The following is a 230,686-nucleotide window of genomic DNA, read 5'->3' as shown; positions in this document are numbered from 1 at the left end:
TTTACGGTAAGATTGACGCCTTTCAATACCTCGTTATCTTTACCAAATGTTTTACACAGGTTTTTGATCTCGATTATCGGAGTCTGATTTTTCTCTTTTACTTTAGGGGTGATATGTTTTTTTTCCTGGATCATTTTTAAAAGATTAAATCAGTTAATTGTACCGCAATCATATCAATAATAAAAATGGCCAACGAAGCGGTTACAACGGCCGAGTTTGCTGCTTTCCCGACACTTTCGGTTCCATTAGCAGCATTAAAACCTTTGTAGCACCCAATCATTCCGATAAAAAAACCAAAGAAAAATGTTTTGATGGTCGCCGGAATTAAATCTGAATAGTTTAATGATTCAAAAATTTGGGCGATGTAGCGATTGAAATTAATATCATCGTGAATGTTGATCCCGATATAACCACCAAGTATTCCGACTGCATCTGCAAAAATGACTAATATCGGCACCATTAAAGTCGTAGCCAAAATGCGGGTAACCACCAGATAATTATAAGGATTGATAGCCGAAACTTCCATAGCATCAATTTGTTCCGTTACTTTCATTGATCCTAGTTCGGCACCAATTCCCGATGAAATTTTTCCCGCACAAATTAGAGCCGTAATTACCGGAGCAATTTCCCGTATGAGCGAGAGTGCCACCATACCCGGTAACCAGGATTCAGCTCCAAATTCCACTAAGGTCGGACGGGATTGAAGTGTAAGTACCAACCCCATTATAAAGCCCGTAATAGCAACAAGTGGTAAAGATTTATAACCAATAACATAACATTGTTTTCTGAGCTCTTTTAGTTCATAAGGTGGAATAAAAAGCTCCTTAAAGAACTTGCCCGCAAACAAGGTTGCATTTCCTACTTCTTCGAATGTATTTTTTAAAGTGAGAATCAAAATAGGTTGTTTTTAGTTATTGTTTATAAAGTCAAAAAAACAAGGGCTTATTTAAAAGTTGCTTTTGTATAATTGACCGTATTAAAGTTACTTTGGTAATAGGCGAAAAATATTACAGAACTTTTGAGGAAGTTTATATAATTTACATCGGGAGGTAAAATCAAACGAAGTAACGTTGCCCTGAAGAGTATAAAACAAAAAATCCCTTTGAGAAAAGGGATTTTAAGAGTAATAATGGGTTGTAGAATTACTTTAGTTAAAATGTGTAGTTAAATGTATTTAGGAGTGGATTGCCATAGTGGTTCTGGATTTCGATAAAGGGATTACTTTACTGTCCGTGGCCTTTAGGTTTTCCATTATTAATCTTGCGGTCAAATAACAGATTGTTGATTCAGCACCTTGATTCAGATTGACATTTTCTCTTTCTAAACCATCGTAGCCACCTCCGCTAACGGGGTTGTACATAATTTGATTTAAATGATTTTTACCCAAAAACCAGTTGAAGGCTGTTTTCATTTGTTGTTTGTATTCCGGGGATTTAGTGACATTGTAAAAAGCATTTAAAGTCTGAATGGTATAGGACACATCAATCGGTTGTTCTCCGTATGGATGTGGTTCTGTATTTTTCTGATACCAGCCCTTGTTTGAAATTACACGGAAGTTGTCTTCCAAAAACATTTTCGAAGTAAGAAAATCAAGAGATTCCAATGCTACTTTTTTATAGATTGGTTTGTTGGTTACCAAATAAGCATATAACATGGATTCCGGAAGGATTCCGTTGGCATAGGTCAGATAATTTTCATACCATTTCCAGTTTTTAGATGTATGAATTTCATAGTTAGAAAGCAATTTTGCATTTAATTTATTGATGATCGCCGCTACATATAAATTAGGAATTGTGCTATGATATAAATACAAGCCTTTTGTTGCAAAACCAATCGAACGTGGTGACTGAATATTTTCGGACCATTTTAAAGCATTTAGCAAACATTTGGATGCCTTTTTTGAAATAGAGTCCGGTAAAATTGCCGAATGAGAAACAACAGTCCCCAGTGCCCAAATCGCGCGTGCGTTTGAATCTTCGAGATTTGCGGCTGCATTTTGCTCAAGATGTTCTCGGTTGTTTTCGTCAATATAATTCATAAAATTGCCTTTGGGTTTTTGGCAACGTTCTATAAAATCGAGGTAAATTAAGATGTAAGGCAAATCGTCTTTGTCTTCGGTTAATTTATAGTGCATACAAAACGCAATCAATGCGCGTGCATTATCGTCTAAAGTATAACCGGAGGAAGGATCAGGAACAGAAATTTTACTGAATTGAATAATTCCCAATTCGGTAGTCATTTTTTTGATGTGTGCCAGTTCTATTGCAGGATAGCTGTATTTGATTTCATAGGTTTTATCCATAAGTTTTTTATAGGTATTCATATGCGTTATGGCTACGTTTTCCCAAGAGGAAGCTCGTGTTTTCCGGAAGGCATTAATTCCCATTTCTTCTCTTCGTTTTTCGTCGGAAAGCAATTGAATAGCGGCTTCGGCAAACTGATCTGCATCTCCGATATCAACTAAAATGCCCGAATCAGAAGTGAGCACCTCTAAAGTATGCGGAATTTTTGATGCAACCAGCGGACAAGCACAACTCATCGCATAAGAAAAAGTACCGCTAACCGCCTGATTAGGATCTTTGGAAGTAAACATATAAATGTCAGTGGCTTTTAAGTACTCTAAAAGATGAGCAGTATCGAGATATTCGTTTACAAATCGAACATTGTCGCGCAGTTGCAAATCATCAACCATTTGCTCCAGTCGGTTTCTATAGGCATCAACACCATTGATGATATTGTTTGGGTGCGTTTTTCCGATAATGAGGTAAAGTACATTTGGTGTATTTTTGATAATTTTCGGCAATGCCTTTAGACCCGTTTCGATATTTTTTCCTTCACCCAAAAGTCCAAAAGTGGATAAAACCAGGCGATCCTGAATGTCGAATTTTTTCTTTGCGCTAAAAGGAGTTTCATACACGACCACATGTGTTCCGTGTGGGACGCAAGTAATGAGTTCTTTTGAAATGCCATAATCATTGACCAGGATTTCCTGTGACTGATTGGTCATCACAAAAACCGAATGACTATACCTCAAAAGTAATTTTACAAAAGTCCTCAATTCATCGTTTGGATTTGGAATCACGCTGTGAAAAGTAAAAGTCACCGGTTTTTTGATAACATTTAAAAAGTCCAGCAAATGATCGCCATAATTCCCTCCGAATAAACCAAATTCATGTTGAATGTGCACCAGTTTAATGCTTTTGTCAATATTCATTTCTTCAGCTACGGTGGTGTATTCTTTTCTGTTTTTTGTATTTAAAGTAAATGCCTGAGTTGGTTTTATTTTTGGTTTATCAACCAATTCACAAATTTCACAAAGTATTGATTTACCATAAACATCGGCAATTCCTTTGATTGTATCCTGCGTATAAGTAGCTATTCCACATTGTGTTGGTGGAAAAGTTGATAGAAAAACTATTTTTGATTTAGTCGATAGTGCTTTCATAGGGATTCTTTTTTAGTTCGTTTAACAAATCATTCAGGTTCACAGAGGCCACTGCGATTTTATCATCGGCGGCACCATAATAAATATAAAGCCGCTCATCAAAAAGAGCCGTTCCGGTCGGGAAAATAACATAGTTTACATACCCATGTCTTTCGTAATATTCCGATGGAGTTATTAGCGGAACTTTTAATCTTGATAGCACCACCTTCGGATTATTCAGATCCAATAATGCGGCACAGGCATGATAAACCAATCCTTTTTCTCTGCGTTCTGCGGCATGGTAAATTAATAACCAGCCGTCAGGTGTTTCTATCGGTGGAGCACCGGGACCAATATGACTTGTTTCGTGATCAAATTGAGGCTCCATAACGATATGATCCGGGAGATCTTTCATATATAGTTTCCAGAAATCTTCCGTCAGTTCTTTTTTATCCTCAAAACTGAAAATTTGAATGGATGGAAATAAACGGTGTAATGCAACAAATTTTCCTTTAATCTTTTTCGGAAATAATACGACATTTTTATCCCATACATATAAATTGTCCTTGATGGTTTCTGTTAATGGGTAGTTCCTTTCTACATTAAAAGCAAGTATTTTGGCCACAGAGGGATTTTGTAAATGCTTGCGGATAAGATTTGTAAATTCATTCAGTATAAATCTTGGCGTGATAATGCCTTTCTTCTTAAAGCTTTTTAAATCTTTAGAAACAGCCAAAGCACCACAGGCATTTATCCCGTCATAAGTCACATAAGTAAGATAATACAAATCATCAATTTTTGAGATTCGGGGATCTTCAACACCATGAATTTCATAAATATATTCAGGAGAAAAGAGTGGCTCTGAATTTCGCTCTACTAAAGTGGTAGGCCCTTCAAAGCGACAATAACCCACCGTTGAAAAATTACCTTTTTTGGCGGCTCTGTAAAACATATGAACTGTATTTCCGTCCTGATAAATCGCAGGATTTAAAACACCCAGTTCTTCAAAAGGGCGCTCCGTTTTTTCTAAAACCACACCATGTTTTGTAGCTAACTCCATATTTTCTAAATTTATTTTATCTAAAATTAGAACGAACAAAATGGTAGGAGTAATCCAATCCACTAAAAAATTAACTCAAAAACATTTTCATTGGAATTTTATAACGTATCAAGTGAAATTCTGATACTTCTGCTTTCTTTCTGAAATTTATTGAGTTTTGTATTTGATTGCGCTAATAAAAAAACGGATTGCGTTAAGAGCGGTTGTTTTTTAGTAAGAAATTTGTATAAGAAATTAAGAACTTATAGTTCAATTTATAAATTAAAAACAAATCCTATGTTACGTTGGACAGTCATTTTTATTATTCTTGCCATCATTGCGGGAATATTTGGTTTTGGCGGAATTGCCGCCGGAGCAGCTAGTATTGCAAAAGTTTTATTCTTTATATTTTTAGTGTTATTCGTTATTTCATTAATATCAGGAAGAACAAAAGTGTAGCAATAATTTATTAATCGTATAAAAAAGAAGCGTCGCAGTAGTAAGTACTTGCGACGCTTCTTGTGTATTGTGAAATGTTTTTTGTGAAATGCCAAATTGTGACTAAGACCGAAAACTACCGATCATAATACTTCCTCGTGATACAGGCGATTGGAAGTCCGATACAGAATATTAGAATTAAAACGGACAACAGGGTCGGAAAGTCTAGGCTTTTTGCGGGTAGAACCGGGAAGACGATTGGTAAAACAACCAGATTCATTACAATCCAAACTAAAATTCCGTATAAAATACCGGCAGCTAAAGTGCTCTTTTTTAAAAGTGGGAGGTAGGGATAAATTGTAAAGTAAAACCAGGCAAAAAGCAACGCAATTAAGAAATGAAAACCAAGTCCATACCATGCCATTTCAGGGCCACCGGTATAAGCTTCTTTTTTGAAAACACCACTGGCAATGGATTGTAGAATCTTTAGTGGGGTAGTTTTTTGTAAAATAAGAGCGTAAATAACAATTGCAGCAAGGATATCTAATGTTCCGGCAATTAATCCTGACAAAAAAACAGTTCCGATTTTTGAATTCATATTTTAAAGTTGCTTTAAATTGAAAATAAAATAGCGATCGATTTACTGTTTTTGTACTATTTTAGAAATGCTGTCTAACTGTCTAAGATGCCTTGTGATATGAATGAGAGCAAAATTAATCCATTCATAAAAAGTGAATTTACCGAAGCCCGGAAGTTCAAAATCAAGATAAGTTAAAGTTAAATCATGCGTTTCTGAAACGGTTAATAATTCTTCCTCTATTTTTAACAGAGCTAAAGTTAAGGAATTTTTATTATATTCTTTATTGGAAGGAATTAGGAACTCAGGAGCTTCCATTTTGATGTCAAAGTCATAGAAAAGAGCTTCTATATCTTTTATTTTTTCGTCCGATTTTCGGATAGTTTTTTCCGTTTTTCCGGCAAACATTTCGGGGTAACCGGAACAACCTGTAATAAGATGTCTAATGACTTGCGCTGCAGTCCAGCTACCTTCGAAAGGAACCGTATTCAATTCACTTTCGGAAAAAGAAGAAAGCGAATCATTTAGTTTTTTAAAGGTGTTAACGATATTTTCTTGAAGTGCTGTTTTCATTTTTAATGCTTTAAATTAAAATTAAAACTATTTTTTTCGTTTTTTGATTTACAACAAGGCTTCACACAAATACCCGTGTGAATTCAAAATTGCTATAATTTTTTTATTTGAAATGGAGGAACTGTGAATACGCAGAATTTTATCACAGTCTTCCAAATCAAAGCTGATTAGGCTGTTTGGAAAATGCTCAAGAAGTTTTCCAATAATAAGTGTCGATTGGTCTTCTTCCTGAACATTTGTTTTAAAAACTTCAATCATAAAAAATGATTTATAGCGCAATTCTTTTAAATCGCTCTAGTTTATGATACGAAACATAAGAAAGGATTAGAACCGCAAAAACGATCAGCGGGAAAAACGCCTGAAAACCTATTCCGTCAACGGCAAAATGGCTGATAGAAGCAAATGTAAAATCAAAACCAAAACCAGCATAGGCCCATTCTTTAATGCGTGCCGGAACCTGCGGGATGATTAAGGCCAAAACGCCCAGAATTTTAAAAACAACTAAAGCATTTCCAAAGTATTCAGGATAGCCCAAATGTCTGATGCCTTCTTTTGCAAGTTCACTTTGTGAAGTTAATGCCGGCATAACGCCTTCAAATAAAAAAATAAGGATAGTAGTAGTCCAGAAAATAATTTTGGTTGATTTCATAAAAATTTGTTTAAATGGTTATTGGTTAATGAGTTACAAATCTACTAATCTTATTCTTCTTATTAAATACGTATTTATGACTATTTTAGGGTCATTTGGGACAATTGTGTTTGTCTTTGGTCTCAGTCTCAGTCTCAGTTTTCGGTCTCAGTTCTCAGTCTCAGTTTGATTGAGTCATTTTAAGGTTTATACAAACTTTGCGCCTTAGCGTCTTTGTGCAAAATTTTTCACGCAGATTTAGCTGATTTATTTGGATTGCTTTTGCTTGGTTGACAAAACAAAAACAAACTTTTTATTAAAATCCGCATAGAAAAAAAAGATTTGCAGCTCCCAAAAAAGTTTAGAATTTTAAGGAGTATAAAAACTTTGCGCCTTAGCGTGTTTGTGCGAAATTTTTCATACAGAATAAGCAGATTTATGTGGATTTTCTAAGAACAACAAGCACCCTAAACACAAAAAAGAAACCAGTGACCAAAAGTTTGGAATTTGGAATTTAAAAAATTTGGAATTTTAAACTATGATGTAATTTTTGATCACAAACAGATCCTCAAACCCCAATCGGGTATAGATATCTTTCCCCATTGCGGAGGCTTGTAGCAAAGCATATTCCGCTTTTAAATCTATTGAGAGATTAAGAGCAAATTTCATAATTTCTTCGGCAAAACCTTTGCGTCTCATTTCGGGGATGACACCCACACCGTGAATACCTGCGAAATTTTCGGTTTGATAAAGCATCAGCGTGCCGATGGGTTGTTTATCGAGAGAAACTAAATAAAAATGCACTTTCGTATGATTCTGAACGAGGATTTCTTTGCCAATCACATATCCAAAAGCACTTGGATAGAGAGTAGCCCAGATTTCGGCCTCTTCTTCTGTTGTAATTCGTTTATAATCCAGGTTGTTTTCCAGGGTGAATTTTTGATCTAATTTTAAAGCCATTGCTACTTGTTCGGATTTTACAATCAGACCTTTGTCTTCCAGAATTTTATTCGAATTACTGTTGTAGATATCAAAATACGGAATAACTAAACCCGAATTGGCTTTTATTGTTTCAATGGCTTTCTCGGCATTATTTTCTGAAATATCTTCACGAAGCCATAACTTATTGGGCCAATCTGAATTTTCAATTTTAGAATATTCTAAGTTTTCGTTTTTATGATAGGATAGGGAAGAAGCTCCAACAGTTTTCCATAAACCGGTTAGATTATCAATATTTTTTTCGATTAGATTGCTATTTTTCATTGCTATTGTAATTAATGGGATTGTACTACAAAGTTAAGTTTAGAATTTGTCGAAAGTCTTTACATATGTTGATTCAAAGCTCTTTTTCCAGATTTTTTCTGATACGACTTAATTGGGTTGGTGTAATCCCCAAATGTGATGCGATATGCAGTAGCGGAATTCTTTGCGAAATGTCAGGATGTTTATGAAGCAATTGAAGGTATCTTTCGGTGGCATTGTCCATCACTATTGAAATTTCTCTTTTTTCTTTTTCGATCACCCAATTTTTTTCTAAGTAAGCAATATAATAGTTTTTCAGATCCTCATTTTGAAAAATCAGCTCTCTGTATTTTTTATAATTAATGACGATCAGAATAGAATCTTCAAGAGCCTCGATAGCAAAGTCAGAAGGCGTTTGTTTTATTGCAGAAGCTTTAGAACCCGCAAAATTACCTTCCATGAAAATGTTTTTATTATAAATGTTCCCCTCTTTATCCGTGATGAAAGCGCGTAAAGCACCTTTGCAGATAAAATAAAGTTCTTTAGAGACCTGACCGTTTTGCAACAGTATAGCACCCTTTTTTACAGATTGAAATTCGGCAATACTTTCAAGTTGTTCCCAAGACTCCTTACGAATAGGAGCGTAATGTTGAAAGTTTAGTTTTAAATCGTTAAGGTATTTCTCTTTATCGAAGATCATTTTTTGCTGAGGTTTTTTAGACTATTCAAAAATACAGAAATAAGATTACACATGTCACTCACAATTGTCAGTCTGAGCGAAGTCGAAGACCCTTTTATCACAAAAGCCTTCGACTTCGCTCAGGGTGACACCAAATGATAATTATTAAGGTTTTTAGACTATTCAAAAATACAGAAATAAGATTACACATGTCACTTACAATTGTCAGTCTGAGCGAAGTCGAAGACCCTTTTTACCACAAAAGCCCTTCGACTTCGCTCAGGGTGACACTCAAATGATAATAAATTAAAAAATTCGTGCTAATTCGTGCCAAAATAACCAACAAAAAAACGCTGCAAAACCGAAGTCTCACAGCGTCACTCAAATAAATAATTAAAAAACGGGTATTATCTCCAACCTCCGCCCAATGCGCGATATAACTCGGTATTAGCAGATAATTGTTCTCTTTTTAGGTTTGCCAGTTCTAATTCGCTTTGCAATAAGTTGGATTGAGCGGTTAAAACTTCCAGATATTCTGCCATTCCATTTTTAAATAACAAATTCGAATTTTTGATAGCCTGTAACAAGGTCTTTACGCGTTCCTGAAGAAACGTTTCCTGTTGTTGCAGTTTTTCTATTTTTACCATAGCATCAGCCACTTCGCTTACCGCTACCAGAACGGTTTGTCTGAAATTCAGAACTGCTTTTTCTCTTTGAACTTTGGCAATATTATATTCTGTTTTTACTTTTTTATTGTTCAGTAAAGGTTGTGTCAAACCACCAAGAGCCGTTCCGAATAAAGAAGCCGGAATGTTAAACCAACTGCTGGTTTCGAACGAATTTAATCCGCCCTGAGCCGTAATTCTTAAGGCAGGATATAAATCTGCTTTTGTGATTCCGACATTTGCATTTGCGACTTTTAAGGCCAATTCGGCACTTTTTACATCCGGTCTTCTGCTTACTAATGAAGAAGGAACTCCAATAGCGGCATTATTCTTAACTTCAATGGAAGTCAAAAGAAGATTTCTTTTTTTCGCATTTGGAAATGAACCTGTCAAAACACTCAAAGCATTTTCCTGAATGGCAATGTTTTGTTCTAATAAAGGAACCAATTGTGCCGCACTTAGTTTTTGTGCTTCCGATTGTTGAATGGCTAATGAAGTAACTTGTCCAGCATCGTATTTTAGTTTGATGATTTTGGTGGTACTGTCATTTAGTTTCACATTTTGTTTGGCGATTTCCAATTGGGCATCCAGCATCAAAAGATTGTAATATCCTTTTGAAACATTGGCTACAATAGTGGTCTGCAATGCTTTTTTTACTTCTTCAGATTGCAGATAACTCGCAAAAGCACCTTTTTTCTGGTTTTTGATCTTTCCCCAAATATCAGCCTCCCAAGCCAGCGAAACTCCTACCGAATAATCTTCAACATGTTGTTTTCCTAATGCTTGATTCAAATTCATCCCGTTGAAACTGTTTTCAGAAGGACGATTGATGCTTGCATTTGCAAAAGCATTGACCTGAGGAACATTATTCCATTTAGATTGTGTAAATCTGTATTGTGCGATTTCAATGTTTTTGGCAGCGATTTGTAAATCATTATTTCGGGTTACAGCACTGTCAATTAATTGAATGATATCTTGTTCGGTAAAGAAATTTTTCCACTCCAAATCGGCAATACTTGTCGTATCTTTTGAAACCGATGCATTCCTGAAATTCTCAGGAAAGGCATCTTTTGGAGTTTCAATATCCTTCGAAACTTTACAGGATATTATAGTGGTGATCAGAATAGCGACCACCACGATTTTGGTTATATACTTTTTCATTTTTACTTTATAGTAATTAAATTTCAGGACATTTATCTTCTCTGGTGTCAAGATCTTTGGACACTTTATAGGAGAGATAAGCAACGAAGACGATAACCGTCATTAGAATTGTCGTTATATAGTTTTCCATTTTTATTTTTCGTCGTTATGAATTACAGCTACGGGTTTTCCCGAAACTTTTTCTTGTAAATGTTGGAATACGATGAATAAAACCGGGATGATAAGTAACCCGAGAATTACTCCCGAAATCATTCCACCTGCGGCACCAATACTAATCGAATGATTCCCTTGTGCCGATGGTCCTGTGGCACTCATCATTGGAATTAATCCTACTACGAAAGCCAGTGACGTCATGATAATCGGACGCAAACGTAATTTTGCAGCATCTATCGAGGCTTTGATCAATGCCTGACCTGATTTTCTTTTTTGTACCGCAAACTCTACAATAAGAATGGCATTTTTGGCGAGTAATCCAATAAGCATTACTAAAGCCACCTGTACATAAATATTGTTTTCAATTCCGGTTAAACCAATGGCTACGAATACTCCAAATATACCTGCAGGGATCGATAAGATTACGGCCAAAGGCAAAATGTAACTTTCATATTGTGCAGCAAGTAAGAAATAGATGAATATCAAACACAATAAGAAAATAGTTGCCGATTGTCCTCCGGAAGAAATTTCTTCACGGGTTTGTCCCGAAAATTCATAACTGTAACCTGCAGGTAATTGTTGCGCTGCAACTTCTTCAATCGCTTTAATCGCGTCTCCCGAACTAAATCCCGGTTTTGGAATCGCATTGATCGAAATGGAATTAAACAAATTATATCTCGAAGCGGTTTCTGAACCATAAATACGGCTTAGTTTTACCAGGGTATTTATCGGAACCATTTCGCCATTTTTGTTTTTCACAAATACTCGGTCAATAGCTGACGGGTCTGCTCTGTCGTCAATATCTGCCTGAACTACCACTCGGTAATATTTACCAAATCGGTTAAAGTCAGAGGCCTGTGCACTACCAAAATAGGCTTGCATGGTTTGCAGAATGTCTTTGACTTTTACACCCAACTGATCGGCTTTTTCATCATTAATATCCAATTGTAATTGTGGATAATCGGCTTTGAAACTGGTAAAGGCCACAGCAATCTCGGGACGTTTCATTAATTCTCCAATGAATGTTTGGGAGATTCCACTAAACTTGTCCAATTTACCTCCCGTTTTATCCTGTAATACTAAATCTAATGCTTCAACATTACTAAACCCCGGTACAGTTGGAAAACTGAATACGAAGAAACTTCCTCCTGAAATCGAACCTAGTTTGCCACGAACCTCATTCATGACTTCATCGATATTTTTGATTTTGCCACGTTCTTCATTTGGTTTAAGCAATACAAAAATAACGGCAGAAGACGGACTTGTAGAGTTGGTCAATAAGTTGAAACCTGAAATAGCAGTTACAAAACGGAAAGGATCCATACCTCTCAGCGTATTTTCGGCCTGAGTCATTACTTTTTGAGTTCCGTCTAAAGAAGTTCCCGAAGGCGTATTAACCGCAATAGCAATAAATCCTTGATCTTCTGTTGGAATAAATCCTGATGGCGTCGTTTTTACCATTACAATCGTTGCGAATGTAATTAGAACCAAACCTCCTAAGCTAACCCATTTGTTGCGAATTAAGAATTTTAATCCACCAACATAACGGTTGGTCAAAGCGTTGAAACTGTTATTAAATCCGGCAAAGAATTTTTCTTTAAAACCTTGTTTCACATAAGGAGTTTCACCATCATGTGCACCATGATTATCTTTTAGGAATAAAGCAGCAAGAGCAGGACTTAAAGTCAAAGCGTTTACGGCCGAAATTACAATTGCAATAGCCATAGTGAAAGCAAACTGACGATAGAAAACACCCGTTGAACCTTCCATAAAACCAACCGGCAGGAATACAGCAGCCATTACCAGCGTAATCGAGATAATAGCACCCGTAATTTCGTGCATGGCTTCATGAGTCGCTACTTTTGGAGACAGTTGTTTGTGTTCCATTTTGGCATGCACGGCTTCGACTACCACAATCGCATCATCGACGACAATACCAATGGCTAAGATTAAAGCAAAAAGCGTCAAAAGGTTAATCGAGAATCCGAACAACTGCATGAAGAAGAACGTTCCTAAGATGGCCACGGGAACAGCAATGGCCGGAATTAAAGTCGATCTAAAATCCTGAAGGAAAATAAATACCACAATAAATACTAATATAAAAGCTTCAATTAAAGTATGTTCCACCTGTGCAATAGACTGATCCAGAGATACTTTTGTACTGTAGAAAATATTGTGTTTTATTCCTGTTGGGAAATCTTTAGAAGCTTTAACCATCAATTCGTTAATCGCCACCTGAATATCGTTGGAGTTTGAGCCGGCCAACTGAATGATACCAATTACAACTCCTTTTTTACCGTTTAAACGGGTCAAACTGTTGTACGAATACGCACCAAGTTCAACTCTAGCTACATCTTTCAAGCGAAGGACTGAACCGTCAGCATTAGAACGAATAGCAATATTTTGATAATCTTCCGGTTTGGTTAATTTTCCTTTGTATTTAATTACATATTCGAAAACTTCTTTACTTCTCTCTCCAAATTTACCCGGAGCAGCTTCCAAACTTTTGTCTTGAATGGCTGCCATAACTTCATTTGGCGTCACATTATAAGTTGACATTTGCGTTGGATTTAACCAAACACGCATCGAGTAATCTTTTACACCACCAAAAATACTTGCAGAACCTACACCCGGAATACGTTTGATTTCGGGAATAATGTTGATTTGTGCATAATTGGCAACAAAGGTCTGATCGTATTTAGATTCATCATCGGTGTACATACCGATTGCCATGATAAAACTGTTCTGTTGTTTTGCTGTGATTACACCTTGCTGAACAACTTCTGCAGGCAACTGACTTGTCGCCTGAGCCACTCTGTTCTGAACGTTAACCGCTGCCTGATCGGCATCTGTACCCAGTTTAAAGAACACGGTAATAGCCAAAGTACCATCATTACTGGCAGTTGAGCTCATATAAGTCATATTCTCAACACCATTTATAGATTCTTCCAGAGAAGGAGCAACAGAACGCAGAACCGTTTCTGCATTCGCTCCCGGATAAACTGCCGTTACCAAAACCGATGGGGGTGCAATATCAGGAAACTGTTGTAAAGGCAATTTTGTAAGTCCGAGCACTCCCAAAATCACCAACAGTATGGAGATGACGGTTGCCAGTACGGGTCTTTGTATAAATATTTTGAACATTTTCGTAAAAATTATTTTTTGTTAATTATTTGGGCAACTTTTGTTGTATTTGATTTCTCAGGTTGAATGGCTTGACCTTCCTGTAGTTTGTCAATACCACTCAATACAATTTGGTCACCGGATTTTACACCGTCTTTGATTAGGTAATTGGTACCACTTTTACCGATAACAGTAATGGGCATTTTGGTTACTTTGTTTTCTTTGTTCACAGTAAAAACAAAAACTTTATCCTGCATTTCGATTGTCGCTGATTGAGGAACCAGAATAGCATCGTCATGTTGAAGACCTAAACGAATTCTTCCTGTATTTCCCGAACGTAAAGTTCCATTGGCATTTGGAAAAGTGGCTCTTAACGTAATGGCACCTGTAGTTTTATCAAACTGACCGTCAACCATATCAATTTTTCCCGATTGTGGATAAGCGTTGTTGTCTGCTAATATTAAAGAAACCGGAGGCAATTTTTTAATTTTGTCTCCAATGCTGTTTCCTGCATATTGTGCTTTAAAGTTGATGAAATCAGTTTCCCCCAAAGAGAAGTAAACAAAAACTTCATGCACATCTGAAAGTGTTGTCAAAGCCTCTACATCGGTTGCCGAAACTAAACTTCCTTGTTTTTTAGGTAATCTTCCGATATAACCACTTACGGGAGCAGTAACGTTGGTGTAGCCTAAATTAATTTTGGCAGATTCAACCATTGCTTTTGCTTGTTCGATATTGGCTGAAGCAATTTTTTGAGAAGCTTTAGCGGTTTTTAACTGATAATCAGAAACCACTTTGTTTTGTACCAAAGGAGTTAATTTATCTACTTCTAACTGCGCATTGATTAAAGCTGCTTCAGCAGCGTGAAGATTTGCCAAAGCATTGTTTAATTGCTCGCGAAACGGACGTTCGTTTATTTTGAATAAAGATTGCCCTTTAGAAACATAAGCGCCTTCGTCTACTAAAACGCGGTCTAAATTCCCACTAACCTGTGGGCGGATTTCAACATCAACAGTTCCTTGTATAGAAGCTGGATATTCAGCATCTGTGGTAGTGTTTTCGCTTGTTATGGCCAAAACCGGTAATAGTGGTGCCGGTGCAGCAGCTGGTCCTTGTGATTTATCTGCACAACTGGTTAATACTAGTGCCAGGATAAAACTGGTTATAATTACATTTTTCATTTTAATATTGGTTTTAATTTGTTGGACATTCTCGTTTTTAAAATATTTATTTATAGTTGTATTTGAGTTCATTTTTAATAGTATTAAATTTTCTAACGTTGTTAAGTGAATTGGCACAAAATTCCATATACTTATGCCTTCCAAATCTATTTCATAATTGGTATTAAATTATTTATCACTGTTAAGTGAAATAGTAAAAAAGGGTTCTATATTACTTTATTAAATTATTTATCAGTGTTAAGTGAAATAGAAAAAAAAGTCTAAATTACTCTATTAAATCATTTATCACTGTTAAGTAATGATTAAATTTTTTTTATTGTATTGATTTTATGATACCACCAATCGCGTCTTTCAGAATCTGATTGTTGATTGTTTCCATTACGTCACTTTTAGTTATGATATTGATCGCAATCAAACCGTGAATGACAGAAAAGAAAGTATAATATTTTTGTGTAATAACTTCCTGAGTTGGGTTACTGTTTTTCATAACCTTAGCAATTACATCAGTAAATAATCGATAAGGTGTTTTAGCAGCATCACATTGCTCCGAGCAACAGTTCATTTGTACGCCAAACATCACCTGATACATTTCGGTATCGGTAAAAGCAAAATCCCAATACGCCATCCACATGGCTTCTAATTGGTCTTCCGGTTTTTCAAATTGTGCTTTAGCTACTTCCAGTTCTTTTCCCAACTTTATAAAACCTTTACCCGTTAGTTCGCGTAAAATGGCATCTTTGTTGGAGAAATATTCATAGATAATCGGAGCAGTGTATTCAATCTTGTCGGCAATCTTTCGCATACTAAGACCTTGCCATCCTTCATCTTTAACGATGTCATAAGCAGCTTCAAGAATGTTACTTCTTGTTTCTTCTTTTTGTCTTAAAATTCGATCTTTACTTGCCATTTTGATTGAGTATTAAATTACTTAACACTGTTAGGCAAATGTATGGCGATTTTTTAAAAGAAAATAATTTTCTGCGATTGTTTTTTCTTATAGTTGTATAAAGGGTTTAATAAAGCCTGATTTTATGTGCCTTCATGTCAATTTAATGAAGGAGAAGTCAGATAAAAATTTGCGTTTAGTTTGTCATCCTGAGGAACGAAGGATCTTCGTTTGCTGAATCGATTGCGCTGAACTTTACTTTACGGAATTACTTGTGTAGATCCTTCGTTCCTCAGGATGACAAACTGTACGTGAGCTTCTTGTGTGATTTGCGTCTATTCGTTTTCGTTGAAGTCTCCTTTGTCGAAAGAATGTGATTGGAAAAGCATAATTTGTAAGTCCTTTTCTAGATATAATTTGTGTATTTAACCGCAAGGCTCGCAAAGGACTACGCTAAGATCGCAACGCTTTGCGAACTTTGCGAAAAAACCTTGCGAGCCTTGCGGTTAAACTTAGGTAACGTTCTTATTTTATAGGATGTTTATCAGGATTTTGTGAAGTATGATCCTATAATTCATACTTATCTTTTAAATCGGTATAAATTGATTCAGCGTCTTTGTATTCTTTTCTGTCTGAATTTATTTGACTGTCTAAAATTTGTTGTTGCTCGGTAGATAATTTGAAGGGTTTATCATTGGCAATTTCGAATTTTATCTTTAACGCTTTCATAATAGCCTTAACTGCTTCAATTTGTGAAGCATCCTCTGTGTAAGCTTTGATGTTTATTACTTGCATGATTTTAGATTAAGATATTCGTAAAAACAAAGTTAAGCTAAAAGTCTAGTTTGGGGATAAATAGACAGGATATTTTAACAATTTTGTTAGTTTCAGGGTTGAAATGAGATTTGTGTATTTAACCGTAAGGCTCGCAAAGATTTTTTCTTGCACGCAGATTTAGCAGATTTAGCAGATTGCGCAGATTTTTTTATATGAGGTAAATAGATCAGCCTAATCTGCTAAATCTGCGTGCAAAAAATTTGGTACTAAATTAAAATGGAGTCGTATTGCTATAAAATTATGCGCAAACCTTGTGGTTAATTCACATAAAGGGCATGAGCAAATTACGCCCCGTATAAACTCTTTATCTTATCATTGACAGCACTATAAAAAGGAGTCATAATACCATTTTTAAAACATTCATCAATAACATAGTCAACCAAAAAGGATTTCTCTGTTTTGTTATTATTCTCAAAATCAAGCTGCAATGATGATTTGGATTGATAAGGGAACTTGTCTAATAAATTTTTAGCCGTTTCAATATCTTCATGAGTAAGAACGATATTGTTTTTGCCGGCAAGGGATTGAATCTCGATCATCATATTTTCGAGGATATGCATTAATTCTTTGTTTTCCAGTAGTGCTCCGAAAGACACTTTATAAGCTGAAGTAATAGCAGCAACCGGAGCCACGAAAAGATACTTTTTCCACAAAATCTCTTTTATGGTATCAACCTGTGTGATATCCAGATTGCCGTTTAACAGTATATCGGTTATCCATTTAGAGTTTTCGCTGCCCCCGATGAAAATTTTACCTGGGCCTCCAATATGTTGTATGTGTCCCGGTTTTTTTACATTGGATGCCACATAAATGCAACCTTCAATAATTGGCTTTGAATCAGGTAAGATGCTACCAATTATCTCGGCAGCGTTGACTACATTTTGTAAAGTAATTATTTGAGTATCGGCAGTAATACAGTCTTTGTAAGTCGATAACATTTCGTTTATAGAATACGATTTGCAGCTCAGAAGTATCACGTCTAATGTTCCTATTTCGCTTGGATTGTCGGATGCCAAGTAGGGATGCACCGTTTCTGTTTTATCTTTTGACTCGAAGATCAGACCCTTGTTTTGAATGTTGTTTTTGGTTTCTCCTCTGCAAATAAAAATAATCTGCACATTGGTATTTTGGTATTTTTTCGCCAGCGGAGCACCTATAAAACCGCCAATACCACCAATTCCTAAAATTCCAATTTTTATTGTAGCTGAGTTCATTTTGTTTTTGTTTTAATTTATAGAATAACAAAGTAAACAGATTCAAAGAAATTTACAGATGTAATAATATAGGTTATATTTGTAAAAATTAAGGATTATGAATAACACTTTTTTTATATACAATGATTTTGAAATCTATTCGGTAGAGGAACTGACTTGGAAGAAAGAAATGCACCGACATAATTTTTTCGAAATACTGTTTATTGAATATGGGGAAGGGATTCACATTTTAAATTCGAATAAACATTCGTATAAAAAAGACGATATTTATTTGCTGACGCCAAAGGATTATCATTCTTTTAAAACGGCAAAACCAACAAAGTTTCATTGTCTGCGATTTCTTCCGGGTTTTTTCTCCGATAAAAGTGAAAGTGAAGACATCGAACAATTATTCTTTTTGCACAATCAGACCAATGGAAACTTAATCTTTCTGGACGATGACAAGGTTTTTTGTGAATCGATTATCTTAAAAATTCTCGATGAGGTTGCACACCAGAAAAATCAAAACGAAAGTGTTATAAAGTGTTTGATGATGACCCTGATCCAGTTAATTAAACGAAATGCGGTCAACAATTACGATACGCTCGATTATAAAGTTACGGAGATCTTAAAAATTGATACGATTTTAAATTATATTCGTGTTCATATTGCGAATCCGCATTTGCTCAAAAAGAAGGAAATGGCGAATCACTTTAATGTTTCTTTAAACTACATTGGAGAATATTTTAAAAAGCATTTGAATATCAGTTTAAGAGATTATATCGAACAGACGAAACTGAATGTTATTACAGAAAAATTGAAAAAGAGCAATTTGACTTTTTCCGAAATCAGTAACGATTTGGGGTTTATAGACAGCAGTCATTTTAATAAGTTTATCATGAAAAGCACAGGGAAATCGCCTTCTGATTTTAAAAGAACGTTGAGTACGGATGGTGTTGGAGTTGTTTAATTGATTTGCTGAAATTATAGATTTGAACTATTTGTAGTTAATGTGACTTTAGAATTATGTAAGTGTAGGTTTCTAATATATTATTGTAAACCCTTAAATGAGAGCATTTTCTTATTTTTACAGTTCTTAAATCTTCACATTAAGAACAAAATTAAATTTGCCCTTGTGCTATGTAGTAAAGCTCCGAAAGGACTTTGACGCCGTGAAGAAGCGTAAGACTGCTAACGTATGAGGGCTATTATTCTTAAATCTTCACATTATGAGTACCAACACACTTTCAAAAAAAGCTGAAACAAGGCTAATCGATTTTTTTAACAATACCATAGACCGAAAAGACATGGCTAAGGTATTAAGACAGGTAAATTATATACTTGCTTTAGGAGTTATAAAGGAAGAAGGGGCAACCGATTTAGAAGATAATTTTTATTGGTTGAATGAATTGGCCGAAGTTTTAAATCCTTATTTGGATAAGGAGTAGATTTTGTCTGATTTGTAAAATTATTAAACCTCGATCTTGAAAAGATGGAGGTTTTTTTATTCTTTGTAATCATTACATTATCATTACAAAAATTTTCTCACTTGGGAATGACTATGGTAAATAAGTTACTGTAATGCCATCCCGTATATCCATATTTTAAACTTGCTATGAATATACCCAGTGATAAGTTGAAAATAATACTTGCAATAGTCATAAAACTGAACAGTTTATTTTTAATTAAAATTAATACTGAGCCAATAGTAATTAAGAAGGCGTAGATGTTAATATAGTGTGCAGTTTGCGGACCTGTAATTATAGAGCCAAGGAAGCTGAATAGCATTATACAGGACGATATGATAGAAAGTAAAAATATATTTTGATATTCTTTTTTATAAGTCATTTTGTACTGCGGTATACGTTATCATTTTTTTTTTAGTTGTTTGCTGGTGCGAGCCTCCCGTTCGTGCTATACGTCATCAAATTTAAGTTATTTTTGCTTTTTTCTAGTACTTAATACATGAGCGAGTTCACGAGCGGGACGCTCGCGCCCAATGTCATTAAGTTAAGGATTGCTTTAAAAAAAGTCTCACGCAGATTCTGCAGATTTTAGCAGGATGCAATAAAAAAAATCCGCAAAATCTGCAGAATCTGCGTGAAATTTTTTCTTAACTTAATGACATTGCGCTCGCGCCAGCGAAGAATTGTTGCTTAATTACAATAGTTTTATTGAAAAATAACTAATCATTATCCCAATCTTCAAACTCAAATAAGGGATCACGGTCTTTCCCTTCCTCTTTTCTAAAATCGCCTTTTAAATCAAAAATTTCAGTAAGCTTAAAATCTTGAATAAGAATATCTTGATAGACATTATGAATCATCCTATAATCAGTAAAAAATCTATTTTGTTTTGAATTGTCTTTTTTATCTTTTTCGGATTGTTCCCATTTAAAACCAAAACCGGATTTCCAGTTGTAGAACAACATTACTTGTTCCGGATTAGATAATTGTGCTCTTAAGATTCTTAAATATTTTCTTTTTTCTTCGTAAGAAATAAAACTCTCTTGCTGACTGGCAACGAATTTTACTATTTGAAAAAGATGCCTATACAAGTGTGCTAAATAAGTGGCATGTCCTTCGATTTTCTCTGTGTTAAATTTAATATTTGCTTTTGCGATTTCATTGTAAAACAGTTGTTCTACTGTTGGGTTTTTGGGAGGTCTTCTATTGGAAGGTCTGTAGAAATTATTCGTTCCGCCATTATTTATTCCGAAAAAATATAAGTGATAGGCCTTTTTTAACCAATACTCATTATTTTCTTTTTTGAAGATAGTTTTTGCAGCATTATAATATAGTTCTATTTCCTTAACATGGTATTCGAAAGCTTTTCTCCCGTTAATATCAACTAGTGCTGTTTGACTGTTTCTGAAAGATTGGTAAAGAACTTTTTTTTCGGAAATAGAAACCTCATTTACGTTGTCTTTATGTAATCGCAACATTTCATAAAATTGGCTTTCAAATTGTTGAATTTTAAATTGTTCTTGTACTTGATGATTGGCTTGATATTGAGCATAAAAAGCAAGAGAGGCAGCTATTATTCCAATAAAAGCAATAAGGGGGTTTAAAATTCCACCAATTAAGTCGCCGTAAGGGCCTACTTTAGAATAATCTATTGTCGTAGTAAGAGGTTCAGTTAATAAGTCATTTGTAAAATCTAATGTAATTGCTAAGAAAAAGGAACAAATACTCAATAACAGTAAAGATATAATTATCGTTTTGCTTTTTTTCTGCGTTTGATTTTTCTTTGAGTTATGAAATAGGAAGAATACAGAAAAGAACAATGCAATGGCTGCAATTAGAGAACATAAACTAGCGAAAAATGTCATTTAAAATCTTTTATTTGGGATTATTTCAGTTTGTTAAATGTAAAAATTATTTTATCAATTTGGTTACGAGAAACCGTAAAGTAAGATTTTTTTGTAATTAACTTTTTTGTAAACAGAAAAGCCCCCAGAAAGTTTGTCTTTTTGAGGGCTTAAAAAGGTTCTTATTTCAATATCACAACCTCCTCCGGAACCTTAAACAACAAAGTACAGCCTGTTTTAGTAAATACAGAATGTGTACTTCCCGGTGGCATATACAAATAATCACCTGTTTTTAATTCGTCTTTTCCGGAACGGATTTCACCTTCGAGAACAAAGATTTCTTCTCCCGCAGGATGAACGTGATTGGGGTAGGAGGAACCGGATTCGAATTTTAATAGAAAGGCTGTAGGTCTGTTGGCAATTGGGTCAAAACATAGAATCTTTGCCGAAATTCCTGCTGTATTCACACCTTCTTCGATTAAAGGTTTCCAATTGAGTTCGCTGGTTCTTGTGATTTGTTTTTCCATTTTTATTGTTTTTTAGTTTGTTTTATTGTTTAAAATTTCATCTAAACTCCATCGGTATTGTTCTACGGTTGACAATAGAAGAGCGGCCATAGAGAATACAAATACGGAGTAATCCAATGGGTCTTTAATTCCAAAAGAGTAGGTCATTGCGAGTGCAAATAAGAAAGTTAGAATTGAGGCTCCGGTTGCGGCTAATCTTGTTTTGTAGCCAAGTAATAATAGAACTGCCAAAAGTGCTTCGACTGTTGTTGCGGTAACGGCGATTGTTGGAATAATGCTTTTCGGCGCAAAAGAATTTACTTCTTCGGCGTAAGCTAAAAACTTTCCCCAGCCGGACGAATATTTTCCTAATAATCCCAACCGACTTAAAACGGCAGAAGAAAATCCTGCTGCCAATGCCATTCGTAATAGGAAAATGGCATGATCTTGATATTTTTTCATAATGATTTGGTTTGTAACTAAACATTTTTTTAACACATAGAGACATAGTTTTGCTATACCAATAGCAGGCGTTTCACTAGTTTAAAGAAACATAGCTATTGAAACTTTTATATGTCTTTGAAAATAAAAAATCTATGTCTCTATGTGTTAAAAAAAACTTCCAGATAAAGCGAAATAATTTAGTTGTGATTCTGATACAAAGATGTAACAGTCTTGTATTGTAAAGAATAGAGAATTCCCGAAAAAGCATGTACTATTAGTTTAGTACCTTTTCTTTATAAGATTTAGGAGAAATATTGGTGTGTTTCTTGAAGAAATTAGAGAAATAAAAAGGGTCATTAAATCCCAAAGCGTAAGCAACTTCTTTGACCGACAACTTCTCATAATTAAAAAGTCGTTTAGCCTCAGAAATGATTAATCCGAAAATGACATTTTGTGCCGTTTTATTGGTGTGAAGTTTGGAGAGTTCGTTTAGTTTAGATTCTGTTGTCCCGATTAAAGTAGCGATTTCGGTAACTGAAAGATTCTTGTCGAAGTTTTTTAGAACGGTTTCTAAAAAGTGAAGAAACAAAGCATCGGGTTTATAGATTTCGTCACCACGATTGATTTTGGTACGGTTGATTTCGATTAGAATTAATTCAATCCGACTATGAACCGAAATAAGGTATTGATAGGGAGTTTCGATTAATTCTTTTCTGATTTCTTCTAATTCTTTGATGATTACGGGACTGTTGTCAACGCAGATCATTTCATTCATTGCAAAATGGCAAAACAAACCATTGTGGAAAATCAATTCCATATCGGTGTCGTCTTTGCAAAAGAAATTATAGGTGAATTCTAAAATATATCCTTTTGCATTTTGACTGTTTTTGAAATAATGAATTTGCCCCGAAGTAATGGTCAGAACGGAGTTTTCGCTTAGGATAAATTCCTTTTCGTCTACAGAAATTGTTGCTGATCCAGTAGTACAAAAGATCAAAACGTATTTTAAGACACGTCTTGGCTGCGCTAATTCAACTGCCTGATCGAATGTTTTTAAGGTAATCATTTCCTGCATGAGAAGTGAATTGAGTTCTTTGAATCAAAAGTAGGAAATTTTAGGTTTTATGGAGGAGTTTTTTTTGTTTCAGGTTTTAAAGTTTCAAGTTTCAGGTTTCAAGTCTAAAGTTTCAAGTTTAAAGTTTCAAGTTTAAAGTTTCAGGATGGAAATGAGACATGCTTTGAGTGTTTAATCGCACACAAAGTTTAACTACAGCATTAGAAATCCTTTTTAATTTTATGCCTTTTTTTTGCATGCAGATTTGCTTAGACAGTTCGCTATCAGCAGATTGCACAGATTGCACAGATTTTTTTTAAGGTAAATAAGATCAGCTTAATCTGCTAAATCTGCGTGTAAAAGAAAATCTTTACGAACCTTACGGTTAAGCTTGAAACCTGAAACCTGAAACTTGAAACTTTGAAACTTGAAAAATTACCGTTACTTTCTTTCAAACACGCAGCCCAGTACGCTTACCTTATTTGCTGAGAGTAAAGTATAAGAATACGTATCAATTGTTCCGGATTCAACATCTTTTATGAAAAACGATTTTTCATCGTAAGTAAAAGCAGCGTTATCTGTTCCTTCAGTAAAGGTGTCAGGCGAATCTTGTGTTACTTTACATTTATCGTCGTAGGTAATATTATTGTATTTTTGGGTAGAATTAAATATTATTTGGCCTCCGTCTTTTGTAACAATCATTTGTCCGCTATTAATTCTATTTTCTTCCATTACAATATCTCCGTTACCGACACATTGGATATAATCCGGAACGAAGGTACCAATAGCAGGTGTTGCTGAAATCAAGGTCCAGGTACCAATAAGAGATTTAAAGAGCGCCGTGAAAGTAACAGGGACTCCGAGGATATTTGTTCCATCTCCTTTTTTTGCACTAACGGTTACGACTTGCTCTCCGGATGTTCCCAGTTTCCATGTGGTTTGGGCGAAACCATTTTCGTCAGTCATAATGCTGGAAGTTTGAACGGAACCACCACCACTTTCAACTTTAAAATAAACCGGTACGTTGGACTGTATTTTTTCTAAATTGTCAATGATTCTAACCTTTATTGGATTGGTTAGTTGTTTTCCCGCATCGCCAACTTGGCTATTACCTGATACAGATTCAATTTTATAGGGAGTTGTATAGAATAATTTTTCTGTTTCTATTGATTTATTGTAGTCTAACTTATCGAAATCTAAAATTTCAATTTCCACGCCTGCAGTTGCTTTTAACCAAACATCAGCCTTAAAATCCCAATCTAAGGAAGGTGAGGCTATTGCGCCTGATAATTGTTCCATTAAACTAACAGAGGCATAGGGACCCGCCTGACCATAAAGTCTAAAACTTACTTTAGGAGTTAATGCAAGATTGATTGTAGCTTTTGCATTTCCGGTTCGCTGCGATAATGTAAATTTATTTACAGGTGAAAAGCTATTGATGTCATTCCACTGCCCGTTGGCGTACTGTATTCCTAAATTAAACGTGTTTGTCGAAGTAAATGTTGTCTGACGTGTAATAGTCGCATTAATAGTTGCTGAATAATCCAGTATTAAATCCAATTTTGCAACAATTCTTACGGGAACAAGAACCGGTATACCTAATAAAACTGCAGGTACCCATACAGTATGTTTTTTTGTAAAACGATCAGGATCACTTAATATTGAAGATGATTGGTTGACTAAGGTTGTGGCTTGAGCGGCTGTCACAGTTGCAGTAAGTTCACCATTAAGCTTTGCGTTTTTGGCGCTGAGTTCAAAAAAGGTCATGCCGGTTTTATTAAATTTAAAATCAAAAAACCAATTGGGATCAAAATCGATTTGTCCTTTATTCAACACAATACTCAAAGGACCTTCCTGATAGATCGACCGATTAGAAATGGTATAAGAAAACCCCGAAGCTACTTTCTTTTGGGTTAAATCATTCATATCTAAACTAAAGTTAAAGCCACCTTCTTTAAAAAGATCCGCCATAGAGGCCTGAGTGGTTTGTAAAGTGATAATGTTACCATCTACTTTTGATGCGGTTACGTTTCGTATAAAACCTTCTCCCTGATCGCCTACAATCAGATCTCCGGATTTAATAGTGGGGGCGGTACCGGTAAATGTAAATTGATAAATTCCTTCGTCAATCTTAGCTGGTGTTACATCAAGTTGAAGCTTGGTCTGATCAATAATTTTTACATTATCTTCTAATACAGGAACGGTGGATGTTGGTGTTTCCGGGGTTTTTGTCTCTTCATCGTCATTTTTGGAACAGGATACTATTAGCATTAAGGTAGCAGCAAATAGTACGACTAATTTTAGTAGTTTTTTTATCATTTTTTGTTTTTTTGACAGGAGTTAAATTATAAGTTTACTGTTGGTATTGGATAATCATAACGAAGTTAGTTCATTTGTTAATTGTTCGAAATACTCCTAAATGAGTATTTTTTAGTGTTGAGGGTACTGGAATTAATTCAATTTTTTATGGGTTTGTCAGAATAAAAAAGCCCTCAAAAACAGAAGTTTTCAAGGGCTTTTTGGTTCAAGCTTTAAATGAGATATGTGTTTTGTGTGTTTAACCGCAAAGTGTGCAAGGGTTTACGCAAGGCTCGCAAAGATTTTCTTTTGCACGCAGATTTAGCAGAGTAGGCTGATCTTATTTACCTTCTATAAAAAATCTGTGGAATCTGCTAAATCTGCGTGCAAAAAAAATTAAGTATAATGTTAAAAAGGAGTAGTATTGCTATACTTAAAGCTTGGATATACCCCTGATAACTTTATGGTTAGAAAAAATAAAAGTAGATTATTCATTCACAACATCACCTTCTTTAATTTCTTCACTGGCAATTTTGATCAGTTTATCATTTGGATTCAAATCACCGAAAATTTCAATTTTATCGTCGATTTCTCTTCCTTTTTTGACGTTGATTCTTGTTGCTTTGTGATTGAGTATTTTTATAACAAATGTACCCTCGGCTGAATTTACCACGGCAGATTTTGGTGCTACAAAGGTGCTGTCTTTTGCATTAAGCGGTAAAAGAACTTCGGCAACCATTCCCGGTAGCAAGTTTCCTTTTGTGTTGTGTACATCCATCTCAACGCGCTCGGAACGCAGTTTTAAGTCTAGAGCTCCGGACATTCTCTGAATTTTGGCTTTGAAGGTATCAGGTAAAGATTTTACATTAAAACTCATTTCGTCACCTTGATGTAAATACCCCGTATACAATTCCGGAATCGAAACCGCCAAACGCAATTTATCTTGTTGCTGGATTGTCAATAAAGGCAAATCAGAACCTTTTCCTGCCGGGCCTACAAATGTTCCTAAGTTCACGTTTCTTGCTGCAACGATTCCATCAAAAGGAGCACGGATTTCAAGATAACCTCTCATGATTGAAACTTCTTTATGAGCGGCAATTGCGGCTTGATATTGTGCATAATCCGAATTTTTCTTTCCGCTTGCCATTTCTAAATCGTTTTTAGAAATTGTTCCTTCTACTTTGCTTGTTTCGTACAAACGGTTGTAGGTGCTTTTACTGGTTGCATAAATTGCTTCCATCGATTTTAATCTCGATTCGGCTGCGGCCAGTTGTGAACTGATTTCAGGAGCTTCCAGAACAATTAATAGCTGTCCTTTTTTGACTTCTGATCCTATATCTACTTTTAGTGTTTTAACAAAACTGCTCACTTTAGCATACAAATCTACTTGCTGAAAACCGGTTAATTCGGCTGGCAAGCGCAATTCGGTGGTTAGTTTTTCTTTTGCTAAAAGAAAAGTCGCTGTTTTAGGTTCGATTTCTGCGGTAACAGTTTCTTCTTTTTTGGAGTTACAACTGTTTAGAAAAAACAGGGCTGCAAAAAATAGTGCGGTCGATTGTATGATTTTATTTTTCATTTTTTGGTTTTAGTGTTGAGATATAATGGATGCTTTCTTCGTCTTCCGGATCTAATGAAACGGATTGTGTTGTGGTATGTTCCTGTGCCCAGGCAAAAATTAACGGTAAGATTAGCAATACTGCAAAAGTCGAGAATAATAGTCCACCGATAACCGCTCTTCCCAGGGGAGAAACCTGATCGCCACCTTCGCCATGACCAATTGCCATTGGTAACATTCCCGCAATCATTGCCACAGAGGTCATGATAATTGGACGAAGACGCAAGGCTGCCGCTTCACGGGCAGATTCCAGCGCATTGCCATTTCGTTTGCGCAATTGTTCGGCATTGGTAACCAATAAAACTGCATTGGCAATCGAAACTCCAACCGACATGATGATTCCCATATACGATTGTAAATTTAAGGTTGAACCAGTAAGGGTAAGCATTAACAAAGCTCCCAAAACTACCGCTGGAACAGTTGTTAAAATCACCAACGACACTTTGAACGACTGAAAATTAGCGGCCAACATTAAGAAGATTACCATGATGGCAACCAATAACCCAACTTGTAAACTACTTAATGTTTCGCTCAATACAGTACTTAAACCAATGGGAGAAATGAATAATCCCCGCGGTAATTCACCCAATGAATTTATTGTTGCAGCTACATCTTTTGTCGCCGTACCTAAATCGGTTTGGTGGATGTTGGCTGTAACGGTAATGTATGGCATAGCCCCTAAATTGTCATTTTCACCATTTACAAAGCCCGGTGTAATTTTGGCCACATCGCTTAATACAGGACGAAGCGAGTTTTTTAATACCGGAATTTCTCCGATATCAGTTTTACTTTTCATTTGACTAAGCGGAACTTGTACCTGAACCGCAACCGATAAACCTGTTTTTTCATCTATCCAGGTGTTTTTTTCGGTGTATCTCGAAGAAGAAGTTGAGGCAATAAGGGATCTCGAAATATCATTCATATCCACTCCTAATTCTGCTGCACGTGTTCTGTCAATATCAATATTCAAAGCAGGATAATGAATCGGCTGTCCAATTTGTACATCTCTGAAATAAGCTATCTTTTGAAGTTTTTCGACTATTTGACTGGCATAAAGTTCATTTCTTTTTTTGTCCTTTCCTGCAATTCGAATTTCGATTGGAGTAGGTGAACCTTGGCTCAATACTTTGTCTGTAAGTTCAATTGGTTCAAAAGTCAATTTTACATCGGGAAGGATTTTTTTGATTCTCGCTCTCAGATCGTCTTTAAATTCATCCATATCAACATGGTATTCTTTCAAACTCACCTGAAAAACAGCTTCGTGTGGGCCCGCAGTAAAAAGATAAATCGGGTTGATTGAGAATAGAGAAGGATGTTGCCCCACATATACAGAGCTGATTCCGACATGTTCTTTTCCTACCATTTTATTGATTTCTTTCAAAATCAATATGGCTTTTTCTTCGGTGCGTTCGATACGGGTTCCGTCTGCGGCGCGCATTCTCAACTGAAATTGACTTGAATTTACTTTAGGAAAAACATCTTTTCCAATAAAATTTAAAAATACTAGCGCGAGTACGGTGATTCCGATAAGATAGATTAGACTGGTTGCTTTTTTATGTGGAAGCAAACGATCCAGCGTTCTCATAAATCGGATTCTGAAACGTTCAAAGGTGCTTATTTTACCATCTCTATTGGTGTCGTCTCTTTCAACCATTACCTTTTTCTGAGAAATCAAATCTCGCTCAGATTCAGGTGTCAGACCGCATTCATTAAACTCCGCTTCATCATCGGTAATGCTTGGATCGTGTTCGTGTACAGGATGTCCTTTCATGAGCCAGTTGGCCATTACAGGAACAAAAGTTTGAGAAAGTAAAAAAGAAAAGACCATAGAGAATCCGATTGCTAAAGCCAATGGCAAAAACAAAGCTCCCGGAATTCCAACCATGGTAAATGCCGGAGCAAATACCGCCAGTATACAAAGTAAGATCAATAATTTAGGCAATGCAATTTCCTGACAAGCATCCCAAATGGCGAGGGCCTTGGGTTTTCCCATATCGAGGTGCTGATGGATATTTTCGATGGTTACGGTGCTTTCATCCACCAAAATTCCAATGGCCAGCGCCAATCCGCTTAAAGACATTAAGTTGATGGTTTGTCCGAATAATTTCAAGAACAAAACACCGGAAATAATAGAAATAGGTATCGTTAAAATTACAATCAAAGCAGCACGTTTGTCTCCAAGGAAAAGTAAAACCATTAATCCGGTTAAAACGGCTCCGATAATTCCTTCCGTAATTAAACTTTTAACGGAATTGATTACATAAACAGATTGATCAAATTCATAAGATAGTTTTACATCTTCGGGAAGTGTGCTTTGAATTTTTGGAAGTTCCGCTTTCAATTTCTGAACCACATCCCACGTAGAAGCATCTCCTGCTTTTGCAATACTAATATAAACAGAGCGTTTACCGTTTACCAAAGCATAACCATTGGTAATATCGGCACCGTCTTTTACGGTCGCAACATCACCTAATTTTAAGTTTTGAACGCCACCTTTGAATAACGGAATTTGTTCAAAATCCTTAATATCTCGAATCGTATTGTTGGTTGGTGTAATATAGTTTTTGTCACCAATTCTAACATTTCCCGAAGGAGCAGTCTGGTTGTTTAATCGAATGGCTTCTACAATCTGATCAGGTGTCATATTGTGCGAACGCAATAAATCCGGATCTACATTTACTTCAACGGTTCTCGGACTTCCTCCAAAAGGGGCAGGTGATAACAAACCGGGAATGGAAGTGAAAGAAGCACGAACATAAACGTTGGCTAAATCCTGTAATTCGTTATTGGATCTGATTTTACTGCTCAAAACCAATTGACCAATAGGCAAGGAAGAAGCATCAAAACGAATGATAAACGGAGGCTGGGTTCCCGGAGGAAATGCCGCCTGAATCCTGTTGGATAACGCACTCAGTTCGGCTGCCGCCTGAGCCATGTTGGTGTTTTCGTAATAGGTTAATTTCATAATCATTAACCCTTGAACATTCTTGGTTTCTACCGATTTTACACCATTGGCAAAAGGTAAAATATTTACATAATTCTTGGCAAAATAAGCTTCCATCTGATCCGGAGTATACCCTCCAAATGGATGTGCAATATAGATAACCGGTAAATTCATCTTAGGCAAAATATCTACCTTAATGTCTTTGATGGCGCCAATTCCGAAGAAAAATAGGCCGGCAACCATTACCAATATAGATATGGGTTTGCGGAGTGCAAAACGTATTAAATTCATTTGGTTCTATAGTTAAAATTCGTTCATAAATAAGTCAAAATTACCAGTTGCGGCTACTTTCAATAAAAAAGACTGCCAGACATTATTGTTGACAATATCACGGTCAATTTCAGCACGGTTTAGCGTGTAAATAGTCTGTGTTAAATCCGTCAAATCGGTTAATCCGTTTTTGTACAAAGTCGATTTTTGCAAATACGCCTGAGCAGCTGCTTTAACCTGAATTGGGGCTTCTACATAATTGTCGAGTGTAATTTTGATTTTATCTTCGGCAAAAACCAATTGCGATTTCAATTCTCTGTCGGCCTGATTGTATTCTTCCTGCAAAGCTTGGGAAACAAATTTCTGAGCACTGACTTGTTTGCTGGATCTGAATGGTGTCGTTAAATTCCACGTAATTCCAACTCCAACCAAATAATTACTACGATCCGGATTTACACCATCCCAGTAATTTCTGCTAAAAGCGGTTTGATCAGCCGCATAAGAAGAATCAAATCCTGAGGCTCGTGTTTGTAAAATACCAAAAGCACTCATGGTCGGATAGTAAAATCGTTTGTACAATTTAACCTGTTGATTGCTGTAATCGATTCTGGTTTTATAAAGTTGCAATAAAGGGTGAAGACTGTCTGTTGAAACGTTATTGGTTATAAGCTCTTTTGGAATCTGAGTCACAAAAAGCGTATCAGCAATAAAATCCTGAGGAGCAACTCCCATCAAATCGACTAATTTATTATTTTGTTCTTTCACGAAGTTTCGGGCAAGATTTAAAGCAATTTTAGCTTTAGAAACTTCCGCTGTTGCCAAAGTAGAATCTACACCGGCCAATAATCCATTTTTAACCCTCGCCGCAGCCGTTTTTTTGAAAACTTCTGCACGAACCAGATTTTTTTGCTGTGAAATCAATAATCTTTGACTTGCCAATAAATTTAAATAGGCTGCCGAAATTTTGATTTCCTGTTGGAATTTTTCCTGATTTAAATCCTTTTCTTTTGCCTGAACATCAATTTTAGATAAATTGATTTTTTCCTGCGTTTTTCCAAAGGTGAAAAAATCCCAGTTCATATTAACCAAATAAAGAGCACCAAATGCAGAGTTCCAGTTTTGTTCCGGAAGCGGTAATCCCGACGAAGCGACTCCGAGACCTCCAAAACCATAAAGCGGGCCATTCTGTCCGTTGACAGTTCCGTAATCTTGTTGCGCAGATAAATTTAAATTGGGCAGATAATCACGGCGGGATTGTTTGAGCGTTTCCCGAGAAGCGCTGGCGTAGTTGTTTTTTGCTTTGATTGATCCGTAGTTTTCAAGACCAGTCTTCAGGGCTTCTTTTAAAGACAAGGTTTGTGAATGACCGATTGAGGCAAAAATCAAGAAAAATAGTAAAGTAATTTTTTTGAAATACATATAACTCAAAGTGTAAAATGATCTACCAAAATTATTTTACTTTCGATGATTTTTGTCATCTTAAATGATGTAAGACACTAGTAAATGACCAATTGAATTTGTCATTTAATGGAAATAAAAATTAAATATTTGTTCGTACTTTGTAAACTATTTAAGAAGTAAGTATGAATAAGAAGCTGGAAAATATGTTGGATAACAAATGGTGGCAGGAGATTGCCGTTGTTGCCTTTTCCTTTACGATTTATACATTAAAAAACGACTGGATGTTATTTAGTTCAGCGACTTCTATTTTAATGGGGATTTTTTTCTACTGCGTTTTGTATATGCATGCCCAGTTCAATCGTTTTTTTCTGTTGCCAATACTTTTCAGAACCAAAAGACCTTTAACGTATATCTTTTTGACTTTGTTCGGGGTGTTTGTTTTTTCGCTTGTTTTATACGAATTAACTAGGCTCGACATGTTCAGCAATTGTCGTTTGTATCAAAATTCACATCAAAGAAGTTACGTATATCAACTGGCCAGTGTATTGGGGACATTGGTCTGCATTTTGAGTCCGATTATTGTTTTTAAGTTTTATAGAATTCACAAAAAACAAACAGACGAAACGTTATTATTCAACCAAATGCAGTTGAATTCTTTGAAAGGACAATTGAATCCGCACTTTTTATTCAATACGTTTAATACACTTTACGGAATCAGTTTAGAATTTCCCGACAGAACACCGGATTTGATTATGAAAGTGTCACAATTAATGCGATATCAGCTCGAGAGTAATAACAAACAATGCGTATCTTTAGAAGAAGAGTTGGAATTTATAAACAGTTACGTGCAGCTTGAAAAAGAGCGTGTAGGCTACCGTTGTGAGATTACATACGATTGTAAAATTGACAACGAAAACGCCTATAAAGTTTCGCCAATGTTACTGATTGCTTTTATTGAAAATGCCTTTAAACATGGAACCTGTGCCATTGAGAAATGTTTTGTCAGGATTATTGTAACGGTCGAAAATGGGTTATTACATTTGCATGTGGTTAATTCTATTCCCAAGAAAAAAACAGACGTGGTTTCGACTAAAATTGGTTTGAAAAATACGATTGAGCGTTTGAATCTGATTTATGGGAAAGACTATAAATTGGACATTCAGGATGATAAAAACACCTATATCGTTGATTTAAAAGTACAATTGAAAAAGTTTGTTTAATGAGAGAACCCAAAAAATGCATTATTGTTGATGATGAGCCGGCAGCACATTATGTACTGGCGAATTATATCAAGCAAAATCCACAATTGGAGCTTGTTTTTCAAGGTTATAATGGCATTGAAACAATGGATTATCTGCGTGAAAACAAAGTCGATTTGATGTTTCTCGACATTAATATGCCTGAGATTTCAGGAATGGAATTGTTGAAGATTCTTCCCACACACCCGAAGACTATTTTGACAACGGCTTACTCTGAATTTGCACTCGAAAGTTATGATTATGGCGTAATAGATTATCTTTTAAAACCCATCTATTTTCCCAGATTTCTAAAAGCAATTGATCGTTTTTTTGCCACGGAAAATGTAAAGGAAAAAGAGGAGGAAGCAATCGTTAGTTCGGTAAGTGTAAAAGTAGACGGCTATTTTGTTGATATTGCATTAGAGCAGCTTTTGTACGCACAGAGTTTTGGGAATTATGTGAAGCTACATACCACCAAAAAGACCTATTTAGCTTCTATTACCACAACGGAATTAGAGAAATGCCTTCCGGAAAAGAACTTTATGCGAATTCATAAATCGTATATCGTTTCGCTCGATAAAATTGAAAGCACTGAGAAAGATTTTGTTAGCATTAAAAAAGAAAAATTACCGATTGGAATTACTTATAAAAGAGAGTTGTCCGATCGATTAAAAAAATAAAAAATTCATTTGTTATTCATTTTAAAGTAGTACTTTCATTACGTTATTGGATTGGATCTTAATTTAATAGTTGAAATCATGAAAAACGTTTTATTACTTCTTATTTTTCTAGGTAGTGGTTATTTGAGGGCGCAAGAAGGCATTGCGATGAAAGAAGTTGTAACGCCACCGGAAGTAGTTCGTTTCGCTTTTGAAAAACAATATCCGAATAAAACAGCCGTGTGGGCGATGGAATATGTAGGTGATGATAATGATGAAATCAGGTATGAGGCAAAATTCAATCTTACAACAAAGACAAAAGCCCTTTCCGTTTATGATAATTTAGGAAATTTAAAAGCGACTGAAACACAGATTCCGTTAAGCCAGCTTCCGCCAAAAGCACAAGCGTATCTGAAACAGAATTATCCGGCAAAAGCCATTCGCGAAATTGCAATAGTGGTAGATGACAAAAACAAAACAACGTATGAAGTCGGAATAGAAAAAAAGACAAAATTTTACGATGTCGTTTTTGATAAAAACGGAGGTTTTGACGTCATCATTCAAAAAGATTAAAAAAGAATTCTTACTAACTCAATTATATTACCCAAACCCGACAGGTTTTTTAAACCTATCGGGTTTTATTTTTTATTAAATATTATAAGTTCATCCCACCTGAAACTTCAATGCGTTGTGCATTGACCCAGCGGGCATCTTCTGTACATAAAAAGGCTACAACGCCTCCAATATCATCCGGTAAACCAACTCTTCCCAAAGCCGTTAGTGAAGCGATGTGTTGATTTAATTGTTCATTGTCTCTTACGGCTCCATGTCCAAAATCAGTTTCTATGGCACCCGGAGCGACTATATTCACTTTGATTTTTCTGGCGCCTAATTCTTTTGCCTGATATTTAGTTAAGGTTTCCATAGCTCCTTTCATCGCAGCATATGCAGCATAACCGGGGAATGAAAATCGGGCCAGTCCCGTTGAAATATTTACAATTCCACCACCGTCATTCATGTTGGGGAGTGCTTTTTGAGTCAGGAAAAAAGGCCCTTTAAATTGAATGTTGCTCAACTCGTCAAAATCAGCTTCTGTAGTTTCGATATAAGGTTTGTGAATTCCGATTCCGGCGTTGTTCACTAGAAAATCAAATTTGTCTGTATGAAAAGTGTCTTTTAAAGCCGTTTGTACTTCTCCTAAAAAAGAATCAAAAGTATCTGATTTCGAGACATTCAATTGAATCGCTACCGCTTTTTGACCTAGGCTTTCTATTTCCTTTGCTGTAGTTTCTGCCTCTTCTTTTTTACTGTTGTAAGTCAGAATAACATCGATTCCTTTTTTTGCTATAGCCAATGCCATGTTTTTTCCTAAACCTCTGCTTCCGCCAGTTACTAAGGCGATTTTTGTGTGTGCTGTCATTTTATAATTGTTTTTGTTATATTAAATTGATTAGGCAAAGGTAGGAGCGAAGTAGTAATGGGGAATTGTAAATATCAAACCGATAGTTGCGAAATTCAAAGAAAATCAAATTCCAATATTGAAATTCCAAATTCCAAAATTTATCAAAATTGTAATTGGGAATATTTTTAAGATCGGAATGCTAAGGGGGTAAAGGTGGTTTGTTTTTTGAAGAAATTTGAGAAATGTGCGAGCTCTTCAAAACCTAACGAATAAGCAATTTCGGAGATATTCCAATCTGTTTGTTTTAAGAGGGTTTTGGCCTCGTTTGTAAGACGGCTACTGATTAATTCGGTGGTGGTTTTTCCGGTATTTTCTTTTAAAACTTTATTAAGATGATTCACGTGAACGGATAATCTGTTGGCAAAATCTTTTGCTGTTCTCAGTGTAAGTCGCTGATGGGGAGATTCTATAGGGAATTGCCTTTCTAATAATTCGGCAAACAGTGAAGAAACTCGTGCTGCTGAATTGTGTTTAGAATACAAGGCTGTTATAGGTTGCAGTTTTTGTCCAAAGTGAATTAATTCGGCTACATAATTTCGGATCAAATCGTATTTGTACGCATAGTCGGAATTGATTTCTTTTTGTATTTTGTTGAATATCAATTCGACTTCGGCAACTTCTTCATGCGAAATTTGAAAAATCGGGTACCCGTCTGTCGCAAAAATAGGAAGTTCATCGAGATCAATTCCGCTTTTGTTTTTGGATAAAAATTCATTGGTAAACACACAAAACTGCCCCGATTGATTGGTGTCTTGCGGGAGATAATTGTAAGGGATTTTAGGAGTAGCGAACAAAAGTGCATACTGCTCAATTTCAATGATTTTGTCGGCATATTCGGCTCTGTTTTTGCCTTTTATCAAGCTAATCTTATAGTACGCTCTTCGGTCATAAGGCATAATGGCTTTTCCCTGAAGCCTTTCTAAAACTTCCTTAATATTAAACACATTAAAATGACCAATTTCTTTTTTAATTCCATTCGGTAATAAAGAAGCCGGTTCTACTGCGGAACCTTCTGTGATATCCTGGTAAAATGAATCTAGTGTTTTCATGAGGGAGTTGTAAAAATCAAATATACGAAAAAAAGAGGAGTAGTTTTTTTCGTTTCAAGTTTCAGGTTTCAGGTTTCAAGTTTCAAGTTTCAAGTTTCAGGTTTCAGGTTTCAGGTTGGGGGTTGCTTAACCTTATGTGTTTTGTAGATCGATTTTACGTTTTTTTTGTCATTTCGAAGAATGAGAAATCACACAAGAAATTCCGTAAAGAAAATCGCCAATCTTTGTCGAATATTGGATGTGATTTCTCCTTCGTCGAAATGACACGATTACGAGTATTTTTGCGAAAACGAGGAATACAAAAAACCATGACAATACCCATCATCCTTGGCATATTTACACAACTATTCATTGCGGCTTCATAAATAAGCGAGTGAAAAAGTAATCTACTTTGCGTAAACCCCTCGCAAACTTTGCGGTTAAAACAAACTCCCCTGTACAAACTCAGCAACTTCATTGCCATTAAAACTAAAAGTATCAATTACAAAAAACTGCTTTTTTATCGGATCAAGTTCTCGCAAAACGATTTCACAACACAAAAAATCAAGGTCGATTGTGGTGAAAAGTTGTGAAGCAATTTTTAAGTTTTCAGGAGTTAATTTCCTACCGATTGACAAATGAGGATCGTCGCTTTTTTTCAGTTTTAAAGACCTCAATGTTTCCTGTGTTTTTTTCATAATCGGTTTGAGTTCTTTTTTCGAATTTTCATGGGGAGCGATAAAGAAAGCGCCACTATTTTCATAAGCGCCAAAATGATCAAGACTGACCTGAAAAGGGGTAAACGTATCGCAAACTTTAAAAAGTTTTTGTTTGACTTTATCTATTTCCGATTCACTTAAAGAAAATTCACAAATAGTGATATGCGCTACTGAGTTGCAACTGCTGTACCAATCAATTTTAGTTTTCAGAAGTTCCTTCATTGTTTTTATAGCAGCAATAACTGCTTGCGAAGGATAAATAACAACAGAATATTTCTTCATCATTTAGACAGGTTTGGAACGTGCAAATTTAAAATATAATTTGAAGCATTATTGATTTTTGATCATCTGAAAAAAGAGAAAAGGATTTATAATTTTCCTTTAAGATGCAATCGGTGCAGTATTTCAGATTGCAATAACCCGCTTCCACCGCCAAAATGCTCAATTACTTCTACTTCCGGCTGGTTTTTTAGGCAGAAAGCAGTGAATTCTTTTTCGACATGATCTTCTATTCCGGAACTTAATAAAACCAGGTCTATTTTAGTATTCAGAAAGTAATCCTGTGCTAGTTTTTCGTCATTAAAAGCTACCGCATTCCAGTTGTCATTTGCATTTACAAGTCGAAGTAAGATGGGTAAAATTGCTTCATTTTTTCCGAGTATTAAGAATTCAAGTGTCTTCATAATCTTTATTTTATAATACAAATGTATCAGTTAAATACTGGTTTGAACTTAATCTGGAATAAGAAAATTAAATGAGTTTTCAGTCACAGGCACAGTTGGCAGTTTTTAGTGTTGGTGTATCTGATTAGTAGATGTGTTAAATTATCTGTTAAAGCGTAAGTCTTAAGTTGATCTGATACAACAATTTAAGGTTTCTGAAATGTAAATAAATCAAAAAGAATGATGCAAATGTGGGAAACCGTAAGCTATTCTCAAAAGTACGACATAAATTTGCGTAACAGAAGTCGGCAGTTTAGTAGGTTTCATGCCTCTTAAGACAGTATTTACCCTTCGATTGTTATTGTTTTTTTGGAGAAAAACATTTAGTTAAGAAAGAAAATTGGACCTATTCATTTTAGTGTGGATAGCTTTGTATAAAATCAAAATAATACAATAAGGTTTATTTTTTCTATAGTCTATAGATTTGGTTGTTTCATCAAATCTATAGACTTTTTTTGTTTGCTGCATTCATGAATTAAGTCTAAAAGTTTTCGAGTAATTTTTAGAAATTCACTTTTGTTATAATTACTTGGTCTTATACTTTTTCAGCGCAAGTTTTTAAGTAGCAATTTCCGCACTTCTCGCTTTGATGATCTCGCAAAGACGCCAAGTCGCTAAGTTTTTTCTTCTTATTTTTAAGTTTTACTCTTTCTCACTTTGGGTATCTCTTTTATCATGGAGTTTCAAAGTTTTTTTTCCATTTTTTCATTAAAACTTTGCGATTTTGCGACTTTGCGAGATTTTTACTCTTCCGCAACTTTTTGACATGATCAGTATCCATTACTCTTTAACCATTCCTCACAATCTTTTGTCCAATATTTACTGGTGCCATTCACACCCAATCCAAAACCATGACCTCCTTTTTCATATAAATGTAACTCAGCGGTAACTTTATTTTTTTTAAGGGCCAAATAGTAATTAATACTATTTTCCGGCAGAACCACTTCATCATCTGTTGCATGCACTAAAAAGGCAGGTGGAGTCTGGGCAGTGACCCTTTTTTCATTAGAAAAAGAATCGATTAATGCAGAAGACGGAGTTGTAGCTAGTAAATTCGTTTGAGAGCCTTTGTGTGTTATTTCGTTTTGCATTGAAATTACAGGATATATTAAAAGTGAAAAATCCGGACGCGCACTTACTTTTGATGCTGTTTCGTATACTTTCTCCTCATAATGTGTTGCGAGTGTGGAAGCCAGATGACCACCGGCCGAAAAACCCATGATTCCAATTTTAGTTGTATCAATATTCCATTTCGCTGCATTTTGTCGCACGTAACGTACAGACTCCTGTGCATCCTGCAAAGGACCAATCGCTTTATCTTTCATGATTAAATCACTGGGTAATCTGTATTTGAGAACAAAAGCTACGATTCCCATAGAAGTAAACCATTCCGCGACTTTTGTGCCTTCTTTAGCAATGGCCAAATGCGAATATCCACCACCTGGAAGAATAATTACCGCCGTTTGATTTGGCTTGATTTCTTTGGGCAAAAAGACCGTTAAAGTAGGTATCGTAACCAAACTGCTGCTTTGTACTTTTCCGTCCTTTACAGTTTCGTTTTCTTTATAATCGGCTGCTTTAATTTCGCCGGGAATGGTCTTCCAAAGCGGGATTATCTGATTTTGCGCTAGTATTTGATTTAGCATCCCTATAAGCAGGAAGAGAGATAAGACTGTTTTTTTTAAGAGGTAGTTTTTCAATTTTAGAAGTGTTTAGTTGTACTATTTTTTTAGGATTAAATTCAGATTTGCATTTTTAGAAAGCCTGCAGTATTCGCAGTGAAGCAGTATAAACCAGTAAATGTTCAATATGAATGAATAAAGGCTGAATCTGGTACAATTTTTATACCTGAAACGGATTATTTCCACATATTGCTATTTAACAAATATATTGTTTAATATGTAATTTAGCGTAATATTTTCTATACAATGTATTTATTTAAAAGCCTAAATTAATTTTTTACGCAATTTATTTGGAATATAAAGATTTAAAGGTATATTTGTGCAATCGATTACATTTTTTTGTTTCTATTCTGGTTTTGATCCATTGAACAAAGAAGTTGTATTGCGCATAATTGATGAAGTTGAAATGTCGAGAGTTGTAAAATTTTAAGAATTAACCATTACCATAAAACATACAAATTCAGTTACTATGAGCCAAACCAAAACCACAGTTGGAAATTATCGTTGGAGTATATGCGCCCTGCTATTTTTTGCAACTACTATAAATTATTTAGACAGACAAGTACTTTCTTTAACGTGGAGTGATTTTATTGCACCGGAATTTCATTGGACAAACAATGACTATGGTAATATCACCGCGTTATTTTCGATTTTTTATGCGGTATCACTTTTGTTTGCAGGAAGATTTGTAGACTGGTTGGATACTAAAAAAGGTTTTTTATGGGCTATTGGTATTTGGTCTTTTGGGGCCTGCTTGCATGCCTTTTGCGGAATTGCAACAGCCGGAATCATAGCAGGTGAATGGTTTGTTGGTTTTGAAAGAGCAAAAGAAATCATCAGTACGGTAAAGGATACCGGGATGGTGATTAACGTAAGTGTGTGCTTGTTTATTTTTGCCCGTTTTGTGCTGGCTATTGGAGAAGCAGGAAATTTTCCGGCGGCCATAAAAACAACCGCAGAATACTTTCCTAAAAAAGACAGAGCCTTTTCTACCAGTATATTTAATGCCGGAGCAACAGTAGGAGCCTTGGCGGCGCCAATATCAATTCCTTTTATAGCAGAGTCTTTTGGTTGGGAAATGGCTTTTATTATCATTGGGGCTCTTGGTTTTGTGTGGATGGGTTTTTGGGTGTTTATGTATGATAAACCCGAAAAACACCCAAAAGTAAGTGCTGCAGAATTGGAGTACATCCAACAAGATGATGTCGCAGACAGCAAAATGGCTGGATATGTTCCTGAAACAACAACTAAAGTGTCTCTTGCCGCTTGTTTTAAATACAAACAAACCTGGGCTTTTGCATTTGGTAAATTTATGACCGATGGTGTTTGGTGGTTTTTCTTATTCTGGACCCCAGCTTATTTGAGCTCTGTTTACGGAATGGATTCAACACAGGCTGCTTTGCCCTTATTTGTATTGTACATGATCACCTTACTATCCATTATTGGAGGTTGGCTGCCCACTTATTTTGTGGAGAAAAAAGGAATGAATCCCTACGAAGGCAGAATGAAAGCAATGTTAATTTTTGCTTTTTTCCCGCTCTTAGCTTTAATCGCACAACCTTTAGGACATATAAGTTATTGGATTCCCGTAATCATAATTGGTATTGCAGGAGCTGCACACCAGTCCTGGTCGGCAAATATCTTTACAACTGTTGGTGATATGTTTCCTAAAAAAGCAATTGCAACAATTACCGGAATTGGCGGTTTAGCAGGTGGAGTAGGTTCTACTTTCATTAATAAAGGATCGGGAATGTTGTTTGATTATGCCAAAGAAAGCAATATGGCCTTTATGGGCTTTCACGGAATTGAATCAGGTTATTTTATCATTTTTTCAATTTGTGCCGTTTGTTACTTAACAGGTTGGTTGGTAATGAAAACGCTAGTGCCAAAATACAGTCCAATTACAGATTTATAAAATAAAAAAAACTTTTAAACGGTTTAAAGGATAATTTTAGAATATTATTTTAATTTTATGCAATCGATTACATTAAATTTAAAGTTATGACAAAACACAGTTCAAGATACGCGTCAAGCCCGGAAGCAGTTAAAAAATACGACACACAGCAATTAAGAGAAGAATTTTTAATTGATGACCTAATGCAGGAAGATGAGATTGTATTGGTCTACTCGCATTACGATAGATATATTACGGGTTCAGCAGTTCCTTTAAGTGATTTGCAATTGGAAACTATTGATCCTCTTAAAGCGGGTTATTTTTTAGAACGCAGAGAAATGGGAATTATTAATGTAGGAGGCAGCGGTTCAATCGTTGTTGATGGAGTGTCTCATTCATTGGGATTTAAAGATGCTTTGTATATCGGTAGTGGTAATAAAGAGGTTGTTTTTAAAAGCGATGACCGCAAAAATCCGGCTAAATTTTACATCAACTCAGCACCGGCTCATACGAATTATCCAACGGTAAAAGTGAGCTTGGCAGAAGCCAAGAAATTAGAATTAGGCACAGTGGAAACTGCGAATCATCGCACCGTAAATCAAATGATTATCGGAGGGGTTGTAACCACTTGTCAATTGCAAATGGGGATGACGGAGTTAAGAACGGGTAGTGTTTGGAATACCATGCCGGCGCACGTTCACGATCGCAGAATGGAGGTTTATTTCTATTTGGATATTCCCGAAAATCAGGCCGTTTGTCATTTTATGGGGCAACCGCAGGAAACCAGACATATCTGGATGAACAATCATCAGGCTGTAATTTCTCCGCCATGGTCTATTCATTCCGGTTCAGGAACAAGTAATTATACTTTTATCTGGGGAATGGCGGGCGAAAATTTAGATTACGGAGACATGGACGTTTGTAAAATCACAGATTTAAGATAAGAATATGGCAAATTCATTATTTGATATAGAAGGAAAAGTAGCCTTGATTACAGGAAGTACACACGGACTGGGAATGGCAATGGCAAAAGGATTAGGAAAAGCCGGAGCAACAATTGTTGTAAACGGTAATTCTTCGCAACAAAAAATTGATGATGCGGTAAAAGAACTTCAAAACGAAGGAATTAAAGCCGTTGGTTATAGATTTAATGTGACCGTAGAGGAGGAAGTTAGTGCTGCAGTTCAAAAAATTCAAAGTGAAGTAGGACCAATTGATATTTTAATTAACAATGCCGGAATTATCAAAAGGATTCCGCTAATCGAAATGGAAGTGGCCGATTTTAAGGAAGTAATTGACCTCGATTTAGTAAGTCCGTTTATTGTTTCTAAACACGTTGCCAAAGGAATGATCGAACGAAGACAAGGGAAAATAATCAACATTTGCTCCATGATGAGTGAATTAGGCCGAAATACAGTAGGGGCTTATGCCGCTGCCAAAGGTGGTTTGAAAATGCTAACCAAAAATATGGCTACCGAATGGGCAAAATACAATGTTCAGATTAACGGTATTGGTCCGGGGTATTTTGCAACAGAACAAACCAAACCGATTAGAGTAGAAGGGCATCCCTTTAATGATTTTATAATTAACAGAACGCCTGCTGCGAAATGGGGAGATGCAGATGATCTGGCAGGAGCAGCGATATTTTTGTCTTCTAAAGCGAGTGATTTTGTCAACGGTCATATTTTGTATGTTGACGGTGGAATCCTTGCTACTATTGGTAAACCGGCTAACGAATAATTTTTAATTAGATAAAAAAGTATGAGTTCAAATACCACATTCATAAATGATAATTTTTTGCTTGAAAATAAATTCGCGGAAGAATTGTATCATAATTACTCAAAAAATCAATCGATAATTGATTACCACAATCATTTGTCTCCACAACATATTGCAGATAATACCATTTTTGATACAATTACAAAAGTATGGATCAATGGGGATCATTATAAATGGCGCGCCATGCGTACTTTAGGGATAAAGGAAGAATTTATTACAGGAAACGCTTCAGATAAAGATAAATTTATAAACTGGGCGAAAACCGTTCCGTACACCATGCGAAATCCTTTGTACCACTGGACACATTTGGAGTTAGCACGTTATTTTGATATTTATGATTTGTTGAATGAAAAATCAGCAGAAAAGATCTATATCGAAACGACAGAAAAAATAAACTCTGAAAGTTACAGCACGCAGAATTTGCTTAAAAAAGTAAATGCTGAACTAGTGTGTACAACCGAAGATCCTATTGATACGCTGGAGTTTCATCAAAAATTAGCTAAGAATCCGATTGGGACTAAAATGAGTACGGCTTTCAGGCCTGATAAAGCCATTCTAATTTCAAACGATGGTTATAATGCCTATCTGGACACATTAGGGGATGTGTCCGGTGTGGCGATAAATACCTATTCCGATTTATGTAGCGCTTTAAAAAAACGAATCAAGTTTTTTAGTCAAAATGGCTGTAAACTAAGCGATCATGGATTAGATCAGATCTATTTTGAAGAATTTACAGAAACGGAGGTCAATACGATTTTCAAAAAGAAAAGAGAAAACAGAATTATTACTCCGGAAGAAGCTTTAAAATTCCAAAGTGCCATCTTGCTTTTTTTAGCAGAAATGTATCATGAGGAAGGATGGGTACAGCAGTTTCACTTAGGTGCTTTACGTAACAATAATGCACGCATGCACAAAATTTTAGGTCCGGATACGGGTTGGGATTCAATTGGAGATTATCCGCAAGCGCAAAAACTATCTTCTTTTTTAAATGCTTTGGACAGCAAAGATAAATTGACTAAAACAATTATCTATAATTTAAATCCGGCAGACAATGAAGTCATGGCAACCATGATTGGAAACTTTAATGACGGAAGTAGTAAAGGAAAAGTACAATTTGGATCAGGTTGGTGGTTTCTGGACCAGAAGGACGGAATGACAAAACAATTGAATGCCCTTTCAAATATGGGATTAATTAGCTGTTTCGTTGGAATGTTAACCGATTCAAGAAGCTTTTTGTCTTTCCCGAGACATGAGTATTTCAGACGTATTCTTTGTAATCTTTTAGGTGACGAAATCAAAAGAGGAGAACTTCCAAATGATATGGAATGGATTGGAAAATTGGTACAGGACATCTCTTATAACAATGCAAAAGAATATTTTAAATTTTAAGTTTTTAGATTATTAAGAGAATAAGTTTTATTTAGAAAAAAGAATAACCGCAAGGGTTTACGCAAGGTTCGCAAAGATTTACACCAGGTTCACAAAGTTTTAAATCCTTTTAATTCTGCTAATCTGTGGCAAAAAAAAGAAGTTATCTGCGGTAAAATAATAGAATAATATGAATAAAATAGTTGCATTCGGAGAAATAATGTTACGGCTTTCGACAGAGCGGCATTTGCGTTTTTCGCAAGCTAAAGCTTTTGGAGCTTCTTATGGAGGAGGCGAATTTAATGTTTGCGTTTCACTGGCGAATTACGGTCTGAATGCAGAATTTGTAACCCGTTTACCTGAAAATGAAATAGGAGGTTCAGCATTAAAAGAAATGCGAAAAATGAACGTCGAGTCAAAAAATATAATTTTTGGAGGAGAACGTCTGGGAATCTATTTTCTGGAAACCGGAGCCGGAACTCGTGGAAGCAATGTGGTTTATGATCGAGCACACAGTTCAATGGCAACCATTGAAAAAGGAAGTATTGACTGGGAAAAAGTATTAGAAGGTGCAACTTGGTTTCACTGGAGCGGAATTACACCTGCCATCTCTAAAACTGCTGCCGAAGCTTGTCTGGAAGCGATTAAAGTAGCACATAAATTGGGAATCACGATTTCATGTGATTTAAACTACAGATCCAAATTATGGCAGTATGGTAAAACGCCGAGTGATGTTATGCCCGAGTTACTAAAATACAGCAATGTGATTTTGGGAGATATTGATACCGCGTATTTTATGTTAGGAATTCCAAAAGTAAATCCAAACTACCAGGATGAGAAAACGCTTCCTGCTTTGTATACGAAACTCTTTGATTTTATTCCGAATTTAAAAATTGCAGCGACCACACTCCGTTATTCGGTTAGTGCCTCTCACCAAAGAATTGGAGGGATTTTGTTTGATGGAAAAGCGATTTACAATGCCGCTGTCAAAGAAGTAACTCCTGTTGTAGATCGAGTTGGTAGTGGTGATGCCTTTATGGGCGGATTGATTTATGGTCTATGCGAATATCAGAACAACAACCAGAGAGCTTTAGATTTTGCAGTAGCTGCTTGTTGTTTAAAACACACTATTTCGGGAGATTACAATTTAGTGACATTAAAAGAAGTAGAGAATATGGTTGATGGTGATGCTACAGGTTTGGTATCAAGATAATTAAAATAAAAAATGGCAAAATATTCAAGAATTGAAGTGGCTTCGCAAATGAAAGAAAACGGTATGGTTCCGCTCTTTTTTCATACGGATATCGAAGTGAGTAAAAAAGTGTTAAAAGCTTGTTATGATGGTGGTGCAAGGTTAATGGAATTTACAAGTCGCGGCGACTTTGCCTTTGAGGTATTTGGGGCTTTAAATAAATATGCATTGGCTGAATTACCGGGAATGATGTTGGGCGTAGGATCGGTTACAGACGCAGCAGCAACGTCTTTATACCTGCAGTTAGGAGCTAATTTTATTGTGACTCCTGTTTTTAGAGAAGATATTGCAATAGTCTGTAATCGTCGTAAAGTATTATGGTCACCGGGTTGCGGGACACTTACCGAGATTGCCAGAGCCGAAGAATTAGGATGCGAAATCGTAAAATTATTCCCGGGAGATATCTATGGACCGGAATTTATAAAAGCAATAAAAGGCCCTTGTCCCTGGACAAGTATTATGCCCACAGGAGGTGTTTTACCAACCGTAGAAAGTCTGACTTCGTGGCTCGATGCCGGTGCGGTTTGTGTTGGCTTGGGGTCACAGTTAATCTCAAAAGAGATGCTTGATAAGAATGACTTTGAGGGTTTAAAAAACAAAGTAAGTGAGGTTCTGGCGATCATCAAAAAGATAAAAAATAAATAGTACAATTATAACAGTTCCCTGTTCGACGAGTCGTTTTTTGGAGTTTTAGTTATTGTAATAGAACATTACACTTGCAAAATAAATCTTGTGAATCCTCACGACAAGATTTATTTCTCACTCAGGTGTGATGTTTCTTTTACAATTTAAAAATGTAAAAATCAGACTAGGAGATTGTTAGGGGAATTGATAAAGTGATAAAGAATTTAAAATGGAAAAAATAAACAGATCAAATGCGAAGTTAACAGCGAAACTTCCAATCAAGATTGTGCAATTTGGAGAGGGTAATTTTTTAAGGGCTTTTGTAGAATTTGCTATTCAAAAGCTCAATCAGAAGGCTGATTTTAATGCCGGTATTGCTGTGGTACAACCGATCGATAAAGGCTTGGTTCCGATGATTAATGCACAGGACGGTTTGTATACTTTATTTATGAAAGGGGTTAAAAAAGGGCAGGAAATTCAGGAGAAAGAATTGATTACCAATATTGTAAAAGCAATTGATCCGTATGCTTCTTTTCAAGATTTTTTGGCTTTGGCCAGAGAAGAAGAATTGGCTTTTATTATATCCAATACAACCGAAGCCGGTATAGAATATATCGCATCTGATCTTCCGACAATGCAGCCTCCGGTGTCTTTTCCGGCGAAATTAACGGTGCTTTTACACGAAAGATTTAAGCATTTTAATGGAGAAGCTTCGAAAGGATTGACCATTATTCCCTGTGAACTGATCAATTACAATTCGGATACGTTAAAAGAAATTGTTCTAAAATATGCTATTGAATGGAAATTGGAGCAGGACTTTGTTTTTTGGGTCATCAACAACTGCTCCTTCCATAATACTTTGGTAGATCGAATTGTTCCGGGTTATCCAAGGGATCAAATCGAAGCATACAACAGTCAGTTGTCTTATAAAGATGATTTGATTGTAAGTGCGGAAAGTTTCTTCTTGTGGGTAATTGAAGGTGATGATGCGCTGAAGGCAAAACTTCCATTTGATAAGACCGATTTAGACGTAAAGATCGTCAAGGATATGCAGCCGTATCGCACCCGAAAAGTGAGGATTTTAAATGGAGCCCATACCGCTATGGTACCTTTCTCGTTGCTTTACGGAAACGAAACAGTTAAAGAAACGGTAGATAATGCCTTTACGGGTGAATTTGTAAACAAAGCCGTTTTCGAAGAAATCAATGAAACCTTGGCTATGGATCCAGCCGAACTGGCCAGTTTTGCCGAGGAAATTTTAGATCGTTTCAGAAATCCTTTTATCAAACATTTATTGTCTTCGATTGCCCTAAACTCGATTTCTAAATTCAAAGTACGTGTTTTACCAAGTTTGACGGAGTATGTCGCTATTCATAAAAAGTTGCCGGTTCATTTAACGTATGCATTTGCCTGCTTAATTCGTTTTTATAAAGGAACCTGGAATGGACAAAATCTGCCAATAAGCGACAGTGAAGATATTATTTCTTTTTTTAATGAAGTCTGGAAATCAAATGACTATAATGAAATTGCAACACTCACTTTGCAAAATAAAAGTTTCTGGGATGAAGATTTGACTACGATTCCATCTTTGACAGAAACTATTGCTGAAGCCTTAAAAGAAATAGATGAAAAGGGTATCGAACAAGGTTTTACCAATTTTAAAAAACAGATAAATTCAGGAACTTACATACAATAGTTATGGAAACGCAAAAAAAAATAATAAAAGTTAATCCTACCGATAATGTTGCGGTCGCTTTAGTAAACCTGACAGCAGGGGAACTGATTCATTTTGAAGGAGAAACGATTGCAATTGGTTCTGATGTAAAAGCCAAACACAAAATTGCTTTAACTCCGCTTAATACAGGCGACAGGATTATTATGTACGGTGTTTTGGTAGGAAAGTCAAGTGAAAGAATAGAAAAAGGAGACTTGCTTTCTACATTAAACGTAAAACACGAAAGTGATAAGGTAACAGGCAAAACGGAAACGATTGGTTGGACCGCACCCAATATTGACAAATGGAAAGACAGAACTTTTCTGGGTTACCACAGAGAAGACGGACAGGTTGGAACTGAAAATGTATGGTTGTTTTTTCCTTTGGTTTTTTGTGAAAACAGGAATATCGAGATCTTAAAAGATATTTTCGAAAAGGAATTAATGAAACCTAAAGAAAATGACTATCAGCTTTTACTTCGCTCTTTAGTAAGTAAAGAAAGCGGAGTGGATAGCAAGGAGGGAAAAGCAAGCAATCCGGATTTATTCAACAATATAGAAGTAAAATTTATCACGCATCAGGGTGGTTGTGGCGGAATTCGTCAGGATTCGCATAGTCTGGCTAAGTTATTGGCCGGATATGTTAACAATCCGAATGTGGCTGGTGCTACGGTTTTGAGTTTAGGTTGTCAAAATCTTCAAATTCAAATTTTTAAAGATGCATTGAATGAAATTAATCCGGACAGTAAAAAACCGGTTTTAATTTACGATCAGCAACAAATAGGGACGATTGAAGCCATGCTTAGCAGTGTTGTGAAAGATACTTTTGAAGAAATCAAAAAAGCAAATGAACTAGAGCGAACACCGGCACCCTTATCAAAATTGAAAATTGGTTTGGAATGTGGTGGTTCTGACGGGTTCTCTGGAATCTCAGCGAATCCCACATTAGGAGTTACTTCCGATTTGTTGGCTGCTTTAGGAGGAACTACCATTCTTTCTGAGTTTCCGGAATTATGTGGTGTAGAGCAAGAGTTGGTCAACCGTTGTGTAGAAGAAGAGGGAGGAAAACGTTTCTTGGATTTGATGCAATGGTATGAAAAAACGGTTGTGGATGCAGGTTCAGGGTTTGATATGAATCCATCTCCGGGTAATATAAAAGACGGTTTGATTACAGATGCCATGAAATCTGCAGGAGCTGCCAAAAAAGGAGGAACCTCACCAATAGTTGGGGTTTCGGACTACGGAGAATACATTACAAAACCGGGATTAAATTTACTTTGCACTCCCGGAAATGATGTAGAATGTACAACTGCAATGGTAGGATCCGGAGCCAATATGGTTTTGTTTACCACGGGTTTAGGAACACCAACAGGAAACCCAATCGCACCCGTTGTAAAAATTTCATCCAACACAGAATTGGCGAAAAAAATGTCTGACATTATCGATATCGACACCGGAGGAATTATTACAGGTGAAAAAACAATTGATGAAATGGCCGACGAAATGTTAGAATTTATCATTGACGTAGCCAGCGGTACCATCAAAACCAAAGCGGCAATTCTAAACCAAAACGATTTTATTCCTTGGAAACGCGGAGTTTCTTTGTAGAGTTTAAACCATATAAGTGATGTAAGTTCATTGAAGTTTGCGCTATAGTAAACCTTACTATGGGTATATTTAAATACTGGTTTTATTTAATATTAATAAATACTTTTTGAATTGCCGTTGGTTTTAACCAACGGATTTAAAAGACATTGATAGAGGCTTTAGCCAAAATTTGACTCTTAAGTTTTTTGGCTAAAGCCTATTGACTCGAGTCTACACAACCGTTGGTTAAAACCAACGGCAATTCAAATCCATATTAATTATTTGCAATAAAAAGGAAAATATTCTGGATGCAACTGTTAGGCGTAAATTTCAATTTTATGATTTATCATAATTTGTAGAATTTTTATTGACTGTTTTTCTAAGCGCATTTCGGCAAAACTTATATTTTCTTACATCACTTATATGGTTTAAAAATATATGGTTTTAAAAAAACTACTTTTTTGAATTAAAATAGTCTACTGCTTCAAATAGTGCATTTTCAATAGGGCTGTATTGCATTTTGAGTTGCTCTTTGGATTTTTTGTTGCAGTAATAATTGTTTACACACAGGATTCGGGTATTGACGAGACTTAGACTTGTTTGTATTGAAAAAAAACGGACTGTACTTCCCATAAACCCTAAGGCAATCAATATAAATTTTGGTACAGGAATTAAAAATTGCTTTCGATTTTGCTGCGTTCTGAGTTGTTCAAAAAAATGTTTATAAGAGAGATTTTCTCCTGCAATAAGATATTTATCTCCTGTGTTTCCACTTTCAAAACTATTAATGATAGCACTGACAACATCTTTTACAGCCACAAAATTTTTGCCTCCGGGCGGATAAAAGACAACCTTTTTACCTAAACTCATCAGAATAATTTTCCCTGAACTCGGCTTGCTGTCGTAGGGACCAATCATAAAAGTTGGATTTAAAATTTTTACCGCCATGTTTTTTGCATTCTTCAATACATATTCTTCTGCTTTAAGTTTGGTTTTTGCATAATCTAATTGCGAGAAGGGACTTTTGATTTTTCGGGATTCATTTCCTAAGCTTGCAAGAGAGCCATAACCAATAGTGTTGGCGGTACTAATGAAAATAAATTGTTTCACCTGTTGTTTTTGGGCGCTTTTAAATAATAACACTGTGGCATCATAATTTATCTTTTCATAATCGGAATAGCGAATAAGATTTGTAGCCGTTTCGGCAGCGATATGAATCACGATTTCAATGTTTTCAAGGTATTCGGTATGATCAGCGTGCAGATTAGATTTTATTAATTTTAGATTGGAATTTAGGTTGCCAATATATTTATCAGGATCTCTAGTGACTGCGGTGATCTGATAGTTTTGAAGTAACAATTCGTTGGCCAGATTGGTTCCTAATAATCCGGTTATTCCGGTCATGAAAACTCTTTTCATAAGGCTAGTTCCTTTTTAATTTTATTGGAGAGCATTGGCAGTTTGAACCAAACAGGCAAAATTTTCAGGAAAAGCCAGCTAAATTGATTGACCATGATTACAGTATCTCTTTTCTCTAATCGGTTCAGGCAAAAAACGGCCACCTGATCTGGATCTAAGGAGGTCATTTTGGCAAAGAATCCCTGACTTTCAATTCTCTTTGTTACCTCGTCATTTGTTTTCATCGGACCAGGATTTACAACACTCACAAAAACATTTGTATCTTTTAGTTCTTCATATAAACCTCGTGAAAAGGAGTATACAAAAGCCTTTGAGGCCGGATAAACCGTTTTGTAGGCAATAGGAGAAAAGGCGGCAAGACTGGAAATGTTTAAAATATAGGCTTTATGGTGACGCTGTAAATTGGGCAATACCTGATGCGTCAACAAAGAAGTGGCCATAACATTAAGCTGAATAATATTGTCGAGATAGTGTACACCAGCCTTCTCAAATTCTTTTGTACCGCCTATTCCGGCATTATTAATCAACATTTTCAGGTTGAAATTGTCGTTGATCCAACTGGCTAATTTTAGCACATTACTTTTTCGGGTCAGATCAATCTCAAAACTGTGGATTTTGATCTTAAAACGACTTTGTAATTCCATACACAATTCCCGCAAGTTTTGATTGGGCAAACTCACCAAAATTAAGTTCTCATTTCTTTGTGCAAGTTCATAGGCAAACGATTTTCCTAAACCCTGACTTGCTCCGGTTACTACTGTATACAACTCTTTCATTTGTTTGTGATTTAAGGTGTAAAAGTAGATTCGATAATTGGGTAAAAGGTTCGGATTTATCTATCGGAACCTATTTTAATGTTTAATAGTAAACTCTTTGGGTGTAATTAATTTTACCACATAGAGTCATAGTTTGCATAGCTAATAAAAGGGCGCTTCACTTCAAATAAAACACATAAGACTATGTGTAAAAACTATGTTTTTATTTAAACAGCATAAATTGTAAATCCCAAATCTATGTGTCTATGTGTTAAATAGTATTGATCCGAATTGGCCCTAATGTTGCCAGCAGTAGTTTATTGTCTTGAATGCTTTTTTCGGTAATCGGAAGGCGTATCACCGGTCATTTTTTTGAAAGTAGTATTAAAAGAAGTCTTAGAATTGAATCCCGCATCATAACCAACAGCTAAGATCGTAAATTTATCATTATCCTGTTTTTCGAGCAGTTCTTTGGCTTTTTGAACTCTGAATTTGTTGACGAAGTAGAAAAAATTCTCATCAAATCCGTTGTTGATGATATAAGAGAGTTGATGTCCGGAAAGCCCCAGCATATCTGACAATTTGATTAGATTAAGTTCGGTGTCCAGGTAAGGTTTTTCTTCGGACATTAACTGTAGTAACTTATTTTTGTAAAGCGCTAATTCTTTATCATCAAACAGTTTGTTTTTCGGAGTATTACCTTCGTATTGCGCTGTAAAAATTTCGGTTTCTTTTTCGGGAACATACCCAACCGGAAACAACTCCTTTTGTTTGATTGAATGATAAGCCACAAAATAAACCGTGCCCAAAAAGAATAAATTGATATAGGTATTTAACGGTCCATTTGGAACTAAAATGGTATAAAGAATGGTTGCTAAAGCAGACAGAACCAAACAGTAGATAATGTACTTGATCCAATTGAGGCTAATTAATTCCTTGTTGGATGAAAAAATCTCAATGTCCTTTTGATGTTTAAGTATTCTTCTAAATGATAATTGCAGATAATACAAAGCGTGAAGTGGAGAAACACAACTAATCCATAAATTGATAAGTGTTTTATCTAACAAGGATCGGAACAGGATAAGGATTAAAAAAAGCAGCGGTACAACAAGAAATCGCAAGTCACGAAATGTTATTTTGTAATTCGGGCTGGTATAAAATACAATGCTGAAATAGAAAGGAATAGGGGTAAATAATTGAACAAAACGTATAATGTAAAAGATAAAATCTCCTTTCTCTAAATGACTCGCAAAGAGCAGTTCATCTAACCAGAAACTCGACCAAAGCAACAAGAAAATTCCAAAAGAGATATTCGCCTTCCGATTTACAGCATCAACATTGCTCAATTTGAGAAACGACAACAAAGTCAATCCTCCCACAATAAAAATAGTCGTTAATAGATTAATATTCATGTGCAGTGGAACTTATCGTTGACGTAACAAAAGTAATTTTTTATGCTGTTGGTTGCGAAATTTATTTATGAAATTTATGCTCAAATGATTGCTTAAAAATTCATAATGCAACTCATTTATTTTTAACTGACCATATGTAGTTCTATTGAGAGTTGTTTAATACATAGACACATAGTTTAAGAATGTACAGTTTAAGGAGTTTCAAGAAAATCAAGATTTTCTCAAATAATCTTATGTGTTTTATTTGAAGTGAAACGTCTTTTTTTAGGCTTTGTGAGCTATGAGTCTATGTGTTATAATGAATTACGCCCAACTAAAGCCCCCAATAACGCAAAGTAATTACACCCATAACTACAATGAACTTACATCACTTATATGTTTTAAAAAAAAGAACCCAATAAACATTGAAGTTATTGGGTTTATTATTCAAAGGAGTATTTCACTAAGAGACAGTTCGGGAAGACGATTTCCGAATATGTAATTCCGGAGCCAAAACAACCTTTTTCTCAATTTTGATCGTATCCGTTTTATCTACCTGTTCTAAGAAAACGCGAGCAGACATTTTTCCCATTTCAAGAGGAGACTGATCGACAGAAGTAATTGACAATTCCATGAACTTAGTAAAAGGCTCATTACTAAAACCAGCCACACAAAATTCTTCCGGAATGCTAATATTTTTTTCTTTTAATACCTGAATAGCCCCTAAAGCCGCAAAATCACTCGATGAAAAGATAGCGTCAGGCGGAGTTTCTAATTGTAATAAGACATTTACAGCTTCCTTACCGGAATCTAAAGCACTTTTTGTACGAATAACATACGCTTCATTAAAAGGCATTCCATGATCTGATAAAGCCTGTTTGTAGCCCAAAAACCTGTTTTTAAAGATTTCCAGAGACAAGTCTCCTGAAAAATGAGCAATAGCTTTGCAACCTTCATCAATCAGATGTTTGGTGGTCATGTATCCACCTTTAAAGTCATTGATGGTAACAGAACTGACACCATCTATATGTTTACTTCTGTCAAAAAATACTAAGGGTACATTTTTATTTAATACATATTGAAAAGCAGCCGTATTTTCGTTTGCCACATCGGTAACAGACATTAAAATACCATCTACCTGAGCATCTATTAACGTATATAAGTTTTCACTTTCTCTTTTAGGATCTTCATGTGTCTGGCAAATGATGACCTGATAACCATGCGGATGTAATTCTTCTTCAATACCTCTGATTACCGAGGCAAAAAAGTTGCTGTCAATGCGCGGAACAATTACTCCTATATTATTACTACGGCCACTTTTTAAGGCTAAAGCAAGTTTGTTTTGCTTGTAATTCATCGAAGCTGCCGTTTTGAGTACTAACTCACGGGTGCTTTCTTTTATTTTCGGATTGTTGTTTAACGCTCTGGAAACGGTTGCAGCGGTGATATTCAATTTCTTGGCAATATCGTAAATGGTTATTTTTTCGCTCATTCAATAGGTTTTCAAGTTAGTTACTGGACAAAAGTACATTTTTTTTGTATAACAATTATTTAATGTTATCGATTACCAATATTTATATCTTAACGATTTGCAGTACTACAATGATAATAAATTATGCGTTTTTTTACATTAAGTGTAAATATAATTGGTAATAAAAATTAAATATATAAATTTTTTCTAAATAAATTTGGTGCAATCAAAGTATTTTTTTACTTTCGTGTAATCGATTACATAAAACTTACAATTGTTGCTGAAAAATAAAAAACTACGCCATAAATGATTGCAAATAAATCTATAGTGTTACAATTAACAACCGTTCTTGGTTTGATTTCCGTATTGTTTTTATCCTGTGGAAAACAACCTCTAAATTCATCTGAAGTTGATCCATGGAAAAAAATGGAATTAATAGTAAAGAGTATTCCTGAAACGCATTTTTCTAATAAAAGCTATTCGGTAAATGATTTTGGTGCTGTTGGAGATGGAAAAACGTCAAACACGCTGGCTTTCGAAAAAGCAATTAAAGAGTGTGCTAAAAACGGAGGAGGAAGAGTACTCGTTCCAAACGGAAAATACCTAACCGGACCGATACATTTAGAAAGTAATGTAAATCTGCATTTAGAAGATCAGGCCGAAATTCTTTTTAGTACAGATCCAAAAGAATATCCACTGGTTCATACCTCATGGGAAGGAACAGAATTAATGAATTATTCTCCTCTTATTTACGCGAAGAACAAAACCAATGTCGCGATTACCGGAAAAGGAACTCTTAACGGTCAGGCGAATAATGGTAACTGGTGGGTTTGGTCCGGAGGTAAGGAGTATGGATGGAAAAAAGGGATTCCGTCGCAAAATGACCCGCAGAATCGAGAAGTATTGATTGATATGGCCGAAAGAGGAGTTCCGGTTTCCGAAAGAGTCTTTGGTGAAGGACGTTATTTACGCCCCAGTTTTATTGAATTCTTCGAATGTAACACCGTGCTCCTAAAAGATATTAAAATTATAAACGCACCTTTTTGGATTGTACATCCGATAAAATCGAATAACATGATTATCGACGGTCTGACGATAAACAGTCACGGTCCTAATAATGATGGTTGTGATCCGGAATACTCTCAAAATATAATCATTAGAAATTGCACGTTCAACACGGGTGACGATTGTATTGCCATAAAATCCGGCAGAGATGCTGACGGAAGAAGGGTCGCAATTCCGAGTAAAAATATTATCGTTCAAAATTGCAAAATGATAGACGGTCATGGCGGGGTTGTAATGGGAAGCGAAATTTCGGCTGGCGTCAACAATGTCTTTGTTGAAAATTGCAGCATGGACAGTCCAAATCTGGATCGCGCCATCAGAATCAAAACCAACTCGAAACGCGGTGGTACAACAGAAGATATCTATGTCAGAAATATTGAAGTTGGAACGGTACGCGAATGCGTGTTGAGAGCAACGATGACGTACAATGTGTATGGTGGTCAGGAAGGAAAATTTATACCGTCCATCAGAAATATTAGTTTGGAAAATATTAAAGTAAAAAATGGAGGTAAATATGGGATTCTGGCCGACGGTTACAAAGAATCACCGATACAAAATATCACCCTGAAAAATGTGGTAATAGAAAAAGTAGATTCCCTCTATTCCCTTAAAAATGTCAAAAACGTAAACTTTTTAAATACTTATATCAATGGAAAAAAAGTAGAATCGATTAAAAATTAAAAGCTAATAACTATCAATTAACCAAACCATTAAAACAAAAATGAGCATAAAAAAACTATTAAAGAGAAAGAGAAAATACAGCATTGTATTTTTATTTTTCCTGAATTTAATATTAGGGACTCAGCTGTATGCCCAGAATAGTCAGGAAATCACATTGGAAGGGAAAATTACAGATGCAGCAGGTCTTTCTTTACCGGGAGTAAATATTCTCGAAAAAGGGACTAAAAATGGAGTGTCAACAGATTTTGAAGGAACTTATAAAATAAAAGTCAGTAGCAGTAAAGCGGTATTGAATATTAGTTTTATAGGATTTCAAACACAGGAGATTACGGTAGGAGGAAAAACAACCATTAACGTAAGCCTTGTTGAAGATACAAATGCCTTAAAAGAAGTTGTTGTAGTTGGGTACGGTACTGTAAAAAAGACCGATCTGACTGGTTCAGTAGGAACATTGGATGCTAAGGCCATTACCGAAAAGAATACGACCAATGTACTGGAAGGAATACAAGGAAATGTAGCCGGAGTTCAGATCAATGCTTCAACGGGACGTTTGGGTGATCCTTTCACAATTGCAATTAGAGGAAAAAGTTCCTTTTCGGGAGGAGCGACACCTTTGTTTGTGGTAGATGGAGTTCCAACGGACGGAATTGACTTTCTAAACCCACAAGACATTGCAAGAATTGATATCTTAAAAGATGCTTCTTCCACAGCGATTTATGGTTCACGTGGTACCAATGGAGTTGTTATCGTAACTACCAAAAGTGGATCAACAGCCAAAGCCGGAATGACGGTTTCTATTGATTCTTACATTGGAGGAAAACAAGTTGCGAGATTGCCTAAAATGATGAGTGGACAAAAATGGTGGTTGTATCATCAGTCGGCTTATTTAACGACAGCTAAAAAAGATCCGATTACGGGAACCGTTACACCGGCGACTTTAAATGCTACCGTTATAGGTACACAAAACTCATTACTTGCCGAAAGAGTAGCCAACAATGATACTTTTGACTGGTACGATGCCGTACTTAAAGATGGTATTCAACAAAATAATTACGTGTCAATTTCAGGTCGCGGTGATAGCGGATTAGCGTATAATTTAGGTATTGGTTTGCAAAACGAAACTGGAAATGTTGAGAATGAATCCTTAGATAAATACAGTTTTAAAGTGGGTTTAACACACAAACTGAACGATAAATTTACAGTGGGAACTAATTTGACACTGACCAAAACAAATCAGGAATTAGGAAGTGCTTTGGCTATGCAGGAAGCTTTCAGATTAAGTCCGTTTTACACTCCTTATGATTTGCATGGAAACTTATTTCCATTACCGGGAAAATTGACAGACGATTCAGGTGCTTTCTTAATTAATAAAACAAGTACTTATAATCCGTTATTGGAAATTGCCAATTCAACCAATGAAATTACAAGATGGAACGGTGTAGGAAATGTATTTGTAGAGTACAAACCAATATCATGGCTTACTTTTAAATCTACTTATGCAGTTGGTTATGATCACGCCAGACAAGGACAGGCGTGGGGTGCTTTAACCAATACAGGTGTTGCTAACAGAAATTTACCTTCGGCTTCAGTTAATGAAAAAGGAAATTTCAATTCAACCTGGGACAATCAGTTTACGATTAACTATGATTTAAATAAGGATCATTCTTTTACTTTATTGGGACTTCAAAGTATGTATTATGATAAAACGGAAACCACTTCGGCAAGTTCTACAGATCAGCCATTTGATTTGGGATTTGACAATTTAGGTTCAGGGAAACAATCGACTTTTTTAGTAGGTTCAAGTTATCTTAAAAGTACTTTACTTTCTTATGCGTTACGTTTAAATTACAGTTATAAAGGACGTTACTTATTGACGCTATCAGACAGATGGGATGGTTCTTCCCGATTTGCAGACAATAACAAATGGGGTTCATTTCCTTCAGCGGCATTCGCATGGAGAGTAGTGGATGAGAGTTTTATGAAAACCCAACAAGTTGTTTCCGATTTAAAACTTAGAACAAGTTACGGATACACCGGAAACAACAAGGTAGCGGCTTATTCTACCATTAACAAAATAGATCAGCAAACGTATTACGATTACAATAATACAACGGCAAACGGATGGTTGCAAGGGAAACCGGCCAACAAAGAATTAGGTTGGGAGAAAATGAGAGAGTTTAACGTTGGATTGGATTTCGGATTTTTAAACAATAGAATTACAGGTAGTGTAGATGTTTACGACAGACTTTCTACCGATTTATTACTGGATCAGAAATTACCAACAGAAAATGGATACGGAACTTACACCAATAATATCGGTTCCGTAAGCAATAAAGGAATAGAAGTATTGTTAACCACAAAAAACATCAATACTGATTTTGTGAAATGGGAAACAACTTTCGTTTTTTCAAAAAACAACAATAAAATTGTATCGGTTTACGATGAAGAAAATGATGATGTAGGGAACAATTTGTTTATTGGTGAATCGATAGACGCTATTTACAATTATAAATTTACAGGAATCTGGCAAGCCAATCAAGCTGCTGAAGCCGCATCTTACGGACAAAGTGAGGGTCAGGCAAGAGTAGAAGATGTAAATGGCGACGGAAAAATCACAACAGACGACAGACAAATTTTGGGTCACGCCAATCCGGATTGGACAGGCAGTATTTCAACAAAATTGAATGTAGGTAATTTTGATTTATCAGCTTCAGCAATTATCAGCGAGGGATCGTATGTATTTAGCCCTTACCACGCCAACTTTACGAATGTATTTGACAGAGGTCGTCAGAAAGCTGATATTGACTGGTATATTCCGGCAAATGATGCAGGGTTACCGGCGAATGCTTCTAACCAATATCCAATGGCATTTAACGAAGGTACTTATTGGAATTCTAATGGTGTAGGTTATTACAGAGATAACTCTTTTGTGAAAATTAAAAATATTGCTTTAGGATATACTTTTAAGCCAAGCGTTATTGAGAAATTTAAAATGAAATACCTGCGTTTTTATGTAAATGTTTTAAATCCATTTGTATTCACCAAGTATGATGGTTACGATCCGGAATGGGCTGCAGCAGGATTTGGTGTAGGTCGTGTAGCATCGATTACGTATCAAATGGGAATGAGTGTTAAATTTTAAAAAGAGTCAAAATGAAAAAAACAATAATAACCCTATCAATAGCATTATTAACACTTAGTTCTTGTAGTGATTTTATCGAAGAGGACAACAGATCCAGCGCTGAGACTTCGGAATATTTGAAGTCATCAGGATATGAATCTTTAATAAATGCAAATTATGCAGAACTAAAAGATATTTACGGTGGTGAACCCTGGTTGTTTGTTTCCGGAACAGATTTATATGCCGAGGGCAGAAGTACAGAACCAATCGGAATAAGCCAATATACACAACTGACTTCTTCCTCTCCCAATGTAGATTATCTGTATAAAGAATGTTACAAAGCCATTCAAAGAGCCAATACAGCTTTGCATTTTGGAGAATTAACAGAGAAAACGGCAACCTTAAGTGCCCGAATCGGAGAGGTAAAGTATCTAAGAGCAAATGCCTACTTTTTATTAGTACAAACCTACGGAGGTGTTAGTTTAGACACCCAATATCACGATTCACCGGTATTGTCTTTTGATAGAAATTCAGCAGAAGAAATCTATACTTTTATAGTTAAAGAATTAGAAGAATCTCTCAATTTGGTACCCGCCGGTGCTTTTACAGGAAGAGTGACCAAAAGAGCCGTTCAGGATTTATTGGCAAAAGTATATTTAACCAGAGCCTATGAAACTTTTGGTGCCGCAACCGATTTTGCAACTGCTGCAAAATATGCAGACGATGCTATAGCCGGTCAGGCTTTGACTATTAAGTATAGTGATTTATGGTTGCCGGCAAATGATATAAATGCAGAAGTAATTTTCTCGGCTCAGTTTAGTGCCGGTTCTAACAGTTCCAACCCGCAGACTACCGGAAACGGGCAAGCAAGTTATTTTAGTTCTTATTTAGGAGGATCAGAAGTGGCAGGTAAAGCGCCTTACAGATCATACAACTTATTGCCAACTGATTTCGCGATTGGACTTTTTGAAAAAGGAGATACCCGTTGGGATGGAACTTTTATGACACAAACCTATACAAGATATTATGATTATTATGATGTAGCCAATAAAACAGGTTTAGCGGTTACTCATTTTTATGTACCCAAATGGATGACTCCGGCAGAATTAGATGCATACAAACTGGCAAATCCAAAAACTAATATTCACCTATACGGAACTTATGGTGCAGGAAAAGGTTTGAATAGTGATTACCAAACTATTCCGGTTCGCAAGTTTGATGATCCAAAAGCACCTTTCGCTACTAGTTCAACTACACCAAGAACAAGTACCCGTGATTTTGTAATTTCCAGATTGGCAGATACCTATTTAATTGCAGCAGAAGCTTATTTGCGCACCAATCCTGCCACAGGATTAATCAGATTAAATGAAGTACGCAAAAGAGCCGGTGTGGCCAATGCAACTGCCGGAGAGTTTAACATCGATTATATTTTGGACGAAAGAGCAAGAGAAATGATCGGAGAATACAACCGCTGGTTTGATTTGAAGCGTACCGGAAAATTAATCGAAAGAGCCTCTTTACATAATTTCAATATTAAAGCAGCAAATTTTGACGGAGCAAATGGAGAAAAGAAAATTTTGAGACCAATTCCACAAGAGGCTTTGGATTTAAATCAAAGTAAAAATTTCCCACAAAACCCGGCCTATAATTAATACAATTAAATACATAGAAACATAGTTTTGCGCTGATGAAAATGAAAGTAAAGTAAAGTAAACACCATACCTTTCATAAAGCATACGATAGGAAGAATAACAGGACTCAAATATTCTTTTTCGAACAGTAAAGTCTATGTTTCTATGTACTAAAAAAGAATGACATTCAACGAGTTAATTTTAAACAAGTAAACAAACAACGATACATTTCAAAAAGTATACTATGTGAGGAATAACATGATTCAAATATTCTTTTTCGAATGGTAAGTTCTATGTTTCTAAGTGTTAAAAAATAATTGCGATCAACAAGTTAATTTTAAATAAAACAAGAGATAAACATTTGGTTGATGCCTATTTCTTGTTTTTTTTGAATGGTATTAGGAGCTTGATAAACAGCGAGCTTCTAATGCTGTTTTAAATCAAAAGCAATGAAAAAAATACTGTTACTAGTTTTTGCTTTATCCGTAAACCATAGTCAATCGCAGACGGCTTACAGTATCGATACAACCTATACAATAAAAAGCACCTACGCCAAGCTGATCAAAAAATACCCTTTTATAAAGATCGCCGAAGCAAAGAAGGATGAAAATGTGGACCAGATTTACGATATAGTTTATAATAAGCAAAAAGAGAGAGCATTACATTTAGATTCTTTTGTAAATTCGAAGGAGGAAAAGAGAAATCCGGTTGTAATTTTAATTCATGGTGGAGGATGGAAGTCAGGCAATAAAAATCAGATGTGGGTTCTCGCACAGGAAATAGCCTCAAGAGGATATACCTGTTTTGCCGTTGAGTACCGATTATCAACTGAAGCGAAATATCCGCAAGCGATATATGATGTAAAAAACGCGATAAAGTTTATAAAAGATAATGCGAAAAGATTTCATGCAAATCCAAACAAAATTGCGATTTTGGGCTGCTCTTCGGGCGGACAAATGGCAGCTTTGATTGGTACAACAAATGAAGACTTGACTTTTGAAGATACAAACAATACAAGTAAAACATCCTCAAAAGTAAACGCGATTATTGATATAGACGGAATTTTGGCTTTTAAACATCCGGAATCAAATGAGGAAGAAATGGCTGCTTTTTGGTTGAATGGGACTTATGAAGAAAATTCGGAGAACTGGAACAAGGCTTCAGCTTTGAGTCACGCTAACAAAAATACACCTCCAATACTTTTTATAAACAGTAGTTTCGAAAGATTTCATGCCGGAAGAGACGATATGATTGCCATTTTAAATCAGAATAGCATTTACAGTGAGGTTAAAACAATAGCAAACACACCGCATTCTTTTTGGTTTTTTGAGCCGTGGTTGCAGGAAACAGTTGGTTATACAACGCAATTTTTAGATAAAATTTTTAAATAATTCAGGAATAAAATGAAAGCAAGAATTCAAATAGCGACTTTATTTTTATTAGGTTTTACAGCAGCCAATGCGCAGCAATACGATATAAAAAAGAACAAAACGTACGCCGAAATATCCGCAAAAACAGATGGAAAATGGGAGGCACGCAAATACATTGGAGGAACCACTTTTAATAATGTTGACCGACTAAAATTGGCTCCGGAACATACCGATCATTCCTTTGATATTCGCTACGAAGGTCCGGGATGGGAGAACAACAGAATTGGATACCGCTTGTATTTAGATTGGAGAAATGCGATTGATATTTTCGGAAAAAAAACAACTGAGAATATATTACCAAAAGTAGGACAGGACAATTTTGATTCCTATCACGAAATGAGTGATTGGGGAGCAGATATCCTCAAAGCCGGAAAAGGAATCGGAATTGGATCAATAGATCGTTATTTAAACAAAGAAAAATTACACTTCCACGAAGTCGATTCAACAATCGCCTATGTGACAAATAAAGCTAACGAATCGGTAGTAAAAATTGATTATTTCGGATGGAAAACCGCTTCAGATAAAATTAACTTTATATCGGAATTAACCATAAAACCGGATCAACTGTATACACAACATGCTTTTAAAGCTTCATCAGCAATTCAGGGAATTTGTACCGGAATCGTGAAACAAAAAAACACCGAATTGCTTAAAAAAGAAAGCAAGAATAAAAAGTGGGCCTATTTAGCAACTTATGGTCAGCAATCACTGGTTCCGGATAAATTGGGAATGGCTCTTTTCTACGAAGTTAGCACTATTGAAAATAACGTTGATACCGATTTAGATTATTTGTTAGTATTCAAACCCACAACCAAATGGACTTCATTCTATCTGTTAGGTGCCTGGGAACAAGAAGCAAACGGTATTAAAACAAAAGAAGAATTTGTAAAATATCTGGACGAAAGATTAGAAGTACTGAACAAAAAAGGTAAAATGTAATAGTATGATAAAAGCTGTTTTTAAAAAGATCAATTTTATAAAAGTTGTTATTGTTTTACTGCTGATTTTTGGCAGTAAAATAAAAGCACAAGGTCAGAATGATTCCGATAAAACGATTATCTCTGATCAGTTAAAATGGTCGGAAAGAACAGCGCTAACTGTCTTAAGAAACTATCCAAATGCCTGGCAGCTTGATGGCAATGACAAACCGAAGTGGGATTATAAAATGGGTTTTGTATTGTCCGGTTTTGAAAAATTATTTCAAAAGACAAACGACAAAAAATATCTGAACTACATAAAAAACTATGTCGATGAAAGGATTGACAGTAGCGGAAGTATTAAAAAGTACGATTTAAAAGAATACAATATCGATTATTTAAGCCCTGCGAAACTGCTGTTTAATTTATATGAGGTTACAAAAGATTCCCGTTACTTAAAACTATTGGGTCAATTTCGAAATCAATTAGAAAGTCAACCCAGAACAGCCAGCGGAGGATTTTGGCACAAACAAATCTACCCCAACCAAATGTGGATTGATGGTTTGTATATGGCCGAACCCTTCTACGCACAATTTACCATGAAGTATGAAAAAGGGAAAAGTCTGGATGATATTGCGAAACAATTTGAGTTGGTACAAAATTACATAATAGACAAACAGACAGGTTTAATATATCAGGCTTGGGACGAAAGTAAGGAAATTGGTTGGGCCAATAAGCTAACCGGAACATCGCCAACAATCTGGGGGCGTGGCATTGGCTGGTATATGCTGGCTTTGACAGAAACACTGGATTATTTTCCAAAATCACATCCAAAGTATAAAGTTTTAGTTGCCTATCTCAATCAAATAGCCAAAAATGCAAACGAGTATAAAAGTCCCGAAGGTTTATGGTATCAGGTAGCAGATAAGCCTCAATTATTTGGGAATTATGTCGAACCATCGGCTTCTGCAATGCTTATTTATGCTTTTGCAAAAGGAGCAAACAGAGGATATTTAGCTTCAAGCTACAAGCGAACGGCTCAAAAATCATTTGACAGTTTTATAAAAGAGTTTGTAAAAGTGAATAAAGCGGGTGAAGTAAACATTCTCAATGTTTCTTCAAATGTTGGTTTGGGAGGAAAACCTTTCCGCGATGGTACAAACGAGTATTACCTTACTGCAAAGACAAAAGAAAATGGAGCAATAGGTATCGGAGCCTTTTTATTAAGTGCGATTGAATTAGATAAATAGTAGAATTTAAACAATTTTTAAAATGATAAATAACAAAAAGAATATACTTGTATCAGTACTATTAATTTGCACGATGGTTTTTACAAACAGCAAACTGATCGCGCAGGAGCAGGTAAACAAGGATATCGTTATTGCTAAAAATCTAAAATGGTCAGACAAAATGACGTTGACCTTAATGAAACGACATCCCGAAGCTTATATGATCGACGATTCTAAAACACCAAAATGGGATTATGTTCACGGATTAGTTTTACATGGAATCGAAGAATTGTATAAAAAAAATCCGGACCCAAGATACAAGGCTTATGTAAGAGGTTATGTGGATGCATTGGTTCAGGAAGATGGTACTATTAACACTTATGAATTAGATAAATACAACATTGATTTGGTTGTACCCGGCCGTTTGCTTTTTGATGTTTATGCCACTACAAAAGAAGAAAAGTACTTAAAAGCATTACAGCTTTTACGCAAGCAGCTAAGCGAGCAACCGCGCACCAAAAGCGGCGGTTTCTGGCACAAGCAAATATATCCAAACCAAATGTGGCTAGACGGTTTGTATATGGGAGAGCCATTTTATGCGCAATACACGGTTACCTTCGAAGATGGAAAAAATCTCGATGATGTGGCCAAACAATTTGAACAAATTCAACTACATGCAACAGATCCAAAAACAGGTTTGTTGTATCATGGTTGGGATGAAAGCAAAGAAATGCCATGGGCTAATAAAGAAACGGGAAATTCCCCAAATTTCTGGTCCAGAGCATTGGGATGGTATGCCATGGCACTTGTCGATGTATTGGATTATTTCCCAAAAGAACATCCAAAGCAAAAAGAATTGGTAAAATATTTAAATTCCGTTTCCGCAAGTTTAGCGAAATATCAGGATCAATCCGGTTTATGGTATCAGGTAACCGATAAAGGTGGAAAGGAAGGCAATTATTTAGAAGCCTCAGGATCTTCTATGTTTGCTTATGCTTTTGCCAAAGGCGCTAACAAAGGATATCTACCTGCAAAATATAAAAAACTGGCGAACAAAGCCTTTGATGGTCTGACTCAACAATTAATTAAAACAGATGCCGATGGTGGAATTACACTTACTCAAGCCTGTCAGGTAGCTGGTCTAGGAGGAAAACCCTATCGTGACGGTTCATATGACTATTATGTAAACGAGAAAAAAAAGGATAATGACCCAAAAGCAACCGGCCCCTTTATTCTGGCAGCCCTGGAATTAAACAGATAAAATATTAAATTTTTCTAAACCCGACAGGTTTTTCAAACCTGTCGGGTTTAAGTACGTAACAAATTAAAAATGATACTCAAAAAAATAATAATACTACTAGTTTTATTAGTCACAGGTTTTGTAGCAAATGCTCAAAACACCTATAAAAACTGGTCGGATATTATTCGTAAAAATGGTGCTGTCTGGTTTGCCTCTGTTGAAGCCCAAAAAATAGCGGAAAATGTGTTGTTGTATCAAAGAGATATTGGCGGATGGCCCAAGAACATACAAATGCAACAGGAATTAACTTCTCAGCAAAAAAAGGATCTGATTGCGCTTAAAAAAACAGCATTAGAAACTACAACAGATAACGGTGCGACTTGTCAAGAGATGCTTTTTATGTCTAGAATGTATGCTGAGGTCAAAGACGAACGATACAAAGAATCTTTTTTAAAAGGAATCAATTATTTACTTGAAGCACAATACGCAAATGGAGGATGGCCGCAATTTTATCCGTTGAAAAAAGGATATTACACCCATATCACCTACAATGATGATTCGATGGTTAATATTCTGAATGTTCTAAAACAAATTAGTGAAAGAACAGATTTTTATAGCATTAAACCATCAAATGAAATAGTTGAAAAAACTAAAAAAGCCTTCAATAAAGGTATAGATTGTATCCTAAAAACACAATACAGACAAAACGGAGTATTAACCGCCTGGTGCGCACAGTATGATGAAATAACGTTGACTCCGGCAAAAGCAAGAGCCTATGAACTTCCGTCTTTAAGCGGAAAAGAATCAGCTAAAATTACCTTGTTATTAATGTCAATAGAGAGCCCCTCTGCGGAAATTAGTACTGCTGTAAAAAGTGCCCAGGCGTGGTTTGAAAAAACTAAAATTACCAATCTCGAAGAAAAACGGGTACTAAATGACGACGGAAAAATCATAGAGAAGAAAATGATAGTTACGTCAAACGGAGCACCAATTTGGGCAAGATTTATGGAATTGGATACAAACGAACCTTTCTTCTGTGATCGTGACGGAATTAAAAAGAAATCTTTAGATCAAATCGGCTCCGAGCGTCGAAATGGTTATGCCTGGTATACAGATGAGCCCAAAGAAGTTCTTAAAAAATATGCCGGATGGGCAGCAAAAAACGGAGTGAGAATGGAGACAGTTGTAACTCCTTCAAAGAAAAAAGAACATTATTTTACGGTGGCTCAGGACGGAACGGGAGATTTTATTAAAATTCAGGAAGCAGTAAATGCCTGTCCGTCCTTCCCGTATGAAAAAGTAACCCTCTTTATAAAAAACGGAATTTATACCGAAAAAGTGAGAATCCCGGAATGGAACACCCATTTGACTTTAATAGGCGAAAGTAAAGAAAATACGATCATCGCATTTGACGACAATTTCGCAAAGATAAATTCAGGACGAAACAGTACTTTTTACACCTACACCGTTTTGGTTGAAGGGGATGATTTTTCGGCATTCAATTTAACCATTAAAAATACTTCGGGAGACAATGGTCAGGCGATTGCGTTGTCTGTTGTGGCCAATCGTGTTCAGATTTCGAATTGTTTGATACTTGGAAATCAGGATACTTTATACCTGTCGGGGGAAAATGCCAAACAGTATTTTAAGGATTGTTATATTGAAGGAACAACCGATTTTATTTTTGGAAATGCAACAACTTTATTTGAAAATTGTACAATCCATAGCATCAAAGATTCTTTTATTACCGCCGCTTCAACTCCAGAAGGGACGGCCTTTGGTTTTGTTTTCAAAAACTGCAGACTAACCGCTGATCCTGTAGCAACGGCAGTTTATCTGGGAAGACCATGGAGAATTTATGCAAAAACAGTATTTATAAATTGTGATATAGGGAACCATATAAGACCCGAAGGCTGGCAAAACTGGTCTAAACCCGAAGCAGAAAAAAAAGCCTTTTATGCCGAGTACAATTGCAAGGGAGAAGGATATCAACCCCAAAAAAGAGTGCTGTGGTCGCATCAGCTTTCCAAAAAAGAAGCAGAAAAATATACAATAGAAAATATACTTCAGGACACAGTACCAAACTGGTTTTCAAACTAAATCCGGTTTTCATAAAAGTAAATACAAATGAATTTTAAATACCTCCTTATTTTATTAATTTCTTGCAGTTCTTTCGCTCAGAAAGCGGAATTTCCAACTGCAGAAGTAGATGCTATTGTAAACCGAATTCAATTACCGGTTTTTCCTTCCTTCCAAATTAATATTTTGGAATTAGGAGCAAAAGGGGATTCTGTTACCAATACAAAATTGGCTTTTGATAAAGCCATGGCATTGTGCAAAAAGAATAAGGGAGGAACCATAATTGTACCTAAAGGAATCTATAAACTAAATGGACCGATTCACTTTGTCAGTAATGTCAATCTTAGACTTGAAAAAGGGGCAAAGATTAAATTTAGTGATAACCCGAAAGACTATTTGCCAATGGTTTTGACAAGCTGGGAAGGAACAATGCTTTACAATTACAGTCCGTTAATCTATGCTTATGAATGTACTAATATTGCGATAACGGGCGAAGGAACGATAGACGGAGAAGGAGGGAAGGTCTGGAAAAGTTTTAAAGCCAAAGAAACGGAAGGGAAAAACAGAAGTCGTGAAATGAATCACAATGCAGTTGCATTAAAAGACAGAAAGTTTGGAGAAGGTTTTTTCCTGAGGCCACAAATGATTCAGTTTTTTAATTGTAAAAATATTTTGGTAGAAAACATTCATATCGAAAATGCACCATTTTGGTGTTTGCATCTGTTAAAATCAGAAAGTATTACCGTTCGTGGAGTCCATTATAAATCGTTGAATTACAATAATGACGGAATCGATCCGGAGTACGCAAAAGATGTTCTAATTGAAAATGTAACTTTTGATAACGGAGATGATAACATTGCCATTAAAGCAGGAAGAGATCATGAAGGAAGAGCCAATTCGGTTACTCCAAGCGAGAATATAGTAATCAGAAATTGCAATTTTAAAGGACTTCACGGAGTTGTCCTGGGAAGCGAAATGTCAGGCGGAATCCAGAATGTTTATGTAGAGAATTGCAAAGCGGTTGGTTATTTAAAAAGAGGAATTTACATAAAAACCAATGCAGATCGGGGTGGATTCATTAAGAATATCCATGTCAGAAATATCCAACTGGATGAAGTAGAAGATTGTTTGTATATAACAGCAAATTATCATGGAGAAGGAAAAGGTTTCCAGTCGGATATATCAAATATACATTTTTCTGCTATCACCTGTAATAAAGCAACAGAATCAGGAATAGTCATTCAGGGATTTCCCGAGAAGAAGATTCGAAATGTGTTTCTAAACAATATCGAAATAAAAGAAGTAAAAAATGCCCTTTCTAATGAAAATGCAGAAAATGTGATCATGAGTGATGTTTTTATTGGTAAAAGAGCGACGGTTCCCTCCGCAGCGAAATGAGTTTTTTTGAGGTTCAAAGGTGCAAAGTTACAGAGGTTCTCAGTATTAAAGCTTAGAAAATACTTTGCGACTCTGCGTCTTTGCGAGAAAAAAATAACTCCACTTTTGTAAACGCTTAACACACGTTGGCTTTGCGGTAAAACTCTAATTTTTAAATAAAATGAACTATTATCTATCCTTCATATTCTTAATTTCCATGAGTTGTCTGGCACAAAAAACGACAGTTTATTGTATTGGTGATTCTACCATGGCCAATAAAAAAGATCCCGATAAAAATCCCGAACACGGTTGGGCGCAGGTTTTGCAACCCTTTTTTAAAGACAATATTCTGGTAGAAAACAAAGCAGTAAATGGCCGAAGTACAAAGAGTTTTATCGCCGAAAAACGTTGGGATTCTATCTATAAAAAACTTAAAACTGGAGACTATGTTTTTATAGAATTTGGCCATAATGATGAGAAAACGGGAGATTCTGCCCGATACACCAATCCACATACCGCATACCGATATAATTTAATCCGATTTGTAAAGGAAAGCAGAGAAAAAGGAGCCGTGCCTATACTGCTAAGTTCAATTGCCAGACGAAATTTTAACGAGCAAGGTGTATTGATTCCGACCCACGGTGATTATCCATTAGAAACACGACTGGTTGCACAGGAATATAAAGTACCGTATATAGATTTAGAATATTACACTGAATTATTAGAACAATCTTACGGAGTAGAAAAATCAAAATTACTTCATTTGCATTTTAAAGCCGGAGAAGTACCTTATTATAAAGAAGAGAAAAACGATGATACACATCTTTCCTTATTGGGAGCAACGGAAATTGCTAAAATTGTGATCAATCAAATAAAACTTTTGGATGATCCTTCTCTGGTTAAACTCCAAAAAAGTATTAGATAACAAGTTGTATTTTTATCCTAGTACTCGTTTTAGAGTTTAACTGGCATATCTTCTGTTATTTGTCTGGTAGGTCTTTCTTACAAAATCTTCTGAAGGCTTTCTGTGATGGAAAGTATAATATTTGGATCGGAAATGATTGAGTCTGGTGTAATTTAATTCATACACAATCTCTGTCAATGTATTATAATTCCCACTTTTTAAAAGATCATTCGCCAGTATCATTTTTTTTTTAAGAAAGAGATTTTTAGGGGAATTATTGAATTGTTTTTTGAATAGTATTTTATATTTGGAGGGAGACATACCAGCCATTTTGGATAAAAAACTTACGGTAGGAAACGAATTGGTCAGATTATCCAAAAAATAGTTTTTTGTTTTTGCAACCGCTTCCAGTTCAATTCTGGTTGCTTCACTTTGTACTGCTGATGAATTTTCGCATCGAATTATAAAATTACCCAGCAGTTTTAATGAAATACCTTTTAAAAAAGAGTCAAATGAAAGATCAGAAATTGATTTATCCTTAATTGATTTCAGTAATAAATTGCTATTGCTGTCAATAGTATCAAAAAAGTGATGGGAGTTTCCCATCGCTTCATTTTTTCGTTTGGTATATTCTTCAATCGTATCTGCTCTTAAGTATTCATTTAATACTTTTTTGTCAACTAGTAGTTGTAATACTACTGTTCGTTTATTGATTAAAGGTCTGAAAGCGCTTTCTATCTTGTTGTTTGAAATAGTGAAACTCGGATTTTCAAAAGAATCGATTTGATACTCTACAGCATCAATTTCTATTGAATTGGGAGAATCACTTAAATCGAAGTGAAAAATATATAAATCATTTTCTGATTTTAATCGATTTACTTCAATTGGTTTGGTTAAAACAAAATCAATAAACAATGCAGAAATCCCCGGAGTTATCTGGGTGAAGTAGGAATGCCCCTCACCAAGTGCTTCCGGTATAACAATTATTTTTCCATCAATAAGTTCAGCGCTTATTTCTTGAGCTAACGCTTGATGCCATTCGGGTGTCAGGTTATATGAAAGAGCTATTTTTTTCATTAGTGGCGACATTTAAGATTATAATTGTTTAATATAATTCTTTGGAGAAACTCCAAAATGCTCCTTAAATTTTGAAGAGAAATAGGAGTTATTACTAAAATGAAGTTTATCTGAAACTTGAGAGATTGACAATTGTCTGCTTTCAAGAAGTTCTTTTGCCAGAAGGAGCTTATTATTCAGAAAGAAGGAGTTTGGTGTTAAGCCGGTTACTTTTTTAAATAAATTTTTGAATTTTGATTCAGACATTTTTGCATTTTTTGCCATCACCGCAATAGTAGGAAAAGCACCTTCAATATTTTCAGTTAGAAACATTTGAATGGCTATTATTTTTTTAAGATCTGTTTCTTTAACAGTTTGAATAACAAACTTATCAAGTGCTATTTTTTTTATATAACTAGACATTAAAAGATGTACCGTAGCCCTAAGATTTAGATCAAAAACTGGCCCACCGGCATTTAGTTTGCGCAAGTCATTTAATATATGGTAACTTTCATCAGCAATCCTGTCAATTCTGATAATCGTATTTTTTTCGGGATCGATAAGCTTTTGTAAATCGGGAAAAAAAAGAGTATTGTTTTTAACAAATGTATTAAGGACGTTCTTTTTTATAAATATGCAAAGGGCATAGGTATTACTTCCTGACTTGACGTGAAAATCAGTTAGAAGTGAGCCGTCAATTACAGCCAAATTATATTTCCATCGTCCTATATCGAAGATTGTATTATTGGTTTCTAAACTGGCGTCACCTTCAGTAAGATCATAGTACAATGCTATAAAATCATTTCTTGAGTTTTTTTGAGTAAAGAGTACGTCTTGATGGTATTTTACATTGACATAATAGGCTACAATTCCTTCTTCACATTCAAGGAAATAACGGATTCCAGTGTGGATATCCTCAGGAACATTTATAAAGTTACCCTCTACTTTTCCTCCAAATTGTTCTGTTAAATGTTGTACCCAACTTAAGTCAGCACTATAAGAGTGTTCAATTGTTTTCATGTGGTATTTCTATTGTTTTACAAAAAATATTTTTTACTCCTAACTCGTAAGCAAAAGAATTCATTATTTATTTAAAATCTTTTCTTCTCCGACACCTTCGCCATTTCTAATATAATTGTCTGTCACAAAACATTCTATTATTTAAAATATAATTATGGTATGTATTTATATTTTATCATACGCAAAGTTCTTTAATAAAAAGTTAAGATGTTTTGATGTATTTATTAGTGTTGCATTTTAATTGATAAGTGTTTTGTTTGTGGTTTTTAGTGCTGATTTACAGTGTTTTATGTTTGAATAATTAAAGTCTTATTCTGATATTTATATGTCGTAAGGGGGTAATTTGAAACTTGTTCTGGCCTCTAATTTTGCATACTGTTTTAATGAAATACTTAAATCAGAAAATATAAAATGTACTAATTAGTAATGTCAAGAATATGAATACGTCTAAAATTTCTATAGAGTTTGAACTAAATGTTACTGAAATACAAAAACTGAATAAGATGTATTTTAAACGTTTATACAAAGAAAGGGTTACAGTTCTTTTTACCATCGCTTTAGTAGGTTTCATCTTTTTTGATTTTTTTAATTTGAAAAGTGATGATGATGTTTTAAAATGGTATTTAAGAAGTTCAGTGCTGATGGTGTCGTTTTTTGTATTTCATTATGCATTTGTAAATACCATCTGCAAAGTCATTTTTAAGGTAATGAGAAAATTAGAGGGGTATACTAATTTCATAGGGAAGTACCGACTCAATTTTACTAATTCGAACATCCGTGTAAATTCTCCGATAGGTGCTTTTGTCCATAAATGGAGCCAAATTGAAAAAGCAGTCTTGACCAAAGATTTCTTTTTTTTATATGTGAAAGATACTGATCAGCACATTATATCTATTTCAAATAGATGCAAGAATGGTAGAAATCTGAGTGATTTAATTGCCTTTGTTGAGAATAATGTGACTGAAATTATGAAAATTTAAAATCTTGAATAGGAGCGTTTTATGCTTTAAAACGAGATGTAGTTAGTGATAATAATTGAATAAAAATATTTAGCCACCGGGCTAAAGTTAATACAAGGAAATCAATGGAAAAGAGAACTGTTTTGGTCTGTGATACCAATAAAGTATTTGTGAAAATGTTTAAAAAGAAATTGCGTCAGGAATTTGAGTTTGTTGACCATTCTCTTTTGACAGAAGATGCAATCAAAGATGAGAATTTTGATGGTTTAATATTTGTAGTATATAACAAAATTGAACTGGTCAATTTATTAAAAGTATATAAAAGAGAAACAAATGTTTTAGTCTGCGTTTTTAATGAGCAATTATTTGCAAGAACAGCCTTTCTTGAAGAATTCAGTGGTGTAGTGCTTTTGGATGGTTCAAAAACGGGTATTGATCTGATGGCAGATTTAAGATACAACTTTAAAAAGGCTTTAAATTTTAAACAACGACTAATAGAATCTTTTTTGGATTCAGCTGTGGTAGAAAACCAATTGTACATTTTTTTTAAAAATTGGATTGCTTTTTCTGGCTCGTAGTTGGTTTGTTTAAGAATACGAGAGCATTTTAAAAACCAAGATATGTGATAGTATTCTTGGTTTATTTTTTTCTGGGAAATTTGCAGCTACTTCAAATTTCAAATTTCAAATTCCAAATTCCAAATCCCAAGCTAAAAAGTCAATTAGAATGAGTTAATTAGTGTAATTCGTCGCTAACTTTTTGCGCCACGAATTACACCAATTTGCGCGAATTGTTTTTTTGCTTGAGATTAAAAAGAATAGCGCAGATTATCTAATCCTTTTAATCCTTTAATCTGTGGCTTTTTTTCGCTTGTAGCTCTACGAGGTTTTGCGACACTTTATCAAATTGCCAAACGTTTTAAAAAAAGTAATAACCCATTAAATAGACTAGACTCCAGGTTAATCATTGTATGAGGAGGTATTTCTATATCGCTTTTCTGTAATTTTTGAAGATAACAACTAATAAGACTATCCTGAAATCGGTGGAAAATGGTAAGAATTAACCGAAATAGATGGCGTGAGAGAGAAAATTTTGAAAAAAACTGCAACAAATTCGGAGCTTATTTTTTATGTAATTGATTGATAATTAAGAGCAAGTGTTGCAGGTTAATTTAATATTAAGCGGTACGGTAAAAACTGGCATAATTTTAACATTAAACTTGCGTTATCTATCTAGCAAACTTTTATTTTTGCGCCTTAATTTAATAAGTATAAGCATGAACGATCTATTAGTAAAAATCAACGCCGAAATCGACACATTCAAAGCAGAAGCAGAAGCACTAACTGAGAAAGGTGTTAAAGCTGCTGGACCAAGAGCACGTAAATCAACTTTAGAAATTGAAAAACTTTTAAAAGAGTTTAGAAAAGTTTCTATCGAAGAATCAAAAAAATAATATTTGTATTCAAAAATAAGACCCGACAGTTTTTATAAAGCTGTCGGGTTTTTTGTTTTATAATGCGAAAGAAGTTGACCGAGCAGAGACTATTTTTCAGATAAAGTTCAAAAGTTGTGGGGTAGCAAAAATCTCGCAAAGTCGCAGAGGCGCCAAGTTTTGTTCTGATTTTTTTAACTTCGAGACTCTGCAACTTTAGGAGAAACAAACCGACAGGAATCCCATGTAGAATTTTTAATGAAATTTTCAAAGTTACTTTTTTATTGTGCTATTTAAAGAAATGGATATCGGACCCAATATGCCCTAATTTACAGATTTGTAAAGCTCCTCTATTTTATATTTCTTTGTAAAGAATACTAATTGGTATCTTTTATGAAAAAAGCACTTTCTACACGACTTTCGATTCTCCAAAAATCATTTGAGTTAATTTATACTCAGGGATATCAGGCGACCAGTATTGATACCATAATTGCAACCACTAATGTAACCAAAGGGGCTTTTTTTTATCATTTTAAAAATAAAGACGAAATGGGATTGGCCGTTATTAACGAGATTATGTATCCGTTAATGCAGGAAGATTTTGTAAAACCATTGTTGAATTCTAAGGATGCAGTCAGCGACATTTATAAAATGATGCAGTATTTATTGTTAGAGAATTCTTTTCTACTTCGAAAATACGGTTGTCCGGCGGGAAATTTGACTCAGGAAATGCCGCAAATAAACCAGCAGTTTGGTGAAGCCCTTTTTAAGCTTTCGGCTGAGGTGAAAGAGGCGATGCAAATTGCTTTAAAAAAAGGTAAAGATTCGGGAGCTATTAAACCCGAAGTTAATGAGGAACAAGTGACTCTTTTTGTTTTGTCTGGCTATTGGGGAATTCGAAATTTGGGAAAACTTTTTGATAATAATGATTGTTATGTAGCTTATTTAGAAGAGCTTAAATGCTACTTGAAAAGTTTGGAAAAAAACTAGTTTCAAAAACATACTAGTTAGTATGTTTTTGATTTATATTTGCATTATTATTTTAAAAAAGATAACAATGTACCCAATACTACTATCTCTGCATTCCGTCGTAAGATGGCTGGTGCTTTTAAGTTTATTTTACTCTATTATCAGAGCATACCGGGGTTTTACAAATAATTCACCCTTTTCTAAAAAGGATAATCTGGTACGACATTGGACCGCAACCATTGCACACGTACAATTAATGATCGGAATTGTCTTGTACTCTCAAAGTCCCATAATTAAATATTACTGGAACAATTTTACGGAGGGATCAAAAGATTTAAGCACCTTTTTTTTCGGTGTAATCCATATGGTTTTAATGCTTGTTGCCATCGCTATGATTACAATTGGATCGGCAGTTGCAAAACGCAAACAAACCGACAAAGACAAATTCAAAACGATACTTTTTTGGTTTTCCCTTGCAATAAGTATCATCTTCATAGCCATTCCGTGGCCATTCTCTCCATTAGCAAACAGACCTTTTTTTAGATAATTATGATAAATTTTTTCAAAACAAACATTGGCCGATTAAGAATTCTGGGACTTCTTGAAGGCGTATCTTTATTGATTTTAGTTTTTATAGCAGTTCCGCTAAAGTACTTTTTTGATAATCCTGCGGGGACAAAAGCGATAGGGCCTATTCATGGGGCGTTATTTCTGCTTTTTATATTCAATACCTTAAGTGTTGGTGTTGAGCAGAATTGGAAGTTTAAAACCACAACATGGAAAGTTCTTTTGGCTTGTATAGTTCCGTTTGGGACATTCTATATTGATCATAAAATTTTAAGCAAAATCAAAATGGATCAAAATTAGAACAGCTTCATTGAATTTTAGAATAATAAAAACAGATGACTTAACCTTTTAGGCGTAATTGAGCCAAGATTAATTGCATCAATAGCCATTAATTAGAAAAATCATGATTGAGATTTTCAAAACAAATGTGAATTCAAAAAGACAGTCCAACAGAATTTTAAAAATGCTTAAAAGAATATTTCCAAACGCTTCATTTATTTTTGATTTGGAAGATTGTGATAAAATTTTGCGCGTCGATTATATTGAAACGGTACAAATTCCAGTTATCAAAAACGAAATCATAAATTTGGGTTTTGCCTGTGAAATATTGGAGGATTAATTCTTTTAATTTATACCATCGGTACATTTTCGTAAATGTGCTCCGATACTATTTAAATACAAAGAGAAAGGGCTTGAAAACACTAGATTTTCAAGCCCTTTTTTTGTTTGATAGTTGTTATTTATGCCGTTTGATCGTCTGTTGCAGCATCCTGAGCATTTGTTTTTACTGAAGCAATTCCATTTTCTCTGGCGTCAGTACTTTCATACATCTCACTTGCCCCGATAATTTGGCCATTACCTGATTTTAGATTGAAATAAGGTTTTCCGTTGCTGGATTCTTTTCTGTCATATCTGGCATCATCCTGAGAGTTCGTTTTTACAGATTCGATTCCGTTTGTACAGGCAGCCTTTGTAGTATAACCTTCGCTGGTTAAAATAGTCTGACCGTTTCCGGCTTTTAAATTAAATTGAAATTCACCGTTCGCTCTTGTAGTAATTACAAATTTTCCCATATAATTTTTGTTTAAGTTAGGCATTTAATAGTATGCTATTCATAAAAGTACAAAACTTAATTGTACCAATTGTAACCAATAAAAATAATTGATTCTTAATTTTATTTTTTATTGAAAGAAGGTAGTATATATTTTTGGATGATTTCGTCGCTTGGGGATTGTGAATTGTAATTGCCTCCGGTAATAATGGTCACCATATTTTGCTCTTCCCAAATGTAAATTTTTTGACCGCCGTTTCCTTGTGCTGCTTTCCCATTGTAGCGTACGCCGTTTACATCTATATATTTTAGCCACCATAAATAACCATAATTTACGCCTTGAACAACAGATTGTTTGGTTAAGGACTCTTTTACCCAAGCAGTAGAAATAACCTGTTTACCATTCCAAATACCTCGATTAAGGTAAAGTAAACCTAGTTTTCCCATATCTCTTGAGTTTAAATAGAGTTGGCAAAAGGTTTCAGCACTTGAGGCGTCTGGTTTAAAATTCCAGGTAAAATTTTTAATCCCTATATCTTTAAAAAGGGTTTGTTTGGCGAAATCCGGCAACGTCATTTTGGTCGCTTTTTCGATAATTCTACCTAGTGTTATTGGATTTCCGGAACAATACATTCCTTTTCCTCCCGGCACGTCTACCATTGGTAAGTCTAAGGTATATTGTATCCAGTCGGGAGAAGAATTCATTACCGTTTCATTTCCTTCTGATTTAGCATTACTTACATCACAATCTAAACCACTTTGATTGGTCAAAAGATTTTTAATTGAAATCAGTCTTTTGTCTTCGGTAAGATTTTTAAAAGTATATTCGGGAAAATAGGAAAGTACAGTGACCTCTTTGTTTTCTATATACCCTTTGTCAATGGCGATTCCGGTGAGGGCAGAAACAAAACTTTTGGTGGCAGATCTTAACTCGTGTAGTTTGGCTTTATTGTATTCATAAAAATACTCTTCAAATACCAATTTTCCATCTTTTATAATCAAAACACTGTGGACGTTTGGAAAGCTACCGTCTACAATTTTTTGCATCATTTCATTCAATAAAGACTTGTCTAATCCGGTATAATCAAGATTTCCTGTCGGTAGTCCGTCTGTATCTTGTTTGGGCTGTACATAGACGTATTTAAAGTCTTTTGCATTTGGTCTTGCGTACCACATTTCTTTGGGGAAAATGACCTTTTTTGTAATTAAATTAAAAGTAGTTCCTTCTGAAGCATAACCGGTGACAGCTCCTTCTTTTCTCAAAAAAGTCACTTTTTCGTTGGACATGTTTTGAAAAACATCTTTATCAATTGCTTTTAATTTGTATTTGCTTTCGTTAATAATGGCATATAAAACGGTGTCTTTAGGTGAAGCCGCTATTTTAAGAGTTCCTTTATTTACATATTCATAAATACCTTCATATTCTTTTAATTGTTCGTATGTAATTTTGAATTTTTGTTGTGAATAACCGGAATAAATCGTCAATAATAATAACAGCTGCAAATAGTATTTTTTCATTATTTTGGTTTTAAAATATTGCTTGTTAGTTAATTAACGAAAGTTATAAAAAAAAGAGACACTTAATTAATAAATTTAGTGTCTCTTTTTTATTTTAGAAGTTTAGTTCAACTTACTTAAGCGTAATCGGAACTTCAACCGTTGTTTTATCCCAGCCAATAACCAAATTGGTAACTGCACCCTGAGTTGTAAAAGCAATCGATAACGCCTCTACCGGAGTTGTTATGGCTTTAACCGGAACCACAATTCTTACCAGGTCTTTGCTTTGATCGTAAGCATATCCACCCCATAAGTCAATTTCTTTGTTGATGATAACGGTCCATTTGTCTTTTTCAGGAATGGCAAAAAGACTGTAAGTACCTGCAGGAACTGCAATACCATTGATTGTAGCCGGCTTGTAAAATTTAATCTCTGTATTTTCATTTGCCCCTACACGCCATACTTCACCAAAAGGAATTAATTCACCAAAAATGGAGCGACCTTTAGCTGATGGTCTTGAATAAATCACTTTTATCGACGGAAGTGTAGTGTCGGTTTTTTTAAACTTTACCGCTTTATTCGGGAAATAAGCAATATCTGCCGGACTGGCATCCAAAGCAGGGAATTTAACCTCTTGAGCGTTAACAGAAAAGACAAATAATAAGAGAAGGGTAAGTAAACTAAAGTTTTTCATAATGTAGTATTTTTAATGTAGTTTATACAAAAATAAGAGAATTATGTATAGAAAAACTAAAATCTTATTCCTTTTTCTTCTTTTCGTACCAATCGCGCATAATGTAAAAAGCTTTCTTCTTCTGACCCTCGTTTGAGATCAGGCCTTTTCGGTTGTATTCGTCCTGAATTCCCGGTAACAGCCTTCTTGGAGATCTGAAATCAACTAAAATCCAAGGACTTAATCCGCTCAGATGAGGTATTTTTTCGATCATTTTAAGATTCTGAATGTACAAGTATTCTTGATATTCTTCGGTCCAGCGTTCTTTTTTGTCGCCATGCAAGCCAGCTTTTGCATCTCCTCCGAACTCAGAGACAATAACGGGTTTGTTGTATTTGGTTTTCCAAAGCACTTTTTCCGCATCTTCCAGATTGCCACCATACCAGCCTAAATATTGGTTAAAGGAAATGATATCCAGGGATTCGCCAATGGCATCATTTATAGTTCCAAATCCGTCATTTGTTTGTGTTAATAGGGCCGCACTGATTAATCTCGTGTTGTCTAATGATTTGGTATGTGCAACCAGATTTTGGATAAAGGTATTTCTGGCATCAGAAATTGGTGTTTCATTAGCCATAGACCAAATGATAATACAAGCTCTGTTTTTATCTCTAGTAATGGCAGCTGTTAGTTGTTCTTGTGCATTGTTGTAGGTTTCTTTTCTGGTGAATTCTACGGTCCAGTACACGGGGATTTCTTCCCAAACCATCAAACCCAGTTTATCGGCCATTCTGATGATGTTTTCGTTATGCGGATAATGTGCAAGACGTACATAATTGCAACCTAATTCCTTAGCCCAGTTAAGCAAACGCAAGGCATCTTCTTCAGAATTGGCACGTCCGCCTTTGGCATTTTCTTCATGAATGGAGATCCCTCGCAAGAAGAGCTGTTTTCCGTTTAACAGAATTTTGTCGCCTTGTGTTTCGATCGTTCTAAAGCCAATGGTATCCTCTAGTTTTTCACCGTTAAAATCAATGCCCAACTGATATAATTTTGGATTTTCGGGAGACCAGTAAGAAACGTTTTTGACCGGAATTTCAAATTTCAAAATGCCATCCGGACTTACTTTAGCTTTGTATTTAATTTTCAATTCCGGAATGGTGATGGTGACCGCATTCTGTTCCGGATTTAAGTTATTGATTTTGACAAAACCGGAAATTTTGTTTTGATTCTTTTTGTCCAATTGAATCGTATAATCTTCTACAAAAGATGCTGATTCTTCGATTAAGGTAACATCGCGCGTAATTCCGCCGTAATTCCACCAATCTGTATTTAGTGTCGGAACATCTTCTTTGTGTCGGGTGTTGTCTACTTTAATTACTAAATAATTGTCCTTTGGTTTTACAATTGAGGTAACTTCATAATTAAAGGGTGTAAAACCTCCTTCATGTGTGCCTAATTTTTTACCGTTTAAATAGACATCTGCTTTGTAGTTAATGGCGCCAATGTAGACAAAGAGACGTTTTTTTTCTTTTAAATCGTAATCAAAAGATTTTTTGAACCATACATTTCCTTCGTAATATTTTAGTTCCGGAACCTGCGAATTCCAATCTCCCGGGATGTTTATTTTGGGAGAAGTATCAAAATTATATTCTACTAATTCCTGTTTGTTTACGGCATGATAATTATTAAAATAAGCCGCATTTGAAGGTTTGGCCTGTTTGTCATAAACATCATGGTGAAAACTATAGTAACCCGTTTCGTAAGGATCAACAATGTAATTCCAAACCCCGTTTAACGAAGTGGTATTTCTGTTGGAGACGTTGGAGATTAAATTCTGTGCGAACCCAAAAACAGAAGAGGTAAGAAATAATAGGGTTAGTAATTTTTTCATTTTTAGTATCATTAGATGGGTTTGTTAAAATGCTTTAAACCGGAGTTATGGTATTAAGTTGCTAATTTTTAAATAGTACGGTTTTCCTGCAAGGTCTTTTTCTGACCTGGTAGGAGATAAAAAAAAGTATTTTAAATGCTGATAAACAATGATTTATAATTTAAATATTAATTAAGTTCAGGCTTTAAAATAACGGCAAAGAGCATTAAGTTTTGCAAAGTAAAAGTTGGCCACAAGTTTAACCTTAGTGGCCTTAGCCCTTTTTCTTATCGCACTTTGCGGTTAAAATTATTCACTTCCACTTTTATCATGGTTGTATTTTTAAATATTCGCCCTTAAAATTCTGATTTAAAACGGTCATTTCAATCGGAGCTCCGGTGCCATTTGGAACTACCTCTATTGCAGCTTTTCCATTAGCCATTCGAATCGATTCACTTCCGGTAGGTGTTCCTTGATTTTTGATTGTGTTTCCACCTTTCAAACATTGAAAATAGACACTCTCTTCATAATCTAAACAACGTAAATTGTTGTGGTCTATCGCAATAGCGGTTACCAGATAATTTCCGTTTTTTAACTTTTCCGAAGACAATTGTAAAGAAACAGCTGCTTCATTTTTAATAAATCGATAGTTTACTTTTATAGTATCCGAGACCGTTTTTCCGCTTTTGTCTTTTCCAATGGCAATTAACGTATTTTCTCCCTTTTTGAAAGTAACGTCCCAGGTTAAACCACATGCCTGATAAACCGTGGTATTTCTTTGTTTTTCACCCAGTGATTTTCCGTCGTGAAACAAAGTCACTTTTTCGCAATTGCTAAAAACACTTAAAACTCTTGGCATATTCTCAGGCCCTTGGCGTTCAGTCCAAGTGTGTGATTCGATGTACGTGAAAGGCTCGTCACTCCAGTAGCTTTTGAAGACATAATAGGCATCTTTTGGAATTCCGTTTCGGTCTACCAGTCCTTTTTGGTTCATGTATGGGATATCGTCTTCGGGGCGTAACGGTGTTGCAAAGTCCTTAAATGCCCATTGCACATTTCCCACAAACGTTGGATCATTCTCAGAGATATGCAAATGCCAGTCGAATAAATCTACGATATAATTTTCGCTCCAATCGCCAATTTGAGCAATATTGGCTACTTTGGTTTGCACGATGGCTTCTTCCCAGCCTTCCGCTTTTATAATGTTTTCGCCGGTGATCGGATTTTCGCTGTGACGCCCAACATGACTGTCACCACCATATTCGGCATGAATAAAATGCTTGTATTCTTTTTTGTAAACATCAATTGCCTTTTGATAACTTTTGTAGCTGCCGGAGTACCAGCCTGACCAGATAGAAGGGGAGAAGACGTCTACAATTTGTGAGCCTTCATAATACTTGCGAATTGCGGTTTTTCTGTTTGGATCAAGTTGATGCGCAATATCATTCAGCTGACTTAAAAAAGCATTGGTTTTCTCGGTATTGTCTCCATCCGGAAAGTCAGGAAGCCAGTTCATTTCGTTCCCTAAAGACCAAATGATAATACTCGGATGGTTGTAATTCTGTTCGATGATTTCGACCAGCATGTTTTTGGTATTTGTTTTCCAGAGTTCATCTCCAATTCCGCCACGACACCAAGGCAATTCATCCCAAACCAAAAGACCAAGTTCATCACAGGCTTTGTAGATTTCGGGATCTTGCGGGTAATGGGCCAGACGAACAAAATTAGCGCCCATTTTTTTTATGGATTCCATGTCGGCGCGATGTTGTGCATTACTCATGGCAGCGCCAACTCCGGCTTGTTCCTCATGTCGGTGTGTGCCACGAATCAGGAGTCTTTTTCCGTTAAGGTAAAAAGCACCGTGATCCTTAAACTCAAACCATCTGAAACCAACTTTTTCGCTAGTGCTGTCTCTGACGGTATTTTTTTCTGACAGCACAGCGGTGATCGTATATAAATTAGGTTTTTGAGTATCCCACAATTCAGGATTTTTAAGATTCTCAAAGCTTATGTTTACTGTTTTATCGGTAACGGAAATGGTTTTAACTGCGACTTTTTTTCCTTTTGGATTTTTAAGGATAACACTTAATGAAAGTCCCTTTAGTTCTTCCGGATTTTCTATTGAAGCACTAACATTTAAAGACGCTTTTTTGTCCGATACTTCGGGAGTTGTAATTTTCAGATTGGCAATGTTGTTTTTGTATTTAGAAACCAGCCAAACATCACGTGTAATTCCTCCGTAGATAAAAAAATCACTTTTTTGTGATGGAATAATTTCAATATCATAACTGTTGTCTACACGCACAAAAAGGTCATTATTTCCTTCTTTGATATAATTTGTAATATCGATTGTAAAACCAATATAACCACCAATATGACCGCCTGCTTCTTTACCGTTTACATAAACTTTGGTAGTGACATTGGAGCCTTCGAAATATAAAAAATAACGTCGGTTTTGATCTATTTTTGTGATGTTGAGCATTTTTTGATACCAGCTCGCATCCCGTCTGTAACCCGGAATTAAATCGGTTGCATCTTCGCTGTTCCAACTATGCGGTAAACTTATTGGAGCCCAATTGATTGCTTTTTGTGCCTCTTTGAGGTTTGCAGTACCGTTTTCTAAATAAAGCCAATTGTCGTTGAGATTTGTTTTGGTACGGCTATCGGTATTGGTCTGAGCAGAAAGACTGTTACAACCAAAATAAAAAACAAAAAGGAATGTAAAAACAAATTTGTAGCAGTAAGATAATTTTCTCATACGTTATAAGTCTTTTTTTCTTAATACTGCTTCCAGAAAGTAATAATCGGCATATATGATTGGCTCATCAATTTCGTCGTGTTTGGGCCAGTTTCCTGTGCTATGACCGAAGATAAACGGTGCATTGATTTTAGAGTCTAAAATATATTGATCTGAATTTAAAGTTTGGATTACTTTGTTGGCATAAGCCAGATACGTTTTGTTTTTGGTGTAGCCATAAAGTTCGTATAAAGCTGAGGCCATAATGGTGGCTGCAGAAACATCACGTGCCGCATTTGGAATACCAGGGTCGTTAAAATCCCAATACGGAATCCCATCTTCGGGCAGGTTTTTATTCGTCATAAAAAACTTTGCGGTTGCTTCCGCCTGATCAATGTACGCTTTGTCTTTTGTATAACGATACGACATGGTAAATCCGTAAACCGCCCAAGCCTGACCTCGTGCCCAAGCCGAATCGTCATTGTATCCCTGTAAAGTCGTTTTCTTTTTTACAGCTCCCGTAATGGTGTCGTAAACCACCACATGGTAACAGCTGTTGTCTTTTCTAAATTGATTTTTGAGTGTGGTATTGGCATGTTTGATGGCGATATCCTGATACTTTTTGTTACCGGATAATTTAGTAGCCTCAAAAAGTAATTCCAAATTCATCATATTATCAATGATTACCGGATATTCCCAAATGTCTTTATTGAAATCCCAGGAACGGATCGCACCTACATTTTCATTAAAACGCGTACATAAGGTTTCAGCTCCTTTGATAATCGTTTTTTTGTATTCCGGATTATCGACTACTTTTAAACCTTCTCCAAAGGCACAATACACCTTAAATCCAACATCATGAGAGCCACGATTTACACTTTCTTTTTTGCTGAATGGCGTCCACTTTTCTGCCTGTTTTTTGTATTCGGAATTGCCTGTTAGTCGATACAATTGCCATAAGTTTCCGGCAAAAAAACCACTGGTCCAATCTCGCGAAGGTACTTTCTTTATGAGATTGGATTCCGGGGTCATGCTGCGTGGCATTGCCATCGAATCTACGGGATATTCCAACATCATTTTATAACGGGTTTCAAGCAGATTACCGGAAGATGCAGTTACATTAGTCTGAGAATTATTCCCGGATTTGCACGCTGTAAGCAGCCATGCAAACCCAAGAACAAAAAGTATGTGATTAACTTTAGTCATAAGTAAATTTAATATAATGTTTTAATAGCCAGGGTTATTTGGTGCTAAGTTTGGATTTATCGCCAACTCAGTTCCCGGCAATGCGAACAAATAATCTCTGTTGGAATCAAAATTGGCGTGAGGCTCAAAACCATTTGGACCAAATACTTCAGGGCCATTTTTAAGTCTTTTAATATCGTACCATCTAATGTATTCAAACGCCAATTCTAATCTTCTTTCATCAACCACCATTTTCCTGAAATCGGTTTTAGATAATCCAGGTGTTACATTTGCGGGAAAAGAAACTTGTCTGCCTGCTTTGTTTCTGGCTCTGGCACGCACTCGGTTTACATAACCATCCGCTTCTGAAGTTCCCGGACTAATTTCGTTTAAAGCCTCAGCAGCCGTTAGCAATACCTCGGCATAACGCATCGTGATGTAGTTGTGTTGGGAAGTTCTTCCGTTAGCACCTGCTTTACCCGGAAAACGATAGTATTTGGCAATATGAGGGCGTGGGGCTTTTTCGTTATCGCTTGACGGATAAATTTGCAAAGCACCACCCGGGCCTGTTTTTTTTCTGATGATAGTGTCAAAACTTACCGCTCTTCTGTAATCTCTCTGATCCCAGTCGTTAAAAACTTTTAAAGAAGGTACAGCCACAGAAAACCCCTGTCCGTAACTGTAACTGTCATCTTTTAAGGAACCTGTAAAAAAGGCGGTATAGTCCTGACCGTAATTTCCGGAGGTTAAGTTGTTAAAATCAATTGTAAATAAAGGCTCTTTTAGTGTTGCTGCTTTTGTAGCATTAAATAAATCCTGAAAATCGGCATCCAACCCTAAACCAAATTTTGCCTCATTGGTAATAACGTATTTGGCTTCATCATAGGCTTTTTGATAATTTCCTAAAGTTAAATACACCGAAGCCAAATAACCTGCTGCAGTTCCTTTTCCGGGAACGGCTTTTACTTTTGGTTTGTCGTCCAGCCATTTTTTTGCAAATTCCAAATCTTCAATGATTTTGGCATATACTACTGCTTCTTTGGTTCGGCTTAATTTATCGACCTGTGAAACTTCGTTTACGGCAAAATCGATATACGGAACATCTCCAAAGATGCGAACCAAATGATAGTAAGTAAAAGCTCGTGCGAAATAAGCCTGAGCAACAATGGCGTTTACTTTTGCAGGATCACCGGGCGTTTTTTTAGCGCCTTCGATCGCCTGATTGGCTGCGGCAATGATGATAAACGATTGTGGCCAGAAGTTGGCAACCAGTGCATTGGTGTCGTTCATTCTAAAATCGTTTACATCAATCCTTGCTGCCTGAGTGGTTCGGTCTCCAATATCGGACATATCATCTCTAAGCATCAGGGCAATGGTAAACTCTCTTCCCCAGTAGTTGTTGTGGGCTATGTTGGCAAAACTTCCATTTACAGCAGCTTGCAAATCGTCTGTATTATTAAAAAAGTTATCCGGACGAATGATTCCTACGGGATGTTCTTCTAAATCAGAGCATCCGAAGGCGAATATTCCCAGGAAAATAAAAGCGATATATTTTTTCATGATAGTGATGGTATTTGACTAAAATTTTAAATTAAATCCGAACGTAAATGTTCTCACATTTGGGTAACTTCCATATTCCAGACCCAAATTGGTATTACTTCTGGCATTGGTATCATTCAGATAATTGCCCTCCGGATCAGAACCCGGATAGTCGGTAATGGTCCAGATATTTTGCGCACTGATGAAAAAACGGACTTTGCTCAGCCCCATTTTCGAAACAATTTTTTCATTTAAGCTGTATCCAAGTGAGATGTTTTTCAAACGGATATAACTTGCATCGTATACAAATCTTGACGTTACTCTTTTGGTTCTCGCTGCATTGGCCGGAACATTGGTGTCGGTGTGCGTAGGAGTCCAGGCGTCTAAAACTTCTGTTGTTGCATTATTGTTGCCTGAAGCCAATTCCATTAAAGTATAATTCAGAATTTGATTCCCTTCTGAACCTTGGAAGAAAATATTTAAGTCTAAATTTTTATAGGTGAAATCATTGTTTAAACCGAAGATGAAGTTCGGATTTGGATTTCCGATAATGGTCTTGTCGTTCGAATCTAATTTTCCGTCACCATTTACATCTTTGAATTTTTCTCCACCCGGAGCGGTTTCAAAATTCCCCGGAAGTACGGTTTCTCCCTGTTGAATCACACCATCATAAACAAATCCGAAGAAGGAACCAACCGGCTGTCCAACTCTCAAAATCTGAGATTCCGTTGCAAGGAAATGCCCCGGTGTCGAGTTGATAAGAAGGTCTTTGTTATCGGCTAATTTCAATACTTTATTTTTGTTGGATGAAATATTAAAACTGGTCGACCAGGTAAAATCGGCTCCGATAAAGTTTTTAGAGTTAATGCCTAATTCCCAACCTTTATTTTCTAGTTCTCCAACATTCTGAAGTTGCGAAGCAATTCCTGAAACTCCCGGTAAAGGTCTGTTGAACAGCAAGTCTTTGGTAATCGTTTTATAATAATCGGCGGTTAAACTTATGCGATTATCAAACAAACCTAAATCGATCCCGTAATCTTGTTGATAGGAAGTCTCCCATTTTAAGTTTGGATTATCCAATGATGTTAATTGAACTGCATTTACAATTACGTCACCACTCACATCATATATCTCAGAAAATCTGGACAGCGTAGAATAAGCACCGATAGAAGGATTTCCTGTAGCACCATAACTGGCTCTTAGTTTAAGATTAGAAATCGTTTTATTGTCTTTTAAGAACTGTTCTTTAGCGATGTTCCAGCCAATGGCTCCCGATGGGAAAGTTCCATATTTATAGTTTTTACTGAAACTCGATGAACCGTCACGTCTGGCCGTAAACGTTAGTAAGTACTTATCGTCGTAATCAAAGTTTAGCCTTCCGAAAGCGGAGATCAACTCGGTTTCTGATAAAGAAGAATCCGGTTTTAAAAAGACTGTTCCGGCCCCTAAATTATGATAGGAATTGGTATTGGTCAAAAATCCTCTTGAGGCCGCAAAAGAAGTTTCGTTTTTGTTTTTCTGATAGGAGTACCCTCCAAGAACAGTCAGGATTCCTTTTGTGATAATCTCTTTTTTATACGTCAGATAATTTTCGGTCAGGAAGGAGGAATTTCGGTTGTTGCTTACAGAAGCTTCTCCTTTGATATTTTTCCCTGCAATTAAAGTGGACGGAATAAATCTTCCGGTTTGAGAGTTGGAATCCGATAAACCTAAAGTGGTTTTAAATTCGAGGTCAGGTGTGATTTTATAAGTGGCGAAGAAATTATTTCTGCTTACTACAGAAACGGTTTCTAAAACATTTTCCATCGCTGTTGCATACGGATTGTCAATATCATCCCCAATAGGAGCAGTAGAAGTATAGCTTCCGTCAGGTTTGTAGATGCCCTGATCCGGCATAAAACGGTAAGCAGCAGCAATTACACCGGCAGCTCCGGTTCCGCCTGCACCGGTTTGAGAAATAATTCCTTCTTTATTTTGTTTGCTTTGAAAGGTATTCAAACCTACTTTAAATCGGTCGCTTAAATCGGCTTCTAAATTGCTTACAATGGAGTATTTATCAATTCCGGAATTAATTACAACGCCATTTTGATTGAAATAATTTCCTGAAACGTAATACCTTACTTTTTCCGATCCTCCGGAAAAAGACAATTGATTATTCGAAATCATTCCATCACGATAAATGACATCCTGCCAGTCTGTGTTTGCTGGTCCTGCTGTATGTGTAGTAAAACTTTTTCGGTACGCTACAAACTGATCGGCATTTAATAAATCCAATTTGTTATTGACAGATTGTACGGAAGTTGAATTGCTGAATTCAATAACCGGTTTTCCCGGTTTTCCTTTTTTGGTGGTAACAATAATAACCCCGTTAGATCCCCTTGATCCGTAAATAGCAGTTGCTGAGGCATCTTTTAATACTTCAATAGAGGCGATGTCCTGAGGTGCAGGCATAGAAACCCCTGCAAAACCATCCACCACAACAAGCGCGTCTCCACTGGCATTAATCGAAGTACCTCCACGAACTCTGATTTTTATCGGAGCGCCCGGTTCACCACCATTATTGGATTGTACAGAAACCCCCGCTGCACGCCCTTGTAAAGCTTGTTCTGCATTTAATAAGGGATAGGCAGTTAATTCTTTTGCCGTTACAGAAGATACAGAACCTGTAATGTCGCTCTTTTTGCGGGTTCCATAACCGATCACAATTACTTCATCCAGATTTTTGGTATCGGGTTTTAGACTAATATTGACAACGGTTTTATTTCCGACCGGAATTTCGACCGACTGATATCCTATAAAGTTGAAAACAAGTACAGCATTTTTTTCTGAAACAAAAACAGCATAATTCCCATCCATATCGGCAGTGGCTCCTACAGAAGATCCCTTGATATATACATTAGCACCAGGAAGCCCGAGTAAGTCTTCACTGGAAGTAACTTTTCCGGTGACTTTTCTCTCCTGTGCATTCACAATAGTAATTCCCAGTAAAAAGAGTACGAGGAAACACCATTTAAACGACTTAATTTTTTGGTTTGTAAACATTCATTTTTTGGTTTAAAGGTTAATGTTAGCTAAAATAAAAAAGCAATAAACTCATTCCTATTATCAGCATCATGAAGAGAATTTGGAGTAATATGAATTTTGTTTTTTTGACTTTCATACCACAAATGTATTAGGCACAAGCGATATAGAAGTACAAAAAAGGGTATCTAAAAATACAGACACCCTTTTTTAAGCCCTGAAAATAAAGGACTTTTTAAAATACGGACAACGGTTTAGAAAATTTGTCAGCAAATTGTGACGGAGTTTTTCCATATCTTTTTTGAAAACATTTGCTAAAGTATTTGGGGTTGTTAAAACCTACCTTATAACTGACTTCAGAAACGTTTAGTTTGTTTTGCTCCAACAATTGGGCGGCTCGTTTTAATCTTATTTCATGAATGAATTCATTTGGCGTGAAGTTCGTCCAAGCTTTTACTTTTAGAAATAACATCGTGCGACTTACTCCTAGTTCGGAGCAGAAAAAAGGAATGTCAAATTGCTCGTTGGAGATATTGTCCTCTACAATACGGAAGGCTTTTTTTAATAGTGCTTCGTCTATGGAAGATACCGTTATTTCTGCCGGAACAAAATTGTCTTCGCTTGAGAATTTTGCTTTTAATCGTTCCGTTGAATGGAGGAGATTTTTAATACGGAGTTTAAATTCAATTAAATTAAAAGGTTTACTGATATAATCATCAGCGCCACTTTCCAATCCTTCAAATTTGTAAACCAAAGAGGATCGTGAAGTCAGTAATATTACAGGAATATGACTGGTTTTCAGGTTTTCCTTTATTTTGGAACAAAGCTCGGTACCGACCATTTCAGGCATAATTACATCACTGATAATTAAATTAGGCACATATTGAATGGCTTTTTCTAAGGCCGTTTTTCCGTTGTCGGCAACCAGAATGTTATACTCTTTTTTAAGCAGATTTTTCATGAAGTCTCTCAGTACTTTATGGTCTTCCACAAGTAGTATCGTTTGTTTTTCGGCATTCACTACATAATCGTCAATGTCTTCCGGTTCTGTTGTTTCATTAGGAACTAGTTGTGCTGTATACTGTTCAATAGCATCGCTGATTCTAAAATCCTTAATGATTTCTTCTGGTCGAAGATGTTCTTTCCCTAATGGAAGTGTGACCGTAAAAATGATACCTTCCGTTTTTTTGTTGACGACATTTATGGTTCCTTTATGAAGTTTTACAATGTTTTTTACAATCGACAACCCAATTCCGGTGCCTTTATTGTAATTTTTCTGAACGTTGTTGTGGGTTGGAATTTCAAAAAATAAATCAAAAATTTTATCAATATGCTCCTGAGCAATTCCAACCCCCGAATCTTCTACCGCAATGAATAAGTTTTCTGCGTTCTGACTTATTTTGATTGCAATAACACCTCCTTTTGGCGTATATCTAAAGGCATTTGAAATCAGGTTATAGAAAACACGCTCTAATTTGTAGCGATCAAAATACACCTGAATTTCCTCATGTGAAGATTCGAAAGTGTACTGGTAGCCGCCATCTTTGGCATATTCTATAAAAGACAGAAAGATTTCTTTAGTAAATTTTACAATATTTCCATTGGCAGATTCCAAGGTGACCTTATGGCTTTCTAGTTTTCTGAAATCCATTAATCGGTTAATCAGACTCAAAAGATGATTGGCACTTCCTTCTATAACCAACAGTTTTTTGTACATTTCGTTGGTTCCGTTATAGTCCGCCAATATTTGTTGCAAGGGGCCAAGAATCAAGGTCAGCGGTGTTCTGAATTCGTGCGAAATGTTCGTAAAGAAATCCAATTTGATACGATTGTTTTCTTCAATGCGTTTGGTTTCCAGATATTCTAATTCCAGTTTTTGTTTTAATGTGGCTTTTGATTTAATAATCCACATCAATCCATATAATCCAAGTCCAATTGTTATTCCATACAATAAAAAAGCCCAAATACTTCGCCAAGGCGCAGGATTTACAGTGACGGTAAGTGTAGTGGGAGTGCTGTTCCAGACCCCGTCATTGTTGGCACCTCTTACTTCAAAAACATAAGTTCCCGGGTTTTGAATGGCAAATATGGCCTCGGTATTTTTGGTTGTCGTCCAGTTGTTTTCCAGACCAATTAAGCGGTAACTGTACTGATTGTTTTTTGATCGGATGTAATTTGGAATGGCATAACTGATAGAAAAATTAGCCTTGTCATAATCGAGCGTTATGTTTTTGGTGTAACTGATGCCTTTCTCTAAAATTTCCGGTGTGTCATTTGGATTTATCGTTTTATTTTTAATTTTGAGACTTGTAATTAAAACCTGTGGCGAATATCGGTTCAGGACAATTTTTTTGGCGTCAAAAAACGTAGCTCCGGACGGGCTTCCAAAATAAAATTGAGTAGCGTCCAGCTTTAAGGCCGAATTATCATTGAATTCATTACTTGCCAAACCATCTTTTTGATCATATAAAGCAACCGTTTTTTGAGTGGTACTGTATTTTAAAATCCCCTGATTCGTGCTTACCCATAGGTTTTTGTCACCATCTTCTAAAATCGAATGTATCGAAGTAATGACAGTGTTTCCGACTTTTAGATTGATTTTCTGAAATCTTTTTCCATCAAAATAATGCAGTCCTTTTGCTTTTGTACCCACCCATATTTTGTTCTGACTGTCCTGATATAGCGTGAGTATATCATCTCCCGACAAAGAAGGTTTATCAAAAAAGTAATGCTGTATAGAATAATGATTGGGTTTGAAATTGTTCAACGAGATGCAATTAAGTCCATTTTGAGTTCCGACCCAAAGTCTCTTTTTTTGATCAATTAGAAGAGTTCGGATAATATTGTTTGTTAGAAAATTGGCTTTTGTGTTATCGTTTCCTACAAGGACAAAGGTTTTGTCAATAGAATTGTATCGAATCAAACCTTTTCCGAAAGTTCCGATCCAAACAATTCCGTTGGCTTCCGTTTTGATAGAATAGACACCGGTTTCTTTTACTAATGCGCTTAATTCCGAACTGATGCGGTTGTCTTCAATTCTTTTTGAAAGGGTGTTGTAAGCTGATAAACCTTTAGAAAATGTACCAATCCACAAGATATTATCGGGAGAAAGCGACATCGATTTGATATCATTTTTATTGCTTTGTCCAGTGCTGCTATTGATATAACTTGTTGCCGATGTATTTGGGTTGTAAATGGTTATTCCACCGCCTTCTGTGCCAAAGTAGATATTTTTGTTTTTGTCGGTGATGATCGAACTGATGACATCAAAACTCATTGGGATTTTTTTTGAATTCTGATTGTAATTCGAAAAATTGACATTAGATACATCCCAGATGTTTACGCCTTTGTAATAACAGCCGATCCAAACAGAACCTTTTTTATCGATAAAAACTGATTTTACTTTGTCAATTCCGTTGCTATTATTGCTGTTATTGATTTTCTGCAGACTTTTATCTTTGCCGTAAATATAGATTCCATCATAAGCGCCAATCCATAACGAACCTTGATTGTCAATGGCTAATGAACGAATGTCTGCGTTTATTTCTTTGTATTTTTCATTCGGTAAAAAAGAAACAAATTGACGCGTTTTTATATCGAGTTTTAAAAGCGCTTTGTTTTTGGTACCGATCCATAAATCACCTTGCGCGTCTTCTGCAATGGTTTGAACATTAAGTAAATCAGTAGTGTTTAGTGGATAATTTTTAAAGGTTAATTTTCCGTTATTTCTGCTTGTAAGTCGGCATAAACCTTTTGTTGTGCCAATCCAGATTTCCTGTTTTTTGGTTTTTATAATAGTCAGAATATTATTGCTTGGCAAAGTTGAGGTATCGGTATCTGAATGGAAAACAGAAGTAAACAGCTTGGTTTTTTTATTGAAAATACTCAAGCCTTTTGAGGTTCCAAACCAAAGTTCATTGCCAATTTCTTTGATACACCAAACAGCATTACTACTAATGGTGTGGTTGGTATTGGAGTGCAAATACCTCTTGAAAGTATTAGAAACAGGATCGTAGCAGTTGAGGCCATTATAAGTTCCGACCCATATTTTCCCCGAATTGTCTTCTTCAATCGCCAGAATATCATTATTGCTAATTGTTGCTTTGTCTGAAATGTCATTTCTAAAAATGGTAAACTTGCTTCCGTCGTATTTATTGAGTCCGTCCCGCGTACCAAACCACATTTGCCCTAATTTATCCTGATGTATGGCAATGACAGAACTTTGCGAAAGACCATCGGTTGTCGAGATATTTTTAAGACGGTATTTATTTTGAGAAAATAGATTTCCCGTGATGAGGACTAAAACTAGAAGAGCTATTTTTTTTTTCATAGCATTCGAATTATATTGTGAAAATAATGGTGGGGGGGGGGGAGCCACAAAGGCGCTAAGGCGCAAAGTTTTTATTTGATCAAAGTATTCTATATTCTATATTCTTTGCTCTATATTCTTTACTCTTTACTCTTTACTCTTTGTGATTTAGCTAGATTGTAAATGATACAGTTTTACCTAAACTTATTTTAATCGTTTTTTTAATTGATAATCATATAAAGAAGGTACTTTCTCCATAGACTCATTTAAAAATTCAATGTAGGGCTCGGGGTCGTATTTTACTTCGAATGTTGTATTTCCAGTTACTCCTATAATTCTGGCGAAAGGGCCGTCTTTCATGCCGTAAAGTAAAACCGGTTTGGTATGCTCTTCGGGGTTTGAAACCTGTACATTCAGATTCCAAAAAGTACTGTAGGGACCGTGTGAAGGTTTCCAATAGTCGGCACCGCCACCACCAAACAAAGCATAACTGTTGGTGTTATCCGGAGTTAAATGAATCGTTATATGATCGAATAAATTCTGATGATTGGCACCCGAGTGTTGATCCAAAAGCGGATCTGCAAAAACCTCGCAATTTTGATACACGTTTTTAGTAGCAAATGTGTTGAAACTTAAAGGATGAACGGCTTTATTGTACACCTTTAGATTCTTTACTAAAACATTATGTACACCCCCTAAAGTAACGGTGTAATGTGCCATATGATTTCCGTCGGTTACGATATCTTGTATGGTGACGTTGGCGATCTCTTCTGCCAAAATTCCGCTGTCTGCATTGGTTATGGTTACATCTTTGACCCAACTGTTAAAAACACGGGTTAGAAAAATACCATTATTTCCCGGTTCAACGTGATGTGCTACTCTCGGAATATCCGGAAATGTAAAACGCAGATGTTCAATTCCGACTTCGTTTAAATGTTTCCATTCTACCAATTGTGCCTGATAACTGGGTTTGATCCCAATAGTCAAAGGTGTTTTTAGCGTGATTTTAGAACCTGAAATTTTAGTAATTTCAACTTGTTGTCTTACGATGGGTAATTTTGGAAATTTCCAATGGTGTGAACCCGGTTTTACAGGAGCACCTTGGTATAAATCTTTAATAATTTCGCCATTTTCGCCGTCCTTATTAAATAATTGTAATTCTACGACATCGCCTACTTTCAACCCGTTTATGTCTGAAACGGTTATGGTATGCTCACCCATAGTACCACTGCTGACTTTTGCCAGGACAATTGGAGTGGGTTCGTATTTATCAAGATAGGATTTTACGCGCTCATTTGGAATCTGTGTCCAGATAAAACCTCCGGACCAGGCGTATTGCGAAAAAGCCAAGTCGATATTGTTTTCGTTCTCCCGCTGTCTTTTGTCAAAAGTAGTCAGGTATTCCCTTAATTCGGCTAATGATTCAGGGTCTTTTAAGTACATCATTGGTCTCGGACAATAGAACTCTGTTCCGTTTTTGCCCGATCCTGTGCCGCGTAACACAAAATTGCTTCTTTCGAGGTATAAAATGGTGCTTAAAATGATTCTTCCTGCGGGCAATTGCAAAATGACATTTCCTTCGATTGCATTGGCTGCTTTTATTGCTTTTAGTAAAGCTTTCGAATCGTCTAATTCATCATTTGCTTTTACACCAAAATCGACCGCATTGATTATTTTTCCTTGAACTTCAGGTAAGTTTGTTTCTCCAAAATGATAGCCTACATAACTAAAATCGGGTAGGTAAGGGATTGCTGATTTTTGTTGCGTGTTTAGGATTTTGGGTAACTGCTGGCTAATTGCGTTTAGGGGTATAAGTAGCGTACTTATAAAAATACCACAGTAGTTCCAGCGGTGTTTTTTGGTTAATTGGTTTTTGAAAGTCATGATAGTTAGTAGTTTGCAATGTTTTTTTTGTGATGAGTTTGGGGTGGTTAGTTCTCAAACTTTTTTTTATAATGCCACAGATTCAAATGATTCAAATGATTTGAAGAGAGGTGGTTTTGGTTTTTTTTCACGCAGATTTGGCAGATTTGACAGATTTTTTTTTCATTTCTTTGCTAGAATCTGCGTGCTATTTTAATATTCCATGTTTTAAAGACATTATACAAAAGTTAAAGCAAATTTTTTTATCGCTTTTAGGAGAATCCGCCAAATCTGCAAAATCTGCGTGCTATTTTTAATATTTCCTGTTTTAAAGACATCCTACAAAAGTTAAAGCAGATTTTTTTGATTGCTTTTAGGAGAATCCGCCAAATCTGCCAAATCTGCGTGCTATTTTATTATTTCCTGTTTTAAAAACATTCTACAAAAGTTAAAGCAGATTTTTTGATTGCTTTTGCGAGAATCCGCCAAATCTGCCAGATCTGCGTGCCATTTTAATATTTCCTGTTTTAAAAACATTCTACAAAATTTAAAGCAGATTTTTTTGATTGCTTTCGCGAGAATCCGCCAAATCTGCCAGATCTGCGTGCTATTTTACTATTTACTGTTTTAAAGACATTCTTTTTTAAACAATAGATTTTTTAATCCCCATTTCAAGCCCTCTTAATTCGGCTAAACCTCTTAAACGACCGATCGCGGAATATCCGGGATTTGTTTTTTTATTTAAATCATCGAGCATTTGATGACCGTGATCAGGACGCATTGGTAAAGAACTTCCGTTTCGTTTCTCGACTTCGAGAATCGCTTTTACCACCTCATACATATCGACATCACCCTCTAAATGATTGGCTTCAAAAAAACGGTCATTTTCCTCTCTTTTTGTACTTCTGAGGTGTATAAAATTCATCTTATCACCATGACGTCGCACCATTCCGGGCAAATCATTGTCTGCTCTTACCCCATACGAACCGGTACACATCGTAAAACCATTTGATTTGGAATCAATGGCACCCATTAATTCCATTAAATCCTCTTCGGTGCTTACAATTCTTGGTAAACCTAAAATCGGGAAGGGAGGATCGTCCGGATGAATGGCCATCAAAACACCTGTTTTTTCAGCTACGGGAATGATTTCTCTCAAAAAGAAAAAGAGGTTTTCCTTTAATTTTTGTCTGTCAATATGATTATAGCCTTTTAAAGTTAGCAGAAAATCCTCAACTGTATAGGCTTCTTCCGCCCCTGGAAGTCCGGCAAGAATGTTTTGTTGCAGTTTTAGTTTATCGGCCTCCGTCAATAATTCGAAGTATTTGGTCGCTTTTTTAATTTGTGTCTCCGTATAGGTTGCTTCTGCCCCGGGTCTTTTCAAAATAAACAATTCAAAAGCCGCGAAAGCAATACCATCAAAAAGCAAGGCCTTTGAACCATCCGGCATTTCATAAGACAAGTCCGTTCTTGACCAGTCTAAAATCGGCATGAAATTGTAGCAAACACATTTTATTCCGCATAAAGCCAGATTCCGAATGCTTTCTTTGTAATTTTCAATATACTCTAAGTATTTTCCGGTTTGTTTTTTAATGTCTTCATGAACCGGAATACTTTCTACTACAGACCAAATCAAACCGGAGGCTTCCTTTTTTGGATCCCCATTTTTATGTTCAATTTCGACTTTTCGCTTGATTATTTCGTTGATTGGCCATACCTCTCCATTGGGAATATGGTGTAATGCGGTTACAATTCCGGTTGCTCCGGTTTGTAAAATATCTTGTAAAGAAACCGGGTCTTGTGGTCCGAACCATCGTAACGTTTGTTCCATTTAATATAGTATTTGGTAGTTGTTTTAAATGCTGGAAGCGGCAAAACCTCCGTCGACTTTTAAGATTGTTCCTGTTACAAATTTTGACATGTCGCTGCATAAAAACAGTAGTGCTCCGTCAATATCATCCGGTGTTCCAAATCTTCCCATGGGAGTGTGGTCAATAATTTTTTCGCCTCTTGGAGTTAACTTTCCATCCGGTGTCAACAATAGCGCGCGATTTTGTTCCCCAATAAAAAAGCCCGGTGAAATAGCATTAACCCGAATTCCTTCGCCGTATTTTGAAGCCAATTCAACCGACATCCATTGCGTGAAATTGTCTATTGCTGCTTTTGAAGCAGAATACCCAACAACTCTTGTCAAAGGTCTTTGTGCCGATGCCGACGAAATGTTGATAATGATTCCCTCTTTTTGTTTGGCAAAAAGGGTTGAGAATACCTGCGAAGGAAGCATTGTTCCGATAATATTCAGATCAATAACTTTTTGCAAATCCTCAGTTTTCAGATCGTAAATCGCCTGATCGGGGCTGATGGTGGCTCCGGGCATATTTCCTCCGGCGGCATTGATGAGAATATCCAGACGACCGTATTTTTCAACAATAAAATCTTTTGCTTTTTCGAGTTCTTCTTTGTTTAAAACATTGGCTTGAATAGCAAAAGCCGTTCCGCCATTGTCCGTAATTGCTGCGGCAGTTTTGGTTGCTTTTTCAATAGATTGTGATACGATTCCTGTAATAACGCCTTGTTTAGCGAGTACTTTTGCCATATTGCTTCCAAGTACGCCCGCACCACCTGTAATAAGTGCAATTTTGCCTTTTAGATTAAATATTGAATCCATATTGAGTTAGTGCTATTTGTTTCTTACGGTTTCAATCAAAGACAAAACTCTTACGGTTTCCTTTTCGATGGTGTCATAAGCTTCGTGTTCCATTACTTTTTTACTGATTAGTTTGCTTCCCATTCCAACGGCGGAAACTCCTGCGGTGAACCAGCTCTGTATACTTTGCAAAGTAGTTTCTACGCCTCCTGTTGGCATAAAAATTAAAGATGGGAAAATGTCTTTTATACCACTTAAAAAGTCAGGACCTAAAATATTACCCGGAAAGAGTTTAACAAATTTGACTCCGGCATTTTCGGCTGTAATAATTTCGGTTGGTGTCATACAACCCGGAGCGTATAGAATGTCTTTACTTTTTAAGAAATCAGAAACTTCGGCAACGAAACCCGGGCTTACAAAAAAATCCGCCCCAATCGTACAAAATTCTTCTGCCTGCTGCATATTCTTTATGGTACCGATTCCCAATAACATTTCCGGCATCTCAGCATTGCGGACTTCAATCATTTTTTTGAAATTGGATGCTGCTTCCGGACCTCTGTTGGTATACTCAACGGCCTTGATTCCGGATTTATAAAGGACTCTTAGTATCTCAATACTTTTATTTTCATCGGTATTGAAATACAAAGGCAGAATTCCTTGTTTTACAATAACATCAATTGAATTTTGAATGGTACTCATAGCTTATATTTTTACTTTAAAAACAACTTTTTTTATTACTCCCTCACCAATCATTGCAGCGTGTACGTCTTCGGGAAATAAGATCGCAAACTGTTTTTCCTGCAATTCAAAAAACATATCCGGAGCATCATGAAAAAAACGAACATCTCGCTCGTCGCTATAATCTCCATTTGGATTGAGACATTTTTCTCTGGGTTTCCACGCAAAAGTCTCAGGACCTTTTATCGAAATCTGAACGTCAATATTTTGATCGTGGCATTCAAAACCTTTGATACTTTCTTCGCGGCTACTTCCTTCACCGATAATTACAATTAATTTTAAACCTGCCGCAATATCAAAAGTTCCTGCTTCTAATTTTGACAGGTCATTTTGATTTACATAATCAAATGCTTTCTTGAAATTGGGGTGTAAAGCGTAATATTTTGTTGCATTTTGTAATGAATCTATTATCATCGTTTCGGTTTTATATTTTATGAAATAGTTAGTTGCTGACCTGAAAAAGCGGAACAATTTTTTAGTACTGTTCTTGCTTCATTCTGTGTTGTTTGAAAATCCCGTGTACGCACACGTATTTTTACAAATGTATATAAAAACTTAACCAAAACAATTTATCTTTGATAAAAAAAATTAATTTTACACACTTACTGTATTATTTTAACTTAAAAGCAATCACTATTATAACAATTAAAAAAATAGCAGAACTAGCCAATGTTTCACCGGGAACTGTTGACCGAATTATCCATAATCGCGGACAGGTGACCCAGGATAATGTTGATAGAGTAAACGCTATAATAGAAGAATACGGTTACAAGCGAAATATCCTGGCCAGTAATCTGGCATTGAATAAGAAGTTTCATTTCGCGGTTTTTTTGCCTAAATACGAAGATTTAGAATATTGGAAGAGTCAGATTATCGGTATAGAAAAAGCGGCGGTTGAATTTGGAAAATTCGGAGTCGTGCTGGATTATTTTTTCTACGATTTTAATACAGCATCTTTTAAAGAAGCGGTGAAAAAAGTACTCAACTTTGAGTGCGATGGTTTGTTATTTGCCCCAATATTTTACGAAGAATCCATTCGGTTTTTAGATAAGTACAAAAAAAAGAACATTTCTGTTGTATTAATTGATTCTGATATCAACACCAATCAGCAACATGCTTATGTTGGACAGGATGCTTTTCAGAGTGGTTATCTGGCAGGAAGGTTAATTAGTTTTGCTGTGAAAAACGAAAGGCAGATATTGATCTTTAAGATCACAAGAGAAATCGAAAGCACTTCGGTTTATCTGCAACGCATCGATGGATTTTATTCTTTCTTTAAGGATCATGGTGAACTTACCAATTTTAAGTTTTCGGAAGTTACCATTAAAGACTCCGGAATCGATCAGTTAAATATGGATATGTTTTTTGGGGTTCACAGTGTTTTTGTACCTAATTCCAGAGCGTATATTGTGGCTCGATTTTTAGAGAAAAACAATATTAAAGGCGTTCGTATTATTGGTTATGATTTATTGGAAGAAAATATAGAATACCTAAATAAAGGAATAATTGACTTTTTAATTAACCAAAGACCCGAGGAGCAGGGCTATATGGGGATCAGTCATTTGTACAAAAAAATGGTTTTGCAAGAGACCGTAGAAGACACACATTATATTCCGTTGGAAATTATCTTAAAAGAGAATTATTTTCCGGTTAAAAAGTAATTTAAACCTGACAGGTTTTTAAAACCTGTCAGGTTTGTTAGAGGTTAATTTTTTATCGCTTCATTTTTACAGTAAGCGGATTATTTATTTTACGGGCAAATGAACTCAAATAAGCTTCCCATTCTTGTTTGGTTTGAAAAGGGCTTCCTTTTTTCCACCCGAAGCCCACATAATAAATCACTTTGTTGTCTTTTACGTTTAAATTTCCATAGAGATTACTCAAGTCTTTTTCAGCGGTAATATGATTGTCAAAATTGGTTAAGGTCTTTTTGGGTGCTACTAAACCCGTTCCGATTTCAGAATCATCAAGAGTTTCCCAGTGACTTAACCAGCCTTCTTTTATATTAGTTCCAATAGTGCCTTTTTTGTCATGAAGTGTAATTCCGGCGGCAATTTTTTTGGTGCCTGTAATGGAGATTTCAAAACGGGACAAATAACTTCCGAAATCAAGACTAATCAATTTAGACTCTTTGATTTTTGAACCTTTGGCGTCCCAATCTGCATAAGTCAAAATAAAGCTGGTTCTTATTGGGCCTGTGGTGATGGTTTTCCATTCAATAAAATTTTTAGAGAAATAGTATTTACCGTCAACATTTGCGGCAATTCCGCCAATGCCTCGACTGTCTCCAACATGAAAATTGTCTAAACCTTCTCCTGTATCTTTGTGATACGTCCCGGTTCCGTTGGTTGCTTTTTCGTACCATTTGTTAATAATAGGATAATCAACTCTTTTCAGCCAGGCATCAATTCCGCTGGTGAGCGTTCCGCCGGGAATATGATCTTCTACCATTTTTTGAGCGACCGGGCCGTAAGTTCTGAAGGCAACTTTGTCGTTTTCCCAAGCATAATCATCAGTTCGTTCGGGAACAAATCTGGAATAACAGTTGTTGTTTTTTGATTCGGAGGGGATCGTGACCACAACGATTTCAAATTCTTTTTGAGAGGAAGCACTAATTTTGGGCTGAAATAAGAGAACATCCCTAATGCCGTCACCATCATTGTCAACAGTTTGGCTTTCTAAAAACGAACTGGAATTTTTTTCTTTTACGCCGTAATTTTCAAGTTTAGATGAAGCGGATAGTCCAAGCAACTTTTTAGTTAGTTCAACCGTTTCAAATTCCCGGTCAACAGGAAGCGAATTAGTAACGGTTATGATTTTATTTTGTGAAGAGACAACAAAAGTGCCGGCCAATAGTACGGTTAATAATAAATGTTTTTTCAAAATTGAAGGTTTTAATTTTGATTCAGAAATAATTTTATAGCAAGGGATAAATGTACTAATCAAATGGTCATTGCGAATACAGAATAGGTATAATAATGTACAGTTGTTTGATAATGAGAAGTTTATTGCTCTGTGTTAACATAGGTTTTATAGTGCCGTAAAGTGAAATTTTATGTTTGTTAGGTGTAATTTAGCTAAATGCTTTTTTAACAGATAGACACATAGATTTTAGAGTTTAAGTTGTTTTATGAAAAATACAATTTTTCACATAGGCTTAGGTGATTTATTTATAGTGAAACGTTTTTTTGGATTGTACTTCTATGTGCCTATCTGTTAAAATTAATTGTTAGCTATAAATGAAATTTTATATATTTGAAGATAGCTATTCGTTTTTTTATGACTTCAAAATGTTGATTTTCACTATTTACAAGAAATAAGAAACAGCTTTTTTTTCAAAAAACAATCTAAGCCCAAACGGATTGTTTTTAAGAGGATGGTTTTTGCAAGCCCTATAAAGTAACCTACAGACGGAAACAAAATGACGAAATTTAAAATTAGATTTTTAGTTGTACTACTATTTTCCCTACTCCATACCGGTAATGCACAGATTAAAAAAACCGGAGTTCCGTTTATAACGAATTACAGTCCGAAGAGCTATAAAGCAGCTTCCGAAAATTGGGATGTTTTGCAGGATTCCAAAGGCATGATGTTTTTTGCCAACCATTTCGGGATTTTGCAGTTTGACGGTGTCCGATGGAACATTGTCACGCAACCCGAAAACAAGAGTATGGTTCGTTCACTCGCGATTGATGCGAAAGATAAAATATATGTGGGGGCTCAGGGCGATTTTGGTTACGCCGTTCAGTTGCCCAACGGACAATATAAATATACGTCTTTGGTAAAATTGCTTCCGACGGCTAACAGGAATTTTGGCGATGTGTTGCATACCGTTATTCGCAACAAGGAAGTCGTTTTTTTTTCAAAGGAAGGATTGTTTGTTTATAAGGATAATAAAATCAAAGTCATACGACCAGCTTCAACTTTTGATGAATTTTTCGAAGTCAATAAAGCGATTTATGTTTCGGATAATGTGAAAGGGCTTCTGAAGTTCAATGGCAATGTTTTAGAGCCTCTTCCAAATAGTAAGCAATTTATAGGATTGAAGATTAAAAAAATCTTTGAGACGAAGAATGGATTGGTAGTTCTCACGCAAAAAGACGGTCTTTTTGTTTATAAAAACAATCAGTTAAAAAACTTTGTAACCGAAGCAGACTATTTACTGAAACAGAATCAAATTTCGACAGGAGCTCTACTTTCTGATGGTTATTTTGGAATCGGAACACGTCAATCGGGGTTGGTAGTTCTGGATAGTGAGGGAAAATTGATTCAGCACATCAACAAACAAATGGGATTACAGCATGATTATGTGACGAATCTCAAAACAGATAAAGAAGGAAATTTATGGGTAACCCTTAAAGAAGGGATTTCGTTAATTCAGATTTCGTCGCCTTTGTCTAAAATATTGGATGCCTCCAATTCTGAAACCAAAATATATTGCAGTCAGATTTATGAAAACAAACTTTACATTGCAACTGATAATGGCTTATTTTGGCTGGATTGGAATGCGTATAAGAACGGTAAACGAGAAAATGTACACTTTCAACATATCTCGGGAATGTCTGAAAATGTGTGGAATATTGGCATTTTTGGAGGTTCTCTTTTAGCTTTTGAAAAAAACGGAATATTCGAAATAAAAGGAACTTCAACTAAATTGCTCGCCAAAATAGACGGTGCCTGGCAAGGTGTAATCGTTCCCAATCGCCCTGATTTATTACTTGTAGGCGGTTATACCGGATTGTATTTACTGAAAAAAATAAACGGTTCGTGGGTCTATCAGAATAAAATTAAGGGTTTTGAAGAAAGCAGCAGGGTAATGGTGACCGACAATGATGCTGTCTGGATTGCGCATGGTTATAAAGGAATTTTTAAAATCAAACTCAACAAAAATTTTGATGCAGTTTGGAGTACTGAATTTTATAATCGGGAGAATGGTTTTCCGTCGAGTTTGTTTTTGAATACTTTTCAAATTGACGATCAGATCCTTTTTGGAACCACAAAAGGAGTTTATAAACGCGACAAGAAGAGCAATAAAATGATTCCCGATGCTGTTTTTGCGAAATATCTGGGAATGGACAGCCACATCCGTTTGCTTAAAGAAGACAATCAAAACAATATTTGGTATGTTTCAGGGGAGAATACCGGAAAGATCAGTCGTAAAAAGACAGGCCATTTTGATGTAGAAGAGTTGCCTTTCAGAAAATTAAGATATTTGTACATTCCGGGTTTTGAAAACATTCAGACGACCGCAACCGGTGATGTGTTTTTTGGGACCCAAGAGGGGTTAATTCATTATAATAACACGAAAGGAAAAAGCTATCAAACCAAATACAAATCAATTATAGCGGAGGTAAAGTGTATTTCTCCAAAAGACAGTTTGTTGTTTTCAAGCCGATATGATGTGCTTCCAACCAATTCAGAAGGTGATGACACCCTTTTTCCGGTTTTGGCCTATTCAAATAATGCTTTACATTTTTCATTTGCCTCTCTTTATTATGACGAGGCTGATGCTACTAAATACGAGTATTGGCTGGAAGGTTTTGAACCCAAATGGTCAGATTGGAGCCTTCAAACCGAAAAAGAGTATACCAATCTTCCTGAAAACAGTTATGTTTTTCATGTAAGGGCAAAGAATATCTACGATGTGGTAAGTGAAGAGGCCGTTTTCAGGTTCGAAATTTCGCCTCCTTGGTACCGTACCAGTTGGGCTTATCTTCTGTACATATTGCTTTTTTGCGGTTTGCTTTATGCAATTGTCAGGTACCAGAAGAATCTTGCCGAGCGTGAAAAAGCACAATTAATCTTAAATCAGGAGAAAGAATTGTTGCGAAATCGGGCAGAATTAAATGAGCAAAAATTGGCACTGGAACAACAAAACACGGTAATCATGCGTGAAAATCTGGAAGCCACCATTACGCTTAAAAATGTCAAAGTGGCTTCGAATACGGTGAATTTGATTCATTTAAATGAAATATTATTATCAATTAAAGAGCTTATCTCTGAGATTAAGAAAGAAAAAGAGGCTGCTATCAGCTTTAGTCTGCTCACTAAGATAAACCGAATTATTGATCATGAACTTCAAGGAGATCAGCATTGGAATGAATTCGAAGAAATCTTCAATCAGCTACATGATAATTTCATGCAACGACTGAAAAACAGTTTTCCTGAATTGACTCCGCGGGACATGCGATTGTGTGCGTATCTGCGAATGAACTTCAATACAAAAGAAATTGCTCCGCTTTTGGGAATTTCGGTAAGAGGTGTTGAGGACACCCGATACCGCATTCGAAAAAAACTGCAACTTTCTTCTGATGCCAATATTACGGAGTTTATTCTTAATTTTTGATTTGGTATTGTGAAGTAAAATCTTAGGTCTGATTGAGCCGTTTGGGACATTTTTTTATCAACCACCGTAGTCAAACCGTAGCCCCGAATTGGTCTTCAGGGTAGTTTATTTGTTAATATTGTGAATTATTATCAGAAAAATCAGTCCATTTTTTGCAAATTGACTTTTTGATTTGATGGTATTCTTTACTAACAAAAAACTAAAAAAATGAATCAAAAAAACTCTTTTTTCGGCCGACCACCGAGAAGCAATTGCAATTATCTGAAAAGGTGTTTTATTATGGCTCTGGTAGCCTTGTCCCCTTTTCTAAAACTACAGGCACAATGTAATACACTCGTTTGGGCAGACGAGTTTAACGGAACCACAGTAGACGCCACAAAATGGCAAAGTATTTCCGGAAACGGCTGTCCCACTCTCTGTGGCTTTGGGAACGCTGAAGCACAACGTTACGATCCAAATCAGGCGACTATTGTTAAAGAAGGAACAAACAGTTACCTTAATATTGAGGCGAAATATGAGCCCAGTGCAGCATTCCCGCAACAGCCCTATTCATCAGCAAAACTAACTACTGAGGGCAAATATTCTTTGAAATACGGAAGAGTGGAAGCCCGTATGAAATTATCTTCAGGTATGGGCGCATGGCCCGCATTCTGGATGTTGCCTGCCGGTGTATCCAATTGGCCGTATACTGGTGAAATTGATATTATGGAAGCGAAACACAGGAATCCAAAGTCTGTTGACGGAACCATTCATTATGACGGTGGAGGCTACCATTACACCGGTAGGAGTTACACTTCTCCAACAGATTTGTCTACAGAATTTCACGTATATGCTGTAGAATGGGGACCTAATAGTATTAAATGGTTTATTGATGGAAACTTATTTCATACAGCAACTCCAAACACCACTGTAAATGGCGGCTGGCCTTTTAATGATAATAATTTTTATATTATTTTGAATTTGGCTGTCGGTAGTTTAGGAACGCCATATACAAGCGTCAACGGAGCAGGAGTGGAGCCAATTCCGGCTGATTTTCCATCAAAATTGCAAGTTGATTATGTTCGTGTGTACGATGGAAGTTTTACGCATGGAGTAACCGGTGATGCAAAAGTATATCATAACGAAACAGGAAAAACCTATACGCTGAATGCGATTGCCGGAGCAAGTTACAATTGGACCGTACCATCCGGTGCGACGATTACTTCTGGGCAGGGAACCAATACGATTACAGTTAATTGGGGAACTACAGGAGGAGACATTGCCGCTGTGGCAACTGTTTCCGGTTGCAATGCCACAACCTATAAACTGGCCGTAACTACAGAAGTGCCTTTACCGGTTGAGAAAATCCACGAAGATTTTCAAAGCAATAGAAATGTGCTTTATCCGCTTAAGACGGGTGTTTTAACTGAAGCGGTAGCAAATCCGTCCGCTACGGGTGTAAATACCTCTGCTTTGGTTGGAAAATACGTTCGTAACGCTTCTGAATTGTATGATGTGGTAAACATTAAAAATCTAACCATTACCAATGCCAATGATTATGTTTATGGAAGAAAAAAACTCTCTTTTGATATTTATACTTCCGCTCCGGTGGGAACTAAAATTTCCATGCAACTCGAAAACAGTCTCGTAACAACGGCAACTAATTTTCCGTACGGAAGACATAGTGGTTACAAAGCGACTACAACCGTACAAAACAAATGGGAAACGATAGAATTTGAATTCGAAAAAGTAATTGATGCCAACACAAGTGCTTTGGCGATCAATACCGTTGTGCTTCTTTTTGAGTCCAATTCTAATTCGGGAGCGACCTATTATATTGATAATTTACTGACGAAAGCAGCTCCCGAAAAACCAATTATTGCCACAACGGTGCTGCAGAATTATGATGGCATTAATACAATTATAAAAGGAACAACGACCGGAACGTATTCGGTGGTAGCCAATCAGGGGTCTAATTCGGTTAACGCTTCCGCGAATGTGGCGAAGTACGTTAGAAATGTAACAGAGCAATACGATGTGTTGTTTTTTAATACGCAAAATACAATCGAAGATGCCGGTTTATTAAAAAATCAGACCAATAAAATCATGATTGATGTGTATACTTCGGCGCCGGTTGGGACTGTGGTGAGTTTAAATTTAGAGAATAGTGCAACCTCACTTCCTGCGAATTTTCCAATAGGAAGAAACAGTAATTATGTCGCCATAACATCCAAACAAAATCAATGGGAAACCTTGACATTTTATTACAATTCGAGCCCTGACGAAGGAACTTCTAATCTGGCAATTAACCAAATGGTGTTATTGTTTAACTCAGGATCTTACACGAGCGATACGTATTATTTTGACAATATCAGAATTGGTTCTACAAAATTACCGGATACGTATACTGCCGGAGTCGTTTATGAGGATTACCAAACCATACACAATATTACTTTTAGAGACGCAATTGGAACCTATACAGCCAATGCTGCAAATCCGAATGCAAGCGGAATCAATACATCCTCTAATGTTGGTAAATACGTAAGGAAAGCAACAGAGCTGTATGATAATTTTTCGTTTAATTCAACTTTGACCAATATTGGAGATTTCAAAAGCGGCACCAAAAAATTTGCAATGGATGTCTATACTTCGGCTCCGGTTGGATCTGTAATCTCGTGGCAGGCAGAAAGCAGTGCTTCGATTCCGTCTAATTATCCTGTGGGAAGACATAGCATTTATCAGGCCGTAGTAAAACAAACCAATAGCTGGCATACTTTGGTGTTCTCTTATGCAAGTGCACCCGATGCCTCTACTTTAAACAGCGAAGTAAATCGTTTCGTTTTCTTAGTAGAACCGGGAACGAATTCCGGAAGCACCTATTATTTTGATAACATCAGAAGTGTCAATTTAGTGAGCACCGAGAATCCAACGGCTACTTTACCTGCTCCGTGGATTAGTACTGATTTAGGGGCTGTGACTCCGGCTGGTGAAGCCACTTTTTCCGCCGGAACATTTACCGTAAAAGGATCCGGAACAGATATTTGGGAATCAAGTGATCAATTTCAGTATGTAAACCAATCCATAACAGGTGATGCCGAAATTATCGCGAAAGTAAATTCATTGACCAATACCAGTACGTATGCCAAAGCGGGCGTAATGTTCCGTGAAACGCTTTCACCGACTTCTAAACACGCTATGACTGATGCCAGTGCAGGAGCAGGAATAGAGTTTTTGTCAAGAGATACTACTTCCGGGACGACGATTTTTGAGGGTGTTGGAGGAGCAGCACCAAAATGGGTTCGTTTGGTAAGATTAGGTAATGTATTTACCTCATATACTTCAGATAACGGAACTACATGGACTCAGATTGGAACAGCAAGAACGATTGCAATGGCCAATACAATCTATGTGGGTATGGCGGTAACATCGCATGCAAATGGTACATTAGGAACTGGAATATTTAGTGATGTACTTGTTCGAAATATTGTTCCAAGTACCAATACCAATCTGGCTTTAGGGAAAACAGCAGTAGCTTCAACAGAAGAAAATACGACACTTTCAGCTGCCAAAACAACAGATGGAGACGCTACAGCAACAAGATGGGCGAGTTCTTTTGCAAATGCTACCGAATGGATTTATGTCGATTTAGGAAGTACTTACAACATCAATCGAGTGGTATTAAAATGGGAAGCTGCTTTCGCAACCCAATACAAAGTACAGATTTCTGCAGATGCTACTTTCACAGAAAATGAAACCGTTACTACACAAACAGCAAGCGACGGAGGAACCGATGATTTAGCCGTAAGCGGATCAGGAAGATACATTAGAGTTTTATGTACCGCAAAAGCGTTGGCACCTTACGGATATTCCTTGTACGAAATAGAAGCTTACGGAGCTGCGGCAGCGGCTAAAAAAGTTGCAGTTACTAAAGACATTTCTCCTGATAGGGAAGTAACTGAGGTATCCATTTATCCAAATCCAGCAAATGAGTATATCGAGCTTTCAGTTCCTGCGAAATTAACCAATAAAGAAGTTACGATTCATGACCTGGCAGGTAATCTGGTAGCAAAAAGCCGCATGGATACTGCGGTTGAAGAAAAGGTTATCGATATTAGCCGACTTCCAAAAGGAATCTACATTTTAAATTTTAGTTCCGATCAGAAAAGCGTTACTAAAAAAGTAATTAAAAAATAAACAGCAATCCGTCAGGTGTATTTTGATTTAAGAAAAGCTAACGGTTCAACGCCGAAGTTTAAAGAGAAAAAGGCCACCAAATAACACCTGACGGATTACCAAAAATCATTTCTTTAAAAGTGATTTTCAGAGTTTTAAAGAATAAGTAATCATCCCAAAAACTTTAGATATGAAAAGAATTAAACTTTACCGAATTTCTTTGCTGATAACGCTGCTTTTGGTGTTCTCCAATTTAATGTACGGTCAGGGCCCGATTCCCTTTACCATAAGCAATACTTCTACTTTTAATGATAACGAGTTGTACGTAGCCATAGTCGGAATTGATTACACAACTGGAAATCATGTTTGGGTAAATGCCAAAACAAGTCAGGTTTTACCAATGAATTCGTCGTACAATACGGTTACAGGGCCAACAATTGGCGGAAATACCGGACCGGGACAAAACTCAAAATATGCCAACTGTTTTACAAAACTGAGTGAAATTCCAAACAAAACCTTCACTTTGCCACAAATTGCAGGTTGCCGTGTTTTTATTTCAAAAGGACAACAATTGTACTTTTATTTCTTTGGGGCGAGTGGCGCTCCATCAGGATATACTTCACCAAATCCGTTGAATGCAACAGATCCCAATCAGGGAATTTTATATGAAATCATCGAACTTACCAATAACCAATATGGTTTCTTTGGAAATCCGTCAAGAGTAGATTCGTATAAATATCCAATGGGATTGGAGTTGTTTGGCGCAAACGGTTATCAAAAACGTGTAGGGGAATTAAAGAAACATGCTGATATAGTGGCTGCTTTTAAAGCCAATGTACCGTCAGAATTTCAAGGTTGTGTCAATGATGCTACTGGTGAAATTACTGCACCCTCAAAAACACCTGCCTTTGCTGATGGAACCGGAGGAACTACAGTTGGACCTCAGGCGAATTATCTAAAATCATATATCGACGCAATCTGGAATAAATACAAAAACGAAGATTTGATCTTTTATGCTGGAGATGCCGGAGTTTTTAAAGGCAGAGTTATAGGAGAACAACTTGAGGTTGTCGGACAATCAGGAGGTTTTGTGGGCCGTACGGGACGTGTACAAAGCAGACCTACAACGCAGGAAGCTCTTGAAGGGAAAGGGGTATTAGACAGAAGATTGGTTGACGGAGATTTAGACCTTGTAGTTCAGGCACAGTTAACGGCTGCTATAAACAGACACGTTGTGAATGTTACCACAACAAATCCGGGACAGCAAAACTGGTACAATGCATCACAATTTTATCAGGTAAATCCAACGAATCATTATTCTAAATTTTGGCATTTGCCGGGCATTAGTGTAGACAATTTGGCTTACGGATTTGCTTATGATGATGTAGCAGATCAGTCGCCATCCCTTCATTCGCCTCAACCAACCAAGGTAATCGCAACTTTTGGAGGTTATGCCGGAACAGTTCCTTCAGTACCCGCAACGACAGATGTGATTACAGTTTATAAAGATTGTAACTATACCGGATTCTCAGGCGGACTGACCATTGGTGATTACAATTTAGCACGTTTAAACACACTTGGAGTTTTGAATGATGATATTTCATCGCTAAAAATCACACAAGGTTTTCAGGCTATTTTGTATCAGGATGATAATTTTACAGGAACTTCAACAGTAATTAATTCGGATAACTCTTGTCTGAATACAACCTGGAATGATAAAGTGACTTCGGTTAGAATTATAGCAAACGGAACTACAACTTTAGGAAACGCGACCTATTATTTGCAAAACAGAAACAGCGGACTTAATATGGACGTTTGGAATGCCAGTACGGCCATTGGTGCTAATGTTGCGCAAGGAGCTGCTAACAATGGAAACAATCAAAAATTCACCTTCACACACTTAGGGGATGGAATGTATAAAATTATAGTAAATCACAGTGGTTTGTCATTGGATGTAAATGGTTTTAATAAAGCAAATGGTGCCAATGTAGAGCAATATCCATACAATGCAACGACCAATCAACAGTTTGTTTTAGTTTCAACCGGTGACGGGTTTTATAAAATTGTGGCACGTCACAGCGGCAGAATTGTTGAGGTAGCGGGTGCCAGTACAACAAATGGAGCCAATGTACAGCAATGGGACAATAACAACCAGACTTGTGGACAGTGGAAACTAATTCCGGCGCCGACCTTGCAAACGTCCGTTTTAATTCAGGCTGAAGATTATTCGGCTATGAACGGAATTCAGGTAGAAGCTACAACCGATACCGGTGGAGGTTCTAATGTTGGTTATACAGAAACAGGTGACTGGATCGCTTACAACAGTATTAATTTTCCAACAACAGGTTCTTATTTAATCGAATACAGAGTAGCAAGTGCCGTAACAGGAGGCAGATTATCTTCGGATTTGAATGGCGGAACAATAGTGTTAGGGAGTGTTGATATTCCGAATACAGGAGGATGGCAAAACTGGCAAACGGTATCTCAGACCGTAAATGTAAATGCGGGTACTTATAACTTTGGGATATACATTCAAAATACCGGAATGAATATCAATTGGATTAAAATCACAAAAGTTGGTGCTGCTGCAAAAACAGCAGTAATAAAAACGACGGAGGAAGAACCGATTGCAACGGAACTAAGTGTTTATCCAAGTCCGGCAGAAAATACTCTTTTTGTTACCACTACAGTAAACGGACAGCAAGTTAGCATTGTAGATTCGCAAACAGGAGCTGTAGTTTCTCAGCAGAAAATCAGCAACAACAGTATGGATGTTTCCCGTTTAAAAACCGGAATTTATTTCGTGGTTTTGGAGAAAGACGGTAAGAAAACGGTAAAACGTTTTATCAAAAAATAATTTTAGAGGAGTAGGAGCCTTGAACACTTCGAATTAGAAATGTTTAGGGCTTTATCGGGGTGCAGTTTTTAAAAAAAAATTAACACGAATTGCACGAATTGGCACTAATTATTTTTTTGTGCCACGAATTTCACAAATTGGCGCGAATTGTTTTTTTGCCAAAGATTAAAAAGATTTGCACAGATTGTCACTTCACAGTTGACCCGAATTAATTAGTGTAATTCGTGTTTAATTTTTTTGCGTAACAGATTATCAAAGCATTTTGCAGTAAATTTTACAGTTACCCCGAGTCAATTAGTGTAATTCGTGCAATTCGTGTTTAATTTTTTGCGTCACAGATTATCAAATCATTTTGCAGTAAATTTCACAGTTACCCCGAGTTAATTAGTGTAATTCGTGCAATTCGTGTTTAATTTTTTGCGTCACAGATTATCAAATCATTTTGCAGTAAATTTTACAATTACCCCGAGTCAATTAGTGTAATTAGTGCAATTCGTGTTTAATTTTTTGCGTCACAGATTATCAAAGCATTTTGCAGTAAATTTTGCAGTTACCCCGAGTCAATTAGTGTAATTCGTGCAATTCGTGTTTAATTTTTTGCGTCACAGATTATCAAATCATCTTGCAGTAAATGTCACAGTTACCCCGAGTTAATTCGTGCAATTCGTGTCTAATTTTTTTTACGTAACAGTTCATTAATCATTTTAATCCTTTAATCTGTGGCATTTTTTTTCTTATAGATGCACCGGGTTATCTTTATTTATTAAGTAACTATTTAAAAAAGAACATTATGAAAAACAACTACAGAAGAATGCCACTGAAATGGACCATCATTTTGGTACTTGGAGTTTTCAATCTTTCAATTGCTCAGAAAAAAGTAATTGCGTATATCCCCAACTGGATAGATCTGAACGCATTTTCGAGTAGCGTGCAGTACGGGAAATTAACACACATTAATATCGCATTCGAAAATCCGGATGCCAATGGTTATCTGACTTTCAATTCCGGAAGTAATACGATTATAAACGCTGCACATTCGCAAAATGTAAAAGTTTTTGTTTCCCTTGGAGGAGGTGCCGTTTCTGAAGGTGGTGCTATCCGTGATAATTATTTTAATCTCATCACACCCGGCAACAGAACGGCCTTTATTCAGAAAATCTACGATTATGTGGTGGCTCATAATTTTGATGGAGTCGACATGGATTTAGAAGGTCCGGCAATTAACGGGGATTATGGAGGTTTTGTAATTGCGCTGGCAGCTAAACTACATGCTAATGGTAAACTCATTTCAGCAGCGCTTTCAGAAGGGTATGGCGGAGCCAATGTACCTACTGCTACTTTTGCCGCTTTTGACTGGATAAATATCATGGCTTACGATGCGACGGGTCCATGGGCACCCAACAGCCCGGGGCAGCATTCTCCTTACAGCATGGCGGTTAATCAGTTTAATTATTGGACAGGAAGAGGATTACCGGCAAGTAAAGCTATAATCGGGCTGCCTTTTTATGGATATGGTTTTGGAGCTTCAGCCAATCAGGGAATCTCTTATGCAAATATTGTAAATCAATATCCGGGAGCCGAAAATGTGGATCAGGTTGGAAATACGATTTACTACAACGGAATTCCAACGATCAAACAAAAAACAACTTTTGCCGTTCAAAATGCCGGTGGAGTTATGATTTGGGAATTATCACAGGATGCAGTTGGTTCAAAATCATTATTGACAGCCGTAAATCAGGTAATTGTAGGTAGTCAGCCTCCGGGAACGGGAACTTTGATTCAGGCAGAAAATTATTCGGCTATGAGTGGCGTTCAAACCGAAGCTACTACAGATACGGGTGGAGGTTTAAATGTTGGTTATGCTGACACAGGAGATTGGATGGCCTATTACAACATCAATTTTCCGACATCAGGTTCTTATGTGATTGAGTACAGAGTAGCAAGTGCCGTTTCAGGAGCAAGATTATCGTCAGATTTGAGTGCAGGTGCGATTCAACTTGGAGCTGTTAATGTACCTAATACAGGAGGATGGCAAAACTGGCAAACCATCACGCAGACGGTTAACGTAAATGCCGGAACTTATAATTTCGGAATCTACATTCAAAATTCCGGTGTGAATTTAAATTGGTTCCGAATCACAAAATCGGGTGCTGCTTTAACGGCAAAAACGGCTTCTCAGGAAAAAATCGAAAGCCTGACTGTTTATCCAAATCCAACTGAAGAAGTACTTTTCTTTACGGCAGAGGTTTCAGAAGCCAACGTGAGTGTGATAAATGCACAGGATGGTGCTACAGTTTCACAACAAAAAGCCACTAACAACAGCATTGATGTTGCGGGTCTAAAAAGCGGAATCTATTTGATTTTAGTAGAAAAAGACGGAATCAAAACAGTAAGACGTTTTGTTAAAAAATAAGCCCTGTTGTATAAAAAAAATGCTGCCATCTTACGGCAGCATTTTTTTATTTAAACTAAAATTGGAGGTTAATTATCGCTCCGTTGTTTTCTACTTTTACCTTAGTTGTATTCCTTTCTGATGGGGTTTGAGTGGGGTACCAATTCCGATTTGGTTTTACAATAATCAATAAACCTTCATCATCACCAATGGCAGAAAAAATGGCACTATTAGAATTTTTTGTAAAGAAACCCAAGCCGTATTTTGTTTCTAATTCGGTACCTAATTCGAGCGGATTATGATGGACTATCCCGATCTCACTGATATTCAAAATAGATTTGGAATTGAATGCTGCGGTCTGACTATTGTTGAGGTCATGTCTAGCGATAAACTCCAATAAATTGCCATTATTATCGTAAAAGTAAATGGCGTTGGCATTCCAATTTTCAAAGTTTGTAATTACTTTTTCATCTTCAATCGGAATAATGTTCACTTTGTTTTTACACCATTCAATGGCTTCGTCAAGTTTGTTTTCAGGTATATTAAATGCAAAATGATAGATAGAGTCAAATTCGGGATCTTCAATGAATTTAAGAACAGAATTTCCTGCCTGAACAGTAACAGATTCAGTGCTTTTTTCAATAATCGAAAGTTCTAAGATGTCCTGATAAAATGCAGCAGTTGCAGCAACATTATTTGTTATAATCTGAAGGTGTTCTAATTTCATAATCGCAATTTTTAAATAAGAAGAAAACTTCTTTTCGTTTAAAACAAATTTAAAAAAGGACAATGGTATTCTGATGAACGGATCATCTTATACTTTGATAAGGCAATAACGAATTGTTATGAAAAAAGTACTGTTGTTATTCTTTTGTTTATTTAAATTGAATAATCCTACTATGTCGTTGAGTCCAATTAATTTGGAAAATAAATTTTTCTTTGTTCAGTTGATTTTTAATGAAATCATCTGTACCAATCGAACCCAACGGCCTAGTATAAACTGATATTACTTGCAGAATTTAAATCTGTTTTTAAAAGTTATGTAATCTGTTGTTCCTAAAATTCATCCACCCAAAAAACAGCAATACTAAATTGAATAGCAACAAAGGCAAGAAGGCTTTTGAGAATTTAATTTCTGATGGGTCTGTAAAAGTCTCCACTTTAAACTGATCCCATTTTTGCTGATTTACAGGAGTATTATCAAATATTTTTGGATAAAAATGCAGACGCAGTTTTTCATGAAATTGTTTGGTTTCTTTTAAAAATAGAAGTTGATTGCCTAAATCTGATTTCGCAATTTCATTCAATTGAATTTGGGTATGCAAAGTCGGAACGAATAATGCAATTGTCTGACTGGCTTTATTTCGTTGTTCCAATTTTGTTTCCAGTTCTCTAGATTGTTGTGCCGAATCATCATCACCCGCCTGTTGCATTGCATAATACCAAAGCCAGTTAAATTCGGAATCGGGTAAAGGATAATTTTTAAATTGAGGATAATGCGCATAGAACTTGTCCAAGGTTATTTTTTTGTCCATATCCCATTTTTCGTGATAAGCATTTCTTTGTTTTAAGGTCAATTCCAGAGCCTCTGGTACCGGATATTTATTGACAATATAAGTATTGATTACGGCCGGCAAAATAATAATAAGAAACAGCCAGACGGTCAATAAAATAACCGCATTAAAGTTGGAATTCTTTTGAAGAGAAACGATATAAAAACAAATCGAAAACCAAAAAAGTAGGTATAAAATGGCAAGACCATAGAAAACCAAAAAGGATTTGTCAAGGGGAATATTCAACAATAAAACAGCTATAAAAAGTACAATTGTTAGAAGCCCCAATAGACTTAAGATTCTGATTTGAAACAATTTTAAAATGTATAAAAAAGTGTTTTGACTCTGCGTTGCTACAATTTTCCAAGTACCGCTTTCTTTTTCTTCAGAAATCAGATTGTATGAAAATGCGATAATCAATAGCGGAAAAAGATAAATCAAAACAAAACTGAAATCAATGTTTCCGGATAATAAATTAGCAGGATTATTAAGTTCAGCATCGTATTTCTGCGCTTCCAAACCACGAATGGTAACACTCTGAACCGACGGATTTACATCGCGTTGTCCGATCGCGAGACTACTGATTGGAAAGGTTTTATTGACAAGAGAAAATTTAATATAATAAAGCAGAAGTCCGATCTCCTCTTTATGAAAAGCGGCATTTCGGGCAATATGCTCTTTCTGATAAAGGGCTGCTTCTGTTATCGAATTTTGCTGTTTACTTTGAAATTGCTGTCCAATTATAAGACTTATAATTCCGATGAGTAACAAGAAAAGCAAGCCAATTTTGGTTCCTTTAGATCGTATGAAATTTTTAAATAGTAATACTAACATATTAGATGGCTTTAAGGTTTTTAGCTGCAATGCGAAGAAGAACAAACAGCAGGCTAATCCAGAGAATAATTGAAATAATGGAAATGATTTCGCTTTTTAAAACGTCCCGAATGTCCTTTGGTTCATAATGAAATTCTTCGAGATCTGCCCAATGTTCTTTGCTGATGGCGAGTGGTTTGTCTGTTGCTGCGGGCTTTTTATTGCTGATGTACTTAATTTGTAAAGCATTCATTTTTTGGGCCATAGTGTAACGATAGTCCTCCGCTTGTTTCTGAAAATCGATATGTGAATCATAGTCCGTCGTAGACAACCCCATTGACAAATTTTTTATCGCGATATAGGGATTAAAAAAAGAAACAGTTTTAGAGAAACGGTTTTGTTTTTCGTAGACCTTAAGTAAAATTTCCAGATGTTGATTGTATATTTTTGAACTGATTTTTTCGCCTTCCGTCATAATAAAACCGGAATAATTGAAGGGCAGTTGCTGTACAGAATCAACCTTGTAGAGAGTTAACAAGGAGTCTTTTATTGCTTTGTAATGCAAATCATTAGGATTATGGCTGTCTCCTTGTTTCAGAATGTCTTTCTCGATATCGCTATTGAACCGGATTTTTGATGGGGCTTCATATATATACGCACCGATGGCCTGAGTAGTTCTGGGCAGAATGATTGTAAATACTAACCAGATTCCAATAAGACTGATTAGTGCTTTTTTTGAAGTTTTACTTGCCGCGGAAACCAAAACTGCTATGGCACAGAAAAAAATCAGGTAGATAAAATGAAACGCAATGAATAAAAGCATTTTTAGCATTTCATCAACAGATATAGTGAAATTTTGAAGGAATAACCATAACAAAACCAATACCAGCAGAGTCGGAATAAAAAGAAGCATGATGACGGAGACCACACCCAGTATTTTCCCGATCAGTAATTGTTTCCAATTAATACCCTGACTGAAAAGCAATTTTAAGGTCCCGTTTTCTCTTTCGGCTGCGACCGAATTAAAACCTATAAAAAAGATTAATAAAGGCAGTAATATTTGTAAAACCATAGCAATGCTGATTTCTCCAAAACGCAGCATGCTGTTTGAAAATCCGGCCTCAGAAAAGTTGGCTGTGTTTTGTTTATGTGCTTCAAGGAATATGGCATTTCCGAAAAACGGTTCCATTCCAAATTCAAAAACACTTAAGGAGCTACTTTTTCTAAAGGCGAAATTCCCGTAATGCGCCATTCGGTGTGGGTTTTTATCGGGATTACTCAACCAGTCTTCTCTCGATTCGTGTTGGTATTTTTCGCTGGTTTCATTTTGGCTGGTATAATTTTCCCAACCCGAAAAAGCGGCATATAACAATAAAGCACCAATAAAAAGTGTAATGAAATAAAAAGCTTTGTTTTTAAGAATAGCATTTTTTAAATGATTCGCGATTAAAAACTCCAGATGTAGTGTTTTCATGCAGATTAAAATTTATAGGTTACGGTAAGGCTATAATTTCTTGGTGCTCCGGGAAACAAACGCAAATAATTCTGAGCGCCCAACCAGTAGGTTTTATTGAATAAATTACCGGCGTTTAAAGCAATTTGCATATTGCTTTTATTGGGTTTATAGTACAAAGCAGCGTCAAAAACAGTAAAATCAGGAAGCGTAAAATCCCTGGTAAACCACGGTATTTTGCTACTTTGATATTGCAGTCCGAAACCAATTCCCAAATCTTTCAAAGCCGAATCAGAAGCAAAGTTGTAACGTGTCCATAAGTTGGCACTGTTTTTTGGTGTATTTTGTTTTCTGGCGCCAATTAAAGAGGTATTGCGGTCATTGGTAATTTTAGCATCAATATAACTGTACGAAACATTTATTTGCCAATCGGGAGTAATGTAACCCGCCAGATCACATTCAAAACCACGACTACGCTCAGCACCTCTGGTTACCAATAAATCCGGATGAACAGGATCATTGGCATTCATTAAAATATTGCGTTGATTGATCTCGTAAATTGCGGCGTTAAAACTCATCTTACTAGCAAAGAAAGTGGCCTTAAGACCTAATTCTTTTAAATTGCTTTCGAGCGGATCAAACAAACTGCCGGCAGGTAAAGAGCCTGTTTGAGGCATTAATGTTGTAGTATTCGATTGTGGCTGATAACCTTCCAAATAAGTGGTATAAACATTTACGGCTTGGTTAACAGCGTAAGTAACTCCGACACGTGGCAACAGAGCTGATTTTTTTACCGTCAGTTCGTTATTTGATTCATAGTTGGTAATGTCTTCAAACCATTCCTTTCGAAGTCCAAGTAAAAAAGTGAATTTCTCCCATTGAATAAGATCCTGAATATAAAGAGCATTGGTCGCAGTCAAAGCGGATGGTAAGGCTGTTCTAACATTCAATATATAATCTTCCGGACTCCTCATCGCATAAGAAGGGTTGTTTAAGTCAAAAAAGGAAACATTGGGTTTTGGTAAAACTACCCCATTTACGGTTGTGGTCTGATAATTAGAAGCATTTGCCAATATAAAAGAGCCCGCTACCGTTCCGTCTTTCAATACATAACCTCTTGCCGCATTTTGTCCACCGCCTTTGTTTTTATTCCAACTGCTCAGATCATAACCTACTAATAATTTATGATTTAATTTTCCGGTTTTATAATCAAAATTAAAAAAAGCACTTAGATTGTCAATGTCCCAATATTGCTGGCGTTGTACAAACTGCATCATAGCAAGACTTGTTACGGGTTTATTATTGATGTCTACCGCAAAGGCATTTGTAGTCCTGTGTTCCTGAAGATCTTCGGTCCAGGTTTGTTTCATATAGGTAGCATTAAAACCAATTTTCGAATTGAATTTATGGACAAAGTTTGTCGTTAAAATCATTTCCTTTGATTTAAAGTAATCCCCGGAAGCTCCCAGATTTAGACTAATCGGAGTTTGTTTTAAATTGGTTACACCGGCAACAGCCCCAAATATAGGCTGACCTCTGTCAAGGGTTCCCGTCATATCACTAATAATTAATTCGGTATTAATGGCCGTTTTTTCATTCGGAATATAACTGAACGAAGGAGAAATTAGAAAGGATTTGTTGGATACTAAATCCCGATACGATTTGGCTTCCTGATAGGCTGCATTAACACGATATAAAAGTGTTTTGGAGTCGTTTAAAGGGCCGGTGAAATCTAAAGTTCCGCGTAACGTACTAAAACTTCCAACGCTTAAACTAACTTCTTTACGATCAGTAGCCAAGGGTTTTTTGGTAACCAGATTGATACTTCCGCCAGGGTCGGCAGAGGAGAAAGTAGCACTTGACGGACCTTTAATGACTTCAACACGCTCGATATTATTCGTTAGAGGCTGAAGAAAATAATATTGTCTTGTACGCATTCCATTGATGATTTGACCTTCTTCATTCTGGCTGATTCCGCGAATGGTGTATTGGTTGTAATAACTGGCCGGAATTACGCCGCTGGCCATTTTTACAGCATCAGCGAGATAAAAAGCACCTTTATCAGCAATTAATTCTTTGGTTACAGTAGCAATAGATTGTGGAATATCTTTGTTTAATACAGCTGTTTTTGTTGCTGCAAAAGAATAATCGCTATTGTATTTTTTTGTAGCTCGACCAACAATTTCGACGGTTTGTAATTCATTGAGGGTTGTTTCCAATTCAATAGTAAAAAAATCTGAACTAGAAGTAATGCGCTGCGTTTTGTAACCCGTAGAAGTAATCTCAAGTATTCCTTCTCCTTCCAGACTAAAATTTCCATATTGATCTGTTATGGTCTCTTTGCCGGATTGGAGTACTTTTATGTTAACTTTTGCAATCGGTTCTTTGGTGTCAAAAGCTATGATTTGTCCCTTAATAACTTGGGATTGCCCGTAGTTTATGCCAATTATTAAAAAGAATAGGGAGAGTAAATGTTTCATTTTTTTGATGGTGAAAACTGTGTTTTCTTTTATACGGTTTGTAAATACAAGTTTTCTAATTCGTTGGCCGAAATTTTGCTGGCCTCGATAATGGTCATTAGATTTCCTTGTTTCATGATTCCGATATGTGTAGCAACTTCTCTAGCTCTGAAAATATCGTGTGTTGCCATAAGTATTGCGGTTCCGTCTGCAGAGAGTTCTTTTAAGATTTGTGAAAACTCATTTGAAGCTTTGGGATCAAGGCCGCTTGTAGGTTCATCTAACAGGAGCACTTTAGCCTTTTTAGCAATCGCAATTGCAATTCCAACCTTTTGTCGCATTCCCTTAGAATAGCCCCCAAGATTTTGACCGTGTGCTGTAATTTGCAAACCCGCTTTGGTCAGAAAATAAGTTAATTCTCCGATTGAATAGTTGAATCCGGCCAGAGACGAAAAGAATTTCAGGTTTTCTATCCCGGTAAGATTAGGGTATAACATTACAGTTTCCGGAATATATGCCACGTGTTTTTTGGTTTCCTGCGCATTTTCCGTAACCGAAATATCGTTTATTTTTAAAGTTCCACCTGTGGGTTGTATAAAACCCAAAAACAGATTAATCGTAGTTGTTTTTCCTGCGCCATTTTGTCCCAAAAGGGCGAAAATTTCTCCTTTTTTGATGGTTAGATTTAAAGCATTTAAAGCGATCTGGTCGCCATATTTTTTGGTCAGATTTTCTGCTGTAAGCATAATTGTATGAGTTTGGATTTGTTTGATTTTACTATTGTAGGTATAGAAAATCTTTGCCGCTACACAAGGTAACAAGCCAGATTTCTATTGTATTGGAACTATAAATAAGAGGGGTTTACTGAGAATTCTGTCGTTGGATTTCTGTTTTAAACTAAAAAGAAGCGTGTGTTTTAAGTTGTTTTGAACTGGGACGGTTGCAATAAAAACACAACGAAACAATGTCTTTTCCTGATTTTTAGTAAATAGGAAAAAAAAATTTCAGAATTGAAACAAGAATACAGTAAACTAAACTAAAATAGGGGGAGCTCTAAGGGCAAAAAGACTACCTTTAAAGAAGGTTGATACGGCCTTGGTATAAAAGAATACAAAGCTGTTTTCAAAGTTTGTCTTATGGAAAGATAAGGCCTGAAAAGAGTTTGGAATAAACGTACTAAATGCAAAATGACAAATCGAACAGTTGTTCTCTACCGTATGACTGTGCGTTATTTGCTTTTGGTTGGAAGCATAATGGTGATCGCAATGTTTTTCGGTCAATTGCCTGTAAACATGTTCATAAGAATGTATCGTCTGAAACAGCATTGCAAACAACACCGTATAAGACAACAAAAGATTAATTAAAATTACTTTTTTTTTCATTCTTGATTTACAGAAAGTTGGGAGTATGGAAGCCTCTTTTAAGGCTAGGTCTATCGCAACTTTGTTGCAAATATAGAAATCTAAATTAAAAATGCTGTCTTTTTTTTATTCCTGAAGACTAAAAATTATTAACTGTGTTGTTCTGTGAAGCGGAATAAGAGATTTATAGGGCATGATTTATAGTTTTTTAACCGCTGTCCAATTATTTAGTCGTTGATTTTTAAGTATTATGATTTTTCAACAAGGTTTTTTTTTGACCTTGCAGGTTTTTAATAACTCAAATTATACCTACAAGGTCAAAAAAGACCTTGCAGAAAACAGAAAAGCAAATTAAATACCGACGAACATAATTTAAATTTAGAATATTAATCGAGTTCAGGTTCTAACTAAATTGCAGATTTCAAGAGTAATAAAAATTACAATTAATATTTCTCACGCACAATGCATTTAGGCAATATTGCATTTTTTTAAATTGTTTAATTGCCGTTGATTTCAACCAACGAATTCAAAGGGTTTCGGCCAAACCCCAATGTCATTAAGTCGAGAATCGTCAAAAAAGGCTCACGAAGATTTAAGCGGAATGAAATAAAAAAATCCGCAGAATCCGCAAAATCTGCGTGAAAAAATAGCATTAATTTAACGACATTGAGTCAAACCTCGAGGCTCAAAGATACAGAACCGTTTTTCTTGTTTTTAAAATTATAAAATCTTAGCCAAAGCCCTAATTCCTTCTTCCATTTGTTTTTCAGTGAGTGAAGCGTATCCCAATCTAAATCCTGAAATGGCCGGACCAAAGCTAAACTTCTGGGGGCTCATTATCTTGATGCCGCTGCGTTGTAATTTTTCAAAGGTTGCCAGTACATCAATCTCAGAATTTGGGACGATCCAAAAAGCCAATCCTCCTTCGGGTCTGCTGAATGTAATTTTATCTTTGAGATGCTCGGTAAGCAGTCTTTCAAAATAATCTCTTTTCGACTTATAAATGAGATTGGTTTTTTTAAGATGCCTTTTGATTTTACCGTCATTAATAAGTTGTAAAACGGCTTCTTCCATAATATTATCTCCCTGCACATCAATTATTTTTCTGTGTTTGCCTACTTTTTGAATATTCTCAGCAGCACTTACCAAATAACCAATGCGGAGTGCCGGAGCAACAATCTTGCTTAAAGTACCGATATAGACAAAGTTTTTAGCATTGTCATAACTGGAAATTGGCAGAACAGGACGTTGACCAAAATGGAATTCATTGTCATAATCGTCTTCAATTATGGTAAAGTTGTATTGATTGGATAATTCAATAAGCCTCAATCTTTTTTTCAAACTAAGTGTTACCGTCGTCGGAAATTGGTGGTGTGGTGTAACATAGATCGCTTTTATAGTAGGGTATTTTTTTAGATAGACTTCCACCTGATCGATGTCTAAACCATCCGAAGTGACTGCTACAGGCAAAAGCTGTGCATTGGCATTTTCAAAGGCTTCCCAGGCAGGTTGATATCCCGGATTTTCGATCATAATAAAATCTCCTTTTGAGAGTAAACAATGAGAAGCCAGATACATGGCCATTTGGCTGCCTCGCGTAATGCAAATCTGATCTAATGTGATATTCATTCCTCTTTTGAAATTCAACATTTGCACTATTGCTTTTCTGAATTCGATATCGCCAAATTCGTTGCTGTATCCCATGATTTGCCAGCGGGATTTTCTACTAAATATTTCGCGGTAAGCGCGGGCAAGATCATTGGTAGGGGCAAGACTACTGTCGGGATGACCATCATCAAAAGTAAGATAGGGTTTGGTTTCTTCGGAAGTGGCGTTTGCTTTTGTTTCGCGTTTTTTGTCAGAAACAATTTCAGGTAATACATCTGCAATAAAAGTTCCTTTTCGGTCTATGGTAATAAGCCAGCCTTCTGCGATTAAAACATCCAGAGCTTCAATAACGGTATTTCGATTTACATTTAATAAAGCGCCAAGTTGCCTGCTTCCGGGTAATGCATTGCCTTTGGTTAATTTTCCCGATTTAACAGCATTGATAATAGCATCAGCAATTTGCAGATACAGGGCTTTGTCTGATTTTTTGTCTAATTGAATTTCAAGTGACCAAGGTCGTAACATCTGGACTATTTAAAGCGTTGAGAAATAGAATGAGTTGATAGTCCAAATTTACTTCAATTTTTTATTGATTGAAAGGAATTGTTTGTGAGGAGTTAGATATGAAGTATAGAAAATAGATTATAGAGAATAGATGGTAAAGAGCGAAAAATGAAAAATGAAAAGTAAAAACGCTGCTTATTGTAGCAACGGTTTTACTTTTGTTCCGATTAATTCTATTGCGTTCATCAATTGTGTATGAGTAAGCCCTGCATTATCCATCTGGAACGTAAATCTTGAAATGCCTCCAAGGGCTTCACTGTGACGTAAAATTTTCTCTGCTGCCTGCTCCGGACTTCCAAGAACCAAAACGCCTTTTTCGTCGATAAGGTAATCAAATGATGTTTTGGTAACCGGAGGCCAGCCTCGTTCTTTTCCTAATTTAGTCCAAAGTTCGGCATAACCGGGATAATATTCTGTTATAGCACTTTCGGTAGTTGAAGATACATAACCAGGGGAATGTAAACCAACCTTTAAGTCTTCGGGTTGATAACCTGCAGCTTTCCCCGCTTCCCGGTACAAATCAATCAACGGGCGAAATCGGTGTGTTTGCCCTCCAATTACGGCGACCATCAAAGGTAAACCAAGACTTCCAGCTCTGACAAAGGATTCGGGACTTCCGCCAACACCAAGCCAAACGGGTAGTTTGTCCTGTAGCGCTCTCGGATAGACAGGTAAATTATTCAATGCCGGACGGAATTTCCCCGACCAGGTGACAAATTCAGTATCGCGAACTTGCAGTAGAAGTTCCAGTTTTTCTTTAAAAAGAGCGTCGTAATCGTTCAGATTAAATCCAAAAAGGGGATAAGCTTCAATAGAAGAACCACGACCAACTACAATTTCTGCTCTTCCTTTAGAAATTAAATCCAGTGTTGCAAAACTTTGATACAACCGTACAGGATCAGCGGCGCTTAAAACGCTCACGGCACTAGTCAAACGAATTTGTTTGGTGCGTGCTGCGGCTGCACTTAGGATTACAGTGGTAGCAGAATCTAAAAATTCTTTTTTATGATGTTCGCCAATTCCAAATACATCCAGACCAACCTGATCTGCAAATTCAATTCGTTGAAGCAATTGCTCCATTGCCTCTACAGGGCTAAGTCTGTTGTTATCGCCGTACATCGCCGACGCAAAACTGTCTATTCCGATTTCGATCATGTAGTAAAGGTATTAAATTTTGAAATGGTTTGGGTTTGGAAAAGCGGATAATCAAGGGTGCTAGTTAACTTTTAAATGGAGAAAAAGGGCAGAAAATAAATTACAATTCCGCCAACACCTTAATATCCTCTATCTCCAAAATTTGTTTCGGATAACCGTCTTTAACCGTATTAATCATCGCCTGTCCAACATCTTTCAAAGTCAAAGATTTTTTAGGAAACAAAAGTGGGAAAAACGGAATAATCATTTTAAATATGGTTTTTACATTTTTCTGTTCTTTGAAAGGTTTCATAAAACCCGGACGGAAATTATATTGCCCTCTGAAGGGTAATTTCATTAAATCATTCTCTGTTTTTCCTTTTACACGTGCCCACATTACTTTTCCATTTTCGGAAGTATCGGTATGACTTCCGGTAACAAAATTGAAAACCATGTTGGGGTTAATTTCTGATAATGCTCGCGCGAAAGCCAAAGTCGTATCGTAAGTTACATAGGTATATTTTACTTCGTCCATGCCAACAGAACTTACGCCGGCACAATAGAAACAGGCATCATAGCTTTTCAGAACATCACTGTAGCGGCTTAGTTGCATAAAGTCCAATACAATTAATTCTTCTAGTTTTGGATGTTTAATTGCGGAAGCTTTGCGGTTGATCATTAATACTTTTTTGACCGCGTAGTTGTCAAGACATTCTAATAAAACACCTTCGCCAACCATTCCTGTGGCACCTGTAATAATTACTCTCATGTTTTTGTTTTGTGATATTATAGTGATGTTTGGGTTTTCTGTTTGTCAATTTCAGGATAAAACGCTGTTCTTATTTTTCTCAAAAGGTCAATTTTGATTTATTCAGAAGCTTAGTTTTCTAATTAGTGTTAAAGATATAATTTATTTCTTCCAGATTTTTAAAATGAATTTATTTCAAAGTGAAAAATAGGAAACTCCGACAAATTGCCGGAGTTCCAATTATCCTTATTGTTGAATTTGCTTATTTTTTAGCACTCTCTTTCGATGCTTTGATAATTACATCAGCAACTGCTTTTGGTTGCGACATAAACACTACATGACTACCTTTTATTTCCGTTATTTTTGTTTTAGAACGTTTGTACATCGCACGTTCTATTTCCGGATTGATACTTTTATCGTCAGTAGCTACAATTCCATAAGTTGGTTTGTCTCTCCAGGCCGCTTTGGTGATTGGAGTTCCAAAGCCTTTGGCATAAAAAGCACCTTGAGAAGCGTACATGAAGTCGGCTTGGTCTTTTGGAATATCGGCAGCAAAACCGGCGTGGAATTTAGCTTTATCATAATATACAATTCCTTTATCGTCGGGATTTAAGATTCCATTTTCCGGAGCAGGAGGAGCGGTTTTTAGCCATTGTACGGTAGTTTCGCCATTATCGGGCTGGAAAGCTGCAACATAAACTAAAGCGACTACATTTGGATGGTTTCCGGCTTCTGTAATTACAGATCCACCCCAGGAATGTCCGACTAAAACAGTTGGTCCGTCTTGGTTGTCTAAAACTACTTTTGTTGCGTTTACATCATCCTCAAGAGAAGAAAGTGGGTTCTGAACAATCGTTACATGATATCCTTTTTTGCTTAAAATATCATACAAAGCCCTCCATCCTGAACCATCTGCAAAAGCACCATGCACTAAAACTACATTTTTTACCGGTGGAGTGGTTTGTGCTGTTGCAATAGTAGTTGAAAATAGCAAGGAGAAAAATAATACTGCGAACATGAAATAGGACTTCATTTGTTCTTTTGCTGTTGTTGTTTTCATAGTATAAATTTAAAGAAATTAATTTGTTATTTACTTATAATTAAGCTGTTAGTGTAGTTGATAGCGTGATTTCTGTATTCAGTAGTTTTGAAATTGGACAAATCGCTTTTGCTTTCTGAGCTAATTCCTGAAATTGTTCTTCTGAGATTCCCGGAACTTTTCCTTCGAGTTCTAATTGAATTAAAGTAATGGTTCCGTCTTCTAAAGTTACTTTTGCTTTTGTATTCAAATCTTCCGGGATAAAACCGGCTTCGGTTAACAAAAAGCTCAGTTGCATGGTAAAACATCCTGAGTGTGCGGCTGCGATTAATTCTTCAGGATTTGTTCCTACACCTTCTGCAAAGCGGGTTTTAAAGGATAATTGTGCATTGTTTAAGGTAGTGCTTTGGGTACTGATGGTTCCTGTTCCTTCCATTCCTGTACCTTTCCAATTTGCGTTTGCTGTTCTTGTAAATTTCATGATCTTACTTTTTTATGTTATTTTAAATTTTTTGAGTTATTCAAATCATTGTTCTGATTTGATGGGACAAATTTAGAGCGAGTAGTTTTATAAATCAAATTGATAATTTTGTATCTTTATAAAATAAATTTATAATCATGACGATTCAACAGTTAAAATATATAGTCGCTTTAGACGAGGAACGCCATTTTGCAAGGGCTGCAGACGTTTGTATGGTTTCACAACCCGGATTGACCATTCAGCTAAAAAATCTCGAAGAAGAAATCGGAATTAAAATTTTTGATCGAAATAAAGTGCCACTGACACCAACGGAACTTGGAAAAGAGATTATAAACAGGGCCAGGAAAATTTTGCGTGAGACGAATGAAATCCGCGATTTTGTGGTAAACGAAAAGAATATGCTGGAAGGGGAGTTGAAAATTGGCGTGATTTCTACCTTATCTCCTTATTTAATTCCGTTGTTTATTAAAACGATGAAAGAGGTTACACCAAAAGTTCATTTTATCATCAAGGAAGCCAATACGGGACAATTGATGCATGATGTAGAGACCGGTGCTCTTGATGTAGCGATTATGGCGACACCTACCGGAAATAAAAATCTGATGGAACATCCGATTTTTAAGGAGCCATTTGTGGCGTATCTGAATAAAGAACACCCGATGGCAAGTGAGGATTTTTATGAAATTCAACCGGGAGACAAACCCTTTTTATTATTGCTTCAGAATGAGTATTGTTACAATGCGCAATTATTGGATATCTGTGGTTTGAAAACACCGGGAAAAATAAAAGAACAGTTTAGTTACGATATAAGTTCTATTGAAACGCTCAAAAATTTGGTTCGTGCGGAGTTAGGTTTTGCTATTATTCCGCAGCTTTCTATTTTAAACGAAAAGGAAAATATGCTTTTTAAGGCTTTTAAAGACCCTAAACCGGTACGTGAAATCAGTTTTGTGGTATCGGATACTTTTTCTAAAAAGTTACTGTTAGAAAAGATGAATGAAGCGATTTGGAGTTGTTTGCCGGAGGCACTTAAAGCTAATTTTAGCTATAAAAAAATTAGATGGAACGACTCTCCTTATTTTGTTGATGCGGTGAGTAAGTTTTAGATTCTTTGAACTCTATGTAAAAAAAACAACCCCGGATTTATCAATTTTATATCTTTATAAATCAATTAAATAAGGGATCAAATGATTGAAAACTTTCCATTTTATTTAAGTCTTATTGTGGTTATTTTATTTTTAGTAATGTTGGCCAACAAGATAAAAGTTGCGTACCCGGTAGTATTGGTTTTGGCTGGATTGGGAATTAGTTTTATTCCCGGTGTTCCGATTCTGCATATACAACCGGAGTTGCTTTTTATTATATTTTTACCTCCTTTATTGTATGAAGCCGCATGGGCAATTTCATGGAAAGAACTTTGGCGATGGCGACGTATTATTGCCAGTTTTGCTTTCGTCGTGGTATTTCTTACTGCGATGTCAGTTGCTTTTGTGGCGAATTATTTTATTCCGGGATTTTCACTGGCTTTGGGTTTTTTATTGGGCGGAATTATTTCGCCTCCTGATGCCGTAAGTGCGGGAGCCATTTTAAAATTTGTAAAAGTGCCTAAAAGATTTTCTTCTATTTTAGAAGGAGAAAGTCTGCTGAATGATGCTTCTTCGCTTATTATTTTTCGTTTTGCGATGATTGCAGTGGCAACGGGCCAGTTTATTTGGTACGAAGCCACACTGAATTTTGGTTGGATGTTAATTGGTGGTGTTGGTATTGGTTTATTAATTGCATTCATTTTTATGAAAGCCCATAAATACCTACCAACAGACTCTAATATTGATATTGTTTTAACTCTTATAGCACCTTATATCATGTATATGGCGGCCGAAGAAGTACACAGTTCCGGTGTATTAGCGGTTGTAAGTGGAGGCTTATTTTTATCGTATTACCGGCACCATTTTCTTAGCAGTCGCTCTCGTATAAGAGGCTCAAGTGTGTGGGAAAGTTTGTGTTTTGTTTTGAATGGCATCGTATTTTTATTAATCGGATTGGATTTGCCTGAAATTACAGAAGGCCTTGAAGGCGTTAGTATTTCTGCTGCGATTGGTTATGGTGTTTTGATTACTGCCGTGATAATAATAGCGCGAATTATATCTGCTTACGGCGCTGTAATTATTACGCTTATTGCCCGTAATTTTATTACAGTAGCAGATTCGAGACATCCGGGTTACAGAGTCCCGATAGTACTTGGATGGTCGGGAATGCGTGGGGTGGTTTCACTTGCTGCAGCTTTGTCAATTCCATTGCATTTGGATAATGGAGAACTTTTTCCACAGCGAAACTTAATTCTCTTTATCACATTTGTTGTTATTCTGTTGACTTTGCTCATTCAGGGGTTAACCTTGCCTTTTTTAATACGAAAAATACATTTAAACGATCCTGATCAGGTAGTTCCCGAAGAGGAAACGGTAATTTTAATTCGAAGACAACTGGCAGAAAAAGCTTTGGAGCATTTATATACCAAGTATAGTGAAGTACTTAAGGAACAACCGGCCTTGCAACAATTGGCGCGGAAATGGGAGGATAACAAACAAATGACCACCGATATAACAATGGCCGAGGAATGTAAAGTGGTTTATATAGAAATATTAAGCGAACAAAGAGCCTGGCTCATTAACAGAAATAAAGAAGAGGCGACTCTGAACGAAGAAATCATCCGAAACCAATTGCGCTATCTGGATCTTGAAGAGGAAAGATTGAGGTACATTTAAATTCGGTTGAACTGTAGGTATTGGAGTTGTTTTGATTTTTTTTCAAATTGAATAAAAAAATTTGTTCGTACTAGAGATCGAAGTTGGCCAAACCCAAAAGCTACGGTGTTTTTATAAATAGTATTCTGTGATCTGGAGAAAAATATTTAGAAGTTGATAATAGAAAGCTAAGAGCAAATTCTTTTTAATCTGAACTCGATTATTTTGCGGGATGTTAGTAAAATAGCACGCAGATTTTGCGGATTTTGCGGATTTTCGCGGAAGACAATAAAAAAAAGCAGCCTGGGTATAGCAAACAGGCTAAGCAAATCTGCGTAAAAAACAAAAGGATTAAAATAATTAGATAATCTGTCTAAATCCTTTTAATCAGGGGCAAAAAAAATGTGGTAATTGGTGAAATTCATGGCAAAATACTCTAAAACAAGAAATACAAACAACGTGCTTATCAGTAACTTAAAAAAGAGTTAGATAGAATTTTAAGAAAGCACGTTTAGAACTTCGAATAGGAATTGTTAGCTTTTGCAGAATAGTATTAAAACAGATAATTTCAGAATTAAATAGCACGCAGATTTAGCAGATTTGACGGATTTTTGGAAGAAGCAAAAAAAAAAAATCTGTCAAATCTGCTAAATCTGCGTGAAAAAAAAGAACAAAAGAAAGATCGAAGCACACAAATTGAAATAACCTCATTACCAGTATCATAAAAAGAGTTGAATAGAATCAAACGAATTAAAAGGACTTTTTTTCACTGTAGAAGGATTACTATTTGCGCTTAATTTTAGTGCTGGGCAATTTTTTGATTTGTTCCATAAAAAAACCAGTAAAGCTAACTTTACTGGTCTTAATGAATTCAAGGGAAATTATCTAAATTGTAAGGGTTTATCGAATTGCAAATCTTAGTTTTAATCCCAAAGAAACCAATCTCACATCATTTGTAAATGGTGAATCCAATACCGTATTGTGCTCTAATTGAGCAGTTGTTCCGGGATTGTATTGAACCAGATGTTTACTGGTATTTCTGTCATATACATTATTCAATCCATAGTCTAAATACGCGCCCAGATAGATCGAACTTTTGTCTCCAATTATTTGTTTTACTCCGGTTTCAAAAGTCACAGAGTAAGACACTTCGGCATTAAGATCCTGTTTACCCACTTTTACATTATTTGTACTTCCGAATCCGGCGAAGGCTGGACCAAATAATTCGACATTATATTGCGGATAATAACCACTTGTCGTTAGATTTTGTATCGTGGATTCATAGCTTCCGTTTATGGCAAAACCTATTTTGGCTCCGGCTGCAACATACAATTTAGTTGTTCCGGGAGTTTCAAATTGAATGTGAAGCGGAACATTGATATAGCCTAGTTTTTGCTCTTCTCTTAAATTGGTTGCTCTGAATCTAAATTGGAATGATTCCTTTTCAGAGTCAGTAGCCGCATAGCGTCCGGAGATCGTTTGAAATTTAGCATCAGTATTATAGGACTGGTATTCAGCACCAATTCCGATACTTAAATTTTCACTTAAATAATAAGCATAACGTAAACCGGCACTAAATCCGTTTCCTTCTACCAATTGAGCGGAAGTCTTATAATCTAAAAAAGAGGAGGGACCACCGACTGCAATTGAAAACTCATGTTTTTTATCCTGACCAAAACTATTTAAGACGGAGCCTAAAAGTGCTGTAATCATCGATAACGATGTTATATAGTTTATTATATATTTTTTCATCTTAAAGTTATTTTATGCCGGTGCCGTTGTTAAAGCGGCACCGGCAGATTTTATTTATTTACAATTACTTTCAGTGTTTTTCTAACATTTGCAGTTTCAATAACTACAATATACATATTGCTCTCTGTTGCCAGAGGTAATTGTATTTCTGTTTTTACTGTCGATGATTTCATTGTTTTTACCAGTTGACCAGTAACAGTATATAAGCTTATCTGCATGTTCTGCAATTCCTCCTCAGGATAGTCAGCTTCAACAGTTACCACTTTCCCTACTTGAATTGGGTTTGGATAAACTTTAGCTGTTAGCGAGTTCACTACTGGAATCTTAGTAGGACATGTTTGCAGTACTTTTCCATCTTTAGTTGTCATTTTTACCATATAATCAGCAGTAGGATCTAACGTGTTGTTGATGTTATCTCCAGCTGAATAGTATTGACCTGTTCCAACTAATTGACCGTTTTTAAACCATTGGTAAGCAACAAATTCGTAACCACCATTTGTTTGTGGATTGTTGTTTACAAGAAGCACGTTATTAAATTTCTGACGGGCAATATCAAAGAAATTGAAAGGTTTTGATACTGTAATGGTGTAATTCTTAACAACGCTTGCATCTTCTGAAGTTACCGTAAGAACTTGATTGTAAATTCCCGGTTTAGGTAACGGAATAGTAAAAGTAGCAGCCGGACTGATAGTTGCATTTGATCCGTTTAAAGCTGAAATAGTAAGACTGTTTCCTTCGTCGCACGTCATCAAATAATTAATTTGTTGTGCCGGATTATCATAAACAGTAGTACCAATTGTCAGTTTTGTAAGATCGGCATTGTTGTTCATTATTACTAAATTCTGCGAAATAGATGTTGCCGGTAAATAATTACTGTCACCATCCTGATGAGCTGTAATAAGTATCTGACCTGATCTAATCATGCTTACTAAACCTGCGGCAGTAACAGTAGCCGGTGGTAGAGGAGAAGTAAATGTTGCAGAATAACGTATTGGCAAACCTGAGTCAGAGAAAGCTCCTAAAGTAAAATCGTTGATTGCTCCAAGAGTTTTAACCGGTAAAGCACCAAAAGTAATTTGTTGTGGAGCTTTATTAATGGTAAGATTTGCGTTTAGCGTAATTAGCGAGCAATTAGTTCCTGGTGCTGGCGATACAAATGCAGTAACCAAATAAGTTCCTGCGTCAATAGCACCATTTTCACTTCCTGTTATCGGCGATATAGTGTATAGGACACTAGCTCCAGCTGGAAGTCCTGCAACCTCAATAGTATGTAAACTTCCGTCAAAAGTAGCAGTAACATCACTTAAAGTTACACCTTCAATAGGTGAAGCAAGGACATTTAGTGTTTGATTTTGTGTTGAACTATTGCCATGACCATCATCATACGTCCAAGTAATTACATAAGTACCTACTGCGGTATAATTTAATGGGTCAGTTGTTGTAGCATTTATTGTTCCTGCACAAGCATCAGTTGCTGTTGGAATTGCAATTTCAGACGATGTAATAGCACAATAGTTAGTGATATCCGGTAAGTTTGTTACATCCGGTACCGGAGCTGTAGTATCAGGGTTAGTTGATATAACAGCTGTTTTTGTTAAAGTACATCCATTTGAATCTGTAATTACTACTGTATAGGTTCCGGCAGTTAATCCCGTTGCTGTATCAGCTGTTCCTCCAGTTGGTGACCAGATATAAGTGTATGGAGATGTACCACCAGATACGGTAACTGTTGCTGATCCATCAGCGCCTCCAATACAAGTTACATTTGTTTGTGCAACTATAGCATCTAAAGCTACCGGTTGAGTGATCGTAAAGCTTTGTGTACCTGTACAACCATTAGCGTCCGTTACAGTCACTGTATAAGTTCCTGCAGTTAATCCTGAAGCAGTATCGGCAGTTCCACCAGTTGGTGCCCAAGAATACGTATAAGCTCCAGTTCCTCCGGTTGCACTTACTGTTGCTGAACCTGTAGCAGCTCCGTTACAAGTAACATCTGTTTGTCCAGCTGCAGTCGCAACAATAGCGGTTGGTTGCGTAATAGTAAAGCTTTGTGTTGCGGTACATCCGTTAGCATCTGTTACAGTTGCTGTATAGATTCCTGCAATTAAACCTGAAGCCGTAGCCGCAGTTCCACCGGTTGGTGACCATGAATAGGTATAAGTTCCAGTTCCTCCAGTTGCAGTTACAGTAGCAGATCCGTCAGATCCTGAGTTACAAGCAACATTTGTTTGAGAACCAATTGAAGCCACAAGTGCTGTCGGTTCAGTAATAGTAAAACTTTGAGTTGCTGAACATCCGTTAGCATCTGTAACCGTTGCTGTATAAGTTCCTGCTGTTAATCCTGAAGCTGTAGCAGCAGTTCCACCAGCTGGTGACCATGAATACGTATAAGCTCCAGTTCCTCCGGTTGCAGTTAAAGTAGCAGATCCGTCAGTTCCTGAGTTACAGGCCACATTTGTTTGTCCTCCATCTGAAGCAACAAGTACTGTCGGTTCGGTAATAGTAAAACTTTGTGTTGTCGTACATCCATTAGCATCCTCTACAATCACTGTATAAGTTCCTGCAGTCAATCCTGAAGCGGTTGCAGCAGTTCCTCCTGAAGGTGCCCATGAGTACGTATAAGTTCCAGTTCCTCCGGTTACACTAACAGTAGCAGATCCATTAGAACCTGAATTACAAGAGACATTGTCTTGAGCTGCTGCCGAAGCCACAAGGACTGCCGGTTCTGTGATCGTAAAACTTTGAGTTGTAGCACATCCGTTTGCATCTGTAACAGTTGCTGTGTATGTTCCGGCTGTAAGACCTGATGCTGTTGCAGCAGTTCCACCAGTTGGTGCCCATGAGTACGTATAAGTACCAGTTCCTCCAACTACATTTACAGTAGCAGATCCATTAGATCCTGAATTACAAGATACATTGGTTTGCCCTCCATCTGAAGCTACAAGAGCGGCTGGTTCAGTAATAGTAAAACTTTGAGTAGCTGAACATCCGTTAGCATCTGTAACAGTTGCTGTGTATGTTCCGGCTGTAAGACCTGATGCTGTTGCAGCAGTTCCGCCAGTTGGTGCCCATGAATAGGTATATGTTCCAGTTCCTCCGGTTGCAGTTACAGTAGCAGATCCATTAGATCCTGAATTACAGGTTACATTGGTTTGTCCGCCATCTGAAGCTACAAGCGCAGTTGGTTCAGTAATGGTAAAACTTTGTGTTGTAGCACATCCGTTTGCATCTGTAACAGTTACTGTGTATGTTCCTGCTGTTAATCCTGTTGCTGTTGCAGCAGTTCCACCAGAAGGTGCCCATGAATAGGTATAGGTTGTAGTTCCTCCAGTTACATTAACAGTAGCAGATCCGTCAGCTCCTGAATTACAAGATACATTGGTTTGTCCTCCATCTGAAGCAACAAGTACTGTCGGTTCAGTAATAGTAAAACTTTGTGTGGTCGTACATCCATTAGCATCCTCTACAGTCACTGTATAAGTTCCTGCAGTCAATCCTGAAGCGGTTGCAGCAGTTCCTCCTGAAGGTGCCCATGAGTACGTATAAGTTCCAGTTCCTCCGGTTACACTAACTGTAGCCGATCCATTAGATCCTGAATTGCAAGATACATTGTCCTGAGCTCCTGCCGAAGCCACAAGGGCTGCCGGTTCAGTAATAGTAAAACTTTGAGTAGCAGTACATGCATTAGCATCTGTAACAGTCACAGTATAAGTTCCTGCTGCTAATCCTGAAGCCGTAGCTGCAGTTCCACCAGAAGGCGCCCATGAGTACGTATAAGTACCAGTTCCTCCAACTACATTTACAGTAGCAGATCCATTAGCTCCTGAATTACAAGATACATTGGTTTGTCCTCCATCTGAGGCTACAAGAGCAGCCGGTTCAGTAATCGTAAAACTTTGAGTTGCTGAACATCCGTTAGCATCTGTAACAGTTGCTGTGTATGTTCCGGCTGTAAGACCTGATGCTGTTGCAGCAGTTCCACCAGCTGGTGCCCATGAATAAGTATAAGTTCCAGTTCCTCCAGTTGCAGTTACGGTAGCAGATCCATTTGATCCTGAATTACAGGTTATATTGGTTTGTCCGCCATCTGAAGCTACAAGAGCGGATGGTTCAGTAATCGTAAAACTTTGAGTTGCTGCACATCCGTTGGCGTCTGTAACAGTTACTGTATAAGTTCCTACTGTCAATCCTGTTGCTGTTGCAGCAGTTCCACCAGAAGGTGCCCATGAATAGGTATAGGTTGTAGTTCCTCCGGTTACATTAACTGTAGCAGATCCATTAGATCCTGAATTACAAGATACATTGGTTTGTCCTCCATCTGAAGCAACAAGAACTGCCGGTTCAGTAATAGTAAAACTTTGTGTTGTAGTACAACCATTAGCGTCCGTTACAGTCACTGTATAAGTTCCTGCAGTTAATCCCGAAGCAGTATCGGCAGTTCCACCAGTTGGTGCCCATGTGTAGGTATAACTACCTGTTCCACCAGTTACACTAACAGTAGCTGATCCATTAGATCCTGAATTACAAGATACATTGGTTTGTCCTCCTTGTGAAGCTACAAGTGCTGCAGGTTCAGTAATAGTAAAACTTTGCGTTCCAGTACATCCGTTAGCATCTGTAACAGTTGCAGTATAAGTACCTGCAGTTAATCCCGAAGCAGTATCGGCAGTTCCACCAGTTGGTGCCCATGAATAGGTATATGCTCCAGTTCCTCCGGTTGCGCTTACAGTAGCTGTACCGTTGGCCCCTCCATTACAACTCACATTATTTTGTGCTGCTGCACTTGCAATAATAGCAGTTGGCTCTGTAAGAGTAAAACTTTGAGTTGCTGAACATCCGTTAGCATCTGTAACAGTTGCAGTATAGGTTCCGGCTGTAAGCCCTGTTGCTGTAGCAGCAGTTCCGCCAGCTGGTGTCCAAGAGTAAGTATAAGTTCCAGTTCCTCCGGTTGCAGTTACAGTAGCAGATCCAGTAGCACCCCCATTACAAGCGATGTTGGTTTGCGCGACAGGAGCCGCAACAATAGCAGTTGGTTCTGTGATCGTAAAACTTTGAGTAGCCGTGCATCCGTTAGCATCTGTAACAATTGCTGTATATGTTCCAGCTGTCAATCCTGTTGCAGTTGCAGCAGTTCCTCCAGATGGTACCCATGAATAGGTATAAGTTCCAGTTCCTCCGGTTGCACTTACAGTAGCAGATCCGTTAGCTCCTGAATTACAAGATACATTGGTTTGTCCTCCATCTGAAGCTACTAGTAAAGTTGGTTCAGTAATAGTAAAACTTTGTGTTGTAGTACATCCATTACCATCTTCTACGGTTACTGTATAAGTTCCAGCTGTCAATCCTGTCGCTGTTGCAGCAGTTCCGCCAGTTGGTGCCCATGTGTACGTATAAGAACCCGTTCCTCCAGTTACACTAACTGTTGCTGATCCATTAGATCCTGAATTACAGGAAACATTGGTTTGTCCTCCATCTGAAGCAACAAGTGGAGCAGGTTGAGTAAGAGTAAAACTTTGAGTTGCGGTACAACCGTTTGCATCTGTAACAGTTGCGGTATAAGTACCTGCAGTTAATCCTGCTGCTGTTGCAGCAGTTCCTCCAGATGGCGACCAGGAATAGGTATAGCTACCTGTTCCTCCGGTAGCACTTACAGTAGCTGAACCGTTAGCACCTCCGTTACAAGATACATTGGTTTGCGCTGCTAAAGTTGCAACAATAGCAGTTGGCTCTGTAAGAGTAAAACTCTGAGTTGCTGAACATCCGTTTGCATCTGTAACAGTTGCGGTATAGGTGCCGGCTGTCAATCCTGATGCTGTTGCAGCAGTTCCGCCAGAAGGTGTCCATGAATAGGTATAAGTTCCAGTTCCTCCGGTTGCAGTTACGGTAGCAGATCCGGTAGCACCTCCATTACAAGCGATGTTGGTTTGTGCGACAGGAGCCGCAACAATAGCAGTTGGTTCAGTAATGGTAAAACTTTGAGTTGCTGCACATCCGTTAGCATCTGTAACAATTGCTGTATATGTTCCAGCTGTCAATCCTGTTGCAGTTGCAGCAGTTCCACCAGTTGGTGCCCATGAATAGGTATAGGTTCCAGTTCCTCCGGTTGCACTTACAGTAGCAGATCCGTTAGCTCCTGAATTACAGGAAACATTCGTTTGACCTCCATCTGAAGCTACAAGTGAAGCTGGCTCTGTGATCGTAAAACTTTGTGTAGTAGAACAAGTATTGGCATCTGTCACCGTTACAGTGTAGCTACCGGCAGTTAATCCTGAAGCCGTAGCAGCAGTTCCGCCAGCTGGTGCCCATGAATAAGTATAAGAACCTGTTCCTCCTGTTACACTAACAGTAGCCGTTCCATTAGCTCCTGAATTACAAGATACATTTGTTTGTCCTCCATCTGAAGCTACAAGTGCTGCAGGTTCAGTAATAGTAAAACTTTGCGTTCCAGTACATCCGTTAGCATCTGTAACAGTTGCAGTATAAGTACCTGCAGTTAATCCTGCTGCTGTATCGGCTGTTCCACCAGTTGGTGCCCATGAATACGTATATGCTCCAGTTCCTCCGGTTGCACTTACAGTAGCGGTACCGTTGGCACCTCCATTACAACTCACATTATTTTGAGCTGCTGCGCTTGCAATAATAGCAGTTGGCTCGGTAATAGTAAAACTTTGCGTTCCAGTACATCCGTTAGCATCTGTAACAGTTGCAGTGTATGTTCCGGCTGTAAGTCCTGCTGCTGTTGCTGCAGTTCCACCAGATGGTGCCCAAGAGTAAGTATAGCTACCCGTTCCTCCGGTTGCAGTTACAGCGGCAGATCCGTTGGAGCCTCCATTGCAATTTACATTAGTTTGTGCTGCTGCACTTGCAATAATAGCCGTTGGCTCTGTAATAGTAAAACTTTGTGTTGCTGTACATCCGTTGGCGTCTGTAACAGTCGCAGTGTATGTTCCTGCAGTCAATCCTGTTGCTGTTGCAGCAGTTCCGCCTGCGGGTGCCCAAGAATAGGTATAAGTTGGAGTTCCACCTGTTGCATTAACAGTAGCAGATCCGTTAGCTCCCAAATTACAGGAAACATTGGTTTGCCCTCCATCTGAAGCTACAAGTGCAGTTGCTGGTTCTCCTATAACAAATGTTCTGGTTGTCTGACACGTATTATTATCCGTAACAGTTACGGTATAAGTACCTGCTGCTAAACCAGTAGCCGTTGAACCGGTTCCACCGGATGGTGCCCAAGAGAAGGCGTAAGGAAATGTTCCACCGGTTGGAGTAACACTTGCTATACCATTGGCACCTCCGTTACAAGATACATCACTGCTGGATCCTGTAGCCAGACTAAGTGGCGCTGCTGGTTCACCTATGACAAACGTTCTGGTTGACTGACAGGTATTATTATCGGTAACTGTTACCGTATACGTTCCTGCTGTTAATCCTGCAGCCGTTGATCCGGTTCCACCAGACGGTGCCCATGAATAGGTATAAGGAAATGTTCCACCAGTAGGAGAAACACTCGCTACACCGTTAGCACCTCCGTTACAGGATACATCACTACTAGATCCTGTTGCCAGACTAATTGGTGCTGCTGGTTCATTTATGACATATGTTCTGGTTGACTGACAGGTATTATTATCGGTAACTGTTACCGTATAAGTTCCTGCTGTTAAACCTGCGGCCGTTGATCCGGTTCCACCTGATGGTGCCCAGGAGTAAGTGTAAGGAAATGTTCCTCCAGTAGGGCTAACGCTAGCCACACCGTTGGCACCTCCGTTACAAGATATATCGCTGCTAGATCCTGTTGCGAGACTAAGAGGTGCTGCTGGTTGATTTATAACAAATGTTCTGGTTGCCTGACATGTATTATTATCAGTAACCGTTACCGTATAAGTCCCTGCTGCTAAACCTGCAGCAGTTGAACCCGTTCCTCCTGATGGTGCCCATGAATAGGTATATCCGGGTGTTCCACCGGTAGGCGTTACACTTGCTACACCATTTGAACCTCCGTTACAAGACACATCGCTGCTGGAGCCTGTTGCGAGACTAAGTGCTGCAGCCGGTTGTCCAATATTAAATGTTCTGGTTGCTTGACAAGTATTGGCATCTGTAACTGTTACCGTATAGGTACCTGCTGCTAAACCGGAAGCAGTAGAACCTGTTCCTCCAGATGGTGCCCATGAATAGGAATATCCGGGTGTTCCACCGGTAGGCGTCACACTGGCTACACCATTATTACCGCCATTACAGGATACGTTACTACTTGATCCGGTAACTAAACTAATAGCTGTGGGTTGTGTAATATTATATGTTCGTGTTATGATTGTGCCTTCACTATCAGTAATAGTAAGGGTATAAGTATTCGCAGCTAAACCGGTAGCTATTGATCCGTTACCTCCTGAAGGTGCCCAAGAATAGGTATAACCTCCTGAGCCTCCCGTTACAGTTGCTGCTCCTACACCATTATTACCTCCATTACAGGAAACATTACTAGATGGTGTTGAAGAAGTGTTTAAAGCTGCTGTTGTTGTAAATGTTAAATCATTCCCATATGCAGTACCTCCGCTATTTTTAGCATAAGCTCTATAATGAATAAGGGTTGATGGGGGAAAGGAAGAAACGATACCTGAGTAGATTCCCGTTCCTGTTCCGATTTGGAATTTATTGTTAGCAGTAGTCGGGTTGACTGCTGTGCCCCAAACGATTCCTCTTTCTATAGTAGCATCACCACCATCGGCTGTTACATTACCACCCATGGTGGCTTTTACAGATCCGGTACCTGTTGCTGTTGTAGTACTTACTGTTGGTGCTACTGCACCATTTGAAAATATAAAATTATCAACAGCAAAATAATCATAATTGTTGCTTAATTGAATTTCAAGTTGATCTATTATTGTAGTTGTATTATTTGAACCTCCTTCGGTAGCGAAGTTGATGAACAGAAAACCGTTGCCGGGAAGTGTCAGAGGAATGCTAGCTCCGGTCGTAGTTTTAACGACAGTAAATTGGGTAACCCCTCCCAGTTTTCCTCTGAAAGTGATGTCCCCGGCCAATCCATTACTTGTGACACCTGCAGTAAAGGCAGCACTACCAGTTACATAAATCCATAAGCTGCTGAGTTTAAAACTCCCTGTTACATCTGTAAAAGTGCCTGTTTGACCAAGAGCTGCTGAGCCTGAAGAGTCTTCGACCTGAAGAAAATTATTCGAACCGTTGTAACCCTGACCAGGAAGATTGAAAACTTTAAAGCTAAGGTAGCTGCTGCTTAAGTTAAACGTTTTTGTACCGTTTGTAAAACTGGAAGCATCTACAGTTGCCGTTTCAAATGTTTCTGTAGTTTGTGCGGCAATGTGGTGCATCGCAAAAAACAGAAGGATTAATAATAAGTAAAGTTTTTTCATAATTTATTGATATTAAATTGATCTGTTAGTATTACTGTATACTATTTTAACTTATATTTCTAACTTTAAATAGAATAATATATAAGGTTGTAAAACATGTATAAACAGGAACTTACATTTATTGTGAAATCTATCATTGCATCAAATACTGTTGATGAGCATATACGATGTGCCGGAGAACTTTCAGGTTTTTATAAAAAAGTGACCAAGATTTTTATTTCTGAGAGCAATGAGACCTTCGTAAAAGGCGGTATTGCTTTATCTAGTTCCGAAGCCGCAGATTGCGTTGATGACAGTTTGCGTACAGTTTTTTTTATAAAAGGTATTTATAAGGCTTTAACTAAATTAAGTATAGATTTTCCAGAAAGAAGTATTAATGTACTATATGCCGGATGTGGTCCGTATGCGACACTAATTTTACCGTTACTTCCGTTATTCAATAAAGAGAAAATTAATGCTCTTTTACTCGATATTAATATAGAGTCAATAGCGTCTGTACAGCAACTTGTTTCTGTCATTGGTCTTGAAGAGTATAATATTCATTTAGTTGAAACTAATGCTATTACGTATACAAAACCAGTTGATTTTACTATAGATCTTGCCATATCCGAAACCATGCATTACGCGCTTACGCGTGAACCGCAGGTCGCGATCATGAGAAATATTACCAGACAATTAGCTTCTGATGCTATATTAATTCCCGAAGAAATAAGTATTGATCTGGCCTATACCTTTTTTGATTATGAGCCTTACCTTAAATACACTACAGATGGAATAAAGGGCTACAAAGAAATGCAGCCCTATCCTGATAACGTATTTGTTGATAGATTATTTACAATAAACAAAGAACATTGCGGCAGAGAAAATCACAATTCAAAATTGGAAAGTTCTTTTTATGATCTGCCTGAAAATTTTAGTAATCATCCTGATATTGCCATTTTTACTGAATTAAAGATATTTGAAGACATTACGTTAAGAACGGCAGAGTCTTTTATTACAAATCCTTATTGTTTAGTATCGATGTATAATCTCAGAGATTATTCAAAAATTCAATTGGTATATGATTTTAGTGAAATACCACAATGGTCATATAGCCTAAAAAAATAATCTTATCTTTTAATTTCTGGAAGGGAAAATACCTTCAAGGCAAATGATGTACGTCAATGCCAAATAAGGCTGCATTATTGAGATTGGAATATTACTTCCAGTCGCACCGGTAGTGATAGAACTTGCCAAATTAACACTTGGGGTTGATGTTGCAAATCCTAACGTTGGTGCAAATACTCTTGATACGATCGATCCCGGGATAGCAATAGAAGCACCGGCTACCGGTGTAGAATCTGTAGCATTAGCACTACTTACAGATATAGTCCCTACACCTGCGTGAACGTGTGTTGGAAGGTTACTTGTTAGAATGCTCGTTGTTGTAGTACCTGCTGTTTGTCCTTGAACATAACTTCCGCTCGGGCTGTTTCCAGCACCAATAGCTACGTTACCTTGTAGGTTAGGCAAGGCGAATGTAGTTTGACCATTACCTCCGTAAGTAGTACCTAAAATTGAAAATAATGCCGTGTTCTGAGCAATTGACATTATTTGTCCATTACATAAGGCCCATCCTCTTGGCGCAAAATTTCCCGCAAAAAGCTTTACAATTCCAATGTATTCTTCCATAATAAAATAGATTAAGTTAATTTATAATAGTTTTGATACAACAAAGCTACTTTATTGCCTACTCACAAGGGCAGGTAGAAATACCTGTTTTTGTAGTAGATTTTGCCCTTAAATAGCTTTGTGTTGAAGTTAATCGCTTAATAATGAGTTTAATCTGACTTTGTTATTTTTTTGTTAACGCTTTTGAATGGCTTTCGGGAGCCCATAAAGTAAAATTTAATAGCTTTTTTTGAATGAAAATAGGGGTGAATACAGTACTAAATTTGAAGGTATTGGTAATGATTTTTAACTCACTGATATTTAATTATTTAGTTTTGATTTCAAATTCACAGCTGTAAACTTATTCTTTAGCTGTACAAAGTGTTAAACTGCGAAAAAAATACTCTTTTATCAAAAGGCAATTTCTTTATGTGGTCTTAACATTCAGTTGTTTAGGAAAAAGGCTGCTGTTTTTCTGAGGCCAACTATAGTCTTCTTGATTTTTTTACAAAAAACTTAACAACTCGATACTCAATATAATTGTATGTTTGTATCCGAAATGCCGAAAAACAGCTATATATTACTTCTACTTATTCTTGGACTCTTTTTAAGTCCAATGCAATCTTTTGCACATAATAGTAGTAAGAAAGAAATGTCATGCTGTAAAAAAGAATCTTCTGAAAAATCTTGTTGTAAAGAAAAGAAGTCTAAAGAAACCAAACACGATTGCGATAGCAGTTGTTCGGGAGTTTCTTGTGGTTGTCCTGTAATGTATTGTGGTTTTAGCCCAATGTTTGTTTTTCAGGAAGCGAACGACGCTCTTTTTGATTTTTCAGATCGCAGACAAACTTATTTTTATTCAGAAGTGTTTATTTCTTCTGATTTCCGTTCTATCTGGCTTCCTCCTAAAATAAGCTAGATTTTCTTCTTTGACAGCCGTAAGTGCGTCAAATTTAAGCCTGTTCAGGCAACAAAATCATTTATTAAATCCGTATTAGTTTCAGAACATAGCTGTATCTGCTATAGTTTCTGTTGTACCCGTCGGATAAATTCATTCAAAAATTAAAAAAACATGAAATCAATATATAAAGTATTGGTAGCAATAATACTATTGTTATCAGTGGCAACTGTCAACGCGCAAAGTAAAAATAAAGTAACTGAAACTGTAAAAATTAATGGAAACTGTGCCATGTGCAAAAAGACCATCGAAACCACATCAAATACCAAATCAGCGGTATTAAATTGGAATAAAGACACAAAGACTGCTGTAGTTACTTACGACCCTAAGAAAACCAATTTAGAGGAGATCCTAAAACGCGTATCTGATGCAGGATATGATAACGAAAAATTCACGGCTACAACTACCGCTTATGACAACCTTCACGGATGTTGCCAATACGACAGAGAAACTCCGAAGAAAGCACAATGTCATAAACAGTAGTAATACTATTCACTCTAAATTAAATTTTTATGTTTAAAATAAAAAATGTAACCGTAGCATTCCTAATGATTTTAAGTTTTTCATTAGCAAATGCACAGATAAAAGTAGGTGATAACCTTCCCAATATTCAACTTCAAAATGATAAAAATGCAGCTGTAAAACTAAATTCTTTTAAAGGAAAAACAGTTTTGGTTGACTTTTGGGCCTCCTGGTGTGCACCTTGTCGATTAGCGAATAAAAATTTGGTCAAAATGTACGATAAGTATAAAGGTCAAAATTTTGAAATCGTTGGAATCTCAATTGATGCCGATAAAGACAAATGGTTGAAAGCCATAGCAAAAGACAAAATGAAACATCAGCAGTTAATTGACCCAAAAGGTTTTGACGCGAAAACGGCAGTACTTTTTGGAGTAGAAGCGCTACCATCAACTTATCTTTTTGATGCATCCGGAAAATTGATCGCGATCGATCCTACAGAAGCTCAGATTATTGCACAAATCAAAAAAAACAAATAAAATGAAAACCTTATCTATAAAATCTCTTGCCATTGCACTTTTGGTAATGCTTGGCAGCATAAAATCATACGCTCAAATTTCTAAAGCTGAAATAATTGCTACAGGATTAACTTGTTCAATGTGTTCTAACGCCATAAATAAGCAATTAAAATCAATGACGGAAGTAGACAGTATCAGCACCGATTTAAACACCAATACGTTTACGGTCTATTTTAAAAAAGACGTGGCATTACAACCTAAAGTACTTAAAAATGCAGTCGAGAAAGCAGGCTTTTTTGTTGGTTCTATGGTGCTGACGATGAAAGTGGATCCGCAAAAACTGGAAAACAATACGCTTAAAATAGCCGACGGTACTTTTGTGTTTATTGATTCTAAAAACCCGGTTTCAGGTAATGAAGCTGCCTATCAGGTCATTGACAAAGGTTTTGTAACACAGAAAGCATACAAAAAATTAAGTAAAACGTATTCAAATCAACCAAGTTATGCTGTTGAAAATGAAAACGATTATCATTTAAAAACCATATAGTAATGAGACAATTATCAATCCTATTTTTGTTGCTTGTTTCATTTAATATAAAGGCGCAGGAATTATTTGTTGTAACCGAGCCCGCCAGTAATGCTCCGGCGGGTTCTATTTCAGCCCGCGTAGGACAGTCTTTGATGAAGAACCAATTCGACGGAGGTAACATCTATGCTTTGTCGCCTGAAGTTACCTGGGGTGTCAACAAAAATTTAATGGTACGAGCCTCTGCTTATTTGAATAATATGAACAGTGGATTGGAGTACAAAGGGGGAGGGGTTTATGCCAAATACCGTTTTTTCTCTGTAGATGATCTTCAAAGTCATTTTAGAATGGCTGCTTTTGGGCGATACAGCTGGAACAATGCTCCGGTTAGTAGTGAAGCTATTGATTTGATGGGGATGAATACAGGTTATGAAGCCGGTTTGGTAGCGACACAATTAATTAAAAAAGTGGCGCTAAGTTCAACAGTAAGTTACGGACAGGCTTTTGATAACAATAACTACAACTTTCCGGACAGTCAAGGCAAGAGTGCTATAAATTACACTTTTTCAGTTGGACGATTAATGCATCCCAAAAAATACACCAGCTATAAACAAACGAACATTAACACGATGTTAGAGTTTGTAGGTCAGACGATCACTGCCGATGGTAAGTCATTTATGGATGTAGTGCCTTCAATTCAGTTTATCATCAATAGTCAGGCGAGAATTGATTTGGCTTACAGGAAAGAACTGTACAGCTCGATGAACCGTATCACATCCGATGGTTTCTTCTTGAAATTAGAGTACACCTTTTTTAATGTTACCAAGTAAACAATTTCTTTATAAAATGTAATCCTTAAAAGTTTTTTTTAAACCAATAAAAAGGAGCAGACAACTATTTTTCGATGGCAGCACCGTTGCCATCGAAAGAGTTGTTATGCAGATTAAAGAAAGGATCGAAAACAAAACGATAACCGGAACAACTCGTTCTGCTTAAATTGAAACCATGAAAAAAATACTATATGTAGCGCTCCTGCTGTTTGCTTTTGTAAACGGGCAGGCACAAATTTTAAATCCCGTAAAATGGACGCCAAAAATAGAAAAGAAATCCGATGCTGATTTTTTGATTACTGTTAACGGAACCATTGAAACCGGTTGGCATGTTTATTCACAATTTACCCCGGATGGTGGACCTCTGCCGGCAGAATTGATTTTTCATAAAAAAGATGGAAACTATGAGGTAATTGGAAAAGCGACTGAAAGTGAAACCAAAAGAGAATTTAACGACATTTTTGGAGTTGATGAAATTTTCTTTTCAAACAAAGTTGCTTTTACACAATCGATTAAAAATACGAATACAGAGAATGAAATTATTCAGATCGAGCTAGCCTATCAGGTGTGTAAAGAAAACTGCATAAGCGAGACCAAATACTTTGAGTTTAACTTAAAAACATTAGAAGCGAAAGAAATCGAAGCCTCGGCAATTAACACTCAAAAAACGATAAAAACAGATTCGAAAGTTCCTCTCGTAACAGAAAAGGACAATTCAGATTCAGAAACAGGTTTAGGGACTATTTTCTTTATTGCCTTTTTATCCGGATTCGCGGCACTGTTGACACCCTGCGTGTTTCCTATGATTCCGATGACGGTGAGTTTCTTTACCAAACAAAGTAAAAACAGAGCCAAAGGAATTAAAAATGCCATTATATACGGATTGTCCATTATTCTGATTTATGTTTTTTTAGGCTCAGTGATTACACTTATTTTCGGTGCTGATGCTTTAAATGCGTTGTCTACCAACGTATGGTTTAATGTTGTTTTCTTTGTACTGTTAGTGGTTTTTGCCAGTTCTTTTCTGGGTGCTTTCGAAATAATGCTGCCTAATTCCTGGGCCAATAAAGTTGATCAGCAGGCAGACAGGGGCGGTATTATAGGCATACTTTTTATGGCACTCGCTTTGGCTATAGTGTCGTTTTCCTGTACAGGTCCCATTATCGGAACTTTGTTAGTAGAAGCAGCATCTAAAGGCGGTATTGCTCCAATTGTTGGAATGTTGGGTTTTTCTTCCGCATTGGCATTGCCTTTTATGCTATTTGCTTTATTTCCGGGCTGGTTAAACACATTACCCAAATCGGGAGGCTGGTTGAATACCGTGAAAGTATTTTTAGGCTTTTTAGAATTGGCGCTGGCATTTAAATTTTTATCCAATGCCGATTTGGTTTTGCAATTGCATTGGTTTGAGCGTGAAATATTCTTAGCAGTCTGGATTGCCATATTTGGCACATTGGCTTTGTATCTGTTCGGAAAAATTGCACTACCACACGATTCACCGACTTCCTCTATTTCTGTAGGACGTTTGTCTATAGGGTTAATTGTACTAAGTTTTACGATTTATCTGATTCCGGGTTTATGGGGAGCACCATTAAAATTAATCAGCGGTTTCCCGCCACCAATGACTTACAGTGAATCCCCATATGGAGTGGGAGGTGCCAAAGGAGGAAATACTATTTCTACGACAGTATTGCCCGATGGTGCACACAAAGGCCCACATGATATTATGGCTTTTACAGATTATGAAAAAGGATTAGCCTATGCGAAATCGGTTAACAAACCTATTCTTTTAGACTTTACAGGATTTGCTTGTGTAAACTGCCGAAAAATGGAAGATTACGTTTGGTCCGATCCCAAAATATTGTCGATTTTAAACAATGAAGTTGTATTAATATCACTCTATGTCGATGATAAAAGAGAACTACCCGAAAGTGAGCAATACGTCTCCAAAGAAACTGGAAAAACAATAAAATCAATCGGTAATAAATGGAGTGACTTCCAGATTACAAGATACAAAGCCAATGCACAACCGTATTATCTTATTTTAGATACGAAGGAGAACAGTTTGAATAAAGCTGTCGGATATATGCCAGACGTCACTGAATATGAAGAATGGCTGCAATCCGGTATTCAGCAGTTTAAAAAGTAGATAAGGTACAGAGGTTCTTAGGTACAAGGGGCAAAGTTTTTAAACCATATAAGTGATGTAAGTCATTTAAGCCTAACTTATATTTTCTCATATGACTTATATGGTTTAATAATCTCAGTTTCCGCTATTCTTGTTGATGCAGAACTTGAAACTTGAAACCTGAAACTCGGAACCAGTAAAATATACGTTGTAGTTTGTCATTTCGAGCGAAGTCGAGAAATCACACCAGAAACTCCGTACAGTTTGTCATCCTGAGGAACGAAGGATCTACGTTTGCTGAATCGATACTGTTGAACTTCACTTTACGGAATTACTTGCGAAGATACTTCGTTCCTCAGTATGACAAAATTGTGAAAAATAGAAACTCAACACTTTATGTGATTTCTCGACTTCGCTCGAAATAACAGAATTGTGATAACCCTGAAACCAGTAACCAGTAACTTGAACCCTGAAACAAAAAACATATAAGTGATGTAAGCCATTTAAGCCCAACTTATATTTTCTCATATGACTTATATGGTTTAATAATCTCAGTTTAAATTATTCGTGTTGAAGCAGAACCTGAAACCTGAAACCAGTAAATTATGCGTTGTGGTCTGTCATTTCGAGCGGAGTCGAGAAATCACACAAGAAACTCCGTACAGTTTGTCATCCTCAGGAACGAAGGATCTACGTTTGCTGAATCGATACTGTTGAACTTCACTTTACGGAATTACTTTCGAAGATACTTCGTTCCTCAGTATGACAAAATCATGGAAAATAGAAACTTAGTACTTTATGTGATTTCTCGACTTCGCTCGAAATGACAGAATTGTGATAACCCTGAAACCAGTAACCATTAACCTGAAACCTGAAACAAAAACCACATAAGTGATGTAAGTCATTTTAAGCCCAACTTATATTTTCTCCTATGACTTATATGGTTTAATAATCTCAGTTTACATTATTCGTGTTGAAATAGAACCTGAAACCTGAAACAAAAAAACATTTGTAAGCGCAATCAGGCACGAATATTGTTAAAGTAATTCCAATCATTAAAAATTAAAATCATTAATTAAAAACAATCACATTTATGAAAAATTATGTAATCGCGATCGTTGCAATTTCAACGGTATTCTTTAGTTCCTGCAAAGCCTCAAAAGAAACAAAAAGTACCGCCAACATTTATGATACAACTTGGGAGTTAGAGTATATTTCAGGACCAAGAATCGCTTTTGATGGATTATTTCCAAACAAAAAACCACAACTTACTTTTGATCAGAAAGAAACCAGAGTGTATGGAAATAATGGTTGTAACGGCTATAGTGCTTCCTATACTTTAGAAGGAAAAAAACTTTCTTTTGGAGAGGCCGGACCAACAACAATGATGTTTTGTGATGGTGGAGGAGAGCAACAGTTTTTGCAACAAATAAATAAAATCACAAGTTATACGATTGATAAAGAGGGAAAATTAAATTTAAATGAAGGTGATGTCCCGATGATGCGATTTAAAAAAGTAGCCAAATAAGCACTACAACAGATTCTAAAAGCAGAAGCGCAAATATAAATAAACCCCAATATACATTTAGTACATTGGGGTTTAATATTTGTACGTATTTAAAATCAAGTACGTTTTGTCTCTGGAATTTCAAGTTCCAAAAATTGGAATTTGGAATTTAAAAGATTGGAATTTAACTTTCCATCAGAATAGGTACCTAAATATGTTTTTTAACATAATCAATAATATCCTGAACTATTTCATCTATCGCATTTTGTTCTGGGTTGAATGTGCTACCATCAAAATACCTGGCATCAGTACCATTTCCGGTAGGAGAACGATGGTGAATATCAATAGAATCTCTCCAGAAATTAGCATGATTTTTCCACTCTTCCTTATTTACCAGAGCAGGTTCTGTAAACCACAGATTCCACGATAAGGTATTTCCGGGCTGAAGCATATTTCCTGAACCCAGATTAAAAATATTCATTATTAAATGATTAAAGCCATCCACAAGGGAGCTTTTTGTCTCTTTGATAGCCCCAATTTCTACGGCAAGAAAGGCCGTTGCAAATGCCTCAGCTTCGTGTAGTGCAAACGGTGGATTTTCAAATTCAGGATTTAATCCGTGTATCACCTCAAAAATGGGTTGAGTAGGATCATTTTGTTTGTGAGTTGTAACTCGGATCGCGTGCTCTTTATCTAAAGGAAATTTAAAAGGACCATATTCCATAAAGGCCCAAATGTCATTAAATATGCCTCCCTTTTTTTTATCTCGCGTTAACCAAATTTTGCCTTCCACTGTCATGTCTATTGCGATCTCTTTAGTTACTTCATTGACCCAGCCTCTTTGTCCGGTAACGGTAACCTCGACATTGATACAAATCTCATCTTTGATCCAAACTCCTTGTTGTGGACAGATAACGGAATATACCCTTCCTTCATCGGTATAACCGGCTCTCGAGATATAGGGAGCAAATTGCTGATAGCATCGTTTCGTATTAGTAGGACTGTCTTTCTCTGTCTCCCAACTAAACTCGGGCCACCTTACGCCAAGCTGACGCTGAAGAAAATTAATATTGTCCATATTACCCAACATGGGTAAAGAGGAAAGATCTCGGGTTGGATATAACATTGGTGAACCTGCCGGTGGGAACCCGCCAACCCATCCTGTTGGAATAGGTGAATTTTGATTGTCTTGCATGGTATTGTTATTTAGGATTAAGTAACAAACTTAATGCAATGTATAATCCTACAAGAGCGTAGAACTACCCGTTTTTATGCATTTGCCAAATACAAAGGCATAAAATGATCAAAATCAGACAGTTTCGTTCATTGGTGTCCTTTTTACTGGTGGTTATTTCGGTAACAATTTTTTACTCTTTAAATAAAATAATAGTGGCTTTATAACCCGTACCCACATTCCATTCACTTGCATTAATAACGGTACCTTTGTCATCATATACCTCAAACTGAGCAGTATTCGGAGAAGCAAAGCCCTCATTTAGAGCTTCAAAATCGATTTTATTAATGCCTGCTGTGAGTTTTATTTTAAATTCTTTAAACGTTCCATCGAGACTAACTTCCGGTTCAACGATCTTATCATTCAGATATATTTTTATCTTATCACCATCCACATAAGCAGCATCTCGGTAACGAATTGTAGAAGTAAAGGATTTGGTCTTAAAACCTCCTAAATATTGATTTCTTCTGTAAAAAATCCCTTCGATATTAGCTTCTTTTTTGTATAAATTGGGATCTTTAAAAAGTTCTGCAGGATCAATTTTCAATGGATCCGGTTTTTCCACAATAGCTGGCGGCGCAATCTTTGTTGAAATCTCTTTCGGAGGAATAACTTCTTTTTTTTCCGATTCTTTTGCGGGGATTGGTTTGAATTTATTATTCATTTCATCCTGCGCATATCCCTGTAAGGATACACCAACCAATATAATTAAAAACAATATACTTTTCATCTCTTGTAAATATTAACAAATAAAACATAATAGACATAAAGTGAAACACTTTAATACCTATTTGTATAAACACTTAATTAAGTGATTTATTGTATTTACTGAAGATCAAAAATCAAAAAAAAATAAGAATGCCCAACGAATTTAGTGGCAAAGTTTTCTGAAAAATTGTTTCTGTAATTTTAAGAGATAGCAGTATGTCGTATGCAATTTTGCTCGAATAAAATGTAGTATTTTAAAAGGTTTTATTTCAAATATAAATTGCAATCGATCAGGTGTTGATTAATTAAAAGGTTTTAGTTTATGCTATTGTAGGTTTGCACGGATTTCGTTAAAAGGTAAGATAAATATCTTTTATGGAATAATGGAATTAGACCGGATCGCCATAATGAAGCCGATGAAAAGTTTGTGTTTTGGATGGATTAAAATTAAACGATGTTTTTGTTTCATTAGAACAAGATGGTGAATTTCAATTTTTATTCTTTTAAATATTGTTTCAGGTTATCTGTCTGTTTTATGATGTTTGGGGATGTCATTTGTGGGCAGATTCCTGACCAATCACTAGGTGGCGGAGCTTATGAATAGTATTTGTTCTACCTTGTTTTTTGATTTAAAGTTAATCTTGTTTTCATTCGAATTAATTTTGCTTACTTAAAATTTTCACGATTATAAAACGAATCGTTTTGATTATTAATTCCTTTTGTTTGATTGTCCGTTTGGTGGTTTATTTGCTTTGAAATTAGATATTTAATATGAAAAAAGAGGATTTAAGATTGCAAAAAGACCATTTATGGGGAATTGAAATAAATAAATTTAGTAATAATATGAAATTATATCTAACTGCTTTCTTTTTACAAGTTGTGATTTGTTTTGGTCAAAATAATGAGGTCTTAAATAATGGGATTGTCTCAATAAAAGACAATACTGTAGTTTCTGTATATGGAGATTTTATCAATTCTGTAAATGGGCGTTTTCAGAATGATGGCGATGTTTCTTTTAAACAAAATTTTCGTAATAATGGCGTAGTGTCTTTCAATGACAAACAAAACGGTTACACCAGATTTACGGGTTCAGAAATACAAAATATCGAAGGGACTGTGGAATCTCAATTTAAAAATGTTCAATTTTTGAATACTAATCGTTCAAATGCCAGTTTTAATCTAAGTGGTAATGTTTCTATAGATGGAATGGCTCTGTTTGAAAAAGGGATTTTGAACAATAGAGATTTTGGAGGGGCTATAACTTTTGGTCTTGATGCGGTCAATAGCTTAGCTTCAGATTTAAGTTTTGTTGATGGAGATGTATATAAGATGGGTAAATCGGATTTTACATTTCCAATTGGAACTAATAAAAGTTACAGGCGTTATATTATATCAGGTCTGGATGATGTAAATATTTTAAATGTAATATATTATAATTTGAATTCAGATGCATTGTACCCACATTCCGCAAAAGAAGATGTGGTAGAATTAATTGCGAATAATGAATATTGGGTTATTGATAAAGATAAGAACGATAAGGCTGATATTTTTATTTCACTAAGTTGGTCTGAAGATATGTCGCAGTCCGAAATAATTTCAGATCCTAAAAAAATTGGAATTGTAAAATGGAATCCGGAAAGCAAAAAATGGATAGTCATTAACAGTGTTTCCGATCTTCAGAGTAAGGTCGTGACAGCTGTCACTAAAAACGATGCTAAAGGAATCTTTACTTTAGCAAAGATAAAAAGGGAGGATACGGCAGGGGCAGGATCAGATTTAAAGACATATAATGCCGTTTCACCTAATAATGATGGAGTAAATGATTATTTCAAAATTGAAAATATTGAAAACTATCCTAATAATACCGTTGAGATTTATAATAGATGGGGAGCCAGAGTTTTTAAAACAAACAATTATGATTCTACAGGAAATGTTTTCGATGGATTCATGGCTGGTAAAGGAATAAAAGTCGGAACAGGTAAGCTTCCGGCGGGCACTTATTTCTATACCATTGAATACGGAACCGGAGCTGATAAAAAATTAAATACAAAATCAGGGTATTTGTATCTTAGTGAGTAAGTGTACTATTTTTTATACATATAAAATCATTGAATTTCATTTACATATGATGATATAGTAAATGAAAAAACAGATCAAGTCTAAAAGTTGCTTCCCAACAACTTTTGGATTTGGTCTTTTGTTTTTTCTAATAGTATCTTATTCAGTACTAAAAGCTTGTTAGCATAAGATTTTGGATCAAGTCCTAAAGTTGTGGGGAAGTAAAAATCTTGCAGAGTCGCAAAATCGCAAAGTTTGAATGAAAAAACAGAAAAAAACTTAGCGGCTTGGCGTCTTTGCGAGATCGTCAAAGCGGGAAGTTAGAAAATTAGTAACTTAAAAAGCTCTGGCCAAAAAGTATATGATCTGCTACTTCTAACAAAAGAAATTTCTAAAAATTATTTCACAACTTTTTAACTTGATTCGAAATTACAGAACTACAAGATATTTGCTCCTCCACAACAATATGTCTTGATCCACGATTTTAGCGTTTAGTACTGAATTAATTTGGCATCACTTTTAAGATGTAGTTTTATTAGTTAAAAGATCAAATCTAAAAGTTGTGGAGTAGTAAAAAAAGAATAACAAATAGCTTTACATTTAAAGAGAAAAAAGAAAACCCTTTTTAATCTTAAAAATCCGTGGCTATTTTTTATTCTAGCACAGATTGCAGGAAAGTTCATTTTGAACCCTACAAAGAGTTGCTAAGTTGTGCGCAATGTTAAAACAGTAAAATATCAAAGAGAACAGCACGTAGATTTGCTTCACATGTTCGCTATCCTTCGGGTGAAAGATTCTAGAAGGAAGCAAGGAGAAAATCTACTGAATCTACGTGAAAGCAAAAAAGGAAAATAATCCAAAAAGCCGGAAATATAAATTTAATGTTTATCCGTAATTTTTAAAAAAGAGTTAGTGATGAGTAAGTCGTTTGTATTTCTTGTTTTTCATCATTTTGTCACGAATTACACGAATCAAGTTTTAAAATTATTGACGGAGAAACATTGCTGAAGATTGAAGGCTTAGGATGGTTTAATCCCCAACAGCATAGAAACAATTCGCGGAAATTAGTGTAATTCGTGGCAAAAAAAGCCCCCCCTTTGTTAGTAATTTTAAAAAGAATCAAATAATCCGTGCAAATCCTCTTAATCTGTGGCAAAAAATAATTAGCGGCAATTTGCGAAATTCGTGGCAAAAAAAAGACCTCTCTTTGTTAGTAATTTTAAAAAGAATTAAATAATCTGTGCAAATCCTCCTAATCTGTGGCAAAAAATAATTCACGGAAATTAGTGTAATTCGTGGCAAAAAAAAAGCCCCTCTTTGCCAGTAACTTAAAAGGAGTTAGATAGAATTAAAAGATTGAATCATAAATTTATAATTTTCATTTTGCAATTGCCTTTGTCAATTAAAGAGCAAATTAGGCTATTTTAATTACACTCCGTTTGATTATTAGCACAATTATAAGTTAGAACATATCGATTATTAACTTGTAGTGATCGAGTGTGTTTTTTTGAATTTTCTTCGTAAGATATTAATAGTATCGCACAGAGAATTTATGAAAAAAAATACAACAGGAAAAAATGTCTTTTTTCTACTACTTTTTTTACTAAGTATTAATTTTAGTATGGTAGGGCAGATGGATCCCCAGTATTCGCAATATATGTACACTACCACATATTTCAATCCAGCGTATGCAGGAAGTGATAATTGTACAAATATTACAGGAAGCTATCGTTCACAATGGATAGGTTTGGACGGAGCGCCGAAAACAGCATCGATATCGATGAATGCACCCATGTACAAAAAAATGGGAGTAGGGGTTTCCTTAATCAATGATAATATTGGACCAATGCAGGAAAATAACCTGGCATTAGATTTATCGTATGGTTTGGATATTGATAATTTTAAACTTGCTTTTGGTATTAAAACTTCTTTAAATGTATTAAATATTGATTTTACAAAGCTGAAAATTTATAACGACTTAGATCCGGTTTTTGCCAGTAATGTAGAAAATCAACTTTCACCTAATGTGGGTGCCGGTGTTTATGCCTATTCAAGCAGATTTTATGTAGGGCTCTCAGTGCCGCAGATGATTATGACGAAACGATATAATGAAGAAAATTATTCCGTTGTCCATAGAAAGTTTCAAACCTATCTTATTGGTGGGTATGTTTTTGATCTGGACTATAATCTGAAATTTAAACCTACTTTTATGATTAAAAATATTGAAGGAGCTCCCTTGCAAGCAGACGTTTCAGCTAATTTTCTTTATGCAGAGAAATTTAATGCCGGGATTTCATACCGAGTCGGATCTTCTTTTAGTGCACTCTGCGGATTTCAGGTAACAAACAATCTTTTTATTGGATATTCTTATGATACTGAAGTAACTAAGTTGACGAATTATAATTCAGGATCGCATGAGTTATTTGTTGGATTTAAAATTTTCAAGAGTGGAAGCTCCAAAAACCTTGAACCCCGTTTCTTTTAGTTTTTGTAGGTTAAGCTTAAATTGTATAAAAACGGATGGGTTTATTGATACTGCTGAGATATATAAAACTTGTAGATAGAGGCTATTTCCAGATATACAGGAAAATTTAGCAACTCAAGTATTTTTAATGTTGCAAATTGTAGACATGAGGTCTTTTGTAGTGAGAAGAAGCATAAGTTGAAGAAGAGAATTGAAATTGTAGTACGGTCTGTTTAATAAAATTCTAGTTACAAGCAACTTACTAGTAAATAAAGTAATATCTTTAAGAGGTATTTTTTATCAAAATTATAATATTTAAAATGATGATTGGAAATAGATTAGTTTTTCTTCTTTTTTTTATAACTCTATTTTTAGCGCCTAAAACATATAGTCAGTCGGATTTGGATTTTGATGCAATAGATAGTGTAATTTATAGAAACCAAACCAACCGATATTCATGGTGTAAAAATCAGTTAGATATACTTAAAGATAAAAACAAAGATTTCCCAAAGATATCGCAAGTTATTTACGCAAAATCGGCTGAGTTTATGGCATCAAGAAACTTAGATGTTTTGGCCGAAATGGAAATGAGAAAAGCGCTAGCCATTTGTGACAATGGGAAATGTTATCCGGAAAAGGGTATTGTTAATATTATTAATGCTGAATATTATTTTGATCATGATAAAATTGTAAAAGCGTTGGAAATTATCCTTCAAAATAATCTTCAACTTGAAGAGCACGCCCCCTATTCGACAGTACTGTCTGATAGTTATTTTCAGACAGTAAGATACTATAACAGTTTAGAATCTTTTGAAAAAGCAAAAGTGTTTTTAAAGAAAACTATTGAGCATTCTAAAAAAATCAACTATAAAATCAATTTGTCAAGAATCTTCAATCAATATGGAATTATATTAAGAAAACAGAGAATACCTATAGAAGCGCTGAAATATTTTAGGTTATCTATTAAAAACGATAAGTTGAATAAAAATTTTAATCTGCACAGTTTAACTTATAATAACATGGCTTCTGTATATATTGATTTGAAAAATTATGATAGTGCTTATTTTTGCTTAAAGACGTCATTAAAGTATGTCTCAAAGGGGTATGTTCCGTATACCGATTTGAATAGTCTCGAGGCCAGTATAAATAAAAGAATGGCATTAGTTTTTGAAAGAAAAACAATGATAGACAGTGCTCTATATTATGGTAAAAAGTCTTTAGGTTACTATTCAAGTAATAGTTATTTTTTAAACGATCAAGAAAGCTTGTATAGAATTCTTTCTGAATGTTACGAAAAGAAAATGATGCTGGATAGTGCCTTATATTATCAAAAACTAGAATTAAAAGAGTTTAAAAGTGTGCGATTTTTAGAAAAAAAAGATCTGGTGGACAGGACTACGGAGCAAGCGAGGATTAAACATCAGAGTGAAGATATTAAGTTATTGAATGACAAGAACCAGCTAGAACAAGAGGTATTCCAGAGTGAACGTATTATAGTATTTGTAATCATGTTGCTGATAGGGCTTATCTTGTACGGCTTTTATCGTAAAAATATTGTAAGACAACAACAAACTGCGCTGCAGTTGGAGCAGAAAGTATTGAGATCACAGATGAATCCTCACTTTATATTTAATGCCCTTGTTGCGATTCAGAACTCAATGATGGATTCTGATATATTAGTATCAGCTTCCCACGTAGCAAAATTTGCAAAGCTCATAAGACAGAACTTTGATTTTACGCAAAAAGAATATATTACGTTAGAGGAAGATTTGGGGGCGTTAAAAAATTATATATCAGTCCAAAAAATGAGGTTTGGGGAAAGTTTTGATTGTTTTATAGAATATGAAAATGTCGAGATTGAGACTATTTTAGTTCCGCCTTTAATGTTGCAACCTTTTGTAGAAAATGCTATAGAAATTGGTTTTAAAGGAATTGAAGAATTAGGGATTCTAAAGATAAAGATATTTAATATTTCTGAGAAAAGAATTGGTTTTTGTATTTCGGATAACGGGGTTGGCTATAAGGTGGTTGAAGACGATAAGTTACATTCCACAGAAGTTTTTAGAGCCAGGCTCTTTCTGCACAATAGCCAAGATTTGAAAAGTTTTACGGTTGTGTCCAGACCGGATTTTGAAGGAACTAAAATTGAATTTAAATACACAATAAAATATGTATAAAGTATTAATTATTGAAGATGAGGTAGCTGCGGCTTCAGCCCTTGAAAAGATGTTATTTATTTTAGAGCCAGAGTTTAAGATTTGTGCTAAGATTTCCAGTATATTCGAAAGTCTTGTTTTCTTGAAAGATACGAGTGTAGATATTGTTTTTCTGGATATTCAGTTGGCTGATGGAGATTGTTTTGAGTTGTTATCAAAAATCCCGCAAATAAATTTTTCAATCATTTTTATTACCGCTTATAATAATCATGCAGTAAAAGCTTTTAAGTTTAGTGCGATTGATTATATTCTTAAACCGGTTGATCCTGATGATCTTGCAAAAGCAATAGTAAAAGCAAAAGAGAGAATTAACAATCGGGCTCAGATTGAGTATTTTTTAAGCAACAGAAAAAAGGAAGTCCCTCGTCTGACTCTTAATGTTTTGTCTGAAACTTTTTATGTTGATATTGAAGATATTATCAGACTGGAAGCGGATACAGCTTATACCAAGTTTATTTTGAAAAATAAAATAATTTTGGTGTCAAAAAACATGAAGTATTATGAAGATCTATTGAGTGAATATGACTTTATAAGAGTTCACAATTCACACTTAGTGGCCAAAAATAAAATAATATCGAAGAAATTAGCCCATGTAGTGATGAGTAATGGCGATGAAGTACCGGTATCTGTAAGAAAGAGATCTTTGTTTAAGAAATGAAGTGTTTAATTGCTGCAATCTAAAGAACATCTTTTGATTTAGTTGATGCAAAATTGAAATATTCAGGAGCCATTAAAGAAGTTGGTTTTGATACGATTAATCAAAAACCGGTTCATACAGATGGGAACTTCTGTAAAAAACATTTCTTTATTTTAATTTGATTCCAAACTGTTGTTGTGCTAAAATAATTAATTCAAGTTGCTATTTCTCTTATCTGTGAAATGAAACAACTTATAGGATTTTCTAAAAAAGTCTCACACAGATTTTAGTGGATTGAAATAAAAAAAATCCGCAGCATCTGCGTGAAAAATAGCATAACTTCATGCCATTGAGCAAAAGCAGGAGACTATTCAAATAGTAACAGATTGAAAAAGAATAATGAACCAGCAGCTTGAATTAATTGTATTCTCTTAAACGCTTTTTTATCTTGCACGTATGTTTGGGGCATCACTAGTCTGCAGAGATAAAAAATCGTAGCCTAAATTTAGAAGAAGCTATAAATTAATTGATCAATAATGAGGTTCGGTTTTTAGTTTTTTGCCAGTAATAGTTTGACGTTAATGCGCTCTAAAGTTATTACAGAAGAACAAAAAGAGTGAAAATTTTAAAATTTTCACTCTTTTTGTTTTTATATTTCTCCATATCCTCTCACCCTAATGGACTTCTTTTTGTTGAAATAGTATTGTTTTATAGAAATAAAGATTTAACTGTAAAGTTGGATTTTTTTTTATTTAAGATAACATACTATTTGTTGTTTCCTACTTCGCTAAATAATACTCAATACTTTTGTGATTCTTTCAAGTTGTTGGCTTGCAGATAGTAAAAGAATAAGTAAGCTGTTTCTTTTAGGAAAATAAATGTTTCTCCGCATTCTGTACAGATACAATTAGCTCTTTTTTCTGTTTAAATATATTTTGTATGACAGCAAAACGCAAATAATAAAACATTGGTATATAAAATTACTATTACGGATATCCCGCAATAATGTTTTGAAAGTAAAACTAGATATATCAAATATCAATTCGATTTACGCACTAATAAAACATATTGGCTAATAATAGTTGTACTTTTTTTTATTTGCATAGAAATAAATTGATTTAAATATGAAAAAAGATGTACTTAGTTTCTTCTCATTGTTTCTAATAGGGGGTTATGTTAGTTATGCTCAGGTGGGAATTGGAACTCTTGTCCCAAATCCATCAGCTCAATTAGATGTTACAACTGCTAAGGGTGTAAATAAAGGGATGTTAATTCCTAGAATTTCCCTTACTGGTACAACAGATATTAAAACTATTGATAATGGGAATGTTGAAAGCCTTTTAGTTTTTAATACTTCAAGTATTTTAGATGTTATGCCAGGATACTATTACTGGTTTAATAATAAATGGAATAGGATCGTAATTTCTGATGAACTAAATAGTTTATCACGCTCAAATGACCTTGCAGGTGCTGCTGGAGCTCCGGGTACTCCGGGAGTGAGTATCCCTGCAGGAACAAACTTTTATTTGGATACTACAACCAAAATTTTTTATGTTTTAGAACCGGGATCAAATCCTAAAAACTGGATTCCATTACAAAATGGGTTAAAGGGAGAAAAAGGAGATACTGGTTTACAGGGTATACAAGGAATTCAGGGAGATAAAGGGGATACAGGAGCAGCTGGTTTACAAGGTATCGCCGGAATAAAAGGAGATACAGGAGATACCGGTTTACAGGGTATACAAGGAATTCAAGGAGAAAAAGGAGATACTGGTTTACAAGGTATACAAGGAATTCAGGGAGAAAAAGGAGATACTGGTTTACAAGGAATTCAAGGAATTCAAGGAGATCAGGGACCTGCTGGGGCTGATGGAACATTACTTCCAGAAGCTACGAACTTAATTATGGGGAAAATACAACTTGCAGGTGACTTATCGGGTACAGCGGATTCACCTAGTGTTGTTGCTTCAACAGAATCGAGAGCGGGTAAAGTTCAGTTGGCTACGGTTGCTGAAACTACAGCAGGAACAGTAGATACAAAAGCAGTTCATCCCGTAGGTTTGAAAGTAGAATTGGATAAAAAAGCGGGTCTTCCCGTATTGAAAGATGTAACGGCCAATTATTCAGCTGTGAGTACAGATGAATTTTTATCATGTGTCGGAGATGTAACCATAACATTACCTGATCCCGTGAGCAATAATGGCAAAAGAATGGTGATTTACAAAGTAGATCAAGGTACAACTTTAACTTTTAGTACCCCAATTAAATATACTTCTAACCAATTTTTCACAACCATAAACTATCCTAAATCAGTAATTGTATGGGCTAATAATGGGGTTTGGAATGTGGGAGAGTGGTAATACTCACATAATTTAAATGACTCAAATTGAATTGACAAAATAAATGAAAAATGATTTGATTTTTTAGGTGTTAACCGATCAGAATCCTAAATCATTTTAGAAAAAAAAATAAAAAATATTTTATTATGAATAAAAACTTATTAAAAATAGGAAGTGTAGTATTACTTGCCTTGGCTACGGAGTCTGTTAGCAGTCAGATAGTCCAAAAGATTGGAGATAATCCTTTTACATTGAGTCCAAGCGCTGTTTTGGAATTAGAATCAACATCAAAGGGTTTTTTAGCTCCACGAATGACAACGATTCAGCGAGATGCTATTGTTTCGCGTGCCGTTGGTTTGATTATTTATAATATTACAACAAATACGTTGGAAGTATGGAATGGAACAGCTTGGTACAGTACTTCGGCCAGTGGTCAATATATACCGCTTTCCGGAGCTACCATGACAGGATTGTTGACCTTATCAGCAGATCCGACTGCGAATTTAGGTGCAGCTACTAAACAATATGTCGATACGAAAGCACCTATAGCAGACCCAACATTTACAGGAGATGCTAAAGCAGTAACAGCAACAGCAGCTGATAATGACACTTCTATAGCCACAACAGCTTTTGTAAGTACAGCAGTGAGTAATGCGACACCCGACGCAACAGATGTAGTAAAAGGAAAAATTCAATTAGCGGGTGATTTATCCGGTACAGCAGCTTCGCCTAGTGTTGTTGCTTCAACAGAATTAAAAGCGGGTAAAGTTCAATTGGCTAATGCTGTAGAAACCACTGCGGGAACATTAGATTCAAAAGCAGTGCACCCAAAAGGTTTGAAAGTAGAATTAGATAAAAAAGCACCTATAGCAGACCCAACATTTACAGGAGATGCAAAAGCAGTGACAGCAGCAGCAGCTGATAATGACACTTCTATAGCCACAACAGCTTTTGTAAGTACAGCAGTGAGTAATGCGACACCCGACGCAACAGATGTAGTAAAGGGAAAAATTCAATTAGCGGGTGATTTATCCGGTACAGCGGCTTCGCCTAGTGTTGTTGCTTCAACAGAATCGAAAGCTGGTAAAGTTCAATTGGCTAATGCTACAGAAACCACTGCGGGAACATTAGATTCAAAAGCAGTGCACCCAAAAGGTTTGAAAGTAGAATTAGATAAAAAAGCACCTATAGCAGACCCAACATTTACAGGAGATGCAAAAGCAGTGACAGCAGCAGCAGCTGATAATGACACTTCTATAGCCACAACAGCTTTTGTAAGTACAGCAGTGAGTAATGCGACACCCGACGCAACAGATGTAGTAAAAGGAAAAATTCAATTAGCGGGTGATTTATCCGGTACAGCAGCTTCGCCTAGTGTTGTTGCTTCAACAGAATTAAAAGCGGGTAAAGTTCAATTGGCTAATGCTGTAGAAACCACTGCGGGAACATTAGATTCAAAAGCAGTGCACCCAAAAGGTTTGAAAGTAGAATTAGATAAAAAAGCACCTATAGCAGACCCAACATTTACAGGAGATGCAAAAGCAGTGACAGCAGCAGCAGCTGATAATGACACTTCTATAGCCACAACAGCTTTTGTAAGTACAGCAGTGAGTAATGCGACACCCGACGCAACAGATGTAGTAAAGGGAAAAATTCAATTAGCGGGTGATTTATCCGGTACAGCGGCTTCGCCTAGTGTTGTTGCTTCAACAGAATCGAAAGCTGGTAAAGTTCAATTGGCTAATGCTACAGAAACCACTGCGGGAACATTAGATTCAAAAGCAGTGCACCCAAAAGGTTTGAAAGTAGAATTAGATAAAAAAGCACCTATAGCAGACCCAACATTTACAGGAGATGCTAAAGCAGTAACAGCAACAGCAGCTGATAATGACACTTCTATAGCCACAACAGCTTTTGTAAGTACAGCAGTGAGTAATGCGACACCCGACGCAACAGATGTAGTAAAGGGAAAAATTCAATTAGCGGGTGATTTATCCGGTACAGCGGCTTCGCCTAGTGTTGTTGCTTCAACAGAATCGAAAGCTGGTAAAGTTCAATTGGCTAATGCTACAGAAACCACTGCGGGAACATTAGATTCAAAAGCAGTGCACCCAAAAGGTTTGAAAGTAGAATTAGATAAAAAAGCGAACGTTATCGTAGTTAAAACGGCATTAAATAGTAGTTATACATCCAGCGCAGATGAAGTTATATATGCTGGTGGAAATGTGACAATGACATTGCCAGATGTTGCACTTAACAAAAACAAAACGCTTAAAATTTGCAAAACAGGTGAGGGTACTTTAACCTTTAGTGCCGCAGTTTACTATTTTGATGATATGCGCGTACTGAAATCATTTACAACAATAAATTATTCTAAAGTAATAACTCTAATTTCAGATGGATCAAATTGGACTGTGGCAGGTTGGAATTAGTACTCTCATAATTTAAAATAACTCGAATTAAATTGGGCTAACAAATGAAATATAAAAATAGTTTTAGATTATTAATAGGAAAAACAGATCAGTATCCTAAATCATTTTAGTCAATAAAAAATAATTTATTATGAATAAAAATATTCTTAAAGTTGGAAGTATACTATTGCTTGCCTTGGCTACGGAGTCTGTGAGCAGTCAGGTAGTCCAAAAGATTGGAGATAATCCTTTTGCATTGAGTCCAAGCGCTGTTTTGGAATTAGAATCAACATCAAAGGGTTTTTTAGCTCCACGAATGACAACGATTCAGCGAGATGCTATTGTTCCGACCGCCATTGGTTTGATTATTTATAATATTACAACAAAAAGGTTAGAAGTATATGATGGAAGTAAATGGTATAGTACTTCGGCCAGTGATGAAAATGTACCGCTTTCTGGGGCTACTATGACAGGATTGTTAACCCTATCAGGAGACCCGACTGCGAATTTAGGTGCAGCAACTAAACAATATGTCGATACGAAGGCAAATATAGCAGCCCCAACATTTACAGGAGATGCAAAAGCAGTGACAGCAGCAGCTGCTGATAATGACACTTCTATAGCCACAACAGCTTTTGTAACTACAGCAGTGAGTAATGCAACACCCGATGCAACAACTTCAGTAAAAGGAAAGATTCAATTAGCAGGTGATTTATTAGGTTCAGCGGATTCTCCTAGTGTTGTTGCTTCAACAGAATCAAAAGCGGGTAAAGTTCAGTTGGCTAACGAAGCAGAAACCACTGCGGGAACATTAGCTTCAAAAGCAGTACACCCAAAAGGTTTGAAAGTAGAATTAGATAAAAAACTAAATCTTTTGGGAGGGACTATGACCGGAGATTTGAGTATGGGATTAAAAAATATTAATAATGTAGGTACCCTTTACTTCGAAGATCCTTCAGAATCCCTTCCTAGAGGTTTTTTTAGCTTAAGCTATAATTCAAATAATTTTAAGATTTACAATCAACAAAGTAAAGAAAATAATTTTTCTATAAACGCTACTACTGGTATAACCACATTAACCAGAATAGCCATTTCAACTAATGCAGATAATGGTAATCGCCCAGTAGCAGGCCAGATTGCAACTGCAAAGAATACAGATGGTGATGTCGTTTGGAGGGACGCACCTTCGGTAAGTGGAAAACTAGATCTTTCGGGAGGTACTATGACTGGAGATTTGAATATGGGAAATCAAGATATTACTAATGCAAACCAGATTACAGCAAATAATCAGATCGGGATGAAAGATAGAACTTTGACTAATACCAATATTTTTTATTTTTATAAAAATAATGGGAAATTGAATATTTGGAGTCAAACCGTCGGTGATGCTTTTTCTATTGATGATACAACAGGTAAAACCACATTAACCTCATTAGCCATTGGCAAAGGTACAGATGGTGGTGCCCCATTAACAGGTCAGGTTGCAACTGCAGCAGATGCAAATGGTAATATCGTTTGGAAATCCGCAACAGCTAATGTCGCTGATGCAACAGAAACAGTAATGGGTAAAGTTCAATTGGCTACGGCTGCAGAAACTAAAGCTGGAACATTAGCTACAAGAGCAGTTCATCCAAAAGGTTTGAAAGAAGCATTAGATCTAAAAGCACCCATAGCTGCCCCAACATTTACAGGTGATGCTAAAGCAGAAACAGCAGCAGCAGCTGATAATGACACTTCTATAGCCACAACAGCTTTTGTAAGTACAGCAGTGAGTAATGCGACACCCGATGCAACAGATGCAGTAAAGGGAAAAATTCAATTAGCGGGTGATTTATCCGGTACAGCGGCTTCCCCTACTGTTGTTGCTTCAACAGAATTGAAAGCGGGTAAAGTTCAGTTGGCTAATGAAGCAGAAACCACTGCGGGAACATTAGATTCAAAAGCAGTACACCCAAAAGGTTTGAAAGTTGAATTAAATAAAAAAGCACCTATAGCAGACCCAACATTTACAGGTGATGCTAAAGCAGAGACAGCTGCAGATGGTGATAATGACACTTCTATAGCCACAACTGCTTTTGTAGATAAAGCGGTGAGTAATGCTACACCCGACGCAACAACTTTAGTAAAAGGAAAGATTCAATTAGCGGGTGATTTATTGGGTACAGCGGCTTCGCCTAGTGTTGTTGCTTCAACAGAATCGAAAGCGGGTAAAGTTCAGTTGGCCACAGAAGTAGAAACTACTACAGGAACAGACAAGACAAAAGCAGTACATCCGGCAGGATTAAAAGTAGAATTAGATAAAAAACTAAATCTTTTGGGAGGCACTATGACTGGAAATTTGAATATGGGAGCTAAAGATATTACTAATGCAAACGTGATTACAGTCAATAATCAAATGAATATTAAAGATAGGTTGGCTACGAATACAAATGCGTTTAGTTTATATAAACAGAATGGAAAATTCGGTATTTGGAGCCCGAATACTTCTGACGCCCTCTCTATTGATGAAGTAACAGGTATAACCACAGTGACCAAATTGGCCATTGCCAAAAGTAAAGATGGTACTGCCCCTGAAGCAGGTATGATTTTAGTGTCAGTAGATGCAAGTGGTAGTCTCGCTTGGAGTGTCCCAGAATTTAAGGTCGCTAGTGCATCAGAAACAGTAAAGGGGTTAGCTCAGTTTGCCACAGAAGCAGAAACTACTGCAGGGACATTAAAGACAAGAGCTGTTCATCCGGCAGGATTGAAAGTCGAATTAGATAAAAAAGCACCTATAGCGGACCCAACATTTACAGGAGACGCAAAAGCAGTGACAGCAGAAGCAGCTGATAATGATACTTCTATAGCCACAACAGCTTTTGTAAGTACAGCAGTGAGTAATGCGACACCCGACGCAACAACTTTAGTAAAAGGAAAGATTCAATTAGCGGGTGATTTATTAGGTACAGCGGATTCTCCTAGTGTTGTTGTTTCAACAGAATCGAAAGCGGGTAAGGTTCAGTTGGCCACAGAAGCAGAAACTACTACAGGAACAGACAAGACAAAAGCAGTACATCCGGCAGGATTGAAATTTGAATTAGATAAAAAAGCACCCGTAGCTGCTCCAACATTTACAGGTGATGCTAAAGCAGAAACAGCAGCAGCAGCTGATAATGACACTTCTATAGCCACAACAGCTTTTGTAAGTACAGCAGTGAGTAATGCGACACCCGACGCAACAACTTTAGTAAAAGGAAAGATTCAATTAGCGGGTGATTTATTAGGTACAGCGGATTCTCCTAGTGTTGTTGCTTCAACAGAATCGAAAGCAGGTAAAGTTCAATTGGCTAATGCGGCAGAAACGACAACAGGAACAGAAACGACAAAGGCGGTTCATCCGGCAGGTCTTAAAGTAGAGTTAGATAAAAAAGCAAATCTTCTTACCGCGTTGAGAAAAGTAACTGCCAATTACACCGTTGTCAGTACAGATGAATTAGTGGTGTGTACCGGAAATATGACCTTGACATTACCTGCTGTTACGACTACTAATCAAGGTAAAAAGTTAACAATTAAGAAAAGTGATCAAGGAACAACTTTAACATTTAGTGCCGCAGTTACATATGATGGTGGTACTTTTACAACATTGAACTATCCTAAAGCAGTAACCGTAATAGCCGATGGATCTACTTGGGCAGTGATGAGCTGGAATTAGTACACATTTAATTTAAAAGCAGTTATTTGGATGTTATTTTTAGAAACGTAATTATAATCTAAATACCTGTAAAAGGTAAAAGGGAACTCTAATTTGAACCAGGACTGTATATTGATGTTTGTGATTTATTTGATATAAGGTTTATACAAGACATTTTGAAAATTAGAGTGATAAGCGATTGTTGAATAGAAGTAATTCTTTTCTCAATCGCTTGTTTGTTTTCACTATTTACTTTACATGGCAATTGGAAAAAAAATTAAAGAAACCTGTAGTGCATTTAGGTAATATAGTTTTTTAAATTATTTGATAGGTTATTTTTAAATAGTCCTTGGTTTTAACCAACAGATTTAAAAAGGTATTGCTGTAAGTTTTAGTCAAATGTCATTAAGTTAAGTTATTTTTCAGGCAGATTCTGCGGATTCTGCGGATTTTTTTATTACAATCCGCTAAAATCTGCGTGAGTTTTTTTTTTGAAAATCCTAATGATGTTGAGCTTTAGCCAAAATGTTGCTATCGGAGTTTGGACAAAACCGACGGTTATTCAAAACCGAATTTTTTATTTGCAATGGAAAGGACAAATAGCAGCAATGATAAAGGGATTTGGAGTAAAAAAATCTAATGATTTGCTGCAATTTGAATAATTTTATCGGCTGGAATTATAAATAGCTATAGGCCAAAGAAGTATATCGAATAAAGATTTTTGCTAAGACAAGGAAGTTGTTGTAAAAATTCATTCTACTTTTGTAAATAATTATTGTATCCATATGAAGCGTTTTAACAGTTATTATTCTTTAAATGTGTTCCGACTTGAATTAGATCGATGGGAATTTCCTACTCATAAACATAATTTTTATGAATTGATTTTTGTTGAAAAAGGAAGTGGTTATCATATAGTCAATGAGGTATCTTTTAGTTTTAAAGAAGGAGATGTTTTTTTGCTTCGACCCGAAGATGGACATTATTTCACGATCACGGAACAGACACATTTTATATTTGTAAAATTTACAGAGCAACTTTTTGTTGAAAAATTAGAAGGCGGAAAAACAGCAAAGTGGATGGAAGTTATTAAAACGTTGCTGCAAAATGTATCAGCTGTTTCCGGCAGTTTGGTAAATGAAGTTCAGGACAAAAAACATTTGGGTTACTTACTCCAGATTTTGTTAGTTGAATTCACAAAAACGTGTACCTACAGTCGTGAAGTGGTAGTAGAACTTTTTGGGGCGATACTGATGATAGTGGCAAGAAGTCATGCAACATCACAATATGGGGAACAATGTCCCGAGAATATAGAATTGGACAGAGTAAATCAAATTTTGGGGTATATGAGATTGTATGCACTCGATATAGAAAAAATGCGTATCGAAAATATAGCCTCTAATTTTGCAATGTCTTCAAACTATATCAGTATTTATGTAAAGAAACATAGCGGCGTTTCAATTCAGCAACATATTATACAAACGAAACTCAAGTTGGCAGATCAATTGCTAAAAAACAGTCGTCTTAACATCAATGAAATAGCCTCTAAATTAGGCTTTACAGATGCCAGCCACTTCAATAAAATATATAAAAAGTACAGAGGTATAAGCCCCGGAATTGCCTATAAAAACTCAGGATCGTCTTCTTAAAAGAAAAAAGTTAAAAAAGTGCTCTAGATAGTTCCCCACAATATTTTGTCATTTCGAGCGAAGTCGAGAAATCACACCAGAAACTCCACACAGTTAGTCATCCTGCAGACGAGAAATCACACAAGAAACTCCGCACAGTTTGTCATCCTGAGGAGGCGAAATCAAGCAAGAAACTCCACACAGTTTGTCATCCTGAGGAACGAAGGATCTACGTTTGCTGAATCCATACCGCTGAACTTCACTTTACGGAATTACTTGTGAAGATACTTCGTTCCTCAGTATGACAAAATTGTGGATAATAGAAACGGATCAGCGTGTGTGATTTCTCGACTTCGCTCGAAATGACAGAATTGTGATGATACCAAAAACAGTAAGTAATAGTCCGAAACTTGAAACTTGAAACCCGAATCCTATAAAACATACGGCGTAGTTTGTCATTTCGAAGAATGAGAAATCACACAAGAAACTCCGCACAGTTTGTCATGCTGAGGAGGTGTAATCAAGCAAGAAACTCCATACAGTTTGTCATCCTGAGGAACGAAGGATCTACGTTTGCTGAATCCATACCGCTGAACTTCACTTTACGGAATTACTTGTGAAGATACTTCGTTCCTCAATATGACAAAATTGTGATGACCCCAAAAACAGTAAGTAATACACTGAAACTTGAAACCTGAATCCTGAAACTCGAAAAGGGTAAAACATACGTTGTAGTTTGTCATTTCGAAGAATGAGAAATCACACAAGAAACTCCGTACAGTTTGTCATCCTGAGGACGAGAAATCACACAAGAAACTCCATACAGTTTATCATCCTGAGGAACGAAGGATCTACGTTTGCTGAATCCATACCGCTGAGCTTTACTTTACGGAATTACTTGTGAAGATACTTCGTTCCTCAGTATGACAAAATTGTGGATAATAGAAACGGATCAGCGTGTGTGATTTCTCGACTTAGCTCGAAATGACAGAATTGTGGTGACCCCAAAAACAGTAAGCAATAGTCCGAAACTTGAAACCTGAATCCTGAAACTCGAAAAGGGTAAAACATACGGTGTAGTTTGTCATTTCGAAGAATGAGAAATCACACAAGAAACTCCGTACAGTTTGTCATCATGAGGAGGCGTAATCAAGCAAGAAACTCCACACAGTTTGTCATCCTGAAGAGGCGTAATCAAGCAAGAAACTCCATACAGTTTGTCATCCTGAGGAACGAAGGATCTACGTTTGCTGAATCCATACCGCTGAACTTCATTTTACAGAATTACTTGTGAAGATACTTCGTTCCTCAGTATGACAAAATTGCGGAAGATAGAAACGGAGCAGCTTGTGTGATTTCTCACTTCGCTCGAAATGACAGAAATGTGATGACCTCAAAAACAATAAGTAATACCCTGAAACCAGAAACCCCATACAGTTTGTCATCCTGAGGAACGAAGGATCTACGTTTGCTGAATCCATACCGCTGAACTTCATTTTACAGAATTATTTGTGAAGATACTTCGTTCCTCAGTACGACAAAATTGTGGATAATAGAAACGGATCAGCTTGTGTGATTTCTTGACTTCGCTCGAAATGACAGAATTGTGATGACCGCAAAAACAGTGAGTAATAGTCTGAAACTTGAAACCTGAATACTGAAACTCGAAAAGGGTAAAACATACGATGTAGTTTGTTCATTTCGAAGAATGAGAAATCACACAAGAAACTCCGCACAGTTTGTCATCCTGAGGAACGAAGGATCTATGTTTGCTGAATCCATACTGCTGAACTTCACTTTACGGAATTACTTGTGAAGATACTTCGTTCCTCAGTATGACAAAATTGCGGAAGATAGAAACGGATCAGCTTGTGTGATTTCTCACTCTTCGAAATGACAGAATTGTGATGACCCCAAAAACAGTAAGTAATATCCTGAAACCAATAAGCAGTAATCTGAAACCAGTAGGCAGCAACCTGAAACCTGAAACTTGAAACTCAAAACCAGTACCCAAATCAATAACATTACTTTCTAAAAGGATTCAAAAAGCCTTAAAGAAAACCACTTCATAATAGAATTGATTTTTACAAAACAACAATAGATTTATACCTGAATACCACCAAGAGACTTTGTAATTTTGATCTATTAATTAAAACAAATTAAAAATGAAAAAATATACAGCAATAGTTAGCTTGTTGATACTAATGATGTTATTGGTATCTTGTAAGGGGGCTAAGGATTCAACAGTGTTATCAAAAAGTCATTGGCCTAATGGTGCTCAGTTGGTGGTATCCGTATCCATGCAATTTGAAACCGGAGGACAACCGGAAGGCGCAGAGAGTCCATTTTCGGGCAATCCATTGCCAAAAGGACAACCTGATTTAGCAGCAGACAGTTGGTTCCGATATGGAGCGAAAGAAGGAGTGTATCGCATGCTTGATTTATGGAAAAAATACGATATTAAGGTCACCTCACATGTAGTTGGACAAGCTGCCGTAAAATATCCGGAGGTAGCAAAAGCAATTGCTGATCAGGGTCATGAAATAGCAGCACACGGCATGACGTGGGACAATCAATGGAATAAGAACTACGAAGAGGAATTAAAGTTTGTAAAAGACGGAATTGATACCGTAGAAGCCATTACAGGAAAAAGAGGAGTGGGGTACAACAGTAACTGGTTAAGAAGAGGTCCAAATACATTAAAAGTACTTCAGGAGTTAGGTTTTTTATACCATATTGATGATTTGAGCCGTGACGAACCTTTTATCACAATGGTGAACGGGAAAAAATTTGTAGTGATTCCGTATACGCTTCGTAACAATGATATCGTAAATATTGAAGGCAAACATTGGAGTCCGGATCAGTTTTTAAATCAGTTAAAATTAGAATTTGATCAACTTTATAAAGAAGGCACAACAAAACGAAGAATGATGTCGATTAGTTTTCATGATCGCATAGGAGGATCACCGGCAGTTGTCAATGCAATGGAGCAATTTATAAAGTATACCAGAACTAAAACAGGTGTTGTTTACATGCGTAAGGATGCTATTGCCAGATTGGTACAAAACGATCCGAATACTCCCATTGATAATTCGGAGGAAAAATACAACAATTAATTAGAGTAGTATGCAACTCGACCATGTAACGATAAGAACGGGTGATTTGGAAGCCACTAAATTATTTTTAATTGGTGTTTTTGATCTTGTTGAAAAAGAGCGTCCGAAAATGATACAGCACATACCCGGATTTTGGTTGTTTGATGGAAATGATCCCATTATACATGTGATAAAAAGTTTTGGAAATCATTTGGATCATGCATCAGAGACAATTGATCATGTTGGTTTTAAATTAGAAAACTATACAGCATTTAAGAAAAAACTAGAAAGACTAAAAATTCCTTATTCCTTAATGGATATTGAGGAGCTAAACGAGAGACGCATTTTTTTCAGAACACCGACGGGAGTTCTCTTAGAAGGAGTCTTTAACGAATCGGTTTAGTAAAGCATTTTATTTATAACATTAATTTTAAAGTAGTAAAAATATGAAAGCAATAGGATTTAGAACGTCTTTCCCGGTAGATCATGAGGAAAGTTTTATTGAATTTGAAAGTCAAATACCGGAAGCGAAGGGAACGGATCTTTTGGTTAAAATACAGGCAATCTCGGTAAATCCGGTGGATTTTAAGATTCGACAAAGTGCAGCAAAAGATACTGTTTTGGCGGATCCTAAAGTGATTGGATGGGATGCCGTTGGTATTGTAGAAGCCATAGGAGAAAAGGTTTCCCTCTTTAAAGTGGGAGATACTGTTTTTTATGCAGGAGATATTACGCGATCAGGTTCTAATGCGGAGTATCAATTGGTAGATGAAAACATTGTTGGATTTGCTCCAAAAACAACCACTATTTCGGAGGCTGCCGCAATGCCGTTAACATCTCTTACTGCCTGGGAAATTCTTTTTGATCGCATTCGGATTAGTCCCGAAAAAGATAAAGGCAAAAGTGTTTTAATCATTGGCGGTGCCGGTGGTGTCGGGTCTGTTGCGATTCAGTTGGCCAAAAAAATAGCAGGCCTTAAAGTAATTGCAACTGCTTCACGACCGGAGACTATTAATTGGTGTAAAAAAATGGGCGCTGATGTTGTAGTGAATCATTTTGATTTAGTGAAAGAGGTACGTGAGGCGGGTTTTGAGAATGTTGATTTTATTCTGGATTTCGTAGATACAAATATGTATTGGGATGTAATGGCTGAACTTATAAAACCGCAAGGGCACATTGCTTCTATTACGGGATCGAGTGAACCGGTTGCGCTAAATAAGCTGAAAAACAAGAGTGTGAGTTTTAGTTGGGAATTGATGTATACAAGATCCATGTTTCAAACTGCAGATAAGATTGAGCAACATCATATTCTGAATCGTATTGCTGATTTATTAGACGAAGGTGTAGTACTATCTACATTAACTACAACGTTAAAAGGATTAACGGCCGAGAATTTAAAGGAGGCTCATAAGTTGCTCGAAAGTGGAAAAACGATTGGGAAAATTGTTATTGAATATTAAAAGAAACCAATATTGAAGTATTTGTAAAACTAATTTTTTTGAAGAATATGATAGCTACATTAATTAATCCGCCGGAGAATTGGAGTTTTTGGACAGCAGAGAAAATTTCGGAACTGGAAAATGCTACAGACAATTTTAAGGTTGGAGAACAGTTGGTTTTAGAGAATAATGAATTTAAGATTTGGACCATACATCTACCGCCAGGCGAAAGCATGCCATTTCATACGCATTCTAAACGCTATTTCTGGACGGCATTGTCAGCAGGCAAATCAATTTCGTATTACAATGACGGTTCTGTTCTGGAAACACAATATGAAGTAAATGACGTAAAGTATTTTTCGGATTTGAGTGATGCTAATTTTTTCACCCATAATTTAGAGAATACCGGAAGCACAGAATTAATTTTTATGACTGTTGAATTTTTAAAGGAATTAGATGTTGAAAATATTTAGAATAACAAGTGGACTCGCTCTGATTTGTTCACTACTACTGTGTTTGGTGTTTGTAATTGACCTTATTTTAGGGCGTTATGAATTTAGATTTGTGGTTATCAGTTTGGTTTTTATAGGGATATCGATGCTGTTAGTTTGGTTTTGGAGTATTCTTAAACGAAAAATCACAATCGTTTATACGCTAAACAGAGATCTGAATATTGGTTTAATCTACTGGACTTCCATTTTCGGATGTTTGATTTTAGTAGCGATTGGCTATTGTATGATTGGTTTGATCTGTTGTTATGGGCTTATAGACAGACTGCTTGGAGGGACAGCCCTTTTAGGATAAAATAAATAGAAATTTTAAAAAAATATTAAATGAAAGAAATGAAACTATTCCAAACTTATAAAGGGGATAAAATACAGACTAAAAATCGTTTTCTCATGGCCCCCATGACCCGTTCAAGAACGACACAACCCGGCGATATTCCCAATGCATTAATGGCCGAATATTATAAACAACGAAGCTCGGCAGGATTAATTATTACCGAGGCTACACAGATTTCATTACAAGGAAAGGGGTATGCCAAAACACCCGGTATTTATACTAAGGAGCAAATCGATGGCTGGAAACTAACGACCGATGCCGTGCATGAAAAAGGAGGCACAATATTTTTGCAGTTGTGGCATGTTGGGCGAGTATCGAGTTCAAAAGTAAACGGTTTACAACCGATCGGACCGTCAGGAGTAATTGCGAAAGATACCAATGTCTATATTTTTGATGGAGCTCCAAACGGTGACGCCACTTTTGTTCCTGTTGAAGAACCAAAGGAGATGTCTCAGAACGATATTGATCGTGTTATAGAAGAATTTGTAGAGGGTGCAAAAAATGCTATTTTGGCCGGATTTGACGGTGTTGAAATACACGGTGCAAACGGTTATTTGATCGATCAGTTTTTAAGAAGCAACAGCAACAAAAGAACGGATGCTTATGGAGGATCGCAAGAAAACAGAATCCGTATTTTATTGGAAATAACTGCGGCGATAGTAGCAGCAATTGGTAAGGAAAAAACCGGTGTGAGACTTTCTCCTTTTATTAGTTTTAAAGACATGAATGATCCGGAAATATTAGAAACCATTATGCTGGCTGCTAAAGAATTAAACAAATTAGACATTGCCTACATACATCTTTGTGAAGCAGATTGGGATGATGCACCAGTTATACCCAATGATTTTAGAAAGGCGTTAAGAGCCAATTTTAAAAACACCATAATCGCAACGGGAAACAAAAGTCCTGAAGAGGGAGAGGTTTTACTAATTGAAGATTTGGTAGATTTAATCGGATTTGGTCGAAAGTTTCTGACGAATCCCGATTATCCACAACGCGTATTAACGAATGCACCTCTTAATGTGATTTCAGACAATCATACTTTGTTTGGAGGAGGGGGCGCCAGAGGGTATACGGATTATCCGTTTTTATGAGTTATCGGTAAAGTTTGTTGATTTAGTTATAGTGTTAAAAATAATTAATGAATAAATAATAAAGAGTATGGAAAATACATTTAAGGCGATCGCATTTTTGAAAGCGAAATCGGGTAAAAATCAATTGTTGAAAGAAGCTTTACTGGCTTTAATTGAACCTACCAGAAATGAAGAAGGATGTCTGGAGTATGTACTTTATGAAGATCACAAGAGTTCGGGGGCATTTTATATGAATGAAGAATTTAAAAATGCAGAAGCATTTGAGGCACATATCCAAACAGATCATTTTCAAAACTTTGCAAAAAGGACCGACGAGTTGTTAAGTGATCCGGTAAATGTTGTTCGGATTAGTCAGGTTTCGAACTAATAATAGCCTTTAATTTAAGCTAAAAACAGGGATTTTTAGTTGACTTAGTGGGTGCGTTTTGGGAATTTTAATTTTGTGTTAGTTCCCTTACGATTGAAACCAACTAAATTTTATTTTTTTTTAACGGTATAAGTCTTATGAAATATTAGTTATTTTAAAGGAGGTACACTTTTTTTATGTTTTTTGATGAATGCCAGCAATAGTAAGTGAATTAGGCTGAATGTCTTACATTCGGCCTATTTCTTTTTAGAGGATTGCGTCATGAAAATGATGGCTAAACCAACTTTTTTTGGTAAATTTGGACGCGTTGCTCTCCCGGTGGCTTTGCAAAATGCATTTGGCTTTTTTGGATAAATAACTAGTTTTTGAAAAGATTAGTTATTTTATTTTTTTAAGGCAATATTGAAATTAAGTTTTTGTCCTATCTGAAATGGATGTATGAATTCTGAAAATCGCAAGAAAAACGGTAGGAGCAATTTTATATTTGTAGATTTCTACAACAAAAAATTCAATAATCGTTAGCAATGACAAGAAATAATTTAGCAGCTATTACGGCTGTAGGTGGCTATGTTCCTAGCACTGTACTGGATAATTATCAACTTGAAAAAATGGTCGATACTTCAAACGACTGGATTTTATCAAGAACAGGAATACAAGAGAGACGTATACTGACTGATCCCGAAAAAGCAACTTCAGACATGGCTGCAGAGGCCATAAAAGACCTTTTAGAAAATTCTGATACTAATCCCGAAGAAATCGATTGTTTGGTACTGGCAACAGCAACACCGGATCAATTACTGGCTCCTACAGCACCTGTAGTATGTCAGAAAGCTGGACTTACAAATGCTTGGGGATTTGACCTTAACGGAGCGTGTAGTGGTTTCTTGTATGCTTTATCAACTGCTGCGGCATTAATAGAATCAGGGAGACATAAAAAAGTAATCGTTGTGGGTGTAGATACCATGAGCAGGATTATCGATTATACAGACCGCAATACCTGTGTATTGTTTGGAGATGGTGCAGGTGCCGTACTATTGGAAGCCTCTGAAAACAATGGATTAAAGGATTTTGTATTAAAAACCAATGGAGCGGGCAGCGAATTTCTGTCGGTTTCAGGAGGAGGTTCTCTTAAACCTTTTCATGATGGTACATTAGAGAATCGGGAACAATTCGTAAAACAGGACGGAAGAACTGTATTTAAGAATGCTATTGAAAGCATGACCAATACGTGCAATGAAATCCTGGAACGCAATCTTTTGGACGTGACAGATGTGGATTGGGTGATCCCGCATCAGGCCAATATTCGTATTATAAATGCTGTAGCGAGTAATTTAAATGTACCAATGGAAAAAGTAAAGGTAAATATTGAGCGTTATGGTAACACTACAGCTGCTACAATACCTTTATGCTTATGGGATTTTAAAAATGATTTCAAAACAGGAGATCGATTATTACTGACTGCATTTGGAGCCGGATTTACATTTGGAAGCTGCTACTTGAGCTGGGGAAAATAAAAAGTAAAACACTATAACCATTTCTTTTGTTTAATAAAGTCTGGTTAGTATTATAAAAGTAAAAACGTTGTATTGGATCAAATCCGATACAACGTTTTTTTATGTTCTCAAAGTTTAGACTTTTCTAACACTGTGATTGGGTACTTCCCACCAATTTTTTATTCCACCGGGGATTATATCTTCGGTATTCAGAAAGCGTTCTACAATGTTTTGTACACGGCTGTCTTTCAGAAACAAGCCATGAAAATCTAAATTATTACTTATTTCATCAAAAAAGTTTTCTTTTTTCACAGCCAATGTAGTAATGTCCTTGGCATATATCGACGAGCTCTTAAAAGGTACGGTGCCGTCTCCGGAATCAATTCCTTTTTTTAGAGAATCTAAATCCACCAGGTTTTTGGTAGTGAACTTCTTTTTGTCAACCAATAATTGTGTATAGGTATTGTCTTTTTCTCCTACTACAATCACCATTTTGTCTTTTACGGCTTGTGGTAATTCCGATAAGTTTTTAGAGCCGGTAGGTCCATGAAACTCTTTTAATAGCGCTAATCGTGCATCGAAAAGTTCTTCAATGTCATCATAAATATTGTTTTGCCAGTATTTTTTTTCGAAAAGATTTAAGGGTTGTTTATCATCTTTATAAATCATAGCATTTGCGTATACCGGGAGTAATTCGTAAACTCCGGGATAGGTACGAATTACTTTTCGCATGTCTTCATTTCTGCCAATGGCCCAGTTGAGGATGCTGCGTAATCCACCATCTCCTTTTACCATATGCACCATCGCATAAGGGGAACCTAAAAATGGCGGAGCATTCATTACGATTTTGTCAATACCGGAATAGTCTTCTTTTAAAAGATTCAAATAACAGGTTAAGACCAATCCTCCCATGCTGTGCGTGACAAATCGGAATCCTTCAATGTTTTGGCCTTTTAATTTATTGCGAAGGTATTCTACATATAATTTGAGCCTTTTGGCACTTTCCATATTCGACATTCGCCAATCGTAACCAAACAAATAGATGGGTGTATCTTTATAAAGCGGATTGTCATTAAGCTTAGCTTTCAGTTTAAGTATACTGTTCTCATATGGAAACCGCGCAATATGATTGCGTTCGACAATGGATTCAATACTCTGATCGTAAAGCGGATTCAATTGCAGGTATTCTTTAATATAAGGTCCTGTGATTGCTGTACCGATAGAAGTACTTAAAGTGTCATAAGCATTCCAGATATAATTGAAATCAAAAGTATTGCTGTTGACTAAACTGGTGGCTTGAATACCGGGGATAAAAATAATTGGTTTCATGATTACTTACGATTTAATTGATACAAGTTTACTAATTCTTTGATAATAGATTTTGAACACCATAAAAGAGATAAGTGTTTTACAAAAGTAAGTGAAATATTATTTTTTATACCCATAGCATATTTAGGCGCTATTTTTTTCAATTTTAAGGATTTATAAATACCGAATTATCTTTTAAAATATTAAGGTCGATCTTAGGATTCTGACCAATAGCTCCGCTTTCGGTATATTGCCAGATCGCCCAATCTGTCCATCCATTAGGTATTGTCACCTTTAGACAGTTTGGTTGTGCTGGATAATAAGAGATCCATAGTTTCAGATTGCCTAAAGTGTGTGTTTTGGCTAGCTTTCTGTCCAGATACTCTTTACGACTATAGATTATCGGTGCTGCGCTCATACCTGTTTGGATAATGGAAGCAAAGGTTTTAATCCACAGCATATAGTCGGCTGGTTTTAAAGGAGTGTCCCAGCTCGCCTGATCTTCCAAATCCATTACTAAAGCTAAATTGGATTTGGGTAAGGCTTTCATCAAATTGAGTGCTTCATTGGCTTCTGCAGTGGCATCAGAAACAACGGTTCCTCCATTTCGGGTATCAGGACGACAGAAATGATAATAACCAATTTTGATGTTTTTACTTACTGCATTTTGAGCATTTTCTTTTGCCTTTGCATCCGGAGTTCCAACACCTTCGGATAGTTTTATATACGAAAAACGAACTCCGGCTTTAACAAATCCAGTCCAATCCGGTTTAGCATTATGATGCGAAACATCAACTCCTAATTGGTAGTTGGCAGGAAGATTTGTCGGAAGCCCCTTTAAACTTACGGTAGATGGAGATGTAGGAGCGGGAGCTGGTGGTGTAGGTGCTGCTGCTGGTGTAGACGTAGGAGGAGTAGCAGCGGCAGGTGCAGCGCTTAGTTTTGCCAAGCCATTTGCCCAATAATATTGTCCAAGGCTATCCTTTAACCATTTTCCTAAACCAGGATTAGGTATATTGGTTTCTGGTTCTAATTCGAGTATCATATCTTGTGTTACCTGAGAAATGATATTTTGTGTTTTAAAATCGGCTACCGGAGCTTTACGTACGTTAAGTCGCGGTACTATTACTTTATATCGGTCCATGGCTATCCTACTGCTTCAGGGTTAATATTGCTGTTCACTGTTACCTGAACAGGTTGAGTTTCCGGGGTTGGGTTTGTGGAACCATTTCCACTGGTTTCTTTTTTACCTGTTCCTCGGATTTTAATAAATTTCTGTAATAAATCAAACCAAAACGGAGCACCTAAACAAACACCGAATGCGAGAAGCAGAAAGCCCAAAAGTTTTCTTGCATTGGTGGATTGTTCTAATACGTAGTAGGCTTTGAGTTTTATCCAATGGTCATCATACAAACGTTGTAGTGCTTTTTGAGCATAAAAATTTTTAGCGTCTTTTGGAACTTTTAGCGTGACATCAGCTTTAAGTTCTTTTGTTATGCTTGCGAGTTCACCAGCGTATTCCTTTGAGACCAACGTACTGTCTCTTTTTAAACCATAATCTCCCCAACCTATTGCCAAGAGATTATTGGCTTCTTTAATCTGTCCATTCAATTGTTTTTTTATCGTGTCAATCTGACTTTTATATTGTACCAATGGATCTTTGGGAAGTTTGGCTTTTGGTGTTGCTGCGGTGTCAGTTGAGGTTTGCTGATAACCGGCTGCTTTTAAGCCGTCGGCTTCTTTTATGGCTAATTCAACCAACTTGTCTCTGGCATCTTTATCGGTACTTATTTTACCGGCAATTTCAATAATATCAACATTAAAGCAAATCGCAATAACCAATCCGATACTAAACAACCAAAATTGAACTTGCTTTTTGTACCATCCGGCAATTCTATTCATACTGTCATCGTACCAGTCCTCAATTTGCTTGGTAAATGTCTCGATATTTTGATAACTTTTCTGTAGGTAAAGCTGCAGTATTTCAAGTGTTTCGGTATCAATATCAGTATGTTGTGTTTTAAAATTAGCGATTAGAGCTTGACCGGCCGGACTAAGTAAATAATCCACCAGATAGTATATTTTTATAATACTTGGGGCATCTTTAAGATTTACATTTACTTTTTTCGCCTTGACATAAGCAATGACAGCTGCTTCGTGGTCTTGATAGTATTTTTTTAAAACCTCAATTAAGATGGTTGAAAAATTCTCTTTGGAGATATAGGAAGGAATCGAATTTCTATTGCTATAACCGTAATTTTTGATCACGGGATGCTCATAAAATTTATCGCCCAGTTTTTCTTTCGAAATGGGTTTGTAACCCACAATCAATTTAAAAGGCTCCAGTATAGTTTCAAAAAAAGACTTTAGTGTTTCGAACCATAACCATTCCTTGCGCTCGGTATTGGATAACATACTGTCAACGATACCTTTTTTTAGCATTCTCGCTCTTAATCCGAAGAGGGTAGAAAAGGCTTCATTTACAGAAGTGGCCAATAAACTGTATAAAAGATATATAAAAACCAAACCAATGGCAGTATCTAGTACGGGAGAATTAAGCATAATTTGTAGTTTTATGAATCATCGATTTATTTTAAAGAGTAGCAGGTATTGCATTTTAATTTGGATACTTCCAATTACCTTCTCATTATTTCGCTTTTAGGCTCGGAATTACACTCTGAATAATTTGAGTTGACCTTACTTTAACAGGCTTAAACAGAGTATTTTTTAGCGGATAGATTTAACATCTAAAGTATTAAAGATTTTTTTTTTGGAGTAGCGTATTAGTACCTGTTTTTGTATTGTAATTATGAGGTGTTTTTTATTCTGGATTCTTTTTTCAATTAGAAATAATCAATCCGGATTTTAATTGCCGTTGGTTTTAACCAACGGTTGTGTTTGTTTGGGACAATAGGCTTTAGCCAAAAAAAATGCAGACAAAGTTTTGGCTAAAGCCTTCTTGAATGTTCTTTTAAATCCGTTGATTAAAACCAACGGCTATTCAAAAAAAACACATTTACTAATTTTAACCGAAAATATTATGATGCAAATGCCATTATATGTAAAATAAATAATCACGCAATAAGCGTTTAAAATAGAGTAGATTCTGACCATTTTTTTAGGGAATAAACTACTATTCATTCATAAGTAAGTTTATTCTTTCCGGGGCACTACACAGCGGTAACATCGGGCCTCAAATGTTAATAATATGTTTCGTAATCGGCTGGTTTTATTAATGTAAACGTAACCTTTTTGACCTACCCTGAGCTTTAATTTTGGAGACATAGTATAAGAAACCAATACTTGTATATATGTCGCTTTTCAGAGTAAGAATTCATCGCAAAAAAACAATCCGTATCGATGTTGTAGTAAACCTTGTTTGTTTGACAACAGTTGCAAAAGCGTTGTATTATGTATAAGAAATATACTGACGAAGAACTTGTTGCATTATTAAAACAAGGAAAAGACAGAGCTTTTGATGAATTGTATTTTCGATACAGAGATGTATTAGTCCGCTTTGTATACCAGCGAATAAAATCGATTCCGATTTCAGAAGAAATTGTTCAGGAAGTTTTTACCACTATTTGGGAGCGACGCAAAACGCTGGTCATTCAAAAAAAGTTTTCGGCTTATATGTACACTTCAGTACGTTATGTAACGCTCGACTATATTAAATCCAACCAAATGACGGATGCCTACTGTAAAGAGGTCTTTGATCGAAATACAGTTATTGAAGGGAATAATAATACCACAGAAGAATCCATCTATCATGATGAGCTGCAACAGGCTTTAGACAAAGCTACTTCTTTGCTGCCAAAAAAGGCTAAAGAGGTTTTTATTCTGAGTCGTTTTAAGCAGTATACCAATAAAGAAATAGCTGATGAGCTTAATGTATCTCACGAGACCGTTAAGTATCATATTGCCTATGCGCTAAAATTCATGCGCCTTTATTTGGGACAATTTAATTTATAACAGATTTCAATGCTAAGGCATTCTTTTGGTTTCTTAACAAAAGGGTAACCTTGAGCACCTACCTGAAATCGGAATTCCTAAGACTTATTATTAAAGCAATAACTATATAATGCCTGAGAAATTACATCAAGATATTAAAACTTTTTTAGAAGGTAAATCTTCTTTAAAAGGGAAAGAAATGTGGGACAACTGGTACAACAATCCCGGAGAAATATTCGAACACGAGGTGGTTATACAATCGGATATTTCAAAACTAAAAAGAGAAATCAAAGCCATCAAAAAATCAAATGAAGTCATTTCGTTAAACACCAAAAATTGGATCATGGCGGCTTCTGTAGTGCTTTTAGCGGGTTTGTCCTGTTTTTTCTATCTGTCTACAGAAACAAGTATCCTTAAAGAATATGCTACAAAACCCGGAGAACATACCAAAATAACTTTGAGCGACGGAACACAGATCTGGCTTAATGCGGGAAGCCTTTTAAAATATCCTGCTGAATTTGAAGGAGATACCCGTGAAGTTTCTTTAACAGGAGAAGCTTTTTTTGATGTGGCAAAAGATAAAAAACACCCTTTTATCATTCACACCAATAAAATGGATACTAAAGTGTTAGGTACCAGTTTTAATGTACAGGCCTATCCCGATCAAACGACACAGGAGGTTTCTGTACTAACAGGAAGAGTAAATGTAAAATCGACTGTTACGGAAGAGAACGTTTATGTAACACCAGGTCAAAAAGTGGTTTTTAAATCAAAAAACAGCAGTCTGCATGCTTTTAGTAACATTCCGGTGAACTCCATTTCGCTATGGCGAAAAAATATTATTGTTTTTGAAGACACCCCATTACCGGAAGTAATTACAACAATCAACCGCAATTATAATATCGCTGTATCGGTCGAAAATAAGGATCTGAACAACCTCAAAATAAGTGCCTACTTTAAAGAATTACCGCCTGATCAAGTGATCCGATTGGTGTGTACTATTATTAATGCCAAGTATAAACTCGAGTCCGGAGTGTACCGGATTGAATAACTTTTAGAATAGAATGAAACTCCAAAAAAACAACAATAACTAAAGGAATAATCAAAATTAAAAATTATGAATGAAAAACAACTGCGGTATGTCGCAAAGTGTCAAAGCATTAAAAAAGGTCTTCAGACCCAATTGATTCTGTTCACTGCTTTATTTTTTATCGGATTAACGGCAAAGGCCGTAAATGTTGAGAGGGACAAAAGAATAACTTTAAAAGTAGAAAATGAAAGTATAAAAAATATTCTTCAAAAAATTGAAAATCAGGTGGACGTGCATTTTATGTATGAAGCCAATCAGATCAATACCAATCAAAAAGCAAGTTTAAAACTAAACAATGTCACGCTGGAATATGCGTTGGATAAAATTTGCAGCAGTTTTTTGCTGAAGTATGAAATAATCAACAACAATATTGTGATTAAGAAAAATCAGAAAGTAAGCGATGCGGGACAGAGTAAAATCACGATATCGGGAACCGTTTTTGGCGGTGATGACGGAATGCCGTTACCGGGAGTAGAGATTAAAGATAAAGGTTCGAGTGCAGCCACCGTAACTGATTATGACGGAACTTTTACACTGGAAATTCATTCGGCTGAGGCGCTGTTGGTTTTTTCTTATGTAGGGTATATTACGCAGGAAATTAAGGTTACTGAAAGCCGAAAAAATCTAAATATCAAATTAGCTGCCGATGTAAAACAACTGCAGGAAGTAGTAGTAATGGGATATGGAAGTGTAAAAAAGAAAGAAGTTCTGGGAGCTGTGGGATCTGTTTCAATGAAAGAAACCGCAAGCAGAACCTATAATACTGCTGCCGAATTATTACAAGGAACTGTTTCGGGTGTTACGGTTATTAATAATGGAGGTGATCCAACAGGAGAACCTACAATCAATATTCGTGGGATTGGTTCTTTAAATGCCGAAACTCCACTGATTGTATTAGACGGAATTATTTACAGTGGTTCATTAAATACCATTAACCCTAATGATATTGCTTCGATCAGTGTTTTAAAAGATGCGGCTTCGGCGGCTATTTATGGAGCGAGAGCTTCGGGAGGTGTGATTTTAATTACTTCTAAAAAGGGTACTTCTGAAAAAATTAATGTCAATGTAAATTATCAGGGAGGCTTTCAGAATGTAGCGAAAAAATTGAAAGTATTAAACGCCGCAGAATATGCAGACGCCATGAATACGGCTAGAGATAATGCTGGACTACCAAGAATACCTGCTTTTGATCCCGCATTTGAACCTACCGCCAGAATGACCAAAACCGATTGGATGGATGAAATTTTTCAGATTGGTGAAATTCAGGATTTATCTATTTCAGTAAACGGAAAAACAGAAAAATCTAATTTCTTTCTTTCGGGAAGTTACCGAAAAAACGAAGGAATATTGTTGAACACCTTTGCAAGACGTTATACAGCCCGCGCCAATTCTTCTTTTAAACTGGCACCCAATTTTACAATAGGAGAGAATCTGACGTATTCGTTAACAGATGGTCAGAGTGCCAATACTTCAAGTGCTTACACAGGAGCAATTTTAGGAGCGATTTTGTATCCGCCAAATGCAACGGTTTATAGAGAAGACGGTTCCGGTTCTTTTGGTGGAGTACCTGAAAAATACATCGGATCGTATGGAGATGTTATTAATCCGGTGGCTTATTTGAAAAGGCTGGACAACAACAATCCTGTTTCTACTGTTCTGATCAATCCTTATGCGGAATGGGAAATTGTAAAAGGTTTAAGATTTAAATCAAATTGGGGGTATACCAGAATTCAAAGTGATTATAAAGATTTTACCGTAAAGATTACAGAACCGGGGAAAGTATTTGATTTTAACAGATTAACTCAAACCACTTCTACGACAACTGATTTATTGAGCGAACAAACCCTTTCGTACGATAAAACATTTGGGAAACACAGTTTTAAAGCTTTGGCAGGATACACTTATCAACAAACCAAAAGGAATTTTTACAGTGTACAAGGTACCGGTTTTGATAACGAAGATCCATCACAACGTTATTTGCTTAATGCCAAATTAGTACAGCAGTTAGGAGCAGGAATGTCTGAAGAAATCATCTCTTCTTATGTCGGAAGGTTAAATTATGATTTCAGTCAAAAATACCTGTTCTCGGGAATTGTGCGTCGTGACGGAACTTCAAAATTGACTTCTGCAAACCGCTGGAGAGTTTATCCTTCAGTATCTGCAGGTTGGTTAATTTCTGAAGAAGATTTTATGAAAAACATTAGTTCAACCGTAAACAGTTTAAAACTTCGTGCGAGTTGGGGACAGATTGGAAATTTAGGAAACTTAGGACCTTATCAGTTTAGTGTACCGTTAAATCAGACTTCTGCTTTAATTGGATCGACTCCGGTGATTAATTACGGTTATTCGGAAAACGAATTGTCAAATCCGGCTTTAAAATGGGAAAGCTCAGAGCAAACCAACTTAGGTTTAGACTTCACTCTTTTCAACAACAGTCTTACAGGATCGTTAGACGTTTATAAAAAAACAAACAAAGACATGCTCGTTCGTGACCAGTTACCGGGAGTATCGGGAACACCATTAGGGCGAATTGTAAACTCGGGTGATGTAGAGAACAAAGGACTTGAATTAAGTCTTACCTATCAAAAAACAAGAGGTGATTTTAAATTTGATGTGACGGCGAATGCTGCTTTCTTAGACAACAGAATTGTTTCGATCAAAGACGGTTTAACCTCTCTTGAACCACTTAATTTGAGCAGAGTTCGTAGTTTGCCTTTAGCCAATATTTATCAGGTAGGAAGTCCGGTTGGTGCCTTTTACGGGTATAAAACAGACGGATTATTCCAAAGTAATGCAGAAGCAAAAGCCTATGTAAATTCAAGTGGTGCTGTATATCAACCAAATGCAGTTGCCGGAGATATGAAATTTAGAGATGTAAATGGAGACGGTGTGATTAATAATAACGACAGGGTAGTGCTAGGGAATCCGTTTCCAAAAACGACATTCAGTTTAAATTCCAATTTCAGATACAAAGGATTTGATATGAATATCTTTTTAAGCGGTGCGGCAGGTAACAGCGTTTTTAATGCGGTAAAATATACCGGTTTAAACGGTTCTTTTCCTGGATATAATTTATTGGCAGAGTCAAAAGATGCCTGGTCACCGCAGAATACAGGATCAAATATTCCGGTACTTTCGGCAACAGACAATAACAATAACTTCGGACGAATTTCTGATTTTTATATTGAAGATGCTTCTTACCTGAGATTAAAAAATGTGGCGATTGGATATACAATTAAAGAAGCTTGGTTAAACGGAAAAGCAAACTTAAGGTTCTTTATTTCGGCTCAGAATCTCTTTACGATTACCAAATATTCAGGAATGGATCCCGAGGTAGGTCTTTCTAATTTCGGACTGGATTTAGGGAAATACCCGCTGTCCAGAATTTATATGACGGGTATAAACGCTACTTTTTAAAAAACATAAAACATACAAAATGAAAAAGATAAGTATTTTATTGTTGAGTTTTACAATGCTGCTTGGAACGACAGCTTGTGAAAGTGAACTTGATCTGATACCACAGGGAGCCCCTTCGAGCGGAAATTTCTGGAAAACACCCGCAGATGCCAAGGCCGGAGTAAATGCTATTTATGCCTTGTATTCGGATGATAATATGTACGGACGTGGGTTTTTCTGGCTCAACAATGCCAGTGATGATATCGGAACCAAACCAAGGCAAAATGCAGAACGTATCAAAAACTTTATTGTTGACGGATCAGAATCCGACACAAAAGACATTTGGAGATTGCATTATGAAGTGATGAAACGTTGTAACGATGTACTGCGTAATATTCCAAACATTCCATTAGAAGAGAAAACAAAAAAAATGATGTTGGGAGAAGCCTATTTTAATCATGCCGTTATGCATTTAGAATTGGCGTATCATTATGGCGATGATCGTGCAGGAATCCCCATTCAGGACAGAAACGATCCTACGAATGTTTATGTACCAAGAGCAAAAAATGTAGCGGAGAATTACGCCTATATTGCTGCTGATCTGGTTAAAGCGGCTGACTTATTGCCTTATTTCAGTGAACTTACGGCAGACAATTACGGCCGTGCACACAAAACGGCTGCGTGGGCGTATTTGGTTCGTACCTATTTGTATGCCAAAGACTGGGACAATGCTATTAAGTACGCAAATATGGTTGTTAACAGTGGAAAACATGCTTTGCTTCCTAATTTTGAAGATGTATTTAAAATCAAAAACAACTGGTCATCAGAATACATTTGGTCTGTTACTTCAAGTGCCGATAATACTTCACTTGGGTCGATCTTTCCGGGTGTTTGTCTCGAAGATAAAGGTTGGGGCGCTTATAATGGCTGGGGGAATTTTTATCCAACCAAAGAATTATTTGATGCGTATGATCCTGCCGATAAACGTCGTAGTGCGACTATTCTACAAAAAGGAGATTCGTTTATGTACTTTGGTCAATTGGTTACTTTTAATGAAGGAAAATATGTAGTGAGTTCAAGTAACAGAACAGGCTATCAGTTTAAAAAGTATATGGAGCCGTTTGGTTATGCAAAAACCACTTCGGGAGGAATTGATATTCGTTATGTAAACGCAAATGGAGACAAACCTTCAACTGCATTAAATGTACCACTATTGCGTTATGCCGATGTGATTCTGATGTTGGCCGAAGCAAAATTAAAGAAAGGACAAAGTGCAGATACCGAAATAAATTTGATTCGCAATCGTGCAGGACTAACCTCTATTTCGGGAGCAACATTAACCGATTTAAAAAGAGAAAGACGTTGCGAATTAGCTGGAGAATGGACAGATCGCCATTTTGACCTTGTTCGTTGGGGTGATGCCGAAGCAACCTATGCCAAACCGTTACACCATTATAACGGAACGGTAATTTATCCTGCTCGTAATTTCAATCCTGCCATTCACCACGTATGGCCAATACCACCGGATGAGATTGCAGTAAGTAAAGGAGCTTTGTCTCAAAACAAAGGTTGGTAAAAAGTAGTTTCATTTGTTTGTGTTTTGTTACGCTGCGGGCTTCTAAGGAGTCTGCAGTCGTAAACAAAATGGCAACTTTTTACAGATAATTTAATAAGCCAGTCCTGTGTTAAGAAGGGCTGGTTTGTGTTTTTAAAGAATGGATAATAGAGAATAGATGGTTTCTGTTATTTGTTGTAGGAATTTTAAATTTAAAACTTTTAATATCAGTAACTTATGTCTGTTTCGTTAAAGTTGGTTTGTAACTTTTTAAACGGATAATTTATAATAAATATGAAAAAAATAAACACCTTTTTTTGCCTTCTTTTCTGCCTTTTTTTGCAGGCACAAGAATACAGTTCGTCCAATATACATTCTCATAATGACTATGCCGGGGCGCTTCCTTTTTATGAGGCTTATGCTAATGAAACAGGGGTTATTGAAGCCGATGTTTTTTTAGTGAAAAATGATTTGATTGTGGCTCATACTTCGGAAGAAATTAAAGTTGGTAATTCGTTGCGTAACCTTTATTTGGAGCCTCTTTTATTGAAATTTAAAGCACTGGGCGGTAAAGCTTATAAAAGCGATAAACCGTTGCTTTTGATGATTGATATAAAGTCAGAGGCAGAAGCTACTTTGAAAGTAATTGTGGAACAGTTAAAAATGTATCCGGATTTAATTTCAAATAAAAATTTCAAAGTAGTTATTTCCGGAAGCAGACCGGCTCCTTCAAAATGGAGCGAGTATCCGGCGTTTATTTATTTCGACGGAAGAGTAAACGAAACCTATACAGCTCAGGAATTGTCGCGTGTAGAAATGATCAGTGAAGATTTGAAAGAACTTACCGTTTGGAACGGAAAAGGGGTTCTGACCCAAGCCGATTCTGAAAAAACACAAGCAGTAATCAAAAAAGTACACGATCAGCATAAAAAAATCAGATTTTGGTCTACGCAGGACAATGTAAATACCTGGATGACTTTAATGAACCTTCACGTCGATTACATTGCAACGGATAACACATCGGCTTTAACACAATTCATTAAAAATATCAAGTCAACTTTTTACCAGAATACCGAGTTTTATGAAACTTATGTCCCTAAAAATGGCGCTGTATTTCCTAAAAATAAACGTCCGAAGAATGTGATTCTTCTTATTGGTGACGGAATGGGACTAACGCAGATTTATGCTGGTTACACCGCCAACAAAGGAAGATTAAATTTGTTTACTATCCCTACCGAAGGATTTTCGATAACCAAAGCCTCCGACAGTTATATTACAGATTCGGCTGCCGGCGCAACGGCTATGGCTTCGGGTCATAAAACCAATAACCGTTTTATTGGAGTGGATGAAAAAGGACAATCTTTAGAATCGATAACAGAGAAATTGGCTAAGAAAAAATATAAAACGGCGCTCATTTCGTGTGGTAATATTACCGATGCGACACCAGCTGCTTTTTATGCGCATCAATCAGACCGAAGTTATAGTGAAGCAATCGCGGCAGATTTTTTATCCAATCCGGTTGATATCTTAATTGGGGGAGGAACAAAGGAGTTCAGATCCCGCAAAGACGGTAAAAATCTTGCTGAGGTTTTACAGAAAAAAGGCTATACTTTTTCGGATCAATTTAGTGCTTTAGATACCATCAAGAACAATCGTTTTGTGGTATTGGATGATGCTTCGGTGGTTTCCAGAAAAGACGGAAGAGGTGATTTTTTAGCGAAATCATTAGCTAAAGCTACAACCACTTTTTCTAAAACTACAAATCCGTTTTTTATAATGGCAGAGGGCGCACAGATTGATTATGGAGGTCACAGTAATAATGTGGAATATGTGGTGCGTGAAATGTTAGATTTTGATCGTTTGGTTGGACAGGCGATGGAGTTTGTAGACAAAAATCCGGAAACTCTGCTAATTGTAACCGCAGACCACGAGACCGGAGGACTTTCTTTGATTGACGGTAGTATAGAAAAAGGATATGTACACGGAAGTTTCAGTACAAACGATCACACCTCGGTAACCGTTCCTGTTTTTGCATACGGTCCCGGAGCTCAGAATTTTATGGGAGTGTATCAAAACACTGAGATTTACAATAAAATAATGCAATTACTGGAAACGAAATAAGCCCTTTCTAAAAAGTTAACTGCAGTAGAGATTCCAAAAAGCTATGTCTCTATGTGTTAAAAAACTTTGCGTCTTTGCGAAAAATATTCCTGGTGCAATAACAACGCAATTTTTTAACACATAGAGACATAGTAATATTTAGAGATGGAAAAAAGATTTTTTTTAGTTCAATATTGGCTCACATAGCTTTGTTATCCTGGAAAAGGAGGATGACTTACGAAGGATTTTTTATTAATAAACAGTATCATGAATAGAATAATTTTTAGCTTAGTTGTAATGCTGAGTTTTACAGTTGGTTTTGCACAAAAAAACAATAAAGTTTCAGGAATTGTATTTGCCGATACGAATCAAAATGCTGTTCTTGATAAAGATGAGGTAGTGCTGTCTAATGTTTTGGTTTCTAATGGTAAAGATGTTGTTGAGACCAATTCAAAAGGAAAATACAGCATTACAAAAATAGAAGGAAATACCGTTTTTGTAATTAAACCGACGGGGTATATTTCAAAGAAAAACAAACAGAACAGCGTGCAGTTTTATGTTCCGTTTGATGAAGTAAAAGGTATTAAAAATTACAATTTTCCCTTGATTGCAAATGCTGAAAATAAAGACGTAAAAGTGGTGTTGTTAGGAGATACTCAGGTTGATGTGATGGATGATATTCACCACGTAGGAAAGTTGGTTACTGAAGAATTAATGGATCAGAAAATTGATTTTATAGTACCGCTTGGAGATCTTTCTTTTGACAATCTGACTATTTTTAAACCATTGTCAGAAACCTTAGGGCTTATTGGAGCTCCCATTTTTTATACCATTGGCAATCACGATCTGAATTTTAAAGAAACCGCTTTTGAGGATCGGGATAAAAGTTTTGAAAGTATTTTTGGGCCGTCTTATTACGCATTCGAGTACGGAAATCAGTTCTTTTTAGTGCTGAATAATATTTATCCTGTAAACGAAAAAGGATATGTAGGACGTCTTGATGAGACGCAAAAACAATTCATAACCAATCTGATTGCAGCAAAAAAAGGCGCTTTTAATTCGATCCATTTGTTTATGCACATTCCGCTGGAAGAGATGGAAGATCAGGATTGGATTATAAAATCGTTGGCTCCTTTTGAAGAGGTACTGATTAGTGCCGGACATACCCATACCCAATATCATAAATATTTTGAAAGAGAGACCGGACGAAAGGCAATCCATGAGTTAGTTGCCGGTGCTGTATGCGGTTCCTGGTGGCAGGGTCCACATGATCAGAACCAGATTCCGTTTGCGTTGATGTACGACGGTACGCCAAAAGGCTATTGGACTGTTGGAATTAATCCGGATCGTTATACCTACGATTATAAAGTTTCCGGAGCACCCAATACAAAACAAATGGACATCACCGTTCCAAATACTAACGAATGGGATACTACGCTCAATGCTCTGAATGACAATTACATTTACGCCAATGTATTTGCTGCAGATGACGCGACAAAGGTGTATGTAAATTTCGATAACGGAAGTTGGAGTGAAATGGTAAAATATGAAGGTATTTCGCCCAATATTCAAAAACAATACTATCTGCAAAGTCAAGGGAGATATGACAGCATGAAAATATCAAATTCCCCAAGGCCGGAAACAGTCAGTACACATTTGTGGAGGATTGCAAAGCCAGACAATCTACCGTCCGGCGCTCATAGTGTCCGAATAAAAGCAGTAGGAAAAGAGATTAATCTGGAAGCACATGGTAATGCGGTATTGTGGGTAAAGTAAGAATACTAAAAAATAGTTCGCTGTAATTGTAAGAGATAGAGACTTCATTATAGCTCATGAAATGGTTCTCGCCAAGTCGCCAAGCCGCCAAGTTTAAAAGTAAAAAAACTTTGCGCCTTTGCGTCTTTGTGCGATTTTTTTAGCATTATAGAAGCATCGTTTAAATGTAAATTATGGCATGGTTTCGATCTGTCCTAATTTTTTTTCATCTCTGTGTAACATATTCTTAAAAGACACTACTAATCTAGAGCTTTTCAATAGCTGTAATTGCTAAAAACTTTATTGCAGCGGACATAAAATATAGAATTAAATTACGGTTCTTTGCACTTTTCTACAGCATTGAAATTGGCAAAGCGATTCAATAGATTTCCAATCTGAGATCCTTGCAGTTTTATGTTTTCAATTTTGAAACACAATATAATTGCCGTCAAACAGTTTAGAGTAGTTATCATAGTTAAGTTATGGACAATAAGAAGTTTATAGTAAGTTTGAAAAAAGGCAATGAAGCATCCTTCAAAGAGGTTTATCTTACTTATTATGATCGATTGGTAAGTATCGCTAAAAGATTCGACTTTAAACTTCTAACTCCTGAAGACTTTGTTCAGGAAACTTTTCTAAGACTGTACGATAAGCGGGAATTACTTCACGAAGATGTTTTGTTGGACAAACAATTGTTTACGATCTGCAAAAATATCATCCTCAATCATGTGAACAGAGAAAATAAAATAGTTCAACTTAATCCTTTAAAAGTTGAAATTGCAGAAGAGGTTACGGATACAGGAGATTTTGAAGAAAAAAAAGAAAAATTATACAATTTCATAAATCAGCTTCCTGAACAGCAACAAAAAATATTCACTTTACACAAACTGGAAAATCTTAGCTATAAAGAAATTGCAGCACTTACGGATCTTTCTGAGAAGACCATTGCCAATCATATTTATCTTGCCAGTAAATTTATTAGAAAAAAAATCGAAAACCATTAGGAACTTTTCCGTTTTCGTTTGTTATATATAAAAACAGACTGTAGAAATGGATATAGAAGTTTACAAAACCGATGTTAGAACAAAAGAACAAGCTAGGTATATTGTAGCATTGTTGCAATTTGTTATTTCTGATTGTATCATGAACTTTGACACAGAAGGTTGTGATACTATTTTAAGAATTGAGACCAATAGAGATATTAAAGAAATGGTCTATGGTGTTTTTAATAAACAAGGATATTATTGTCAGAAACTTTAACGCCCCAAAGATATGGATGAAAATAAACTGGAAGAAGAATTAAAAAAAATGTGGGAGGAGACCCCTGTTTCGCATTCAGATAGTGAAAAAGAAACTTCTTGGGAGCAATTCCAAGCAAAAACCTTTCCTTCGAAAGAACGGAAATTGAAACCTTGGATGTATTATGCAGCGGCAGCGGCAATTTTAATTTTTGGCTTTATTGGAACCAGAGTTTTCAACACTGATAACCCATTACAAGTGGATAATTTTGTTGCTTCAACTGTCATTGAAAACCCAACTTCTAAGGTAAAAAGTGTATTCTTACCCGATAGTTCAGTGGTAGAATTAAGCCCGAATTCTAAGATCAAATACGTCAGTAATTTTGTTTCAAACAGAAAGATCGAGGTAGAAGGATCAGCCTATTTTAAAGTTAAAAAAGATAAAAAACATCCTTTTCAGGTTTTTTGCAAAGAGACCACTACAACTGTTCTAGGGACTTCCTTTTCAGTTAATGGATCTAGTGATAAAGAAGTAGTTGTCGAACTTTTTGAGGGAAGTGTTCAGATGAATGTAAAAGACCAAAAAGAAAACTGGATACTGAAACCCGGTGAAAAATTCACTTATAGCAATAAGATTGTGGCAGTGACCGATTTCAACCGCTTTGTGGATTTTGAAAATGAAAAACTAGTAGTACTCAGTACCTACATTGAGACCAACTATGGCTATAAAATGATACTCCCAAAAGAATTTGATACTCAAAGAATTACATTGAGAATCAATAAAAAGGAAAATTTAAAAACCATAATCCAATTAATCTCAGAAATGTATAACCTAAATTTTGAAGTAAATGAAGAAATAAAGCAGATTACTTTTCAATAGAAAAGAAAAGGATGCACTAGCCGCGAAACTAAACATCCTCCCTTAGTATGGATAGCATGATGCTATTCCACTTAATAATATTCAAAAATACAAATTTTTATGAAGCATTTAATTACAGTATGCTTTTTTTTACTCAGTTTTAGTGTGTTTTCCCAAAACGTAACGGTTACAGTAGATCAAACCGTAACATTAAAAGAATTATTTAAGCAAATTGAACAACAAACAGACTTTAAATTTGCCTTTACGGATCAAATTGATACCAGTCAGAAATATTTTACAAGAAAAAGTACTTACAAAAAGATCGAAATAGAGAAACTGATCGCCGAACTGAATAAGAATGCACAGATTCAATTTTCAATTGTGGGGAACAATATTTTTGTAAAACACAAAGCGCCAAAAGCAACAAAAAAAAAAAATAAAGTAACAGGTCAGGTTTTTGATGAAAACAATGAAACGGTTATTGGTGCCAACGTTTTTATTAAAGAACTCGAAACGGGCATTATAACCGATAAAAACGGAAAGTTTACCTTAGAATTACCCAAAGGAAGTTATACCGTTTCGATTAGTTATTTGGGATACAGTACGAAAGAAAAGCAAATTACGGTTTCCGATGATGTTTCAATTAATTTTAGTATTGCTTCTGATAGCCAACAATTAGATCAGGTAATCATAACAAACACTAAAGCAGTAGACGTCAGGAATACACAAATGAGTGTCAACAGACTTTCGATGGAGGATATCAAAAGAATTCCGGTTGCTTTGGGAGAACCCGATCCTTTAAAATCGTTATTGACCTTGCCGGGTGTTACCAATGCAGGAGATTTGTCATCAGGTTTTAATGTCCGTGGAGGTGCAGCAGATCAGAATCTGATTCTTTTAGATGGTGCTCCGGTGTATGGAGATTCTCATATGTTTGGTTTTTTTTCCATTTTTAATGCTGACATCGTTAGTGCATTAGATTTGTACAAAGGAGGGATTTCGTCTAAATATGGAGGACGTGTTTCTTCTGTTCTTGATGTGGCCCAGCAGACAGGAGATTTTGAAAAGTATAAAGTAAATGGAGGAATCGGTCTTATCTCGAGTCGGCTCTTAGTGCAAGGACCCATAAAAAAAGAAAAAGGCTCTTTTATCTTAGCCGGACGTGCTTCTTATGCTCATTTATTTATGAAACTGGCAGATAATAAAAATTCGGCTATGTTTTATGACTTTAACGCTAAGTTGAATTATCGCCTTAGTCCGAATAACAGCCTTACGTTCTCCGGTTATTTAGGAAGTGATTTGTTTGATTTGAATAAACGTTTCGCCAGTACCTACGGAAATGCAATGGGTATTTTAAGTTGGAAGCATAAATTTTCGGAATCTTTGAACACTAATTTATCGGTTTTATACAGTGATTATAAGTTTAACCTAACGATGACGGAAGAAAAGTTTGAATGGGACAGCAAAATCAGCAGTTACGGACTTAAGTACAATTGGAATTACATTAGATCAGAGAAACTAAAACTCAACTATGGTATCGATGGTTTGTATTATGATTTTAATCCGGGTACCGTGAAGCCTTCAGGTGCAGGTTCTCAGTTTAATTACAAGCAGTTGAATAAAAAATATGCCTTTGAAAGTTCTGCCTATATTGATTTTGAACATCAGATTACAGAGAAACTGAATCTTCGTTACGGACTTCGTTACAGTATGTTTTTACGTTTGGGTGCAGAGGATATTAATACATACAAAGACGGGAAAGCTGTAGTATATAATCCGTTGTATAATATTTATGAAGAAGGTACTCCAACCGGAACTAAATCCTATAAAAATGGTCAAACCATTAGTAAATTCGATAATTTAGAGCCTCGATTGGCACTATCTTATGCTTTTAATGATGATAATTCTGTTAAAGCAAGTTACAACAGGATGGCGCAGTATATTCATATGTTATCCAATACACAATCTCCAATGCCAATGAATGTTTGGACACCAAGTGGTCCTTTTACAAAACCACAATTATTGGATCAATATGCTGTAGGTTATTTCAGAAATTTTAAGGAAGGGGATTATTCTTTTGAAGGGGAGTTGTTTTATAAGAACATCCAAAATCGAATCGATTATATTGACGGGGCAGATGTAGTGGCAAACGATGACATTGAACAGGTTATTCTGAACGGTAAAGCCAGAGCATATGGTATGGAATTATTATTCCGTAAAAATAAAGGTAATTTCACAGGATGGGTTTCTTATACCTTGTCAAGAGCGGAACAAAAGACTCCGGGAAGAACTCCGGATGAACCGGGTATTGCTAATGGAGACTGGTATTTATCTGGCTATGACAAATTGCATAATTTAAATATAGTGGGGAACTATGATTTTAGTCCAAAATGGTCTTTTAATGCTAATTTTTCATTGCGATCAGGTCAGCCGGTAACCTATGCCGGTAGTTATTACAATTTTGGTGAACTTAATGTGCCAAATTACGGAGTGAGAAATGAAAATAGACTACCCTTATACCATCACTTAGATGTAGCGGCAACTTACACGCCTAAACCGGACAAAAAGAAAGGATGGCAAAGCTACTGGGTATTTAGTATCTACAATATCTATAATAGAGCAAATGCAGTTTCTATGGCGTTTACAACAAATGAAGACACAGGACTTAATGAGACCAAAAGGCTGTCTATTTTTGGATTAGTACCAAGTATTTCTTATAATTTTAAATTTTAATGGCATGCAAAGAGTAATAAAGTATAATTTTAAAAGCAGCGTACTTGCTTTATTTAGTGGTTTGTTTGTTTTGTTTTTTTCTTCCTGTGAAGATACAGTAAAGTTGGATTTAAATGAAGGAACCCCTAAGATTGTGATCGATGCGGAACTAATTTGGAAAAAAGGAACTACAGGTAGCGAGCAGACCATAAGAATCAGTAAAACGACATCTTATTATAATGCTGATACACCAAAAGTTTCAGGAGCACAGGTAAGAGTGGAGAACAGCAATGGAACCAGTTTCATTTTTAACGAATCGGCGCCCGGCGTATATGTATGTACTAATTTTGTTCCTGTGGTAGATATGGATTATGTGCTTCATGTGCAGGCAGAAGGGCAAAGTTTTACTGCTGTTGAAAAGTTAACTTCCGTAACTCCAATTAATAAAGTAGAGCAAAAATATGTACCGGATATATCAGGTCCTGATGTGCTCGTGGTTCAGATTTATTTTAATGACCCGGCTGATAAGAGCAATTATTATCTCACAGATTTCAAAAGTGATTTTTTAAAGTTTCCTCTTTATGTAAATTCAGATGATGAGCTGCTAAATGGGAATGAAATAAGTATTCAATTCGGAGATACAGATTTAAAACCGGGAAAAACCATTGGCATTGTGAATCGTGGTATTTCGAAGAACTTTTTTAATTATATGAAGCTAATTTTAGAGGCTTCACAAGGAAATCCTTTCTCTGTTCCACCAGGGAATATCAGAGGAAATATTGTCAATACCAAAAACGCTGATAGTTACGCGATGGGATATTTTAGACTTTGTGAAGCAGATGCTGTTTCTTATTTAGTGAAATAAAGATTTTAATCCTCAGTGATTGATTTGTGATTACATCTGGCATATTCGTATTTATGTCAGATGTTTTTTTTTGAGGATAGTGGAGGAGAGCTACAATGCCACAAAGTCACAAAGTCACAAAGTTTTTAGCGTCTGCTGCTGTATCTTTTGGACCTTTGAGCCTTTGTCTCTTTAAGCCTTTACACTAAAGAGTTATTGCTCTATCCATTCCCGAAAAGAAGCGGTATTGCTTTGACTGGTCTTCAGGTGTTTTTCATATCCTTTTATTTTTAAAGCAAAAGCATTTTTAGAATAACGCTCGACTCTTTCAACATATTTTTTATGAACCAATTCACTACGGTTAATTCTGAAAAAAGACTTTGGATCGAGTAAAAATTCAATTTCTTTAAGCGTTGTCTCATTCAGCAAATGTTTTTTTCCTGTTGTGTCGAAAGCAAATAACACCCCTTCGTTGGCTTCAAAAAACAAAATACCATTTGTTTCTATAAAATAAATCCCTTTCGGACTACTGATCGTGAAACGCTCTTTATAGGTCTTTACCGGATTATTGTTTTGAAGAATCTGATTTAATTTGGTTACTAAATCATGCTCGCTGGTGTTTGATTTTCCTAACAGCAGATACTTGTCCCAAGCTTTTTGAAAACGTTCCATCGAAAAAGGTTTCAAAAGATATTCGATACCATAATTCTCAAACGCATCCATCAGAAATTGATCGTAGGCCGTGGTGAAAATAATCGGACAGTTAATTTTAACTTGCGTATAGATTTCAAAAGCATTTCCGTCCAGCAATTCAATATCCGAAAGGATCAGATCTACTTCTGTTGTGTTCAAAAATGCAATTGCAGCTTCAACAGTATCTATTTCGCCCACTACTTCAATACTTTCGTTAAGCTGACTGAGAAATCTTTTCAGTTTGTTTCTTGCCGGAATTTCATCTTCTATGATTAGCACTTTTATCATTGTGGTTAGTTTGAAATTAGAGGTATAGAAACAGAAAAAGTAGTAGCTGTTTTTTCAATTTCGATTTGGTCTTTTGTTAACAGATAGTATTGCTCTTTTAAGTTCTGTAATGCCCTTCCTGACAAGGTTTTTGAATTGCGTTTTGGTACAATAGTGTTGCTTACCGTGAGTTTAGTATCTCTGTTTATTTTTATACGAATCGGATTTGTCTCGGTTCCTAAATTGTGTTGAATGGCATTTTCTACAAGCAACTGTAATGTTAACGGTACAATACTTCCGCTTAGATCTAAAGTTTCTGTTTGCAATTGGTAAGCAGTCCCGTATTTGTATTGCATCAGGTTGAAGTATTTTTTAGCAAAAGCATATTCTTCTTCCAAAGCAATTATTTTTTTGTCCGAAACCTGTAAAACATAGCGGTAAATTTCAGCAAACTCATTTAAGAAATCAGAAGCTTGCAGTTGATCTTCTTCAATAAGCTGATCCAGTACATTAAGATTGTTAAACAAAAAATGAGGGTTAAGTTGTGCTTTAAGCCGGTCAATTTTAGTTTCTGCCAAAGCCTGATTGTAAACTATAAGTTGCTTTTGATTCGTTTTGTTTTTTTGATAATAGTAATAAGTCAGAAAAAAACTTCCATAAATAATCGCATCCATTAGTTCCGAAAAGGTTGATAAAAGTAGCGTCTTCTGATTGAAGTTGCGCTCAAATGTATCAAATACGAGGGCAAGCAGCAGCCCTATAGTTTTCATTGTTGCTAAAAAGACCAACAAGGAGAAGCTGAATATTTTTAATACTTCTTTGAAACTAAAGAGCTCTGATTTTTGCCAGCGTTTGATAAAAAAATAAAGGATTAGGAATAAAACACAGGACGACATAAGTGAAGCTATAGCAGCCTCCGGTGTAAAAATAAACCAGTTTAATTTCTGCCTTATTAAAAAACGGACTTGTATCGATTGTGCGTAAGAGAATAAAAAGACAAACAGTAGAAAATACCGGGCTTGTTTAAGTTGAGATAGCATGTTTTTCATTTTCTATAGACGATGTATCAATACAAAAATAGCATTTCTAATTTTGCAGCACTATTGACCTGAAGTTTATTTGGTTTTATTTTCCGGGAATGAAGCAATGATGGCACCGTTGTCATCAAAGAAGTCCAATTTGGCTTTGTTTTCTTTATCTACATAAAACATCGCTTTTGGTTTTCCTTTATCATCAAACAGAAACAGCCCGTTGTTTTGACTTCTGGATTTTCCGAGCATGATGCGTGTAGCGCCTCCTAACAAGCCTTGTTCTTCATACTCCTTTAGTTTTTTCTCCATTGCCTGTGGATCTTTTTTGCGTAATTCTGCCAGTTCTTGTGTTATTTCAAAGGTTTTCAACTGTGATTCTTTTGCCGGGCGATCGTTAAAAGCGAGAGTGCTGGATACGACTCTTTTGTCTCCCTTAATGTAATCTTGTGTAAGCAATTGCATGACCTGATCACCATCGTATTGGTCGTAGGTAAGTGACAAACCGGCTGAGTGCCCGTTTTCTTTTTTCTGACCGTCATAGATAAAACCGCCGCATTCAATACCTTCTTCATTAAAGAAAAGCATGCCTGAACGTTTTTTTCGCCCTTCATTAGTAGGCCTTTTGTTGATGATATCCTTTCCGTTTGGAAAACGGTCTACATTGGTAATAATCATTTTTACCGTGCCGTCTTTTTCTACGATATTGATCCGTTCTACATCAATTTCAGTAAATTTTGTATTGCTTTTTTCTTTGAAAGCGGAGCTTGTAAGGACAACCATTCCTAACGAGGTGGCGATAGCGAATGTTCTTAAAAAAACTAATTCTTTATTCATTGTTTTAGTGTTAAAGGGGTGAATTTATAAGACAAAACTATTTGAATAAGAACGGTCCGGCAAAGACAAAACAATAAGCTAAGGAAAAAAAAGGATGAATTAAGTATTTCAGGAAATGAGTTAAAATTGTATGAAAGAAAATCAGCAGAATCTGCGTGAAAAAATCTCTTAACCTAATGCCATTGAGCTAAAGCAGAAAGCCATTCAAATAGTAACAGATTAAAAAAAACTAACAACTTGAATTAGTTAGTTGATGATTGCCGACAGATAAACCCAAACAATAAAAAGGAGCTGTAATGGAATCCTAAAATACAAATAAGTCGTTCCGTTTCCGTCAAAAGTCCCTTTTTGATAATCGATCTGTTTAGTAGCGGCGTATATATTAGCCGGAAGTATAAGAATAAAAAACACAATGAGCAGCCAAGCGGTTATTATTCTGATTTGCGGAATTAAGAGCCCGATCGCAGCGGCAATTTCAATGAATCCGGTTAACCAGATAACGACCGTTTTATACGGAATAAAGTCCGATAACATCATGCTCATTCCCTTTGCAAATACAAAATGTGCTATAGCCGTGAACAGTAACATCACCGACATCGCAATTCGTGCCGCTAATGCAAAATTGTAATCTCCAGAAAGAAGAATAATAGAAACTAAGGAGATCAGAAAAACGCTTATTAGTATTAATAGTGGTTTCATGTCTTTTAAAATGAGGATATTAATGCTTCATTCAAAAATATAAAAAATAATTCAGCTTGTATGCTTTTTGGAAAGTAGAAGAGGGAGTAAATAAGATCCTTAGTTCTTTTTAAATGGCGGGTTAATGGATTTAAGTCGAATTGGTATCCGGTTGATTGTTGTTGGAGAGCTGAAAAGTCAATGTGTTTTAAATCAGGTATTTATACTCTTTTTTGGTTCGTTTTGTTTAACGAGTTTTGTTGTGTTTAATGAATAAATCCTACAAAAATTAGAGTTTTTGTAAATAAAGTTAAACAAGTTTATTTTTCGAATACCAACGGATTACAATAAAACTATTCTTTATTAACCCTTAACCAACTGGAATTATGAAAATCAAAACAAATGTATTTTCTGAATGCTCTGGGATTATGAGTGACAGAAGTCCGCCTTTTTCTTATGAAGAGTTTATGAGAACAAAACAACCCATTAAAACAAAAATCATATGAAAAAATTATACAAATATATGCTCTTTTGCGTATGTGGAATAACGTATTCCCAAACGCAGAATGATATTCAAAAGATTAGACAAAATTCAAATATAACAGAGCTGGAAGCGCTAAGTAAACAATACAAGAGTGAGTCAGACCGAAATAAGGACCGAGCTTTAAGTCTGGCCAAAACCAATGGCTGGAGTACCACATTTAAAAATAAAGACGGTACTGTGAGTGAATTGATGGGCGTTTCTGCAGATGGTAAACAACCTCTTTATTTTACACCTGAAAACGTAAATGCTGCCAAATCGACCCGTACAAACTTTCTGAATTCAGGCGGTGGTTTGGGGCTTAACTTAAATGGACAATCAATGACTGCTTATGTCTGGGACGGTGGAGCCACGCTTCCTACTCACAATGAGTTTGGAGGAAGGGTTTCTATTTCTGATGGTGTTACCACTATCATAACGACCAGTAATAACAGCCAACATGCGAACCATGTTACAGGTACTATTGTTGCAGCTGGTTTGGTAGCCGCTTCAAAGGGAATGGCCAATATGGCAACTGCAAGAACAAATGAATGGAATTCTGATTTAGCTGAGGCTACGACCGCAGCCTCAAACGGAATGTTGCTGTCCAATCATTCCTATGGATGGGGATTAAGAAATTCTGTAGGAACTGTTATAATGGCACCTTGGCGATTTGGAGCTTATGAAACTTTCGCAAGAGACTGGGACAATTTAATGTTTAATGCGCCTTACTATTTGATGATAAAAGCAGCCGGTAACGACGGTACTGACAATACCGCAAATCCGAGTCCGCTGGGAGGTAATCCGAGCTACGATAAATTAACAGGATATGCGACTGCGAAAAACAATCTGGTAATTGCTAATGCCAATGATGCTGTGATCAGTTCAACCGGAGCGCTAACCAGCGTAACGATTAATACTTCGAGCAGTCAGGGACCAACAGATGATTTAAGAATCAAACCGGATCTTACCGGAAATGGAACCTCTGTTTATTCTACCGCTACACTTACATCAGTAATTACGCCATTGACCAATACGAGTTATGGTAATGCAACGGGAACTTCTATGGCATCACCAAACGTTACCGGTACTTTGCTTTTATTACAGCAGCACTACAAAAATCTGAAAGGCAATTTTATGCGTGCGGCAACTTTAAAAGGATTGGCTTTGCATACTGCAGATGATGCCGGACCTACGGGCCCTGACGCTATATTTGGATGGGGTTTGTTAAATGCAAAATTTGCAGCCGAAACCATTACGAAAAACGGAACTTTAGCTATTATTCAGGAGCATACCTTACCAAACGGTGGTTCTTATAGTTTTCCGGTAACATCAGATGGAGTAAATCCGTTAATCGCTTCGATATCCTGGACAGATCCTGCCGGAACTGCTAATCCGGGAAGTATTGTAAATGTGGGTACAGCCCGACTTGTAAATGACCTCGACATACGAGTAACAAATACGGCAGGTACCGTTTTCCCTTACAGATTGTTGTCAGCCACAACAAACGGATTAGGAGATAATACCAGAGACCCTTTTGAAAGAATTGCTATTGTAGGCGCTGCAGGTGTCTATACGGTAAAAATTATGCACAAAGGAACGTTGGTGAACAGCAGTCAGAAATATTCTGTAATTGTTACCGGTATCACTTTGCCAATAGCTGATTTGTACATTAAAGACAGACCTTTTGATACAGGTTTAGAGCCAAATCCTGATTTAGGTCCAATGTGGATCAGTGATGACATTTGGGTAAGACAAAGTATAGATGCAGGACTGTCGCATCAGAACCCTGAGTTTAAATTGAGTTCTCCAAACGGAGTATACATCAGAGTTTATAATAAAGGAACAAGTCCAAGTTCTTCTGCAAAAGTAAGGCTCTATTTCGCAAAAGCGTCATCTGGATTGGTATGGCCTACTAATTTTGTAAACTTTAGTGTCGGAGCAGTAAAACACGGTGATGAGATTGGTGAAGTAAGTATCCCGTCAATACCGGTAGGAGGTAGCACGATAGTAATGGTGCCATGGTATCCGCCAAACCCGGCAGATTATACGTATGATCAGCATCATTTCTGCTTAATTGCCAGAATCGAATCTCCAAGAGACCCAATGCCTAATGAAGTCAATGGTGTTGTAATTACTCCAAATGCTAAAAACAATAACAATATTGCCTGGAAGAATCTGAGTGTTTATAATTTAAATACAACCGATTTTGTTCCGCCGACAGCAGTATTTATAAGAGGCGTGAAGTCTAAAACTATTAATATAAGATTTGTAGACAAAGGATTTAATGAAGAGCTTAAAAACAACTTCTTTGAATTAGGAGGAACAATCGTAGCAACACTGGATGACCGTCTTTTTGAAAGAGCGCAAGCAAACGGAAGCCTGAAAGGAGTTCAGATTATTGATAAAAACAAAATTCTGATTACTAACAGAGAAGGTGCAATTGCAAATTTACCGATTGACAATGAGGAAACTTTCGGAATAACATTTGACTTTAAAGTAGCGAAAGATTTCCCTCTGGATCAGCAGATCACACTAGACCTTATTCAGGAAGATGCTCTAAAAGGAGAACTGGAAGGCGGTGAACGTTTTGCCCTTGTAAGAGCTGAAAAACAGGCTAATACCAAAGGAAATGAAATTGCTCTTAAAGAAGCAGCCGAGTCTCAATTGTTTACAATTTATCCTAATCCGACAGACGGAGTGTTTAAAATCAGTATTAACAATGAGCAACAAGGAACTTTAAGAATAGTAAGTATTTACAACAGAGTTGTATTTAAAGAAAGAACCGCTAAACAGAGAGATTTTGATGTAAACATTGCGAATCAGGTTCCCGGGGTTTATTTAGTTCAGTTTATTTCAGATAACGGAACGGTAACCACCAGAAAAATAATTAAAAAATAAATTTTAAAATTTTAAAAATGATTGATAATGAATTGTTTAATTCGTTATTCTAATTAATTTTAATAACAAAAGACAGACTGTTTTACTCTTGGTAAGACAGTCTTTTTTGTTGTATATATGCAGGGTTTCATAAAAATAAAAACAAGTTTTTACAATTAATAGGATTATTTTTTGATTTTGGCTAGCAATATATGTACTCTTATTGTCTAATTTTGCCGTCGGAATAAATTAAGCTGTGAGAAAGAGCGCAATACATCTGTAAAGTATGATATTGTTTTCGAATTTCTTAACCCCTGTTAAATTATTTCAGAAAGGTTTTTACAATCTTTAAAAAGCCCTGTTTTATTTTATGAAAGCATATTGAAGTTTTTCTTCTGTGATAAAGACAATTCAGTTGCTTTTTTTTGAATGCAAATAGGATAAAAAACAGTTCGCAAGTAAATTTATAAATAACGATTCTGATTCACTACTTTTTATGTTTTTGAATAATACGGTTACTAATTTGATGAAATATGTAATTCTTTTTCTATGCTCTTTAAGCTTGCATTCACAAGGAATTAGTCCTCAAATGAAAGAGTTACAAGAAAAACTAAACTACTATGGTGGTCAGGGACAACTTGACAGTATTGGATTCTTAATCGAAAAACATTTAGCAAAAAATAACTTAAACACTTTCGAACTTCAATTTGGATTATTTGCTCAAGGAAACTATTATAAGCTAATTGGGAAGCACTCTGAAGCGATTCTTGCTTTAAAAAAAGCAATTTCCTTAAAAGGGAAAAGTAAAGAATCTAAAACGTTGCATTATAAAAGTTTGTATGTTTTGTCGGATATTTATTTCACTAGAAAAGAGTTTAAAAAAGCATTCCAATATGCCTATTTGTGTCGAAATAAATTTTCAGCGGCTAAGAATACAAACAGCTATATCATAACGCATTTGATAACAGGTTACTATTATTATTTAAATTATGAACACAAAAAGAGTTTACAGGAATTTTTACTGGCAGAAGAAGCGGCAAAAAAATATGATCCCTGTAATCTTGCGGAAGTTTATGTAAAAACGGCACGTATTTACAGCAGAGAAAAACAACTGGATAAGGCAAAGAAAACAATTGAAAAAAGTATCAATATAGCAGACAGTTGCGGCGCTTTGGAGAATAAAATTAATGCTCTGCGGACGCTGCGTGAAATTTTAGTGGAGCATGGAGAATTTGAAGGGGCTCATAAAACATTCGAGAAATTAGACCGCTTAGTAGGAGAGGAAGATGCTAAAAGAAGAAATATAAGAATAGATTCGTTTGAAATAGCCAATAAAACCAAGTTCAAAGAACAGCAAAATGCGAACTTGAAAAGGTTAAATAAAACGAAAGAGGAAAAATTAAAGCAGCAAAAGAATGCTCTTATTGCTTTAGTATCAGGAGTTGTTTTGTTAATTGTACTGCTTTATTTAGTTATTGTTTTGAAAAAAAGACAGGCTAAGACAAATGCAGCTTTACAAGTACAAAAGGAAGAGATCGAACTTAAAAATAAGGACTTAAAGCGGCTTAATCTTCTCCACCAAAAGATTTTCACTGTGATTTCACATGATTTTAAGGAGCCTATAACTACTTTAAGAATTCTGTTGAATAAAGATGAAATTGTCAGAAATGAGAACAAAATTGTGTCTTCTTACATAAAAGCGATAAGTCAGCAGTTAGAACAATCCGATGGGATGCTTACCAGTTTATTAGATTGGGCAAAAATGGAATTGGTAGCAACGGTTTCGCCTGACAATGAAATCAGGTTGTACGATCATATAACAATAGCCTGTAAGGAATTGTTAAAACAGGCAAAAGCTAAAAATATCAAAATCGAAAATGATATTTCAAAAGATACCGTTATCGTTTTTAATCCAATGGTTTTAAGTATAGTATTGCGCAATATTATTAATAATGCAATTAAGTTTAGCTATGAAGATAGTACGATTTGTATTGAATATGCGGACAATGAAATTACTGTAAAGGATTCAGGTAAAGGTATCGAACAGAAAAAATTACAAAAATTATTCAAGCAAAACATTAATCCGGGAATAGGAACAAATTTAGAATCCGGATTTGGAATCGGACTGTATTTATGTCAGGAATTAATGCTGAAAAATAAAGGTACTCTGGATGTTTTAAATAATGAATCAGATGGATGTACTTTTATAATTGTTTTACCTAAATAGGGAAAACCACTATTTACTTAACAAAAAATATATTGCTAATTTGTAGCATGGTACATATTGCTTTTTTTGAAGATCATCCTATTGTATGTGACGGTCTTAACAGTTTTTTCTCTAATCAAAAAGGTTTGGAGGTTCATTTTTATGCCAAAGATAAAGAGGAACTTTATGCTAAAATATTAGAAAATAATATATTAGATCTAATTATTGTAGATTTAATCGCAAACGATGTGCAAGGGTTGGAAGTCTACGAATACCTTGCTAAACATCACCCATCTTTAAAAGTTATCGCATTTACCTCCCTTTCCAGTCCAATTTTAGTTGAAAACCTACTGAATATAGGCGTTAAGGGATATGTAAATAAAAATCAGGATCCAGAAGCTCTTTTAGAAGCAATACAATTGGTTTCTGACGGAGGGGTTTATCTGCCGGAAGATTACTCTTTTTTATCCAAGCAGAATAGGCCGAATACGACCATGACTCTTACCGCAAAAGAGCTTATTATCATGCAACTTATTATCCGCGAATTTACTACAGCAGATATAGCAAAAGAATTAAAACTTTCGGTAAATACGATCGAAAATCACAGAAAAAACATCTTCAATAAACTCGATGTAAGCAATGTTGCCGGCATGGTTAGAGAAGCTTCAAAGCTGGGGCACATTAACTAAAGCGCTACATCATCCTTTTATTTTTTTACTGCAATTTTTAGGGCTATACAAATCGTCCTAAGGGCTGCCTTTTACAAGAATTTTAATAATTATTATATGGGGAACTTTACTTATTTTAAATTTTTTAGGTTAAATAGGCGCGACCGGGATAGATTTCTGGTCTGCTTCTTTTTTCTGTCTCTGTTGAGCAGTACAGGATACGCACAAGTTCAGACCACGCATACTGCCGGTCCAAATGATGCCACAATATTAAGCACATTAGACGGTAGCGGAGTAGTACTGAGTAGTCCTACATTAGTAAAAGGTGACCGAGCCAAACAGATCGCAATTTTTTCCGGTGGTATACCAGCTGGTCTGGGAATTAGCAATGGACTTTTGTTTTCTACAGGATTTGCGAATACGGATCTAGGTACAAAAAATACAGTATTACATGTCGATAACGTGCCAAGTGGCGGATCGACTATTGATTCGGATTTGAATTCGTTAAACAGTACGGCAAATTATGATGCTGTTGTATATACTTTTAAAGTGACTTTAGACGCAAAGATGACAGCAATACGCATCTTCTTTCAGTTTGGTTCAGAAGAGTATCCTAATTTCGTAGGAAGTAAATATAATGATGTTTTTGGGTTCTTTATTTCCGGACCGGGAGTTGTTGGTACACAAAACATAGCAAGGCTTCCCTCCAGTAATAGGGAAATTTCTGTGAATTCAGTCAATGGTGGAAACCTTGGATTTAATAAAGACTCTGCTGGGACACCAACTACAGATTTGACTCAGACTGCATTTTATATAAACAACGGTCATAGTATTGGTGGAGTCGAAAATAATGGAGTTGGAGCAAGATCTGCATTTGTGGAGTACAACGGACTGACAAAAATGATGTCTTATGATCTTACAGGGCTTACTCCGGGAGCAACTTACAATTTTAAAATTGCAATTGCAGATGTTGGAGATGCGTCTTACGATTCAGGTGTTTTTGTAGATGTAATTACAGCAAGTTATGGAGCTGATCTGTCGGTAAAAAAAGAATTGGTTGGAGTTGCTAAAAAAGTTGGTGATGTGGCGACTTTTGCCATTACGGCAAATAATGCGGGCCCATACGGAGCAACAGGAGTAAAAGTAAATGATTTGCTACCTTCCGGATATACTTTTGTAAGTGCGGTACCATCGGTAGGAACTTATGATGCCGTAACGGGAGTTTGGAATATAGGTTCTCTTGCCAATAGGGCCAATGCTACTTTAACTGTAAAAGGTATTCTTAAGACAACAGGAGATTATAATAATGTTGCGAGAATTACAGGAATTGAAGATGATCCGGATCCTTTGAATAATGAAGGCTCAAAAAATCCTGTAAAAGGGCCGGTTGCCGTAAACGATTCAAAAACGACTAATGAAGATACCGTAGTTACGATTGACGTAACGACAAACGATACCGATGTAGACGGAAGTATTGATGTGGCGACAGTAGATTTAGATCCCGCAACAGCAGGAAAACAAACAACTTTTACTGTTACTGGACAAGGGACTTATACGGTTGATGCTTTAGGTGTTGTAACTTTTACTCCCATAGCTAATTTTAACGGAACAGCAACTCCGGTAAATTATACTGTAAATGATAACGATGGTTTTACTTCTAATACCGGTCAAATCGATATTAGCATTACAGCTGTAAATGATGCTCCGGTTGCCGTAAACGATTCAAAAACTACCAATGAAGATACTGCAATTACAATTGACGTAACCACAAATGACACTGATGTTGACGGTACGATTGATATAGCAACAGTAGATTTAGATTTATCAGTGCGTGGTATCCAAACTACTTTCACTGTTACAGGAGAAGGAACATACAGTGTTGATGTTTTAGGAGTGGTAACTTTCACTCCGGTTGCGAACTATAACGGAACAGCCACTCCGGTAAATTATACGGTAAACGATAATTCAGGATTGAGTTCCAATATAGGAACGATCAACATTACGGTAACGTCTGTAAATGATGCTCCGGTTGCCGTAAACGATTCAAAAACTACCAATGAAGATACTGTAGTTACAATTGATATAACCACAAACGATACTGATATTGATGGAACTATTGATGTGACAACAGTAGATTTAGACCCTGCCACCACAGGAAAACAAACGACTTTTACCGTTACAGGAGAAGGAACATACAGTGTTGATGCTTTAGGAGTAGTAACTTTTACTCCGGTTGCGAACTATAACGGAACCGCCACTCCGGTAAATTATACGGTAAACGATAATTCAGGTACCGTTTCAAATACAGGAACGATCAACATTACGGTAACGTCCGTAAACGATGCTCCGGTTGCTGCAAACGATTCTAAAGCTACCAATGAAGATATCGCAGTTACAATTGATGTAACCACAAATGATACTGATGTTGATGGAACTATTGATGTGGCAACAGTAGATTTAGATCCTGCCACCACAGGAAAACAAACGACTTTTACTGTTACAGGAGAAGGAACATACAGTGTTGATACTTCAGGAGTGGTAACTTTTACTCCAGCAGCCAACTACAACGGAACAGCCACTCCGGTAAATTATACGGTAAACGATAATTCAGGTACCGTTTCAAATACAGGAACGATCAACATTACGGTAACGTCCGTAAACGATGCTCCGGTTGCTGCAAACGATTCAAAAACCACCAATGAGGATACAGTAGTTACAATTGATGTAAGTACAAATGATACTGATATTGATGGAACTATCGATGTGGCAACAGTAGATTTAGACCCTGCCACCGCAGGAAAACAAACGACTTTTACCGTTACAGGTGAAGGAACGTATAGTGTTGATACTTTTGGAGTAGTAAATTTTACTCCAGTATCAAATTTCAACGGAACTGCAACTCCGGTAAATTATACGGTAAACGATAATTCAGGATTGAGTTCTAATACAGGAACGATTAACATTACGGTAATAGCTGTAAATGATGCTCCCGTTGCTATGGACGATTCAAAAACAACCAATGAGGACACTGTAGTTACAATTGATATAACCACAAACGATACGGATGTTGACGGAAGTATTGATGTGGCTACTGTAGATTTAGACCCTGCAACAGTAGGAAAACAAACAACTTTCACTGTTATAGGAGAAGGAACATACAGCGTTGATGCTTTTGGAGTGGTAACTTTTACTCCGGTTGCAAACTATAACGGATCGGCTACTCCGGTAAATTATACGGTAAACGATAACTCAGGAACCGTTTCAAACACAGGAACAATCAATATTACGATAACATCTGTAAACGATGCCCCGCTAGCTGTAAACGATTCTAAAACGATTAATGAAGATACGACGGTTACAATTGATGTAACCACAAACGACACGGATGTTGATGGAAGTATTGATGTTGCAACAGTAGATTTTGACCCTGCCACCGCAGGAAAACAAACGACTTTTACTGTTACAGGTGAAGGAACTTATAGTGTTGATGCTTTTGGAGTGGTAACTTTCACTCCGGTTGCGAACTATAACGGAACAGCCACTCCGGTAAATTATACGGTAAATGATAATTCAGGATTGAGTTCCAATATAGGAACGATCAACATTACGGTAACAGCTGTAAATGACGCTCCCGTTGCTGTAAACGATTCAAAAACAACCAATGAAGATACTGCAGTTACAATTGATGTAACCACAAATGATACTGATGTTGATGGAACTATTGATGTGGCAACAGTAGATTTAGACCCTGTAATAGCAGGAATCCAAACGACTTTTACTGTTACAGGTGAAGGAACTTATAGTGTTGATGCTTTTGGAGTAGTAACTTTTACTCCGGTATTAAATTTCAGCGGAACAGCTACTGCAGTAAATTATACAGTAAACGATAATTCGGCTACAGTTTCTAATGTTGCTCAAATCAACATTACGGTAACGTCTGTAAACGATGCTCCGGTTGCTGTAAATGATTCTAAAACAACAGATGAAGATATCGCAGTTACAATTGACGTAACCACAAACGATACTGATATTGATGGAAGTATTGATGTGGCAACAGTAGATTTAGACCCTGCCACCGCAGGAAAACAAACGACTTTTACTGTTATAGGAGAAGGAACATACAGGGTTGATGCTTTTGGAGTTGTAACTTTTACTCCGGTTGCGAACTATAATGGAACCGCAACTTCAGTAAATTATACGGTAAACGATAATTCAGGATTGAGTTCCAATATAGGAACGATCAACATTACGGTAACGTCTGTAAATGACGCTCCGGTAGCAGTCAATGATTCAAAAACTACCAATGAGGATACAGTAATCACAGTTGATGTAACTACAAACGATACTGATGTTGACGGAAGTATTGATGTAGCAACAGTAGATTTAGATCCTGCAACAGCAGGAAAACAAACAACTTTTACTGTTATAGGAGAAGGAACATACAGCGTTGATGCTTTTGGAGTGGTAACTTTTACTCCGGTTGCGAACTATAACGGAACTACAACTGCAGTAAATTATACGGTAAACGATAATTCAGGATTGAGTTCCAATATAGGAACGATCAACATTACGGTAACAGCTGTAAATGACGCTCCGGTTGCTGTAAATGATTTTAAAACAACAGATGAAGATATCGCAGTTACAATTCATGTAACCACAAACGATACCGATATTGATGGAACTATTGATGTCGCTAGTGTAGATTTAGATCCCGCAATTGCAGGAAAACAAACAACTTTCACTGTTACAGGTGAAGGAACTTATAGTGTTGATGCTTTTGGAGTTGTAACTTTTACTCCGGTTGCGAACTATAATGGAACCGCAACTTCAGTAAATTATACGGTAAACGATAATTCAGGATTGAGTTCCAATATAGGAACGATCAACATTACGGTAACGTCTGTAAATGACGCTCCGGTAGCAGTCAATGATTCAAAAACTACCAATGAGGATACAGTAATCACAGTTGATGTAACTACAAACGATACTGATGTTGACGGAAGTATTGATGTAGCAACAGTAGATTTAGATCCTGCAACAGCAGGAAAACAAACAACTTTTACTGTTATAGGAGAAGGAACATACAGCGTTGATGCTTTTGGAGTGGTAACTTTTACTCCGGTTGCGAACTATAACGGAACTACAACTGCAGTAAATTATACGGTAAACGATAATTCAGGATTGAGTTCCAATATAGGAACGATCAACATTACGGTAACAGCTGTAAATGACGCTCCGGTTGCTGTAAATGATTTTAAAACAACAGATGAAGATATCGCAGTTACAATTCATGTAACCACAAACGATACCGATATTGATGGAACTATTGATGTCGCTAGTGTAGATTTAGATCCCGCAATTGCAGGAAAACAAACAACTTTCACTGTTACAGGAGAAGGAACTTATAGTGTTGATGCTTTTGGAGTAGTAACTTTTACTCCGGTATTAAATTTCAGCGGAACAGCTACTGCAGTAAATTATACAGTAAACGATAATTCGGCTACAGTTTCTAATGTTGCTCAAATCAACATTACGGTAACGTCTGTAAACGATGCTCCGGTTGCTGTAAATGATTCTAAAACAACAGATGAAGATATCGCAGTTACAATTGACGTAACCACAAACGATACTGATATTGATGGAAGTATTGATGTGGCAACAGTAGATTTAGACCCTGCCACCGCAGGAAAACAAACGACTTTTACTGTTATAGGAGAAGGAACATACAGGGTTGATGCTTTTGGAGTTGTAACTTTTACTCCGGTTGCGAACTATAATGGAACCGCAACTTCAGTAAATTATACGGTAAACGATAATTCAGGATTGAGTTCCAATATAGGAACGATCAACATTACGGTAACGTCTGTAAATGACGCTCCGGTAGCAGTCAATGATTCAAAAACTACCAATGAGGATACAGTAATCACAGTTGATGTAACTACAAACGATACTGATGTTGACGGAAGTATTGATGTAGCAACAGTAGATTTAGATCCTGCAACAGCAGGAAAACAAACAACTTTTACTGTTATAGGAGAAGGAACATACAGCGTTGATGCTTTTGGAGTGGTAACTTTTACTCCGGTTGCGAACTATAACGGAACTACAACTGCAGTAAATTATACGGTAAACGATAATTCAGGATTGAGTTCCAATATAGGAACGATCAACATTACGGTAACAGCTGTAAATGACGCTCCGGTTGCTGTAAATGATTTTAAAACAACAGATGAAGATATCGCAGTTACAATTCATGTAACCACAAACGATACCGATATTGATGGAACTATTGATGTCGCTAGTGTAGATTTAGATCCCGCAATTGCAGGAAAACAAACAACTTTCACTGTTACAGGAGAAGGAACGTATAGTGTTGATACTTTTGGAGTAGTAACTTTTACTCCGGTATTAAATTTCAATGGAATAGCTACTGCGGTAAACTACACCGTAAACGATAACGATGGTTTTACTTCTAATACCGGTCAAATCGATATTAGCATCACAGCTGTAAATGATGCTCCGGTTGCCGTTAACGATTCAAAAACGACCAATGAGGATACAGTAGTTACAATTGATGTAACCACAAACGATAGTGATCTTGACGGAACTATTGATGTAGCAACAGTAGATTTAGACCCTGCAACAGTAGGAAAACAAACAACTTTCACTGTTATAGGAGAAGGAACGTATAGTGTTGATGCTTTTGGAGTTGTAACTTTTACTCCGGTATTAAATTTCAACGGAACAGCTACTGCAGTAAATTATACGGTAAACGATAATTCGGGTACAGTTTCTAATGTTGCTCAAATCAACATTACGGTAACGTCTGTAAATGACGCTCCGGTTGCTGTGAATGATTCAAAAACTACCAATGAGGATACAGTAGTTACAATTGATGTAACCACAAATGATACTGATATTGATGGAACTATCGATGTGGCGACAGTAGATTTAGATCCAGCAACAGCAGGAAAACAAACGACTTTTATCGTTACAGGAGAAGGAACGTATAATGTTGATGCTTTAGGAGTAGTAACTTTTACTCCAGCAGCCAACTACAACGGAACAGCCACTCCGGTAAATTATACGGTAAACGATAATTCAGGAACAGTTTCTAATGTTGCTCAAATCAACATTACCGTAACGTCTATAAATGACGCTCCGGTAGCTGTAAACGATTCAAAAACCACCAATGAAGATACGACAGTTACAATTGATATAACCATAAACGATACTGATGTTGACGGAAGTATTGATGTTGCAACAGTAGATTTAGACCCCGCAACAGCAGGAAAACAAACGACTTTCACTGTTACAGGAGAAGGAATGTATAGTGTTGATGCTTTAGGAATTGTAACTTTTACTCCGGTTGCGAACTATAACGGAACAGCTACTCCAGTAAATTATACGGTAAACGATAATTCAGGTACCGTTTCAAATACAGGAACGATCAACATTACGGTAACAGCTGTAAATGACGCTCCGGTTGCTGTAAACGATTCTAAAACGACTAATGAAGATACGACGGTTACAATTGATGTAACCACAAACGATACTGATGTTGATGGAAGTATTGATGTAACGACAGTAGATTTAGATCCTGCAACAGCAGGAAAACAAACAACTTTCATTGTTACAGGAGAAGGAACATACAGTGTTGATGCTTTAGGGGTAGTAACTTTCACTCCGGTTGCCAACTATAACGGATCGGCTACTCCGGTAAATTATACGGTAAATGATAACTCAGGAACCGTTTCAAACACAGGAACAATTAATATTACGATAACATCTGTAAACGATGCCCCGCTAGCTGTAAACGATTCAAAAACTACCAATGAAGATACTGTAGTTACAATTGATGTAACCACAAACGACACGGATGTTGATGGAAGTATTGATGTGGCGACAGTGGATTTAGATCCCGCAACAGCAGGAAAACAAACTACTTTCACTATTACAGGAGAAGGAACATATAGTGTTGATGCTTTAGGAGTGGTAACTTTTACTCCGGTTGCGAACTATAACGGAACCGCAACTCCGGTAAATTATACAGTAAACGATAATTCAGGAACCGTTTCTAATGTTGCTCAAATCACCATTACGGTAATAGCTGTAAATGACGCTCCGGTTGCTGTGAACGATTCAAAAACAACCAATGAGGATACAGTAGTTACAATTGATGTAAGTACAAATGATACTGATGTTGACGGAACTATCGATGTCGCTAGCGTAGATTTAGACCCTGCCACAGCAGGAAAACAAACAACTTTCACTGTTACAGGAGAAGGAACGTATATTGTTGATGCTTTAGGAGTGGTAACTTTTACTCCAGTTGCGAACTATAACGGAACCGCAACTCCAGTAAATTATACGGTAAACGATAATTCTGGAACCGTTTCTAATGTTGCTCAAATCAACATTAGCGTAACAGCTGTAAATAATACACCGGTTGCCTTTGATGATAATACGAATAGTGTTATCCCATCAATTGCAGGAGCAACAACTATTAAGGCCTTAACAGGTAAAGATGATGATGGTACAATAATTAGTTATACTATTTTAAGTTTACCATTAAATGGAACTTTGGCATTGTCTGGAAAATCCGTTACGGTAAATCAAGTTTTAACGCCTGCTGAGGCTGTTTTGTTAACATATGATCCAAGCGGTGCATTCTACGGCGACGATACGTTTACTTTTACAGTAACAGATGACAATGGCGCTATTGATCAAAGTGCTGCAACAATTACGCTGATAGTTGCTAAAAATCAGATTACTGCAAATCCGGATTCAGTTGGACCAATAGTTGGAATTAATCAGAAGGTGACGGTTGTAAATGTTTTGACTAATGACACATTCAATGGTGGTCCTGTAGTGGTTGGAAATAATCCTGGAGAAGTAAAATTGACTCCGGTAGGACCAGTACCACCAGGATTAACATTACACCCTGACGGAACAGTAACTATAGCACCTAATACACCAGCGGGAGATTATAACTTGACCTATCAAATTTGTGAAAGTATAAGTCAAGTAAATTGTAGTAGCGCGACTGTTACTATAAAGGTAGTTGCACCTGCAATGACCATAAGAGCCAGTAGTTATTGCTCTAATAATATGCCTTATGTTACATACAATGTATCAGCCGATAATTTTACCCCAACAGATTTGTTGACAATTAATTGGGTAGATAGCGCAGGTAATGTAGTAGCGGTACAAAATAATTTACCTCTTAGCGGAAATGTTTTATGGCCGGGTGCAATTGTTGATTCTAACGGAAAAGGTGTAGACTGGCCGGGATGGGTTTATACAAATGGACAATGGGCGGAAGGCAATGATGGTTTTGAATTAACAAAACCAGCTGTGACGATGGTGTTTTCATTAAACCATACGCAGTCTGTAGATGTAAATTATCCAACAGAAATATCGGGATGTAAAGCAAAACCGGGATTAGTTATTGTGGCCAATGACGATCTTAATCTTACTGCCGACGGAATCAATGGTTCATTGCAGGTTGTAAATGTTTTACACAACGATAAATTTAACGGAATTACAATTAACCCTTCACAGGTTATTTTAAAAGGATTGACCGTTCCAACAGGAATTACATTAAATGATGATGGTACCGTAGATGTATCTCCAAATATAGCAGGAGGTTACTATACGTTAATCTATCAAATTTGTGAAGATGGAAATAGCTCTAATTGTGTAACAGCCAAGGCTACTATTTTTGTTGAAGTACCCGCAATTGCAATCATTAAAACAGCAGTATTTAATGATGAAAATGGAAATGGGTATGCCAACGCAGGAGAAACGATCACGTATTATTTTAAAATTACCAATACTGGAAATACAGCGTTGACAAATGTTACGGTTTCAGATCCTTTGCCAAATATTTTAATGACAGGGACGCCAATATCTTTACAACCGGATGAAGTCAATGATACAGCCTACAAAGGTTCTTATGTAATCACGCAATCGGATATTAATTCAAAGCGTATAAGCAATCAGGCAACAGTATCCGGAACAAGTCCAATTGGTGTTAGCGTTGACGACAAATCAGATGATAGCACTAACGCGGGAGATAAGGCAACAATTTTAGAAATTGAAGGCTGTGTTATTGAAATATTCAATGCGGTTTCGGCCAATGGAGATAGTAAGAATGAACGTTTTTATATTCAAGGTTTAGAATGTTATCCTGATAACAGAGTTGAAATTTACAACCGTTGGGGAGTTTTGGTTTTCGAGCGCGATCAGTATAACAATGAAGAACGTGCTTTTAGAGGAATCTCTGAAGGACGTGTAACTGTTAAAGAATCTGGTGGATTGCCGACAGGAACGTATTATTATATTCTAAAATATAAAGACAACGATTCTAATGCACATCAGAAAGCAGGTTATTTATACCTTAATAAATAATAGTTAAAACAAATTGAAATGGCTTAGCAAAACCGGCTAAGCCATTCTTAAAAGTTAAATAAATGAGGAAATTAGTTTTAGTTTTTATGTTTTTTTCGATTGCAGGTTTTGCACAGCAAGATGCGCAGTTTACACAATATATGTACAATACAATCAATATAAATCCGGCCTATGCCGGTTCGAGGGGAGCAATGAGTGTTTTCGGACTGTATCGCACACAATGGGTTGGGTTAGACGGTGCTCCCGAAACTAGTAGTTTTTCATTAAATACACCTTTACCAAACAGTAATCTTGGAATAGGTATTTCCCTTATAAATGATAAAATCGGGCCAACGAACGAGAATACTTTATCAGCAGATTTGTCCTATACCATTCCGACTTCGGCAGATTTTAAACTCTCTTTCGGTATAAAAGCTACTGCGAATTTGTTTAACCTTGATCTCAATAAATTGAAAGCCGAAGATCAGGGAGACCCGCAATTTCAGAATTTAGACAGTAAGTTTTCACCTAACGTTGGAGCAGGAGTATATTGGCATTCAGACAAAGCTTATGTTGGTTTGTCAGTGCCGAATTTCATTGAAACAAATCGGTATAATACCAGTGATATGGCCATCTTTAAAAAGAAGATAAATTATTATTTCATGGCAGGTTATGTCTTTAATTTAGACCACTACGAATATATCAAATTCAAACCCGCATTGTTAACCAAAGTAGTTGAAGGATCTCCTTTACAAGTTGATCTTTCTGCAAATTTCCTGTTTAATGATAAGGTTACCGTTGGAGTAGCCTATCGATGGAGCGCTGCATTAAGTGCCATGGTTGGATTTCAGGTGTCAGAAGGATTGTATTTAGGCTATGGATACGATCGTGAGACAACTGATTTAACAAATTTTAATTCAGGATCGCATGAAATATTTTTGCGCTTTGAATTTTTAAATAAATATGGCAGAATAACTTCACCTAGATTCTTCTAATCCCTGAACTATGAAAATTAAAAATATACTTTATACCGGTTTTATTGTACTGTTTGCAGTAAATGGAACGGCACAAAAAGCAAGTCTGAGAAAAGCAGATAAAAATTATACGGAATATGCCTATATCGATGCAATTACAATTTACGAAGAAGTAGCGGCTAAAGGGTATAAAGACGAGCAAATGTTTCAAAGGCTCGGAAATGCGTATTATTTTAACGGCGAGTTAAGTAAAGCGACAAAATGGTATGAGGCTCTTTTTGCTGTGAATGATCAGCAGGATCCCGAATATTATTACCGATATGCACAAACTTTGAAAGCAACCGAAAATTACACTAAAGCAGATCAAATGCTGGAAATTTTCAATCAAAAAAAGAATATTGATAAAAGAGCCATGTTGTTTGAAAGCAACAAAAATTATCTGGAGCAAATTAAGCTTAATTCAGGACGATTTGAAATTGCAGATGCAGGTATTAATTCAACTTCATCAGATTACGGAAGTGCCTTTTTAAACGACAAACTGGTATTCGCTTCCGCAAGAGATACAGGGGTTGTTGCCAGAAAAAGATTTAAATGGACCAACAGAGCATTTACTAATTTGTATACGGCAACATTAAATTCTGACGGAACATTGGGAGAACCGGAGCGATTTACAAAAAAGATCAATTCGAAGTTTAATGAATCAACTCCTGTTTTTTCAAAAGATGGTACAACCATGTATTTTACCAGAAATAACTTTTTGAAAGGTAAAAGAGGAAGGGATGATAAAAAGAACACCCTGCTAAAATTATACAAAGCAAATTTGGTTAAGGAGGAATGGACTAATCTTACCGAATTGCCATTCAACAGCGATCAATACAGTGTAGCGCATCCGGCTTTGAGTGTTGACGAAAAGACACTGTATTTTGCATCTGATATGCCTGGAACGTTAGGACAGTCTGATTTGTATAGTGTAACAATTAATGCGGATGGAACTTTTGGTCTGCCACAAAATCTGGGTGCATCGGTAAATACAGAAGGTAGAGAGACTTTTCCATTTGTTTCGGGGGACAATGAGTTGTATTTTTCAAGTGACGGAAGACCAGGTTTAGGAGGTTTAGATGTATTTGTATCTAAAATTAATGCCGACAAAACTTTTGGTGAAGTGCTAAATATTGGAGCACCGGTTAATACAAGTCAGGACGATTTTGATTTTGTAATGAACAACGAAAGCCGGATAGGTTTTTTCTCTTCCAACAGAGAAGGCGGAAAAGGTTATGATGATATTTACCGATTTACAGAAACTAAAAAGTTAATTAGAAAACAATCTTTAGGAGGAGTTGTAACGGATTCGGAAGACAATAAAGGACTTGAAAATGTTAAAGTTAATTTGCTGGATGATAATTTTCAGGTAATGGGAGAAGCATTGACAGGAGTAGGTGGGACTTATACTTTTGAGGTAGATGCTGATAAAGTGTATTATATAAGAGCAACAAAAGAAGCGTATGAAACGAAAGAGATTCCAGTTTCAGTTGACAAATCCACCGGAAAAATAAATGCAGCGGTACCTTTGTTTAGAAGAATTAAGTCAATTGAAAAAGGAACGGATCTAGCGAAAACTCTTGATATTCCGATTATTTATTTTGATCTTGATAAATCAGTTATTACAAAAGCAGCAGCCTTTGAACTTGAAAAAGTGGTAGCTGTAATGCGTAAATATCCGGAGATGAAAATTGATGTTCGTTCGCACACTGACAGCAGACAAATGGCAAGATACAATAGAACATTATCAGATAAAAGAGCAAAAGCTACTATAAAATGGCTTGCCCAAAATGGAATTGACTCAAAAAGACTTAGCGGAAAAGGATATGGTGAATCACAACTGGTAAATCAATGTTCTGATGGTATCGTTTGTACAGAGGCAGAACATCAGCTAAACAGAAGAAGCGAGTTTATTATTGTTTCAATGGAATAGTAGTATTGATAATCCTTTTTTTAAAGTATTAAAACAGGGAGACGCTTTTAAACTAATATAAGTTGCTTAAAAGCAAATGCTTGAAATGTTTGTTGATAGAAGATCGGTTTTAAAACAGAAAAACAGGCTGTTTCACTCCTTGTGAAAATAGCCTGTTTTTTTTATCTGGGAAAAGGTGTTTAATTTTGTTTTTTTGTCGAACATTGTCAATTTCGAGACACGAAAAATCAGGCCCAATTAGATACGGATTGCTTGTTTAATAGGGCATTTAGACGATGAAAAAAGTCAATTAAACACACTTTTCAACCAATTTTTTAATTCATTATATCCTTTGTATACATAATGTTCCCCGTCTGGCCATAAAGTTTGCCCTTTAGTAATCCAGGATAAACCAAAAGCTTCGAGTATTATAGTTTCAAAAATCAAAACAACCGGAATATTCTTTAAAAATAGAGGTTTCCAGATGTAATAGGTAACGAGAAGTACAACACTGACGACCATTACCCAACCACAAATTTTATAGATGATATTACGGTTCTTTTTCTGAGTGTTGAGCTGCTGTTTGTCTGATTTTGGAAAGTATACTAATGTCATTATAGACATTGAAATAAAGAGTAAAGTGGCAAATATAGAATGCCACTCAACCCCAAATACATTGGGAACAATTTTATTCTCAACATGTATGGTAGATGAAATCACCTGAGAAATAGCTGTCGGACAAAATGCAATGCCAAGACTACTAATAGAAGCTAATGTGGTTATCTTTTTTTCTGTTTTGTTATAACCGTTATAAGTAAATAAAAATACGCCAATTACACTCATTGTTACGACCAGTATATCTCCGCTATTAGTATAGTAATAAACACTGAGAGATTTTTCTACAAATAGCTTGGCAGTATGATCTGTTTTGGAAGTAAGTACTAAAATGAAAGGCAAGAGCATTCCTGAAAAGCCAATTAAATTTCGGAGTTTTAGATAAGAAATTATCAGATTATTTTTTGTTTCTGCCAGTTTGTTAAATCTTTCACTCTCCATTTTTTATAAAGTATTATTTGCAGAAGTTTTACTTATTTGTAAGACGTTTGAAGCATTAGTCTGTGCCTTTTAATCAAATGTAGTAAATTGAAGCAGGAAGAACCTATTTTCGTAAAAACCGATTTACTTCTGTAAAAATGTTTTAAGGATGTGCGCAAATAAAAAGGAGGGTGTTTTTTTATTTTTAACCCTTATGTACGCAATGGTTGCAAGAGAAAATAAAGAAAGGGTTTGCCTCATTAGTTCTGAGGCAGTCCCTTTTGTTGTTTTTAAATCGTAAAGAATTTAGTTATTTTAAAGCATTATACAATATACTCACGGGATGCTGTGCATTTCGGTTGGTACCGTCTTTTATTTGATGCCTGCAACTTGTTCCTGATGCTGAGATTAAAGTAGCTTCCTTTTCAGAGCGAATCGAGGGAAACAAAACTAATTCTCCAATTTTCATGGAAATGTCATAATGTTCTTTTTCATAACCAAATGACCCCGCCATACCACAACAACCACTTGGAATATTTAGAACGGTATAGTTTTTCGGAAGCATTAGAATTTTTTTCAAAGGAACTAAAGAAGACAATGCTTTTTGAAAACAATGACCGTGCATGCGTACGCGTTCTTCTTTATTTGTAAAACTAGCAGACGATATACGTCCTTCGTCTAATTCACGGGCCAAAAATTCTTCAATAAGTAATGTTCTGCCCGCAAATGTTTTAGCTTTTTCCTTCAATATGCCACGGCATAAATCAGGATATTCATCACGAAACGATAAGATAGCAGAAGGCTCTATTCCAATTAGAATAGCATCCTTGGGCATATGTTTTTCGAAAGCCAGTATGTTTTTTTCTGCAATTTCACGGGCTTCTTTTAACATGCCTTTTGACAAATAGGTTCTTCCACTTATGCCAATTTCAGGAACTATTACTTCATACCCTAAACGATTTAATAATTGAACTGCCGTTTGACCTATTTCGACATCATAATAGTTTAAAAATTCATCGTTGTATAAATAGACCTGACCGTGGATAAAAGTCCCTTTTTGAACGTGTGTTTTTATCCATTTTGCAAAAGTAATTTTATGCATTTGCGGTAGTTGTCTTTCAACAGCAAATCCGGTCGATTTTTTGATAAGGTTACCTAAAAAACCTTTAGTAGATAAATTATAAACCCACGGAACTGTAGCAAAAACAGCATTTATTTTTGGTGTATTTCCAATCAGACTGGAACGAAATTTGACTCCATTTGCATCATAGTTTTGCTGTAAGGTTTCCGCTTTTAACTTGGCCATATCAACATTAGAAGGACATTCGGATTTACAACCTTTACAACTCAAACACAAATCGAGTACTTCAAGAAGTCCTTCAGCGTCAAATTTGTTTTCTTTTGTTGAGGTAGTGATGGTTTCTCTGAGCATGTTTGCTCTTGCGCGGGTGGTGTGTTTTTCGTTTCGCGTAGCCATATAACTTGGACACATCGTACCACCACTTTTCTCGGTTTTTCTGCAATCTCCCGAACCATTACACATTTCGGCAGCACGAAGGATGCCGTTGTGTTCAGAGAAATCAAAGTAAGTTTCCGGCATTGGAGTATCCTGTCCCGGAGTATATCTTAAATTGGTGTCCATTGGAGGCGTATTCACAATTTTCCCCGGATTAAAAACATTCCAGGGATCCCAAGTATTTTTAAGTTGGATAAACAGTTGATAAATTTCTTCTCCGAGCATCAATGGGATAAACTCACCACGAAGCCTTCCGTCGCCATGTTCACCGCTAAGTGATCCTTTATATTCTTTTACCAAATGCGCAATGTCTGTGGCTATAGTTCTAAAAAGGACGGCACCTTCTTTGGTTTTTAAATTGATAATAGGACGCAGGTGTAATTCACCCGTTGCCGCATGTGCGTAATGAACACAACTTAAATTGCGTTGTTTCAGTATTGCATTAAAATCTTCGATGAAGGCTGGCAAATCATTTACATCAACAGCCGTATCTTCAATAACCGCGACTGCTTTTGCGTCTCCGGGGATATTAGACAATAATCCAAGTCCGGCTTTTCGTAAATTCCATACTTTGTTGGTCTCTTCGCCATAAACAATCGGAAAATGATACCCTAAGTTTTTAGAACGCATTAAAAGCTCCATTTCTTTGGCTATCGTATCTATTTCTTCTGGTGTATCTCTTAAAAATTCAACCACAAGAATGGCTTGAGGGTCTCCTTCTACAAAAAAACGATTCTTACTTTGTTCTAAATTCTCTTTGGTACATTCCAGTATATAATGATCAATAAGTTCAACACTATCAGGATTGAATTTCAGGGCTTCCAGATTAGCTTTCAAAGAATCGTTAAGACTTTCAAAATGAATGCAAACCAAAGCAGCAAAAGGTTTCAGCGCAGGAACTAAGTTTAGTTTTATAGCAGTAGCAAAGAATAAAGTTCCTTCTGATCCTGCAATTAATTTACAAAAATTAAATTTCTCATCAGTAACAACAAACGGCATACTATCGGCTAGTAAATCCAAAGCGTAACCCGTATTCCTCCTTGGAATTGATTTTTTAGGAAAATTTTTATCGAATAAAAGCCTGTTGGTTTCAGACGATACTACTTCTTTAATTTGAACGTAAATCGATTGCTCTAAAGGACTTACCGTGTCAATGCCGTTGCATTTATTTTCAAATTCGGTGTTGGTTAATGCTTTGAAAGTGACTTCATTTCCATCAGCCAAGAAACCCTTTATTTCTAAAAGATGTTCTCTTGTTGAACCGTAGACTACCGATCTGGCACCACAGGCATTGTTTCCTACCATACCGCCAATCATACAACGATTGCTGGTAGACGTTTCAGGGCCAAAAAAGAGTTGATAGGGTTTCAGATGCAGATTAAGTTCATCACGAATTACACCCGGTTCAACCCATGCGGTTTTATTGCTTTCATCCACCGAGATAATTTGGGTGAATTCTTGTGAGATGTCTACAATAATTCCATTACCCACTACCTGACCTGCAAGCGAAGTCCCAGCCGCACGCGGAATCACACTGCTCTTATTTTCACGTGCAAAAGTAATGATTTTTTGAATGTCTTCCTTTGTTTTAGGAATCGCAACAGCCAACGGCATTTCTTTATAAGCACTTGCATCTGTAGCATATAACAAACGCATGGTGTGGTCATAGAATAATTGACCCTCCAGTTGTTTTTCTAAATTTTCAAGATGGGGAATTGGTTCCGAAAGCGGATTATTATTACTATTATTCATTTTAATACTTTTTGGGCAAAAGCCTTTTTTCAGGTCAATCCTTAGCACTTAAGAAGGTTTCACAAAGCTTCACAAAGGTTACACAGAGACACACAAAGTTTTATTATTCTTTGTGAATCTCTGTGTGGTCTCCGCGAATCTCCGCGGAATTCTTATTCAAATCTTCACAAAACAACCATCCCACACAGAAAAAGAAAAACCCGCATAAATCCGTGTCTTCGCATAGCGAATCCGTTTAATCCGTGTGCCAAACTTTTAGCTAATTAGTTCCTTGATTCCTTATAATTCACTCAATGCCAGATCTAAGAAAGCAACCATTTCATCTGCATTTTGTTTATTAAAAGGCATAGGAGGTTTTATTTTTAAAACATTATGCAAAGGCCCGTCTGTACTCAGTAGATATCCTTTCTCTTTCATTTTTTCCACGACACGATCAATTTCAGCTACTGCAGGTTCCATGGTAATTGGGTCTTTGACCATCTCTGCACCAATAAACAAACCATGACCTCTAACATCACTAATAATCGGGTGTTTGGCCATTAAATTTCTTAAACCATCCATTAGATGATTTCCGACTTCCAGTGCATGTTGCTGCATTTCTTCTTCCTGAATTACATCTAAAACTGCCAAACCTGCTGTCATAGAAACCGGATTACCACCAAAGGTGTTGAAGTACTCCAAACCGTTATTGAAGGCATCAGCAATTTCATTAGTAACAATTACTGCGGCTAGCGGATGGCCATTTCCTATTGGTTTTCCTAAGACAACAATATCCGGAACAACATCTTGCAGTTCAAAACCCCAAAAATGTTCCCCAATTCTTCCAAAACCAACTTGGACTTCATCGGCAATACAAACGCCTCCTGCAGCTCTGACATATTGGTAGGTTGTTTTTAAATAATTCTCAGGAAGCGGAATCTGTCCGCCAACGCCTAAAAGAGTTTCGCAGATAAATACTGCCGGAGCTTTTCCTTCTGTTTTTAAATCTTCGATAATGCGTTGCACATCGGCAGCATATTTTTCGCCTGCATTTGCATCCCCGTATCGGTAAGGACCACGATATAAATCGGGATTAATGGCTTTATGTATCCAGGGCATTTTACCAAAACCACCTTTACTGTCAAATTTGTACGGACTCATTTCCATAGCCACAGTCGAAGTGCCGTGATACGCATGATCTAAAACAATTACATCTTTTTGTTTGGTATAATGACGGCTCATTCGGATGGCAAGGTCATTGGCTTCACTGCCGGAATTCACAAAATAACAAACACTTAAAGCAGGAGGTAAGGTTGCCGTAAGTTTTTCAGCGTATTCAATAATAGTATCATTTAAATAGCGGGTATTGGTATTTAACGATGCAATTTGTTTCTGCATTCTTCGAACGACTACCGGATGGCAATGTCCTACGTGTGAAGGGTTATTTACACAATCCACAAAAGTGCGTCCTTGATCGTCATACAGATATTGCAAAGCGCCTTTTACAATTTTTAGTTTGTCTTTGTAACCAATGCTTAAATTACGACCAATCTTTTCCTGACGGACTTTTAAGAGATCGCTATAATCGTTTTCTTTAATAACACCTTCAAAACCACAAGCTCTTCTAAAAGCATCCTGCGCTTTGATCGGGTTAATTTTGATAAGCTGATACAATAAATCCCAAGCCGGTCTTTCGGTAATAAAATGATGTTCGTTGTCACTGTCCAAAGAAGCATTGTAAGCCGATTGTGTAACGCTGATGCAAAGTCTTCCGGCTATTAAATAATACAGAAGATCTGTTTCCTGTTCGGTAAGAGGGTAGGCTTTATGGTATCCTGCTACAATTAAAGCCGCACAAGCCAATGGATCTTCCTGATCCAGCATGGCATACGTACAGGCAATCGCGAGATTGTTGATTAAGGCGGTAAAAACCATATCTCCGAAATCTATCAAACCACTTATCTTATCCTCCTGAACAAGTACATTATAATCATTGGCATCATTGTGAATATAAGCATGACGCAACTGATGTATTTTGGGAACAATTTCAGTATCAAACTGCAACAGGAAGTAAGACGCAATACGCCTTCTCTCGTGATTTAAAATATACTTAAGACCATCGTTTGCTTCACTGGCACGACTAATATCCCAGGTATAACTGCGATGCATTGCCGGGTGTGAAAAATCCTGAAGTGCTTTATCCATATTCCCTAAAAAGCAACCTAGATTATGAAATAACGAATTAGGCTTATGCTCTTTTTCGACCCAAAAAGTCCCCTCCAGAAAATTTAGAATTCTCAGGTAATAGATTTTAGAATCTTTTTCAATTTTGGTTAATTCTTCTCCTTCTTTATTAAGGCAAAAATGTTGAAACAAATCGGCCATATTGCTTTGGGACAAATGTCTGATAATTTTGACCTGAGCTTCCAAAAAGGGAAAGGAATGACTTTCGTTGGATATTTTTAGAATGTATTTTTCATTTTGATCATTAGACAGAAGAAAGTTTAATTCATCATATCCATTTAATGATTTGACACTAACGTTTAATGCGTAATGTTCCTTTACTAAGGTTTGAATAGCTGCTTCTGAAAAAGTCATTATTTTAGTATTTATTTTTTATATTTCTTTTAGTGGTCTTGTTAGTAGTTAAAAGTACACACTTTCGTTTGTTTTTTTGCCACAGATTAAAAGGATTAAAAAGATTTAATTCGTGGAAATTAGTGTAATTATTCATTTGTATAATCTTTAGTATATAAAGTCAACTTACACACTTTTTCCTACTTTTTTTTTCACGCAGATTTAGCAGATTTTTTTATCGTTTCTTTTGCGGAAATCTCCAAGATCTGCAAAATCTGCGTGCTATTTTTATTCTGTTAAAACTAAATTATAAACTTGTACCTACTTTTTTTGCCACAGATTAAAAGGATTAAAAAGATTTAATCTGTGAGAATCAGTGTAATCTGTGGCATTATTCATTTGCATAAGTTTTAGTCTGTCAAGCTCAAATTACACACTTTTGCCTATTTTTTTTTCACGCAGATTTAGCAGATTTAGCAGATTTAGCAGATTTAGCAGATTTAGCAGATTTAGCAGATTTAGCAGATTTAGCAGATTTAGCAGATTTTTTTATCATTTCTTTTGCGGAAATCTCCAAGATCTGCAAAATCTGCGTGCTATTTTTATTCTGTCAAAACCAAATTACAAACTTCTGCCTACTTTTTTTACCACAGATTAAAAGAATTAAAAAGATTTAATCTGCGGGAATCAGTGTAATCTGTGGCAAGAAAATAATTCGTGCCAATTAGTGAAATTCGTGGCAAAAGATCAGGATAATCAAAACATGTTGAAAGTAATAGTTTATTTCCAGATTACCGCTTGTGCAGGTAATAACGGGTTTTGTCCAACCAGTATTTTACTACCTTGCGGAATAGGTAAATTAACAGGCTCATTAGTATAATTTACACCCACATAAAAACCATCTCTCCATTCGATAAAAACACCTTTTGATAAATTTTCAATTGCAACATTGGCACGAGTGTAGATCGTACGAACAATTTCTCTTTCTAAGTTCCCGTCATTGCTTTCAACACCAACGTAGGTGATCGTTCCTTTGCCTAATTTTCGAGTTACTGCTGCCGCTTTTCCTTTATAAAATTGATCTTCATAAGTCGCCAGAACTTCCGTTCCTTGTTTGGGTGTAAGCACGTCGGCCCAAGTATTCCATTGAAAAGTAGTGTTTCCTGCTTTTACAACTCCATTCACATCCGAAACCAACATATCGAAGAAATCCACGTCAGCACCTATTAGCGGTACGATTGGTGCGCTCCAATTGGCTTCAAAAAAATGTCCGTTTTTGTCTTTTTGTCCGGTACGACAAGATAAGATTAGGTGACCTCCATTTTCAACATATTTCTGCCATTTGGCAACTAATTTTTGATCAACAAGCTGATAAGCCGGAGCGACGATAAACGGATAATCAGCAAAGTTGTCCGTTTCGGTAATAAAATCCATTGGAGCTCCCGTAGATTTTATAGCAGCCGTATAGGTATTTCTATGTTTCCAGGTGTTCCAGAATTTTGTTTGTTTTTGGTTTTCTAAATCCCAAAGGTTATCATGACTCCATAAGAAACCGGTCTTTCTTTTTACCAGATTTTGAGGCAATACGGCTTTAGGATCA

General features: G+C 36.4%; 156 protein-coding genes (2 of these 156 cut by a window edge). 79 read left to right on the top strand and 77 right to left on the bottom strand.

Annotation, left to right across the window (positions count from 1 at the left end; translation table 11 throughout):
- From LNP23_RS18370 to LNP23_RS18355, 4 genes are all read right to left on the bottom strand, one after another.
- Nucleotides 1-134, bottom strand: partial view of an ABC transporter ATP-binding protein gene (locus LNP23_RS18370; protein WP_230002336.1) — the 5' portion only. The gene continues 646 nt to the left of window position 1, outside the view; the window shows 134 of its 780 coding nt (coding positions 1-134); its start codon is at nt 132-134; its stop codon lies beyond the left edge, outside the window.
- Nucleotides 135-136: 2 nt separating this feature from the next.
- A complete protein-coding gene (locus LNP23_RS18365; RefSeq protein ID WP_047777168.1) occupies nt 137-895 on the bottom strand; it encodes an MlaE family ABC transporter permease in 759 nt (252 codons plus the stop codon).
- Between the two features lie 279 nt (nt 896-1,174).
- Nucleotides 1,175-3,445, bottom strand: a complete 2,271-nt coding sequence (locus LNP23_RS18360) for a glycosyltransferase (RefSeq protein ID WP_230002335.1) — start codon at nt 3,443-3,445, stop codon at nt 1,175-1,177.
- Nucleotides 3,426-4,484 carry a glycoside hydrolase family 130 protein gene (locus LNP23_RS18355; RefSeq protein WP_047777344.1) on the bottom strand — a complete coding sequence of 353 codons (1,059 nt, stop codon included), beginning with the start codon at nt 4,482-4,484 and terminating at the stop codon, nt 3,426-3,428. Before LNP23_RS18355 ends, LNP23_RS18360 begins: the two co-directional genes overlap by 20 nt.
- A 276-nt stretch (nt 4,485-4,760) precedes the next feature.
- Between LNP23_RS18355 and LNP23_RS18350 the strand changes: the two genes are divergently transcribed.
- Nucleotides 4,761-4,922 carry a DUF1328 family protein gene (locus LNP23_RS18350; RefSeq protein ID WP_047777346.1) on the top strand — a complete coding sequence of 54 codons (162 nt, stop codon included), beginning with the start codon at nt 4,761-4,763 and terminating at the stop codon, nt 4,920-4,922.
- 115 nt (nt 4,923-5,037) lie between these two features.
- Here the strand turns inward: LNP23_RS18350 and LNP23_RS18345 are convergent, their stop codons facing one another.
- The 12 genes from LNP23_RS18345 to LNP23_RS18290 all read right to left on the bottom strand — a co-directional run bounded on the left by LNP23_RS18345 (nt 5,038) and on the right by LNP23_RS18290 (nt 17,820).
- Nucleotides 5,038-5,499 (bottom strand): DUF1440 domain-containing protein, encoded by a 462-nt coding sequence (locus tag LNP23_RS18345; protein ID WP_230002334.1) that lies wholly within the window; start codon nt 5,497-5,499, stop codon nt 5,038-5,040.
- 42 nt (nt 5,500-5,541) lie between these two features.
- Nucleotides 5,542-6,051, bottom strand: a complete 510-nt coding sequence (locus LNP23_RS18340; RefSeq protein WP_230002333.1) for a DinB family protein — start codon at nt 6,049-6,051, stop codon at nt 5,542-5,544.
- Nucleotides 6,052-6,099: 48 nt separating this feature from the next.
- Nucleotides 6,100-6,309 carry a hypothetical protein gene (locus LNP23_RS18335; protein ID WP_230002332.1) on the bottom strand — a complete coding sequence of 70 codons (210 nt, stop codon included), beginning with the start codon at nt 6,307-6,309 and terminating at the stop codon, nt 6,100-6,102.
- 10 nt (nt 6,310-6,319) lie between these two features.
- A complete protein-coding gene (locus LNP23_RS18330) occupies nt 6,320-6,700 on the bottom strand; it encodes a DoxX family protein (RefSeq protein WP_047777181.1) in 381 nt (126 codons plus the stop codon).
- 510 nt (nt 6,701-7,210) lie between these two features.
- Nucleotides 7,211-7,942, bottom strand: a complete 732-nt coding sequence (locus tag LNP23_RS18325; RefSeq protein WP_230002331.1) for a GNAT family N-acetyltransferase — start codon at nt 7,940-7,942, stop codon at nt 7,211-7,213.
- 73 nt (nt 7,943-8,015) lie between these two features.
- Nucleotides 8,016-8,621 (bottom strand): Crp/Fnr family transcriptional regulator, encoded by a 606-nt coding sequence (locus LNP23_RS18320; RefSeq protein ID WP_230002330.1) that lies wholly within the window; start codon nt 8,619-8,621, stop codon nt 8,016-8,018.
- Nucleotides 8,622-9,007: 386 nt separating this feature from the next.
- A complete protein-coding gene (locus tag LNP23_RS18315) occupies nt 9,008-10,426 on the bottom strand; it encodes a TolC family protein (RefSeq protein ID WP_230002329.1) in 1,419 nt (472 codons plus the stop codon).
- Between the two features lie 132 nt (nt 10,427-10,558).
- A complete protein-coding gene (locus LNP23_RS18310) occupies nt 10,559-13,723 on the bottom strand; it encodes an efflux RND transporter permease subunit (protein ID WP_230002328.1) in 3,165 nt (1,054 codons plus the stop codon).
- A gap of 11 nt (nt 13,724-13,734) precedes the next feature.
- Nucleotides 13,735-14,955 (bottom strand): efflux RND transporter periplasmic adaptor subunit, encoded by a 1,221-nt coding sequence (locus tag LNP23_RS18305; RefSeq protein WP_047777190.1) that lies wholly within the window; start codon nt 14,953-14,955, stop codon nt 13,735-13,737.
- A 241-nt stretch (nt 14,956-15,196) separates the two neighbouring features.
- A complete protein-coding gene (locus tag LNP23_RS18300; protein WP_047777193.1) occupies nt 15,197-15,790 on the bottom strand; it encodes a TetR/AcrR family transcriptional regulator in 594 nt (197 codons plus the stop codon).
- 546 nt (nt 15,791-16,336) lie between these two features.
- Complete coding sequence (locus LNP23_RS18295) at nt 16,337-16,564, bottom strand: hypothetical protein (protein WP_230002327.1); 228 nt, start codon at nt 16,562-16,564, stop codon at nt 16,337-16,339.
- A gap of 326 nt (nt 16,565-16,890) precedes the next feature.
- Nucleotides 16,891-17,820: a ketopantoate reductase family protein gene (locus tag LNP23_RS18290; RefSeq protein ID WP_230002326.1), complete on the bottom strand. Its 930-nt coding sequence runs from the start codon at nt 17,818-17,820 to the stop codon at nt 16,891-16,893.
- A gap of 97 nt (nt 17,821-17,917) precedes the next feature.
- Between LNP23_RS18290 and LNP23_RS18285 the strand changes: the two genes are divergently transcribed.
- The gene (locus LNP23_RS18285) at nt 17,918-18,769 is read left to right on the top strand and encodes an AraC family transcriptional regulator (RefSeq protein ID WP_230002325.1); all 852 of its coding nucleotides are present in this window, start codon (nt 17,918-17,920) and stop codon (nt 18,767-18,769) included.
- Nucleotides 18,770-19,028: 259 nt separating this feature from the next.
- Nucleotides 19,029-19,247 (top strand): hypothetical protein, encoded by a 219-nt coding sequence (locus tag LNP23_RS18280; RefSeq protein ID WP_230002324.1) that lies wholly within the window; start codon nt 19,029-19,031, stop codon nt 19,245-19,247.
- 737 nt (nt 19,248-19,984) lie between these two features.
- Here LNP23_RS18280 and LNP23_RS18275 read toward each other — a convergent pair.
- From LNP23_RS18275 to LNP23_RS18240, 8 genes are all read right to left on the bottom strand, one after another.
- Nucleotides 19,985-21,130, bottom strand: coding sequence for a putative phage abortive infection protein (locus LNP23_RS18275; RefSeq protein WP_230002323.1), 1,146 nt, complete (start codon nt 21,128-21,130; stop codon nt 19,985-19,987).
- A gap of 161 nt (nt 21,131-21,291) precedes the next feature.
- Nucleotides 21,292-21,636, bottom strand: a complete 345-nt coding sequence (locus tag LNP23_RS18270) for a cupin domain-containing protein (RefSeq protein WP_230002322.1) — start codon at nt 21,634-21,636, stop codon at nt 21,292-21,294.
- Between the two features lie 12 nt (nt 21,637-21,648).
- The gene (locus LNP23_RS18265; protein ID WP_230002321.1) at nt 21,649-22,077 is read right to left on the bottom strand and encodes a DoxX family membrane protein; all 429 of its coding nucleotides are present in this window, start codon (nt 22,075-22,077) and stop codon (nt 21,649-21,651) included.
- A gap of 256 nt (nt 22,078-22,333) precedes the next feature.
- Nucleotides 22,334-23,134: a helix-turn-helix domain-containing protein gene (locus tag LNP23_RS18260; protein WP_230002320.1), complete on the bottom strand. Its 801-nt coding sequence runs from the start codon at nt 23,132-23,134 to the stop codon at nt 22,334-22,336.
- 420 nt (nt 23,135-23,554) lie between these two features.
- Nucleotides 23,555-25,432 (bottom strand): Ig-like domain-containing protein, encoded by a 1,878-nt coding sequence (locus LNP23_RS18255; RefSeq protein ID WP_230002319.1) that lies wholly within the window; start codon nt 25,430-25,432, stop codon nt 23,555-23,557.
- 466 nt (nt 25,433-25,898) lie between these two features.
- The gene (locus LNP23_RS18250; protein ID WP_230002318.1) at nt 25,899-26,987 is read right to left on the bottom strand and encodes an efflux RND transporter periplasmic adaptor subunit; all 1,089 of its coding nucleotides are present in this window, start codon (nt 26,985-26,987) and stop codon (nt 25,899-25,901) included.
- Complete coding sequence (locus LNP23_RS18245; protein WP_230002317.1) at nt 26,977-30,261, bottom strand: efflux RND transporter permease subunit; 3,285 nt, start codon at nt 30,259-30,261, stop codon at nt 26,977-26,979. The genes LNP23_RS18250 and LNP23_RS18245 overlap by 11 nt, the downstream gene beginning before the upstream one ends.
- 12 nt (nt 30,262-30,273) lie before the next feature.
- The gene (locus LNP23_RS18240) at nt 30,274-31,659 is read right to left on the bottom strand and encodes a TolC family protein (RefSeq protein WP_230002316.1); all 1,386 of its coding nucleotides are present in this window, start codon (nt 31,657-31,659) and stop codon (nt 30,274-30,276) included.
- Between the two features lie 164 nt (nt 31,660-31,823).
- On the opposite strand from LNP23_RS18240, the gene LNP23_RS18235 reads away from it, so the two are divergent.
- The 3 genes from LNP23_RS18235 to LNP23_RS18225 all read left to right on the top strand — a co-directional run bounded on the left by LNP23_RS18235 (nt 31,824) and on the right by LNP23_RS18225 (nt 34,111).
- A complete protein-coding gene (locus LNP23_RS18235; RefSeq protein WP_047777211.1) occupies nt 31,824-32,861 on the top strand; it encodes a sensor histidine kinase in 1,038 nt (345 codons plus the stop codon).
- Complete coding sequence (locus LNP23_RS18230) at nt 32,861-33,559, top strand: LytR/AlgR family response regulator transcription factor (protein ID WP_230002315.1); 699 nt, start codon at nt 32,861-32,863, stop codon at nt 33,557-33,559. Before LNP23_RS18235 ends, LNP23_RS18230 begins: the two co-directional genes overlap by 1 nt.
- 78 nt (nt 33,560-33,637) lie before the next feature.
- A complete protein-coding gene (locus LNP23_RS18225; RefSeq protein ID WP_230002314.1) occupies nt 33,638-34,111 on the top strand; it encodes a PepSY-like domain-containing protein in 474 nt (157 codons plus the stop codon).
- Nucleotides 34,112-34,193: 82 nt separating this feature from the next.
- Here LNP23_RS18225 and LNP23_RS18220 read toward each other — a convergent pair whose 3' ends face one another.
- From LNP23_RS18220 to LNP23_RS18200, 5 genes are all read right to left on the bottom strand, one after another.
- Complete coding sequence (locus LNP23_RS18220; RefSeq protein ID WP_230002313.1) at nt 34,194-34,958, bottom strand: SDR family NAD(P)-dependent oxidoreductase; 765 nt, start codon at nt 34,956-34,958, stop codon at nt 34,194-34,196.
- A gap of 167 nt (nt 34,959-35,125) precedes the next feature.
- Nucleotides 35,126-36,049: a helix-turn-helix domain-containing protein gene (locus LNP23_RS18215; protein WP_230002312.1), complete on the bottom strand. Its 924-nt coding sequence runs from the start codon at nt 36,047-36,049 to the stop codon at nt 35,126-35,128.
- Nucleotides 36,050-36,468: 419 nt separating this feature from the next.
- The gene (locus LNP23_RS18210) at nt 36,469-37,032 is read right to left on the bottom strand and encodes a 2'-5' RNA ligase family protein (protein WP_230002311.1); all 564 of its coding nucleotides are present in this window, start codon (nt 37,030-37,032) and stop codon (nt 36,469-36,471) included.
- 83 nt (nt 37,033-37,115) lie between these two features.
- Nucleotides 37,116-37,430 (bottom strand): hypothetical protein, encoded by a 315-nt coding sequence (locus LNP23_RS18205; RefSeq protein WP_230002310.1) that lies wholly within the window; start codon nt 37,428-37,430, stop codon nt 37,116-37,118.
- Nucleotides 37,431-38,239: 809 nt separating this feature from the next.
- Nucleotides 38,240-39,169: an alpha/beta hydrolase gene (locus LNP23_RS18200; protein ID WP_230002309.1), complete on the bottom strand. Its 930-nt coding sequence runs from the start codon at nt 39,167-39,169 to the stop codon at nt 38,240-38,242.
- Nucleotides 39,170-39,620: 451 nt separating this feature from the next.
- Between LNP23_RS18200 and LNP23_RS18195 the strand changes: the two genes are divergently transcribed.
- From LNP23_RS18195 to LNP23_RS18160, 8 genes are all read left to right on the top strand, one after another.
- Nucleotides 39,621-41,066: an MFS transporter gene (locus LNP23_RS18195; RefSeq protein ID WP_230002308.1), complete on the top strand. Its 1,446-nt coding sequence runs from the start codon at nt 39,621-39,623 to the stop codon at nt 41,064-41,066.
- A gap of 86 nt (nt 41,067-41,152) precedes the next feature.
- A complete protein-coding gene (kduI, locus tag LNP23_RS18190; protein ID WP_230002307.1) occupies nt 41,153-41,989 on the top strand; it encodes a 5-dehydro-4-deoxy-D-glucuronate isomerase in 837 nt (278 codons plus the stop codon).
- A 4-nt stretch (nt 41,990-41,993) separates the two neighbouring features.
- A complete protein-coding gene (locus LNP23_RS18185; protein ID WP_047777232.1) occupies nt 41,994-42,785 on the top strand; it encodes a gluconate 5-dehydrogenase in 792 nt (263 codons plus the stop codon).
- Nucleotides 42,786-42,806: 21 nt separating this feature from the next.
- Complete coding sequence (gene uxaC, locus LNP23_RS18180; RefSeq protein ID WP_230002306.1) at nt 42,807-44,213, top strand: glucuronate isomerase; 1,407 nt, start codon at nt 42,807-42,809, stop codon at nt 44,211-44,213.
- Nucleotides 44,214-44,382: 169 nt separating this feature from the next.
- Complete coding sequence (locus LNP23_RS18175; RefSeq protein WP_230002305.1) at nt 44,383-45,405, top strand: sugar kinase; 1,023 nt, start codon at nt 44,383-44,385, stop codon at nt 45,403-45,405.
- A 12-nt stretch (nt 45,406-45,417) separates the two neighbouring features.
- Complete coding sequence (locus LNP23_RS18170) at nt 45,418-46,089, top strand: bifunctional 4-hydroxy-2-oxoglutarate aldolase/2-dehydro-3-deoxy-phosphogluconate aldolase (RefSeq protein ID WP_230002304.1); 672 nt, start codon at nt 45,418-45,420, stop codon at nt 46,087-46,089.
- 208 nt (nt 46,090-46,297) lie between these two features.
- A complete protein-coding gene (locus LNP23_RS18165) occupies nt 46,298-47,764 on the top strand; it encodes a tagaturonate reductase (protein WP_230002303.1) in 1,467 nt (488 codons plus the stop codon).
- A 2-nt stretch (nt 47,765-47,766) separates the two neighbouring features.
- Complete coding sequence (locus LNP23_RS18160) at nt 47,767-49,389, top strand: UxaA family hydrolase (protein ID WP_230002302.1); 1,623 nt, start codon at nt 47,767-47,769, stop codon at nt 49,387-49,389.
- A gap of 432 nt (nt 49,390-49,821) precedes the next feature.
- Here LNP23_RS18160 and LNP23_RS18155 read toward each other — a convergent pair whose 3' ends face one another.
- The 4 genes from LNP23_RS18155 to LNP23_RS18140 all read right to left on the bottom strand — a co-directional run bounded on the left by LNP23_RS18155 (nt 49,822) and on the right by LNP23_RS18140 (nt 54,425).
- Nucleotides 49,822-50,787 carry an NAD-dependent epimerase/dehydratase family protein gene (locus LNP23_RS18155; protein WP_230002301.1) on the bottom strand — a complete coding sequence of 322 codons (966 nt, stop codon included), beginning with the start codon at nt 50,785-50,787 and terminating at the stop codon, nt 49,822-49,824.
- A complete protein-coding gene (locus tag LNP23_RS18150; protein WP_230002300.1) occupies nt 50,784-51,563 on the bottom strand; it encodes an SDR family NAD(P)-dependent oxidoreductase in 780 nt (259 codons plus the stop codon). Before LNP23_RS18150 ends, LNP23_RS18155 begins: the two co-directional genes overlap by 4 nt.
- A 296-nt stretch (nt 51,564-51,859) precedes the next feature.
- Nucleotides 51,860-52,954: a helix-turn-helix domain-containing protein gene (locus LNP23_RS18145; RefSeq protein WP_230002299.1), complete on the bottom strand. Its 1,095-nt coding sequence runs from the start codon at nt 52,952-52,954 to the stop codon at nt 51,860-51,862.
- A 442-nt stretch (nt 52,955-53,396) separates the two neighbouring features.
- A complete protein-coding gene (locus LNP23_RS18140) occupies nt 53,397-54,425 on the bottom strand; it encodes a LacI family DNA-binding transcriptional regulator (RefSeq protein ID WP_230002298.1) in 1,029 nt (342 codons plus the stop codon).
- Between the two features lie 285 nt (nt 54,426-54,710).
- Between LNP23_RS18140 and LNP23_RS18135 the strand changes: the two genes are divergently transcribed.
- From LNP23_RS18135 to LNP23_RS18090, 10 genes are all read left to right on the top strand, one after another.
- Entirely contained in the window at nt 54,711-56,150 is a 1,440-nt protein-coding gene (locus LNP23_RS18135) for a glycoside hydrolase family 28 protein (RefSeq protein ID WP_230002297.1), read from the top strand.
- Between the two features lie 40 nt (nt 56,151-56,190).
- Nucleotides 56,191-59,292, top strand: coding sequence for a SusC/RagA family TonB-linked outer membrane protein (locus LNP23_RS18130; RefSeq protein ID WP_047777248.1), 3,102 nt, complete (start codon nt 56,191-56,193; stop codon nt 59,290-59,292).
- 11 nt (nt 59,293-59,303) lie between these two features.
- Nucleotides 59,304-60,923: a RagB/SusD family nutrient uptake outer membrane protein gene (locus tag LNP23_RS18125; RefSeq protein ID WP_230002296.1), complete on the top strand. Its 1,620-nt coding sequence runs from the start codon at nt 59,304-59,306 to the stop codon at nt 60,921-60,923.
- A gap of 428 nt (nt 60,924-61,351) precedes the next feature.
- The gene (locus tag LNP23_RS18120) at nt 61,352-62,293 is read left to right on the top strand and encodes an alpha/beta hydrolase (RefSeq protein ID WP_230002295.1); all 942 of its coding nucleotides are present in this window, start codon (nt 61,352-61,354) and stop codon (nt 62,291-62,293) included.
- A 12-nt stretch (nt 62,294-62,305) separates the two neighbouring features.
- On the top strand, nt 62,306-63,271 hold the full coding sequence (locus tag LNP23_RS18115) for a DUF4861 family protein (protein ID WP_230002294.1): 966 nt from the start codon (nt 62,306-62,308) through the stop codon (nt 63,269-63,271).
- 4 nt (nt 63,272-63,275) lie between these two features.
- Complete coding sequence (locus tag LNP23_RS18110; protein ID WP_230002293.1) at nt 63,276-64,499, top strand: glycoside hydrolase family 88/105 protein; 1,224 nt, start codon at nt 63,276-63,278, stop codon at nt 64,497-64,499.
- A 22-nt stretch (nt 64,500-64,521) separates the two neighbouring features.
- On the top strand, nt 64,522-65,739 hold the full coding sequence (locus LNP23_RS18105) for a glycoside hydrolase family 88/105 protein (protein ID WP_230002292.1): 1,218 nt from the start codon (nt 64,522-64,524) through the stop codon (nt 65,737-65,739).
- 69 nt (nt 65,740-65,808) lie between these two features.
- The gene (gene pelA, locus LNP23_RS18100; protein ID WP_230002291.1) at nt 65,809-67,818 is read left to right on the top strand and encodes a pectate lyase; all 2,010 of its coding nucleotides are present in this window, start codon (nt 65,809-65,811) and stop codon (nt 67,816-67,818) included.
- Between the two features lie 27 nt (nt 67,819-67,845).
- A complete protein-coding gene (locus LNP23_RS18095; protein WP_230002290.1) occupies nt 67,846-69,195 on the top strand; it encodes a glycoside hydrolase family 28 protein in 1,350 nt (449 codons plus the stop codon).
- Nucleotides 69,196-69,355: 160 nt separating this feature from the next.
- Complete coding sequence (locus tag LNP23_RS18090) at nt 69,356-70,099, top strand: rhamnogalacturonan acetylesterase (RefSeq protein ID WP_230002289.1); 744 nt, start codon at nt 69,356-69,358, stop codon at nt 70,097-70,099.
- A 36-nt stretch (nt 70,100-70,135) separates the two neighbouring features.
- On the opposite strand, the gene LNP23_RS18085 is transcribed toward LNP23_RS18090, so the two are convergent.
- Nucleotides 70,136-71,155 carry a helix-turn-helix domain-containing protein gene (locus LNP23_RS18085; RefSeq protein WP_230002288.1) on the bottom strand — a complete coding sequence of 340 codons (1,020 nt, stop codon included), beginning with the start codon at nt 71,153-71,155 and terminating at the stop codon, nt 70,136-70,138.
- Between the two features lie 18 nt (nt 71,156-71,173).
- Complete coding sequence (locus LNP23_RS18080; protein WP_053004259.1) at nt 71,174-72,154, bottom strand: helix-turn-helix transcriptional regulator; 981 nt, start codon at nt 72,152-72,154, stop codon at nt 71,174-71,176.
- Between the two features lie 503 nt (nt 72,155-72,657).
- Between LNP23_RS18080 and LNP23_RS18075 the strand changes: the two genes are divergently transcribed.
- From LNP23_RS18075 to LNP23_RS18045, 7 genes are all read left to right on the top strand, one after another.
- A complete protein-coding gene (locus LNP23_RS18075; RefSeq protein WP_230002287.1) occupies nt 72,658-73,134 on the top strand; it encodes a YcxB family protein in 477 nt (158 codons plus the stop codon).
- A 104-nt stretch (nt 73,135-73,238) separates the two neighbouring features.
- Nucleotides 73,239-73,691, top strand: coding sequence for a hypothetical protein (locus LNP23_RS18070; RefSeq protein WP_230002286.1), 453 nt, complete (start codon nt 73,239-73,241; stop codon nt 73,689-73,691).
- Nucleotides 73,692-74,389: 698 nt separating this feature from the next.
- Nucleotides 74,390-74,566, top strand: a complete 177-nt coding sequence (locus LNP23_RS18065; protein WP_047777269.1) for a histone H1 — start codon at nt 74,390-74,392, stop codon at nt 74,564-74,566.
- 372 nt (nt 74,567-74,938) lie between these two features.
- Entirely contained in the window at nt 74,939-75,535 is a 597-nt protein-coding gene (locus LNP23_RS18060; RefSeq protein WP_230002285.1) for a TetR/AcrR family transcriptional regulator, read from the top strand.
- Nucleotides 75,536-75,602: 67 nt separating this feature from the next.
- On the top strand, nt 75,603-76,061 hold the full coding sequence (locus LNP23_RS18055; RefSeq protein WP_230002284.1) for a hypothetical protein: 459 nt from the start codon (nt 75,603-75,605) through the stop codon (nt 76,059-76,061).
- Nucleotides 76,062-76,063: 2 nt separating this feature from the next.
- Complete coding sequence (locus tag LNP23_RS18050) at nt 76,064-76,381, top strand: DUF3817 domain-containing protein (protein WP_047777274.1); 318 nt, start codon at nt 76,064-76,066, stop codon at nt 76,379-76,381.
- A gap of 163 nt (nt 76,382-76,544) precedes the next feature.
- Entirely contained in the window at nt 76,545-76,700 is a 156-nt protein-coding gene (locus LNP23_RS18045; RefSeq protein WP_230002283.1) for a hypothetical protein, read from the top strand.
- 121 nt (nt 76,701-76,821) lie between these two features.
- Here LNP23_RS18045 and LNP23_RS18040 read toward each other — a convergent pair whose 3' ends face one another.
- The 14 genes from LNP23_RS18040 to LNP23_RS17975 all read right to left on the bottom strand — a co-directional run bounded on the left by LNP23_RS18040 (nt 76,822) and on the right by LNP23_RS17975 (nt 99,628).
- Nucleotides 76,822-77,154, bottom strand: coding sequence for a YegP family protein (locus tag LNP23_RS18040; protein WP_047777358.1), 333 nt, complete (start codon nt 77,152-77,154; stop codon nt 76,822-76,824).
- A gap of 101 nt (nt 77,155-77,255) precedes the next feature.
- Nucleotides 77,256-78,650 (bottom strand): serine hydrolase domain-containing protein, encoded by a 1,395-nt coding sequence (locus LNP23_RS18035; RefSeq protein WP_230002282.1) that lies wholly within the window; start codon nt 78,648-78,650, stop codon nt 77,256-77,258.
- A gap of 112 nt (nt 78,651-78,762) precedes the next feature.
- Nucleotides 78,763-79,323: a DUF2911 domain-containing protein gene (locus LNP23_RS18030; protein ID WP_047777279.1), complete on the bottom strand. Its 561-nt coding sequence runs from the start codon at nt 79,321-79,323 to the stop codon at nt 78,763-78,765.
- A 64-nt stretch (nt 79,324-79,387) separates the two neighbouring features.
- Nucleotides 79,388-81,196 (bottom strand): glycoside hydrolase family 2 protein, encoded by a 1,809-nt coding sequence (locus tag LNP23_RS18025; RefSeq protein WP_230002281.1) that lies wholly within the window; start codon nt 81,194-81,196, stop codon nt 79,388-79,390.
- A gap of 307 nt (nt 81,197-81,503) precedes the next feature.
- Entirely contained in the window at nt 81,504-83,933 is a 2,430-nt protein-coding gene (locus tag LNP23_RS18020; RefSeq protein ID WP_230002280.1) for a glycoside hydrolase family 2 protein, read from the bottom strand.
- Between the two features lie 3 nt (nt 83,934-83,936).
- Complete coding sequence (locus LNP23_RS18015; protein ID WP_230002279.1) at nt 83,937-85,118, bottom strand: glycoside hydrolase family 88 protein; 1,182 nt, start codon at nt 85,116-85,118, stop codon at nt 83,937-83,939.
- Between the two features lie 21 nt (nt 85,119-85,139).
- Nucleotides 85,140-86,657, bottom strand: a complete 1,518-nt coding sequence (locus tag LNP23_RS18010) for a RagB/SusD family nutrient uptake outer membrane protein (RefSeq protein WP_230002278.1) — start codon at nt 86,655-86,657, stop codon at nt 85,140-85,142.
- 18 nt (nt 86,658-86,675) lie between these two features.
- A complete protein-coding gene (locus LNP23_RS18005; RefSeq protein WP_047777287.1) occupies nt 86,676-89,678 on the bottom strand; it encodes a SusC/RagA family TonB-linked outer membrane protein in 3,003 nt (1,000 codons plus the stop codon).
- Between the two features lie 214 nt (nt 89,679-89,892).
- Entirely contained in the window at nt 89,893-93,987 is a 4,095-nt protein-coding gene (locus LNP23_RS18000; protein ID WP_230002277.1) for a two-component regulator propeller domain-containing protein, read from the bottom strand.
- Between the two features lie 183 nt (nt 93,988-94,170).
- Nucleotides 94,171-95,850, bottom strand: a complete 1,680-nt coding sequence (locus LNP23_RS17995) for a hypothetical protein (protein ID WP_230002276.1) — start codon at nt 95,848-95,850, stop codon at nt 94,171-94,173.
- Nucleotides 95,851-96,472: 622 nt separating this feature from the next.
- Nucleotides 96,473-97,660, bottom strand: a complete 1,188-nt coding sequence (uxuA, locus tag LNP23_RS17990) for a mannonate dehydratase (protein ID WP_230002275.1) — start codon at nt 97,658-97,660, stop codon at nt 96,473-96,475.
- A gap of 24 nt (nt 97,661-97,684) precedes the next feature.
- Entirely contained in the window at nt 97,685-98,497 is an 813-nt protein-coding gene (locus LNP23_RS17985; protein ID WP_230002274.1) for an SDR family oxidoreductase, read from the bottom strand.
- Between the two features lie 12 nt (nt 98,498-98,509).
- On the bottom strand, nt 98,510-99,175 hold the full coding sequence (locus tag LNP23_RS17980; RefSeq protein WP_230002273.1) for a bifunctional 4-hydroxy-2-oxoglutarate aldolase/2-dehydro-3-deoxy-phosphogluconate aldolase: 666 nt from the start codon (nt 99,173-99,175) through the stop codon (nt 98,510-98,512).
- A 3-nt stretch (nt 99,176-99,178) separates the two neighbouring features.
- Complete coding sequence (locus LNP23_RS17975; RefSeq protein WP_230002272.1) at nt 99,179-99,628, bottom strand: NanQ anomerase/TabA/YiaL family protein; 450 nt, start codon at nt 99,626-99,628, stop codon at nt 99,179-99,181.
- Between the two features lie 161 nt (nt 99,629-99,789).
- Between LNP23_RS17975 and LNP23_RS17970 the strand changes: the two genes are divergently transcribed.
- Nucleotides 99,790-100,875: a LacI family DNA-binding transcriptional regulator gene (locus LNP23_RS17970; protein WP_230002271.1), complete on the top strand. Its 1,086-nt coding sequence runs from the start codon at nt 99,790-99,792 to the stop codon at nt 100,873-100,875.
- A gap of 52 nt (nt 100,876-100,927) precedes the next feature.
- Here the strand turns inward: LNP23_RS17970 and LNP23_RS17965 are convergent, their stop codons facing one another.
- Complete coding sequence (locus tag LNP23_RS17965) at nt 100,928-102,097, bottom strand: BT3233 family polysaccharide utilization protein (RefSeq protein ID WP_230002270.1); 1,170 nt, start codon at nt 102,095-102,097, stop codon at nt 100,928-100,930.
- 538 nt (nt 102,098-102,635) lie between these two features.
- Between LNP23_RS17965 and LNP23_RS17960 the strand changes: the two genes are divergently transcribed.
- From LNP23_RS17960 to LNP23_RS17945, 4 genes are all read left to right on the top strand, one after another.
- Nucleotides 102,636-105,560, top strand: coding sequence for a triple tyrosine motif-containing protein (locus LNP23_RS17960; RefSeq protein WP_230002269.1), 2,925 nt, complete (start codon nt 102,636-102,638; stop codon nt 105,558-105,560).
- Nucleotides 105,561-105,767: 207 nt separating this feature from the next.
- Nucleotides 105,768-109,733 carry a family 16 glycosylhydrolase gene (locus tag LNP23_RS17955; protein WP_230002268.1) on the top strand — a complete coding sequence of 1,322 codons (3,966 nt, stop codon included), beginning with the start codon at nt 105,768-105,770 and terminating at the stop codon, nt 109,731-109,733.
- Between the two features lie 169 nt (nt 109,734-109,902).
- A complete protein-coding gene (locus LNP23_RS17950) occupies nt 109,903-112,569 on the top strand; it encodes a beta-1,3-glucanase family protein (RefSeq protein ID WP_230002267.1) in 2,667 nt (888 codons plus the stop codon).
- Nucleotides 112,570-113,359: 790 nt separating this feature from the next.
- Nucleotides 113,360-114,982 carry a glycosyl hydrolase family 18 protein gene (locus tag LNP23_RS17945; RefSeq protein WP_230002266.1) on the top strand — a complete coding sequence of 541 codons (1,623 nt, stop codon included), beginning with the start codon at nt 113,360-113,362 and terminating at the stop codon, nt 114,980-114,982.
- 55 nt (nt 114,983-115,037) lie between these two features.
- On the opposite strand, the gene LNP23_RS17940 is transcribed toward LNP23_RS17945, so the two are convergent.
- The 11 genes from LNP23_RS17940 to LNP23_RS17890 all read right to left on the bottom strand — a co-directional run bounded on the left by LNP23_RS17940 (nt 115,038) and on the right by LNP23_RS17890 (nt 128,174).
- Nucleotides 115,038-115,688: a VOC family protein gene (locus LNP23_RS17940; RefSeq protein WP_230002265.1), complete on the bottom strand. Its 651-nt coding sequence runs from the start codon at nt 115,686-115,688 to the stop codon at nt 115,038-115,040.
- Between the two features lie 304 nt (nt 115,689-115,992).
- Nucleotides 115,993-117,348, bottom strand: coding sequence for a DUF3526 domain-containing protein (locus tag LNP23_RS17935; RefSeq protein WP_230002264.1), 1,356 nt, complete (start codon nt 117,346-117,348; stop codon nt 115,993-115,995).
- A 1-nt stretch (nt 117,349) separates the two neighbouring features.
- On the bottom strand, nt 117,350-118,801 hold the full coding sequence (locus LNP23_RS17930) for an ABC transporter permease (RefSeq protein WP_230002263.1): 1,452 nt from the start codon (nt 118,799-118,801) through the stop codon (nt 117,350-117,352).
- Nucleotides 118,802-118,806: 5 nt separating this feature from the next.
- Nucleotides 118,807-121,260, bottom strand: a complete 2,454-nt coding sequence (locus LNP23_RS17925; protein WP_230002262.1) for a TonB-dependent receptor domain-containing protein — start codon at nt 121,258-121,260, stop codon at nt 118,807-118,809.
- A gap of 29 nt (nt 121,261-121,289) precedes the next feature.
- Entirely contained in the window at nt 121,290-121,985 is a 696-nt protein-coding gene (locus tag LNP23_RS17920; RefSeq protein WP_230002261.1) for an ABC transporter ATP-binding protein, read from the bottom strand.
- A gap of 285 nt (nt 121,986-122,270) precedes the next feature.
- Nucleotides 122,271-122,621 (bottom strand): hypothetical protein, encoded by a 351-nt coding sequence (locus LNP23_RS17915; RefSeq protein ID WP_230002260.1) that lies wholly within the window; start codon nt 122,619-122,621, stop codon nt 122,271-122,273.
- A 699-nt stretch (nt 122,622-123,320) separates the two neighbouring features.
- Nucleotides 123,321-124,733, bottom strand: coding sequence for a MocR-like pyridoxine biosynthesis transcription factor PdxR (pdxR, locus tag LNP23_RS17910; protein WP_230002259.1), 1,413 nt, complete (start codon nt 124,731-124,733; stop codon nt 123,321-123,323).
- A 174-nt stretch (nt 124,734-124,907) separates the two neighbouring features.
- The gene (locus tag LNP23_RS17905; protein WP_230005167.1) at nt 124,908-125,924 is read right to left on the bottom strand and encodes an LLM class flavin-dependent oxidoreductase; all 1,017 of its coding nucleotides are present in this window, start codon (nt 125,922-125,924) and stop codon (nt 124,908-124,910) included.
- 103 nt (nt 125,925-126,027) lie between these two features.
- Nucleotides 126,028-126,675 carry an NAD-dependent epimerase/dehydratase family protein gene (locus tag LNP23_RS17900; protein ID WP_230002258.1) on the bottom strand — a complete coding sequence of 216 codons (648 nt, stop codon included), beginning with the start codon at nt 126,673-126,675 and terminating at the stop codon, nt 126,028-126,030.
- A 241-nt stretch (nt 126,676-126,916) separates the two neighbouring features.
- Nucleotides 126,917-127,714 carry an alpha/beta hydrolase gene (locus LNP23_RS17895; protein WP_230002257.1) on the bottom strand — a complete coding sequence of 266 codons (798 nt, stop codon included), beginning with the start codon at nt 127,712-127,714 and terminating at the stop codon, nt 126,917-126,919.
- A 40-nt stretch (nt 127,715-127,754) separates the two neighbouring features.
- On the bottom strand, nt 127,755-128,174 hold the full coding sequence (locus LNP23_RS17890) for an OsmC family protein (RefSeq protein ID WP_230002256.1): 420 nt from the start codon (nt 128,172-128,174) through the stop codon (nt 127,755-127,757).
- 137 nt (nt 128,175-128,311) lie between these two features.
- On the opposite strand from LNP23_RS17890, the gene LNP23_RS17885 reads away from it, so the two are divergent.
- Nucleotides 128,312-129,280 (top strand): hydrogen peroxide-inducible genes activator, encoded by a 969-nt coding sequence (locus LNP23_RS17885; protein ID WP_230002255.1) that lies wholly within the window; start codon nt 128,312-128,314, stop codon nt 129,278-129,280.
- A gap of 81 nt (nt 129,281-129,361) precedes the next feature.
- On the top strand, nt 129,362-130,936 hold the full coding sequence (locus tag LNP23_RS17880; RefSeq protein WP_230002254.1) for a Na+/H+ antiporter: 1,575 nt from the start codon (nt 129,362-129,364) through the stop codon (nt 130,934-130,936).
- Between the two features lie 879 nt (nt 130,937-131,815).
- On the opposite strand, the gene LNP23_RS17875 is transcribed toward LNP23_RS17880, so the two are convergent.
- Both LNP23_RS17875 and LNP23_RS17870 read right to left on the bottom strand, forming a co-directional pair.
- Nucleotides 131,816-132,667 (bottom strand): outer membrane beta-barrel protein, encoded by an 852-nt coding sequence (locus LNP23_RS17875; RefSeq protein ID WP_230002253.1) that lies wholly within the window; start codon nt 132,665-132,667, stop codon nt 131,816-131,818.
- 50 nt (nt 132,668-132,717) lie between these two features.
- Nucleotides 132,718-142,056 (bottom strand): T9SS type A sorting domain-containing protein, encoded by a 9,339-nt coding sequence (locus tag LNP23_RS17870; RefSeq protein WP_230002252.1) that lies wholly within the window; start codon nt 142,054-142,056, stop codon nt 132,718-132,720.
- A gap of 96 nt (nt 142,057-142,152) precedes the next feature.
- On the opposite strand from LNP23_RS17870, the gene LNP23_RS17865 reads away from it, so the two are divergent.
- Nucleotides 142,153-143,163, top strand: a complete 1,011-nt coding sequence (locus LNP23_RS17865; RefSeq protein ID WP_230002251.1) for an SAM-dependent methyltransferase — start codon at nt 142,153-142,155, stop codon at nt 143,161-143,163.
- 9 nt (nt 143,164-143,172) lie between these two features.
- Here LNP23_RS17865 and LNP23_RS17860 read toward each other — a convergent pair whose 3' ends face one another.
- Nucleotides 143,173-143,727: a phage tail protein gene (locus LNP23_RS17860; RefSeq protein ID WP_230002250.1), complete on the bottom strand. Its 555-nt coding sequence runs from the start codon at nt 143,725-143,727 to the stop codon at nt 143,173-143,175.
- 523 nt (nt 143,728-144,250) lie between these two features.
- Here LNP23_RS17860 and LNP23_RS17855 point away from each other — a divergent pair.
- The 7 genes from LNP23_RS17855 to LNP23_RS17825 all read left to right on the top strand — a co-directional run bounded on the left by LNP23_RS17855 (nt 144,251) and on the right by LNP23_RS17825 (nt 150,653).
- On the top strand, nt 144,251-144,625 hold the full coding sequence (locus LNP23_RS17855) for a hypothetical protein (RefSeq protein ID WP_230002249.1): 375 nt from the start codon (nt 144,251-144,253) through the stop codon (nt 144,623-144,625).
- A gap of 153 nt (nt 144,626-144,778) precedes the next feature.
- Nucleotides 144,779-145,147 (top strand): heavy-metal-associated domain-containing protein, encoded by a 369-nt coding sequence (locus tag LNP23_RS17850; protein ID WP_230002248.1) that lies wholly within the window; start codon nt 144,779-144,781, stop codon nt 145,145-145,147.
- Between the two features lie 29 nt (nt 145,148-145,176).
- The gene (locus LNP23_RS17845; RefSeq protein ID WP_230002247.1) at nt 145,177-145,662 is read left to right on the top strand and encodes a TlpA family protein disulfide reductase; all 486 of its coding nucleotides are present in this window, start codon (nt 145,177-145,179) and stop codon (nt 145,660-145,662) included.
- A 1-nt stretch (nt 145,663) separates the two neighbouring features.
- Nucleotides 145,664-146,188, top strand: coding sequence for a heavy-metal-associated domain-containing protein (locus LNP23_RS17840; RefSeq protein ID WP_230002246.1), 525 nt, complete (start codon nt 145,664-145,666; stop codon nt 146,186-146,188).
- A 2-nt stretch (nt 146,189-146,190) separates the two neighbouring features.
- Entirely contained in the window at nt 146,191-146,997 is an 807-nt protein-coding gene (locus LNP23_RS17835) for a hypothetical protein (protein ID WP_230002245.1), read from the top strand.
- A 175-nt stretch (nt 146,998-147,172) separates the two neighbouring features.
- Nucleotides 147,173-149,146, top strand: coding sequence for a protein-disulfide reductase DsbD family protein (locus LNP23_RS17830; protein WP_230002244.1), 1,974 nt, complete (start codon nt 147,173-147,175; stop codon nt 149,144-149,146).
- 1,072 nt (nt 149,147-150,218) lie between these two features.
- The gene (locus LNP23_RS17825; RefSeq protein WP_230002243.1) at nt 150,219-150,653 is read left to right on the top strand and encodes an META domain-containing protein; all 435 of its coding nucleotides are present in this window, start codon (nt 150,219-150,221) and stop codon (nt 150,651-150,653) included.
- A gap of 187 nt (nt 150,654-150,840) precedes the next feature.
- Here the strand turns inward: LNP23_RS17825 and LNP23_RS17820 are convergent, their stop codons facing one another.
- On the bottom strand, nt 150,841-151,827 hold the full coding sequence (locus tag LNP23_RS17820) for a hypothetical protein (RefSeq protein ID WP_230002242.1): 987 nt from the start codon (nt 151,825-151,827) through the stop codon (nt 150,841-150,843).
- Nucleotides 151,828-151,999: 172 nt separating this feature from the next.
- Nucleotides 152,000-152,596 carry a hypothetical protein gene (locus LNP23_RS17815; protein WP_047777338.1) on the bottom strand — a complete coding sequence of 199 codons (597 nt, stop codon included), beginning with the start codon at nt 152,594-152,596 and terminating at the stop codon, nt 152,000-152,002.
- Between the two features lie 749 nt (nt 152,597-153,345).
- On the opposite strand from LNP23_RS17815, the gene LNP23_RS17810 reads away from it, so the two are divergent.
- From LNP23_RS17810 to LNP23_RS17735, 16 genes are all read left to right on the top strand, one after another.
- On the top strand, nt 153,346-154,653 hold the full coding sequence (locus LNP23_RS17810) for a T9SS type B sorting domain-containing protein (RefSeq protein WP_230002241.1): 1,308 nt from the start codon (nt 153,346-153,348) through the stop codon (nt 154,651-154,653).
- Between the two features lie 1,531 nt (nt 154,654-156,184).
- Nucleotides 156,185-157,117: a PorP/SprF family type IX secretion system membrane protein gene (locus LNP23_RS17805; RefSeq protein WP_230002240.1), complete on the top strand. Its 933-nt coding sequence runs from the start codon at nt 156,185-156,187 to the stop codon at nt 157,115-157,117.
- Between the two features lie 299 nt (nt 157,118-157,416).
- Nucleotides 157,417-159,273, top strand: a complete 1,857-nt coding sequence (locus tag LNP23_RS17800) for a histidine kinase (RefSeq protein WP_230002239.1) — start codon at nt 157,417-157,419, stop codon at nt 159,271-159,273.
- On the top strand, nt 159,266-159,970 hold the full coding sequence (locus tag LNP23_RS17795; RefSeq protein WP_230002238.1) for a LytR/AlgR family response regulator transcription factor: 705 nt from the start codon (nt 159,266-159,268) through the stop codon (nt 159,968-159,970). The genes LNP23_RS17800 and LNP23_RS17795 overlap by 8 nt, the downstream gene beginning before the upstream one ends.
- 1,103 nt (nt 159,971-161,073) lie before the next feature.
- On the top strand, nt 161,074-162,309 hold the full coding sequence (locus tag LNP23_RS22890) for a hypothetical protein (protein WP_230002237.1): 1,236 nt from the start codon (nt 161,074-161,076) through the stop codon (nt 162,307-162,309).
- Nucleotides 162,310-162,434: 125 nt separating this feature from the next.
- Nucleotides 162,435-164,720, top strand: coding sequence for a hypothetical protein (locus tag LNP23_RS17785; RefSeq protein WP_230002236.1), 2,286 nt, complete (start codon nt 162,435-162,437; stop codon nt 164,718-164,720).
- A 130-nt stretch (nt 164,721-164,850) separates the two neighbouring features.
- Nucleotides 164,851-168,390, top strand: coding sequence for a hypothetical protein (locus tag LNP23_RS17780; protein ID WP_230002235.1), 3,540 nt, complete (start codon nt 164,851-164,853; stop codon nt 168,388-168,390).
- 764 nt (nt 168,391-169,154) lie between these two features.
- The gene (locus LNP23_RS17775) at nt 169,155-170,015 is read left to right on the top strand and encodes a helix-turn-helix domain-containing protein (protein ID WP_230002234.1); all 861 of its coding nucleotides are present in this window, start codon (nt 169,155-169,157) and stop codon (nt 170,013-170,015) included.
- 2,144 nt (nt 170,016-172,159) lie between these two features.
- Complete coding sequence (locus LNP23_RS17770; RefSeq protein WP_230002233.1) at nt 172,160-173,110, top strand: polysaccharide deacetylase family protein; 951 nt, start codon at nt 172,160-172,162, stop codon at nt 173,108-173,110.
- Between the two features lie 10 nt (nt 173,111-173,120).
- On the top strand, nt 173,121-173,492 hold the full coding sequence (locus tag LNP23_RS17765; protein WP_230002232.1) for a VOC family protein: 372 nt from the start codon (nt 173,121-173,123) through the stop codon (nt 173,490-173,492).
- Nucleotides 173,493-173,535: 43 nt separating this feature from the next.
- Nucleotides 173,536-174,549, top strand: a complete 1,014-nt coding sequence (locus LNP23_RS17760; protein WP_230002231.1) for a zinc-binding alcohol dehydrogenase family protein — start codon at nt 173,536-173,538, stop codon at nt 174,547-174,549.
- 38 nt (nt 174,550-174,587) lie between these two features.
- A complete protein-coding gene (locus tag LNP23_RS17755) occupies nt 174,588-175,001 on the top strand; it encodes a cupin domain-containing protein (RefSeq protein ID WP_230002230.1) in 414 nt (137 codons plus the stop codon).
- Nucleotides 174,985-175,332: a hypothetical protein gene (locus LNP23_RS17750; protein WP_230002229.1), complete on the top strand. Its 348-nt coding sequence runs from the start codon at nt 174,985-174,987 to the stop codon at nt 175,330-175,332. The genes LNP23_RS17755 and LNP23_RS17750 overlap by 17 nt, the downstream gene beginning before the upstream one ends.
- Before the next feature lie 29 nt (nt 175,333-175,361).
- Nucleotides 175,362-176,465 (top strand): alkene reductase, encoded by a 1,104-nt coding sequence (locus tag LNP23_RS17745; RefSeq protein ID WP_230002228.1) that lies wholly within the window; start codon nt 175,362-175,364, stop codon nt 176,463-176,465.
- A 67-nt stretch (nt 176,466-176,532) separates the two neighbouring features.
- Nucleotides 176,533-176,832, top strand: a complete 300-nt coding sequence (locus LNP23_RS17740) for a putative quinol monooxygenase (RefSeq protein ID WP_047778868.1) — start codon at nt 176,533-176,535, stop codon at nt 176,830-176,832.
- A 524-nt stretch (nt 176,833-177,356) separates the two neighbouring features.
- Nucleotides 177,357-178,346 (top strand): beta-ketoacyl-ACP synthase III, encoded by a 990-nt coding sequence (locus tag LNP23_RS17735; protein WP_047778867.1) that lies wholly within the window; start codon nt 177,357-177,359, stop codon nt 178,344-178,346.
- Nucleotides 178,347-178,460: 114 nt separating this feature from the next.
- Here LNP23_RS17735 and LNP23_RS17730 read toward each other — a convergent pair whose 3' ends face one another.
- The 3 genes from LNP23_RS17730 to LNP23_RS17720 all read right to left on the bottom strand — a co-directional run bounded on the left by LNP23_RS17730 (nt 178,461) and on the right by LNP23_RS17720 (nt 182,195).
- Entirely contained in the window at nt 178,461-179,654 is a 1,194-nt protein-coding gene (locus LNP23_RS17730) for a lipase/acyltransferase domain-containing protein (RefSeq protein WP_230002227.1), read from the bottom strand.
- Nucleotides 179,655-179,799: 145 nt separating this feature from the next.
- Nucleotides 179,800-180,777 (bottom strand): glycoside hydrolase family 25 protein, encoded by a 978-nt coding sequence (locus LNP23_RS17725; protein WP_230002226.1) that lies wholly within the window; start codon nt 180,775-180,777, stop codon nt 179,800-179,802.
- A gap of 2 nt (nt 180,778-180,779) precedes the next feature.
- Nucleotides 180,780-182,195, bottom strand: a complete 1,416-nt coding sequence (locus LNP23_RS17720; protein WP_230002225.1) for a hypothetical protein — start codon at nt 182,193-182,195, stop codon at nt 180,780-180,782.
- Nucleotides 182,196-183,044: 849 nt separating this feature from the next.
- Between LNP23_RS17720 and LNP23_RS17715 the strand changes: the two genes are divergently transcribed.
- The 11 genes from LNP23_RS17715 (at nt 183,045) to LNP23_RS17665 (ending at nt 199,154) form a co-directional block, all read left to right on the top strand.
- Nucleotides 183,045-183,605: an RNA polymerase sigma-70 factor gene (locus LNP23_RS17715; protein ID WP_047778863.1), complete on the top strand. Its 561-nt coding sequence runs from the start codon at nt 183,045-183,047 to the stop codon at nt 183,603-183,605.
- Between the two features lie 109 nt (nt 183,606-183,714).
- Nucleotides 183,715-184,635 (top strand): FecR family protein, encoded by a 921-nt coding sequence (locus LNP23_RS17710; RefSeq protein ID WP_230002224.1) that lies wholly within the window; start codon nt 183,715-183,717, stop codon nt 184,633-184,635.
- Between the two features lie 66 nt (nt 184,636-184,701).
- Nucleotides 184,702-188,091, top strand: a complete 3,390-nt coding sequence (locus tag LNP23_RS17705; RefSeq protein ID WP_230002223.1) for a SusC/RagA family TonB-linked outer membrane protein — start codon at nt 184,702-184,704, stop codon at nt 188,089-188,091.
- A 19-nt stretch (nt 188,092-188,110) separates the two neighbouring features.
- On the top strand, nt 188,111-189,646 hold the full coding sequence (locus LNP23_RS17700) for a RagB/SusD family nutrient uptake outer membrane protein (protein ID WP_047778860.1): 1,536 nt from the start codon (nt 188,111-188,113) through the stop codon (nt 189,644-189,646).
- A 273-nt stretch (nt 189,647-189,919) separates the two neighbouring features.
- Nucleotides 189,920-191,746 carry an alkaline phosphatase gene (locus LNP23_RS17695; RefSeq protein WP_230002222.1) on the top strand — a complete coding sequence of 609 codons (1,827 nt, stop codon included), beginning with the start codon at nt 189,920-189,922 and terminating at the stop codon, nt 191,744-191,746.
- A gap of 246 nt (nt 191,747-191,992) precedes the next feature.
- Nucleotides 191,993-193,501 carry a calcineurin-like phosphoesterase C-terminal domain-containing protein gene (locus LNP23_RS17690; RefSeq protein WP_230002221.1) on the top strand — a complete coding sequence of 503 codons (1,509 nt, stop codon included), beginning with the start codon at nt 191,993-191,995 and terminating at the stop codon, nt 193,499-193,501.
- 461 nt (nt 193,502-193,962) lie between these two features.
- The gene (locus tag LNP23_RS17685) at nt 193,963-194,484 is read left to right on the top strand and encodes an RNA polymerase sigma factor (protein ID WP_230002220.1); all 522 of its coding nucleotides are present in this window, start codon (nt 193,963-193,965) and stop codon (nt 194,482-194,484) included.
- A gap of 46 nt (nt 194,485-194,530) precedes the next feature.
- On the top strand, nt 194,531-194,740 hold the full coding sequence (locus LNP23_RS17680; RefSeq protein WP_230002219.1) for a hypothetical protein: 210 nt from the start codon (nt 194,531-194,533) through the stop codon (nt 194,738-194,740).
- Nucleotides 194,741-194,752: 12 nt separating this feature from the next.
- Nucleotides 194,753-195,598 (top strand): FecR family protein, encoded by an 846-nt coding sequence (locus LNP23_RS17675; protein WP_230002218.1) that lies wholly within the window; start codon nt 194,753-194,755, stop codon nt 195,596-195,598.
- Nucleotides 195,599-195,697: 99 nt separating this feature from the next.
- The gene (locus LNP23_RS17670; RefSeq protein ID WP_230002217.1) at nt 195,698-198,310 is read left to right on the top strand and encodes a TonB-dependent receptor; all 2,613 of its coding nucleotides are present in this window, start codon (nt 195,698-195,700) and stop codon (nt 198,308-198,310) included.
- Between the two features lie 4 nt (nt 198,311-198,314).
- Entirely contained in the window at nt 198,315-199,154 is an 840-nt protein-coding gene (locus LNP23_RS17665; RefSeq protein WP_230002216.1) for a DUF4249 domain-containing protein, read from the top strand.
- A 192-nt stretch (nt 199,155-199,346) separates the two neighbouring features.
- Here LNP23_RS17665 and LNP23_RS17660 read toward each other — a convergent pair whose 3' ends face one another.
- The 4 genes from LNP23_RS17660 to LNP23_RS17645 form a co-directional block, all read right to left on the bottom strand.
- Nucleotides 199,347-200,114 carry a LytR/AlgR family response regulator transcription factor gene (locus LNP23_RS17660; protein ID WP_230002215.1) on the bottom strand — a complete coding sequence of 256 codons (768 nt, stop codon included), beginning with the start codon at nt 200,112-200,114 and terminating at the stop codon, nt 199,347-199,349.
- A gap of 5 nt (nt 200,115-200,119) precedes the next feature.
- Complete coding sequence (locus LNP23_RS17655; protein ID WP_230002214.1) at nt 200,120-200,863, bottom strand: sensor histidine kinase; 744 nt, start codon at nt 200,861-200,863, stop codon at nt 200,120-200,122.
- Nucleotides 200,864-201,208: 345 nt separating this feature from the next.
- A complete protein-coding gene (locus tag LNP23_RS17650; protein ID WP_230002213.1) occupies nt 201,209-201,958 on the bottom strand; it encodes a hypothetical protein in 750 nt (249 codons plus the stop codon).
- Nucleotides 201,959-202,204: 246 nt separating this feature from the next.
- Nucleotides 202,205-202,657 carry a DoxX family protein gene (locus tag LNP23_RS17645; RefSeq protein ID WP_230002212.1) on the bottom strand — a complete coding sequence of 151 codons (453 nt, stop codon included), beginning with the start codon at nt 202,655-202,657 and terminating at the stop codon, nt 202,205-202,207.
- Between the two features lie 481 nt (nt 202,658-203,138).
- Between LNP23_RS17645 and LNP23_RS17640 the strand changes: the two genes are divergently transcribed.
- The 6 genes from LNP23_RS17640 to LNP23_RS17615 all read left to right on the top strand — a co-directional run bounded on the left by LNP23_RS17640 (nt 203,139) and on the right by LNP23_RS17615 (nt 222,248).
- Nucleotides 203,139-206,057: a S8 family serine peptidase gene (locus LNP23_RS17640; protein ID WP_230002211.1), complete on the top strand. Its 2,919-nt coding sequence runs from the start codon at nt 203,139-203,141 to the stop codon at nt 206,055-206,057.
- 568 nt (nt 206,058-206,625) lie between these two features.
- Complete coding sequence (locus LNP23_RS17635; protein WP_230002210.1) at nt 206,626-208,263, top strand: tetratricopeptide repeat-containing sensor histidine kinase; 1,638 nt, start codon at nt 206,626-206,628, stop codon at nt 208,261-208,263.
- Between the two features lie 47 nt (nt 208,264-208,310).
- Nucleotides 208,311-208,931 (top strand): response regulator transcription factor, encoded by a 621-nt coding sequence (locus tag LNP23_RS17630; protein ID WP_230002209.1) that lies wholly within the window; start codon nt 208,311-208,313, stop codon nt 208,929-208,931.
- Nucleotides 208,932-209,114: 183 nt separating this feature from the next.
- Nucleotides 209,115-219,323 carry a tandem-95 repeat protein gene (locus LNP23_RS17625; protein ID WP_230002208.1) on the top strand — a complete coding sequence of 3,403 codons (10,209 nt, stop codon included), beginning with the start codon at nt 209,115-209,117 and terminating at the stop codon, nt 219,321-219,323.
- A gap of 62 nt (nt 219,324-219,385) precedes the next feature.
- Nucleotides 219,386-220,297 (top strand): PorP/SprF family type IX secretion system membrane protein, encoded by a 912-nt coding sequence (locus LNP23_RS17620; RefSeq protein WP_230002207.1) that lies wholly within the window; start codon nt 219,386-219,388, stop codon nt 220,295-220,297.
- A gap of 10 nt (nt 220,298-220,307) precedes the next feature.
- Nucleotides 220,308-222,248, top strand: coding sequence for an OmpA family protein (locus LNP23_RS17615; protein ID WP_230002206.1), 1,941 nt, complete (start codon nt 220,308-220,310; stop codon nt 222,246-222,248).
- Between the two features lie 285 nt (nt 222,249-222,533).
- Here LNP23_RS17615 and LNP23_RS17610 read toward each other — a convergent pair whose 3' ends face one another.
- The 4 genes from LNP23_RS17610 to LNP23_RS17595 all read right to left on the bottom strand — a co-directional run.
- A complete protein-coding gene (locus tag LNP23_RS17610; protein ID WP_230002205.1) occupies nt 222,534-223,283 on the bottom strand; it encodes a hypothetical protein in 750 nt (249 codons plus the stop codon).
- Nucleotides 223,284-223,572: 289 nt separating this feature from the next.
- On the bottom strand, nt 223,573-226,530 hold the full coding sequence (locus LNP23_RS17605; RefSeq protein ID WP_230002204.1) for an FAD-binding and (Fe-S)-binding domain-containing protein: 2,958 nt from the start codon (nt 226,528-226,530) through the stop codon (nt 223,573-223,575).
- A gap of 279 nt (nt 226,531-226,809) precedes the next feature.
- The gene (locus LNP23_RS17600; RefSeq protein WP_230002203.1) at nt 226,810-229,107 is read right to left on the bottom strand and encodes an aminotransferase class III-fold pyridoxal phosphate-dependent enzyme; all 2,298 of its coding nucleotides are present in this window, start codon (nt 229,105-229,107) and stop codon (nt 226,810-226,812) included.
- Between the two features lie 759 nt (nt 229,108-229,866).
- A protein-coding gene (locus LNP23_RS17595) for a beta-galactosidase (protein ID WP_230002202.1) crosses the window boundary here: on the bottom strand, nt 229,867-230,686 show its end. The gene runs 1,316 nt beyond the window's last position; 820 of the gene's 2,136 nt are visible here — the last part of the coding sequence; the start codon falls outside the window, past its right edge; the stop codon is at nt 229,867-229,869.

The organism is Flavobacterium cupriresistens (assembly GCF_020911925.1).
GTDB classification, from domain to species: domain Bacteria; phylum Bacteroidota; class Bacteroidia; order Flavobacteriales; family Flavobacteriaceae; genus Flavobacterium; species Flavobacterium cupriresistens.
Note: the sequence above shows the minus strand (reverse complement) of the source record. Positions and strands in the feature narration are given on the sequence as shown.

Excerpts from the sequence above, each read along its gene's own strand:
- LNP23_RS18360 (WP_230002335.1), bottom strand. The coding sequence starts at position 3,445 with ATGAAAGCACTATCGACTAAATCAAAAATAGTTTTTCTATCAACTTTT.
- LNP23_RS18355 (WP_047777344.1), bottom strand. The coding sequence starts at position 4,484 with ATGGAGTTAGCTACAAAACATGGTGTGGTTTTAGAAAAAACGGAGCGC.
- LNP23_RS18350 (WP_047777346.1), top strand. The coding sequence starts at position 4,761 with ATGTTACGTTGGACAGTCATTTTTATTATTCTTGCCATCATTGCGGGA.
- LNP23_RS18345 (WP_230002334.1), bottom strand. The coding sequence starts at position 5,499 with ATGAATTCAAAAATCGGAACTGTTTTTTTGTCAGGATTAATTGCCGGA.
- LNP23_RS18340 (WP_230002333.1), bottom strand. The coding sequence starts at position 6,051 with ATGAAAACAGCACTTCAAGAAAATATCGTTAACACCTTTAAAAAACTA.
- LNP23_RS18335 (WP_230002332.1), bottom strand. The coding sequence starts at position 6,309 with ATGATTGAAGTTTTTAAAACAAATGTTCAGGAAGAAGACCAATCGACA.
- LNP23_RS18330 (WP_047777181.1), bottom strand. The coding sequence starts at position 6,700 with ATGAAATCAACCAAAATTATTTTCTGGACTACTACTATCCTTATTTTT.
- LNP23_RS18325 (WP_230002331.1), bottom strand. The coding sequence starts at position 7,942 with ATGAAAAATAGCAATCTAATCGAAAAAAATATTGATAATCTAACCGGT.
- LNP23_RS18320 (WP_230002330.1), bottom strand. The coding sequence starts at position 8,621 with ATGATCTTCGATAAAGAGAAATACCTTAACGATTTAAAACTAAACTTT.
- LNP23_RS18315 (WP_230002329.1), bottom strand. The coding sequence starts at position 10,426 with ATGAAAAAGTATATAACCAAAATCGTGGTGGTCGCTATTCTGATCACC.
- LNP23_RS18310 (WP_230002328.1), bottom strand. The coding sequence starts at position 13,723 with ATGTTCAAAATATTTATACAAAGACCCGTACTGGCAACCGTCATCTCC.
- LNP23_RS18305 (WP_047777190.1), bottom strand. The coding sequence starts at position 14,955 with ATGAACTCAAATACAACTATAAATAAATATTTTAAAAACGAGAATGTC.
- LNP23_RS18300 (WP_047777193.1), bottom strand. The coding sequence starts at position 15,790 with ATGGCAAGTAAAGATCGAATTTTAAGACAAAAAGAAGAAACAAGAAGT.
- LNP23_RS18295 (WP_230002327.1), bottom strand. The coding sequence starts at position 16,564 with ATGCAAGTAATAAACATCAAAGCTTACACAGAGGATGCTTCACAAATT.
- LNP23_RS18290 (WP_230002326.1), bottom strand. The coding sequence starts at position 17,820 with ATGAACTCAGCTACAATAAAAATTGGAATTTTAGGAATTGGTGGTATT.
- LNP23_RS18285 (WP_230002325.1), top strand. The coding sequence starts at position 17,918 with ATGAATAACACTTTTTTTATATACAATGATTTTGAAATCTATTCGGTA.
- LNP23_RS18280 (WP_230002324.1), top strand. The coding sequence starts at position 19,029 with ATGAGTACCAACACACTTTCAAAAAAAGCTGAAACAAGGCTAATCGAT.
- LNP23_RS18275 (WP_230002323.1), bottom strand. The coding sequence starts at position 21,130 with ATGACATTTTTCGCTAGTTTATGTTCTCTAATTGCAGCCATTGCATTG.
- LNP23_RS18270 (WP_230002322.1), bottom strand. The coding sequence starts at position 21,636 with ATGGAAAAACAAATCACAAGAACCAGCGAACTCAATTGGAAACCTTTA.
- LNP23_RS18265 (WP_230002321.1), bottom strand. The coding sequence starts at position 22,077 with ATGAAAAAATATCAAGATCATGCCATTTTCCTATTACGAATGGCATTG.
- LNP23_RS18260 (WP_230002320.1), bottom strand. The coding sequence starts at position 23,134 with ATGCAGGAAATGATTACCTTAAAAACATTCGATCAGGCAGTTGAATTA.
- LNP23_RS18255 (WP_230002319.1), bottom strand. The coding sequence starts at position 25,432 with ATGATAAAAAAACTACTAAAATTAGTCGTACTATTTGCTGCTACCTTA.
- LNP23_RS18250 (WP_230002318.1), bottom strand. The coding sequence starts at position 26,987 with ATGAAAAATAAAATCATACAATCGACCGCACTATTTTTTGCAGCCCTG.
- LNP23_RS18245 (WP_230002317.1), bottom strand. The coding sequence starts at position 30,261 with ATGAATTTAATACGTTTTGCACTCCGCAAACCCATATCTATATTGGTA.
- LNP23_RS18240 (WP_230002316.1), bottom strand. The coding sequence starts at position 31,659 with ATGTATTTCAAAAAAATTACTTTACTATTTTTCTTGATTTTTGCCTCA.
- LNP23_RS18235 (WP_047777211.1), top strand. The coding sequence starts at position 31,824 with ATGAATAAGAAGCTGGAAAATATGTTGGATAACAAATGGTGGCAGGAG.
- LNP23_RS18230 (WP_230002315.1), top strand. The coding sequence starts at position 32,861 with ATGAGAGAACCCAAAAAATGCATTATTGTTGATGATGAGCCGGCAGCA.
- LNP23_RS18225 (WP_230002314.1), top strand. The coding sequence starts at position 33,638 with ATGAAAAACGTTTTATTACTTCTTATTTTTCTAGGTAGTGGTTATTTG.
- LNP23_RS18220 (WP_230002313.1), bottom strand. The coding sequence starts at position 34,958 with ATGACAGCACACACAAAAATCGCCTTAGTAACTGGCGGAAGCAGAGGT.
- LNP23_RS18215 (WP_230002312.1), bottom strand. The coding sequence starts at position 36,049 with ATGAAAACACTAGATTCATTTTACCAGGATATCACAGAAGGTTCCGCA.
- LNP23_RS18210 (WP_230002311.1), bottom strand. The coding sequence starts at position 37,032 with ATGATGAAGAAATATTCTGTTGTTATTTATCCTTCGCAAGCAGTTATT.
- LNP23_RS18205 (WP_230002310.1), bottom strand. The coding sequence starts at position 37,430 with ATGAAGACACTTGAATTCTTAATACTCGGAAAAAATGAAGCAATTTTA.
- LNP23_RS18195 (WP_230002308.1), top strand. The coding sequence starts at position 39,621 with ATGAGCCAAACCAAAACCACAGTTGGAAATTATCGTTGGAGTATATGC.
- kduI (WP_230002307.1), top strand. The coding sequence starts at position 41,153 with ATGACAAAACACAGTTCAAGATACGCGTCAAGCCCGGAAGCAGTTAAA.
- LNP23_RS18185 (WP_047777232.1), top strand. The coding sequence starts at position 41,994 with ATGGCAAATTCATTATTTGATATAGAAGGAAAAGTAGCCTTGATTACA.
- uxaC (WP_230002306.1), top strand. The coding sequence starts at position 42,807 with ATGAGTTCAAATACCACATTCATAAATGATAATTTTTTGCTTGAAAAT.
- LNP23_RS18175 (WP_230002305.1), top strand. The coding sequence starts at position 44,383 with ATGAATAAAATAGTTGCATTCGGAGAAATAATGTTACGGCTTTCGACA.
- LNP23_RS18170 (WP_230002304.1), top strand. The coding sequence starts at position 45,418 with ATGGCAAAATATTCAAGAATTGAAGTGGCTTCGCAAATGAAAGAAAAC.
- LNP23_RS18165 (WP_230002303.1), top strand. The coding sequence starts at position 46,298 with ATGGAAAAAATAAACAGATCAAATGCGAAGTTAACAGCGAAACTTCCA.
- LNP23_RS18160 (WP_230002302.1), top strand. The coding sequence starts at position 47,767 with ATGGAAACGCAAAAAAAAATAATAAAAGTTAATCCTACCGATAATGTT.
- LNP23_RS18155 (WP_230002301.1), bottom strand. The coding sequence starts at position 50,787 with ATGAAAAGAGTTTTCATGACCGGAATAACCGGATTATTAGGAACCAAT.
- LNP23_RS18150 (WP_230002300.1), bottom strand. The coding sequence starts at position 51,563 with ATGAAAGAGTTGTATACAGTAGTAACCGGAGCAAGTCAGGGTTTAGGA.
- LNP23_RS18145 (WP_230002299.1), bottom strand. The coding sequence starts at position 52,954 with ATGAATATTAATCTATTAACGACTATTTTTATTGTGGGAGGATTGACT.
- LNP23_RS18140 (WP_230002298.1), bottom strand. The coding sequence starts at position 54,425 with ATGAGCGAAAAAATAACCATTTACGATATTGCCAAGAAATTGAATATC.
- LNP23_RS18135 (WP_230002297.1), top strand. The coding sequence starts at position 54,711 with ATGATTGCAAATAAATCTATAGTGTTACAATTAACAACCGTTCTTGGT.
- LNP23_RS18130 (WP_047777248.1), top strand. The coding sequence starts at position 56,191 with ATGAGCATAAAAAAACTATTAAAGAGAAAGAGAAAATACAGCATTGTA.
- LNP23_RS18125 (WP_230002296.1), top strand. The coding sequence starts at position 59,304 with ATGAAAAAAACAATAATAACCCTATCAATAGCATTATTAACACTTAGT.
- LNP23_RS18120 (WP_230002295.1), top strand. The coding sequence starts at position 61,352 with ATGAAAAAAATACTGTTACTAGTTTTTGCTTTATCCGTAAACCATAGT.
- LNP23_RS18115 (WP_230002294.1), top strand. The coding sequence starts at position 62,306 with ATGAAAGCAAGAATTCAAATAGCGACTTTATTTTTATTAGGTTTTACA.
- LNP23_RS18110 (WP_230002293.1), top strand. The coding sequence starts at position 63,276 with ATGATAAAAGCTGTTTTTAAAAAGATCAATTTTATAAAAGTTGTTATT.
- LNP23_RS18105 (WP_230002292.1), top strand. The coding sequence starts at position 64,522 with ATGATAAATAACAAAAAGAATATACTTGTATCAGTACTATTAATTTGC.
- pelA (WP_230002291.1), top strand. The coding sequence starts at position 65,809 with ATGATACTCAAAAAAATAATAATACTACTAGTTTTATTAGTCACAGGT.
- LNP23_RS18095 (WP_230002290.1), top strand. The coding sequence starts at position 67,846 with ATGAATTTTAAATACCTCCTTATTTTATTAATTTCTTGCAGTTCTTTC.
- LNP23_RS18090 (WP_230002289.1), top strand. The coding sequence starts at position 69,356 with ATGAACTATTATCTATCCTTCATATTCTTAATTTCCATGAGTTGTCTG.
- LNP23_RS18085 (WP_230002288.1), bottom strand. The coding sequence starts at position 71,155 with ATGAAAAAAATAGCTCTTTCATATAACCTGACACCCGAATGGCATCAA.
- LNP23_RS18080 (WP_053004259.1), bottom strand. The coding sequence starts at position 72,154 with ATGAAAACAATTGAACACTCTTATAGTGCTGACTTAAGTTGGGTACAA.
- LNP23_RS18075 (WP_230002287.1), top strand. The coding sequence starts at position 72,658 with ATGTATTTTAAACGTTTATACAAAGAAAGGGTTACAGTTCTTTTTACC.
- LNP23_RS18070 (WP_230002286.1), top strand. The coding sequence starts at position 73,239 with ATGGAAAAGAGAACTGTTTTGGTCTGTGATACCAATAAAGTATTTGTG.
- LNP23_RS18065 (WP_047777269.1), top strand. The coding sequence starts at position 74,390 with ATGAACGATCTATTAGTAAAAATCAACGCCGAAATCGACACATTCAAA.
- LNP23_RS18060 (WP_230002285.1), top strand. The coding sequence starts at position 74,939 with ATGAAAAAAGCACTTTCTACACGACTTTCGATTCTCCAAAAATCATTT.
- LNP23_RS18055 (WP_230002284.1), top strand. The coding sequence starts at position 75,603 with ATGTACCCAATACTACTATCTCTGCATTCCGTCGTAAGATGGCTGGTG.
- LNP23_RS18050 (WP_047777274.1), top strand. The coding sequence starts at position 76,064 with ATGATAAATTTTTTCAAAACAAACATTGGCCGATTAAGAATTCTGGGA.
- LNP23_RS18045 (WP_230002283.1), top strand. The coding sequence starts at position 76,545 with ATGCTTAAAAGAATATTTCCAAACGCTTCATTTATTTTTGATTTGGAA.
- LNP23_RS18040 (WP_047777358.1), bottom strand. The coding sequence starts at position 77,154 with ATGGGAAAATTTGTAATTACTACAAGAGCGAACGGTGAATTTCAATTT.
- LNP23_RS18035 (WP_230002282.1), bottom strand. The coding sequence starts at position 78,650 with ATGAAAAAATACTATTTGCAGCTGTTATTATTATTGACGATTTATTCC.
- LNP23_RS18030 (WP_047777279.1), bottom strand. The coding sequence starts at position 79,323 with ATGAAAAACTTTAGTTTACTTACCCTTCTCTTATTATTTGTCTTTTCT.
- LNP23_RS18025 (WP_230002281.1), bottom strand. The coding sequence starts at position 81,196 with ATGAAAAAATTACTAACCCTATTATTTCTTACCTCTTCTGTTTTTGGG.
- LNP23_RS18020 (WP_230002280.1), bottom strand. The coding sequence starts at position 83,933 with ATGAGAAAATTATCTTACTGCTACAAATTTGTTTTTACATTCCTTTTT.
- LNP23_RS18015 (WP_230002279.1), bottom strand. The coding sequence starts at position 85,118 with ATGACTAAAGTTAATCACATACTTTTTGTTCTTGGGTTTGCATGGCTG.
- LNP23_RS18010 (WP_230002278.1), bottom strand. The coding sequence starts at position 86,657 with ATGAAAAAATATATCGCTTTTATTTTCCTGGGAATATTCGCCTTCGGA.
- LNP23_RS18005 (WP_047777287.1), bottom strand. The coding sequence starts at position 89,678 with ATGTTTACAAACCAAAAAATTAAGTCGTTTAAATGGTGTTTCCTCGTA.
- LNP23_RS18000 (WP_230002277.1), bottom strand. The coding sequence starts at position 93,987 with ATGAAAAAAAAAATAGCTCTTCTAGTTTTAGTCCTCATCACGGGAAAT.
- LNP23_RS17995 (WP_230002276.1), bottom strand. The coding sequence starts at position 95,850 with ATGACTTTCAAAAACCAATTAACCAAAAAACACCGCTGGAACTACTGT.
- uxuA (WP_230002275.1), bottom strand. The coding sequence starts at position 97,660 with ATGGAACAAACGTTACGATGGTTCGGACCACAAGACCCGGTTTCTTTA.
- LNP23_RS17985 (WP_230002274.1), bottom strand. The coding sequence starts at position 98,497 with ATGGATTCAATATTTAATCTAAAAGGCAAAATTGCACTTATTACAGGT.
- LNP23_RS17980 (WP_230002273.1), bottom strand. The coding sequence starts at position 99,175 with ATGAGTACCATTCAAAATTCAATTGATGTTATTGTAAAACAAGGAATT.
- LNP23_RS17975 (WP_230002272.1), bottom strand. The coding sequence starts at position 99,628 with ATGATAATAGATTCATTACAAAATGCAACAAAATATTACGCTTTACAC.
- LNP23_RS17960 (WP_230002269.1), top strand. The coding sequence starts at position 102,636 with ATGACGAAATTTAAAATTAGATTTTTAGTTGTACTACTATTTTCCCTA.
- LNP23_RS17955 (WP_230002268.1), top strand. The coding sequence starts at position 105,768 with ATGAATCAAAAAAACTCTTTTTTCGGCCGACCACCGAGAAGCAATTGC.
- LNP23_RS17950 (WP_230002267.1), top strand. The coding sequence starts at position 109,903 with ATGAAAAGAATTAAACTTTACCGAATTTCTTTGCTGATAACGCTGCTT.
- LNP23_RS17945 (WP_230002266.1), top strand. The coding sequence starts at position 113,360 with ATGAAAAACAACTACAGAAGAATGCCACTGAAATGGACCATCATTTTG.
- LNP23_RS17940 (WP_230002265.1), bottom strand. The coding sequence starts at position 115,688 with ATGAAATTAGAACACCTTCAGATTATAACAAATAATGTTGCTGCAACT.
- LNP23_RS17935 (WP_230002264.1), bottom strand. The coding sequence starts at position 117,348 with ATGTTAGTATTACTATTTAAAAATTTCATACGATCTAAAGGAACCAAA.
- LNP23_RS17930 (WP_230002263.1), bottom strand. The coding sequence starts at position 118,801 with ATGAAAACACTACATCTGGAGTTTTTAATCGCGAATCATTTAAAAAAT.
- LNP23_RS17925 (WP_230002262.1), bottom strand. The coding sequence starts at position 121,260 with ATGAAACATTTACTCTCCCTATTCTTTTTAATAATTGGCATAAACTAC.
- LNP23_RS17920 (WP_230002261.1), bottom strand. The coding sequence starts at position 121,985 with ATGCTTACAGCAGAAAATCTGACCAAAAAATATGGCGACCAGATCGCT.
- LNP23_RS17915 (WP_230002260.1), bottom strand. The coding sequence starts at position 122,621 with ATGAAAAAAAAAGTAATTTTAATTAATCTTTTGTTGTCTTATACGGTG.
- pdxR (WP_230002259.1), bottom strand. The coding sequence starts at position 124,733 with ATGTTACGACCTTGGTCACTTGAAATTCAATTAGACAAAAAATCAGAC.
- LNP23_RS17900 (WP_230002258.1), bottom strand. The coding sequence starts at position 126,675 with ATGAGAGTAATTATTACAGGTGCCACAGGAATGGTTGGCGAAGGTGTT.
- LNP23_RS17895 (WP_230002257.1), bottom strand. The coding sequence starts at position 127,714 with ATGAAAACAACAACAGCAAAAGAACAAATGAAGTCCTATTTCATGTTC.
- LNP23_RS17890 (WP_230002256.1), bottom strand. The coding sequence starts at position 128,174 with ATGAAATTTACAAGAACAGCAAACGCAAATTGGAAAGGTACAGGAATG.
- LNP23_RS17885 (WP_230002255.1), top strand. The coding sequence starts at position 128,312 with ATGACGATTCAACAGTTAAAATATATAGTCGCTTTAGACGAGGAACGC.
- LNP23_RS17880 (WP_230002254.1), top strand. The coding sequence starts at position 129,362 with ATGATTGAAAACTTTCCATTTTATTTAAGTCTTATTGTGGTTATTTTA.
- LNP23_RS17875 (WP_230002253.1), bottom strand. The coding sequence starts at position 132,667 with ATGAAAAAATATATAATAAACTATATAACATCGTTATCGATGATTACA.
- LNP23_RS17870 (WP_230002252.1), bottom strand. The coding sequence starts at position 142,056 with ATGAAAAAACTTTACTTATTATTAATCCTTCTGTTTTTTGCGATGCAC.
- LNP23_RS17865 (WP_230002251.1), top strand. The coding sequence starts at position 142,153 with ATGTATAAACAGGAACTTACATTTATTGTGAAATCTATCATTGCATCA.
- LNP23_RS17860 (WP_230002250.1), bottom strand. The coding sequence starts at position 143,727 with ATGGAAGAATACATTGGAATTGTAAAGCTTTTTGCGGGAAATTTTGCG.
- LNP23_RS17855 (WP_230002249.1), top strand. The coding sequence starts at position 144,251 with ATGTTTGTATCCGAAATGCCGAAAAACAGCTATATATTACTTCTACTT.
- LNP23_RS17850 (WP_230002248.1), top strand. The coding sequence starts at position 144,779 with ATGAAATCAATATATAAAGTATTGGTAGCAATAATACTATTGTTATCA.
- LNP23_RS17845 (WP_230002247.1), top strand. The coding sequence starts at position 145,177 with ATGTTTAAAATAAAAAATGTAACCGTAGCATTCCTAATGATTTTAAGT.
- LNP23_RS17840 (WP_230002246.1), top strand. The coding sequence starts at position 145,664 with ATGAAAACCTTATCTATAAAATCTCTTGCCATTGCACTTTTGGTAATG.
- LNP23_RS17835 (WP_230002245.1), top strand. The coding sequence starts at position 146,191 with ATGAGACAATTATCAATCCTATTTTTGTTGCTTGTTTCATTTAATATA.
- LNP23_RS17830 (WP_230002244.1), top strand. The coding sequence starts at position 147,173 with ATGAAAAAAATACTATATGTAGCGCTCCTGCTGTTTGCTTTTGTAAAC.
- LNP23_RS17825 (WP_230002243.1), top strand. The coding sequence starts at position 150,219 with ATGAAAAATTATGTAATCGCGATCGTTGCAATTTCAACGGTATTCTTT.
- LNP23_RS17820 (WP_230002242.1), bottom strand. The coding sequence starts at position 151,827 with ATGCAAGACAATCAAAATTCACCTATTCCAACAGGATGGGTTGGCGGG.
- LNP23_RS17815 (WP_047777338.1), bottom strand. The coding sequence starts at position 152,596 with ATGAAAAGTATATTGTTTTTAATTATATTGGTTGGTGTATCCTTACAG.
- LNP23_RS17810 (WP_230002241.1), top strand. The coding sequence starts at position 153,346 with ATGAAAAAAGAGGATTTAAGATTGCAAAAAGACCATTTATGGGGAATT.
- LNP23_RS17805 (WP_230002240.1), top strand. The coding sequence starts at position 156,185 with ATGAAAAAAAATACAACAGGAAAAAATGTCTTTTTTCTACTACTTTTT.
- LNP23_RS17800 (WP_230002239.1), top strand. The coding sequence starts at position 157,417 with ATGATGATTGGAAATAGATTAGTTTTTCTTCTTTTTTTTATAACTCTA.
- LNP23_RS17795 (WP_230002238.1), top strand. The coding sequence starts at position 159,266 with ATGTATAAAGTATTAATTATTGAAGATGAGGTAGCTGCGGCTTCAGCC.
- LNP23_RS22890 (WP_230002237.1), top strand. The coding sequence starts at position 161,074 with ATGAAAAAAGATGTACTTAGTTTCTTCTCATTGTTTCTAATAGGGGGT.
- LNP23_RS17785 (WP_230002236.1), top strand. The coding sequence starts at position 162,435 with ATGAATAAAAACTTATTAAAAATAGGAAGTGTAGTATTACTTGCCTTG.
- LNP23_RS17780 (WP_230002235.1), top strand. The coding sequence starts at position 164,851 with ATGAATAAAAATATTCTTAAAGTTGGAAGTATACTATTGCTTGCCTTG.
- LNP23_RS17775 (WP_230002234.1), top strand. The coding sequence starts at position 169,155 with ATGAAGCGTTTTAACAGTTATTATTCTTTAAATGTGTTCCGACTTGAA.
- LNP23_RS17770 (WP_230002233.1), top strand. The coding sequence starts at position 172,160 with ATGAAAAAATATACAGCAATAGTTAGCTTGTTGATACTAATGATGTTA.
- LNP23_RS17765 (WP_230002232.1), top strand. The coding sequence starts at position 173,121 with ATGCAACTCGACCATGTAACGATAAGAACGGGTGATTTGGAAGCCACT.
- LNP23_RS17760 (WP_230002231.1), top strand. The coding sequence starts at position 173,536 with ATGAAAGCAATAGGATTTAGAACGTCTTTCCCGGTAGATCATGAGGAA.
- LNP23_RS17750 (WP_230002229.1), top strand. The coding sequence starts at position 174,985 with ATGTTGAAAATATTTAGAATAACAAGTGGACTCGCTCTGATTTGTTCA.
- LNP23_RS17745 (WP_230002228.1), top strand. The coding sequence starts at position 175,362 with ATGAAAGAAATGAAACTATTCCAAACTTATAAAGGGGATAAAATACAG.
- LNP23_RS17740 (WP_047778868.1), top strand. The coding sequence starts at position 176,533 with ATGGAAAATACATTTAAGGCGATCGCATTTTTGAAAGCGAAATCGGGT.
- LNP23_RS17735 (WP_047778867.1), top strand. The coding sequence starts at position 177,357 with ATGACAAGAAATAATTTAGCAGCTATTACGGCTGTAGGTGGCTATGTT.
- LNP23_RS17730 (WP_230002227.1), bottom strand. The coding sequence starts at position 179,654 with ATGAAACCAATTATTTTTATCCCCGGTATTCAAGCCACCAGTTTAGTC.
- LNP23_RS17725 (WP_230002226.1), bottom strand. The coding sequence starts at position 180,777 with ATGGACCGATATAAAGTAATAGTACCGCGACTTAACGTACGTAAAGCT.
- LNP23_RS17720 (WP_230002225.1), bottom strand. The coding sequence starts at position 182,195 with ATGCTTAATTCTCCCGTACTAGATACTGCCATTGGTTTGGTTTTTATA.
- LNP23_RS17715 (WP_047778863.1), top strand. The coding sequence starts at position 183,045 with ATGTATAAGAAATATACTGACGAAGAACTTGTTGCATTATTAAAACAA.
- LNP23_RS17710 (WP_230002224.1), top strand. The coding sequence starts at position 183,715 with ATGCCTGAGAAATTACATCAAGATATTAAAACTTTTTTAGAAGGTAAA.
- LNP23_RS17705 (WP_230002223.1), top strand. The coding sequence starts at position 184,702 with ATGAATGAAAAACAACTGCGGTATGTCGCAAAGTGTCAAAGCATTAAA.
- LNP23_RS17700 (WP_047778860.1), top strand. The coding sequence starts at position 188,111 with ATGAAAAAGATAAGTATTTTATTGTTGAGTTTTACAATGCTGCTTGGA.
- LNP23_RS17695 (WP_230002222.1), top strand. The coding sequence starts at position 189,920 with ATGAAAAAAATAAACACCTTTTTTTGCCTTCTTTTCTGCCTTTTTTTG.
- LNP23_RS17690 (WP_230002221.1), top strand. The coding sequence starts at position 191,993 with ATGAATAGAATAATTTTTAGCTTAGTTGTAATGCTGAGTTTTACAGTT.
- LNP23_RS17685 (WP_230002220.1), top strand. The coding sequence starts at position 193,963 with ATGGACAATAAGAAGTTTATAGTAAGTTTGAAAAAAGGCAATGAAGCA.
- LNP23_RS17680 (WP_230002219.1), top strand. The coding sequence starts at position 194,531 with ATGGATATAGAAGTTTACAAAACCGATGTTAGAACAAAAGAACAAGCT.
- LNP23_RS17675 (WP_230002218.1), top strand. The coding sequence starts at position 194,753 with ATGGATGAAAATAAACTGGAAGAAGAATTAAAAAAAATGTGGGAGGAG.
- LNP23_RS17670 (WP_230002217.1), top strand. The coding sequence starts at position 195,698 with ATGAAGCATTTAATTACAGTATGCTTTTTTTTACTCAGTTTTAGTGTG.
- LNP23_RS17665 (WP_230002216.1), top strand. The coding sequence starts at position 198,315 with ATGCAAAGAGTAATAAAGTATAATTTTAAAAGCAGCGTACTTGCTTTA.
- LNP23_RS17660 (WP_230002215.1), bottom strand. The coding sequence starts at position 200,114 with ATGATAAAAGTGCTAATCATAGAAGATGAAATTCCGGCAAGAAACAAA.
- LNP23_RS17655 (WP_230002214.1), bottom strand. The coding sequence starts at position 200,863 with ATGAAAACTATAGGGCTGCTGCTTGCCCTCGTATTTGATACATTTGAG.
- LNP23_RS17650 (WP_230002213.1), bottom strand. The coding sequence starts at position 201,958 with ATGAATAAAGAATTAGTTTTTTTAAGAACATTCGCTATCGCCACCTCG.
- LNP23_RS17645 (WP_230002212.1), bottom strand. The coding sequence starts at position 202,657 with ATGAAACCACTATTAATACTAATAAGCGTTTTTCTGATCTCCTTAGTT.
- LNP23_RS17640 (WP_230002211.1), top strand. The coding sequence starts at position 203,139 with ATGAAAAAATTATACAAATATATGCTCTTTTGCGTATGTGGAATAACG.
- LNP23_RS17635 (WP_230002210.1), top strand. The coding sequence starts at position 206,626 with ATGAAAGAGTTACAAGAAAAACTAAACTACTATGGTGGTCAGGGACAA.
- LNP23_RS17630 (WP_230002209.1), top strand. The coding sequence starts at position 208,311 with ATGGTACATATTGCTTTTTTTGAAGATCATCCTATTGTATGTGACGGT.
- LNP23_RS17620 (WP_230002207.1), top strand. The coding sequence starts at position 219,386 with ATGAGGAAATTAGTTTTAGTTTTTATGTTTTTTTCGATTGCAGGTTTT.
- LNP23_RS17615 (WP_230002206.1), top strand. The coding sequence starts at position 220,308 with ATGAAAATTAAAAATATACTTTATACCGGTTTTATTGTACTGTTTGCA.
- LNP23_RS17610 (WP_230002205.1), bottom strand. The coding sequence starts at position 223,283 with ATGGAGAGTGAAAGATTTAACAAACTGGCAGAAACAAAAAATAATCTG.
- LNP23_RS17605 (WP_230002204.1), bottom strand. The coding sequence starts at position 226,530 with ATGAATAATAGTAATAATAATCCGCTTTCGGAACCAATTCCCCATCTT.
- LNP23_RS17600 (WP_230002203.1), bottom strand. The coding sequence starts at position 229,107 with ATGACTTTTTCAGAAGCAGCTATTCAAACCTTAGTAAAGGAACATTAC.